Source organism: Arenicella sp. 4NH20-0111 (genome assembly GCF_040366405.1).
In the GTDB taxonomy this organism is placed as follows: Bacteria; Pseudomonadota; Gammaproteobacteria; order Arenicellales; family Arenicellaceae; genus Arenicella.
Window position 1 is genome coordinate 288,357 of sequence record NZ_BAABWF010000003.1, and the last position, 230,686, is coordinate 519,042.

Below are 230,686 nucleotides of genomic sequence, written 5' to 3' on the forward strand. Positions count from 1 at the left end.
GATTCGCCTTCAGGGTAATTGGTGATGACTAGTTTTAACGGTTTGAGTACGCCAAACACACGTTTGGCTGAAGCCTCTAAGTCCTGTCGAATGGCGTTCTCCAAAACGGTCATTTCAATAACGCTGTCCTTTTTTGTAACACCGATTTCTTCACAAAAGTTTCGAATTGACGCGGGCGTATAACCTCGACGTTTTAAGCCGACTAAGGTGGTTAGTCTTGGGTCGTCCCAACCGGAGACGTGACCGTCCTTTACTAATTGAATCAGTTTTCGTTTGCTCGCAACGGTGTATTCAAGATTAGAACGCCCAAACTCAATCTGTCTGGGCATAAGCTTGTTTGTTTCACCGTTAAGGTTTTCATCAATGTCTATATTTTCAAGAACCCAATCGTAAAGCGCGCGATTATCTTGAAATTCCAACGTACAAAATGAGTGAGTAATACCTTCTAACGCGTCAGAAATACAATGTGTGAAATCATACATAGGATAGATACACCACTTGTCTCCCGCACGATAATGATGTGCGTAGCGAATGCGATAGATGATGGGGTCTCGCAAGGTGATGTTGGGAGATGCCATGTCTATTTTCGCGCGCAAGGTGTATTCGCCTTCGTCGAACTCTCCTGCGCGCATTTTCTCAAACAGCGCCAAGTTTTCCGAAACTGAGCGCGATCGACTTGGACTGTCCTTTCCTGCTTCCGTTAACGTGCCACGATACTCTCGCATTTGTTCGGCATTCAAGTCGTCAACGTACGCGAGGCCTTTTTCAATTAACTGAACGGCAAACGCGTGTAGCTGATCGTAATAATCTGAAGCATAACAAAGCTTATCCCATTCAAATCCTAGCCAAGCTACGCTGTCTCTGATGGACTCAACGTATTCAATATTTTCTTTTTCAGGATTGGTGTCATCAAAACGTAAATTGCATTTTCCACCGAGATCCTTAGCCAACCCAAAGTTTAAGCAGATGGACTTTGCGTGTCCAAGGTGTAGATATCCGTTGGGTTCAGGTGGGAAGCGGGTGTAAACGTACTCGTGCTTGCCATTTTTGATGTCGTTTTCTGCAATGCTGCGTAAAAAATGATTTTTACTCATTTGGTATCTTTTCTATATTGGGGTGTGGATGCGTCGCGCGCGTACAGCGCGGCAATAGACTGAGCATTATATAGTGTGCGAAGCCCAGTGCTAATGAAATTAGCTTGATTGTTCTGTGATTGTCACGTTGTTGGATTGTAAGTCTGGTGTCGAGAGCGAAATGCCGGATCGAATTGATTCTTCAAGGATATAAGCTCGAAAAATCTGTTTGATGGCCAGCAATCGTTTAACGTCTTTGATGTAGTAATACACAGCCCAAGTCACCGCGTAGTCAGCCGTGTCGTAGACCATGATTTCAGGTGCGAACTGCTCCTCACGAGCGCCTTCCGCTTTGTCGCATTCGATAAATGCTCGTTGAATCATGCCCTCAACATCCGACTTTGAATGTTCATACCCAATATTAAAGAGCATTAACTCTCGTAAACCTTTAGCGGACGCGAAACGTGATAAGTTTTGAATTCCAAAATCTCTCAGCTTGTTGTTTCTAATCATTAAGCGGTGATTGTTTGACAAGTCCAATAACTCGGTGTGAAAAAGTTTGGTTCGAAAAACACTGGCGATAATTTTGTCGCCATCCATATTAAATTGAACGACATCTCCTTCTTCACATAATCGGCTGTTGAGTATGATTAAGCCAGCTATGATATCGGGAGCCCACGCAGCCTGCGTCATCGCGAGTGCGATACCTGCGATTCCTAAGGCACCACCAGCCTCCAACAAAGAGTTAAAACCGAGTATGCGTAAACAAGAAATGAGCGCGATTAGAGTTACGACGGTAGCAACAATTAGACTCAGGCCGCGGCTAGAGTAGGTGTCCGAGATTGAAGTTGAGTTGTTTGTTATGCGCTTCTTGCCGAAGCGTTGTCGTACGAAAAAATTGATTATTTGGGTTGCAACAACCGCAAAGTAAAGCACCATTAAAGAACGTGTGATCTGAGACGTCACCTCGCTCTTGTGTTGCAAAAGGTACGCGTCAGTGAGAATCGCTATGATGATTAGCGCATTTAAAATGCGCATCATGCTCGCGCGCGTCGTCACTCCGTCTGAGTCATTGAGTAGTGAGCAGATTGGGCGAGCGGCAAAAAATAACAATGCGCTTACTGAAATGGTGACGAGGTCGAGTTCGCTGAGCGGGCTCAGAATTAATGGTAGGTTCATGCGCAAGGATTATACGTTAACTGTTAATGCGAGCAATTTTTAGCGACTGAATTTGAATGACGATCATCGTAATATATAGTTTGTTACTATGTTTATATTACACTGGTTTGTGATTCCAAAACGAAACCGATCTGCCGGGAGAATAAGATTGTGATTAAATTGACTTTAAATGGGAGCCAAGTTGAGCTTGATGCTGACCCTTCTATGCCATTGCTTTACGCCATTCGAGATATTGCTCAACTAACCGGAACCAAATTTGGTTGTGGGTTAGGGCTTTGTGGAGCATGCACTGTGCATCTGGATGGCCAGCCAGTGCGCTCGTGTGTAACCACCGTCGCCGCCGCCGAAGGTAAAATGATCACAACGATCGAGGGATTAGAAGTTGATGGGCAGTTACATCCTGTGCAAGCCGCGTGGATTGATCACAAGGTACCTCAATGTGGGTATTGCCAGAGTGGCCAAATGATGAGTGCGGTTGCTTTGTTAGAATCGAACCCTAATCCCAACGATAAAGAAATTGAAGAGGCAATGCAGGGAAATATTTGTCGTTGTGGTACCTACCCTAGAATTCGTAAAGCGATAAAACAAGCTGCTCAAACACAGTCTGGTGCGTCGATACTGGTGGAAAATGGTAACGAGGTGAAAGTATGAGTACTATCAAACTATTGAATCGACGGGAGTTTCTGGCTCTAACAGGGCGGACTGGAGGCGCATTTGCGTTGGCCGTAAGTGCTCCGGTGTTGGTTGCTTCTTCAACTGTTGAAGCTAAAGCATTAGAGCAAGACGGAAAACAACTTGGTGTGTTTGTTTCTATTGCTCCCGATGGTAGCGTCGAAATCATTTGTCACCGCATGGAAATGGGGCAAGGGATTCTCACAAGTACACCGCAGATTATTGCGGAGGAGCTATGCGCGGATTGGGGGAAAGTAACGGCGGTATTAGGTAATGCGGATCCGGCCTATGGGAATCAAGGGACGGGTGGTTCCGCCTCGATACGAACCCATATCGAACACACTCAGCGCATGGGCGCTGTGGCCAGAGATATGCTTGAGCAAGCGGCAGCTAAGCGCTGGGGTGTTTCTAAAGCGGAGGTGAAAGCGAAAGCGCATCATGTCGTTAATATGAAAAGCGGCGATCAAATCGGCTTTGGGGATTTGGCGCAGTCGGCAGCGGCACTTCCCGTGCCAGATCCAAAGACGGTTTCATTGAAACCAAAGAGCGAATACACCATTGTCGGCAAAGACGTCTCGTTGCAAGGTTTAGAAGATATCGTCAGAGCAAAGGCGGTTTATGCGCATGACATTCAATTACCAGGTATGTTGATTGCGAGTATTGAGCGTCCTCCAGTGGTTGGTGGAAAAGTGAAATCTTTTGACGCGGCTCAAGCGAAGAAAGTGGCTGGCGTGGTGGATGTGGTTAGGTTGAAAGATCGAAGCTATCCCGTGCAAGTGTTTCCTAAATCAGGCGTGGCGGTGTTGGCGACGAATACCTGGGCCGCGATGGAAGGCAGAAAGAAATTACAAATTGAGTGGGATCATGGGGATAACGCAACTCATGACTCAGAGGCTTATAAAAAGGAATTAGTTGCGAAGGTCAATACGAAAGCTAAACAGGTTCGAGTCGTGGGTGACGTATATGCGCATGAATTTGACCCAGCAAAGACCGTTGAAGCCACTTACACGGTGCCATATCATCATCATATGTCGATGGAAACTCCGGCGGCGACAGCGCATGTGAGGGCCGATAAAACAACGGTCTGGACGGGAACTCAGTCACCTCAGTGGGGCAAAACCTTGGTGCTTCAAGAGCTCGGAATGGACCCAACCAACGATCAAGATAAAGTGGACTTTAATACGACGCTGATGGGCGGGGCGTTCGGGCGAAAAAGTAAAAACGATTACACGTTAGAGGCTGTAGAACTCTCTAAGGCCACTGGCAAGCCTGTGAAGGTTGTTTGGAGTCGAGAAGATGATGTTAAAAATGGTTTTTATCATTCAATCGCTGCAAACTATATGAAGGCTGAGCTTACAGATGACAACCGAAGTGATCATTGGATTCAGCGAGTGTCGGCGCCGCCGATAGCCTGGATTTTTGACCACAACGCGACTTACTTGCGAGACATGGCCTTGTCCCTTGGTTTTGCCGATGTGCCGTTCGCGGCAAAAAATATGTCCTTTGAAAATCAAGAAGTGACAACACACGTTCGAACGGGCTGGGTCCGGTCAGTTGGCAACATCAATAATCATTTTGCATTGGGAAGCTTTGTCGATGAGTTAGCTGATAAAGCCGGTATACCCACTCATACCATGTGGAACAATCTATTCGGCGACGATCGTCTATTCAATCCTCGTGAGGAAGGCTTCGAAGGGTATTCTCACTATGGCCAAACAGTGGATAAAGATAACCAAGACTACGTATTGGATATTGCTCGATTTAAGGCCGTGCTCAATCGCGTCGTTACCGAGGCGAATGCAGATGAAAGTCTGCCAGAAGGGCAAGGGTGGGGCATCAGCGTTTCTTATAGTTTTAATTCTTATGCGGCGGCGGCGACTAAAGTACAAGTGAAAGACGGTGTTGTGACGCCACTAGAGATGCATACTGCAATAGATTGTGGCTTGGTGGTCACACCTGATCGGGTTAAGTCTCAAATGGAGGGCGCGATGATAATGGGGCTATCCATGACTCTTGAGAGTGAAATTACAGTTAAAGATGGGAAGATAGTTCAGAGTAATTTTTACGATTATCCTGTATCTCGTATGGATAAAGTGCCGCCAATGTTTGTGCACATTATGGAGTCCGATAATGCTCCAGGTGGGGTTGGAGAGCCAGGTTTGCCTCCGATTTTACCGAGTATTACGAATGCTATTTTTCGTGCTAGTGGAACGCGGGTGCGAGATTTGCCAGTGAATAAGGTGTTGAAAGTCTGATTTTTCTATACGCGTCTCGGGTAGGTGGTCAGTGAGCACTCATCCCGAGGCGAATACTTATGTCGTAGTCAGTGGAATTAACATATTGATTACGCGGCCTTATTTTAGTCGCTTTGGAGGGAATAATATGCGAGGTTTAATCAAAGCTTTTTGTTGTGCATTGGGTCTTATGATGTTGATAATTCCTCTGCAAGGTTACGCTCACGAGAAAGGTCAAACGCAGGTTACCTATTTGGGCAATGAGGGGCTCTTATTCGTTGATGGGAGCACGAAGGTTCTTTTTGATCCGTTTTTCCATAATGATTATGGTAGCTATCAATTGGTTCCGGATCGTGTGCGTCGCGCTATTTTCGAATCCACGCCGCCGTTTGATGGCGTGTCAGTCATTGTTGTAAGTCATGCTCATGGGGATCATTTCGAGGCTCAAGATGTTGTTAAGTATCTTAAGGAGCAAGCGCATGTAAAACTTGTTGGGCCAAGACAAGCGATTGATGAGGTGCTAAAGCTTGACTCCAGCCTTGAGAAGCAATTGATATCGATTGCTCTCGACTTTGGAGATAAGCCCATTGCGACGACGTTGCCAAACATAAAGATTGAGAGCGTGAGAATTCCTCATGCTGGTTGGCCGCAAAGAAAAGATGTTTCGAATTTGGTTCATAGAGTGACCCTTAACAAGCGTAAAACAATTATGCATATGGGAGACGCAGACCCGAACGACAGCCATTTTGAGCCTTTTGAAGCTCACTGGAGGAGTCAACCTACTGACGTCGCATTCCCTCCCTATTGGTTCTACATCACTGAGCAAGGCCCTAAGATTCTGGATACAAGAATTAACGCCAATCGATCAGTGGGAATTCACGTTCCGATGAGCGTACCAAACGCTCTGAGAAAAGCCGAAAGAGAATTTTTCCATACCCCTGAGCAAATCGTGATTGTTGAGTAAGTTGAATCGTTTGACTATTTGCCACGTCAGTGGCGTGGTGACCTGTAATCGACAATTGGTGCACGATTCATTCGCGAACACTGGATTTGCATCTCGCATTACGATTAACTTTGGTTTTCATTGACGTAGTTTAGTGCTAAACGTCAAAGAAGCTACTACCTTTGACGAAGGTTTCATAGAGACACGGGCTCGCGTGATAGCGTATGGCATTCAGGCAAGGTCTGAGCGGTTTCCTAACGAAATACACTATGACTACTTCCCGCTTCCGACTCTGATGGAGGAGTGCAAATGGGGTGCAGAGGCTAATAAAGGGGCTGCGGGATTACAATGCAATGAATCTAAGTATTTGAAGGTGGTTTTGTCGTTAAATACCGTCCACACATCCTGATGGTTTCATCCGTAAAGGATTGTGAAACAGTCTGTTGTAAACGGGGCTCCTCAGCGCAGAATTCACTTCTATGAATGAAATTTTTTCATCATTTCCCTATTTAATGCTGGGCATGAGGTCGGAGAAATGTCATCAAGGCTGGCCACGTACCGCCTTGCTCGTATACACTCAGGTCGGTTTGCCAATCTAAACAGTAGATTGCTGCCAGATTATCAACGATAACCAGATCGATTTGGAGCTGTGAAACATGATCATTAGTATTCCTAAGGAGTCATATAAAGGTGAGAAGCGCGTCGCGTTAACACCTGAGTCCGCCAAGCACATACTAAAACTTGGACACGAATTACGTATTCAAGCCGGAGCCGGCAAATTAGCCGAGTTCTCCGACGCTGAATACAAAGAAGCCGGTGTAGAGGTCGTTAAAGCCGACGCTATCTGGGCCGACACTGACATCATCATGAAAGTGCGGGCGGTCACTGAAGACGAAGCGGCTAAGGTGGCCGAGGGCACCACGCTGATCAGTTTTTTTTGGCCAGCTCAAAACGAAGACTTCTTAAACACGCTCGCTGAGAAAAAGATCAATGTGATCGCCATGGATTGCGTTCCAAGGTTATCGCGTTCGCAGAAAATGGATGCCTTGAGTTCGATGGCCAATATTGGAGGGTATCGTGCGATTGTCGAAGCATCCAATCAGTTTGGGCGCTTTTTTACCGGACAAGTCACAGCGGCTGGAAAGGTTCCGCCTGCTAAGGTAATGGTGATCGGTGCTGGTGTCGCTGGGCTTGCCGCTATTGGTGCCGCAAAAGCCATGGGCGCCGTGGTCCGAGCGTTTGATACTCGGCTTGAAGCTAAGGAGCAAGTAGAGAGTTTAGGTGCCGAATTTTTAGAGCTGGAATTCGAAGAAGATGGTTCTGGCGAAGGTGGCTATGCTAAAACGATGAGCAAAGAGTTCATCGACGCAGAAATGGCGATGTTTCGTGAGCAATGTAAAGAGATTGATATTATTGTCACCACCGCTTTGATTCCCGGACGCCCCGCGCCAGAACTGATTACTAAAGACATGGTCGAGAGTATGAAGTCCGGCAGTGTTATTGTTGATTTAGCCGCTGAGCAAGGGGGCAATTGTAAGCTATCCAAAGCTGATAAGGTGGTAACGCATAAAGGCGTTAAAATCATTGGTTATACCGACTTGCCAAGTCGCTTAGCGACCCAATCATCGCAGTTGTACTCGACTAATTTACGTCACATGTTGACCGACCTAACTCCTGAGAAAGACGGTGTGGTTAATATTAATATGGAAGACGAAGTCATTCGAGGCGCAACGGCTTCTTTCGAGGGTGAGGTCACTTGGCCAGCTCCTGCGCCTAAATTATCAGCGGCCCCTAAAGCACAGCCAAAGCCTGCGGTGGTCGCGCCTGAGCCAGTACCTGAAATGAGTAATGCCACTAAGGCTAAAATGACCTTTGGCGCTATGGCGTTAGCCTTGGTCGCTTTATTAGGTGTTGGTTCGGTAGCGCCACCTGATTTCATGAGTCATTTTACGGTGTTTGTATTGGCCTGCTTTATTGGTTATCAAGTTATTTGGAGCGTAACGGCATCGTTGCACACGCCTCTTATGAGCGTCACCAACGCAATATCAGGAATCATCGTCGTTGGCGCAATACTTCAAATATCGTCAACTTCCGGAGTTGTTCAATTTCTTGCATTTATCGCCATTCTTATTGCTTCGATCAACATCGCAGGCGGATTTTTGGTAACTCAGCGTATGCTGAAAATGTTCAGCAAATAAGAGTAGGAGAATTATTATGTCTATGGGAACTATTTCAGCGGCTTACATTGCCGCCGCGATTCTCTTTATCTTGAGCCTAGCTGGTTTGAGTAATCAAGAGTCCTCTAAACGAGGAAACTGGTACGGTATTATTGGGATGGTCATTGCGGTTGTCGCAACGATTATGAATGAAAGTGTCGACAGTTATGGGTGGTTAATCTTGGCGGCCGTGATTGGCGGTACTATTGGCGCTCGTCTTGCCGCTAAGGTTGAGATGACTCAGATGCCTGAGCTAATTGCCATTCTCCACAGTTTTGTTGGTATGGCAGCCGTACTCGTTGGTTTTGCCAGCTATTTTGATCCGGCCTCGAATCTACATGGGGCAGCTGAAACAATTCACAATGTTGAAGTGTATCTTGGTATTTTGATTGGCGCGGTGACGTTTACTGGGTCGGTAGTCGCTTTCGGCAAGCTGAACGGTAAGATCGGAAGCAAACCATTGTTGTTACCAATGCGGCATCAATTGAATATCGGAGCCGTTGTTCTTTGGTTCATCATCGGTTCTTGGTTTTTAGGTACTGATCACGGGGAAGGAACCTTTCCTCTTATATTGATGACGCTGATAGCATTTGCTTTTGGCGTGCACATGGTCATGGCCATCGGTGGTGCCGATATGCCAGTGGTCATTTCAATGCTTAATTCTTACTCAGGTTGGGCTGCCGCGGCGACTGGTTTTATGCTATCAAATGATTTATTGATTGTCGTGGGTGCTTTGGTTGGTAGTTCAGGCGCAATTTTGAGCTACATCATGTGTCGAGCGATGAATCGTAATTTTGTTAGCGTGATCATGGGCGGGTTTGGTACAGCTTCGAGCACCGATGACGACGGCGAAGAGCAGGGCGAGGCGATCGCAATTCAAGCCGAAGAAGTAGCTCAATTGATGTCCGATGCAGGCAAAGTTGTGATCGTGCCGGGTTATGGTATGGCCGTGGCCAATGCACAGCATGCAGTGTCTGATTTGACCAAACAATTGCGTGACAAAGGAGTGGATGTCCAGTTTGCCATTCATCCGGTAGCGGGGCGAATGCCTGGCCACATGAATGTGTTATTGGCTGAAGCTAATGTGCCTTACGATATCGTATTAGAAATGGATGAGATTAATGACGAGCTAAGCGACGTTGACGTCGTGGTCGTTATCGGGGCTAATGATATTGTGAATCCGGCAGCGTTGGAGAATCCAAACAGTCCCATTGCTGGAATGCCAGTGCTCGAAGTTTGGAATGCTAAAACGGTTATTGTTTCTAAGCGATCCATGGCGACAGGGTACGCTGGTGTAGAAAACCCTCTTTTCTTTAAAGACAACACTCGTATGTTATTTGGTGATGCCAAAGACAGTGTGGATGCAATTAAGTCATCATTGTAGTTACGCCAGGAAATACTCATCTTATATTTCCTCGTGAAGTACTTACTGAAATGCCGCTCTAAGAGCGGCATTTTTTTTGTCCTTGTCTGATATTAGAACGATGCAAAACGAGTGACGAAATCGTCAACTAGGTGGCCAAATCCGATGAAAATATTGGCGGGTTTTAGGCCAGACTGCTTTAATGCGGAGATGTCGTTTTGATCAAAATAGTAGCCATGTTTTATCACCGCCCGTGGCTCTGATAAATAACTTACGTCTTCGAGAGGATTGTCGTTGAGTAGAATTAGATCGGCGTCCTTTCCTACAGAGATGGCTCCCATTTTGTGCTGCAAGTTTAGAGCCTTCGCCGAATTGATCGTTGCGGCTTGTAGTACCGACAGTGGTGGAAGACCTGCTGCTTGTAACAATTGCATTTCTTTGTGGGTAGATCGACCAGCGACCATAAACATAGTTCCCTGATCCGAACCGACTAATAATGGGATGTCTTTATCGTGGGCTTGCCGGGTAATATCCATCAGTATTTTGAGAGTCGATACATTCCATTCGGCCTGTTCTTTAGACGCTTCAAGCCATCTTTGCACGCTTAATTGACCTAACAGGAAGCGAAAAAAGGGGTTGATTCGTTTTAATTCTATCTCAGCCACCACTCGTTCTTTGTGTAAACTGAGCTGCGTTAGATGGTCGTAGGTAGCGAGTGTTGGCGTTAGAAACGTGTCGCTCGCTTTAATCTTGGAAAGGTGGTTGTTTAATACTTCCTCATCGAAGGTGAAATTCATCATCGTTTGGTAGATCTCTTCTACGTGTTCGATTGATTGAAATTCATTCAGCGCGCTCGTACTAAAAGAATTTTCCGATACCCAAGCAAACGGACCATGTTTTGCAATCGGGATGTTCAGCTCTTTCGCCTTTCTAATGATAGCGAGTAATACGTCTTTTGGCAGAAAATTGTAGACTTTCAATAGGTCGTAACCTGCGTCATGGTAGGTCTGAACAGCATTCTCTGCTTCGTCAACTGTCGTTAGGCTGTGTTGAAATACGTCGCTGTTGGCATTGTCTAATACTGGCGACGCGCTGTAAATTGAGGCACCAAGCCATTCGTGAGCATTGATCTCAGCCTTCATTTGCAAATGAATCGGAAAGCCTCTCATGTTTCGCACTGAGGTAATGCCCCGAGCGAGGCTGTTTACTAAATCTTTACGATCATAGATATGCGTGTGCATGTCTATTAATCCAGGTATGACGTAATCGTTGTTCCCGTTGATTATTCTGAATCCCTTTGGTGGGGGGGAGCCTGCCTCATGAATGGCGTAAATTTGACCCTGCTGGATCGTTATCTGCTTTTGATTAGCAATTGAGCCCGTAGCAACGTCTATTATTGAAACAGGTTCAATGACTATGTCTCGGCGCGAATCAACGAGTTGTTTATTTAGGTAAAGGTCGCTAGGGTGAGAAAAGCGAGACGCGAAGAGGGCGCCTGTGGTGGTTACGATGACAATGACCAAAATGGAGATTACAGGATACAGTAGGAATGTGATTTTCCGAGGCAGCATGACGTAAAGTTCTTTGAGTTTGAATTACGCGGAACTTTGCTGCATTACTAATGAAAAAGCGTCCGAATTGATGATCTGGGACGGACCAGTTAGGGGTTGGCAGTGAAAAAGGCTCAGCCCTGGGTGCTCAGGAACTGGGTTGGCGTTAAGCCCACTTCGCTTTTGAAAGCCGCATTAAAGCTCGACTTTGAGTTAAACCCTGAGTTAATTGCGATCTCTAATAATGAGTATTTCTCTGTGCCGTGTGTTGATAAATGTTTTTTAACTTCAGTGACCCTAAGTTTATTAATGTACTCACAGAAGTTTACGCCGGAACCTTTATTAATCGCGGCGGAAACATCGCGTATATTTAAGCCCGTGTGCAGCGCGATGTCGTGCAGCGATAGCCTCGGCTTTCGAAATAGCGCCAGAGATATGATTTGATCATTAATCTGATTGAATATCGTGCGATCTAAATCATCGGGTAGAGGTTTTTTTAGCGAAGTCTCGTACTCGTGTAAGCTATCGAACAACAAGGGCTGTTTTAGCGCGTGAAAGATAAGCGTGGCGTATAAACAGAAGACCGACAGTTGATGAATTGCATACCAACTGTTCATCAGCTCATAAGGAAGCCGTGGTTGTAAGTTTAATCTGATGAGGTCTGTAAGGCCAAGCAAAGCAAACACCAGCATGATCCAGTTAAGCCAAGATATTCTCATGTCTAATGCGGCGGAACTCATTTCGGAGGCCGCCGCGTTATAGCTGAGAATACGCTGATAAGAGAGAATGCCATAAATCAGTAAGCTTAAAGACCCTGCTGCGATAACGTATTGGCTGTGTGCTGTAAAGAAAAGCCCAAAGGAGGCAGGAGCGAAATGTATGAAATCGACTTTAGACCAAGGCGTTTCGTTAAAAGTGAGGTGTTTAACAAACAGATAGAATGCTGGGCCGGTGCACAATGTGAATACTGGGGTTATAAGAATTGTTTGTTTAAACAATCCAGTCTCCTCCGAGAAATTGAATACCATCAACAACGCTTCAAAGAACAAGAGCAAGCAGAGCGCTCTGATTCTGGGTTTGCTCCACAGCAGAATGATGCCGTACACACACAAAGCAAAAAAGAGAATTTCGATTACATTGACTGGCCGCAAGGGGTAGCTTGCAATCAACGGATTTAATGCGCTCATGGATGCTGACCTTAAGGTGTCGAAACGGTGATCTATGATAAGTGGAGCATACCTCGCTTTCGAGCTAACTATAAGTAGGATGCCAAATCTCCGAGCCACTCAATTGGCAGAAGAGGGCTAAAAAATAGTTCTACTTCGCAGCTCGCTAGAGTTGTTGTATAGTCTCAGACGAAACAATAAAGTCAGCTATAGAATGAATCTTTTTGGATGGGCTATTTTAGCCGTTGTTGCTACGATTATCGTCGTTTCTCGGTATTTGAGTAATCGTAAATACGCACAAGGACCCGTTATCAGTATCAGTAACTTGAGGTTTGAACCAGAGATAGGGGCCACACTGAAATCTCACGAGCCCGTGTACCTTACATTCGATTATTATTATGATAACTTTGATGAGCCCTTGTACGTATGGGCAACCGTGGACTCTGAAGAGTTGGCGTCGACTTACCAAGGCTCTAATGATGAAATGACGCCGGGGCCTGGTGAAATCAATCGATATTTTTTTCTTAAAAAGGCAGGGCACGTTGGCTCGATTCAAATTGAAGCGAAAACTAAGGAGCTGAAATCAGTCTTTCAGCAACAGGTCGATGTGGATTTTCTTTTTGAAACTAATGAGGAGATGGAAGCGAGAGCAGAGGATGGCATCGGTTCGAGAGTCGTTTCGGTATCATTCAGTCATCGAGAAGGAACTCCCATCGATGCCGGGACTCAGGTATTTATTGATATTGAGTATGACATCACGTCGAATGAAGGGCTCGATATTTGGGCGATCCCTCAGACCGATTTAACGATGACCTATGAAGGAACGCAACACAAAAGTAATGGGGTGGGGCGCATTACTAAATACTTTACGGTTGCTGAACCAGGGCGCCTTGAGTCAATTCAGATTGTGATGGCTAATATGGCGGGGGAAACCGTCTATTCGAGCCTCGTCGATGTCAATTTTGATTACGTGGCTAAGGATGTGTGAATCGATGTCAATCTGGGAAATACTGGCAATTGAGCCAACTGACGACTTAAAGAAGATAAAGCGAGCGTATTCGTCGAAACTTAAGGTCCACAGACCTGACTCCGACCCTGCAGGGTATCAAACACTAAGGGAAGCGTTTGATGAAGCTAAACGTTTGGTTAAGCAAGGACTGGTTGATCTGCCTCTATCAGGTAATAGTGAGCTTGAAATGCTCAACGAGACTGAGTCAGATTCGCCGCCAATGTTAGATGTGGTTGAGGATGTACAGCCGCGCACAGAAATTGAGTCAGAGGGAGAATCTGAGAGTGATGGCGATGATATGCTCGTCAGCGAGATCAATGAAAGAGAGGATGAAAATCCGGATGTTGCGCATTCGAAAATGAGCGATAGAGTGTTTGCGTTGGTGCAAGAAATACATGAACTGGTGCGCGATGGAAAGGAAATAGAGGGTGTTGCACTTTTTCGAGAGCATCTCAAACTTGACGAATTGGTGCCTGTGGATTACAGCAAGGGGTACGAGCTGCAAGTATTAGAGTATCTAAATTGGTGGTGCGAGAAAAGAGTCGAGGACGCTGAGTCGTGGCTTCCGCTGGGGTTTATGAGGCAGTTGATAAATCATTATCAATGGCACACTTCCAGTCTGAATGCACTGTCAAAATACCCTGCCTTGGAACAGTTGTATGACACCATACATCAAAATAGTGGCCTCGGATTGTTACAACGAGTTAGAGACAAACAAGTTGACGCTAACCAATTCGAAGTAAGCAGTAGTGATCGATTACTTGGGCCATATCGGCCAACGTTTTTTGCGTTTATCTCGGTGAGCTCTGCGCGCAAAATGGCAACGTTTAACTTACTTAATCGTATTGAAGAGATGAATGATTCTTCTTTTGATTTCGAGTTAAATACCGAAACCGTTAAATGGTGGCTGGATGCTCGGCAGCGGTTTCTCTTTGAGATATGGATGTTGTTAGTTGGGCTGTTTTTTGGTGCTGCTTTACTTGGGTTTATCACGGATGTATTGGAAGCGAAGGCAGAAGTGTCAACCGCGCTTTTGAACCCTCTGGTCACGGCGGGTTTATATGCGGTATGCGTCGCCGTCTCGAGCTATTTGGTCTTTAAACTGTTTCAGTTGATTTACTATTTGCGAGTTTTACTAACCAAAAAAATAAGCCGCTATTCGGGGGCTTTACAGGAGTTGATCGTCGGTGCTGTGTGCATGGTGATTGTCGTGGCCGCTGAAATTGTCAGAATTGACGCGCCTTACCTTGCTTCTGTCACTGGTTTTGTTTCTGTGTTTGTCCTTACATACTTCTATCGATATCGTGCATTTTGGATGTTTGCAGCTTGTTTGTTTATGTACGGAGGTTTTCAAATGGACAGGGAAGAAAACTCTACTTCGCCAGTAAATTTGGAGTTTATCGTGCCAGTGCTGTTGGCGAATACCCTGCTCTTTTGGGGGTATTTAGACTTTAAAGCCAAGCAGCGAGAGCGTAAATATCAGATAGAGGACATGAGCGCAGAGATGGTCTCGGGCGTATGCTTTTTGGTGGTTTTGACCACGTTTGCATACTCTTTAATTGCGCTGTAGTTTAAGACTCCTGAAAAGAAAATGAACACAACGAAGAGTAAAAGCATGATCGTAGGAATCGACTTGGGGACAACCAACAGCTTGGTCGCGTTTGTCGAAGAAGGTTCGCCAAAAGTAATACCTAACGCGTTAGGGAAAAATATCACACCTTCTGTGGTGGGCTTAAATGACGATGGTGAAGTAATTGTTGGTGAAGCCGCAAGGCAAAGATTAACAACCCATCCGGATAAAACCATAGCGACCTTTAAGCGCTACATGGGCACGGATCGTCGCATTGGTTTGGGGCGCAAACAGTATCGTGCCGAAGAGCTTTCGGCGTTAGTTTTAAAGTCTCTTAAAGCTGATGCTGAGAGTTACTTGGGGCAAAAGGTCGACGATGTGGTCATCAGTGTTCCGGCCTATTTTAATGACGCACAGAGAAAGGCCACCACGGCGGCTGCAAAGATAGCTGGGTTGAATTTGAAGAGATTGATCAATGAACCTACTGCCGCGGCAATTGCCTATGGGTTGCATAGTGGCATCGACGACAGCACGTTTATGGTATTTGATCTAGGAGGTGGGACGTTTGATATTTCCATTCTCGAGCTCTTTGACGAAGTTATGCAAGTCCATGCCTGTGCCGGCGACAATCACTTAGGAGGAGAAGACTTTACAAAACTGTTGCTTCATCACTTTTTAGACAAAAGCGGTCTGACGTTTAAGAAACTTGATCAAGAAAGCCAAGCTTTATTGTTGAGGTTAGCCGAAAACGCAAAAGCCGTGTTGTCTTCTGGTGAGAATGCGACCATGCAATTCGAGAAGAAAGGCAAACATCATGAGTGGGTCGTGACCATAGCGGAGTTCGAAAAAATAGTGGAACCATTGCTGGTGAAGCTTAGAGAACCTATCGTCAGGGCGTTACGAGATGCGGACCTCAAGGCGTCTGAGTTAGATTGCATTGTCATGGTCGGTGGCGCTTGCCGTATGCCGATGATTCGAAAAAACGTTGGCAAGTTGTTATCTAAACTGCCGTTGGGCAACATTGATTATGATCAAACTGTCGCACTAGGTGCGGCAGTACAAGGCGGGTTGATCGCTCAAGATCAGTCGTTAAACGAGGTGGTGTTAACCGACGTCATGCCTTATTCTCTGGGTGTTGGTGTGGTGAATCCAAATGCACGATTTGAGGGAGACTTGTTGTTTAGTCCTATTCTAGAGCGCAATTCTCCAGTGCCTGTGAGCAAGGTGGAGCCTTTTTTTCCTAGTCATGAGAAACAGAAAACCGTGAACTTGGGCATTTATCAAGGTGAGTCTCGTTATGCCACCGATAATGTGAAGATTGGCCTTGTCTCAATGCCCGTTACTCCAGGCCCAACGGATGAAAATCAGTTGGATGTACGTTTTACTTTTGACCTGAATGGAATACTGGAGGTACAGGTGCAAAAAGGTGACGACGTAAAGCGTTTGATCGTTGAAGGAAATCCAGGGGTGTTAAGTAAGCAAGAAGTGCAGGCATCCTTAGAGAAATTGTCTGAATTGAAAATGCACCCTCGCGAAAAGTTAGAAAATGTCGTGGTTTTAAATCGGGCCGTTCGGTTGTATTCGCAAAATATCGGTGAGCGTAGGGACTTTTTGGCCGATATTATCAGTTTTTTTGAAACTGAGTTGGCTACTCAGGATTTAGAGAAAATTGCGGACGCTCGCCAGAGAGTTGAAGAAGCGTTAGATGAAATTGACGATGACCCCTTAGGTTTGTAGCAGCCAACGTTGCATAGTCAAGTAGCGTCGATGTCGGTTTTGCGGGGGGACTGATGACGTTGGCACCTCGAGTTGCTACACTCCGCCACATGAATACTCACGCCTCCATTGATCGCACCTTTTGTGTGGCCCCAATGCTCGATTGCACAGATCGGCATGAACGTTTTCTCGCCCGGTTGATATCCAATAAAGCCGTTTTATATACGGAGATGATCACCACGGGGGCGCTCATACACGGAGATAGGCCGCGTTTTTTGAGTTTTAATCAGTCAGAGCACCCGGTTGCCTTGCAGCTTGGAGGCTCTAATCCCGACGCAATGACGCAATGTGCGGAATTGGTGCAGCAGTGGGGCTATGATGAAGTCAATATTAACGTCGGATGCCCCAGTGATCGAGTGCAATCTGGTAGCTTTGGTGCATGCTTGATGGAACAACCTAATTTGGTTGCTGAGAATGTTAGGAAAATGCAGGCCGCTGTCGATATCCCGGTGACCGTCAAGTGTCGAATAGGGGTGGATGATCAAGATCCACGAGACGCTCTTTGGCGCTTGGTCGAGTCGAGTGCAGAAGCGGGTTGCAATACGTTTCTGGTGCACGCGAGAAAAGCGTGGCTGAAAGGGTTAAGCCCCAAAGAAAATAGAGATGTGCCGCCACTCGATTACGCGTTAGTCTATGAGCTTAAGTCTTGTTTTCCAGAATTAGAGATTGTGCTGAATGGTGGCATTAGCACCATAGAGGATTGTAAGAAGCACTTAGAGCAAGTGGATGGTGTCATGATGGGACGTGAGGCTTACTCGAATCCTTACATCTTGTCTCGAGTAGATACAGAGCTGTATTTAGACGATACTGAGGTGGTCAGCCGAGATCAAGTTTTAGAACAATACATTGAGTATATAGAGCAGAACTTAGAGAACGGGGTACGTCTAAACCACATGAGCAAGCACGTTGTGGGTTTATATCACGGTGAGCCTAGATCCCGTTTGTTCAGAAGACACATTAGTGAAAATGCGCATAAGCCCGAATCAGGATCAGAAGTGTTGCGTCAAGCATTTGAAAAAATGGTTTCCATTTAACGGTTTTGTATTTTACTTTTGATGTGAAAAGAAAACGGGTCGTTAATTATTCGTTCATGTGACCTTCGTATACTGTGAGTTCTTGATAGTATGCTGGGGTGGCCAGTTTAATTTGCCAAACTCAGTTTGGTTTGAGTGTTAAGTTTGGTCTTTAAGTTAAGGAAATTTTTAAAATAGGGTGATGCTCATGAGAGTTTTGAAGTGGCTTCTAGGTTTTTTAGTGACACTGACGGTGTTAATCCTTGCCGCGGTGATTATCGTCCCGATGGTGTTTGACCCCAACGATTATCGCGATGATATTACTCGACTTGTGAATGAAAAGACCGGTCGAGATCTCAAACTCAACGGAGAGCTGACAGTGTCGGTTTTTCCTTGGGTGGGTATCCGTACTCAAGGTTTGACGTTTTCTCAGCCACCGCAAATCGGTGGCGAAATGATGTCGGTCAAAACCGCACAGCTCAGAGTTAAATTTACACCTTTATTGAGTCGTCAGGTTCACATAGATACGATTATCTTAGAAAGTCCCAAATTGCACCTTGTGACGTTAGAAGGCGGAATTGACAGTTTTAGCGGGCTATCGACTACGGCAGATGATGGTTCAACGGAAGACATTACCCCAGATGATGGTGCCGGAGCTGCGGTGGCACTCGTCGTGCAAGGTTTGGAGCTCACCGAAGGGGCACTATTGATCGAAGATCGAGCGGCGAATTCAACAACCCAGGTTTCAGGCCTCAATTTGATTACTGGAAATTTGTTGGGTGACACATTGGCAGAGATTTCCGCGTCAGGTCAAATTAGTATGTCAGATAGCCCTGATGCGATCGCCTTTCAACTAGAGTCGCAAATGCAGGTCGATGTTGACACTCTGTCGGTCAAGGTTCGTGAGCTAAGTGCTAAGGTGACGCAGGCGCAAATGGAGGCGGTGTTAGATATTGACTCAGTCGATGTGGTGGACAGTTCAACAATTTCGCTCAAAGGCACCCAGGTGAACCTGAGTGGGCCGATTGAGGCCGGATTGGCCATACCTGGCGCGACAGCAGATCTGGATTCACAAAAAGCCAATATTCCTGAGCTGGTGATTGAAGCTGGTGGTTTTAAAGCCATTTTGGCAGATTTGGTTGCCGCGAATTTTATCGACGCTCCAACAGCATCGGGCCGTTTAAGTATCCCAAAATTCAATGTGCAAAATTTTCTTAAAGATTTGGACGTTGATTATCAAACTACGGATCCTGCCGCTCTAAAGAGCGTCGGGCTGGAGGCTGTTTTTTCGGGTGGTTTAGAGTCGGCTCAAGTTAAGGATTTGGTGCTAACTCTGGATGATTCAACTCTTAAGGGGGCTGCGTCTGTTTCTGACTTTGAAAATCCGAGTGCTAAATTCGATCTACAGTTAACGACTTTGGATTTAGATCGTTATCTGCCACCATCAACCGATGATGCAGGCGCAGACGATGAGGCCGTCTCCGGTGCAGAGGCGTTGGCAGTACCTATGGCTATGTTTAAAGAGATCAACGCGAATGGTCAGTTCAAGGCTGAGACTTTGATAGCCAGTGGATTGACGTTAGACGATATAGACGTGCAGGTTCGGTCACAGCAAGGCAGTGTTACTATCACGCCGACCGCTTCCCTGTACGACGGAACTCTGGACGGTCAAATCGCGTATTCTGAAGAAGGTGACACTGCGAAATTAGCAGTAAAGAATGAAGTAGATTTGGTTGAGCTGGGTAAGATGCTAAATGCCGCAGAGGTTACTGATCAATTAACCGGTATTGGTTCCTTGTTGGTGGATTTGGTCGTCACAGAAGTAAACGGGGTACAAAACAATCAAGGCGTAATCAAGTTGCAAGCGAAAGATGGCTCGATTCAAGGCGTGGACGTCAAAGGGATGATTGACAGTGCCTATGCACAGTATCAATCTCTGAGTGGTAAACAGCCTGCTGATAGCCAAGAAGGACAGAGTAAAAGCAGTGATGAAACGAAATTTGCGGAGCTGTTTGGGACATTTAATGTTAACAACAATATCATTACGAACGATGACTTCACACTTCAAGCGCCCCTCTTCCGTGTTGGTGGCGAAGGCACCATCGACATTGAGAAGCAGGTCTTAAATTACCTTGTTGAAGTAAAAGTGGTTGCATCAACAGAAGGTCAAGGCGGAGAAGCCATTGATAAGTTGAGCGGAATACCAATTCCTATTCGTTTTACAGGAAGTTTGACCGAGCCAAGCTACTCGATCGACTTTAAACGATTGTATAAAGGGCTGTTTGCTAAAGAGGTTGACCGAAAAAAAGGCGAGCTCTTGAAAGAAAAGTTCGATATTGAGGGTGGGGAAGAGCTTTCTACCAAAGATGTCCTTAAGGGGATTTTGGGTAGAAAGTTAGATAAAAAGGATAAGAGAAAAGCGCAGGAGCGCCCACTGCAAGAACGAGATGCGAGTTCGGGTGAAACCGTTCAGGAAGCCCCAAAAGATACTCGAACAGAGAAGGAAAAAGCGAAAGATGATCTTAAGAAAAAGCTATTGGATAGCATTTTTGACTAGCGTGCGAGTTCCTTATTAAAGAGTTTAGAATGCCTTCTCATCGTGCTCTGCTCTTAGAGCACGATGCAGCCGATAAATACTAGGCTTTTGAGGGGGTGGAGCGCCCTTTAGAGAGGGGCGGATGAAAGATGACCTGAACAACGTTGTTTTCAGGATCATAGCAATAAAAGCTCCGTGCTCCGTCGCGGTGCGTTTTGGGTTGTGAGGCCATTTTTACCTGATTTTCTGTCAAAAATGCAAACCATTCATCTACGCCGTCAATGTCGTCGACAATAATGCCAGTGTGTGCGAGGGTTTGAGCTTTTGCGCCGGTATCGTTGACAACATGCAGGGCTAAGTTATCCACGCCGCTGCATAAATAGACGTTCTCAGGATCAGGGCGCCATTCGACTTCAAAGCCTAGAAGGTCAGCGTAAAAGGCCTCCACTAAGGATAAATCAAGTACATTTAAAGCGACGTGCCGCATTCCGGCGTGTGTTGGGCGAACTAATGTCATATTCTTTCCTAACTAAAAGAGAACCCCGTGGGGTTATTCTGTGATTTCAAAGGAGTGCGTTATTTCGGCTGTCTTACCCAGCATGATGGATGCTGAGCAGTATTTTTCAGCTGATAAATGAACCGCCTTGCCAACGGCCTTTTCCGTGAGCTTCTCTCCTGATACCTTGAAGTGTAAATGAATCTTTGTGAAAACTTTGGGTTCTGTCTCGGCGCGTTCAGCTTCGATGTCGGCGGTGCAGCCAGTAACGACAAGTCTGCGTTTACGCAATATATGGACTACATCAAAAGAGGCGCAGCCTCCCATTCCAACAAGTAAAGTCTCCATCGGCCGAGCGCCTTTGTTTTCCCCTCCAAAGTCAGGCGGACCATCCATCAAAATGTCATGGCCTGATCCAGTGGTGCCCTTAAAGTTTACGTTGTGTAATAGGTCGACTGTTACTTTCATCGGGGTCTCTCGTTTGTTTTGTCTAAAAGAATAGTTCCGCCAGTCTCTCGCCGGGGTGGTCTGCGCGCATGAACGCCTCACCGACTAAAAACGTATTGACGGAATGTTCACGCATCAGTGACACATCCTCAGAGGTGTGAATGCCACTCTCAGTGACAACGATGGTGTCGTTGGGAATGTCAGGAAGCAAATCAATGGTGTTATAAAGCGAGGTCTCGAAGTTACGTAAGTTTCGATTGTTGATGCCAATCATTTTCACACCCAATGCCAGCCCGCGTTCAAGTTCTTGCTGATTGTGGACTTCAATTAACACATCCATTCCCAGCTCCTCTGACCTTCCGGCAAGGTCTTGCATCAATCCGTCCTCTAGTGCAGCAACGATGAGTAAAATACAATCGGCGTCCATCGCTCGGGCTTCATAGACTTGATAATCGTCCAGCATAAAGTCCTTTCTGAGCATTGGCAAAGAACACGCTTCGCGTGCTTGAGCGAAGTAGGCGGCACTGCCTTTGAAGAATTCAACGTCGGTAAGAACCGACAAACAGGTAGCGCCGTGTTTCTGGTAGTCTTCTGCAATTGCTCTAGGGTCAAAGTCAGGGCGAATTATTCCCTTGCTTGGGCTGGCTTTTTTTACTTCAGCAATAACCGCAGATCGATTTTGAGTTAACTCGTTATTAATTGACTTGATAAAGCCACGCGACGGCGGGGTGTCGTCTGCGCGAGCCCGTAAGTCTTGAATAGGTTGTTTGGACTTCGCATGAGCAACCTCATTGGCTTTATGTGCCATGATTTTGTCTAAAACGTCAGAGCCTGTGGACATCACCGCGTGCATACTAAACTACCTCGTTTGTTGCTTTAACATAGCTTTCTTTAGCCAACAATGCCTTGCCTGAATCAATCGATTGAGCAGCCAACACAACGCCCTCTGCGAGTGAGTCGGCAATGCCGGATACGTAGATAGCAGCGCCTGCGTTGAGTAAGACAATGTCTCTGGCGGGCCCGGCTTTACCAGCTAAAACGTCGTTGATGAGCGCTAGCGATTCAGCCGGATTTGATACGACGATCTCGTTTATATCGGTTTTCTTTAAACCAAAATCTTCAGGCGCTATTTGGCAAGTGATAATCTTGCCGTCTTTCAATTCACTTAACGTGCTTGCGGCCCCAATACTAATTTCATCCATGCCATCATCTGAGTGCACTACCATGGTGTGGGTGCTTCCCAGTTGTTGGAACACATTCGCCAATGTTTCTGTTAATTCTCTGGCAAATACCCCAACCACTTGGCGTTTGACACCCGCGGGGTTAGTGAGAGGACCTAAGACGTTAAAGATCGTTCTCACTGCCATTTCTTTTCTTGGGCCGATGGCGTGCTTCATCGCGCTATGATGCATCGGGGCGAACATAAATCCGACGCCGGCTTGTTCAATAACTTTTGCGACCTGTTGAGAAGTCAGGTTTAGGTTAGCGCCAGCTTGCTCAAGCAGGTCGGCGCTGCCTGACTTGCTCGAAACAGACCGGTTTCCATGTTTTGCTACTTTGGCTCCTGCTCCTGCGGTGACAAATGACGAGGCTGTCGAAACGTTAAATGTGCTTGTTCCATCTCCGCCAGTGCCAACTATATCCACTAAAGGGCTAGCGTCAATCGTTACTTTCTTGGCTAGCGAGGCCATTACTTGCGCTGCCGCTGTGATTTCATTCACCGTTTCACCCTTCATTCTAAGGGCGACCAATAAGCCTCCGATTTGTGCATCAGAGCACTCACCGGTCATGATTTGACGCATGACTGCTTGCATCTCAAGTTGGCTCAAATCGTGTCGCTCTATGACCTGAGCGATGGCTTGTTGAATTTTCATGGTTACAGCCTCGCTATAGTGTGGTGTTTAAAAAATTTTGAAGGAGTGCGTGCCCGTGCTGTGTCAGGATGGATTCTGGGTGAAATTGCACCCCCTCTATTGCTAAGTCTTTGTGCCGCACGCCCATTATTTCTCCATCAGCGGTCCACGCGGTTACTTCTAAGCAATCGGGTAAAGACGTTTGCTGAATTACTAGAGAGTGGTAGCGTGTCACGGTAAACGGATTCTCAAGCCCAGAAAAGACCCCTGTGTCGGTGTGTTCAATTAATGAGGTTTTCCCGTGCATGATTTGCTGTGCACGTATCACCTTTCCTCCAAAGGCCATGCCGATGGACTGATGCCCAAGGCACACGCCCATTAATGGCACCTTACCTTTGAAATGTTCAATCACGGATAGCGAAATTCCAGCTTCGTTTGGAGTGCACGGGCCGGGCGAAATCATAATCCGGTCAGGGTTGAGCTTTTCGATTTCGTTAATGGTTATTTCGTCGTTGCGAAATGTCTTTACCTCTTCACCCAGCTCACCTAGGTATTGTACTAAGTTGTACGTAAACGAATCATAGTTGTCGATCATAATTAGCATGCTAATACCTCCTTAAAATCCGAAGCCAGTGGTTGCGAGCTCAACGGCTTTGACCATGGCGCGAGCTTTGTTGAGAGTTTCCTTCCATTCATACTTAGGAACCGAGTCTGCCACGACGCCAGCTCCAGCCTGGATGCTCAGAACGCCATCTTTGATGACAGCCGTTCTAATTGCAATGGCGGTGTCCATATTACCATTCCAGCCTAAATAACCCACCGCACCACTGTAGATGCCTCGTTTGATTGGTTCGAGTTCATGAATGATTTCCATGGCTCGAATTTTTGGGGCGCCGCTGACTGTACCCGCAGGGAAAGTTGCTTTGAGTACATCAATGGCATCGACTCCCTTTTTTACTCTTCCTTCAACGTTAGAGACAATATGCATTACATGCGAATATCGCTCGATAATCATCTGATCAGTTAGCTCGACCGAGCCAGTATCAGCAATTCGTCCAACGTCATTGCGGCCTAAATCGATTAACATTAAGTGTTCCGCAAGCTCTTTCTCGTCGTTTAGAAGCTCATCTTCGAGTGCTAAGTCTTGCTCATGGGTTAGGCCACGTTTGCGGGTTCCGGCAATTGGTCTAACAGTAACTTTCTCATCTTCCATTCGCACTAATATTTCAGGAGACGAGCCGACAATGTGGAAGTCACCTAAGTTTAGAAAGTACATATATGGAGAGGGGTTTATAGTACGGAGTGCTCGATATAGATCTATGGGTTCAGCTTCGTAGTTGGTCGATAGCCTCTGCGATAATACGACCTGCATGATGTCGCCGGCCTCGATGTACTCACGGCATGTTTGAACGGCCGCCTCGAAGTCGTGTTTGGCAAAGTGCAATTGGTAGTCGTCTTCATGCACCACCGTTCCTGATCTTAGCGCTTGTGGTGCAGAGAAACTGCTGGCCAATTTTTTGACGCATTGATCTAGTTGTGTTTGCGCGTCGGCGTAGGCATTAGGGTTGCTAAGATCGGCAACGCTGACAATAAATATTCGACCGGCTAGATTGTCAAATACCAGTACATTCAGGGACTCCATCAGTAAGATATCGGGAGCCCCAATTTCATCCGATTTATGTTCGAAAGAGAGCTTCTTTTCTATATAGGCGATGGTTTCGTAGCCAAAGTATCCAACCAGACCACCGATCATGTCCGGTAGGCCAGAATATTCGTGAACACGATACAGTGATTGCAAAGATCTTACGTCATCTAACGCATTGTCTACCTGTTGGCTCTCAATAACGATCCCGTCGACTTCGGTGGTACGTGTATTGCCGTGGTATTTGAAGACTTTGCCGCAATTGAGTCCGATGATGGAGTATCTTCCCCATTTATCTCCGCCTTGAACCGACTCGAATAGGTAGGTGAATGGTTGGTCTGCTAGTTTTAAGTATGTGCTGACGGGGGTGTCAAGATCCGCTAGAGTTTCACGAACCACAGGGATATGTGTGACTCCGTTCTGTTTTAGAGGGGCGATGTAGGAGTCAAATTCGGCTTGATTGGAAAAAGGCATGGCAATAAATCACAATGTGGGCGAGCAACTCATGAAACGTGGCTCGTAGACTAATATTCAAATAACGGGTGTCTGTGTGTTCTCTAATGAATCTATTAGACGCGCCCACAGAATGCGGCTCACTGGCTTCGCCAGCGCCACCAACAAGTCGAATTTTTTAGTCTTAAGTAATATTGCATTGTTTAAATGAGGTTGAACCCTCGGTAGGCGTATGATTGCCGAGTAAAAAGGATTGGTCAAGAGTTAATGGTTTGTTTTTGAAAGATACTGACTTATGACATTTTCGTTGTATGCTTGTTCAATAGCTAGAGAACGGCGTTCTGGTCGACTAGAATGCTTGCATTTAAGAGTTTGGTGAGCGTCAAATCCCATATGTTGCAGAAAATTTGTGCCTTTATTTACTTTCGCCTGTTAGGTTGGAGTGTCGTGGGTGAGCCACCAACTGAGAAGAAATACTTGTTTGTTGTGGTGCCTCACACGAGTAATTGGGATTTCATCTATGGATGGCTGGCGCTGACGGCGCTGGAGCTGGAAGTAAAGATCTTTGCGAAAGATATATTTTTTACATGGCCGCTGAACTACGTGTGTAACTGGTTTGGCGTACTGCCTGTGAACCGGCGACGAAGTACTAATTTCGTTGACTCTGTCGCGAGTATGTTTGAAACCAGAGAAACGTTAGCCGCCGTGATAACCCCCGAAGGTACTCGAGGCTATCAGCCTACGTTAAAGAGCGGCTATTATCATTTGGCAAAGAAGGCGAAGGTGCCTATTGTCGTAGCTGGGCCAGATTTTAAGAACAAGAAGTTTTCGATCGTCCCTCCTAGAGCTCCGTTAAAAACGTTTGAAGAAGATGAAGCGAATCTGATAGAGTTTTGTCGTGAGCAAGTTGCGAAAGAAAAAGGCCATAGCTTCCGCTAGTTCTTTCCCTAACTTCTTTGTTAGATTTTTAATGCTCTCATTTTATTTACGTACACTTAATCGGCTGAGCATTGAGCTGAGCGGTTTTGTTAATGCGTGATCTAAAAAGAGCTTATGTTTAAAAAAACTGATCTAAACCCATATTGAATGGAAATACAGATATCAAAGGCGCATCTAAATAATCATGCACGACGATCGTAAATTAGTGGTGGCGATATCCTCAAGAGCGTTGTTCGATCTCGAAGACAGCCATAAAATGTTTGAGGATGAAGGGGTTGAGGCTTATTGTCGTTATCAGATAGAGCATGAAAATGAGCCTTTAGCGCAGGGCGCAGCCTTTTCATTGGTTAAAAAGTTGCTCGAGCTCAATACTCTTGGCGAGCCACGAGAGCGTGTTGAGGTGATTTTGTTGTCACGCAATAGTGCAGACACTGGTTTACGTATTTTCAATTCCATTCAAGCACATAAATTGCCAATAACCCGAGCTGCGTTCACCAATGGTGGTAGCCCATTCAGGTACGTTGAACCCTTTGGTGCTGACGTGTTTCTGTCAAGTGATCCCGGTGATGTGGCGAGTACATTGGAAGCTGGCTTTGCAGCGGCCACTATGTTGCCTTCAGGCACGTCAAAAGAGTCGGGTAATCAGGATAAGTTGTGCATCGCTTTTGACGGAGATGCGGTCGTATTCTCCGATGAAGCTGAACAGGTGTATCAAAAAAGAGGGCTAGATGCGTTCGCCGATCATGAAGTTAAAGCTGCGAAAAAGCCTCTTCCTGGTGGTCCATTTAGAAATATGCTCGCAGCGCTACATGAAATACAATCTGAGTTTCCAGCTGACGAATCGCCAGTTAGGACCGCCATCATCACGGCGCGTTCTGCGCCAGCGCATGAGCGAGTGATTAGAACCTTAAGAGCTTGGGAGATTCGAATTGATGAAGCGGTATTTTTAGGTGGCTTGCCTAAAGGAGAGTTTTTAAGAACGTTTGGAGCGGATATCTTTTTCGATGACCAAGAAGGTCATTGTGATTCTGCGCGCAAACACGTCCCTACAGGACATGTTCCTAACGGTGTTGCGAATACAATAGGTTAATGCAGTACGTTAGGTGGCATTGGAGTATCTATAATTATCAGCGCTAAAAAGCGTAAAACCTGCCCAGTTAAACGTGGGTGGAAAAATTGAGAAGAGAAAGAGTTAGCATGAAAATCAGCCGAAAATTGCCGGTGGTGCTTGTGGTAATCATGGGCGCAGTGAACTGCGCTATCACCATGTCGGTTAAAGCCGCGTTGCCTTTAGCCGTAGGTGATGCGCCTATACCGTCGCTGGCACCGATGCTTGAGCGCGTTCAAGCATCGTTAGTGACGGTGACTGCCGAAGCAACCGTCAATGTACGCAGCGACCCATTTGAAGATCCGTTTTTTCGCCGTTTCTTTGATCAGCGTCGTGCTGGAACGCGAAAGCGCGAGTCGAAATCCGTGGGAGTGGTTGTTGACGCCGAGCTCGGCTATGTGCTGACCAATGAGCATGCCATCCGAGGCGCGAGTAAAATATTTGTTTCGCTGGCGAATGGCCGCGAATATGACGGCATTTTAGTCGGCACAGACCCAACCTTTGATTTGGCGTTAATTAAGGTGGAGCCAGTAGGGCTCTCAGCCATTGAGCTAGGGAATTCAAGCGAACTGAGGATAGGCGATTTTGTGGTATCAATTGGAGATCCGATAGGCGAGCAAAACACCATTGTTAGTGGGATCATTAGCGCGCCAGCTAAGCCTAACAGTTTTAAGCAATATCAACACTATATTCAGAGTGATGCCGCCGTCGGTTCTGGTGTTTTGGTCGATTTAAATGGGCGCTTGGTGGGGTTGAATATTGCGCAATCAACGCAAACCGCGTCCAACTCAAGAATAGGCTTCTCAACTCCCGTTAATATGGCTTTAAAAGTAAAGCGACAGCTGGTGAAATACGGCACCCCTCAACGAGGGTTTATGTCGGTGCGTGTTCAGGATTTAAATCAACAACTGGCATCGGCATTTGATGTTTCCCGAACGGGTGGGGTCGTCATAACCAGTGTTACAGAGGGGTCGGCAGCAGAGCGATCCGGATTGCAAGTCGGTGATGTGGTCTTAGAGGCAGGTGGCCAGTTGATTAATAGTAGAAAAGATCTGATGACGATCATCGGCCAGCAATTTGCTGGTGATACCTTGTCATTGAAAGTATTGCGGTCTGGAGAAACGATGGAATTGCTTACCCTACTCGAATCCTCTTCGCGAGCTGCAAAGATAGGGACTCTGATCCATCGACAGCTTGAAGGCGCTACGTTTGATAATCTCGGGCAAAATAATCCAGCCGCTGATATTGGCGATGGCGGTGTATTGGTTAGCAAGGTGACTAAAGGCAGTGTTGCGTGGGAGCATGGTGTCCGCGCGAATGACATCATTACCTCGGTCAACCGAAAGCCAGTTAAGAATTTAGACAGTTTTCGGAAAGCCATCGCAGGCCAGGAAGTTTTGATGTTGAATATTGTGCGCGGTACCGGAGCTATGTTTGTCTTATTGCAGTAGTTTTCACCACGGCAGTGTCTCTACCTAATGGTGTGCGTCGGTTAAGCAGAATTTAACCGCGCATTGACTGTTTTGTTAGGCCTTGCGCGTGTAAAATTCGAGCCACTAAATAAAACGCAACGCAAGACAACGCCGTTATGTCGGATAATACGCTCAATAAACACAGTTCCACTATCACTCAACCTAAGTCTCAAGGAGCCGGACAGGCCATGCTGTATGGCACAGGCTTGACTCGAGATGACATGAATAAGCCTCAAATTGGCATTGCCAGTGTTTGGTGGGAAGGTAATACCTGCAACATGCATTTGAATGACCTTGCTGGGCATGTAAAGCAAGGGGTGGTTGATGCTGGTCTCGTTGGAATGAGATTCAATACTATTGGTGTCAGTGATGGTACCACTAATGGAACAGCTGGCATGGCTTACTCTCTGCAGTCGAGAGATATTATTGCTGATTCAATAGAAACAGTTGTGTCGGCACAGTTTTATGATGCGCTGATCGCGATTCCGGGTTGTGACAAAAATATGCCGGGTTGTGTGATGGCGATGGCCAGAGTTAATCGGCCATCCATTATGGTTTATGGTGGATCGATAAAGCCAGGCAATCATAATGGCCGTAAGTTAGACATCATCTCAGCGTTCCAAGCCTATGGTGAATACTTGGTCGAAACGATCACCGATGATGAGCGACAGGAAATTGTAGAGAAGTCTTGCCCGGGCGCCGGTGCCTGCGGAGGTATGTACACAGCGAATACCATGGCCAGCGCCATAGAGGCGTTGGGAATGAGTCTGCCCTACAGCGCTTCGGCTCCGGCTGTGGATCCTGAAAAAGTAGAAGAATGCGTACGAACTGGTGCCGCGATTAAGAATTTGCTAGAACTTGATCTCAAGCCTCGAGATATTATGACTCGGGAAGCGTTTGAGAACGCAATGGTGGTGATCATAGCCCTTGGTGGTTCCACTAATGCCGTGCTCCATCTTATCGCCATGGCTCGAGCGGTTGACATTGATTTAACCGTTGATGATTTTCAACGTGTTAGTGATCGTGTACCTTTCTTGGCTGACCTGAAACCAAGCGGAAAATACGTAATGCATGATTTGCATACGGTGGGTGGCACGCCCGCCGTAATGAAGTTTTTGTTGGAAGAGGGCCTGCTCAATGGTGAGTGCATCACGTGCACAGGCAAAACCTTAGCGGAGAATTTGTCTGACTTGCCAGCTCTTACTCCCGGGCAGGATTTGATTATGCCTTTGTCTGAACCGCTTAAGCGAACAGGCCACATTCAGATTCTTAAGGGTAATTTGGCTCCAGGTGGATCGGTGGCTAAGGTGACGGGTAAAGAAGGCGAGCAATTTACTGGCCCTGCAAGAGTATTTGACGGTGAGCAATCGATGATCGATGCCTTGGAGCAAGGTAAGATAGAAAAAGGCAATGTCATTATTATTCGGTACGAAGGGCCCAAAGGCGGGCCTGGTATGCCCGAAATGTTGAAGCCAACTTCAGCCATTATGGGGGCTGGTTTGGGTGAGCATGTGGCTATGATTACAGACGGACGATTTTCAGGTGGCTCGCACGGCTTTTTAGTTGGCCACGTTGTGCCTGAAGCTCAGGAAGGAGGAAACATTGCGTTGGTTGAGGACGGCGATATTGTGGTGTTGGACGCGGTTAATAATCGGATTGAACTTGATGTAAGCGAGGAGGAGCTCGACAGCCGTCGGCAATCTTGGGTGGCTCCGGAGCTCAAGTTTACGCGAGGAACGTTGGGGAAGTATACACGCTATGTTAAGAACGCTTCCATGGGGTGCGTGACCGATGAGTAGAGTAACCCTCTGACGCATGACAAATATTCGATACATAATATTATTTGCGTTGGTGGTAGTGGCTGCTGTCGCGGGTGTGTTGATTCAAGAAGAAGATGATTCGCCCGCGATCACATTTACTCGTCCAGACGTGGTCGAGACGGACCTCCCTGGTGATGAGCAGAAGGTGCAAGGCGCTGAAGCTTTGATCGTACCACTGACCGAACCGTTAACTCCGGCTCCTGAACAAGTCGCCAATTCATCCGATGGGGGGATGTCACACCCTGTTGAAGAGTCGCTTACCGATGAGCAGCTTCAGCGTCAGATAGAATTGGCGCAAGCAAAGTTAGCTCAGGTAGAGTCGCTTAATGAGCGTAAACAGGCGTTGATAAAGAAGACTATTTCCCAGCAAGATGACGCAGAGCAATCACTGATAGAGGCCGAACTTGCTTATAGGATTGGTGGCTGGAAACAGGCTTGGCGTGCTGGGGATGCACATACCTATTTCGGATTCTACAGCGACAAATTCACGCCCAGTAACGGAAAAACCGTTGATGAGTGGAAACAGCAACGCGTCAAGCGTCTTAACACTGAGCAGTCAATAGATCTGATTTTGGAAGACTTCGAAGTAAAATACGACCCTCAATCTCAACGAAGTTTGGTGACTTTTCGCCAATTCTACAAGTCTGGAACATTTCAAGATTCAACAAAGAAACGATTGATTTTGGCCAATGAAGATGGTCAATGGAGAATCGTTTCGGAAACAACACAATAAGAACCGCTCATCAATACCACTATCTCACCTACTCCTTTAGCTGATCGTTTGAGACCTAAACGATTGGAAGACGTTTCAGGGCAAAAGGCACTGTTAGCGCCGAATAAACCACTTCGTTTGGCCATTGAAACAGGGAGGCTTCATTCAATGGTTTTCTGGGGGCCTCCAGGTACCGGGAAAACAACCTTGGCGAAGTTGGTCGCGCAACAAAGCGCGGCTGAGTTTGTGTCTCTTTCGGCCGTGTTAAGCGGAGTGAAAGACATAAGAGCAGCCGTGGAAGTAGCGCAGCAAAGAATGTTGGCTGGAATGGGGCAAACGGTGTTGTTTGTGGACGAGGTTCACCGGTTCAATAAATCTCAACAAGACGCATTTTTGCCTCACATAGAAGATGGAACAATCATCTTCATTGGTGCGACAACCGAAAACCCGTCGTTTGAGCTGAATAATGCATTGTTGTCACGAGTAAGGGTATACGTTCTGCAGTCTCTTCAAGTGGAAGATATTGTTGAACTGATCGATAGAGCACTTGATGATTGTGAGCGCGGGCTGGGTAACCTTGGATTAGAAATGCATGCGGATGTGCGTAAGCAGCTTGCTGAAACGGTTGATGGCGATGCCAGGAGAGCGCTCACAATGCTTGAAATTGCCGCCGACCTTTCAGCGGATGGCGTCATTTCTTCAGAGCTAATTGGTCTTATTTTGGCCGGCGGAAGCGCTCGAAGGTTTGATAACAAGGGCGAAGGTTTTTATGATCAAATGTCTGCGTTGCATAAATCTGTACGGGGTTCGAATCCAGATGCTGGCTTATATTGGCTGTGTCGGATGCTAGATGGTGGTTGTGATCCTAAAGTCATTGCTCGTCGTGTAGTTAGAATGGCTTCTGAAGATATCGGCAATGCTGATCCTCGTGCGCTGAGAATCGCTCTTGATGCTTGGGAAGCGCAAGAGCGGGTAGGCAGCCCAGAGGGTGAATTGAGTCTGGCGCAAGCCGTTATTTATCTTTGTGTGGCTGCTAAGAGCAACGCTGTGTACACCGCTTACAAGAAAGCGATGAGCCTGGTGAAGCAAACCGGTTCCTTGGAAGTGCCACTGCATTTGAGAAATGCGCCTACGTCACTTATGAAGGAATTGGATTATGGAAAAGGGTACCGCTATGCGCATGATGAAGAGCATGCCTATGCTGCCGGCGAGCAATATTTACCCGATGCTCTCCACGGTTCAGAATTTTATCATCCCGTGGAGCGTGGGCTGGAGATTAAAATTTCGGAAAAATTGAAAATGCTTAGGAAACTGGACCAAAAGTCTGGGTGAAAAGTTAAATTTCTAAAATTATCAGCTCTTTGCTAGCTAAATGACTCATAGGTTCCTGTAGTAATCATGTCCAGTAACTAGGATGTTCTTAGTGTCTTCAATGATATCAATCGCGGAGTCTATGATGATTAATACGCAATCAGCCCCAAGTGGTCAGCAACAGCACTGCTGGGTTACCCTCGTCAGCCCACTAAATAGTCGTGTCTTGTTACAAGCATGTGATAATTGTGGCGTAGTTAGATCCAACAACACGCAGTTTAAAGCGTGTAAAGCGAAGCCTCTTCAGTGTCTTATTTCCGGGGCTATCGCGGTCGCACATTCAGCGTGAAAAGGGCCTAAGTTTAGTTTTACCTTTCGCATTGGTTTTGCTACTCCTAATTGGGAGAAGAAAGGTCGTCGCTTTTAAACCAGTGACGGCTTGTGTGATTTTTTTGGGTTAAAACAGGTAAGATGTAGCTTTCAGTGCACACACATTCTTGGGATGTCAATGGTGAACGCTAAATACTCTGGTCGCTGCTTGTGTAGCAAAATTCAATTTCAAGTTTCAGGATTCAGTTCTGAAGCTGCGCATTGCCATTGCTCTATGTGTCAAAAATTCCATGGTTCTGCCTTTGCTACGCTGGTGGCGGTAAAGGACCTAGAGTGGCGGCAAGGTGTTGAGAGCTTAAAGAGCTATCAGGCTTCAAATGGAGTAAAACGTTACTTTTGTGAGGTGTGTGGTTCCAGCTTGGCTTTTCTGGCAGCTGGAGCGGAAGATCAAGATATAGAATTGGCGATTGCTTGTTTTGATCAACAGGTTCCGATCAATATTGATGCGCATATTTTTCTTTCGTCTAAAGTCTCGTGGCATGAGATAACTGACTCATTACCAAAGTTTGATCATGGTCGAGATGGCGACCTTTGGGAAGAAGGCAAAAGCTGAACAAGCTTAGGGCTTTCATTGAGCCCCATAATATTGAGCGCTGAAATCATCGATGATTTCAGCATGGCATAGGTTTTAAATTGACCTATCACTAGGTATATTCTGCCGACAGCAGTTTTATAATTCAAAGAACAATAAAGTACTATGTCTGAAAAACGAAGAAAGCTAGAGCAAGCGGCCACAGAGGCTGTACAGAAAATAGGCTTAACTAATTTGAGTTTTAGAGCGCTCGCGGATGAGGTCGGTATCAAGTCAGCTAGCGTGCACTACTATTTTCCTGGAAAAAGCGACCTTGCAGCAACGTTGATCGAAGGCTATTCAGAAAAGTTCAGTGCTCTATTATCTGAAAGTTCATCAGAATCGTCTTCACTGCAAAGCACCATGACTGCATTCATGAGTATTTTTGAACAGGTTTTGGCTGATGGAAAGTTTTGTCTTTGTGGCATGATGGCCGCTGAAGTTGAATCGTTGGACAGTAACAGTCGAGCCCTGTTGCAGAGTTACTTTGAGGTTAGTGAGGCTTGGCTTACCAAGCTGATGGATTCGCACAGAGACGAACTATCAACCAGTTTACCTTCTCAGACCTTAGCTAGGGTGATTATGTCTGGAATGGAAGGGGCCATTTTGTTGGATCGTGTCGGAGGAGGGAAGAAACGCTTGGATGCACAAAAAGAGTTGATTCATAGTTTGCTCCTTTAGCTTCATCGGGTAGTTCTTGGGTGTTTAGGACGGGCTTTGCCGTGAAGAACTAATTTAGCCAATTGTGCATATAGGTTTGACACTTAGGTATCCAATCAATTAATCTATCTATTGATAGATAGATTAATTAAACAGTGAGTAATGAAATGAGGATAAACGCTGATTTTGAGCAAAGAGTTGTCGTACACAGTGAAGAATTGGACTGGGTTGATTCGCCGATGCCTGGAGTCTCAAGAAGGCCGCTGGACCGAGTAGGAGGCGAGGTTGCACGGGCTACGACCATTGTTCGGTATGCGGCCGGAAGTAAGTTTTCATCACATGTTCACACAGGTGGCGAAGAGTTCGTCGTGTTGGATGGTGTTTTTCAGGATGAACACGGTGATTTCCCTCAAGGCTCCTATATTCGAAACCCGCCCGAGTCGAGTCACACACCTGGTTCTGAGCTTGGCTGCGTCATTTTCGTTAAGTTGTGGCAATTTGATCTAACAGACAGAACTCATGTCAGATTAGATGAGCAGTCTATGGAGCCTGTTTTGAGCAGCAATAACCCTGCTGTATCGAAAGTCTCGTTATTCAATGATTCCAATGAAGAGGTTTCAATTCAGCACTGGGCACCAAATAGTAAGATCACAATCGACCCAAGGGCCGGTTTGGAGGCGTTGGTACTTGAAGGTAGCTTTGTTTGTGAGCGCGATTGCTTAGTAAAACACAGTTGGGTTAGATTACCTGTTGGCGATGTTTTAAGTGCCGTAGCTGGTCCGCTGGGTGCGAAGGTATGGATAAAATCGAATCATTTGGACAAAGCAAATCAGCAGGCTCGTCTTGTTGAGTCAATGGGCTAGATGGTTTTCTCTATGTCTGACACAGATCGTTGATTTAAGTAGTAGTTAGTCTGATTGGCAATTTATACGTACAAGCAACCCTACTTACTGATCGCTTGTACGTGTTATTGGTCTCTTTAACCTTCAACTGGCGTCATGTGATAGAAAGCCAGTTTGTTGCCGTCTAAGTCTTTTACATACGCGCCATAGAAAAATGGAAGTCTTTGTCCAGGTTCTCCTTCGCAAGTTGCACCTAACTCAATTGCCTTGTGATACAGAGCGTCCGCTCCCTCTGGAGATCCACCAGGAATGGCGACCATTTGGCCATTACCGCAACTTTGTGCTCCGCCATCAGCGGGAGTACAAATTGCTAGCATCGCGCCTCCTTCGTCTGACCCATAAAACTTTATTCGATCTAATCCCATGAGTTGTTTTCCGCCAACCAACGAGAGTAACTCATCGTAAAAGGGCAAGGTTTTTTCTAGGTCTTTAGACCCTATAGTGGTGTATCCGATCATAGTTTTCTCACATCGATAATTTAAAAAGTAAGCTTGCAATATGTTTGCCAGCCGGGTTTATTGCTGAGATGAAGTTTATCTACCTATTGGTAGATAGTCAATTCCAAATCATTAATACCATTCTTTTTAGAGGCATTCCTTTTTTCGAAGTTGAAAGCTTGTATTTCCGTGTGTTGATCAGGGCATTCCTGGCCGCATCAGATCGCTAGCAATCTAAGGCGTTCAGTAAATCCAAAATTCCATCATTGAATGTTAGAAGTATCCAAATAATGTAAGGTCAAAGTACATCGAGATCCCGAGATATACGCTGCATATGATCAGACCTATTCCCCAGACCCACATCCACATCTGCTTTCCCATGCGGCCCAATATGAATAACACAATGCCGATTAACACACCGAGTACAGCGGTCAAAATCAACATGTCATCACTGGCGTGGACAGCTAATTGTTCTTTCGGTATTTCGCCTTCTCTGTATCTCATTATTTTGTCATTGGGTTACTATTATGGTTTGCAGAGTCTAAGAATGCTTAGGCATGCCTACTTCATATAGGCATGCCTTGGAGTTACTATATGGCTAATCTTTGGTTCGCATGGTACAAAACTCTTCCGCGGTACTTGGATGAATTCCTACGGTTGAATCAAAGTCAGCTTTGGTTGCTCCTGCTTTAATCGCGATAGCGATGCCTTGCATAATTTCGGCGGCGTCAGGACCAACCATATGTGCGCCTATCACTTTGTCTGTGTCGGCATCGACAATGAGTTTCATCATTGTGCGTTCCGTATTATCCGTTAATGTGTGTTTTAGGATTTTAAACTCAGACGTATAGGTGTCGACATTATTGAACTGTTCTTTAGCCTGCTCGGAGCTTAACCCAACGGAACCTATTGGAGGCTGTGAAAAAACCGCAGAGGGAACGTTTTCGTGGTCTGCTATTCGTTCATTGTTTCCGAAAAATGTGTCAGCGAAGGCATGGCCTTCCATCGTTGCGACCGGAGTCAATGCGATTCTATCGGTGACGTCTCCAACTGCAAAAATGGAGTCGATATTAGTGCGAGAGTATTTATCTACTACAATTTCTCCCTTAAGGCCGACCTCAACGCCAACGCGATCTAAATGTAGGGCATCGGTGGCTGGATTTCTCCCAGTGGCAAAAAGAACGCAATCTACGATTTTTACATCACCATTGGTAAAGCTTACTTTCCTTTGACCGTGCTCCGTGAGTTCGATTGAAGACACGTTGTTATTTAGTTGAAGATCGATTCCTTTTTTCGTGATTTCTCCGGCGAGGTGCTCACGTATGTCATTATCAAACCCACGTAATATTTGATCACCGCGATAGGTGAGAGTTGTATCTGTACCGATCCCATTAAATATTCCGGCAAACTCTACCGCTATGTATCCGCCACCAACGACCACAGCCGATTTCGGTTGTTGTTCTAGATGGAAAACTTCATTTGAACTGATTGCATGCTCAATTCCCGTGATGTTCGGCATAAAGGGGGTGCCACCAGTGGCTAGAAGAATTTTGTCAGAATGAAGAGTTCGATCCCCTACTTGTACTGTATTTGCATCAATCAGCTCTCCTGTGCCGTCTAGTATTTCTACGCCAGCATTCTTCAGCAGATTAATGTAAATTCCGTTCAGTCGATCGATTTCTTTGTCTTTGTTTGTAATTAACGCGGCCCAGTCAAACTCGTTGACGGTCGTTGACCAGCCATAGAAAGAACTGTCATGAAATTCCTCGGCAAAATGAGACGCATAAACCATCATTTTTTTTGGCACGCAGCCACGAATAACGCAAGTGCCCCCATAACGGTGCTCCTCGCAAATGGCGACTTTAGCACCATGTCCTGCTGCGATGCGTGCAGCTCTCACACCACCTGATCCGCCACCAATTACTACTAGGTCATAAGTACTCATGCTTGTTCCTCATTGCTCTAAAGCCGGTATGTAAATTCTACTTTTATCTTAAACAGCGGGAAAGCGCCCGCTTTCACTTTGACGTTGTTTTCATCGTAAGCAGTAAAAAGGCCCTTTCTTTCGAAAGAGCCTAATACTCAATGCTTGAAGTTAGTTACTAGACCTTACGCGACCAGTTGTCCTTTCATTTTTTCCATAGCACGCTTTTCGATCTGCCTGATACGTTCAGCAGAAACGCCATACTCTGCAGCAAGTTCATGTAAGGTGGCTTTATCTTCACTTAGCCATCTGCGTTGTAGGATGTCTTTACTGCGGTCGTCAAGTCCAGCGATTGCTTTATGTAAAGCGCTTTTATTGTTGGTGCTCGTTTGTGTTTTGCTAACCACTTCTTCGGGGTTATAGCGCATGTCTGGTAAGTACGCAGAAGGGCTAGTTGAAAACTCATCATCGTCAGAGTCTCGGCCATCGAAGGCAACGTCGGATGACGTCATTCTCAATTCCATTTCACGCACCGTTTTGACAGGTACATCAAGGTTGCTTGCTAGGTCTTGAGTTTCCTGCTCTGTCATTGCACTCAATGATTTTCGAGCTTTACGTAAGTTAAAAAATAACTTTCGTTGAGATTTGGTAGTGGCGACTTTTACGATCTTCCAATTTTTGAGAACGTATTCGTAGATTTCAGCCTTAATCCAATGAACAGCGTAGGATACAAGGCGTATGCCGCGCTCTGGGTCAAAGTTCTTTACGGCCTTCATCAAGCCGATATTACCTTCTTGAATAAGATCAGAAACGGGTAACCCGTATCCGGTAAACCCCTTTGCTACGTGGATGACGTGGCGTAATTGTGAGAGAACTAGTTCTCTGGCAGCATCAACATCATCGTTATCGCGATATTGCCTTGCTAATTGAGCCTCGTGCTCTGCTGATAACACAGGCGCGCTATTAGCCACTTTCAAAAAGCCCGATAAATTGGCGTCCTGAGGCAAGGTCAATGCGTGTACTGTATTGCTCATTTATTTTCTCCTAGGAATAGATCATTACTTGATCGGATTCTCTATTAACTGTGCAGCTAAACCATATTTAGCTGCTTACGTAGATAATATTAGCACTCTAGCTTTGGGAGTGCTAATAAATTTGTTTTCTGAGTAAATCAAAAACTTTTATAACTGTAAAACCCTGAAATATATGGCTTTATTTCAGTGCATACCTATATTTAGATACGTTTGGAGCCTGTTTGGTTTCAAACCTTACCTACGTTTAATGTTGGGTGGCTTATATTGGTCGCTTGTCGTGTTACTGGGGTCTTATTCGCCACAGATGCAGAGCAACTGACCATCTAGCGGCTAGCCAGCCTAAAAGCGTGCCGGTCAACAGTATGAAAACTGCTTCTTGAACAGTCAGTTTATGAAGCAACGATTGTTGCTGGTACATCGAGGCTAAGGTAGACAGCGGATCTTCAATCAGCCCTGAAGTTACCAATAATAGTAATAAGGTCGTACAAGCACCTAAAAATCCGAGAGCGCTTCCATAATACAAAAAAGGACGACGTACGAAGGAGTTTGTGCCGCCAACGAGTTTTGATATCTCGATCTCATCTCGTCTGTTGTGTATCAACAGTTTAATTGTGTTACCCACGATAAGCACGAGCGCCAAGCCAAGTAAAATGCTCAATAGGGTGCCTGCTCTTGTGATCACAGCTAGGATGGCGCTGAAACGTTCTGTCCAGGCTAGATCCAATCGTATTGTTTCGATGCCTTCAATTTTGCTAAGTTGGTTCTTTAATGCTTCCAATGGCGCCGACCTGGCGGCCGCTTTATTGGGCATTAACACGATCGATGGAGGGAGAGGGTTGCTGCCAAGAAAGGCGAGCTCTTGCTCATAGGTGGCACTGTTTGACAACAATCTAAACTCTTCGAGAGCTTGTTCGGGTGAGACAAATTCAGCAAGTTCGATATCTGGGTGGAGTTGAATTTCCTGGAATATTAGTTGAGCGGCAGAATCATCTACGTCTTTTTGAAGAAATACCGATATTTGTGGGCGACCCTGCCAAGTTTCACTCAAGCTCTCTGAGCTCTTCACAAACACATACAGCAAACAAGGAAGAAGCATGGAAATTGCGATTATCAAAACGGTATTGACAGTGGCAGCTGGCGATCTGGCCATGTCGCCAAGGGTGGCGAAAAATACTTGAAGGTGGCGTATGAAGTAACTAGTCATTGTCGCCTCCTTGCGAAACTGGCGACCGTTGATAATCGCCAATTAGCTCGCCTTGTTCAAGGTGAAGTGTTCGCTTGTTCAGGCGCTCAACTTGCCGCAGATCATGAGTGGCTATCATGACCGTTACTCCGACCTGATTGAAATCGGCAAAAATGTCGATTATTTCATTCGACAAGGCTTCGTCTAGATTCCCGGTTGGTTCGTCAGCTAAAAGTATGTTGGGTCGATTTATCACGGCTCGTGCTATACCTACTCGTTGCTGTTCTCCTCCGGATAGGGTGATTGGTTTTTGGCTTTCTTTGCCGCTTAAGCCTACCTTGCCGAGGGCTGCGCGGACCCTCTTTTTGATCTCATCATGAGGCATTCCGATTACGATTAGAGGTAAAGCGACATTATCGAACACCGTTCTATCCATCAACAGTTTATGATCTTGGAATATGACGCCTATCTCACGACGCAGCATGGGGGTTTTCGAGTCGCTGAGTCGTGTAATGTTTTGCTGATCTATAAATAATTGACCTGATGTGGGCCGTTCAATTCGAGTCAATAATTTGAACAGCGTGCTTTTTCCTGCCCCTGAGTGTCCTGCAAGAAACACCATTTCGCCTGCTTCAATATCAAATGTTACGTCTTTGAGGGCTTCGTGCCCGTTGGGGTAACGTTTGTTGATATGGCTGAATCTAATCATGGGGTCGATGGGCAGTTATGCTCTATTTGTTAAGATCTGGTATCAGGGCGTCAGCAAACGCATCGGCTTCGAATGGACGAAGATCATAATAGCCTTCGCCGACTCCAATATAACGTATAGGAAGTTTAAACTTTTCGGTCAGTGATACCGCGACGCCGCCTTTTGCTGACCCATCTAATTTTGTTAGACAAATACTATTAACGCCGACTGCTTTTTGAAAATGCTCTAGTTGCGACAGCGCATTTTGACCCGTGCCCGCATCCAAAATTTGCATGACTTCATGCGGCATCGATGGGTCTAAATTACCCAGTACACGATTTATCTTTTGCAATTGTTCCATCAAGTCTGATTGGGTGTGCAATCGACCTGCGGTGTCAATCATGAGAACGTGAGATCCTTTTACTATGGCGGAATTTAACGCGTCGTGTGCCACTGCCGCAGCGTCTGCGCCGTGTTTTTGAGCCACCACAGGTATGTCCATTCTACGGCCCCATTCTTGCAATTGTTCGACGGCTGCAGCGCGGAACGTATCGCCGGCGGCGAGCAGCACTGAACGGCCCTGATCCTGGAACTGTTTGGCGATTTTGGCAATAGTGGTGGTCTTTCCTACGCCATTTACCCCAACAATCAATAGCACATAGGGTCTTTGGTTAAATACGGCCCAGTCTTGCTCGGCGGGCTTGAGCATAGTGGCAATTTCCCTGCGCAAGGCCGAGATTACACCCTCTGCGTCTTGAATTTTATCTTCTTTGACACGCTGTCGTAAACTTTCAACCAATCGGATACTCGCGTCCACACTAATATCGCTCGTAATAAGGGCTTCTTCTAGGTCATCGAAAAGGTCATCATCTAGGTCAAACGAGCCCTTAAATACGTGTCCGATCTTACCCAATAAGCTAGCGCGACTTTTATCAAGGCCTTCTTCGACGGTGGCGGGTGTTGATTGAATTTCAGTGGCGGCATCTTTTTTCTGCTCGTCATCTTTGTTTCTTGAAAAGAAACGCGCTAGACCCGTTTTTTTCTTGGGGTTTTGATCGGTGTTATTTGTTTGATCTTGAGGTGGCGTATTGGTGTCACTCATTGGGTAGCTTGTGTTATGGTTTGGCCAACAAAATTGATAGGCTTTAATTAAAGTCATATTGTAGGGATTAGCTACAAAATCACAATGAACAAGCGTGCTAAATCAAACTCTATTCGCATTATTTCAGGCCAGTGGCGAGGGCGAAGGTTGGAAGTGTTGAATGCTGAAGGCTTGAGGCCAACAACTGATAGGGTGAGGGAGACTCTATTTAATTGGTTAATGTACGAAACTTCTGGGGCTCGTTGTTTGGATTTGTTTGCTGGGACTGGAGTTTTAGGTCTTGAGTCTTTGTCACGAGGGGCCGAATTTGTTGATTTTGTTGAAAAGTCAGGCCCTTCGGCGCGTGCCATTGATCGAAATTTGAGTGTGTTGGGCGCGTCTTCGGAGCAGGCTAGAGTGCAATGCATGGATGCTATTGAATTTTTAAAGTGTTCGCCTCGGGCTCCCTATGATTTGGTATTCCTTGATCCGCCTTTCGCGATGAATGTTCTGCAGAGTATTATCGTTGGTTTGTCTGAATCCGGGTGGCTAGCACCAGAGTGTTTCATCTACATTGAGCAAGATGCTACGCAGTCAGCGCCGGCAGTGCCTGATGAATGGTCCTTGCATCGTGAGGGAAGAGCGGGCCAAAGCAACTACCGTCTATACTCACTTGGTGATTGATGGGGTATACTGCGCGCATGAAAAAGATAGCGATTTATCCTGGCACATTCGATCCACTTACCAATGGACATTTGGACTTAGTGGCGCGAGCAGAGCAAATATTTGACGAAGTGATTATTGCCGTTTCGGATAATCCGCGTAAAAACCCTTTGTTTACGGCGTCAGAACGCATGGATATGGTTGATAAGGCTGTCAAAGACATACCTCACGTTCACGTAGAGAGTTTCGATGACTTGTTGGTGAACTTTGTTGCTAGAAAGAAGGCGAAATTCGTCATTCGAGGCTTGAGAGCGGTGTCAGATTTTGAATATGAGTTTCAATTGGCATCCGCAAATAGGCGGTTAGATAGCAACGTTGAGACAATATTTTTGACACCACAAGAGTCAAACTACTTCATTTCATCCTCGTTGGTTCGCGAAATCTCGTATTACGGTGGCGATATCAGTAGTTTCGTTCCTAAGCATATTGAAACCAAATTGGCGGAAAAGTATGCCGATATTAAACAAAAAAGCTAATCGATAAGAGGCTGAGTCGATGGCACTGTTTATTACAGATGAGTGTATTAATTGCGATGTTTGCGAGCCAGAGTGTCCAAACGACGCGATCTATCAAGGTGAGCTTATCTACGAAATTGAGTCCAGCAAATGCACCGAGTGCGTAGGGCATTTCAAAAAGGAGCAGTGTATCGTTGTTTGCCCAGTTGATTGTATCTTGGTTGACCCTGAACACACTGAATCGAAGCGGGAGCTTGAGCTAAAATACACTCAGCTAACCGGCGCTGAATACGCCGAAGAGAATGAGAAAGAACAAACCTTCTAGGGCCCGCTAAGCCTACATATTGTGCGGGCTTCGAGACGCTCCTTCTAAAAGAGACGGTTCTTCCAAAACTCGTCTTGAGTTAGTGGCCAATCGAGTTCACTAACCCCAAGCCAGATATTAGGTTATTGCTTTACCAACGCTGGAACCCAAGAGATCTTTTTTTGTTGTCGGTATTCCTTCAAAAAGTCTTTTGCTGCCCATGTGCGAACTTGCTCATGGTAGCCCGATTTAATCATTTTTAGGGATACGCTAGAAGCTCCGTCAAAACTGATTTTTTTGTCAAGAACAACGGGTGTGGGTCCAAGGTAAATCCAGTCAGAGTCTTCTTTGCCTTTGTACTTAACTTGCATCAACGCGTACGCCCCCAGCGGGTCAGAATGCACTTTCAGGGCGATGTTTTTTTTGCTAGACCCACATGCAACTAACAGCATTGATAGGCTGGCAATAGCGATAAAACGAACGTTTTTCATATTCAATTCCTAAAATCTAAGTTGGTCTAATCCGCCAACTTCTTTACTTTTCAGTGAGAGTTATTTCAACTAATTGAGGGTTTTCTTTCGCGGAGGATTGAGACTTGTGTCTCATGCTAAGCCAGAAGTGAGACACTTTTTCTTCAAACCCTGGTTTGCGAACTCTCAGGGCTACGTATTGTCGATTGCCGCTGGAGTCTTTCCACCACGTCGTGAGCGGCGTAACGCCGATAACTGTGCCATCATCCAAGTTGATGACTTCGGCGCCGGGTGGTTGGGACAAAATTTTGGCCGCACCATAATGAGAAGAGCATCCGCTAATAATGAAGACGCTGGTTGCGATAAGTGCAATTTTTAACAAAGCTTTTTGCATACTGATTGTGGAATAGGTTGAAAATATTTCGGCTGGTGCCATAAGCGTCCAACTATAGCATAAGCTTTGGGATCAAATTCTGACGCATAATTAAAAATTGATGAGCTGATGTTGTGCTTAGAATTTGGTGGTGTGCTCCCAATATAGTATTTCAGCGCTTTCCTTGGTTTCTTCTTCGGGCACCACATTCGCTTGTTCCGCTTCTTCGAGCAGCTCCAACAGCTTACTCTGAAGTGTCACAAATTCGTCATTTTGTCGGATCAATGTTGCGTGCTGTACTCCCAATTCAGATAAGCGCGCTTCGACAGTATCTGACGCGCGATGGATACGCTTAACGCTTTCCAAGCGTCTTCTTAGCTGCGTATGGTGTTCTCTAACGTGAGTTTCCATCGGCACCATAAGGTTATTGTTCCAAGTGTTTGAATCCTTTAATGCACGACTGAATATTTTTCTGGAGGCTGCACAAACTGAATCATAAAACTTGTTTGTGATGGACATTTGCTCTCTAAAAAACAATGTGCGAGTTTCTTTTAAGTTGCTGTGCTTTGATTCGAGCCTTTGTATGTCTTGCTTATACCGTTCAAGTCGTAAGCGTCGGACTTTAAAGTTAGCAATGCCATGGTCTGCCTCAAAATCACGGGTAATGCTCTCTGACATGACAGCAATTTCATTTGCTTGAGATATGGCGGAGTCTAAATAGTAATTAAGGCGCTCAAAATACTTAGAAATAGTCTTCTGCAATGTTATCGACGTCGCACACTTTGCCATGTTGTGTTTCGTGACAGCGATCAATTTTTCTAAACGTTCGGGGGCCAGTACGCGGGCTAGTTTGGTGGTTTCCTTTGCGTAGACCGAGCGTAAAGCCTGGTAGCGCTGCATATCAACTTCCAGCGATGACTTTTCAGCCTGGACCTTTAACATGATATGAGAAATAACGTCAGTATTCTTGCTGCTCAATTGCCGAAGTTCGGCAACGTGCTCATCCACGTCTTTTAATCGGCCATTCATGATTGATCCAGCCGACTCTAGAATGCTCTCTAGCGACCCTCGTACCTTATCAACCACTATTCTACGTTTCTCGGGAACCAGTTTTTCAGCGATCGCATTTTCCAGCGCACCAATGTTGCTTCGGCGAAAAAGATCTTGGTCGTTATTTAGCTTTGCAAGTAGGCCTTTTTGGGCTGAGACGGGAAAAATATTGTTCCGGTCTAAGTTCAAAGCTTTAGAGGTGGAGGTAACCTGCGCATTAATCTCGTTCTGGATTTCAATTTCGCTTCGAATTCCATCCCAGAGGGCATCAATTTTGTTCAGGGCTACGAGTTTACGTTGGTTTTTAGCGTTTAGGCCTTGGTCGTCGCCTTTGGATTTTTTCTTCTTTTTAGCACCATCAAGGTGCTGCTCCCACAATTCAAGATCGGTGGAGGTCACACCGGTATCATGCGACAGAATGAAGATTACTGTGTGTGCGGTTGATAATTGATTTATCGTCAGTTCTGGCTCAGCGCCGATTGCATTTAACCCTGGAGTGTCAAGGATGACCAACCCTTGTTTAAGCAAAGGGTGAGGTAAATTAATTATTGCGTGACGCCAGCTGGGGATTTCAACTTCATCATATTCATTGACGGGTAACCCAATCTCAGCATCTTCACTTTCAAGTAAATCGAATTTTAATTCTTTTGCATACGCTTTGCTGACCAGCTTGTTGTCGGTCATGCCTTTCAGAGCATCAGCGACACTGTCTACGTCGTCAGGATTAAATTCAACTTCTTGCCACAAATCGTCATCGCCTTTTAATTCAAAAAGCGGTCGTTCACTCTTACGTGATTCAATCGGCAGCAGCCGAATAGAGGCCGGGCGGTTTGGGTCGTACAGCAGTTCGGTAGGGCACATTGTGGTTCTTCCCGAACCGGAGGGAAGAATGCGGCGTTTATAGTGTCCAAAAAAGATCGTGTTGATCATTTCGGATTTGCCACGCGAAAACTCGGCGACAAACGCAACCGATAGGTTGTCATCCACTAACGACCCAAGCACAGATTCGAACTGATGATGAGTGCGCAAATCAGTGACATTATTACTTTTCAAAAAGCTACTTAGACCCTGCACAGCAGCTTTGACTCGCTCTCGCCAGTCAGAATATTGTTCTATTTCAGTGTTTAGAATTGTCGTTGTCACTGGAACGTCCTCGTCATAGTTGGCGAATGATAGCTCGCGGGGCGAATTAGTGTCAAACTAATACTAAAGCAATAATTGAGTTATGTTTATTAAGTCTTTGATTTATAATGAAATGAATTGACGAATGGTCAACTTGACAGGCTAAGTGGTTACAGGAGAGTCACCTTGCTGTGTGACTTACTGATTGTGTGGTTAAATCGCCATCAGCGATGCGATTGAGGCGCAGTGTAAACTAGAAGAAAAATGACTGACAGAAACATCAAAAAGGCGAGCAAAAAAAAGACTCGCAAAAAAGTCGTGGGCAAGAAAGTTTCCAAAAAGGTTACTAAGAAAGCGGCTAAAAGGTCATCGGCAAATAAAGGCCGCTCCTCTAAGCGGGGTTCGGTGGGCGTAGCAGCGCGCACGAAAGGGATGTTACACACTGTCGGTTCAGGTTTAAAAGGTGTTTTTTGGCGGACTATTTTGGTCTTGCTGGTTATTTTTATTGGCTACACTGCCTATTTAGATGTTCAGATAAGAGAGCAATTTGAAGGGCAGAAGTGGGCGTTGCCAGCTCACGTTTATACCCGCCCTATGGAGCTCTATGTAGGGCAGTTGTTTGATGTGAAGGTGGTTGAGTCCGAGCTTGAGGAGCTTGGTTATCTCAAGGCAAATGAGATCAATCGGGTGGGGACATATCGATTGAGTAAGCTGGAGTTAGCCATCCATCAACGAGCATTTCGCTTTTGGGATGAGGCCAGAAAGCAGCAAATAACGAAACTCTCGATTCGAGATGGCCGTGTGTCGAGTATCAATGTTATCGATAGCATAGGTAATCGTACTGAGACCGAAATTGTGAGACTGGAACCACGGCTGTTTGGCAGTGTGTCCCCAATGAAGCACGAGGATCGCACATTGGTTCATCTCGATGACGTCCCTCAAGCGTTGATTGATGCCCTAATTGCTTATGAGGATCGACAGTATTATTCACATTTTGGCGTGAATTTTAAGGGATTGGCTCGGGTAGCTTATCAAGCTCTGACCTCAGGGAGAGTGCGTGGTGGTGGCAGTTCACTCACGCAGCAGTTGGTAAAGAACTACTATCTCTCCTCTGAACGCACCGTGCGCAGGAAGGTCGTGGAAATGATCATGGCGGTGCTTTTAGAAGTTCACTATACAAAGGATGAAATACTGCAGGCTTACATTAACGAAGTCAATCTTGGTCAGGCTGGTAATCGCGCTATTCATGGTTTCGGACTGGCTAGCCGCTACTATTACGGGAGGCCTTTGGGGGAGCTTAGCTTGAGTGAAATAGCGACTTTGGTTGCTATAAATAATGCGCCAAGTCGTTATAACCCGCTGCGTCGTCCTGAGCGCGTAGTGAAAAAGCGAGATGTTGTCTTGAGCGCAATGTTGAGCGATGGCAAAGTAGATCAACATCAATTTAATGTGGCCAGTTCAACGGTGTTGGGCTTGAGCCCTAACGCGAGCAGAGCTGCAACGCTTTCCTATCCCAGTTTTCTAGGGTACGTGCGGGAAAACTTAAGGGACGGATACCAGCAAGAAGATCTTCATAGCGAGGGGCTTCGAATTCACACAACCTTGGATCCTCGAATTCAGTCAAGCCTTGAACAGTCCGTTGCGGTTGAATTATCGCAGATTGAGAAAAGTCGAAAGATGGCGACAGGCCAATTGCAAACCGCGGCGGTGGTGATTCGAACCGATAATGGTGAAGTGGTGGCAATGTTGGGCGATCGAAACCCAAGCTTTGCCGGATACAATCGGGCACTCAAAGCACAAAGGCCGGTTGGGTCGCTGTTAAAACCCTTCGTTTTTCTTACTGCGCTTGAGCAACCTGAGGTATTTTCATTGGCGAGTTACGTGCAGGACAAAGCCATCACGGTAAAACAAAAAGGCAGTGTTGACTGGAATCCTAAAAATTACGATGGACTCGAGCATGGGGACGTGATGCTTTTAGATGCATTAGCGAATTCGTACAACTTGGCCACCGTTAATGTTGGGATGCAGCTTGGGTTAGATCGTGTGGCGGACACGCTTCAGCGAGCTGGTCACGACAAGCCGATTAGGGAGTTGCCTTCTATGTTGCTTGGCGCCGTTCCAATGACGGTGTTAGATGTTGGTAGGCTTTATTTGACATTGGCCTCAGGCGGATTCAAAACGCCAGTTAAATCAGTCAGATCTGTGCTGAGTCAAGAAAATGTGCCTCTTGCGCGCTATGCCTTGGATATCGAGCAAGCTATTTCGTCTGAGTACACACACCTTATTAACTATGCTTTGCAAGACGTGGTGAGAAATGGAACGGGGCGTTCTGTGTTATCAGGTTTTAAGTATGATTACGGCTTGGCGGGAAAAACCGGCACAACCAACGATTACAGAGACAGTTGGTTTGCAGGGTTCAGTGGTAATTACTTGACGGTGGTTTGGGTTGGGCGAGATGATAATCGGCCGACAGGTTTGACTGGTGCGAGCGGGGCGGCCCGTGTGTGGTCGAGAATCATGCGAAACATTCCTCAGCAGAGGTTGGAACTCAGCTACAGTGAGCAAATTGTTTCCCAGGAGGTGTTTTATTCAGAGGATCCTTTGGTTGGAGATTGCGAACTGTCCAGAACGTTACCGATGCTAATTTCCTCTTTGGAAATGAGTAACATATCCTGCGCTCATCGGATGCAGTATGACCAAGGTCGAGATGAGCAGCGACATTTTGAACCAGCAGGTGAGGAACAACCGATCCAGAGGAGAAAAAAGAAAAAATCTTTCTGGAAAAAAATATTCGGATGATTGGGGGTGTTCGGCGTAACATAGCCAGGTAAAGATTCGAAGATTGGCCCGAATAAGCGGTGTGTCGTCTCAGTCCTATTAAATACGATGATTACTTACATGATGAAAATGACTGAAAGTCGCAACTCTAAATGCCTACACAGTACTCTTAAGCGCACAAGGTTTGCTGTGCTGATATTAGGGGGCGCCATGTTGACTGGGTGTATCAGTGCATCATCTATTGATGTTCCTACGCAAGAGCCTGCTGTGATAGAAGATCGCGCTGTGGTGGATGGCGAGGCGTTGCCGCTGCCTGATGAGCCCAGATTGAACGTCGAAACGCTTGACGATAATCGTGCAATATCGCCTGTGGTTTCACGATTGCTGGCATCTGCTCAACAGCTAAAAAGAGCAAAGGATTGGGACGGAGCATCAGGAGCTTTAGAAAGAGCCCTCAGGATAGAACCCAGAAATGCATCGCTGTGGGCGAGTTTGGCCGAGATTAAGTTTGAGCAAAAAGAGTGGAAGGGGGCGCTTCAGTTGGCGGCAAAGTCTAATGCGTTGTCTGGCGGGGATGCCACTTTACGCAGACGCAACTGGTATTTAATGGCAAACGCTCACGAAGCTCTTGGTGATTTCGCCTCAGCACAACGTTTCCGTGACAAGTTAAACTAGACGCTAGTCAATTGTCTATTTAAATTTCATTTTCTTAGATTTAGCCGTCCTGTTACCCCATTTGGGGTATTTCTTTGTCTGGGTATCAATTCTATAGTTCGATGTATTGAGCTAGGTACCGCAGGTAACCAGCTCATTACCCAGCACTAATCTGAGGGGAGCCTATCGTTTATGAAGGTGTCAAGCCACGTGTTTGACTGGTGTAATGGCGTGGGGGTGACCGCCAAATGGTGGGGAATAAGTGAAGTTGACTTCTAGATTTACGTTGTTAGCGCGCTTTAACTAGGTCGAAGGGCAGTGGCGAGAGCCACTGCCCTTTTTTTGCTCGTAATAGTATTGCGGGGGCTAATTGTAAAGGTAAATGTATAGGTTTAATGAGCACGCTAAACAGACCCAGAAAAGGTAGGGGGTCATTAATAAGGCCGGCAACGTTAATGATAGTTTGTAGCTTCTCACGATAAACCAACCTATTAGAAACAGCAGAGTGATCAGGATAATGAGACCCACCAATACCCAGTGTTGGTGAAAGAATACCCAAGACCAGCTTGCATTAACCAACAATTGCGCCCACCAGATGCTAATCAGCCGAACATCCCTTGACTTTGCCGCTTGATGGCCTGCTATCGCAATCAGCGTGTAAAGTGCAGTCCATGCAATAGGGAAGACGATATTAGGCGGATTCCAAGGCGCCCGTGTTAATCCTTCATACCAATCTCCAGGTTGAAACAATCCGCCAAAGAAAAACACGAATAAGCACGCAATATAGTAAAACGGAGTTTTTTGAGAAAGAAACATAGATCTAATTGTGAATCAAAGGGTTAGTTTTTTGTGCTCTTGGGCTAGGCGAACGTAGCGCAGGCGGTTGGTTTCGAAAAACTCAAGATCGCGATCGTTGACATCTCTGAGCTTTTTAGCCGGTGAACCTGCCCACACTTCTCCCGACCTTACAACCTTCCCGGGGGTTACAAGCGCCCCAGCTGCAACCATGGCGCCTTGCTCCACAATGCACCCATCCATAACACAGGCTTGGATGCCGATAAACGCATTATCTTCAATCGTGCAGGCGTGTAAAACGGCGCTGTGCCCAACCGTAATGTCGTCACCCAAATACGTACCTTGGCCTAGCTCAGCACAATGAATCATAGTCAGGTCTTGAATATTAGTTCTTTTCCCGACGCGGATGTCGTTGACGTCTCCTCGCACAACGCAGCCGTACCAAACACTCGAGTGTTCACCAATTTGAGTATCTCCTATGATTGTCGCATTTTGCGCAATGAACGCGCTTTTGTGTATTTGTGGCGTAATGCCGTTGTAGGGGAGTAGCAATGTGGATGTTTGTGTATGCTTAGGGTTCATATTCGATCGCAGAGCATGCATTCGCCGATTGCATGCGTTTGAGTTAAACTTCACGCGACAACATTAACAAAATTGTGATGATAATCCAGTCGTTCTAATGCCTCATACGCCCTTATCTCGTTACCAGGAAGATCTAATAAAGCCGGATTTTGAGCCAGATGAGGCACAAAAGCTTGCCGTGGATAATTTGCAACGCCTGTATGATGACCTGGTTAAGTTTAAGCCAATTGAGGCGAATTTTTTGACAAAAATTGGGTTGAAAAAAGCGGCTCCCAAACGCCCTATTCAAGGGCTTTACTTTTGGGGGGGCGTTGGGCGAGGAAAAACCTATCTAGTCGATACGTTTTTTGAGTGCCTCCCTTTTGAAAACAAGATGAGAATGCACTTTCATCGTTTTATGCATAGAGTGCACGCTGACCGAAAGCAGTTGCGCGATCAAGAGGATCCGTTGGTAATCATTGGTAAGCGTTTAGCCAAAGAAACACGTGTTCTTTGTTTCGATGAGTTTGTGGTTCATGATGTTGCTGATGCGGTTATTCTTGCCAGGTTGATGAAAGTGCTCTTTGCTGAAGGCGTCACGTTAGTGGCCACCAGTAACGTTGAACCCAAAAACTTGTACAAAGGGGGGTTGCAGCGCGAATTGTTCATGCCCGCCATTGATATGCTCTATGAGTTCACAGATGTAGTAAACATAGATTCCGGGATTGATTATAGGCTACGCTTTTTAGATAAAGCCGAAACGTACTTCACGCCTAATAATGCTTCTGCGACTGAAGGTATGGTGTATAACTTTGAGCACCTAGCGCCAGACGATGGTATAGCCGATGCTCTAATAGAAGTTGAAGGTCGTGAGCTGCAATCAATACGTCGAGCCGATGGCGTAATATGGTTTAGCTTCGATGTCCTTTGCGACGGCCCAAGATCACAAGCTGACTATATCGAATTGGCTATGTGCTTTCATTCAATTTTGCTGTCGAATGTCCCTGTGCTGGACCGTTTGAAAGAAGACCAAGCAAGACGCTTTATTAACTTAGTTGATGTCTTTTATGACCACAATGTGAAGTTAATAATCTCGGCTGATGCGCCTGTTGATTCTCTTTACACAGGCAGTCGTAATGAATTTGAATTTAAGCGCACAATGAGCCGACTACAGGAAATGCAATCACACGATTATCTCGCTTTAGGGCACATTACCAAGTAGCTTGGGATCTCGGTGTTGTAGGGCTACGCGAAGTAGGTAGCCCTAGAGAATAAGTCTAACTCAGCCAGTGTTGGCGAATAGCGTCGCTTTAGCCTAGTCAGCGCTTAACTCGACCTCTGGTGTTACGTCTTCGGCAATCAAAGATTCTCCACAGTGCCAACTCTTAATTCGAACGCCCCGCTCGTTGTCACTGATGGTAAACCAGCTGTACCCTTCAAGTAATACACTGGTTTCCTCCTCTTCACCGTCTCGTTTGAATGTAAGCACAGAGTCGGCTGTGCAATTCTTGCTGGTGTAAATGTGACAAGCAGGGTATCCAAATTGGACGGCACGATGAAGCCGAGATTTCTTTAGAATATTGTGGCAACCAGGTTTTCTGGCCTTTCCGCGCGTAAACCAAAAACGATCTGAGATCCCGTCTTTATTAATCCGATAGAGCCTAAGATCCTGTCTTTCTTTTGCTTGAATGGTTGGCAAAACGGTCACGGATAGCGCTGCCAAAGCGCCTAAGACTATACGATATTTTACCAAGAGCCCAGCTTCCATTTTGGTAGGTTCGGCGTGTCTTCGAGGTCGATGCCGTTTGAATCGATCTGCCCATCGGAGTCATTTTCTTCTATGTATTGTTTGCTACCCGAAGAGTGCTCCAATTCGATTCTGTATACCTGTCCACTTTCTCTGCGAGACTCCGTGATAGTGGCTTCACCTAATAAGTTGTTGGATAAGGCTTCCGGCTCGTCATCGGTGGATGCGCTCTGGGCGTTTGATTCACCTTGATTTTGATCAGTTTCGGGTATGGCGGGCTCGCCCTTAGTGCTCTCGCCGAATGTTGGAGGGGGTGCTGTTTGGGCGATTACTGTGCTGAGTGCTAGTGAGAAACTTATCAGCAGCATAGAGCAAAAATGAATTAATGTTTTCATGGCAACTCTCCAGTCTATTTTTGATCATGGTATCATACGGATAGAGTTCAGCGGCTCTCAATAGCTAACTAAAATCGGCCGCAAGAATATAAAAATGACCACAATACGTGTTCAGACCAAACTTCATTCCCTTCAGGATACTATGGATCAACCACAGCACATTCTTATAGACGGCTCGTCTTATTTATACCGCGCATTCTACGTACCGCAACTCAAACGCATGCAGACAAAGGATGGACAGCCTACCGGGGCGGTGTTTGGCATTATGAACATGATAAAGAGTTTGATGCTTGAGTATCCAAATTCTAACATCGTGGCAATCTTTGATGCTAAAGGTAAGAACTTTCGGCATGAAATGTATTCGGACTATAAGGCTAATCGTCCGTCAATGCCTGACGAATTGCGCAGTCAGGTGGAATTCGTTCATCGAGGAGTTAAGGCTTTAGGAATTCCGTTGGTTGCGACCCCAGGTGTGGAAGCTGATGACGTCATTGGTGCCTACGCGAAGCATGCCAGTTCACAAGGTCAGAGTGTATTGGTTGCTAGCGGTGATAAAGATCTTGCTCAGATTGTTAACGATAAAGTCAGCCTAATTGACACCATGAAAAAGGTAATCATGGATGAGGCTGGCGTAGTGTCAAAGTTTGGTGTGCGTCCTGATCAGATTATTGATTACTTAGCGTTGATGGGCGATACATCGGATAATATTCCCGGGGTGCCTAAGGTTGGCCCTAAAACAGCCGTAAAATGGCTGTTAGAGTACGGCAGCCTAGACGGAGTGGTTGAGAATGCCGATAAGATAGGAGGGAAAGTCGGTGAAAATTTACGCGACTTTTTGCCTCAATTACCCCTTTCAAAGGACCTTGTCACAATTCGATGTGACATGGACTTGGAGGTTCCTCTTGCTGAGTTAAGACAGGAGGAACCGTCGCGAGAGGACTTGATTGATATATATCAAGCTTTGCAGTTCAAAAAATGGTTAGCTGAGATGGGCGAGGCCGTGACAAGCTCCAGTGATCAGCCTGTGCCTGAGTACGTGCCTGGCCAGTACGACTTGGTGCTAGATAAGGTGAGTTTTTCTGGCTGGTTAGAGCAACTGGTTGCGAGTGAGGGTTTCGCGTTTGATACCGAAACAACGTCAGTCAATGCTCAGGAAGCTGAGCTGGTCGGGGTGTCATTTTCGGTCGAGTCAGGTTTTGCCGCTTACGTTCCGGTGGCTCACACATATATGGGCGCTCCGAGTCAGCTAGATCGTGATTATGTTTTACAAGCTTTAAAGCCGCTTCTTGAAGACCCACAATTACCTAAAATTGGACAAAACCTTAAGTACGATATGAGTGTTCTTGCCAACTATGGGGTTAAGTTAAAGGGGGTTGCGTTTGATACCATGCTTGAGTCCTATGTGATCGACAGTGTTGCTTCACGCCACAGTATGGATGTCTTGTCTGAAAAGCATTTAGGTCATACGCCGGTGCCATTCTCTGAGGTGGCCGGCAAAGGCAAGTCTCAATTGACCTTTGATCAAGTGGATTTGGATAGAGCCGGTCATTATGCGGCGGAAGATGCTGATGTGACACTCCGTCTGCATCATCGATTAATGCAGCAGTTAACGGCTAGTCCAGCCTTGCATCGGATTTTCAATACCATCGAAATGCCTTTGGTTTCCGTGTTGTCTCGCATTGAAGATGTTGGCGTCTTAATCGATGACAATATGCTCTTGCAGCAGAGTCAGGAATTAGCTATGACCATGCAAAAAGCAGAGCAAACGGCTTATGAGCTAGCCGGAGGGGAATTTAATTTGGCTTCTCCCAAACAAATTCAAGAGGTACTTTACGATCGTTTGGGTTTGCCTGTTCTTAAAAAGACCCCTAAAGGTGCTCCTTCCACCGCCGAAGACGTGTTGCAAGAGTTGGCCATTGAGCATGAGCTTCCAAGGCTGATATTAGAGCACCGGAGTTTAGGAAAGCTCAAATCCACTTACACAGATAAATTGCCTGTGATGATAAATTCCAAAACGGGGCGTGTGCACACATCGTATCATCAGGCGGTAGCTGCAACGGGGCGTTTATCATCCAGTGATCCGAATTTGCAGAACATCCCTATCCGCACGGCGCAGGGGCGTCGCATTAGAGAGGCATTTATCGCGGAGCCCGGTTCGAGAGTGTTGGCGGCGGATTATTCGCAAATCGAATTGCGCATCATGGCTCACTTATCAGCGGATGATACGTTGGTCAATGCATTCAAAAATGGCTTAGACATTCACCGTGCGACGGCTGCTGAGATATTTGACGTACCGCTGGACGAAGTGTTGGACGAGCAACGCAGACACGCAAAAGCCGTCAATTTTGGTTTAATCTATGGAATGTCGGCTTTTGGCTTGTCTAAGCAGATTAATGTGGAGCGTAAACAGGCGCAAAATTACATCGATGCCTATTTCGCACGCTACCCTGGCGTCAAAGACTATATGGAGCATACCCGGGAGTTTGCGAGAGACAATGGGTTTGTGGAGACGGTGTTTGGCCGCCGCTTGTATTTACCTGATATTAATTCTAAAAATCACAACATGAGACAATATGCGGAGCGCACGGCTATTAATGCGCCAATGCAAGGTACTGCTGCCGACATTATTAAAATGGCAATGATTGAAGTTGATCGAACTTTTCATGGCCGCCCTGACGTTAAAATGATTATGCAGGTCCACGATGAACTGGTTTTTGAGGTAAAAGAGGAGGAGCTGGACTCAGTTTCTGCAAATGTTTGTCAAATTATGGAAGGTGTTGTTAATTTGGATGTACCATTAGTGGTTGAAGCGGGCTCTGGAATTAACTGGGCAAAGGCGCATTAACCCAGGGGACACTAAATTTGTCGTGTTTAAGACCTAAGTCGAGAAATGTGATTGTGAGACTACACTTTGGCCAAAGATGGTTTAAACTCCGTGTTTTCGAGAATAACCTAGGGTTTTGTTGTGATCTGGGAATTGGGGCAGGGTTAGGGGCCTAAAAGTAAATGGGAAAGTTACCTCTTAGAACCTTGGTGGTCGTGATTCTTGTTGTGCTTGCTTACTGGTTGTGGCCCGGCGGTGAACCAGATGAAGAAATACCGGAATCTGCGGCCGCTCAGCGTGTTGGGTTTAATGCTGTAACAGGGTCGTTAGTTGCAACAAATGAACGCGATGATAAGCAAGAGACGCGTGTCGCTCAGATAGAAAGAAAATCGTTAAATGAACCCCAGAGTCGTGATCTAGAAACACGATTTAAATTGGCTAACGAGACCTTGAGTGCAGGCGAGCGAGAATCGGCCGCCGAAGAGTTTAAATTGCTCACCCAAGATTATCCAAATTTTGTTGAACCCTACGTGAATTTGGCGGCGGTGCAAGCTGAGCTTGGTGAGCTCGAAGATGCCAGAGAGACCTTAATCGAAGCTTCCAATGCCAATCAGAGCACGAAAGTTCTTTTTGATAGTATTAAGCGAGTTCATGGCGCGTTAGCAGCACAGTCTTATCGGCAAGCTTTGGAAGCGTCTGATGCGTCGGAGGTAGCAGTAAGTCTGCCAAAAGTTAGCACTCTATCGACTGACTTTAGTCAGGCTGGAAAAATTTCCGAGCTTAACTCGCTATTAGAGGAGCAGCGTTCTAACGCGGTTGCTTTAAATGATGGTGCCGCGGAGCTTGAGATTGTCAAAGCGCAATTAGCTGAATTTAAAGCCAGGAATGAGGCATTTGTCTCTGAGCAGGAAGTCGAGTTATCGAGTTTGAATCAAAAGCTGAGTACGGCCTTAGAGCAGTCTAGGATTTATAAGGCTCAGTTGGATGAATCCCGAAAAATCACTGAGCTGGCAGACAGTGATTTGGTGGCAAAATTAAGGATTGAGCTTGGCAGTAAGGAGTCCGCGTTACAAGACTCGCAAAACAAAATAAACGAGTTAGTGTTAGCTAACGCCGATCTTTCAAATCAGGTAAAGCAGGCACAGCAAGCGACGGAGCCACCTGTCATCGTGGCGAGTAATGTCGTTACTCAGCAGCCTTCAGCAACAGCGGCCCAGAGCTTAGAACCCCAATTGATGAATGGGCGCCGTGAGATAGCCATTTCTCTCGTTAAAGCCTGGGCTCGTGCTTGGTCAACTCAAGATGTTAAAAGCTATGTTAGCTTCTATAAGTCTGGGTATCGACCAAACAATTCGGTAACTCATCAGCAGTGGCTCGATCAAAGACAAGTTAGGTTGACCAATAAGCGGTTTATTGAGGTTAAGGTGAGAGACTTTAGTGTTGACGTTGATGGTGCAAAATTTAATGTTAGCTTCACCCAGCATTATCGTTCAAATACGCTCGACGACACGATTCGTAAACAGCTTACTTTTTCTGTTCCGAATGGTGGCGATTGGGCAAATGCCAAGGTGACACGTGAGCGAATTGTTAAGCGCTGATAGTCGAGGGATAGGCGAGTGAAATTAACGTCGATGATCACTGTCGAACGGACGTCAGTCGGTATTGTTTGTGCATTTGCATTGGCGCTGATGAGTCACAATGTGATGGCTGATAAAAGTTCGGCTACCGGAGTTGCTATATCAAATAGTTTGCATGCGTTAGAGGCAAACGACCAATATGAACCCACGATCATTAACGTGTTAACCGTGCTTCAATCGGGCAAATTGGAAGAAGCGCTTGATTTGATTAACGTTCACCTAAAGCGATTTCCTAAAAGTCGAATAGGGCACCTGCTCCGTGCTGACATATTAAAAGGGATGGGCGGCGATTTGTCAGAAATTGGTGCCGGATCAGCTCTTCCCGCCAAGGAAATTCAGGGTCTGTCTCATCAGCTCAAGAATCGATGGTTGCACAGTAAGAACTTTGATCAGGCCGCTCACAAAAGGATTCCTGACTCGTTGCTCGATATTGGTGAGCATCCGTATGTTCTCGTGGCTGATATGCAGAAAGGGCGTTTGTACGTTTATGAGAACAATGATGGCCAAGCTGAGCTGATAAGAGACTACTACATGTCCGTTGGTTCACAGGGTTATGGTAAGCAGGTTGAGGGCGATAATAAAACGCCGATTGGTGTCTATCATGTTAATCGATATATCGAAGGGCAAAGGCTTCCGGATCTGTATGGCAAAGGCGCGTTTCCGGTTAATTACCCAAATCGCCTTGATCGCTTTTTAAAGCGCACTGGGTACGGCATTTGGTTGCATGGAACACCGTCAAGCACGTACGCACGTTCCCCGTGGACCAGTGAGGGCTGTTTTGTGCTGAGCAACGATGATTTGCTCGATATTGCTCAATTTGTGAGTGCTGAGGCCAAAACTCCCGTAATCTTGAGTGATCAAGTTAATTGGGTTGACCGTCGTGATTTACTGTTGCGAAAAGACGAGTTTCTGTCGGTGGTAGATCGTTGGCGACGTGACTGGGAGAGCATTGATACTGAAGCTTACTTGTCCCATTACGTTCAAGAAGATCTGAATTTTGGTGCCATTAATTTCAAAGGTTGGGCTAACGCTAAGCGTAAAGTGAATAAAGGTAAGACCTTTATTCAGGTTGATTTAGATATCCACGAAATGTTCGTTTACCCAGGCGAAAAAGACATGTTCGTCATTAGTTATACGCAGAATTATTTGAGCAATAACTACTCAGGGCAAACACAAAAAAAACAATATTGGAAACGTTTAGACAGCGGGCAATGGAAAATCCTTTTTGAGGGGTAGGCACTCTATTTTCTATGGACGATACTGTTGGTTTTGTTAAAACTAAAAACTCTTATTGTTGCCTAGATTTTTTTTGAGCCAGCTTACGATATCCTCCCAAATTTTGTCCGAATCGTTTTCGCTGGGCATTTCCCAAGCGTGGGGCAGCTCTAGCGTGATAACCGGTATGTTGAGATTTATTCCGGCGTAGTTTCCCAGTGAGCCGGGGTAAGTGCCCAGTAAGTTTAAATGCAATTTACCGAGGCTTTTGGGGGCTGTGTTAAGCTGCTGCGCATCAAAGTCCACGACCCCGTACGGCGCATGGACGGCGATAATAGCGTCGGGCTTGAAGCGCTTGATTTCATCAACCAACCATTGAGTTTCAGGCTCACTGTTAGGTAGGTCACCGGGAAATTTTCGTGGGTCTTTTCCGTTCTTGTTTTGCCAATAAGCAATCGCGTTTTTATCCCAATCGGTTGAAGGAAGGTTGCGATTTAAGTCGACCCCATTTTCGTTCGTGCGCTCAGCAGAGCGTTTGAGTAGGCCGTCAGGGTTCATAACGGGGAGCACTCGCCAGTGAAATAATCCAGAGTGAAATTCACGAAGAGTTCCTATCCAGCGGAAGACCACACTTACTGATGTAAGCTCATCGCCATGAGTTCCGCCAATAAGAAGAACTTTGCCCAGCGGGTCCTTGCCTTCTAGTGGAGGAAATTCTTTAAGCATTAAAGGGGTTCCCAAGACGGATTTACAGCCAGTGGGCTGTAAATTGTAGGTCTTGCACGCTTTCTCACTTACGCTCGCAAGGCGGTTTCCAATCTTGGTGCAGAACTCAGAATCGCTTATCGAGCGCGTGTCAGAGGCTGGCGAAGTAGCGTCGGCGCAGGCAGGAGGCATGTCCTCTGCATCGGGTGCTGCTATGGTTAGAGCATCTTCGCTTTCCGCAAATCCGATGGACTCGATCAGTTTGTCGGCTTCAGCGTTTGGTTCTGGTAAGGCGGATTCTGCGTTTGAAGTTCTTTCGTTTGATTTGCCTTCAGCAAGATCTTGTTTTTCAATCGATATCAGAGAGTGGTTAATCTCTTTGTCGTTTTCTGTGTGACTGTCTTGAGGTTGGTTTTGAGTAATCATTGAGGCTTCTTCCGTTGCCTCGTTTCTTGTGTCATTTTCTTCAGGCTTGCTGCCGTCCTCAGGGTGGCAGCCATTTAGAGCAAGAATAATAAAGAGTGTGCAACCTAAAAAACGAATTTTCATGTTCCCCAAATGTTTAAACATAGTCTTGAACAACTGAATGGTTGCTCGAGGGTGTTTATATCGAATGCATTGATACGGTCGAGTATAGCGTATAAGAGGTCGGGCAAACCCGATAGATCTAAGTATTTTAGTGCTTAAAGCCTGGCGAGTTAGCGCCGCCTACTTCAATCCTAGTGGCTTATACAAATGGCAGTTTCTGGTGATTGTTGATGTCAAAACGCGGTAGCGGTGCGTGGCACAAAGCCTTTTCCGGAAAGCAGGAGAGTCTTGGTTTGCAAAAATTAAAGATGTCTAGAGCAGGCGAAATACCGTGTGTGTGGTATTCCAAGGGGATGTCGTTTGGGGGGGGGCTGCCTGCCCTAGACAATTCTTGCAAAAAGTAACGCTCGATAGGAACCTTACCTAAATCGTTCAGAGATCGTGAAATCGCCTATCTTTACGTCAACCAAAACAATGATGAAATGGATCAAATGATAACGATTCTACTTCTCAAGTGGGCGTACGATAAATCAAAAGTGTTGCTAATACAAGACACTTTCTAGGCTTTTGTGAAAATAAGTTACGTGCCTTCAACCCACTCGCTGATTTGTCCGCGCATTGCGTTGACTCCAGTGAAATTCAAGGACGAAAATGGCTCTACGCCAAATTGCCCTTTGATTGACTCAAGCTCTCTCTCAACCTGCAGAACGGTGCTGGCGATTTTTCCTCTTTTGTATTTATCGGCCTTAGTAAGTAACACCTGCGTTGGCAACTCAGAGTCGCTGGCCCACTTTATCATTTGCCGGTCTAGGTCGGTTAAAGGGTGTCTAATGTCCATCAATAGAACGAGCACAATTAAGTTTGTTCGTTCAGTCAAATATTTATGGATGGTCGCTTCCCATTCTTTCTTCACGGCTAGCGGTACCTGTGCAAATCCATAGCCAGGCAGATCCACTAGTCGAGCCGTCTCGCCAAGAGAGAAAAAATTGATTTGTTGGGTTCGACCTGGAACTTTACTGGTTCTGGCTAATTTCCGACGGTTGCATATTGCGTTAATGGCGCTTGATTTACCTACGTTTGAACGCCCTGCAAAGGCGATTTCCACCAATGAATCTTCTGGAAATTGGCTAGGTTTGGCTGCACCCAAAATAAATTCCGGTGAGCGCAGAGCAAGAGGAAGGGCTGATTCATGCTCAGCCAACTGAGTTTTATCTGATGTCATCTTGGCATTCTAACAAAAATCGGCGCTTTCCTTTGTCTTAAAACTAAGATTCCTCCGATTGTTAGTTCGAAAAACAGAAATCTAAATTTTGCTAAAACCGCCTCCCTAACTTGAGAATATGCACTGTAAATGATATAAAACCGCACACTTGAAACCACTCCGATGCCTGAAAATCGAGAGTGCAATCTTTTAGGCTTATATTGGAGTCCTCAATGTTGAAAAAGTTATTGATCATCGTCGGTGCAGCCGTTTTGTTTTCTAACAATGCGCACGCAGCAGGTGACGCTGAAGCTGGTAAGGCTAAGTCAGCCGTTTGCGCCGCTTGTCATGGCGTTGAAGGCATCAGTGCGTTGCCTATGAACCCAAACCTTGCTGGCCAAGTTCCTGGCTATATTGCGGCTCAATTGGCGGCATTTAAATCAGGTGAACGTGCTAATGCGATTATGACTGCTCAGGTTGCGGGATTATCTGATGAGGACATGGCTGACTTGGACGCTTATTACTCGTCGCTTGTACCAAATGTGGAAGCTAAGCTGACGGATGAGGAAGCTGAATGGGCGAAAGCCGGTGAAGCTATTTATCGAGGTGGCTATGCAGAACGAGGAATCTCCGCATGCATGAGTTGTCATGGGCCTGCTGGGCATGGCATCCCGAAGAATTATCCTCGCGTGTCAGCGCAGCACAGGCAATATCTTGAGTCGTCATTGTTGGCCTATAAAAAAGGAGAGCGAGTTGGTTATAACGGCATCATGTCCACTATTGCTTTCGGCCTATCAGAGCAGCAAATTAAGGAGCTCGCCGCCTACATGGCAGGGTTGAATTAGACTGGCAATATACTGAAATAGGAAAAGCGGCCAATGGCCGCTTTTTTTGTGCCTATCGTCCTTGCGTGAAGTGGCGATAGACCGACGGATGTTGGTCCGAAGATTTGTTGCTAAAAGTAGAGCAATATTCCCGTCGTTATCTAGCCAATGGTAAACTTAGGTCATGGATGAAAAATCACTGTTTCAATTAGACCAAGCTACCGTGGTGATCGTTCCAACCGGGAGTTTGGCGACGCACCTCAATGAAACGATAGCAGTGCAACAAATCGAAAGAGGCGTGGACGTTTGGGAGGCCCCGAATATCGTGTCGTGGTCAGAATTGTTGCGAACGTTATGGCAGGTTAATAGAGCATCAGTTCCGGATGTGCATAACGTCTTGGGGAACCAGCAATCAAAGATGTTATGGACTCAAGCGATAGAGAAGTCAAAATATAACCACAGTGAATTAACCCTGCTCAACGTTCCACAAACGGTTCGTGCGTGCATGCGAAGCGATAAGCTTTTGTCGGATTGGGCGGGGGATGAATCTGCCTTGAGACTCGATCACGTCAGCGACGTTGATCAATTTTTAGCTTGGAGGGATGATTACCTGCAAAGCCTTCTCGAACGGCGTGTTGCTGATGAGCCGAGTTTGCAGCGGCAAATAGTAGGTTTGGCTGAGGCCGGTCGTTTAACTTACCCATTTGAGAAGTTTGTATGGTACGCCTATGACCTTGTTACCGCTTCTCAAAAACAGTTTAGTGCTGCGGCTAAATGCGCAGGTTGCAGCGTGAGTATGGCCGGTCCTGGCGTCGGAAAAGCTAAGCAAACCTTTCGAAAATATCAAACGGCAAAGTTGGAATTGGAGTCTGTCTTTGTTAACGCTAGGCAACTTTTGGAGCAAAATGAGGATCTAAACATTCACGTGGTGATCCCGGATTTGCAGCATCGGTATAGCCAAGTTCAAGAAATGGCGAGGAAGGTGTTCTACCCGAATGCGTCATTAACAGAAATACAGAATAATCATTCGGTGTATCGACTGAGTTTGGGAAAGCCTTTGCACGAATGGCCTGCGATTGAGAGCGCTTTGTGTGTAATGAGTTTGCTCTCAGGCCAGCTTTCCACTAATGATCTGTCATTCCTGTTTAGGTCGGTCTACTTTAACTCAACCCAGACATTCAGGAATGAGTTTAGAGTACTCGATCAATGGTTGCGGTCAAAACGGACTCGTTCGGTTTCGCTGGAGTCTTTGCCAGCTTTGCTTAGCGAATGTAGTGATGCTGAGAATGATTCAGCGTCCGTAGAAGTCGTTCTACCAACGTTGATTAATTTTATTGAGCAATTGATCGCGTTTCGAGTCGATATTGATCAACGTCTGAAAGCCCAGAAAGAACGAACAGGCTATCAAGCACTGACCTTCGTAGAATGGGCCGACGTGTTTAGTCAATGGTTGTCATGTTGGGGTTGGCAAGCCTATGCCGTGGAAGGCGAACATTCAAGTTTGGCCTACCAATTAAAGAAACGTTGGGATGGGGTCTTAGAAGAGTTTTCCGGGTTGGGAGCGGTGCAGCGCCACATCGGCATGAAAAGCGCGTTGAGCCATTTTCAACAGTTGGTCAGAGACTCAGTATTCTTGCCTCAGTCAGCGGTGTCGCCGATCGTTATATCAGGTTTACTTGAAGCATTAGGAAAAGAAATTCAGGTTTGTTTTTTAACCGGTATGACGCAGGATTATCCTGCGCCGAATAAGGGTGATGCGTTTATACCTAATCATCATTTACTTCCAACTGGCTATCCCAATGCCAGCGCCCAAGCCTCTTTTGCGCAGGCTCGACGCGTGGTGCACAATCTATTGGCGTCGACTGAAGAATCCTATATCAGTTTTGCTGAAACGACAGTCTCTCATCAGGAAACACCCAATCAGGCGTCATCTCTATTTACGTCTGAATTTTCTAAGGCACCGTTAATTGAGTTTGAGGATGTTTGTTCGGACACACCGCAGACGTCGATATTGGAAGCATATGTAGACGATGTTGGTCCTCCTTGGCCTCCTTCTCGGAAGGTGCGCGGTGGTGCATCAATCTTTAAAAATCAATCTCAATGCGCATTTAAGGCATTTGCTACGCACCAGCTAGGCTTCGATGTTGAGGATGATCCTGAGTTTGGGCTGGATCACTTGGATCGAGGCAATTTGACTCACAAAATGCTTGAGTTGGTTTGGGAGCAATTACCTGATCAAAAAGCGTTGTTAGCGATGAACGCGTCTGAGCAAACTGGGTTTCTTGAAAATACATTTGAACGACTGATTGAACTTAGTCGCAATAAGTTAAGTAGCGACAAAATTCGTCTGCTTCAATTTGAGCGTCAACGGGTAATCGATTTGACTAGCGAGTGGTTAGAGTTGGAGCGAAACAGGCCCAGCAATTTCTCAGTTGTGGAGCGCGAAAGTAAGAGTAAAGCCGAATGGGCTGGCATTAAGTTTGAATATATTGTCGATCGAGTTGATATAACCGAAGCAGGTCAGTGCGTTATTGTTGACTACAAGACCGGCACTGCGGCACGCGGAGACTGGCTGGGTGAACGCCCCAATGAGCCGCAGTTGCCGTTGTACACGGTGGTGAGAGATCAGGCTAAATTGAACAAAGTCGCGGGGATCGCCTTTGGTCAAATTCGTCGTTCAGAATCAAAGTTTGTGGAACTCGCCGATGTGGATATTTTTCAAATCGGAAACAAGCGTACAGCCGCGGTTGAACAAGAATGGTTAGAAAGTCGCGAACGATGGCCTGAAATTCTCACCGGCTTAGCGGAAGATTTCCTCGCGGGCAACGCTGAGGTTAATCCTGTTGATAAGGTGGCGTGTCAATATTGTGAGCTCAGTTCAGTTTGCCGCATCGAAGAGCTTCGCCAAAACAGCAAAGCCGTTTCGATCATAGCTGGAGACGATGAGTTGTGATTATAGATTTAGAGGCAAGGCGGCAGGCGTTAAACCCAGAACGATCATTTATTGTTCAAGCTCCCGCTGGTTCAGGAAAGACTGGCCTTCTGGTGTATCGTTTTTTAACGTTGTTAACTCGTGTGGAGCACCCACAGAACGTTCTCGCAATTACCTTTACACGTAAAGCACGATCGGAAATGAGGGAACGCATTGTGGAGCTGATGCGTGCGGCAGAGAGCGGGCAATCGAGTGACGACCTCTTTGAGCAGCAAGGGTTTGAATTGGCGCAGCAAGTGCTCGACAAAGACGGTCTTCACGGATGGCAGTTATTAGACGCACCGCATCAATTGCAAATTCTCACTATCGATGCATTTTCGGCGAGGTTGGCTGCAAGTATGCCGTGGCTTAGCCGATTGGGTGATAGCCCAAATACGACTGATTCGGCCGAAGTACATTTTGCCGCGGCCGTCGAGCAAGTCTTAGACGAACTTCTAAATGAAGGGGCCGAATTAAGTGATGATTTGCAAATTGTATTACACGAATTGGACTTTAATTACGACAAGGTTAGGCGTCTGTTCGGTTCAATGTTGGCGAAACGTGACCAGTGGTTACGGCACTTAGTGCAGCAAGATTTACTTCAAATGAGGTCGTCGTTGGAAGACGCATGGTCGACCTTAGTAAGTGAAAATGTAGAAATTCTACAGTCATTATTTAGTCAAGGGTCTCTCGAGTCTTTATTCCGTTTGGCGTGTGAAGCATCACAGCGTATAGACTATGAAAACCCTCGTGCTGCACTCAAAATGAAATTTTTGTGTGATGTCGATCTTGATCTGACTTTTGAGGTTTCGTCGCTCGAGCATGCTCATTGGCAGGCTATTGCTGAGTTTTTGCTGGTTAAGACTGGCAATAAAGTTAGAGCCAATCCAGATAAAAATACGGGCTTTCCTGCGGGGCATAAAGATAAAGCTCGATGTAAAGAGCTGTTCGATGAATATCGAGATGACATGGTGCTTATCAGTGAGCTCTTTGAGGTGAGTCAATTGCCGGATGTTTCATTTTCGGATACGGATTGGCGTTGCATGGTTGCCTTAGAAAGGGTGTTAAAGGCGTTGGCGATCAGGCTTCAGCTTAGGTTCAGAGCTGCTGGTGAATGCGATCATAGTGAAGTGACTCAGCGTGCTAATTTGGCGTTGTCTGAATTGAATAACCCGACTGATTTGGGGTTGTTGATGGACGGCCAAATTCATCATATTCTGGTGGATGAATTTCAAGATACCTCGAACAGCCAATTAGAACTTCTTAGAAAACTGACAATGGGCTGGCAACCCTTCGAAGCGCCGTTAAAAACCTTGTTTTTAGTGGGTGATCCGATGCAATCTATTTACCGATTTCGAGAGGCTGACGTGGGCTTGTTTTTACAGGTTGTCAGAAATTCCAGCACAGGCGTTTTTGAAAACTTGGACATTAGCCCTCTGGTTCTGGAGCAAAATTTTCGCTCTGTAGAATCGTTAGTTGATTGGTTTAATCATACATTTGAGAAGAGCTTTCCTAAAACCAATACTGTTCTCACCGGTGCGATTAGGTATTCCAAAGCGCACTCATCAAAGAACGATGACGGCCAGTCGCCAGTCTCCTATTATTTGGCACCAGATCGTGAGCGCGAAGCACAATGTCTATTAAGTGCGGTTGAGTCTTCTTTGGTCAATCTTCCAGTTGACTCACAGATTGCAATTTTGGTACGCACACGGCCACAGTTGGAATATTTGCTTCCGCTTTTAGATCAAAACAACATCGCCTATACGGCGGTAGATATCCAGCCTTTGCATGAGCAGCAATCGATTAAGGATGTGGTCGCCTTGTCAAAAGCGATTTGTCGTGATGACGATAGAATAGCTTGGCTGGCTTTGTTAAGGGGGCCGTGGTGCGGTTTGACTTTACGTGAAATTCATATCTTCGCGAGTCATCAAGGCGAGAGTCTTTGGCAGCAGCTCAAGGATCAGAAAAAGCATCGATCATTGCGGGATGATAGCCGTAAACGTCTTTTAAGGTTTGTGGGTATTATGAGCGCTGCTTTACAGCAACATCAGCAGGTTGATCTTGGAAGCCTCACACGCTGGACATGGTGCCTTTTGGGTGGGCAGGAGACATTGGGAGCTACCAAGGAGGAAGACATAGAGCAATACTTTGAGCTACTCAGCCGTCTTCAAAGAGGCGGCGACTTGCCAACTCAAAAGGAACTCGATACGGGGCTTGAAAAAATGCGTGCCACCGGGGGGATGGATGATAAGCCGCGCGTTGTGGTGAGCACCATTCATAAATCAAAGGGACTTCAATATCACACAGTGATACTGCCAGGGCTTGCTAATCGGCCAAAAACCGATGATCGAGAAATTTTGATGTGGGCTGAGCATCAAGGAATGAATGGACAAGCCAACTTGCTGTTGGCTCCTTTGTTGTTTAATGCAGAGCAAGGCTCGCATTATGACTATCTTCGTAAACTGGACGGCAAGAGAGCGGCCAATGAGGTCATGCGGTTAATGTACGTTGCATGTACCAGGGCCGAGAAAAAATTAGTCTTAATTGCGAATGCCAAATTTAACGACAAGTTGGGTGACGTCAACCCTCCTGTGAAAACCAGTATGTTAGCTTCCGTGTGGCCGGTACTGGAGTCGAAATTTAGTTTTGAGGAAGGTGTTTTATCTGAAGTTGGACAGGATGCTGTGCCGAGTAAGGCGGTTGGCCTCAATCAAACATTAAAGCGTTTATCTCACGACTATCAGCCTGCTTTAAGGCAAGACATAGTGTGGCAACCTTTAGGCCAACTAAACGCTACCGATCAAGCATTATCTGAGCCAGAAGTAGATTACGATTGGGCGACGGAGGTGGCGACGGCAGTCGGAATAATTTTGCATGAGTTCTTGCAATTTGCGGGAGTGAATATATTAAAGGTCGTGGTTGATGACGATCTTAAGCGTCGATGGCGAAGTGAGTTGTTGGCATTAAGAGTGGCAGACGACCGTATTGAGTATGCCCTCAGGCGACTCATTACCGCCGTTAACCATATTCAGCACGACGAGCAAGCTAGGTTTATTTTCTTAAATCATCCGATTGAGCAAAATGAGTATTCGCTGTCTACTTTGGAGGCAGGGGTTGTTAAAAAATACCGAATTGACCGCACCTTCGTTGACAGTCAGAATGTACGCTGGATTGTGGATTACAAATCCACCATGACTCAGAACGAAGACGTTGAACGTTTCGCTGATCTGCAAGTGCGAGATCGGCACCGTAAGCAGTTGATGAGGTACGGTCAATTGATGAGCCGCGTTGACGACAGGCCGATAAAATTAGCGGTGTATTTTCCGCTGCTAAAACAATTACGTATTTGGGACTATGAGCCTGAGTAACTAACCAACATAGATTATTTTAACGCATGAAAACCGTAAAATTAGGCAGTAGCGACATTCAAGTCAGCGAAATATGCTTAGGCAGCATGACTTGGGGACAACAAAACTCACAGGAGGAGGCATTTGAGCAGCTAGATTATGCTGTTAATGAGCGTCAAATAAACTTTATTGACACAGCCGAAATGTACGCGGTACCGCCTTCCAAAGAAACATCTGGGCTAACTGAAACGTATATTGGTAATTGGTTCGCAGCAAACCCAGGCAAGCGCGAAGACCTAATATTGGCTACTAAGATCGCGGGTGCCGGAATTCCTTGGATTCGTGGGGCTGGCCCCATCACGGCAGATGTAATTATGAGTAGCATTGATGGCTCATTGAAACGCTTGCAGACTGATTATATTGACTTGTATCAGCTTCATTGGCCGAACCGCACGACGCCGCATTTTTCCAAGCACTGGCCTGCTGCAATCGACCCAAGTAGCAACAATATAGAGCAAGAACGCGACAACATGCTAAGTGTGCTAGAGGCATTGAAGGTAGCGGTACAATCTGGAAAGATACGTGAATGTGGCCTCTCAAATGAGACGCCATGGGGGATTGGTGAATATCGTCACCTGGCTGAGAAACACGACCTCCCTAAGATGGTTTCGATTCAAAATGAATTCAGTCTGTTGCACTTAAAAGATTGGCCCTATTTGATCGAAAGCTGCATCAATAATGATTTAGCTTATTTACCATGGTCTCCGTTGGCGGGCGGAGCGCTATCAGGTAAGTATGCAAATGGTCAAAAGCCAGAAGGCGCTCGTTGGACGATGGTGCAACGAAATGGAATCTTCCGTGACACTTCTCATTCTCATGCAGCGATTGCGGAATATAAAGCCGTGGCTGACAAGCATGGTTTGTCGTTGACTCAAATGTGCTTGGCATGGGTATATCAATTGACGGGCGTGACGTCATCCATCATTGGTGCCACGTCAATGGAGCAACTAAAAGAAGACCTCGATGCATACGACGTTGCGTTGAGCGACGAGGTGCTATCAGACATCGATACGGTTATTAAGCAATATCCACAACCATTTTAGTTGGCGAGAGATTGCCGTAAAAGAGCTGGGCGGCTTCGCCTAGCTCTTTTTATGACATTACAGCTGGGTTAAAACCGTTTCTGAGTCACTGACTTCAAAACTGTTTGGCGCTTCCACGTTCAGTTGAATGATGTTGCCGTTATCGACGATCATCGAATAGCGCTGAGATCTGACGCCGCCAAAATCAGATGTGTCTAACACTAAGTCCATGGCTTTGGTTAGCGCACCGCCACCGTCAGCAATCATGGTAATGTGTTCTGCATTTTGTTGTTCTTGCCATGCTTTCATCACGAACGAGTCATTGACAGATAAGCAAGCGACTGCGTCAACGCCTTTGGATACGATTGCGTCGTAGTTCACGACGTAGCCAGGAAGGTGCGCCTCCGAACATGTGGGTGTAAAAGCACCTGGAAGCGCAAAAAGGACGACCTTTTTGTTTTTGAAAAACTGCGTCGAGTTTAGTGTTTCTTGACCGCTTTGATCAATTACTGTGATATTAGCATTGGGAATAGCGTCGCCGACTTGGATCATGTGTTTCTCCGAAACAAAGTGAGTGGTGTGGTTAGTAGTTTGGGTATTCTAAGCTTTCGTTTTAACACAAAATGTGGATTTTGGGTGATACAAATTAGGCTCTTTGAGAAACACTCAAGCATAAAAAAGGAGCTCGTTTTATCGAGCTCCTCTTGAATCACCTAATGTAGGCTAAGGGGGGTTAGCCTTCAGGTGCTTCGGCTTTAATCGCCTCGGCTTCTTCCGAAACCTTGTCTTTTTCATGCATTACATCGGATTTCACATCGCCGGCTTCTTCCGAGATGGATGATTTCATTTCATCTTTTTTCAACATGGTTGTTTTTTTCTTCATGTCTTTTAGTTCGCCGATCTTTTCGCCTTTTTCATGGTGGCCTGCGAAAGTAGAAATACTGGTTGCCGCAATGGCCGCAAATAAAACGGTTTTCAAAAAGTTGGGTAAAACGTTTTTTGTAGAAATCATGGTAATTCCTCGATTCTATTGGTTAATAAAACGTCGACACAGTTGGGTAGGGTAGGGCCGACGAAATGAAGTCTAGACAAAAGTCGCTTCGCTTGAATAAGCTTTAACCTTCGGTAACCCAAAATTAACGAGTATTGCATTTAGTTTAGAGTTTGCTTGCGATAAGCTCTTCTCGTTATCTCAATGTGGCTGTGATTTTGAGCAGGTTTGTTGTAAATAACACAAACTCTCTTAGCGCCGATAACCTTGCTTTTTAGTAATCTATATCGCTTAACTTATGACAAGAAGCAGGCAAAATTTTGCCATGGCTCTTTTATGATGGAATCCGAATTGAATTTACACCCAAGTTGGCTGTCTCAGCTATCCAATGAGCTTAAGAAAGATTACATGCAGTCTCTGATTGCATTCATCGATGCGGAAAGAAAGTCCGGTAAAACGATTTACCCTGCTGAGAATCAAGTTTTCGCGGCCCTTAATATGACGGCTTTGGAAACGGTTAAGGTGGTGATTCTGGGGCAGGATCCTTATCATGGCCCTAATCAGGCTCATGGTCTGAGCTTTAGTGTGCCTCAAGGTGAAAAGGTTCCACCGTCTCTTAGGAATATTTACAAAGAACTTTCAGGTGATCTTGGGCTGAGGGTGCCAACGCATGGCTTTTTAAAGAGTTGGGCTGATCAAGGGGTCCTGCTGCTGAATTCAGTGTTAACGGTCAGACAAGCTGAAGCCGGAAGTCATCAAGGCAAGGGTTGGGAAACCTTTACGGACGCAATTATCGATTCAGTAAACAGAGAGCAATCTGGGGTGGTTTTTATGCTTTGGGGTGCCTACGCCCAAAAGAAGGGCTCAGTCATTGATACTGATCGTCATTTGATATTAAAGGCGTCACACCCATCTCCATTGTCTGCGCACAGAGGTTTTCTTGGTTGCCAACATTTTTCACGCGCGAACACGTATTTGAAAGCGTTAGACCGCACGCCAATCAACTGGCAGATATGAAGGTTTGCGTAAATTGAGTCTAGCTAGATAGCGTTGTGCGAAAAATTTTACATATAGATATGGACGCGTTTTTCGCGTCGGTAGAGCAGCGAGATTTCCCTGAACTGCGCGGTAAGCCTGTGATCGTTGGTGGCAAGCCAGAGAGCAGAGGCGTTGTGGCCGCCTGTAGTTACGAAGCCCGTCAATTTGGAGTGCATTCGGCGATGCCGTGCGCGCACGCTGCAAAACTTTGCGAACACGCCATTTTTGTACCAGCGCGCTTTGAAGCGTATCGAGCAGCGTCGCTGGAGATTAACGAGGTGTTTAAACAATATTCGAGTGCGATTGAACCCTTATCATTAGACGAAGCGTATCTTGATGTAACGAGAAAGGCGGAGGAGTATGGCTCGGCCACGGAAGTGGCTAAGCGGATTAAATGCGACATTAAGGCCAGGACTGATTTAGTGGCGTCCGCTGGCGTCTCCTACAATAAGTTTTTGGCCAAGATCGCCAGCGACATGGATAAGCCTGACGGCCTTTACGTAATAAGGCCCGAGTCAGCGGAGCAATTTATAGAAAGCCTTGAAATTCGGAAATTCTTTGGGGTTGGAAAAGTCACCGAAAAGAAGATGCAAAAGTTGGGGATTTTTACTGGCGCCGATTTGAAGGCGTTGAATAAGCAACAGTTACAAGCCTACTTTGGGCGATCGGGAGCGTATTACTACAACATAGCGAGAGGGGTCGATGAGCGACCGGTACGGTCTCATAGGGTGCGCAAATCGATTGGTGCGGAGACGACTTTTGAACAAAATATTGTGGACAAGAGTGTTATTTGGCAAACCTTACTTCGCTTGTGTGAACGAGTGCATGGCGTGTTGTCTGATAAAAAAATGGATGCAAGAACAGTTACGCTAAAAGTTAAGTACTCTGATTTCACCCTAAACACACGCAGTAAGACGCTGTCGGAAAGTTTTTCAGATAAAGACCACATCAGTGGGGTTCTACCCGAATTGTTAAAAAAGACGCAGGCCGGTTCTCGCCCGGTTCGCCTCGTGGGAGTGTCTGTGTCAAATCTTACTCTAAAGAGAGAGCCCGACTCTCCAGTTTGGCCAGCAAAACCTACGCCCGGTTCTCAGTTAGGACTGTTTTAGTTGGATGGTGCAGAGCTGGCCTGCATTGAATAAAGAGTGTTAACAGGCTTAAAGCTTTAGCGTTATAATCCGCACATTCAAAGTAATGAGAAAGTTGCTCCGGCCTTCATTACTTTTTACCTCAACTGGTGAGAATATAATGACCGACTACGTAATAGCTCCTTCCATCCTGTCTGCCAATTTTGCCAAACTTGGTGAAGAAGTTGATCAAGTTTTAAATGATGGCGCTGATTGGGTTCATTTCGACGTTATGGATAACCACTATGTTCCGAATTTAACGATCGGGCCAATGGTTTGTAAAGCCTTGCGTGATCATGGAGTAACAGCCCCCATTGACGTGCATTTAATGGTTGAACCTGTCGATAGGATCATTCCTGATTTTGCTGAAGCTGGCGCCAGTATGATTACGTTCCACCCTGAAGCCAGTAAGCATGTTGACCGAAGCTTACAGTTGATTCGGGATCATGGTTGTAAGTCAGGTTTGGTGTTCAATCCAGCCACACCACTCACGGTGCTAGAGTGGGCCATTGAAAAGGTAGACATGATTTTATTGATGTCCGTTAATCCTGGGTTTGGTGGTCAGTCTTTTATTCCCTTTGTGAAGCAAAAAATAGTGGAAGCTCGAAAATTGATTGACGCTTCTGGGCGCAATATACGACTTGAAGTTGACGGCGGGGTTAAGGCCAGCAATATTGGTGAGTTGGCAGCCTTGGGAGCCGATACATTTGTGGCTGGATCAGCAATATTCAATCAATCGGATTATGCATCGGTCATCAATGAAATGAGGTCAAATATCAGCGCAGCTACCAAGTAAGAGTCCGATGTAGGGCGCTCTGAGGTGAAGCTCCTTAGCTAAAGGTTTGAAACTACCCTGATTGTTTTGACAGAGAGGCTTTTGTCTCCCAATAAACTGATGTTTATTTCTGGCAGGACTTGCATACTCCATGCACTTCTATAATCGGTTGCACACCTTTAAAGCCCAATTCTTTAGCTCCTGCTTGCAATGCCTTTGCAACGGCAGGGCTATTCAGTTCGGCTAAATGTCCGCAGCTAGTACATATGTAAAACTGACATTGATGGTTTGCCTCCGGTGCTGGGCAGCCAATGTAAGCGTTGAGTGATTCAACACGATGGACTAATTGAGCCGAAACTAAAAATTCCAATGCTCTATAAGCCGTAGGTGGCGCTGGTTTATGGCCCGACTCTTGCAGTTTTTGCAGTATGTCATAGGCTCCAATTGGGTTGTGGGATGCCCAAATAATCTCCAGCACCTGCTGACGAATGGTGGTCAACTTTAGTCCTTGTTCTTTGCATTGACGCAAAGCGGTTTCCAATGCCTTCTCTTGGCAATGAACATGGTCATGATCACCGTGAAACGGGGAAATTACGTTATCCTTTGAGGCCATTTTATTACTCATTCAGGTGCAAAATTCATTCAACTGTTTGGGGGCGGGAAGTTCTTTTTTCCAGCCTAGGCATCGGTTCTGTTGCAAAATACCGAATCGTCGTACCCAAGCTCGTTTTTGATTTAAGTCTCGTCTGGCGTCTTTAGCCGTCTCATCATCAGGGTAGGTTCCATACAGCACGTAAGTCCAGTTAACGCCTTCGTCATTACGAGCAGTAAATAGTCTTAAATCTTTAGAATCTTTGAAGGACAGTGTATTAACGTATCGCGTAAGTAATAGAGGGTCGCTGAAACTGGCCAGCTGGAGAGTGTATTGCGTTGCGTTTTGCCCAAACAGCCAATCGTTGTCGTTGTTGTTGCTTTGTAACTGAGGAAGGTCACCCTCATTTATAGTCGTCTTTTTGCTGGTTGCCTGATTATTGAGGGGCGGCGTAGGCCTTTTAATATTGGGGCTTGCGAGCAGTAGTTCATTCGATTTAACCCATCCTTTGAACCGCTTTGGAGAACGAATACGGTACCACTCGCCGCGCGAGTCTAGGATAGCAACGGTTTCATTTCGATTAAGACGGCCAACGATGCTGCCGCTTGTTATTAAGGGAACCGAACGTGCATTTACTGAATTCCCGGTTACCACTCCACGAGCGCCGTCGGCGCGGATGAAATTTTTGCTTACCCACGCAGGCAAGCCTTTGTTGCTCTCTACAATTGACCATTTATCGTCTTCAGACACAACTTTTAGTTCAGCGGCATTCTCCAACATGGTAATTAAAACGCTACGAATTGAGGGGTCTGTAAAGACGGCAATTGTTATGTCTTTCTCAGGCTCATTGTTTAGCGTGGTAATAGCCGTGTTAGCGGAAGCATTACTTTTTCGGTCTACCTTCCAGCTTGCCTCTCTTGATACTGAAGTGGTTTGCTCGTCAGCTGAGGTTGTGGGGGAAGTGCTGTTCTCAGTGTCAGTCACACTGTCGTCTTGTTTGTTGGCCACGTTGATGATTTCCTTGGGAAGCTCGATCACTTGGTCAACCTCATTCACCGAAGCAGGAACGGGCTGACTCACCGAAGCCACTGAGCGTTCATCCCACCAGCCTAATTGCTTCAATATCTCGGTGGATTTCGGTTCGTTGTTCTGCGATGCGCGCTCAAACCATAATTTGGCCAGTGATAGGTCCTTTTTTAAACCAATGCCTAAATAGTAGGCTCTGCCGACGTTAAATTGCGCCAGTGCATGTTGTTGCTCGGCGGCTTTTAACCACCACTGCATTGCGACCTTTTCATCTCGTTTTACGCCATTCCCCATTAGGTGCTGATGGCCCAAATTGTACTGAGCCAAGACATGGCCTTGTCGAGCGGCTTGTGTATACCAATAGGAAGATTGTTCTAAATCTGGTGGCCCAAACTGATCGTTGGCAAACAGCACGCCAACCTTAAACTGTGCGTCACGGTCACCGCCGTAGGCTCTTAACATCCATTTATCCAACTCTTTCTGGTATTCGCCTTTCAGGTCAGATGAGTCCGCTTGGATGGTGAACTCAGTTTGAGAGTAAATGGGGGCCGTCGCCAACACTAGGAACAAGCTAGACAGTATCAACAGGGACAATCTGAGTGCCGATGCCCCCTCCTTGTGCTCATCTTGCTCCAAAAAAATGTTTATCATAAAAACCCAATTTAGTGTTTAAGTCGCCTTTTTTGACTGTTTGTCGATCAAAAAATTGCATTCAGTTATGTCGGTGTTGGTTGGCTACTTTGCTGGTTAGGGTGAAGATTGTTTTAAGGCATCAATCATAACATTTATTGTTGTGTTAAGCATTTACCCTAAATTAACCCAAATCGAGAGGTCTAATGATCGCTGCACTACTCTATACCCATCTGATTTTAAGCGCTCAGAAGGCCAATAAATTAGCAAGCCAAATTCTTCAATATAAACTGAATAAACCGCTTGCGATTTTTCGTTCCACCCATTATCTTTGGGTTCGCTTAATACCAAACCACAATATATAGTGGTTTTAAGGGGGTCGGTCAAATCATAAGAAAGTGAACTATTCAAGTAATAGTCGCGTTTTTAATGATTGTTTGCGCTAAGTGATTGATATTTGTTCTATGTTTTTGAAAGCATCGAGATAAGCTAACTCGATACAGCACTACATATAGTGTTTACAGAACGAACGTCGTTGCAAAGTACAGACTCGGTGATTCAGAAATCAAGCCCTTTACAAATAAGACACAAGGTCTAAGTCAAGAGGCTCCGGAAATTGTGCTAAGCCCAGTCAGCAGATCCTTAAGCTGGCTTTAAAAATTGAGGATAAGAAAGATCATAAAGCATTCGTGATGTCGTGAATGTCGAGTGAGAATAAAAACTACCAAACCAAAATAAATATTCGAGGAACCTTGCCATGGGAAAGCCTGTTGAAGAACTCAACGCTGTTACTCAACCTCTATCGATTGCCGCAGCCAAGGGCGGTGAAAAAAAACTGAAGCAAATGGGTCTTCAATCAACATCTGAAGACATTTGGGACAAAAAGTACAGACTTAAGGATAAAGCAGGTAGCGCTGTAGACGAAAATACCAATGACACTTTTGAACGCGTCGCTAGCGCGTTGTCCGGTGTCGAAGCCACGGATGAGCTGCGTGAGCATTGGTATGGCCGTTTTGTGTGGGCCTTAGATAATGGCGCGCTGCCGGCTGGACGAATCATTTCGAATGCTGGAGCACAAGCTTATAAACCCGCTACGTCTACAATTAACTGTACTGTATCCGGCACCATCACTGACTCGATGGATGATATTCTTAATAAAAACCACGAAGCCGGCATGACGCTAAAAGCAGGCTGTGGAATCGGTTACGAATTTTCCACGCTACGTCCTAAAGGTGCATACGTTTCTGGGGCTGGCGCTTACACTTCAGGCCCATTGTCGTTCATGGATATATTCGACAAAATGTGTTTTACCGTGTCGTCCGCTGGCGGTAGACGCGGTGCTCAAATGGCCACGTTTGACGTGAGCCATCCAGACGTGGAAGAGTTTATTCGTGCTAAGCGTGAAGATGGTCGTTTACGCCAGTTCAATTTGTCGCTATTGATTACCGCCGAATTCATTGAGGCTGTAAAACAAGACGCAGATTGGCAGTTGTCTTTCCCGATCACAGAGAAAGAAGCCAAAGAAGATGGCATTGACGTGTACACCTCGAATGAAATTATTTGGCGCCGTTATCCTGCTGACAACGGCTACGTTAAAAACGAGCAAGGCCTAACGGCATGCAAGGTGTATAAAACAATACCTGCCAATCGTTTGTGGAACATGATAATGACGTCCACGTACGATTTTGCTGAGCCTGGTTTCATATTAATAGACGAAGTTAATACCAAAAACAATAATTGGTTTGTGGAAAACATTCGAGCAACCAATCCTTGTGGTGAACAGCCATTACCTCCGTATGGTAGCTGCTTATTAGGCTCGGTGAATTTAACGAAATTCGTTTTAGATCCTTTCAGTGAAGACGCCCGTTTTGATTGGGATAAGTACCGCGAAGTTGTCTCCGTGTTTACGCGAATGCTCGATAATGTTGTGGAAATTAATGGTTTGCCATTGGAAGGTCAGCGCAAAGAGATCGAGCGTAAACGCCGTCATGGAATGGGCTTTTTGGGGTTGGGTTCCACGGCCACTATGTTGGGTATGACGTATGGTGATGAGGCCTCAGTCGAGTTTACTGAAAGCATCGCACGCGAAATGGCCATGGCCGGTTGGAACCAAGCATTGGAGTTAGCTAAGGAAAAGGGGCCGGCGCCCATCATGAATGAAATTTTTACGGTGTCCGAAGAGATGTTAAGTCTACGACCTGAGATGATTGAAGATGGTTACGAAATTGGAGACACAGTGAATGGTGCCGAGCTGCATGCTAAGTACAGCCGCTATATGCAGCAGATCGCCGACATCGACCCCGAATTAGTTGAAGAGCTATCGAAGGTGGGTGCGCGTTTTTCTCACCATAGTTCAATTGCACCTACAGGCACAATCTCACTGTCCATGGCTAACAATGCAAGTAACGGTATCGAGCCAAGCTTTGCTCACCATTACGCTAGAAACGTTATTCGTGAAGGCCGTAAAACAAAAGAGAAAGTAGACGTATTTTCTTATGAATTGTTGGCTTACCGCGAAGTGGTTAATGCCAACGCCATGCCATATTCTGATAATCCAGATGAGCAGTTGCCTGCTAACTTTGTTACTTCAGATTCAATCACGCCTAAACAGCATGTAGACATTCAAGCCGCAGCGCAAAAATGGGTTGACTCCAGTATTTCTAAGACTGCCAATGTGCCCACTGATTACCCGTACGAAGATTTCAAAGACATCTATATGTACGCGTACGACAAAGGGTTAAAAGGTTGTACTACGTTCCGCTTTAATCCAGAAGCCTTCCAGGGCGTATTGGTGAAAGAAGATGATTTGGAAAACACTGTGTACCAGTTCACCTTGGATGACGGCAGTACAATGGAGCTTAAAGGCAACGAAGAAGTAGAATATGACGGTGAAACGCATACGGCCGCGAACCTATTTGATGCTCTGAAAGAAGGGTATTACGGAAAGTTCTAGTTTCGTTTTGCGATCAAGTTTTCGTTGATTGTTATTAGGTTAGATTGGGCTTGGCGTTATGTATTGAGGTACGAACGTTCAAGCCCAACAGCATCAGCCCTACGGAAAAATGGCCAACTTAAACATTAAAAAGTAAGTAAAAAAGAACAAATTAGGCAGTGTTTCTACCTAGACATTGCGACCCAAGAGGACCTCATCATGGTTAAAAAAATCGAAAGTAAAATTACCGGTTTTAAAGTTAAAACCGAAGAAGTAGAAGCCATGCGCGTAGCCACGCCGGAAGAAAGCGAAGCGCACATGCAAAAAGCCGAAGTCGTGCGTATGCACGAGTCGGTCCAACGTCCAGATATGTTGGTGGGCTCTACTTACAAGGTAAAAACCCCGGTAACTGAACACGCGATGTACATCACTATAAATGACATCATCCTGAACGAAGACACCGAACATGAACAACGACGCCCGTTTGAAGTGTTCATCAACTCAAAAAACATGGATAATTTCCAGTGGGTTGTGGCGCTGACGAGGTTGATTTCCGCCGTGTTTCGAAAGGGTGGCGATACCACGTTTATGGTTGAAGAACTTAAAGCTGTATTTGATCCAAAAGGTGGTTACTTCAAGCCAGGCGGCATTTTTATGCCATCTATTGTTGCTGAAATCGGTCACTGCATCGAGCGTCACATGCAAATGATCGGAATGATAAAGTCAGACAACTTAGATGATCATCAGAAAGAATTTCTTGCTAAAAAGCGAGCTGAAATCGAAGCGGCACAGGGCGCGAGTGATGGTAAGAAACTAGATAAAGGTGAGTTTCCCGACTCGGCCACTGTGTGTAGTAAATGTTCTACTAAGGCGGTCGTGTTGATGGATGGGTGTATGACGTGTCTTAACTGCGGCGACAGTAAGTGTGGATAGGTTTATGAGTATAGGAAAGTCAGTCTTACTTGCCGCGTTTATCTTAGCTCTGTGTTCGGTAAGTTTTAAAGTTGCCGCCAGTGAAGACAGTTTAGCGCAGAGCTGGAAGTGTAAGTTGGATATGGAAGGTTTCGACATCGGCTATCGTATTCAGTTGAATTCAGATGATACTTACGTTAGCGAGATGATTGTAATGACTAGCTCGACCACAGAGGAAGGAAGCTGGAGATCTCAGGCCAGGACACTATTCTTAAAGCCAAATAAGACGATTCAAAGTGGAAAGGAAATAGAGTCTAGAGCTGAATACGAACGTAAAATTGTCGATGTTAGCGAAACGAAACTTACATTGAATCACGAAGATGGGTTTGGTGACCCAGTAAATACTATTTGCGTAGCCGAATGACGTAAACTGTTTCGGTAACTCTAGTTACCAATAGAGCTCAGTTAAGCATTGAATTGAAGCTTAACCTACTGAAAGTGTTAAGGCGAATCAAAGTAAGGCCAGATCAGACGTACCTATGATTTGCCACTCGATCGGCGGATTCTGTAATCCACCGATCGTGTTCTACTGTGGTTATTAATATATTAAAATACACCTTTGTAATGGGCTTCTTTTTTCCTCACAACATGGTCAGCGCTACTCGAACCAGCCCATGCGTTTGGCTTGATCAATGCATCCAGATTGGTCATACCTTTTACATATCCGATCGCTTGTTTAGCGATCGCGTTTGAAGCATGACACTCATCTGAATTTACGTCTAAGTGAATTTCAACTTCTCGGTCTTCAAGAATGTCGCTAAGAGCCATGAAGCAATCAACACTCTTATAGACTTCGGTCATTAAGCGTTGCGTTGGTTTGCCCATCTTCGCATCGTAAACACGCTCATTCTCAACATAACTGAAGATCTTACATCCTCGGCTATTGTCGATATGAACGACCAATACAATCGCAAAGCGCGCCCAATTTTCATAGGCCTGCGTTTTTAGGTTAAACCGTCTATTTAGAACACTATCACAGCCGATATAAACTCGGCCGTTTACGTGTGCGAGATAATTTTTAATCTCGTCTAGTTGCTTCTGGCTAAACATCCTCCATTCCTCATTTTGATTTACTATGTTACGTTAAAAATATTGGCAGGCGAGAGTGGGCTTGAACCACTAAGCTCCCGACAACCGCGTTGAGTGTCAAAGACTGGTGCTCTACCGGTTGAGTGCGGTCGGCACGACTACTCGCCTGTAAAAACTGGTGGAGGTATCGAGTATCGATCTCGAAGACAGTTTTCTTGCAAAGAAAACCCGCTGAGCCACAGCTTACCCCCAAAAAACGCATTTGGTGGAGATGGTAGGAGTCGAATACCCGAATTGAGGGGCACGCAGCCAACATTGCACAGAGGCGGGTGGGTTACAGCCACCCTGATGTCCACACATCACATCTCCAAATTCTGGTGCGCTTTGGAGGGACTACTCGGCACGTCCATGTGCCTCACCTCTTCGAGGCGGCCGCTGGCCGTTCAAAATTGCTCCCGACAATTTTGTCGAACCCGTCCTTAAGCCGAGTAATCTCTACAAAACGCCTTGCTGAAGCCATTACGGCTGACAGCAAGATTAACTTTATAAAAATCATATACAGTGATTTACAGGTTGGTCGTTACTCCAACTGGGACGTCTCCCGGCAATCAATCAAACTTAAGGCTGATATATTCAGGCGCGCTATTAAGCAACGCTGTCTCGGCTGTATGCGTTAGCTAAAGCCTATGACACATCTGATTAGTTGCCACGTTTCTACTTTCAACGCGGCTGTAAATCCTGTCTATCTGTCGTTTTTTACAGGTGAACCAGCCCTGCGTGGTCGATCCTTTCGGAACACCAAAAAATTGGAGCAGCTAGGGAGAGTCGAACTCCACTCTCTACGGCTTGGAAGGCCGAGGACGCACCTTGCGCTTAGCTGCTTGGTCGGTGTGGTGAGACTCGAACTCACAACCTCCCGGTTAAAAGCCGGGTGCTCTAGCCAGTTGAGCTACACACCGATAAATCTGGAGCTGAGGCAAAGAATCGAACTCTGTTGGACGGCTTACAAAACCGTTGCATCGCCAGCAATGCTTACTCAGCTTGGTAGGCCGTGAAAGAATCGAACTTTCATCTACCCCTTATGAGGGGGCAGCTTTTACCAATAAGCTAACGGCCTATTCATTTTTGGTACATGAGGAGAAATTTGAACTCTCATGTCTCTTTCGAAGCAGCGGATTTTAAAAACTTCGTTACGAACCCGCCGTGTATACCTTTCCACCTCTCGTATGTGGCTCTGGCGTAAGGACTCGAACCTTAATCTCTCGGTTAACAGCCGAGCGCATAGACCTGCCATGCTTCGCCTGAATAAAACTGTTTCAAAACTGTTTGGGGTGACCTATGGAACTCGAATCCATATCTACCTGAGTCACATTCAGGGGCTTTTGCCGATTAAGCTAAGGCCACACCAAACAGTTCTGTATTTCTATATTCGCCCTCCAGAACGAATAGTTAGCTTGTGTTGGTGCTGAGGGAGAGACTCGAACTCTCAACATTCTGGCGGGGCCGCCCGTGCGGTCTAAGCCAGACGCCTCTGCCAATGGCTCGGTACGAAGTACTACCTCGGCAACTTGTCAACCTTCAATTGCAGGCCGGCGTAACCCGGCAAACGTTTTTTGATCTTTTGATCAACTCACATCTCTAAAGATCAATCTGGGTCACTCCATTGAACGAGCCAGAATTTTCTACCTCTGAATTGATTGGTAAACGTCCTACTTACGTTACAACCAATCGATGTCCGCCTATCAACTTGCGGTTCTGCAATTAACTTGGTGCGACCTCCAGGTATCGAACCTGGTTCTCTGGATTTTCAGTCCAGCGCAATAACCTCACTTGCTCAAGTCGCGAATTTTATGGCGGTGTCGAAGGGAATCGAACCCTCTTAGAACGGATAGACAATCCGGTGCATCTCCAATCTGCCACGACACCGTGGTGTATCCGACGAGGCACATCGTGCCGAACTCGAACTCGCATCTTCCGGCTTGAAAGGCCAGCGTTCTATTCCAGTTAAACTACGGATACTTTGTTGTAAAAATTAATTTCAAAAAAAGGCCTAACATTTCTGCTAGGCCTCAGTAGAAATCGAATAATCGAAATATTACTCACCTAGCATGCATATGATCCTCGAGCTCATAATTCGAGCGTAGGTCGGCCTGCGAATTCGCCCCATGTAATTTGGGTAGACTGCTATGCAGTCCCTTTATTGCTGTTTTTAATAAACTAATCATTTTGCTTCACTTTCTTAATTTTGGTCAGGGTAGATGGATTTGAACCACCGGCATACTCGGCAACCGCGTTGTGCGTCCAAGGCGGGGACTCTGGCCAGACTGAGCTATACCCTGTAATTTTTCATATTCGTTAATTGTTCGATTTGCTAGACCAGAAATAAAACTGAGCTGGTAAAAAAAAAGCCTAGCGGATTAGGCTAGGCTTTCGAATAAATCCAATGATTCAGATCTTATCTCTTCCTAGCAAATGCATCTCTCCCCACTATCCGGGCGATACGAGTCCTGCGCTATCGGCGCATGGTTCGTGGGGCGTATTAGTGATAATAAATTCATTTTGCTTAAAATTTTTTTGTTTAAAAATTCACCGCAAAAAAATGTTCCAGCGGTGTTGATGAGGCGAACTCTATTCGCGAATTTTTTTTCTGTCAACAACTAATTTTTCAAAGTTGATTTTGTGCTTCTTATCTGGATAGAAATTTGCGCAGTATTAAGAAGACGCTTTTTAATGACTATTTTGCGATAAAAAAACTGGATAGTTAAAGTCTATTTTTAAGTCAAATTTAGAAAAATATTCTAGTGAGTAGAAATAACGTATTTACTTAGAGAAACAAAATAATAACTATAATTAACAAGTAGATATAGCAATTTTGATTCTAGTTTTCGTTCTCTTTTAAAAGCTAATTTTATTAAGAATAGTTAGAGTCTAGTTCAGCGATTTTCTAAGCTGAAAGTATCAATAAAAAGGAGTGGTTCTTTAGGTATTTTTTCTTCAAAAAATTATTTTCAAATAAATTCAAAAAATTTTGGAAAATACGAAATACAAAACCCCTATGGTCTTAATTTTGGTCGTTGACAATTAAATGTCTCTATGACAATATATATTTATTGTTTTACAGACTTTATATGTTTGGCTTAGTTTGACGCCTACTAAATAGACTATGAATGAGAAAGAGTTTCTAAAAAATTACGACATCCATGATTTCGATGTGCCACTTTGCACCGTAGACATGTCTATTTTTTCCTTGATTGACGGTGAGTTGAATGTGCTTTTAGTGCATCGAGACGAACACCCCAGCAAGGGCAAGTGGGCATTACCTGGCGGGTTTATCGATCTTAAAAAAGATAAATCCACCGAAGCGGCGGCGCATCGCAAGCTTAAAGAGAAAACAGGCTTGGCGTCGGGGTATTTAGAACAAGTTGAGACAATCGGTTCACCTAAACGTGACCCACGAGGTTGGTCCTTAACTGTTTTGTACTATGCCTTGGTTGATATTAGCCGCGTGAAGCTAGACGATTCCGATAAGCCAACCCAATGGTGGCCGTTGTCGAAGATCAAGAAAGAGAAGTTAGCGTTTGATCACAATGCCTTAATCGACATAACGATGACTAGGTTGCATGCAAAGGCTACCTACACCGCATTGCCGATTGAGCTAATGCCAAAAGAGTTCACGCTAACTGAGTTACAAACGGTTTTTGAGATGATTCTCGGTAGGTCATTGCAGGCTAAGGCCTTCAGAAATAGGGTATTAACCGCTGGCATGGTGGAAGAAACAGGTAACAGCAAAATCGCTGGTAAGCGGCCCGCGAAGCTGTTTAGGTCGACTAAAGCGGACAGAGACACATACTTCGCGAGACCGCTACAAGAATAAATTTAGAGAAACCCATTACGATAGTTGTAGTGATAGGGAACGTCATGAAAATAAGAACAAGAGAAGAATTAGTAAACTACGTAAACCGCGGCAAGAAAGTGAAATACCTTTTTTTCTGGGGCCACCAGATTAAAGGCAATACAGTTTCAAAAAGCTGCTTTAGTCAGTGGTATACGTCTCCATTCAACGAAGGTGAAAATCAATTTGCCACCGCCGAACACTGCATGATGTACGGCAAAGCCAAACTATTTGGTGATACCGATGCGATGGAAAAAGCACTTCAAGCCAAGAACCCAGGTGCAGTTAAAGCGGTTGGTCGCTCTGTGAAAGGTTTTGATCAAGTTGTTTGGAACGAGAACAAGTTTGATTTGGTGGTTAAAGCGAACCTTGCAAAATTTTCGAGCAACGACGAACTAAAGGCTTTTCTTATAAGCACTGGAAAGCGTGTGCTGGTAGAAGCAAGCCCCGTCGATAAGATTTGGGGAATTGGCTTGGCTGAAGATAATGATGCTGCCCAAAACCCAAATTTATGGAAAGGTGAAAACTTGCTTGGCTTCGCCTTGATGGAAGTACGAGAGCAATTGCAGAACGCTAATGACTAAGAACATGATGAACAGAATAGAAATAATCAGCGGAGACATTACGCAGCTAAAAGTAGATGCAATTGTAAACGCAGCGAATAACGCAATGTGTGGAGGCGGTGGTGTTGATGGCGCAATCCATCGCGCGGCGGGCTCTGACTTATTGGCTGAGTGTCGAAAGGCCGGCGGCTGTAAAACAGGCGCCGCCAAAATAACAGGTGGCTACCAATTACCGGCGAAGCATATTATTCATACAGTTGGTCCCGTGTGGTACGGAGGCGATCGAGGTGAGCCTGAACTACTAGCCTCGTGTTACCGAGAGAGCTTAAAGCTGGCAGTCGACAATCATGTTAAGTCAATTGCCTTTCCGGCAATCAGCTGTGGTGCATATCGATTTCCGATAGATAAGGCGTGTGGCATTGCTATATCTGAGGTGTTCGAGTTTTCACGTGAGTTTGATGAGATCGAAAGAGTGGTCTTTGTTTGCTTTGATGTAAAGGTAGAGAAGCAGTTGAATAAAAAACTGTCTGAGATATAGGTCTGAGGCCGTGGAAGATAAATTCAGAGGTTGCTTTCTAGGGCTCGCTTTTGGTGATGCTACATGCGCACCTCACGAGGGAGGTTTCGCTGAGCGTCTTCTTTGGAGAATGATTGGCACCACCAAAGCTAGTGAAATGCGATTTACTGATGACACGCAAATGTCACTGGATATCGCGAGATCCTTTACTAAGGAGGGCGGCATAAAACAAGATGAGTTAGCGCGGGAATTTTCGAGCAGCTATAGGTGGTCTCGAGGCTATGGCCCAGGCGCTGGCAAAATACTTAAAAGAATTGAAAGCGGCATGCCTTGGCAGAAAGCCAACGTGAGTATTTATAAAGATGGCTCGTTTGGAAATGGTGCAGCAATGCGTGCCCCAATTTTGGCGATGTGTTATCCGCCAACAAGCTCTGAGTTTGAGAAAAGTGTTGTTCAATCATCTGAGATCACGCATTCAAACCCGCTAGCAATAGAGGGCGCACTACTAATTGCGTATACGACGGCGTACGCACTATCTGATATGAGCAATGATGTGTTAGGCGATCGTCTTATTGAGATAGCGGAACTAGATGCTTTTGTAGAGAAGCTTGAGCATTGCAAACATCACTTACGTAGAAACAGTGAATTGAGTGTTCGCGAAGTTAGAACGATATTTGGAAACAAGATTACTGCAGAGCAATCGTGCATTACGGCAATCTACCTAGCTATGGCATTCCGGGAATGGTCGTTTACCAGCTTACTGAGCTTCGTCAAAAAATTAGGTGGCGACACAGATACGATAGCCGCAATGTCTTGCGCAATTTGGGGAGCATTTAATGGTGCTGAAAAGTTAGAGTTAGAAATGCTCCCAAGAATAGAAGAACAAAATGAAATACAGAGTGTCGCTACGCAGCTATATAAAATTTATCAGGCGAACAACAAGATAGAGATAGAAAAATGAAAACAATAACAATGTACCGTCCAACGGGGCCGGAAGAACTAAAACTCGTAAAAGAGTCAGGGTACACAGCATGGCCACCACGATTGCCTGGTCAGCCAATTTTTTACCCTGTGACTAACGAGCAATACGCAAAAGAGATAGCCACGCAATGGAACATCAAAGACAGTGGAGTTGGCTATGTAACAAAGTTCGAAGTGAATAAGAGCTTTGTCGATAACTATAAAATTGAGCAAGTTGGTGCGGCTTACCACACTGAGTGGTGGGTGCCTGCCGGTGAGCTCGAAGAACTAAACAAAAACATAGTCGGGAAAATAGAGGTCATTGGCGAATATAAAAAGCCACTCTAAGTCTCGACATTTAATAAAATAAGAAATGGAATTAAAAACAAAAAACTATTTAGAACAACTAAAGGAATGGCCACAAAGTGGCAAACATATACTGGCACAGTACACAGATGAGTACGTAGTTGCCTATCAAGCCTACAGGCCCAGTATCGGCAAGTTCGCCGCCGAGAATCAATACTTCGGCGGCGACTTCAGCTTTAGTCGTATGAGCTGGATCAAAACAAACTTCTTATGGATGATGTACAGATCAGGCTGGGGCACAAAGGTGGGGCAAGAGATAACGTTAGCGCTCTACCTAAAACGAGATTACTTTGAGAAGATTCTCAGTTCTGCGCACCCGTCAACGAATGTGCATGGTATGCCTAAAGATGAATGGGATAAGCAAATAGCCGCAACGAATGTTCGGCTGCAATGGGACCCTGATCATGATCCTCACGGGGCAAAGCAAGAGCGTAAAGCGATTCAGCTAGGCCTACGCAAAGATTTCCTTGAACCATTTTCTGGCGAGGGCATTCTCAATATTGTAGACATCTCAGATTTCGTAAGCGCTCAAAGAGAATTTGTACAACGCAATGAGTTGCACAAACTAATAACACCAAGCGAATATTGCTTTCCTATTAGTGAAGAGCAAGCGCTAAACCTAAATGTCTAGCTGTGATTTATCCGCTAGAAAATGGAAATAAAAATATGGATTTAAAGAAAATATCGAAATACCTAAGCTTCATCCTTCGTCATCAACCAGACTCAATTGGTCTAGAGTTGAGTGACGAAGGCTGGGCAAACATAAACGAGCTAATTGGAAAAACTAGAAAGTTTAAGCTCACAAAAGAATTGATAGACACCGTAGTCGCAAGCAATGACAAGAAGCGTTTCTTGGTAAGTGACGACGGATTAAGAATAAAAGCGAATCAAGGGCACTCTGTCAACGTTAAACTAGAGTTAGAGCCGATGACACCACCTGACGTTTTATTACACGGAACGGCTGAACGATTTCTAGATTCAATTTTTAGGCAAGGTCTTAAAAAGCAACAGAGGCATCATGTGCATTTAAGTGAAACTCAAAAGACTGCGCTTAGTGTAGGCGCGCGTTATGGAAAACCAGTGTTACTTAAGGTTGATAGTAAGTTGATGCATGAGCATGGCCTTGAGTTTTTTATGACTGAGAATGATGTTTGGTTGGTTGATGAAGTACCTGTTGAATATTTAACACTCAATGTCTAGCTATAGCAAAAGGCAAGACTTGCCGTCATATTTCCTTCGAAAGTTAAAGGTTTTCTAACGTTTACCCAGATAATGACAGTTTGTTTCTGTTTTCAAGAGATCGATCATATCTCTTTCTTGTACGTGTGAGTCCGTGCCGAATTTACAGGTAGAAATCGATGAATAGAAAAAATCAAAGTGAAAAAGAGGGTGTATGTCACCATTGCAGTTTTCCTCATCTTTATCATGCCGAAGGTAGCCATCTTCGTACATCAGAAGGTCTAATAGAAATGGCATAAATTGATCGTGGTAGTCTTCAACATCAACTAGTGATTCGGAAAATTCTAATGAACATGAGTTTTCAAATAATCTTTCTTGTGAAAGAACGTTTAAAACTTCAGATGTCAGTCGGCTATCAACATTTGCAATAAATTTTGATTCAAATTGGAGGCCGTCTTCCGACTCAGTTACCGAAAAAGGAAATCCGAGTGTGAACTTCTTGTTATCCGAAAAAAAGAATAGTCGATTCATCTTCGATACTACTAGTACCAATTCACCTTTTTTTCGTGATGAGTCGATTATGTCACCAATAAGCATTAACTTTATTGCTTTCATTAGTAGCGTCAAAGACTGCTCTTTTCTTCTGATCGGCGCGAAAAAAATATCTACTAGTCTCTGATCGAGAGCAAAACTAAATTCCTTCATGACTTTAATTTAGCCGAAAGGCTCCCTGTTCATTTTCTCATGATTGAAATCAGCTACTTCCAAAATTTCATCACGGTCAAACGATTCCCCCACAGTTTTTTGAATTACTTCACGAAGATTAGGTCTATAGATAGGTAGAACGTCTAACTCATCGAAGACATCCTCTACGAGATCATAGAAAGAAGAGAATTCTTCAGAGTAATTAAACGAAGTAACAATTTCCAGTTTCTCATTCTCGTTCGGTGCACTAATTTTCAACAACCCCGAATCTTTAATAAGAGATAAGCCTTCCTCAACGGGCTTTAATAATTCGCCATTGCTGTCTTGAGAGGTCACTAAGTATGTTCTAACAAAAGACCTAGTTAGCATCATATATAATGCGTTTCGGTAACTTCTGGAGTTTGTGATTTTCTTTGTGACACAAATTACGAATGGAAATTCAAGGCCTTTCACATTGTTTTTATTACTGACGAAAAGTGTGTCAGGTACTTTTTCTTTAGTCTCGTAAGCCTTGTTTACATTCCAACCAAATGTGTTGGGAATTGAAATCTCAAGCCTGTCCGCAGTGTCGTATGTGTGTCTGGCATTATCTATAAATATGACCCCAATATCTTCCGCTCCCACAGTAGGATTTTCCTGTTGAATCTCTTGAATTATATGAAGTATTTTTATTTCGGCATCTTCGTTAAGGTCTTTTTCAGTTTTTACCAGTTCAATACTCGTAAATCCATCTTCTTGTAGATCCTCAAATCTTCTAAGTGGAATTCTAGACAAGTTATAGTGCTCATCATTTTTGTCAACGATGTATCCGCAGGCTTTCCACTCATTGTCTTCTAGCCACCTAAGCTTAGGTGTCTCAAATAGTCCCATTCCTAGTGCGTGAGCGAACATGAGCGTTTTAGGGTCAGTCCTATAGCATTTACTTAGTAGGTAGTCAGGTTGTATTTCTGCAATTACTCTATCATCAAAAATACTTTGGAAAATATCTCCAGCAATATATATCGAGTGTCGGGTCGCCTCCTCACAGAGCTCGAAAAATGAATCGGGAAAATCTTGGCTCTCATCAATGAGCATGTAGTCGAAGGCAAACCCTTTATCCTTTTTCGCTTTTAATTCTGTTAGAGCTCTCTTACATATTGTTTCGAAGCTTGTTCCAGGCTGGTATCTATAAAAATCAAGGTCATAGTAATTGCAAATATAAGTATAAGCACCGGAGTCGGGTTTGTAGCGAGACCCCCAAGCATTTACGCACCATAATCGCTCATTCCATTTGATCTGTTCTTCAACTTTCATGAAAGTAAAGAAGTCAGGAATTCTACTCCTCAAACTATCTGCAAGGATTTTGTTATGGCAAGTAAACATTATCCGTGAGTCCGGTGAGCTCAAATAAATCTCCTTAAGTTTGTGCAGCAATAACTCTGTCTTTCCTGTGCCCGATAGTCCTTGGATTGTTATTCGTTTTTTCTGCGTTCGTTGGTAGACAAATCTAGTTTGATCACCGTCAAAAAGGACTATCTTTTGTTTAATTTTATCTAAGATGTTATCTGGAACATCTCCTTTCACTTTATCGATGTCATTGATACTGCCCGTTAATAACGATATCAACAATTCGCACTGTTTTTTTAGTAGGTCGCTCGATACTTCGCTGCGATCCAACATGCTTTTGATATCCCCTTCTAGCTCACTAACCTTAAAGGTGGTTGTTAGACTATTTTTCCAAGCTTTAGGGCGTCCTAAAACTTCCTTGTATCGATATTTGTTAGAAATGTAGCCTAGATCCTCAATGAACTCGTCTACATAGTCATCGAACGAGTCATCAAAGTCATCAAGCTGAAGAAAAATTATTTTGTGGTTAGGAATTAATAAGACTAGGCCAGTTTCACAAGCATAGTCGTATTTACTATCGCCGAGCGGCCGATCTAGCACGTACATTTGTTTAGTTTGCAGATCTGAAAATTTTTCTAAGCTGTCTAAAAGGCTGGCATTCGTTTGATTTTTTTCGACTTGAAGATAAAAAAAGCTACTGGACATAGTTTTGTAAATATTGTTTCTCCGATTGTTTAGGGTAACGGTTTGTAAAGTATTAGAAAAGCTAGATTCGCATAATAACGGTGCAGGTACTGCAGGAATATACGTGGCTATTTTGCTGATGTGTTCCATCTCACCCCTGAAACACGCTCAGGACGCGTTCGACGCGCTGATATAAACTGTTTCGTAAACAATCGAGGTCAGTATAAAATTGCCTTCTAGCGCTATAAGTCTCCTCGGTCAATATGATCAATTTACAGGTCTTAGCATTTATGGCTTCATAAGTATTGTCTTTGTGACCCTTATTTGTTGACTTTATATTGTCACAGAGACATTATATTGGAAATAAATGATTTCACGGAGACAAAAATGTTTGGAATTAGATACTACAAAGCAGAACCAACAACTTTCGTTGTTAAAACCGTTAACGGAAAAAACAGAAGCCAAGGTAAAGGCTTAAGCTTTTTCTACAATGCTGCGACGACTTCAATTGCGGCTGTGCCGATGAATGCGCAGGAAGCGCCATTCATCTTCAACTTACAGACGGATGATTTTCAGGCGGTTAAAGTGCAGGGTCAAATCACATTTCGGGTGGCAAACCCTGAAGCGATTGCTGAGATTCTGAACTTCAACTTGAAGAAAGACGGTGTGAGCTATCTTTCTGAAGACCCGCTAAAATTGAACGACCGCATTGTGCGTTCTGCGCAGAACATTGTTCAGAATGAGGTACAGAAAACCAAGCTGCGAGATGCGTTCGTGATCAACACAAAGATAGCGCAGCTGATTCAGCAAGAATTAGCGAGTGATGTGGCGGTTGAGGCAATGGGCATCGAGGTGTTGAATACTATTGTTGGTAGAATCTCAGCTGACCCAGAAACCGCAAGAGCACTGGAGGCCGAAGCGCGTGAATTGATTTTACAAGAAGCGGACGATGCTGTTTATGGTCGTAGAAAGTCTGCGGTGGAACAAGAGCGCTTGATCAAAGAAGCCGAGCTGCAAACTGACTTGTCTGTTCAACAAAAAGAGCAAGAGATTGCCGAGTCTCGAGTTGAGAACGAGCGCGAGATTTTACGCGGTAAAGCAAAGACTGATGCCGAGCGAGTGCAAGCGAATATCGACCGTGAGACTCAACGCCAAAGCTTGGTTGCATTGCAATCTGATAATAGAAAGCAAGAGGCGGATACCGAAGCCTATGCGGTTACGGCAAAAATGGAAGCTTTCAAAGCGCTACCCGTTGAGAACCTTAAAGCAATGGCGTTGGCGAACATGAACCCGGAGCAGCTAATGGCGATGGCCTTTGAATCTCTCGCTCAAAACGCGGGCAAAATTGGCGAGCTCAATATCACGCCAGAATTGTTCGGCAATATGATGAAAAAAGCCGTAAGAGAGCCGCGAGCGCAAAGGCCGGCAAAATGAGCACTCAGGGTAAGCGATTTGTTCTTGTAACTCGCAAAACGCGGTTACTAGAACTGATTGAACGCTTTAACACATGGCCGCAGGCTAAGTTTTATTTAGAGCACAGCAATGCCGATGTGAGTGACTACTTAGCGGAACACGATCTCTATCAAAAGCGTTTGGACGAGGCCGAGCGAATCTTGAAACCGCTAGGCCGTTTGCAAAAGATTGAGCGCAGTTTTCTGCCTAACTACCAGTTCTCTGCAGAAGATGTTGTAGTGATAATCGGGCAAGACGGTTTGGTAGCCAATGCCCTGAAGTACTTAGATGGCAACCCGGTAATAGCAATCAACCCAGACCCAGATAGATGGGATGGCAAGCTGCTGCCGTTTGAGGTTGGCAACCTAAAAGACGTCGCGTTAAAAACAATGGCCGATATTGCGGATAGCAAAACCATCACCTTCGTAGAAGCGCGAACTAACGACGGCCAGGTCATGTTAGGCGTGAATGATCTTTTTATTGGGCCTAAATCTCACACCTCAGCCCGCTACAACATTCACTGGAATGGGCAAAGCGAATGCCACTCGTCCTCAGGAATTATTATCTCAACGGGGTTTGGCTCAACTGGTTGGTTTCAATCCATTCTAGCCGGAGCAATGGGCGTGTCAGGCCTAAGTGAACACGAATTAGCCCATGGCTTCGCGTGGGATACAAAGAGCGTTCAGTTCGCGGTAAGAGAGCCTTTCCCAAGTAATACCACAGGCACCGATCTAGTGTTTGGTTCGATTAATAATGACAACCCGTTGAGCCTTGAGTCATTGATGCCTGAAAATGGAGTCATGTTCTCTGATGGAATACAAAATGATTTTATAGCTTTCAATTCGGGTTGTTCTGTTGAAATTGGATTATCAGATAGAGTGGGTAGATTGATAATTTAAAATGCATGAGTTTTAGATAAGATCATGTTCGCTTGTGTACGATTGTTTGTAATAATGAGCATAGTACGAATCAATGTAATATTAGGCATGAGCGCGCTCAATACTAAGAATGTTAGGACTATATTTTTTAGGAACATCTTCTGGTGTTCCAACTAAGGAAAGAAACGTATCGGGTATCGCGGTAACGCTACCCGAACCGAAATCTTGGGTGCTGGTTGACTGTGGCGAAGGAACGCAGCATCAGATTTTAAACTCCCCATTATCTTTGTCGTCGCTAAAGGCGATCTGCATTACCCATGTTCATGGTGATCATTGTTATGGGCTCCCAGGGTTACTAGCAAGCGCCGGCATGTCAGGTCGAAAAGAACCCTTACTAATTGTTGCGCCAAAAGAAGTAGAGAAGATGTTCTATGCTGTTAAGGATTCGACTGATCTACATTTGCCTTATGAAGTGAAGTTCGTTGAGACCAATTCGAAGAACGGGTATGAGGTTGAAGATGTTAGTGTCACTGCAATAGAACTTTCACATAGAGTGCCATCGCACGCTTTTTGCTTTGATGCTAGCTCTAGTAAGCGAACATTGAATAGAGATAAGTTGCTTACTGACGGAATAGACCGAGGGCCTATGTGGGGCGAAATTCAAAAAGGAAATGATATTAGCCTTGATGACGGCAATATTATTTTCGTTGCCGACTATTTAGATGTGGAATCTGTATCGGAAAGAATCGTTGTGGCCGGTGACAACGATGATCCAAGCTTATTGTCCGATGTTATGCAAAGTGCGGACGTATTGGTGCATGAATCTACATACACGGAAGAATTACTAGAAAAAGTAGGGTCTGGTCCACAGCACTCTAGCGCCCTGAGAGTTGCCAAATTTGCTGAGAGTTGTGGTGTTAAAAACCTAGTGTTGACCCATTTTAGTGCTCGATATCATTCAAAAAATGATGGTTCAAAAAACAGCATCGATGAAGTTCGGTTTGAGGCCGAACGCGTTTACTCTGGTAACTTGTTTCTTGCTAATGATTATGATGAGTTTGCGTTATTAGAGGGTGGAAAACTCGCTTTGAGTTAGGTGTGTTGAATGTCTGATTTTGAAAAAAAATTTCCATTTACAGAGTCTGAGTGGAAAGCATGTATAAAAGTATTGAGCTCACTCAAAGAGGACCCTTTAAACAATCCTGACAATGATGTCTTGAAGTCTTTGCTACAAAAAATAGTAAAAAAAGCGCGTAAAGAGAATCGTAAAAGGTCTTATGCGGAAAAAACTGAGGCGGATTTAGTTATACAAAAGGAGTCGGTCATTGTATCTAATGCGTTAGCCGGAACTAGTGTCTACTCTTCAGAGGACGATGACTTGGAGGAGCGGCAATTGAAGCCGCTTAACTTACCTAAAAATTGCTACTGCTGTAATACCACCTACCATTTGGCACACTTTTTTTATAATAGAATCTGTCCTGCTTGTGCTGCTTTTAATTATGAAAAACGGAGCATTGATAAAGACCTTTCAGGCATGACTGCGGTGGTAACGGGTTGCCGAGTAAAAGTTGGTTACGCAACAGTATTGAAGCTTCTGCGGAGTGGTGCCGACGTAATCGGTACGTCACGATTCCCTGCTCTGGCTCTTGAACAATATAAGAATGAGGCTGATTTTGATGTGTGGAAAAACCGGTTAAAAATTTATGGTTTGGATCTACGCATGCTAAAGGAAATTGAGCAATTTGTTAGATATGTTGGTAGAAAATTTAAGCAGTTGGATATGCTAATTAATAATGCGGCGCAGACAATTAAATATCCTGACCAATATTACCTACCCTTAATTTCATCAGAGCGAGAACTCATAAAATTAGATAGCCCTCATTGTTTGCCTAACCCAACTCCTATTGGAGGAGACCTTAAGCATTTGACGTCGGAGATAGCTTTAAATGAGAATACGCAATTAAATCGCTTCAATCAGCCTGTGGATCACCGTGAAAAAACGAGTTGGAATTCAACTCTTAGTGACATAAGTTTGGTCGAGCTAGTTGAAGTTAATTTAATCAATCAAATTGCGCCCTTCCTTTTGATCCAATCATTTAAAAATTTGATGAAGCGTTCTGGAGAAAAATTGAGTTTTGTGATTAACGTAACATCAACCGAAGGGCTTTTCAGTCATACCAATAAGACTCACTGTCATCCGCATACAAATATGACCAAAGCGTCGCTGAATATGATAACGCGTACCTCTTCAGAAGAATTCTCTGAGAGTAATATATTGATGAATAGCGTTGACGTTGGCTGGATATCCACAGGCGCCCGTGAAGAACTCCGAAGAGAGCAGTTCGAAAAAGCATATGTTCCACCACTTGATTCTGTTGATGGGGCTAGCCGTATTCTGGACCCTATTTATCGAGCCTTGGATGGGGAGCGTGTTTATGGCAAATTATTGAAAGACTATAACGTTCACGAATGGTAAGATATATACAGAAATCGGTAGCTCAGTTGAAAGAGCCCGGCCATTCAAAGCCGGTGGTCGCGGGTTTGAGTCCCGCCCGGTTTCCTTATATAAAAATGAACTAATAGATCTCTATTAGTTCTAATTTCCCCATCTTTACCTAGGCCTTGCCGCTATCGTTTGGCAAACCAATGAAAACAACATTAGAAGCGATTCGCTTGAACAAGCAACTCCGAGTTATTGGTTTCGATGATGCACCGTTTTCGAAAAATAATGATTCACGTGTTAGTGTCTCTGGAATTGTTTGTTCCAACACCAGGTTTGAAGGAATGGTGTGGGGAGAGGTGAAGCGAGATGGCACTGACGGGACCGAATGCTTGATAGACTTAGTTACGGAAAATAAGTTTTACTCTCAGCTTCATGCTGTGTTGATTGACGGTATTGCGTTTGGTGGTTTCAATATTATCGATTTGCCAGCATTGTCTGAAGCATCGTCGCTACCGTGTATCGTGGTGATGAGGAAGATGCCTGATTTGATTGGAGTCGATAAAGCTCTTCGACATTTTTCTGATTATGAGTCTCGCATTGCTTTAGTTAGAAAAGCTGGAGAAATATACGATCGCGATCCTTTCTATTTTCAATGTTCAGGGATCGATGCGGCGAGCGCAGAGGTGATTCTTGATAGGGTGACAGACACTGGCAAAGTACCGGAAGCTCTAAGGATTGCACATTTAATAGGATCTGCAATTAAGACTGGTGTAAGTAGTAATCGAGCTTAATAGGCTATGTCATCAGCTGGGGAAGTTGGGCGATTGAATATCCAAGTCCAGATCTGAGTAGGATGACACTGGGGTGATATCTATTTTAGAAAAGAGTTCGAATTCCGAAGACTCGATTAAATGCATTACGCATTCAGGCAGCTAAATTTTTAAGCATACATGGAATTGGAATCGATAAATTGGATTGACTTTAATCCAATTTGTACTGTGTTTATAGACAGTTTTCTGGTATAATCCATTCTCGTTAAATGACTTCCTATCAGCGTTCTGCTGAGCCATTTAGCGCGGAGATATTCTATGTTTTCATTGTCTAATCTTTTTCTTTCATTTCCCCCAATCACAAATTTTGCAGGCAAGACTTATATGCCCTGTGTTTCCTCAGAGACAGTCTTTTAGTTAATAGCCTTAGTGGCGATGTTGGCCACGGTTTGCTTTCGAGATTTGACGGTATTTACGTCACATTGGTTTAGTCCAGGCTAAACGGTTTCGAAGATTCAGCCCATTTTTGAAGGGGTTGTATTTTAGAGCGCGTATATCGTGCGCTTTAGAGTTTTTCGGTTTATTAACTAGGAGTTTTTATGAGGAATATTTTCCAATTTTGCAGTAAAAAACGAGCTAGCCGAGCACTGCTACTGCTTGTTCCTTTTTTGAGTCTTACTGACGCATCCGCCTATTGTGGTTCAGCGGGTGGGAACACAAATTATGAGTGGTTAGAGCGCTTGGAACTTGGGGCTTTCAGTAATTCGTCTGGTGCGAACGGCGGGTACGCTGATTATAGTCAACAAATAATCGACCTCGCGCCGGGTGTCACCCCTTTCTTATTAGAGCCGGGTTTTCGAAGTTCTTCATATAACGAGTATTGGAGGGCATGGATCGACTTTAATCAGGATCAGGCTTTTCAATCGAGTGAATTGGTTTTCAGTGGCGCATCCTCGAGTTCACTTAGCGGATCGATCACGGTGCCTAGCAGTGTGCCAAATGGAGAAACGCGAATGCGAGTTTCTATGAAGTATGGCGGCGCTCCCGCGCCTTGCGAAGCTTTCACGTATGGAGAAGTTGAAGATTACACGGTGCGTTTTGACACGGTTGATACCAGCTCTCCAGTGGTGGTTTCTCATGCGCCAATTAGCACAGCGACCGATGTTGCTGTTACCAGTGCCATCTCTGTGACGCTATCGGAACCCATTGATCCACTGTCGGTTGATCAAACCAGCTTGTCACTCCGAGACCAAGGAACACAAGTTTCAGGAAGCATCTCGGTTAATGAGACGACTATTACGTTTCAACCCGATCAAGTCTTAAACGAGTCTACGGCCTACATGGCCACGCTTACAGGCGTTTCAGATTTGGCTGGGAATCCATTGATGCAAGATGTGTCCTGGTCCTTTACAACACAAACGCCAGACATTGTTGCGCCTTTGATTACGCAAGCCTCACCGGCTAACGGGAGTGATGATGTGTCTACGAATTTTGTTGTTCAAGTTAGGTTTTCGGAGGAGATGGATGCAAGCACAATCAATGCGTCAACCTTTGCCGTTACTGATGGTGTAGCCAATGTGCCAGGAAATATTATTGTCAGTGGCAATACGGTGCAATTTTACGCCGATTCGTCGTTCGAATACTCAACGGCTTACAGCATTGTGGTTGACGGTTCAGTCAAAGACTTAGCTGGAAATAGCCTTGGGCAGAGTGCGATTTTTGATTTTACTACGCGAGCGTTTCAGCCCAATTACTGTTCTGCGGTGGGTCAAAATGTGTCTTATTTTTGGGTTAATTCTGTAAAGGTCGGTAATTTCACGGCAACTTTCCAAGGAAGCCCGACTTCTGGCTACAGAGACTCTACGTCGACATCGTTTGATGTGAGCCGGTTCTATAATTCTTTAACATTGAAACCCGCATACAGTGGCTCTCAATTTCCTGTGTACTGGGATGTTTTTATTGACCAGAATCAAGATGGAGATTTATCAGCCGATGAATTAGTGTTTCAAGGTAATGGCACGGGCACGACGTCTGGGAGTTTTTCGATATCTGATGATGCCCTCGGAGGTCACACCAGAATGCGGGTTATGATGAAGTACGGTTCGCCTGCGACGGCCTGTGGGTCTTTTCCGTACGGTCAAGTCGTCGATTTTCGTGTTTTGATTCCTGAGTCTACAGGCGACGTTGTATCACCAACCATAGAATCGTTAACGCCTTCAGACAATCAAAACGACGTCGATGTCACCTCTAGTATTATTGTGGGATTTTCAGAAGAGATTGACATGACTAGCGTGAATCAGCAATCCATTTCACTCACAACGGTAGACGGTGTTGTCGACACCAGTTTTGATTTTGAGGTTAGTAATAATACTTTGAGCGTTACGCCAAACACACCCATGGGCTACGGTGTTACGCATACATTTGAAATCGCCAATTCGATTACAGACGTTGCAGGAAATGCTTTGGATTCGGGAGCTGTTTCTAGTTTTGTTACATCTCAACCCTCAATGGATAACTTTTATCTAAGCGGTAGCATCTCGGTGTTAGGCAGTGAGGTTCAAGGTGCGACCGTAACCGTCAGCGGTGACGCGTCATTAAGTGTCATGTCGAGTAATAGTGGATCGTTTTCGTTTAGTGATTTATCTCCGGGTACTTACACAATATCCGTAAGCAAATATGGCTACACCTTCGCGCCAGCCAGCGTGGTGGTGGAAATAATTGATACAGCTATTTCATCAATTGAATTTGTTGGTGAGTTGATTGATCTACCATTAACCAATGGCGATTTCGAAACCGGAGACTTTACTGGGTTTAGTCTGTATGAAACAGACAACGGTCATGTCGTGAGCTCAGTGGTATCAAGCAACACTGTGCCTAATGGCGCAACGAGTTATGCCGCACAAATCGCTCCAGGAGTAGAGGGCACCAATGACGTAGGGAATCCAGGCGGAGGCGGCATTTTTCAAGGTTTTGTGCTGCAAGATGGGGACTTAAATGTTGAAATTGATGTGGCTGCGATCTCGAGCAACGGTAATGGAGATGGAGGCATCATAGAAGTGTTTTTCGATGATGTCGCTATGGCAAGCCACGACTTTGGAAATTTGAGCCCTGATGTTAAAGAGTTCTCGACGCTATCGTTTAGCTTACCTAACATAGAGCAGGGTGCGCATGAGTTGCGTATTCAATCTACGAGAGAATATCTGACTACGTCTGTATATCATCAGATTGATAATATCGTATTGAGTGGTAGCAGTGTCGCTGAATAATTCAATAAGTTTCTTGTAGAACTCATTTAGCGGTTTAAAGGGTCAGCACACATTTTTGCTGGCCCTTTTTTATTTTTTTACCAGAAAAACAAAGTCACTGATGATAGAGAATACTGATTCCCGCAATTTTGGACGTTGTCTCCAATCAGAGTTGAAACTTCATTGAGACCCTACTACATTGTGGGTTCCAAGGCCTGTCATCAATTTAAGGAAAATTATGAAGAATACTGTTTTTATGCTGTTTTTTTTGAGCGCATTGTTGCAAGCCTCAATCGTATTGGCGCACGATTTCAAAGAGCCACAACAGGCGATTAATGCGTATATCACTGCTGTATCGACGGGTTCTGGAGAGCATGTCGAAATGGCGTATACCTCAGATGCGACAATCAAATTTTATGATCGAAAAGACCTTTATCGGGAATACACGCGCGAGAGCTTTGCTAAAGCGGTCGATAACGGTCAAACATGGGAGGCTAAGATAGAAATCACAGCGTTACTTGTAACCGGTAACGTAGCGAATGCCACTGTCGAGTTTACGTGGGGTGAAAATAATGAGCATGGCTACGTGGATTATCTGAATCTCATTAGTTCAAGTGGTAGCTGGCATATAACCAATAAGGTGGCGCAATATGTCTCGCGCAAGAAATAGAAAAGTGTTGAGTCGATTTATTTTTGATAGGGGAGCTTTACAACCAGTCGCAATTCTCAGCCGACTTACGATAGCGAAAAACGATGACTGACGAACGGGTGAATTATTCGATTCTCGATGGCATTGCGACCATTGAACTCGCGGATGGAGGCTCAAACTTGTTGTCTCCGTTAATGATTGGCTCGGTTAATGCTGCTCTGGATAGAGCAGAGAAAGAAGCTGACGCCGTGATCTTAACTGGCGCAGGAAACGTGTTTAGTGCTGGTTTTGATCTAAAGGTGATGAAAGCTGGCCCAGTACCCACGTTTAAAATGCTGATGGGTGGTTTTGCTACGGTGACGCGTCTGGTGAAGCTACCAATGCCCTTGATAGTGGCGTCGAACGGCCATACGGTTGCTGCGGGTGTTTTTTTATTATTGGCTGGTGATTATCGATTTGGCACTGATGGTGATTTTAAAATCGTACTTAATGAAGTCGAGATTGGCATGACGATGCCATACACCGCCTTAGTAATCGCTAAGTATCGTTTAACATCACAAGCGTTCGAGCAGGTAATCAACCAGTCCGTGGTTTATTCTCCAATAGACTCTAAAGACGCTGGTTTTCTAGATAAAGTTGTCTCGGTGGACAGCCTTCTTGATGAAGCTCAGTTAAAGGCAAAAACACTCGCAGAGCTAAATTCGGATGCATTTAGACGGACTAAGCTGCGAGCGCGCAGAAGTTTGATTCGAAGCATTCGATGGGCGGTCGCGAAAGACTTTGTTGACTTGTTAAAACAAGGGGTTGGTCAAGCATTGAGAAAACGTTAGTTCTACGATACGGTTGAATTAGAAGTGTTTGTTGATTTCTCTCTAATCAACAAAGGCTTAACATGTTAGATGAGTTTTCAGATCGTGATACCGGTTATCACCGGCGAAGTGATTGGAATGATCATTTGGTAAAGATGAAGGGAGCATTGTTTCAGTATCGACTTTCTAAGTTTGCGTCGATTTGCTTGTTTTGTTATCTAGATTAGATTTTGCATTCTCATTTTTCGTGAATGGACTAAAGCATGCCCCAGCTGTCGACTAACTGATTTTACTCTGCCTCACTGTCTATCATGGCCTATTTTTTGCTCTTACACGGATCACTGCATAATCAAACATGTTGGTTTAAGGTAGAGCGTTTGTTGAAGGGTGCTGGACATAAGGTCGCTTCTATTACCTTTTCAGGGCAGCAAGGTGGCCGATCTAAAAGTCCTTTCTTAGTTACGGCAAATGACTATGCTCAAGACGTGTTATCGATTGCTGCAACAGTTGGGGAGCCGATTGTTGCTGTCGCACATTCTATGGGTGGTTTTCCTATGTCGATGGCTGCCGAAAAACATCCGGAACTTTTTAAGCACTTAGTTTTTGTTTCTGCATTGGTTCCGCCATTGGGATCATGCTCAATTTTCTCAGTGGGAAGGGGAGATAGGTTATCGAATTTTTCTACGTCACTTAGCTTGTCTCTTTTGAATGCATCATTAAAGATCAATCAAGATATCGCAAGCGAGCTTTTCTATCACGATTGTGCTGTCCAAGATCAAGAAAGGGCGTTAAGAAATTTGCTTTATCAGCCAATTAGACCATTGTTATCCCGGGCAAAGTTTAGCGTTGATGGCTTTGGGGCTGTACCTAAAACTTATATAGTTTGTACGCAAGATAAGGCTTGCAGTCCGGAGTTTCAAAGACAACTTGCTTCAAATCAAAATATCAAAAATATTGAGGAGCTTCACTGCTCGCATTCTCCATTTTTATCTCAGCCTAGCGCATTGGTATCATTGCTAGAGCGGGTTTTAGCTGACTAAATGTTGCCCCTGATGATGTTTGAACCTAAAACTTAAATAGGTTGGGCAAGCGTATTTATAAAAAGTGATTTCTGTACCTATCAACAGGCTAAAGAAGGGTTACTTTTGGATTAATCCAGAGTCGAGTCTGGGCCAATTCCCCTTCTGTTTTGATAAACTATTCTTCCTTGCCTTGTGCTCTGCGTTTATTGAGCTCGGTAAGTAATGCAGACTCTAATTCATTCACCGTCTCATCAATGGTGAATTCTCCCGATGCCGTGTATTCGCCGAACAGGTTAATCATCCGGTCGCTTTTGCGTCCGGCAAGCGTTAATTTATAGGAAAAACTGTCTTTGACTGACGGTTTTAATATCGCATCGCAGGCAAATGCGAGTAGACTGATTGGACTAAAAAGTAAATCACGGATAGCGTCGGCGAATAACTTGATTTGAAAAAAAATCAAATGTCTAAATGCCTGTTTGATAGGAAGTGGTTTGTCTTTCTCTAAATTATTTAATGGCATGATTACGCTTCTCAGCAACCTGACGGATTCTTCAGTATGGTCGAATTACCGCAGCAATGTGACCGATTCGTGTTTAAGTATCAGCAATATAATTGCAATCAGCCAACACTAACACAGGCGGTCAAAACCTAGACCGCCCATAAAGCCAACTTTACAAACAAGAGTTTGCCTATTCGTTGAAAACTCTTAGCTGACTACAAGGCCAGCCGCTTCTGCTGGTGACAATTTTAACGCTTCGACAACCATGTCGAAAAACTCAATTTCAGATTCCGTCACTCTACCGTCTGCTTTAAAAACAGAGATCAGAGACTTGACGATCGATTGACGCTGAGACATATCGATTTTTTGGCTTACACGCGCCAAATACTTATCAATGGGTGCCGTTTCATATAACTCTGAAGACGCGGCAATTCGTACGCACTGAGCGCTCACTTCTTCACCAGTCGCTTCGAGTACAACTTGTTGTACGGTGGCCACTTCTGAATCATCGGTTACCAGATCAGCACGCGTTGCTCTTGAAAGAGTCATCAATAGCATCTCTTTGTATAACTCTTGTTTCTCTTCAGGGTTCTCTACATACTCGAAAAGCTTTTTAATATGAGAAAGGTTTCTGATCGACATTTCCGTACCTGTCTAATGGTTAGTTTATGATTTATTGCGAAGAATTATACGCCCTGCGCGGTACATACTGTCAAGCGGCAGCCTAACTTAAATAATTGGGGGGCGGAGAAGCCTTGTTAGCGTTCATGTCTGAAGCGTGACTCGGTATGACTAATTAGCCGCCATCAATAGTGTTACAGCCCATCAGCTCGCCTGTTGAGGGCTGATTTATGGTTTACGATGACAATGTGTATTTGCTGTCTATATCGGTTTCATCTGACTCTAATCCTAGATTTCTGATTGTTAGGCTCACTAATACGCCAAAGAAACAGCACGAGTTGACTGCAGTTAGAATTGTCTGTGTCTCGTGAATTCGATGACTGCCTATTATATTTTACTCTTGTCTAAATATTGAGTACCTTATTCGATCTGGAAAATGGTTCTAACCACCTAAACTGGCGAATATATGCACACACTACTCAAAGCAGTTTTAGCAGTATCTTTTTTGGTTTTTAGCGCGGATGCTTTTTCAAAACCGCAACCTGATGACGCAGAAGACCAGCCTTTATTCGGAAATGCGACTTTCAAGGCGATGGCATTTCGAAGCATTGGCCCGGCGTATATGTCCGGTCGTATTGCCGATGTTGCTATTGATCAATCCAATCCATCTACTTGGTACGTCGCTGTAGGCTCGGGTGGTGTGTGGAAAACGGTCAATTCGGGTACCACATGGACTCCAGTTTTTGATAAGGAATCGGTTTACTCGATTGGTGATGTGACGATTGACCCAAGTAACCCCAATATTGTTTGGGTTGGCAGTGGTGAGAATCACGGTGGGCGTCATATCAGTTTTGGTGACGGTGTGTATAAGTCGTTGGACGGCGGCCAAACCTGGAAGAATATGGGATTGAAAAAGTCGGAACGTATTTCCGATATTATCGTTCATCCAGAGAATTCAGATACGGTGTGGGTTTCTGTTCAAGGCCCACTTTGGACCGGTGGTGGAGAGCGTGGTCTGTATAAAACTATCGATGGTGGCGAAACGTGGGCACGTGTTTTGACTCCTGAGAATGAATGGACTGGGGTTACGTCGTTGCTTATCGACCCTCGTAATCCTGACAAGCTTTACGCCGCTACGTGGTCACGTCAGAGAACGGTTGCGGCGTACGTGGGTACTGGCCCGGGGGCTGGTATTCATACGTCGGACGATGGTGGTGATACATGGACAGAACTCGAAGGTGGGCTGCCTGAAGGGAATATGGGTAAAATTGGTTTAGCCATTTCGCCGATGAAGCCTGACGTACTCTACGCTGCCATAGAGATAGATAATCGCGAAGGTGGTGTTTATCGGTCAGCCGATCGCGGAGCAAGCTGGACTAAGATGTCCGAAGAGGTGGGTGGTGGTACCGGACCGCACTACTATCAGGAAATCTACGCAGACCCACATCAATTCGATCGTGTCTATATTGCAAGTAACTACAGTAAGGTGTCAAACGACGGCGGCACGACGTGGACGCCGATTAACGTCAAACGCAAACACGTGGATGATCATGCGATGGCGTTTCACCCGACTGACCCAGACTTCATGATGATCGGTTCTGATGGCGGACTTTATTTGTCGCACGACCGCATGGACAATTGGCGTTTTATCGCAAATTTACCGCTGACACAATTTTATAAGGTCGCTGCTGATGATGCCGAACCGTTTTACACTGTGTACGGCGGAACACAGGATAATTCAACTCAAGGTGGACCGTCTCGGACTGACCGTTCCGAGGGCATCAAAAATAAGGATTGGTTTTTAACGCTTTTTGGTGATGGCCATCAACCAGCCATTGAACCTGGCAATCCCAACATAATGTATTCGCAGTGGCAGCAAGGTAATTTAGCTCGCCATGACCGAATAACGGGTGAGAATGTGTATATCAAGCCTCAGCCTCGCCCAGGTGAACCCGCAGAACGTTTTAACTGGGACGCCCCTATTAACGTGTCGGCTCACGACCCAAAGCGTATCTATTTTGCGTCGCAACGGGTTTGGCGGTCAGATAACCGTGGAGATAGCTGGACGCCGATTTCAGAAGATCTTACTAAGAATGGTAATCGCATGCACTCGCCGATGATGGGGCGTACCTGGTCGGTAGAAGCGGGCTGGGATATTTACGCGATGTCTGAATATCATACCATCGCTAATTTTGCGGAAAGCCCGGTAAACGAGAACATCCTTTGGGTTGGTACCGATGATGGTCAGATTCAGGTCACCACAGATGGCGGTAAAAACTGGAGAAAGATCGACCTGAAAAATGTATCGGGCGTGCCAGCCACGGCTTACGTTAATGACATTCGTGCTGACTTATTTGATGCAAATACAGTGTACGTTGCTCTCGACAATCATAAATACGGTGACTTTAAGCCTTACTTAATAAAGTCGACCAATTTGGGGAATAAATGGACTTCGTTAGCTGGCGGTTTGCCTGATAGCCATCTGGTTTGGCGGATTGTGCAAGACCATATCAATAAAGACCTTCTCTTCATTGGCACAGAATTTGGTGTGTTCTTTACGGTGGATGGCGGTAAGAAATGGATTGAGCTAGACGGCGGAATTCCGACAATCGCAACGCGAGATGTTGTCATACAGCGCCGTGAAAACGACTTGGTTGCTGGCACGTTTGGTCGTGGTATTTACATACTTGACGACTACAGCCCTCTGCGCGAACTAACGGAAAGCACGATGGAAGAAAACAATGCGCTATTGTTTGCACCCGGTCGTTCCGTGAAATGGTTCCGCTTGGATAGCAACCATACAAGCACCGATGGTGATGACCGCTATGCGGCGAAAAATCCGGAGCATGGCGCGACGTTGACCTACTTTTTGAAAGAGAGCCTTTTGACAGCGAAGGAAAAACGTCAAGAGCTAGAGAAAAAGATGGTTGAGGATAAGAAATACCCTAAATACCCAGCCTGGGAAGACATAGAAAAAGAAAACCAGGAAGCGGCGCCTGCGGTTTATCTCGAAATTAGCGATTCTGAAGGCAACTTTGTTAATCGCGTTGCCGGCGAAGCAAAGAAAGGCTTACACCGCGTTACCTGGGATATGACTCACGCCAAAACCGCAGCGATCGTTGCCAAGGTCGAAGAGGAAGATGATGAAGAGCACGGATTGATGGCCGCGCCAGGATTGTACCAGGCTACTCTGTATCAGCGCGTGGGCGAGCAGGTCGCCAAGGTCGCTGATTCTGTTGAATTTGAATTGAAGTCCATTCGTTCTCCAGCAATCGAAGCCTCTGATTCAGAGGCTGTAGTGGCATTTAGTGAAAAGCTAAGAGCTGCAGAGAAACGCGCAACGGCAACGGCAGTTATTGTTGAGAATATGGCGAGCACGTTGAAAGACCTTCGTTCAGCGATCGATCTAACGCCCGGAGATATCGCGCGTTTAGAAACTCAATACGCAGCCATTCAAGAAGAAGTTAACTCAATTAAATTGACATTAAATGGCCTTGAGTCTCGCGACCAAAAGGGCATAAAGCCAGCTAATATCTCCAGTCGTTTGTGGTATGCCATGTCTGCAACGTGGTCGTCATACGGCCCCACAGAACAGCATTTGGAGCAGTATGAGTATGCAATGACCGGTTTGGATGGCGTGGGAAAACGCTTAAAGGCATTGCAAGAGAAAGCTATGCCAAGCTTGCAGCAAGGGGTTATCAACGCGGGCGGCCCTTGGACGTCTGGCGCCGTAGTCCCTCAGTAGAAATGTCGGCTAGTAGATCAACGCGGTACGTTAAGCGATAGACTCATGCGGGTTGTTGAAAGCCTTGAATGCACTGCCAGTGCAATTCTCAGCTTTTCAATAACCTGCGAGAGCGCTAGAGATCGGAATTCTATTTGATTTAAAGGCCCTACTTTTTAGAGTATAAATGCACTTCAAAAAAGCTAATAGACTTACCCACAAGTGGCTCAGCATTGTGATTGCAATTCCATTGTTGGTGGTTTTTGTGACTGGCATTTTATTGTTGACTAAAAAAGAATTCGCTTTCATTCAGCCACCGACGGCTAAAGGACAAAGTAGTATTCCAAGCGTCCGTTTTGACCAAGTTCTGTCAATCGCGAATACGGTTGAGTCTGCTCAGATAAGCAGTTGGGGGGACATTGATCGTTTGGATGTTCGTCCATCTAAAGGCATCATAAAGATTCGCAGCGTTAACTTGATTGAAATCCAGATTGACATTGCGACAGGCGAAATTTTGCATGTGGCCAAGCGCCGTTCAGACTTCATTGAAAGCATTCACGATGGCACCTTTTTTGAGAAAAATGCGAATCTTTGGCTGATGCTTCCTGTTGCGATCATAGCCTTAGTGATGTCAATTACGGGAATTATCATGTTTGTCATTCCATACCTTAAGAAGAAGCGGCGTACTTAGTCGGGCAGATGAAGCTAGCGGTAGATGTGCAATATCAACAGAATTCTGCAATCGTTGCAGGCATTCTTTTTGAGTACTGGGGTTCAAATGAAGTGGCAAGAACCTTAACGGTCGAGCTGAGTGATATAGAGCCTTACGAGCCGGGTGCATTTTACAAGAGAGAGCTGCCTTGTATTCTTGAATTGCTTAAGCACGTGACCGAAGAATTGACGGTCATTGTTATTGATGGGTTTGTTACGTTGGGAATAGATGAGTCAGACGGTTTGGGAATGCATCTCTACCGATCGCTCAATACAAGGGTGCCCGTGATAGGCGTTGCCAAAAAGCCATTCTCAGGCACGCCAGAGACTTATGAAGTATATCGAGGCGACAGCAGTAAGCCTCTGTTGGTTTCCTCCGTTGGCATCTCGTTAAGCGAAGCCAAAAGACTTATTGAAACGATGCATGGAAAACACAGAATACCCACATTACTAAAACGCGCTGATCAAGTTTGTCGAGGAATAAACCTATAGTCAGCGTTCACTTTTTTGTCTCGGCCCATGTGTGTCGTTCGGTTCGAGCATCGTTTTGATGAACTACCGCCGCCTGCGACCTTCTCACTCCACAGTTTGTTTTTATTTTCTTTCACTGGCTATAATGGGACTGAATGTTTTAATTAACGATCGTAGATAGCGAGCATGCCAAAACAAATAGTCTCGGAAATGCAGTGGACTCAGAAAGAATTAGAGGCGCTGCCAATGGAAAAAGGTTTTCGTATGCGTGGTCTCGAGACAACTCGCCTCGACACTTTAATCGATGCTGCATTTGCGTTTGTGCTCTCAATGTTGGTGATTTCTCAAGGACAGATTCCGAGTAGCTTCGATGACTTGATGGTCGGTATTAAAAGTATCCCCGCACTTGCTATGAGCTTTTGGATACTGATGCTGTTCTGGCTATCGCACCGTCAGTGGAGTCGACGATTTGGGATTGAGAGCAAAAGTTCCATCGTCTTGAGTATAAGTTTGGTGTTCTCGCTACTAATTTACGTCTACCCATTGCGGATATTATTTGAACTAATGTTTCATGGTCTCAGCGATGGGTACTTTCCTAGAAGCTTTAATATTGTGAATGAGAAAGAGGTGCGTGGCTTCTTTATCTTTTACGCAGTAGGCTATTTGGTGATGTCCTTGCTGATAATGTGCTTACAATATCTAGCGATTAAACGTACAAAATCTTTAGCGTTAAGCGAATTTGAGCATTCGGTAACTAAAGCCACGTGTGTGCGATGGTTAGGCTCGATTTTTATTTCGGTGATTTCAATCGGTATTAGCTGTTTTGCGCCAGTAAACCTTGTTCCGTTAGCGGGCTATATTTTTTTTATTGTGTTGATAGTGCAGATCTTTGAACAAGGCTCGATTCGAAGGTATAAAAAGCGATACGCATAAGTACTTCAACGCAGGCAATGGAGTCGTTAATAAGAGCGCTTTTTTGCCATAGTCTAGGCGCGTACTTTGAAGTACCACCAAATAAAGGGAATCAAAATGATGATTTCTATTCCGACATTTAGCCATTGTTTAGCCACTGAACCGTCTAGCGCTATACCGATTAGGCGAGCGATCAGTAAGCCGATGAGGAGGCACGCACAGGTTGCTGATAAGGTGGGTTGCCATGGAAATAGGGAGCGATGAAATTGAAATAAAATGCCGATTCCGATTAACAGCCCCCACCATATTCTCCGTTCTACGGCTTTAAATGTATCTTCCGGTACTGGTTTACTGCTAACGAGTTCCGGATTTGCTGCTAAGAAGATGCCAATAATGATTAATATGGCACCAATGAATCTGAAAATTAAGGTGGTTTCCATCAAAGGCTCCTAAAGTCTAAATAGTTTGGCTGATGACCGACTAAATCGCGAACTGGGTGTGTTTAAAGTCAATCAAGTTAGTTTTTTTGATTGACTCCATTGCTTTGGCGATTGTCCGTACATTCGCTTAAATTCTCTGCTAAATTGGGACGAACTTGCGTAGCCAACCTCCATCGCTGCGACGCTAACATTCATGCCTCCTGCAATTTTCATGGCCGCCGTATTCAGGCGCATGGACTTGACAAATTGGATAGGAGATAGGGTGGTGGCTTCTTTAAACTTACGATGTAAGACTGCTCGGCTCATACCCACCTGTGCGGCCATATCTTCTATGGTAACCACTTCGTCGAGTCGGGAAGACAAATAATCAATGGATCGAGCTATCTCATTTCCAACGCCAAACGCACGTCTTGCTGACTCCCCTGCCGCGCCTTTCAATACGGCATAATAGAGCTCGCGTAGACGGCCGTCTCCGAGTATCGCACTATCAGTCATGTTGCCTTCTAATTGGAGTAAGCGTAATAGTGCTTTGGTAAATTCTTCGTCCCACTGTGCAAGTGCAAAACTAGGAGGGAGTGCGCCTTTTTGAGGTTTGTGAATTGCCCCAACGGCACTTTCCATCTCAATCGAAAGCTCCGTCATAACCTTAGTATCCAGAGAGATGATGACTCCTAGCAAAGGGTTGTCAGGCGAGGCGGTGGGTGTTCCTGCCTCGACCGGCATCGACATAGAGCAACACATATATAAATCACTGTCATAAACGTACCGCTTGCCATCTAAGATAGCCTCTTTGGCTCCACTTAGAATTGCGACTACAGAGGGTTCGTACACAGCAGGGGCGCATCGAACAGGGTTGGTCACCCTGAAGAGTTCGACGCCTTTCACACCTGTTTCCGTCATGCCTTCCTGATGCGCTTTGCGCTCAACAAGTTGCTTGATTAATTGTTTGCTCATTCAAACCTGATCGTTCAATTAGATACTCACTGAAGGTAGCACTCGAAAATCCATCATTCAATATAGAGATACAAATAGGCATGTTTTAGAGATTATTTCGCCTAGTTACTGGATGTTGTGAGAGTTATATTTATTTTCACTAAGTGAGCCCTTTCACGCAAACGGTAACTTTTGGCTGTATTGGGCAATAAAAAAGCATCCGCTTTCCGACTGATTAAGCACGTAAAATAGGAATTTTAACAATGACTAACAAGAACCAATTCGGCTCTCATGGCTGGACACCCGAACAACTAACATCTCTCAAAGGCAAAACATTCGTCATCACAGGGGCGAACTCAGGAGCGGGGTATCAAGCATCTCGAATTTTCCTCTCAAAGGGAGCACGCGTGGTGATGATGAACCGTAACGTTCGAAAATCAAACGACGCGATAGCGTCGTTGAAACAGGAGTTTGGAGGTGACGCTGATGTGTCGTTGGTGCGAATGGATCTGGCAGAGCTTGCGTCGGTCCGAGACTCGGCGACTGAAGTATTAAACACGGTGCCGAAAATTGACGCACTTATCTGTAATGGAGCGATTGCACAAGTGGCTAAGCAAGAGATCACGATGGATGGTTTTGAGAGCCAACTTGGGGTAAATCACTTTGGTCATTTTCTTTTATGTGGTTTGCTCTTTAACCGAATAGAGGAATCCAGAGGGCGGATTGTGGTGGTGGGCAGCAATGCCTATAAAATGGGGCGTAAGAAAATACAGTTTGATGACCTCAACTTTGATAAAAAGTACACTGCCTGGGATTCATATGCGCAGAGCAAGCTAGCGCAGATGATGTTTGCCTATGAATTGCAAAGAAGAATCAAAACGTCGGGTAAGACGGTTCAAGTGTATGTCTGTCACCCTGGTGCGTCACGAACTAATTTATTAATGGATACGGCCAGTGTGGTAAATAAGCTGATTTGGTCTGTATTGTCTCGAGTCATAGCGCAATCGGCTGAAAAGGGCGCTTGGCCGGAAGTTATGTGTGCAACACATGATGGGTTGAAGTCTAATGCATTGTACGGCCCAACAAAAAGAGCCGACACCGTTGGGCCAGTTGGTGAGTGTTCGCTTGATGACGTGGCGCTCAATAAAGAGATGGCGACTAAGCTTTGGGCACTTTCTGAAGAAAAAGTCTCGTTGAGTTGGACGCTGTAAAAAGTGAGCTTTCGATCATGCCTGCTCCCTCTGATAGCAGTGGCGATCCTCAGTCTGGCGGAGAGGGTGTGACTTAATGTTCAGCATCGTTGGATACTGATTTCAGCTTACACGTTAACCATGCGCAAGTTGAAACCAGTATTGATCCAATTGAAATTTTATTGCCAATAATACGGCGTGCGTTTTACGTCATCAGTGTGAACTTGATCCATCGTTTTTGCGTCGTAAAGACGTCCATTTAGCATCACCATCAAGATGTCATCGGTGTTATTGATGTCGTCCAGTGGATTGCTGTTCATGATGACCATGTCAGCGAGTTTTCCGACTTCCAATGAACCAAGATCTTTATCAAAACCAAGATGCTGGGCTGGCGCTATTGTAGCTGTTGCCAAGGCTTCTATTGGCGAGAATCCACCACGAGCGAACGACCATATTTCCCAATGAGCGGCAAGCCCTTGTTGCTGGCCATGAGCACCGATTGATACTAGTACGCCTCGTTCTTTTAGCATGTGGGCGGTTCGAGCACTTACATCGTCCACAAAGTCACTTTCTGGTGCCGTAGTTCGTCTTACGTTATTTGCTTGAAGAATTCTAGGCGGAACGTGCTTTGAAAGTATCGGGTGGCGCCAGACATCCGTGGCTTGTCGCCAGTATGGGTCAGCGGCAAGTCCACCGTAAGTGACAACCAGAGTGGGGGTGTAAGCGACCTGAGTTTGAGAGTACATGCTCAGGACGTCTTCATAGATCATTGCCTGAGGTAGGTTATGTTCTATTGACGTATTGCCATCGGCGACCATGGCCATGTCCATATGATAGTTAGACCCACCTTCTGCTACCACAGCGATGTTCGCTTTCATTGCGGCGGCAACCACTTGCTGACGTTGGTCACGCCTCGGTTGATTGTAGTTTTTGATTGAATGCGCACCTTGCTCAGCCAATCGGAATACGTGCTCTTCAGCGTCTTCATAGCTTTCTATGCTGGCGTAAAATCCAGGTGCTTTGGCCCCATAAACCACTTCGCCGGTAGAGTAAATGCGCGGTGATAATTGCATCCCCGCTCGTTGGTATTCGCTTGCGGGAAAAATTAGATTTGCGCGGCTAGAAGGGTCATGAATGGTCGTGACTCCTAAGGCCAAATGAGCAATAGTTGACCAATTTTGCTGAGGAATGATGTCGTCACTACCTTGTGGGCCATGCGCGTGAGCATCAATAAACCCTGGAGTTATCGTTTTACCTTCTAAGTTGACCACTTTTGCGCCAGCGGGAATGCTAATGTTGCGGCCCACAGCGCTGATGCGATTGTCTTTTATGATCAGTGTGCCGTTTTCGATTACGCCGCCATCGTCACCGTTCATCGTGATGATTCGAGCGCCTGTTAACGCTATCGTCCCAGACGGCTTATCGGTGTCGACAGTCATGCTTAAGTTTAAGCCGTCTGTTGGTGGATGAAACTTTTCCGGCGTTGAGCTTGTATCTGCCTCATTCTGTGGCGCGGCGTCATGAAAGGTTGGTTTTGGCCGAAAATCTTCAACTGCGGCGGTGAATAAGGTGTCTCCCAAACTCCAATTGATACTCTTGCCCTGTTTTGACCAATGCATATAGCTTGAGCCATTGCCACTAACCTCTACTTTAGGCAGTGACGCCCCTGCACGACCTACCTTTAACGCTTGAGGCCCCGGCAGCATTGGCACAACGTGAACATCGTAGTTTTCGTGAAAGGCTAAATGTGATCCATCGGGCGATACTTGATATTCAGAAACTAATTCTGAGGTGGCGTGAATCCGCTCATCTAAACCTTCTAGAGTAACTGATATCAGATCGATTGTTTTACCGCCACGAGTGAAGAAGAGCCGGTCGTTAGAGGCACCAAAGTGTGGCCATTTACCCCCACCGTTTACCTTTTCGGCTTTGCCACCACTGCTTGGTAATAAATAGATACCAGGATCTACCGACCAGTCTTTCGTCAGTAGATACCCACCCTTACCTCGTTCGACCACAATGCTCTTACCATCGGGTGAGAATTGAGGGCGACGATAGTGTCCAGGTTCTTTAGTGATCGTTCTTTCGCTGCTGCCTGACGCGGAGATGGTGTGTACGGCTGCGAGGTTTTTATCAGTCCAAGATACGAAGGCTATTTTCCGACCATCTCGAGACCAAGCTGGAAAAAGTTCTCGGCGATCAGAGTTATTGGACGTTAGGCGTTTGGGGCTGCCGCCATTAACACTTTTTACCCAAAGTTTGCCTAATGATTCAAACACTGCTTTACGACCATCGGGTGAATAAGTCGCAAAGCGAGGCATTTTAGTTTTGAACGTGTCGGGAGCCACGGCTACGTCTGGACGCGGAGGGTCTATAACGTCTCGCGTATCTTTAATGCTAAATGGGATCTCTGAGGTCTTGCCCGACGCAATATCCAATTTGTGAATGCCACCTTTTGCCCAAAAAATCAAAGACTCACTATCAGGTGTCCAGTCCATGTTTGGATACACCCCGGTGACGGCCCAGGTCTCTTGCATGTCTTGATCAAGGCCGTTAAAGACTTTGTTTTCTATTCCACTGACCAAGTCTTTAACGTACAAGTGTGATTGCGTGCGCTCACGGCGAACGAACGCGATCTTTGAACCATCGGGTGAGGGGGTTGGTCGCACGGAGCCACCTTCACCACTTACCACTGTGTCAACTTTGCCGCTCTCCATACTGTAGCGCAATATATTAAACAGGTCTGTATTGGAGTCTTGAGCGTAGATAAAGCGATCACCCGAGGTGATATTTTTTGAGAAATAAATATGCCGTCCATCGGATGAAAAGATTGGCTCTCCCAGCTCTTTCTGAAATGATTCCGACGAACGCTTGACAAGCTGTACGCCGGTACCGCCTAGCACATGATAGAGCCAAATTTCGCCCGTGCCCGCAGACCGAGATGTTGTGAAGTGTTTTCGAGCGGCAATAAATCGTCCATCCGCACTCCAAGCAGGATTATTTAATAACCTGAATTTTTCGGATGTAATGGCACGCCGTTCTGAGCCGTCGACATTCATTGTCCAAATATTATCGCCGCCCTTTCGGTCACTAATATAGGCGATTCTTTTTCCGTCAGGAGAGAAACGAGGTTGAATCTCCCAAGGTAAGCCGCTGGCTATATTAGTGGCCTTACCCCCCGACACTGGCATCGTGTAAATGTCGCCCAGTAAATCAAACGCGATGGTTTTGCCATCAGGGCTTAAATCTAAGCTCATCCAAGTGCCCGAACTAACTTCAAGAGGAATTTGACGTACAGGAAGTGGCGGATTGGCTACGTCCCATTCGGCTTTGTCGTCTTCGCTCTTAGCTATGTCGCTTAGCGAGGCATCAGCTTCTATCGCAATAAGCTGTGATGGTTTGTTTTCTTGACTGGGGTTGTGAGTATGAGAATGTGAGGCAGTAGAGGCGGTTAATAAGAATGAACTTATTACTAAATAAATTGATTTTGGCATATTGGCTTCTAGTTTTAATTTCGTGGGCCATCACATGTGAAACGTGATGGGCGTTGCCACAATATTAACTGAAAACGTGTTCAATGATTGTTTAGATTGAGATAGGCCAGTTGTTGATCATGAGATAAAGATTTTTTTCGACTAGCGCAGGCATGCGCTTTGTGGGTTATGGTTCATAAAGCGCGGCATGGGAAGAATCTAATATCCATTTTTTAATTTTATCTACGTGACGTATGCTTCTAAGCTCATCGTTAAAAACCAGCCATAATTCTCGACGAGGAATGGGTGGAACCACGGGGATTTGAATTAAGCCGCGTCGCTTCCCAAGAAAGATTGGCAATAACGAAAGTCCCATTCCTTGAGTTGTCGCTCGCAAAATAGCTTCTGTACTATTAGATTTAAAGACGACATTGTTACTTAAGCCCATTCCGTCAATCCAATCAGTCTCAAGAATTTCTCCATAGACTTTGGTATAGCTAAGTAAGTTTTCAGAGGATGGATCGACGGATTCTGGTGTTCTGCCTGAAAGATAGGCGCTAGAACAAAAGAGCCCCATTTTAGGTTCGAATATTTTTCGAGTAACTAGGGTATTTACGGTTGGGCGCTCTAGCGCTATGCCGATATCAGTTTCATTTTTATTTGGTTCATTGTTTTCATGAGAGACAATCAGTTCAACGACCAAATCTGGGTCTTGTTTGAGCAATGCGGGCAACTGAGGCGTTAATATTTCATTGATAACAGTTTCTATTCCGGAAATTCGGATAGGTTGTTTTTGGACTTTTTTTGATAGCGAATCGGCTACGCGCTCCACTTGATATAGGTATTCACTTCCAGGCTTAGAAAGGCCAAAAATCACCAAACCATGCTCAGTTAGGTCAACGCCTGAAGGGCTTCGCTCAAACACTTTCAACCCAAGCTGCTCTTCGAGTGCTGTGATCCGTCTAGCTACCGTGGCGACAGAAACCTTAAGTTTTTGTGCTGCGCTGGTAAACGATCGATGCTCGGCAACCTCAATAAAGCATCGGATATTGTCCCAATCTAAGTTCATAATTTTTTTCATATCTCATTTTGAAAAGGCAGGTTGGCCTGTGCATAAACGAAACTCTGCGTTGCGAATTTGTATATAGCTCTTATCAAAGATTGCGAGTAATCTCGCGGCATTATAAACAACAAAGAGGGCAGCTCTCTCAATTACAGTACTCGTTTACAACTTAATGTCTTTCTACCGAAACTTGTTGTAACCATAAAACAAATTAGTTTCATACCTTTTCTTACCCTACTAGGAGATATCATGTTTTTTAATACTCATAGAAAGAATTTTCTTAAAAAAATAAGAATTGTCCTTCCATTCTTCGCTTTCTTTCTGACCTTGGCTAGCTATGCTCAAACTCAAATTACACGTGATGGTGTAATCAAATCAGAGGATGTAGAGCCGTTCTCAGGCTATGGCATTTATTACAACCCTAATACGCTAAAAGGAACCTCGGACCAGTTGGGGCCACTGTCCGCACAATTAAATTATCGAGTTTTTTTCAGTGTGGGAAACTACGCAAAAAGATTGCTTAAGCCAATTGTTATCGTCGATGGTTTTGATCCTGGAGATAAAAGGAGGATTCAACGCCGTGATTATTTGTCGGGAGAGTATGTGGACGGTAAGACCATCACGATTGAAGATATGATGGATTATGAGTCAGAGTATGGTCCAAGGAATTTAATTGAAGAGCTGACAAAGCGAGGGTTTGATGTTGTGATCGTTAATCATCCTACGCACCAACCGCGTCCAGGCGTTGTGCTTGATGGTGGGGCTGATTATATTGAACGCAACGCATTAGCGCACGTTGTTCTGATTCAGCGACTTAATGAAGAGCTCCTTCAAAACGGGAGCTCAGAGGAGTTGGTGATCGTTGGGCCGAGCATGGGCGGACAAATTACGCGGTATGCATTGGCTTATATGGAAAAAAATGGTCTAGATCATAGAACTCGTTTGTGGGTGAGCATTGATAGTCCACATAATGGTGCAAACATCTCAATTGGGTTACAAACGATGGTGTTTTCTATTTGGGATAAAACTAAGGGTGATAGCCCTGATCCTCAGATACCTGACTTCTATTTCAATCAAATTCAGTCGATTGCAGCCCAACAGCAACTTATTGAGTTACATAATCCCGATTTGACGAAAGGAGATCATTTCATTTACCTAAAAAACGGGTCGCCAGTTAGGCAGAGGTATATGGGAAATCTCACAAATAATGGTCTTCCTGGTTCAAACGGGTATCCAATTTATCCGAGAAAAGTGGCCATATCAAATGGGTCGTTGGTTGGTACAAAAGTGGGCGTCGAAGCTGAAGAAGATTTTCGAGCACATGGATTCGTAAGGGTTGAAGGCCCTTTTGGGATTACGCTACCCGGTCAGTATCAAGCTCTAGAGATGGTTACTCGCCGTATGCCAGAATTCAACAAAACTGCTGATATCGCCAGTTTGTGGATTGAAGGTAAAGGTAGAAAAACTGGGCGAGTGACTAACTATAACTCTAATGGGAGTATGGACGTAGTCCCTGGTGGGTACTTTAATGCGGTTGATCAGTTATACGACGCTGTTACGGGCTCTGATCCAGACCCCTTGGGCCATACACTTTTTGAAAACTCAATAGAGTTTTTGGCTGGATTGAATATTGACATAGAAGGGCGTGTAAATAAGGTAATTCATTCATTTATTCCAACTTATAGTTCTCTCGGAATTATCGATACTACTGGGGATTGGAGTCGATCACTTAATCGAAATTTAATCTGTACTGGAGAAACTCCATTCGACAGCTATTATGCCCCACGTGAAAATCAGCAGCACACTAGTTTTAATGGAGAAAGCGTCGAATGGATGTTCGGTGAGCTCGATAAATCACCCCAGAGCCCGTCAGTGTATCCTTCAATAATCGAAGGCAGTAACGTTGAGCTTTGCGCCGGCGGCTTGCGAACCTTTAGTTTTTCTCAGTGCGATGTTCCTGAGCCTCCAGTGTGGACAGTCGATCCAGGTCTGTCCGTTGTATCGTCAACGCCGTACTCGGTAACGGTGAGAGGGGCAGGTTATTTCAATTCTTATTCAAACATTAAGGCCAACTTCCCGAATATCAGCCTGAGCAAGCGGCTCTATATTGGGAGGCCGCAAACACCTAGTAGCATCAATGGCCCCTCTTCTGTGAGCAGTGGTGGCATTGCTCGCTATAGTGGAGGGACTGCTGTTGGAGCGCGATCATATGCGTGGCACGTGCCCCACCCGTATCAAACTGTGCAAGCGTTTTCTTACACTGGTTTGAATTGGGAAATGCAAGCCACATCGGGACGCAGTGTATCGGCATATACCGGTACTCAAGGAAGATCTGGCTATGTGCAGATTATGGGTGTAAACCAATGCGGTACTGGTGGAGCAAAAATGATGGAGGTGACGCATGCATCTTCAGGGGGTGGTGGCTCTGGTGATGGGTCGGGTGATGGTAACGGCAATTGTAGAAACTGTGGAATTCGGCCCGGAGGAACTCCGATTCCTTAGTTGTATATTGTTGGACACTGACTTAATTTAAAAGTCAGTGTCCAATATTGATAGAAACAGCGTGGCTGGCTAGTTGGCTAAAAACAAGTATGTGATGCCCTAAGGCTGTCAATGACTGGCTTAGGGCTAGATTTTAAATACTGCTAGGATGGCGCTCGGTTAACCTGTTATACGATATAGTCCGAATTGATCAAGTTCACATCATACGGGGTAACCCCTTTATCTAAGCTGAAAATGGTATCTGCTTCCGATTGAGAATCAACGATTTCGCCTCGAGCTTTTGCATGCAACTCAAAAAGTTCGTAGAGAGATAGCTTATGCTTCGAATCAATGATCGCCTCCAGTGTCTCTTGAATGCTTGCCTGATTCGATTCCACATTATTGCCTCCACAGTATGTCTGGCTTGAGGTGCTGATATCGGTCCAAATTGCTTTGCGCGTTTGTAAATCAAACACCACGGGTATCACGTTGCGGCTATTGGCCCTTACATCAATTTTTTGTTCAACGGTTTTCGCTTCGAATATTTCATTGCTTTTAGGTTTCGAACGCATCATCCAGCCAGCAAAACATGTTTCATGTTCTGCGAAAGTTGGACCACTGTAAACTAATACATTCATGGCTAAGTATCGCGCACTTCTTTCTAAAGCGCGGCTGATCGTAACGTCGATAAATTCACTCGCTCCTTTAGGTGCCGAGGTGATGTCGCCGCTATGATAAGCATGAAACCCTTTTGATCGAAGGTTTGTGTAACTCACTTGTTCCATGATTGAGAAATCTTCGTAATGAAATGTCGCACTTAGATCAATATCGCGGCCTACCCAGTGAATAAAGAAACGTAACGTGTCTTTATCATCAGCTCCGTAAATAGGTAGCCGAGTTCCGCGTGCCACATTAATCAAACCTTCAGAAGCACTTCGTTGTTGAGACGGAAGTGGGCAATCCATTAAATCTGGATCGATCCAAACTTTACCTAAAGTCTCAAGGCTCGAAAAACGATCAACTAAAGTTTGCCGAATACCTTGGGTTAACTCAGTAAGCAACTGTGGGTCAAGTGCTTCCAGTGTTTGACGAAGCACAACCGCTTTTTGAGTATTCCCTTTTGGAAACACAACTCGTTTATCCGCTTTTAGGTGGCGGCGGCTCATGTGTCCGAGCAATTGAATAAGCACGCGGGTAGATACTTGGTCAGCGACTGATAAAAATTCTTTTACAACCTTTTCTTGTTGAGAGCTTGCTTCGTTTTTTGCTAGTAAACGTGTTAAGCGTTGCTTGTTTTCGGGCTTCGCTAGGCGAAGCACATGATCAAGCTTGCGAGCGTATTCGCCAGGGCGACTCTTCAATAGAGTGATCGCCGCTTGGATATCTTTGGTATTTAAAAAGTACTCGAGTTTTCCGTAAAAGCTTTCAAGTTGCTCATTGTTGCGGAGCTTGCTCGCGATTGCGTAAACGTTTTTCGAGTAGTCCCCTACGTGTAATCCATGCAGCAGAGCTTTCCATTTATTCTTATGTCGACCAATGTCTTCTTCACTAATCACTCGCTCTAATTGCTTAACGATTTTCTTTCGCAAATTTCGTGGCAAAGAAATAAATTTGGTATTGCTTGCTAACGATACGTCACCCTCAGACAAGTACGTAACGATACGTAGCACGTCAGTTGTGTTAGAAATTAACGGTGTAATGTCTTTGTCTTGTGCCAACAAAATCGCCGCGGCGATACTCTTGTTTTCCTGAAACGGAATGGTTTCGGGAAAGGTCAACTCTGATTGAGGGTAGTTCAACATGAACCACTCGATGACCGATTTGTCTTCTTCTGACAAAGAATTATTGGACATCAAAAGTTGAGTAAATATACCTTTGAAGGCACCTTCATCTTCTAAAGAAATCTCTTTAAACTTTGTTGCTTCGAAAGCGTAAGGCTTAGGCAAAGAATGATATTCAGGTAGCCACTGACCGCTTGACCAATAGTGAGTTAGAGCATTGGCATACAGTTCTAGGTTAGAAGCATCCATTACCTGTTCAGGGAAGTTAGGGTACATTTGCTTATGTGAAACGTGTGCGCCTTTCAGTAGACGTAATTCAGAGATCAATTCGCCTGCCAACCTTTTGGTTTGTTCCGCGTTAAGTTCATTAATTGCACCGCAAAGTGTGTCTGACATTACGAAGCCAAGATTCATCATTTGAGCGTTCAGACTAAGAGTAAGCGGTTTATTGTTTTCCCCATTGCTGCTTTGTTCAGAATCAAGAATCAATGCACCTAGTTTTTTTATCGCTATTTTTTGTTTGTTCATGGTGTTACCTATCAATGTTATAAGAGAGCGACATGACTAAGTTCAAAGGATAGTTGATGTTTAGAAGGAAGCCATGTCATAGCCTATAAGTGAGGAAAGCGAAAAGTCTAATTCATCCGATGCTCTACCAACTGAGCTACAGTGCCTTTTGACACTGGCTGGATTCGAACCAGCGACCTTCGGGTTATCAGTAAATTAGAAGGAAGACTTTTCATAGCCTCGTTTGAGGTGAGCAATAAACCTAAGTCAACCAATGAACACTTTTCAGTGCCTCCGGACTCGAACCGGATTCTAGAAGGAAGGTTTACTATAGCCTCGAGTTTAAATAAAGCAAACTGCGTGCCAACTTTTCAAAAAGTCAGAAATAAGGATTTAAGTTTTTGATTTTAATGACCTAAATATATATTTTGGATTCTCGGGCGAAAAAATATCCTCCTTAATCTATCTTTTTAAATACCTTAAATATCGAAAAAGATATTTCTATCTCGTGCCTATTCTTGGTTTTGATAATAATTGACAAAGCGCATCTGCGAACATTAGGCTTCAAATACAATATAGGATAAAGACGGCATTATTATGTTTTTTAAACGCAAGAAGGCGAGCCCCCATTCAGAGCTTTTCGATACTGTAATCGAGCAACTTAAAAGCCCAGAAGGCCGGAGTTATGAAAACAAGCTAAGTGGTTTGGAGGTTTATGGAAGGTTGTTGGAAATGTCGCTTAAGGACCGAGCTATATTTTTAGTTGAGCTACCAATATTGGCAAAGTCACTAAGCCATACTTTTAAAGTGGGTCGGGATGATAATTGGAGCGTAAGGCAGCGACTAACTGACTTTTTCTCGGAGTTTATGCGGCGTAAAAATGAATTTACACCAGAGCAACTGTTGGAAATGATCTCTTCAATAAGAAAGCACCATTCAAAAGAGTTTTCTACTTGGGGGATTGGCTGGATCGTTAATCAACTTGCAAAAACTATAGCTAGCAATGGGTTGTCGGATGAAACAAAGCAAGCTTGGTTGAAAGTGTCGCAGTGGGAGGAGTTCTCTAAAGAGAGTTATTGGGGAGCCGATTTAAAGAAAGCGCGAGTTAAATTAATGCAGCTTGTTGTCATAGATGGGGAAGATATTGCAGCTTACCCATTAGGTAAGACTAATCTTGCAGCTATTATATCGGCTGATTTAGAGGGGCTTTCAGGTGAGCAACAAGGGCAATGGAATGCTTTGTTTCATGCAGCGGCTCAAGCCCGTGGCGCAAAGCCAAGTAAGAAATTCTCAGATTCAGTTAAGCCTGCCTGCGACGACATTGGTGCAAGTCAATATAAAAAACAGGTCGCTAATTGGCTTGAGCTAGCTTCTAAAGAAAGTGCCTTTCATATTGAAGGTCAGGAAGAGTACTGGGATCATGGGCGGCCGGATTCAGAAATTCAAGATTTGCTTAAAGGCTTGGTCTGGACCTTAGTTCGTTTTCATGATGCAAGAACCTTGGCTGTGGTGGCGAACTTGGCTGAAAAGTGTTTTGATCGCCTGCCAAATATAGGCCCAGCCGCTCCAGGTTTAGGGAATGCCGCGATCTATATGTTATCGAATTCAAAAGGTTTAGACGGAGTTGGTCATTTATCTCGTTTGAAGATCAGAATTAAGCAGAACAATACACAGAAACTAATTCAAAAAAACATTGAAGAGCAAGCGAAGAAACTTGGTCTTAAAGCGGCTGAAATTGAGGAGATGGCTGCGCCAGACTTTGGTTTGGAGCAAGGAATTAGAGACTTTACGTTTGACGATTTTACCTTGAGGTTAAGAGCTACTGAAGTTGGCCAAGCTACCTTGAGTTGGTTGAAGCCAGATGGCTCTCTTCAAAAGTCTGTGCCTAGCCTTGTAAAAGATAAAACCGCTCATAAGGAAAAACTAGCAAAAGCTCGAGCGTTGGCGAAAGACATTAAAAAAGCCTCTACCACTCAAAGAGATCGTATTGATCGTTTGTTTACCGAAGACATGGTTTGGCAGCCAGAGTCGTTTTATAAGTACTATATTGATCATGGCCTAGTTGGGCCGCTGGCACGAAAGCTTGTTTGGATGTTAACGATTAATGGTGAGTCGTTACCCGCGATCTACCGAGACGAAGCTTGGCAAGACAGTGCCGGAAAAAATGTAGTCGGTGAACCTTCACAGTTTCAACTTTGGCATCCAATCATGTCTGAAGCGGAAGTTGTTTTGGCTTGGCGGGCTAGATTAAACGAACTTGAGATCAAACAGCCATTCAAGCAGAGTTTCCGAGAAGTCTATATTCTTACGGATGCGGAGATTGAGACTAGAACATACTCAAATAGAATGGCGGCTCATATAATAAAGCAGCACCAGTTCAATTCTCTTGCGGCCATTAGAGGTTGGAAGTACTCCCTAATGGGGGCGTATGACGACGGGCGCGAAAATGAAATTGCACAAAAGAATTTATCAAGTTATCAGTTAACAGCCGAGTTTTGGATTGATGAGTTGCTTGATATGGGAGATAGTTTTAACGAAGCAGGCATTTGGGACTACGTAGCAACTGATCAAGTTAGGTTTTTGAATGAATTTGGGGATGCTCTTGAGTTAATTGACGTGCCTCCGATTGTGTTATCTGAAATATTTCGAGATGCTGATTTATTTGTTGGTGTAGCAAGTATTGGTAATGACCCCGCATGGAGTGATCGTGGTGGTGCTCCTAGAACAAATGATTATTGGCAAAGTTATTCTTTTGGAGACTTAGGCGAAACCGCCAAGACTCGTAAATTGGTTCTTGAGAGTCTATTGCCACGTTTACTGATTCGTGATGTAGCTAAGATTGAAGGTAAATTTTTAGTCGTAAATGGTAAGCGACATAGTTATAAAATCCACATAGGTAGTGGCAATATTTTAATTATGCCTACGGATAAGTATCTATGTATTGTTCCCGGCAGGGGCAAAGACAAAAAAGTTGAAAATATTTACCTTCCGTTTGAAGGTGATAGGGGCTTATCCATCGTGTTGAGTAAGGCTTTTATGCTTGCTGATGACGATAAAATTAAAGATGAAACTATCCTGAGTCAACTATAGGAGGTGAGACCATGAACATGGTACATAATTTGACGGTAAAAGATGAATTGCTGGGAACTGGTTTGTCGAATGAGTTTATGCTTTGGTTCGAAGAGCCTAGAGTTAGTGTCGCAGATATTATCAGTGAGAGAGTGAGGCACGAAGTTGAAAATTATAATACGCGCGCTGCTGAGTCTAATTTTGTTGGCTTGGTCCAACCGACCGAATCAGAGATTGAATTGAACGGCTATAAGTTGAAGAAGGGGCGTCAGGTTAATGCAACTAAACAAATAGAAGTAGCGCTGCGTGAATTTGAGTCTTGTGCCTATTTTATTTTGGTGGATGATCTACAGGTTAAGAGTCTAGATGATGAGGTGGCATTAAGTGCGGACACCAAAGTCACTTTTATAAAACTTACTCCTCTTGTTGGCGGCTAGTCCTAACAAAGCTGAAGAAAAAACGATATGCCAAGTTACGTAGAGCAACTTTCACTTAAAGGGTTGCTGCCAGAGTTACCACATCATGTTCGTGACGGAATTCAATATGAAGTCGTGATGGGTTCGCTTGCCTATGGCGTAAGCAATGATAATTCTGATATGGACGTCTACGGCTTTTCGATTCCACCGAAGGAGATGATTTTCCCTAGTTTACGTGGGGAGATTCTCGGATTTGACGATTACGAAATTCAGTTTTCTCAGTTTCAAAAGCACCATATAAAAGATGCAGCGGCACTTGGTGGTAAAGGCCGAGTTTATGACATGACGATCTACTCTATAGTTAAGTACTTTCGTTTGTTGATGGAGAACAACCCCAATATTATCGACAGCCTGTATGTACCTGATAGCTGTGTGCTGTATTCAACACCTATTGCTGATCGAATTCGAGAGAACCGAAAGATGTTCTTGCATAAAGGTTGTTGGGCAACGTTTAAAGGTTACGCGTATGGTCAAATGCATAAGATACGTACTAAAAAGCCAGAAGGTAAGCGCAAGCCGATTGTTGAGCAGTTTGGGTACGATGTTAAGTTTGCATACCATGTCGTTCGGCTGCTGAATGAAGTGGAGCAGTTGCTGGTTGAAGAAACTCTAGACCTTACAAAGAACTCTGAGCAGCTGAAGTCGATTCGCCGAGGTGAGTGGTCTTTAGAAAAATTAGAAGAATATTTTGAGCGTAAAGAAGCCGACTTAGAGTCGTTCTATTTGAAGAGTAAGCTGCCTGATTTGCCTAGAGTTGATGTTATTCGAAATCTACTAATGGAATGCTTAGAGCAGCAGTTTGGCTCACTGGGCAATCTAGTAAACCAAGATGGTAAGGCTCACGTCACTCTGAGTAAGATCCAGGATATTTTAAGAGACTATGAAGCTTAACCAAAAGGGGAAGCCTAAACATGGAAATTGATTCCGATATTTTCAGTGATGTGCAAAAGCATCTCACTGAGATAGAAAAAGAGCACAGCGTAGTAATTCTCCAAGCGATTGAGAGCGGCAGTCGAGCATGGGGTTTCCCTTCGCCCGACAGTGATTATGATGTGCGCTTTATTTACGCACACCCTAAAGATTGGTATCTTCAGCTTTCTGAAGAGCGAGACGTGATAGAGCTGCCAATCAATGACGAGCTCGATATTGCGGGTTGGGATTTGCGTAAGGCGCTCAATTTGGCCAACAAAGGGAATGCTGTTGTCCAAGAATGGATGGTTTCGCCGATTGTCTATCGACAGTCGGTATCGCATACACGTTTATCAAGCTTGATCGAGAAGGCGTTTAGCCCAATCGCGGCTTATCATCATTATCGTTCTATGGCTAAAAAAGCCTTTGCAGATATCGAGCAGTCTGAACAAAAGAAATTAAAGCGTTTCTTCTACTTTGCCCGTGCGACTTTGAGTGCTAAGTGGATAATTGAAAGACAAACTATGCCGAGTATTGTTTTTTCAGAACTTGTTGAAGGCTTGATTGATGATGTTGATATGGTTGATGACATTGCTCAGTTGATCGAGCGCAAAGGCCTAGAGCTTGAGAAATCTTTGTTAGAGGTGCCACCCAAGATTTATGGCTTGCTAAGCTCGATTTTTCAATCCTTGGAAGATCAAGTGAATGTCTCGACTAATCCTAAACTGGTTTCTAATGAAGACTTTCGAGCTTTTGTTAGCCATTATTGCTAAACGATATTTTGTAGGAAATTTTAAATGATTGTTCCCGATTTTTGGGCCGAAGCACGGCGACAAGAGAAGATTAATGGTTCGCAAGTTACGTTAAAGCGATTTGGTTGGTCTAATGAGAGCTATGAGCATGCGCTCGAAAATGCTAAACAGCGCGTCAATGAAGCTATGACGAGGGCACTAAGCGGTGAGAAGGTGCGTAAAGTCGACCACAAAATTTCTTATAATGGCGGTGAAGGTTTGCCAATACGGGAAGAGGTTGTTGCCCGTCATGAGGACGTTGTAATTACTCGAAATACCTATGGGGCCTTATGCTTAAACACGCCAGATGTTCTTTTCGCTGATGTTGATTTGAATATTGAGCCTAGTGGAAAATTGCTGTTTGGTGCTGGGTTCATGCTTACTGTTTTTGCAGTTGCGGCCGGCATGTCGACTTCGTCGTGGTGGCTATTTTTTATTTCCCTATTTGTCGCGATGATTTTTTCAAGTGCCTTAGCCGGATTGTTTTTGAAGCTTTCTTATTTGGTTAAAGGCGCTCCTGAGACACAGTTTCGACTTGCTCTTGAGGAGTTTGTGTCAACCTCTAAAGATGCCAATTTGCGCTTGTATAAAACGCCTAATGGTTTTCGCGTTCTAGCCATGCATGACTTGTTTGATCCACAAGGGGAAGATGCAAAAAGACTATTTTCAAATTTGATGGCCGACAAGCTTTACGTGCAAATGTGCCTAAATCAAAATTGCTTTCGAGCAAGGGTGAGTCCAAAACCTTGGCGTATCAACATCAAGCGAATGGGGCCTAGGCCCGGAACGTGGCCAATAAAAGAAGATAGAATGTTCGCCCGACAGCTATGGGTTAACGCATACCAGAATGCATCTAAAGGCTACGCGTCCTGCGTTTTCGATTCTAGTCATGGAAGCGATATTGTTCATCCAAAGGCAAAGTTGGTAATGGAATTGCATGACGAGTACAGCCGGTCAGACACTGAACTTGCTATCGCCTAGAGAAGAACCGTGTATCTAATTATCGTTCCGCTGATATCTCTTATTCTGCTGATACCAATCTCGATATTAATTGGCAAGTTGGATTTAAATGAGGGCCTTAGTTTGGCTCTGTTTTTCTTAGTTGGCTATCTACTTGTTCCAGTTACGTTGCTAAAATTGCTTTCACCACGAGTTGAGAGTTCTCAATATCATGAGGTTGATGACCTAGAGGCTAGGTTGCTTTGTCGCGAGTATCAATTGATGCAGTGTGTGCAGATTCTGGGATTGGGCTCGCCGATTCAGCTGATTATGGAGACTTCTGATGGCTCGGCGTTAAGGCTAAGCGGTGATTTTCTAAGTAGTTTTTTATTTAGTGATAAGCAAGCGCCTAGTGAGCGACTTAAAATTTACTTTGATGAAGAGTTTGATGCGGTTCATCGAATTGAGTTTTCAGGGGAAGAAATCCCTTTTTCCGCTCTAGCTATTGATCTAGCTGTAGACCATGAAGAGCCACCAGAATTTGAACTGCTCGATAGAAGCTTCGATGAATTGCTTGCATCAAGTGGGGCTCGTTAGCTCGATGTAGAACCGAGCCCGTGCATAGGCATCGTTTTACACTTTAACGGACAGTTCAAAAAGATCATCCCCTAGGGATTTGGTGACTATTTCGCAATCCAAGAACATCTTAATGACATCTATATTGGTTCTAGTGTGCAGGCTCGGCTCAATAGTTGTAAAACGCCCGCCGTTACCTAGGGCCAAAGGTAGCAAAAGCTGGTCACATAAATACTCCCCTACCGCTGCACCGGAAGCTAAATAACGTTTCATGGCAGCGATAGCTCGCCCAGCAACTCTCTCGGCGGATAACTGTTTGGCTCCAACAACATCAATAACTTCGCTGATATTTCCGTCGGATACTCGCAATGAAATAATATTTCCCGGTCCAATGGATTCTACTTGGTTGATATGCAGTTCATGATCCGCCCACTGGAGCTTCTTCTTAACGCGTGCGAGTTCTCGCTCCGCAACACTTTTGCTTAGGCCAGACTGAGTAACGACGGCTTGCTTTGTCTCAAACTTTCCGACGCTCGTCATATCGAATACGCCCATGCCATTAATTGGTTGAATGGTGGCGGTCCATTTTCCGCCGCCGTTGGGCATAAAGCCATAAGCTTCTAATTCAGCTTTAACACCTAGATTGATTGTCTTCAGTGCTGGAATAAAGCAGTGCTTAATAAAGTCAAAGCTAGGCGCCAAATCGTTATGAGTTCCGCCAGAGAAACTCACAGTGGATTCGTTGTCAGCCATTAGTAACGCAGGCAATACTGTTTGGAAAAGCAAGCTAGTGCTGCCCGCTGAGCCGATAGCAAAATCATAAGTGCCGGCTTGTATATCGCCTGGTCGGAACTCGACGGTTGATGAGCCGAGTTCGTCGCCAGTTACTTTGGCATTGCTAATTTCCTTGCTCGCGCGCACGCAAGCAAGGTGTTGCCTTAACAAGCCACTCTTTCGGCGACCAGCTCTTATGTTGTCTATGCGCACAGGCGTGCCTGTGCACATAGACAAAGCTAAGGTGCTTCTTAATATTTGCCCACCGCCTTCGCCTTGTGAGCCATCTATGATTTTCATTTCCTTGTTCATTTTTCTTTTTATCTATTAATAGCGTTTCCTGAAAAAAGCCTCATTACGATGTGGGGCTCGCTGAGCCATTATTTCCATATGTAATTTTTGTTGTTCTTTTTCGAGTTTTCTTAATCTTCGACAGTCTCGACAATGAATCGCGGTTGATTCTATGTTGCCTTTGGCAACTTCATACCACCATTTTTGACTGGTAGCTTTCCAAATTTCAATAGCTTCGCAATCTCTACATTTAAATGGTTTATCCATATAAAAAGAGGGTAATGGATTCCAATAGCTGTTGTGTAGTAGTTCTAGCTGATTAGCGTCAACGCTATTCAAGGGCCGATAGGTATATGTCATTAAAGGTTTCGCTTTTAACGCTTCTGTGCGTTTTCGCCGTTTAGCTTTAATTTCTAACTTGCGTTGTTTATTGCTCTTCATTTTGTCGCCTTCTAAGTATAACTATTGGTGGACACGGCGGGACTCGAACCCGCAATAATTGTTACCTTGGTCATTACTCCAAAGCGATGTTGGTTTTAAAATGGTGACCCTACTGATATTCAGTAGGTACCTCATCTTTCAAATTTAGCAACATCTTGCACAATCTTGGTTTTATCCTTCATCGGCCAGTTCAACGTTTGCCGACGGCTCGCCTTTTCGCCTTCGCGCCCATATTCAATAAATAGATTTACTGGCGAGCGACCATCCGTGGTCTTGCCGATGCCAATCCTGGCATATAGGTAAATCACTTTTTCTAAAATCTAGCCTTTTACACAAACGATCTGCTTCAAGGTATACACAATCTCAACCAAATCGTTTTGTGCGGCCATCACTTTGTCGATGTCTTTGTAGGCGCTCGGTGTTTCATCAATTACACCTTCGTCTACTCGACATTCAACACCTTTAACCGCTTCTTTGTGCTCGTCTAGCGAAACCGCTTTCTTGGCTGCGGTACGTGACATAACTCGTCCCGCACCATGACTGCAACTGCAAAAGCTTTCTTCGTTACCCAAACCGCGAACGATGAATGATCTAGCGCCCATGCTGCCTGGGATAATTCCCATTTCGCCTTCCCTGGCGCGCACGGCTCCTTTTCTGGTCACTAATACATTCTTATCGTAGTGGTTCTCACGAGACACATAGTTATGGTGGCAGTTTACTGCTTCGGCTTTGGCTTCAAAATCAAACCCTAAGCTGGCTTTAACGGCGGCGATTACTCGTTCCATCATCACCTCACGGTTAATGCGTGCATAGGTTTGCGCCCATTCAACGGCTTCAACATAATCCACAAAGTTATCCGAACCTTCTGGTAAATAAGCCAAGTCTTTATGTGGCAATTGAATCATCCAGCGCTCCATGTCTTTCTTAGCTTGCTCGATGAAGTGAGTGCCAATTCGGTTACCCACTCCACGTGAACCGCTGTGCAACATGAACCACACGCTATCGTTCTCGTCTAAACAAATTTCGATAAAGTGGTTACCAGTACCTAAGGTTCCCAAGTGGCCAATGTTGTTGGTGTTCTTCAAAACTTTATGTTTATCTTTCAACACATCAAACTTGGCCGCTAATGGTGTCCAGGCTTGAGCGACATCATCTGGGATGTTGGACCATGCGCCTTTATCGCGGCCACCTCTTCGTTGTGGTGATCGGCCATGTGGCACAGCTCGCTCAATCGCGTTTCTGATTGCACTTAAGTCTTCAGGAAGGTGATGCGACGTCATGTTGGTTTTCACCGCCATCATTCCGCAACCAATATCCACACCCACAGCGGCTGGAATGACCGCGCCGATGGTTGGCACTACGCTACCAATGGTGGCGCCGATACCCAAATGCACGTCTGGCATTACGGCTACCCATTTGTGAATGAATGGCATTTTTGAAATATTGATCAACTGCTCTCTCGCTTGATCTTCAAACGCAACGCCTTTAGTCCATGACTTGATCGGTACGCCGCCGTCTTGAGTTACTTCATATGTTTGTGTTGTCATGATTATTCTCTTCTATTTATTCTTCAATGCTTTAGCTTTTGCTTTTGCTTTTGCTTTTGCTTTTGCTTTTGCTTTTGCTTTTGCTTTTGCTCTTGCTCTTGCTCTTGCCTAGTACTCAGCGAATAGCGTGCCAACTTTTTAAATCCTGATGAAAAATATCTTAAGTGTTTGTTTTAAATAGAATAATTTAGTTTTTGAGATCTTCGGGTTAATCTTCGGCTGTTATTGATTGGATATCTATCTATCAATAAAGATAAAAGTGGTATTTAATTCGATATATGAAAACAGTTGCTATTAGTTTATTAGGGACATCTTTGGATGATCGTGGGTATGGGGCAAAGCGTTGGGATGCGTGGCGGCCAACGCTGTCTATGTGTCAACAAGACGATTTGATTGTTGACCGGTTGGAGTTACTTTTTCAGCCCCATTTTCAGAAGTTGGCTGACCGTGTTACCAAAGACGTCGAAGCCGTTTCTCCTGAAACAAACGTTGTGCATCATCATGTAACCATGGACGACCCCTGGGACTTCGAGACGGTTTACAGTGAATTGTTTGATTTCTCTCGGCGCTATGAATTCAAACCTGAGAAAGAGCGATACCTAACACACATCACCACGGGTACGCACGTAGCTCAGATATGTCTCTACTTGCTTACCGAAACTAATTATTTGCCTGGCGCGTTAATTCAAACATCACCGCCAAATCGCAAAGATGGCGGGCCAGGCAGTTACCAGCTCATTGATCTAGATTTATCAAAGTACGATCAAATTGCCTCACGCTTTAGTCAAGAACAGGCCTTAAGTATTGATCGTCTAAAGGGCGGTATTGCGACTAAGAACAAAAACTTTAATGCGATGATCAAGCAAATTGAAAAGATATCAATTCGATCTGCGGAGCCCATTTTATTAACTGGCCCGACTGGTGCAGGTAAGACTCAACTCGCGAAGCGAATATTCGCGCTCAAAAAGGATCTTGGAAAGGTTAGTGGTAAGTTGGTGGCTGTGAACTGTGCAACACTCAGGGGAGATAACGCGATGTCAGCCTTGTTTGGTCATACTAAAGGAGCCTTTACTGGAGCGAGTGGTCATCGGTCAGGATTATTAAAGGAGGCTGATCAGGGTTTGTTGTTTTTAGATGAAATTGGTGAGTTGGGCTTAGATGAGCAAGCGATGTTGTTGCGAGCCATCGAAGAAAAGCGTTTTTTACCAGTCGGCGCGGATACCGAAACCAGTAGCGACTTTCAGTTAATCGTTGGTACTAATAGAGATCTCAAGTCCATGTCTCGCGAAGGTTTGTTTCGCAAAGATTTGATCACCAGAGTGAATCTCTGGAGTTATGAGTTGCCATCTCTGTCAAAACGCATAGAGGATTTTGAGCCGAATCTGGACTATGAGCTAGCGAGGTACAGTCAAAGTTACGGAGAGCAGCTTGCATTTAATAGACAAGCGCGAGCGCGGTATATGGAATTTGCACTATCGTCTGACGCGATCTGGGCGGGAAATTTCAGAGACCTTAATGCCAGCGTTACTCGAATGGGGGTGTTATCAGAAGGTGGGCGAATCGATGAAGATAACGTGATAGAGGAAATAGAGCGTTTAAAGAATGATTGGAATGGAAGTACAATAGTCGGCGATGCTCCAAGTTCTGCGGTAAGTATGGTTGAGCAACTGATCGGTACTGAGGCAATGCAGAAGTTAGATCTCTATGATCATATTTTGATCGGCGGTGTTGCAAAGGTCTGTGCTGGCAGTCGTTCTATGGCGGAGGCCGGGAGGTCGCTGTTTAATCATTCCAGAACCCAAAAATCGTCTGTTAATGACTCCCATCGAATTAAGCAAATCCTGGATAAATATGGCATCCGATTTAAAGACATTCAGTCTTTTAGATAGTGACACCCAGACACAAACTACGGCGTTTTAATGACATCTCTGCATCAATACATATCCGTTATCGGCTGCTTTCAAGGTTGTGTGTTATTTGGTCTATTAATAACCGATTCACGTGTAACCACGGCCAGTAAGTTGTTAGGGGTCCACTGTTTGGTGATCGGTTTGTATCTGTTGTTGCCGTTTGTGACGACGTTAGAAGGTTCGTCACTATCATGGCTTGCTTCCCTCGGTTTTTTTATTCCTCTATGCTTCGGGCCATTGCTTTTTCTGTACTGCCGTTGTGCAGTTTCTAGCGATCGACTTAGAGTTTTAGACTTGATTCATCTTGCTCCATTGTTGTTTGGTTACGCGTTTAATGCAGATACGCTTTGGTTTGATAGTGATGGTTTTCGCGCTTGGATTGTTGGTGCTCGTCCGCCTAATCTTAGGGTTTGGTTGAGTGAATACCTACTGTTTGCGGTTGCACTTTTTTATTTTGCGAAAACAATAAAATTGATTAACGACTTTCAAGAGCAAGCTCGTAAAACGGTATCTAGCTTTAACCCAAATGTCTTTAAATGGTTATGGACTTTAGTATTAGGTCTTTCTTTCGTCTGGTTGGCTAAGGCGATCATGGCGTTCGGTTCTTTTGCGTCCCCCTTTATGTTTACTTTTTCAGATGCTGTGATCGTGTTGTTTATCTATTTGATCGCGTTGGCTCATTGGCGAAATCCAACGCTTTTTGCGGTTAAGGAATTGGGGGGCTCTGAAAGCGTTTTGCACAAAGCCGAGCTTAAGGAAGCGCCAGAGGAAAGAGGTTTGCTGGATGACGAGACTCGTGCGAATTTGTATGAGCTGGTGACGCAGTGCGTCGAAGAGCAGGCACTTTATCGAAACAGTAAATTAACATTGGCAAGTCTGGCTGATACTTGTGGTCTTGCTACGCACCATTTATCTGAAATATTGAATCAGCACAGTGGAAGAAACTTCAATCAGTTTATAAATACGTATCGAGTAGAGTTTGTGTGCGAACGTCTGAGAGAGAGCGCATCGGAAAATTTTCTCGATCTCGCCGTTGAGGCGGGTTTTTCCTCTAAAAGCACCTTTAATACCATGTTTAAGAAACTCAAAGGTCTAACGCCAACTCAGTATCGAAAGCAGTTAGATCGGGTGTGAGTTTATAAAATTGAACGTTCAGGATTATAAAATGCGGCGCGATTAAATAGCTCCGTTGATCTAATCGTGTCTTTCCATAACAGGCACATATTATGATTCTAAAAAACGCATTAGCCATTCTCTTTTCAGTGGCATTGGCTTCAAACTCATTAGCGAGTGAACTCATTTCACAAGCGTTTATTGAAAAGCACTCGTCCGAGATATTTTACGAGCTGGTTGAATTTAGACGAGATCTTTTCAGTTACCCAGAAGCGTCGGGTCAGGAAGAGAGAACATCCTCTCAAGTAGCCCAGTATTTGACCAATTTAGGTTTAGAAGTAAAAACTAACGTGGGTGGTTATGGCGTGGTGGGTATCCTGAGGGGGGGCAAGAAGGGGCGGCACATAGCGTGGCGAGCGGACATGGATGCGGCCAAGTTTCAATATGGAGCTGAGCTTAATGGGCACTCTCATGATAATAGCGTTGGACACGTTTGTGGGCATGATGTTCACACCACGATTGGCTTGGGCATTGCGAACGTACTATCGCAAAGAAGACAGAGTGTACCCGGTGTTATCTATTTTCTTTTTCAGCCTGCCGAGGAAAGCCAGGAAGGAGCGAAAGCGATGATTGAAGATGGATTATTTGACCAGGTTGAACTCGATGAGATATACGCGGCACACGTCGCTCCGATGGAAGTTGGGACTGTCACAACGATGCCCGGAAATTTGTTTGCTCATGCGCGGCGGATGGTTTTGAGTTTCGACGGCACCGACGACCATGATGCCCTTTCAGAGTTCGTTGCATCGTCCGTGAATTCCTTGGTCCGCATCAAGTCGCCTGATAAGTTTGGAGATCTTCAGAATATCATCGACCCTTCTTTGGGGCTCGAGAACCCTAAGACGATCTACGCTGATTACGTTATAGTTTCCGGTAAGCCCAGCTCGAACCAAAGAGATGAGAGGCTGGAATTTCACGTTGAGGTTTACGTTACAGAGATAGATGAGCTGGATAGGCTGACACAAAAGATCAAAGCAAAACTTCAACGCTCTGCGTATGCCTCTCGTTTGCGCTCGGTGCAGTACTTCCATGAACGAGAGGGAGTCAACAATGACGCGAGTTTGGTCGCAAGCGCGATGACAGCATTACGGGATCAATTTGGGGAGGAGACCGTGCAAATAAATCATGGCAAGATGCCATACGCGAGCGAAGATTTTGGCCATTTTCAAAAAACGGTGCCAGGAGTGTACTTCTTCTTGGGCGCTTCAAATTCCAAGCTAGGAATGAACGCCTTTCCCCATATGCCAGAGTTTGAAGTTGATGAAGCCAGTATTAAGGTCGGTGTGAGCTACTTTTCGTCGCTTCTTCTAAGCAGGGCTGGTGGACAAACCTACAAATAAGCTTATAAACAAATGACACTCACTTTGTTTGCCCCAGCCTTAATAGGGAAACACAAACTGCTGTCTTCGCAGGCATCGCCAATTCCGTTGTTGTCGCTGTCAATTTGGTCTGGGTTATTGTCTAGTGGGCAATTGTCGATGGCGTCGTTGATGGTGTCATTGTCGTCATCGCTGTCGCAGGCATTACCAATGTTGTCTGAATCCGTGTCCGTTTGACTTGGATTCACCACATCGGGGCAATTATCAACGTGATTCTCAACGCCGTCTTTATCATCGTCGTTGGTGGTGTCTACTCGAAAGCGTTCAATTAACGGGCCTGTGATATTAAAACTGCGCATATTGTCCGCCGAATTGGCGTTGCCTTCTGCGATTCCACAAGGCTCGCCATCACAGTCCAGATTGGGGTTTGAAAATACGTAATCCCACGCACGGTCATTTAGGTAAGACATGATGGTGCCATCGCTGCCATTACCATGGCCGCAGGCGTAACCCGTGTAGCCACCGGTACATGGATCAGGTTGACCAGAATTTGCTGAGGTTCTTTCGTGTCCTGACCCTAAATTGTGACCGATTTCATGCGCAAAGAGGGAGTCGGAGCCAAAGCGTGCGAATTGGGAAACGGAGTACGCCAATGACTGCCGATTACCGTTGACCCAGGCGATACCGCTAATGCCGCCGCTGTTTTTAAAAGGCAGCACGGCGACCAGGTCGGCGTAGTATTGGTCGCGTAGTGCAGGTACTGAACTAAACGCTCCAGTGCCATTGGTAACTTCAGTGAGCAAAGAGCCCACGTTGGCACTATTGTTAAAGTTAATTTGCTGTGCATGCGCCAACTTCAGTTCGATATCAATATTGCTGCGTTCGTAGGCGGCGTTAGAAAAGGCTATCATTTGATTAATTCGAGTGAGCGGGTCAGCAAAGCCAGTGGCAAACTCTTGTGAATAGATAAGCAAAATGGTTATTTCGCTCTTGCTGCTCTTTCTCTGAACTTGACCTAAATCCGCAGAGCCCTCAAGGCCTTCGGTTAGGTGCTCCATCGGTTTAAAGTCGGGTGCAAAAACCATGTCACCATCCAGATTAATTTCTAAACCTGACAGTGTGTTGTCGATCAGTAGCGCTTCGTTATTTTCATCAATACTGATGGCGAAGTTGTGCCCGAGACCATTGATGTTCGCGTAGACTGTATCGACGCCGAAGGTGATTAGGACGGCTCCTTTTGAATCTCTGCCAAACGTGCCCTGGAGTAGCGTATCTCCATTTGTCATAAAGCGTTTGCCGCTTATTGATACGTCAAGTACTTCGCCGCTCGGTAGGGGGAACTCAAATGAATCTCCGATACTCAGGCCTGAGATGCCTAGGTTAATCGAGATTGCATGTGTGGCACTAACTCGTTTCGCATTTGGATTTTTAGCTAGCTTTGCAGACGACGTAGAGTACGCAAATAATTGATTCGGGCCTTGTTCTTGAGCGAACAAGGTACTGCTAGCTAATAGGAAAGTCAGTAGCAAGGACAGGATTTGGATTTTATGCATCATATTTTTTGTATTGTTACGCTGCCTACCACACCAGCAATCTCGACTTTAGCTGACTGCTTAAGAGAAAGTAAGTACTTTCGTTTCACATTACTAGGGTTTAAGCCTGCCTTGCGACCAACGGTAAAAATTAAATGAATCCAAATGCGAAGTAACGTAATCTAAGTTATTAGTACTGAGCGTAAGTGAGCTGAGTGGCAAGAATGACCGAAATGACTTGCATTGGTTGGCCTATGGCGACCAAGTTAAGCTTGGAGCAGCCAGATATTCTCAATATAGATAGAGAACGCCATGACCACCGAGCAACGTTTATTGCTGAACCACTTAGTTAAAATACATACACTTTATTTGAATATTAAAGAGATTCGATGATGCACAATGATAGAAATTTGTTTATGAGAGTATTGATTGGCGCCTGGGGTATCGTCAACTCCGTGCGTAAAGTTATGGTTAATCTACTATTTCTAGTGATCGCGATAGCGTTGGTGTCCATGATTTTCCGCAGCGATGCCCCAGACATTGCTGAGACGACAGCGTTAGTCATTAAGCCGAAAGGACAGCTTGTTGAGCAGCTTACGGCTAAATCCATGGACGAAGCTTTAAAAGAAGCAAGAGGGGCCAATACGTCCGAAACGCTGCTAAAAGACGTGATTGATGCGATTGACGCCGCAAAGGAAGATGATCGTGTTCAAGTGTTAGTGTTCGATCTATCGACCTTCGGTGGAGCCAGATTGACCAAACTGCAGGACGTTGCTGCGGCCATCACCAAGTTTAAGGCCAGTGGTAAGAAGGTAATTGCCACCGCTGATTTTTATGCGCAAGACGCATACTATATTGCCGCTCACGCCGATGAGGTTATTCTAAATAAGATCGGAGGTATCGCACTTGAGGGGTTTGGACGATATCGAATGTATTACAAAGAGGGCTTGGATAAGCTTGGACTCGATGTCCACATATTCAAGGTGGGTACGTTCAAGTCTGCAATTGAACCTTACCTGCTTGATGGGATGTCGGAATACGCAAAAGAAGCCAATGAGGAGTGGCTAGGAGATTTGTGGCAGATCTATTTGAACGATGTGGCTGCCGCGAGAGGAATGGACGCGGCATCATTAAACGTTTACGCGCAAGAGTTGCCTCGACTAGTCTCGGAAACTAGCGGTGATATTACGCAAGCCGCCGTTGATTTTGGATTAGTGGATAAAACATTCAGTCGAGTTGAAAAGCGAGAGTATCTTACCGGCCTAGTTGGAGAGGATGAGAAAACGCATTCCTATAATGCGGTAGGGCTAGTTGACTATTTAAAAACGATAAAGAGCGACCGATTTGGACATAATGCCAAGGGCGATAAAATCGGTGTTGTGGTTGCTCGCGGAACAATACTTGACGGTTCGCAACCTGCCGGAAAAATCGGTGGAGACTCAACCGCGGCTCTTATCCGCCAAGCGCGTAATGATGACTCGGTTAAGGCCATTGTTCTTCGGGTTGACTCCGGCGGAGGCAGCGCATTTGCGTCGGAAGTAATACGACGAGAAGCTGAAAAAGCTCGCATGGATGGTAAGCCATTTGTCGTATCAATGGGCAGCGTTGCTGCTTCAGGTGGTGTCTGGATCAGTTCGTCATCTGACCAAATTTGGGCCCACCCTTCTACCATTACGGGCTCGATCGGGATATTCGGTATGTTTCCAACGTATCAAAAGCCACTCGCAGAACATTTAGGTGTTCGGGTTGATGGCGTGAGTACTGCGCCGCTGTCTGGTATTCGTCCAGATCGTGAATTGCCTACCGAGGTTGGAGCCGTTATTCAACAGTCGGTTGAACATGGATATCGTGAATTTTTACAGCGTGTAGCCGATTCCCGAGGCATGACGACAGAAGAAGTGAATAAAGTCGCTCAGGGGCGAGTCTGGAGTGGTGTTGATGCCTACGAACGTGGTCTGGTAGACAACCTTGGGGGTCTTAATGATGCCATTGAGGCGGCTGCCAAACTTGCGAAACTTGATGGTGCTGATTATTCAATTAGCTATATTGAAAAAGAGGCGAGTTTTCAAGACAGGGTAATGACCGCGCTGTTGGCCGAAGCCCAGGCTGTAATCGGTCAAAGCGTCGAAGGCACGTCACCCTTAGCAAAATTGTTGACTACGATAGAACGGGCCGCGATCGATTTCGGTGCGATGAATGACCCCAACCATGTCTATGTTTTATCGAACATCGAAACTGATTGAGATGCAACGATTACGTAGATAACGAACGTTAACCCGACTTGGGCCGAACTCGAAATAGAGTTCGGCCAATTGCTCAGATCGGTATCCAACAGGCTTAGAAGTAGACTGGAGGCGATCAGGTTTTTATTCTTTAAAAGCGAAATTGAACTCCAGCCGTCAGAGTGTCGATGTCGTCGAAGCTGTCGTAGCGAGCCTGAATGGTCACTTTATCGGTTGCACGGAAATCGAGCGAAGCGCCCGCGTAAAACTCAATATCACTGTCAACCTCAGAGTCAATAGAGTTAATTTCTGACCCTATATTTCCGCGAGCTTCATAGGCCCCAGCTCGAGCGGAGAAAGAGAATCGATTGCTGATTGGTAATGAGCTCACTACCGATAGATAAATGGATTCAGCTTCGAGAACGATATCAGTACTGATTCTCGAAACAGAGATTGTGGTGGTGTATTCACCCAGATCAACGTAGCCAGCTTCTATCGCCCAAGTATTGTTGATATGGTATGAAATATTTAATCCGGCGGCCGTATCGCTGTCATCAGGTGCACTACAGCCCACTGGAAAGAAAGGAGCGGATCCTTGGTTTCTTATGTCGTCACAGATGTCGCCAATACTGTCAAAATTCGTTTTACCGGCCATCAAACCGACACTAACGTCGCCAGCAAAAGCCGAGTCGATGGTGATTAAACTGATGCCAGATAGGGTTATTGCTTTGAGTAGGGTGTTATTCATAATATTCCGTTTTTTAGTTTGCGCGCAAAATGAAGCTTGCCACTGTAAGCGTAAAATCCATTTTGTTCGGCGGTGAGTCAATCGTGGTTACCGTGTGTATTATGCCCTTTTTCTCGAACTAAGAAATTGATATTTTAGATCACTAAGCCTCACGCCAAGCCTGACGCCATGCCTCACACTTATTCGCTGGAGGAGCATGGATGCCTAAGACATTTGAGTTATGGTTGTTGACCGATCGCTATGGTTTGATTGAATGTCTGTTGATTGAGCAGCGTCGATGTTCAATTGTGTAACTACCACCTTTCCGCGAAATGCGGCAAAGTGGTATAGTCTTCAAAGTTGTAATGGTTTGGGTAGCATTATGATTCAAGGTAATGCGCTAGATCCGTTGGTGATCATATTCGTTAAGTGCGTGGGAGCGTGGCATGGATTCAAGCAAGATTAGGATCGGTTGGGTAGGTAAATGCATAGCAAAATCAGGCTTGGTTTTTTTATGCGTATTGGGTGTTTCGAGTGCAGCATGGGCGAATACCATCGGTGAGGTCGTGGCGGCCAAAGGTAAAGCCACCTCTGCTTCTGATCAGCGTGCAACAATAGATCTAACTAAGGGCTCTCCGATCTACAAGGGAGACGTTCTAGAGACGGTGGGGCGAAGCTTTTTGGTGGTTAAGTTCAATGATGGAGGGAAGGTCGTTCTCAGACCAAATTCGCGTTTTGAAATCAATGAATACAATGATACGCCAGGCCAAGAGAAGGAAGAGTTTAAGTTGGTGAAGGGGGCCTTGAGAGCGGTAACCGGAGCGATAGGCAAGAACCGCCCAGAAAACGTAGCCTTCACGGCGAGTAATACAACGATGGGAATTCGAGGAACCACGTTTGTCATAAAGATCTGTGATCGGACCACAGACGCTTGTGCAAAGTCTACGGACGATACCCAGTTAAGCGAGGATGAGAAAGGAAAATTGCAAGATCTTTTTCTGACCGACAAATCCACTGGAAATCCGGAAAAAGTAGAGCGGACCGATTTATCCGAAGTGCTTGAAGGCCTTTTCGTGCAAGTTGAAGAAGGTGGGGTTCGTGTTAATGTTGATGGAAAATATTTAGATCTGGAGCCCGGTGGAGCCTGCGCTGTCGGTAAGTCTGGAACGATTGAGTGTTTTTTTAAAGGATTAGATTTATCTGGCTTTGATGTTTTTGTATCGAACGATTCAGCAGAAAATGGAGCTGCTTCAAACGACGATGAGGATGAAGGTGAAGGCGGTAAGTCCGATGGCCAGTCCGATGGCAGTGGCGCAAACGCTTCAAGTAACAGACAAAGAAATCCGTTGAGTACAAACCTAGGTGTTAATACGACGCCTGGAGCGGGAGCTTCACCGACAAATTAAGAACAATCGGTCAGCGCCCAGACTCGTCAGAGTCTGGGCTTATATTGGCGGCTAATGAGGCGTAAAGTCTATTAGCCGTTATTCCTCATGAGAGCATAGCCGATACCACGTACAGTACGAATAACGTAGGGATGCGGTGGATTGAGGTTGAGCATTTTTCGGATGTTCGAAATAAAGTTGTCAACCGTGCGCTCCTCTACATAAACCTCGGTCCCCCATACGCTGCTGAGTATCTGGTCTCGGCTAAGTGGTTGGTCGATGTTGTCGTAGAGTAACTTCAATAGATCAAATTCTTTCTTTGTAAAGTGTATGACTTGGTGTTGATTTATGACTTGGCGTTGTTGCCAGTTGATTTCAAAATCATTAATCAAACTCTTTAGATTCATTGGTTCCTTGTTAACTTGCCGACGTAGCAGTGCGTTAACCCTGAGTAGCAGTTCAGCAACTTTATAGGGCTTGGTTAGGTAATCATCGGCACCAGCGTTAAAGCCCTCTTGCAGATCAGAATCCAGCGTTCTGGCCGTGAGCATTAGAATCATCATGTGTTGGTCGTTCAGTCTGATGCTTTCACAGAGTGCGTAACCGCTGCCGTCGGGCAGCATGATATCTAAGATCATCAAGTCGATGATTTCATTGGCGTTGCTTTGAGTTGAAATAATACCGGTGGCCTCTGCTACTGTACTTGCACCGAATACCTCAAAACCTTCCATTTCCAAATTATCGATCAGTGTTAATCGCAAACTTTCGTCGTCTTCGACGACGAGTAGGCGGCTTTTAATTTTGTCTCTCACGGTCAATACGTTTTAGTTGGAGATAGTGATTTTCCAAACGCTACCACGGCTGCTTGAATGGGCCAGCGATAGGTCGCCGTCATGGAGCTGCATTATTCGTTTGCATATGGCTAAACCCAATCCAGTTCCAGATCGACGGGAAGATTTTTGATCAGACTGAGTCAGTCGCACAAAGGGTTTGAATACTTCAAATTGAAACTTGCTGTCGATACCGATCCCATTATCTGACAATAGTAAGCTTCGATCTTGTTGATTGTAGTTCAGAGTCAGTTCAACGGTGTCATTATTGTTGTACAAGCCAGCATTAACCGCAATGTTTTTTACCACCAAGGAAAAGAGTTCGGGGTCTACTTTTACCTCGGTACGTTCACTCACATTATTGTTTACCGAGTAGGGCTTACTAGCAAATGAACGCGACTCGTCAATAACGTTTTCACATAAGAGCCTTAAATTTGTTGGGCGCAAGTTAATAATGACGCCTGTCGATTGGACGCGATTGAATCCCAAAATATTATCCACCATGTACCATAGCTTATCGGCTTCGTTAATGATTCTTTCTGGGTATGTTTGAACACTCAGACCTCGTTCGATGCGTTTTCTGAGAGTTTCGGCCATTGCTCTGATTCCCGTGAGAGGTGTTTTGAGTTCATGACTCACAAGTTTTACGAAATCCTCACGAAGGGCTAAGTATTCAAGCCGGCGTAATTGGTTTTTTTCGAGCAACCTTATCGATAATAATATTAACGCGACCAAGACGAGGAGCATGGCAATCTTAAGTACTAAATAGATTGCTTGATATCGTTTATCTCGGTTAAGTTGCGCTTTATCTACCGCAATATTCAGCGTATGCACAGTAACACCATCATCAGTATTGGATAGCGCCAATGAGTCGTTGTTGTCTAGCACGCCCAATACGATCAATTCATTTTCAATTAGTTTGAGTTCTTCGGTTAATGCAACGTACTCCGCTTTGATAACGGTACTATCGCTCTGCCGTAATAGCCAATCATCGATAAATACTAAGTCTGATGCGTTGCTCAGACTTTCAGCAGTAGGTGTTAGCAAAAACTGGGGATGGTTTAGATGCTGAACGTAGTCATCTAAAAAGTAGCCCGATAGGTTGTAAGTCTCAAGGTATCGTTTGACGGTAGTTAGGATTGCGTCAAATTCGTTTGTTGAAAAAAGGTTTGCATGCCTAAAGAGGATGTCGACGATAGGTCGGAACAAGGGTGCTTCGGAGTTGCCGCCGGTTATCAAAATGGCGTGCATTAGCTCTGAACTCCAGTGGTCTGTGGCACCAAGTTCTAATAGTTTCAGAGAAAATGCCACCTCTTGATATGGTGATAATTGAAGCGCATTTTTATGGGCAAGGTATTCTTCAAAAGATCGCGTGATAGAGGACTCATTGTTGCTCTCCAAAGCGCTTTTGACTGCGATCAATAGCTTCAGACGCGGTTCATTGACTGTGCCTGCGGACGCGAGCGAGTTAATTTCAGACCACACGGCGGCCCAAGTGGGGGGTAGAGTTATCGAGCTTTGGCCAGAGGTTCTTCGCCAAGGAAATTCTTGGACTCCGTCTCGAAACCAATAGGCGCTAGGAGTGCTCTTTATCCATGTGTAATCTCCCTTTAGGGCTCCCCAATTAACCCCTGGGGCACGATTTAAAATATTGTTCTTTAGTGTGGCCTGGGCAGAGTTAGAAATGAGGACTTCATTTTGTTCGACCAATGCGATGTTTCGTTGGTACTCAACGATCACGAAAGTTAGAAACATCATACCAAGACACAGTATCGCTACGGTAACCCATAGCGATACTGTCGACTTTTTGGTGCGTAACTCTGCGGTCATCAGGGTAGCTTAGCGAAGTAGCGGTACGCGATCATAGTCGATGCGACTGATCGGCAACTCTTTGTTATAAGGGTCTCTACGAGAGTCGATTATAGATGCTTGGGATACTAAATCCTGTAGCTCTTTTAATTGTAGGCTGTCTCTAAGTTGACTGGGAAGTCGTGACAATTGGGATTGAATGTGTAGGTAGTCGTAGCTGCGAGACCAATAAGACTGACGCAGTTTTTCCGCGAAAGCGGCTACAGACATGGACAGTAAGGTGTCGGGTGATGCGTGGTCGGTTGTTGTACGTAGCACCGAGGAGGGTATCGATTTGGTAAACGAAAATACCTTTGACCCCTGAGGCTTTTTGTAACTCAATGCTACGTTTGCGAGTTCGGCGTCTGTTGACTGACCTGTTAATTTTATTTCATACAAAGCGGTCACTTGTTGATTGGCTCCGACTTCTCCGCCGTCTTTACTTGCATCTAGAAAGTCTTCGGTTTGCAAACTGCGATTTTCATATCCAATTTGACGAAATAGGCTTACCCGTTTGGGATTAAATTGAAGTTGTATCTTGGCGTCTTTCGCGACGGCTTGTAATTGACTCGTAAGCCCATCTACAAACACTCGCTCTATGTCGGACTGATTCGCCAAATAGAGGTAGTTCCCATTGCCCTTATTCGCTAATTGCTCGAGCAAGTAGTCATTGTACATAGACTGTCCAACGCCCACTGTTGTTAGGAATATATTACGTCGCTTATAGTCTTCGACTTGCTTGAGTATTGCGCTTGGATCGACGTTGCCAATATTGGCCAACCCATCAGATGTCAGTACAACTCGGTTGACGTGGCCCGGGTAGGCCATCTTTGCCGCGACTTTGTAACCGCGCATTAACCCTTGTTCAACATTTGTGCCTCCCCCTGCGCTCATCTTTTGAATGGCAGCGTAAACTGTTTTCTTTTTGTTTGCCCTAGTGGGAGGGAGCAACACGGTTGTACTTTGACTGTAAGTTACGATCGCAACTGAATCTTTTGGACTGAGTTGAGAGACTAATGCGGTGAGAGCTTGTTTCTGTAAGCCCATTTTGTCATCACCGTTCATTGACCCTGACACATCGGCGAGCAGCACTATGTTTGCAGGTAGGCGTTGTGCATCAGGAATGTGTTTTGCTTTAACGCCAATGTGTAGCAAGTGGAAGCCAGGTCGATAGGGTGAAGGAACAACCTCAGCGCTTACCGAAAAAACATCGTCGGTAGTTCCATAATCATAAGCAAAATTATTGACGAACTCTTCGACTCGGATTGATGCTTTGCTCGGTAGTTGGTTCGCTTTTAGATTGGCCTTTGCCAATTGATAAGACACGGTATCGACGTCCATCGCGAAGGTTGAGTATTGCTCAGTCGCAGTGCTGATGGTTGGGTTTACGCCGTAGTTTTTATAGATTTGGTATGAGCTGTCTTTTCTTAAAACAGGGAGGTTGGAGTCTGATCGGTTTGTCGTGATTATTTCTGCATCTTGTGGGTGGGGCAGAGCCGACTCTACAGCGACACTTCTGGGAGCTTCGTTTCGGCTTGATGTGGATTGTCTTGTGCCGGTGACGACCACTTCCTCGAGTTGTCCATAAGACGGTTCTGGTTGAGGGGCGGCGCTTGGTTCTACAGTATCACTGAGTTTGCTCGCACACCCAATCAGGCTTGTTAAAAGTGCGACTGCTAATGAGATTTTAATGCCCCTTAATGGGCTTTTAGGCAATGCGGATTTTGAGCATGTCATAGTATGTAACTCCTATAATTTCGGTTTATAGAGTCTATTTGGGTTCTCAATCGAGAGTGCCATGGAAATGTCATGGTTGTGTCATTGTATGAGGTATCCGTTCTAAGTCTCAACGAAGCTCGATAAATATTTAGGTTGTATTTGGATCAGGCTTCACGCGTGACATCGTAGCGAGCGCAGTTTTTAATAAGGCGAGGCCGTTTGGCTGAAAGACTGATGGTGAGAGGGTAGAATGTCACTAGGCGTGCTAGCCGCGATAGGTAAGCCAATCGGCTGAACGATGCTTTCTGTGTGTCCCTTAAGTCTACTATTGGTTTATCTATCTGGTGAATGCTTGCGTTTACCGGCCGTTCAGGAATGAGGGTGAACAGAAGGCTAAAGCGACCTTTCGAGCTGACAAGGCAGTGCCACCGAGAGGCCGCTTATGTTTATCTTAACCTTCTATTTCTTCGATAAGATACTCGACCGCAAGCTTTGAACTTGGCTTGTTGATGGTCTTGTATGTTTTCTTGAAAATCCACCATCCTGTGGTTCGTGTCTTTTCGGCTACGTCATATCGAAAAAAACCAAAGTTTTTTCCATTGTTGACGGCGACCAACTTTCCTTTGTATTCCGTTTCAGTGTGGGCCATATCTTCGCCCATGACGATTGGAAAATGGTTGTACCACAGGTTACGGGGGCCATCTGCGGAAGCGACTCTCCCATCCAATCGTATTGAACGGCTGCAGGAGTCAATGGATTCTTGCGATGCTGAGCCGCAGGCACTGTGCATTGGAACAACCCCATCATCGCCGCCTTTTAATAGGGCCGAAATTAGGAATGTTGTTTTTCCACCCACTATTCTAAGTCTAGGAACCACGTTCGCTTGTGTGGAAGTTTGTCGCGCAATACTGGGCCGTAAGTCATTTATTATTCCGGCGACGGCGTTAAAATTAAGTGGGCCACCTACGAATATGCTGCCTAATAGGTCTCCCAGAGCTCGTGCCACTGGGTTGCCCTGGGTAATGGCGACAATGGTGTCGGCGCCTTCGGTTCCTCCTCCTGCGCCCACTAGGTCAAACGTCAACAAGACGCGAAATTTATTTCTATCGATACCCCATTGCCCAAGTCGGCTCATGATATATCGACCCACCAAGTCACCGGTTGACGCAGTCATGAAATAACAACCGCCGCTGCAAGTGCCAGCCGCTTCAATTCTTTTGACCTGCGAGTATAAGCTTGACGAATTGGCCGACAGTCGTTGAGCAGAGTCGTAATAGATAAAGTCGTCAAAACGAGATCGTAAGAACGAGCCTGCTTGTGATTGGGCGTCTTCTTTTAGGATGTCGCTGCGGTTTGAACTGAATGTTGTGAAAGCCTTTGTCTGTAATCCATGAACAAAAATAACTTTTTTTCCATCAATCTCCGCGTATGCCAATGGGGCAAAAAGCAATGAGACGACGAGAAAGCTTAATATCTGTTTCATTCGATCCTCCTATAGTTGTAATTGTAATTTTTTAGTTTTTATATGTTGTGTACGACGGCTATCCTCACTCTCCAGTAAGACTCCTTAATGCTTCAAGGCGTTCTTGTACTTCAGGGTCTGAATAGGGGATGTCGTCGTAGTTCTCAAATGCAAATGCCGGAATGGCATACGCGCTTTGACTGATGGCCGTAGGCACGTCATTTCCTTCTCCGGGTCTTCCGCCCCGATATGAACGAGCTACGCGTAAGACATAGGGTCCAGGAGACCCTGCGTCTTTGAGTGCTTGGTGGTGAGCTTTAAGTACTAGTCGATCATTGCCTTGACTCATTGGACCTTCCGTTTGTAGTGCTAGCAAGGGTCGCCCTGATGCGGCGTCGTCCAAGAAGGCGGTTACGAAGTAATAGCCTGATTGAAAAACGGAATACTCAATTGGAATATTAAGGTAAGCACCCGCTTGAGTGCTAATGGCCACATTATCTAGGCGGGCTGAAGCTTGGCTGAAGATAAAAGGCACTGTCGTCACGTAGTCTTTTTCATCGATTTTGACTTTAATCATGGCAACTAACTCGTGCGAAGACGGCGCGAGTCGCAGAGTGTTGGTATTTACGATTGTCTGAAAAGCGGTTTGGTTGCCATCGAAGCTAGTTAGCGCCACGTCGGCTGGTAATAGATTGGCATTGCCTAATTTCTTTAAGTTAGCATTGACTGAAATGGATTCGTTTCCTTCTGTCCCGGTAATCAATAATTGGATAATGATCGGGTCGCCCATAAAATAGCGAATTTTGTCAACAGAGGCTGACAGGCCGATGGGCGAGAGATCACCATTTTCATCGGGAAGACGCATGTCGACCCGGGCCTCCTCGAAAGGCTCAGGAGTTCTAGCCAGAGATTCATCTTGAATAACACGAGACGTTAATGGGTATTTGGATTGTTGCTCATAGACATTTGCAACCCAATCGAGTTCCTGCTTGAGGTTTTGAGTAATAAATTCTTCTTCGGTTTTAGGCGCTTCGGCGGCCTTTTTGAATCTCGAGACTTCTTTTATTGAATCGGGCAACTCCTTGCTTATCTCTTGAGTCTCTGCTGTGGGAGATGCTTCTGAATGACTTGAAAAGAAATCAGTGAATATAAACAAGCCGAGAGAGATCAGCGCAAGAGCGCTTACCACGATTAGTGCTTTTTTAAAGCCTTCTTTTAACTGCAACGCCACGCCTCATTCAGTTATCTGGCTTGGGTAAACACACTAACTGCACAAGGTGTTTGGGAATTTCTTCGCACACAAACCTGTAATCAATGTTCATATATAGCTTAAAGCGGGTCTATTACCGACCGAAAAAGTCACGAAAGTTCCCTTTTATTCAACTTACTGGACGAGTGTTAATTTACTTTGTGTCCAGTATTGCTGTTTTGCTGTGCAGGCCTATTTCGCGCCGATCTGGGTTTAGCCTGATGAAGTGCTTGTGAAGGCGATAAACTCTCCAGTATTGATAGCCACCAATATGGTCGGACGTTTAACTAAAGAGGCATTTACCACAACCAGATGCTCAGCCACCGCAAATGTATCACTTGAGCTAAGTCCGTTGTGAGCGAAAACTTACTAGTGATTGTGGTTCCGTGTAAAGCGTGCAACTACGTCGATAAGATGGCGGTCTTCAGTGACTCCTGAGGAGTCGTTTGGGCCTGCTCAAGGTGAGGGTTTTGAAACGATAATTGCGTAACAGTTGCCGCTTTGGTTTATCCCGACAATGAGCGCGTTATTAACGGGCGTGGCGCGAGGTTCGTTTATTACCAAATCAATCCCGTCAACAAAGCAACGCTGATTGTTCTTGACGGGGTAAATGACGCTTTCTTGCATCGCCAAGATAACACCCAGTAGATTAAGTGATCCGCTTGCGGATTCAGAGAAGCCAAAATAGGAATTGAAGTTTGTTAAAGGAATAGTAGCAACCATATCCCCTAAGCCAAGTTTCACTCCGTTGAGTTCGGCTTGGCCATTTTCTTTGGAGCCGTGGCTGGTTCCGCAAATCATATCGAGCTGGCTTAGATCGATTCCTGATTCGTCTAACGCTGCCGAGATAGCGCGGGCTAATGCCTGCTCTGTGCTTGGGCCGTTTGAATTAAAACTGTCATTTCCGTTTGCCCGTCCATAGCCCAGAATTTGCGCGTACATTGTCGCACCGCGTTGCTGCGCACCTTCTTTTGCCTCCAAAATCATGAGTGCCGCACCCTCGCCCATGATATAGCCTTTTGATTGATGATCGTACGGTCTGAATGAGTCGCCGTCAGTCTGATAGTTTGCGTGAATGTCGTTAGCCGCTGCGTTCATTACAAGTGAAAATCCTAAGGCCTGTTCATCGGCACCCCCAACAAACATATAAGGCTGAATATTTTGTCGAACCACTTCGTAGCCTTGAATAACAGCGCCTAAAGACGCGTTATGTCCGGTTGCCAGTGTCGTATTGTATCCGCGCATGCCCTTGATGGTCGCGCAACTTGAGGCTACGCTATTAAACAGAGCCTTTGGAAATTCGGAGGTGCGAACGTTATTTGGGTCGGGCTTCATGCTTGAGAAAAAGGTATCAATCGCGGTCTGCGGACCCTTAGAAAGACCTAATACAATTCCAAACTCGTCTCTATTATGTTTGTTGATTTTGAGGTTGGCGCTGCTCAATGCGGTTTCAAGCGCGGTCATGGTGTACAGAGAAACGGCGTGAAGTTTACGAGTATCAACGCCACGGAGTACTTTCCTGGCATTGAATTTGGCAACGCTATTTACTCGCACGTTGAAGTTCCCTAAGTCGTCGGTTGGCAAGGATTTGAGCATTTGATTTTTTATATCTGAGCTCTGGGTTAACCAATGAAGAGGGTTTTGTGCTTGATCGTTTTTCAATGGGCATTGAATCAGTTGAGAGCGGTCAAGGGACTCGGCGAGCCCCTGCTTGAAAGCTTCGATACCGATTCCTAGCGAACTAATTTGTCCGACCCCTGTTACGACAACCTGCCTTTTTTGGTAGTTCGATACCGGATGCTCGCCAACGTTAATGGCACTGATGACGCTGCAATTATTTCCACCAAAGGCGTAGTTGTTCTTCATGAAGACATTGACGTCTTTGTCTATGAAATTGTTTCCTATGACGTTGAGGTCAACATAATCTCTTGGGCTTAAGAAGTTTAATGTTGGCATTATTTTTTGTTCTGGAAGTGTGACCAAACACGCTACCATTTCCATTACACCAGCGGCACTGATGTTGTGCCCAAAGTAGGGTTTTGTTGAACTGACGGGCACAGGTGAGTGCTCAAAAACCTTGTTGATAGCGGCCGTTTCTGCTCTGTCATTTGCCGATGTGCCCGTGCCATGAACATTGACATAATCGATTTCTTTGGCACTAACACCGCTGTTAGCGAGCGCCCGAGCCATCACCAACGAGGCTCCTTCGCCTCGGGGTTCTGGTGAGGTCTCATGGTACGCATCACATGACGTGGCGTAGCCGAGAATTTCGGCATAGATTTCGGCCCCTCGACCCATTGCTGACTCATAGCTCTCTAGAACCAGAGCACCAGCGCCTTCTCCAACAGACATTCCGGGCTCCGCGGAAAATGGACTGCACGGCCCGTCGGCCATCGCATCAAGAACTTTAAACCCGGAAAATGTGGGTAGATACAAGGGTTCGCTACCAACAATCAAAACCTGTTCGCTTTTATTATTTTGAAGCGTATCAAAGCCCAGCCCAAGTGCATTTGTACTCGCGGTACAAGCGGTTGCTATCACTTCATAGCCACCTTCGAGCTCTAGAAGGTTTGTAATGATGGCCGCAGCTGAACCGTAATTTCCAGTGTTGGCTAACATAGCCAGCGGGACCTCATCGTCGCTGATTACTGGCATTAAGGGTTCCGTTGCCGCGCCACTGACCGCGATCATCGCGGGCATGGATTTTAATTGGCGGGGTTCAGTTAGACCCGCGTCTTTTAATGCTTCTAATCCTACTTTGTACCCCCAAAGCGAGACTCTATCTAGGGTAGATACGAGTGCTGATGATAGCTCGGGGTAGTCAATTGGGTCTGTTATTTGAGCCGCATAACAATCTTCAAAAAAGCGATTAAACTCAACACTGGAGGCTATTGCACTCTGGCAATTGCGCAATCCTTGAGTGAATGATGGCTTGTCTTGTCCTATTGCAGAGCAAATTCCGACGCCGGTGATCACGATTCGTTTGCGTTGAGTATGCATATTCAATCCTATTCTAATGTGATTCCACGATCGGCCAGAATAACGCTTCCCTGAATAGCTCGAGACTTATCTGAACATAGGAAACTAACGACGCTGGCAATTTCAGATGGGTCTAGTACAAAATCACGCTTTCGAATCTCGAGCATTTGCATAAATCCAGGCCATACCTGCTCTAATTGCTCGAAGGTATCTGTTTTCACTAACCCGCCGCAAACCCCATTTACTCGAATGCCCTTGCTGTGCAGTTCAAAGTCCAAGTATCGAACCAAGTGCTCCAGTGCCGCTTTAATAACGCCCATGGGGTAATGTGGCATTACTCGGCGGCTGCCAGTGCTGGTGATAAATACGATGCTGCCACCTTCTTGCATCATAGGAAGCACACCCTGAACGCAGCCGACATTGCCGATCAAGTTGGTGTTTAGTAGAATTTTCCAATCTTCTTTATTGAACTCCTGAAATTCCTTAAATGGCGTTTGTCCGGCATTTAGAATTAGGTGATCGATCTGCTGAAAATCATTTTGTAAATTTTTAAACATCTTTTCGACGTCTCGGCGCACAGAAAGGTCGCCTAGAACGTTGCATGCGTGAACGCCTTTTTCTTCAGCGTATTTGATTAGCTGTTTGACCTGAGCGGCGCCCTTACCAACATTTCGTCTGTGATTGATTATCACATTGCATCCATCATCAATGAGCTCTTTGACGATGGCGGCGCCGATGCCACGGGAGCCACCCGTCACGATCGCAGTTTTACCTTTTATGTTTTTTGGCACTTGGTTTTCAGAAAGTTCCATTTTTACATCCTATTCTTATGATGATTTGTGAAAATTAGATTCCAAGCATTTCCGGTGCGGTCGATGCTGTGGAGTAAACTGCTGTGTCTCGAGTTTTGTTGCCTATGTTCGTGTAGGACTTTAATGCCATTTAGGTTGACTAAATCGCCCCACTGTTGATTCGTATTGATAAGGCTGGCGTCAGGGAATTGCGTGTTCAACGAAGATCTTTCTAAATCAGTAATGCCGTCCAGCCCACTCAGTCCTAGATAACATTGCTGTATCGTCTTTCCATTGAGCGATGGAAACGATAGGTCTAGCGACTTGATAGACTGATTGCTCTTTGAAGGCCGATAACTACCAAGCTCATGTATGTCTAACTGTCGTTTTTCTTGGCGCTTTTCGGTGGTCGCGCTGGCCTCCACCACTAAAAACCCAGCTGACTCACAAAGCGTGTACGTTGACGCAGTCTTATCAGACTCTAGCTGACAGTCTGACTGCCATGCGGAAGCCGCCAGCATTTCAGTGAGATACAGGTAGCTATAGCTTTGGAATACTCCGCCAACTAGGACAATGTCCAGCTCCTGAGCTTGGATTAAGGTGCGAGCAAGTTCCAACGCTTGAAACAACCCGTTTCGTTCATCTCGAAGGCGAACGCTGTAACCGGTTATGTTGTGGTTGTTTAGCAAGAAAGCAGGAAATACGTCGGATTGAAACATCTCCTTAACTTGAAACTCTTTATTCATGAATGACGTTGGGCCATGCATGTTGAAATAGATGATGCCAATTCTGGAGCTCATCTTACGATTAACTTTCCTGTACAGGCCGGCGCTTTTCATGGCTTGCTCAAAGGCTTGGCTGACCGCATCCAAATGCCCACCTTGCGTGGCTGGATCGAATTGATTTACCCTCCAGTAATGAATTCCTGAGGATTTTGCAATTTCTTCATACAGCCTCTGTTCATATTTGTTATTTAGCCTTGGTACAAAAAGGCGCTTCTTCGAGCCTTCAACCATTCCACTGCCGCTTATTGAGATCGGAATGCTAGGCATGATCCCCCCTTTTGAGTAAACAACTGACGATCGACCCATCGATGCCGATACTGTTTTTAAGTAAATACTTAATCTTGGTTTTCTCTTCTTCGTGAACGAAATTCAAGCCGTCGGTCAGATCTAAGCTACCCTTTGAATGCATTGGAATGACTCGATTTTTCTCAAATGCATCCTTAGCCAAGATTAGGTCAAAACCACCAGAAGCAGACAACAGATAACCTGTTTGCTCTGTATAACTTGCAATTTTGGCCTTGTGAGATGCAAACAGTTGAGACAGCGCAGAGACTTCCGATTGGTCACTGGCGGCGATTCCGTTGCCATGCGGGTAGATTAGGTCGACGTCTTGAGCTGAGATCTCAGCCTTGTCGAGAACGTTTTGCATGGTTTGCGTAAGAGAGCGGAATGACACGTTGAAACTGGTGGAATGCGCAGAACCGGAAAGAGCCCGTCGAGAACTCATCGCCTTGATTTCGAAGTACGGTGCTTTTTTAGGGGGACTTTGATCTGCAAGCTCTAGAAGCAAGCCCGCAATCCCATAGGCTGGGGTTAAGCCATCGCTGGTTTTTGAAAATGGCAGAGACGCTTTTTTGGCGATAATATTGAGGCCAGACATGAACAGGATATCGAATTTTGAAACCTCTTGCCATGAGAGTACTAAGGCGCGATCTATTTCTCCATTTCTCAGGGCAGCGATGGCCGGGATCATGGCATTTAGGGCCGATGAGCACGCAGATGAAACGGTCAGCACAGGCTTGCTTAGCCGGAAGTAATCGGCATAAGGTTGAGTCAGTGTATCGTTTCTGAAACTGTCGGCATGCAAGTCGGTTAACTTTTTGTTGAACCGTATATCGGCTGAATCGTTACTGTGAAGTTCTCTTATAAATGACAGTAAATCGGGGTGGTTTCCAGAAGAGCCCCATATGACTCGACATCGTTCATCGGCAAGCACTTTGATATCTAATTCGGCATCGGCGAGAACTTGTTCAGTGACATCTATTAATGCTGCCACTTTTTCGTTTTCGAGTTGAGGATACCGTTTTAGACATTCTTTGCGAGGCACCTCTAAAGGGGCGTATTTCACATCTTGCTCGACGCCGAACATGGACTTTAACAACTTGTTTTCAAACACAGATTGCAAACGCACATATTCCCCAAGAGCTAACTTGTTAACAAGTTCAGAACTCGATCGCGCATAATCTGATAAACAACCGGTGCCGGTCACTACAACTTTTGAGGACAAACTAGAAACTCTTTTTAATGATCAGGGCATAGCAATTTCCGCCTTCAGACATGCCTGTTATGAGGGCATGTTTAATCTCGTTGCCCACCAGACTGCGTGTGACGTAGTTGAGGCCTTCTACTGAAAACTCAGTGGTATTTAAGATTGGGTAAATTGTATTTTCTTCAAAGCCCTTAATGACCGCGGTTAAATTAAGTAGGCCGCCGGAAGCCTCTACAAAACCAAAGTATCCGTTGTAGTTAGTGAGTGGCACCTTTTTACTGTGTTCTCCGAGAGCCTGCTTGATGCCATTGAGCTCCATGTTTGTGGCGTAGCTGCCAGCCCACGTTGTGCCGCACACTAAGTCCAAGTCCTGAGGTTCTAAATTTGATTCAGTTAAGGCCATGCCGATTGCGTCCGCCATGGGTTGTGCTGACGGAGTTTCATTGAAATAGATTTGATCACAACTGCGTCCGTAACCGAGTATTTCCGCGAGGATGCGTGCTTCGCGTTTAAGCGCACTACTGTGAGACTCTAGGAAAACGCACCCAGCACCTTCACCTTTAACATAGCCTTTGTCATCTTTAGCGTAGGCTTGATAGCTGGTATCGGTGTTTTCGTAATTAAAGTCGTTACTGCCAATCATTAAGGGTGAGAAACCGAGAGAGTCTTCGTCAGCGGCGCCTGCAAGCATAAAGTCCTGGAGGTTTTGCCGAATGACTTCATAGCCTTGAAATACTGCTCCCAGCCCCGCGTTAACGCCCGAAGAGAGCGTTGTGTTATACCCTTTTATACCTTTGGCTATAGCACACTGAGTTGCTATTGAGTTCATTAGAGACATAGCAAACTCACTGGTCCTAACATTATTTGGGTCAGGGGCCAGACTCTCGCATAAGCGACTGATGGTGCTGGTAGGGCCTTTAGAAATGCCCATGATCATTCCGATCTCTTCGCGTGCCGTTTTCGTGACCTTATAGTGCGCCGACTTTAAAGCCTGTTCCAAGGCTACTAGGGCGTAAAGGGATACATTATTGAGTTTCTTTGCGTCCACGCTTCGTAAGATTTTACGCGCATTAAACGGTTTTACGATATGACATCGGTAACGTAATATTTTATTTTCATCTAAAGGTAGCAACTGAGTTTCTTCGCCTTCAAGGTCTACCTTGATCTCGCGTTCCACGGGTACGGCACCGCCAGCTTTAAAGCCGTCGGTAAAATCAGTGAGGCTGGTTCCAAGTGACGACACGGTGCCCATGCCAGTGATTACAACACGTTGCGGGGTGTACTCGGATTGTTTGATCGAGGCTGGTTTAGTTGACACCGCCAGACAGGAGTTGTTGCCACCGAATGCATAGTTGTTTTTCAGAAAGACGTTAACGTCTTGATTGCGAAAATCATTGGGAATGCAATCTATATCGGAGTACGAGCGAGCTTCGCCAAAATTTAAGGTGGGCAAGATTTTCTTTTCAGGAAGAGTGACTAAGCAGGCGATCAGTTCCATGATTCCTGCGGAACCAATATTATGACCGAAGTAGGACTTGGTGGAGCTGATCGGTGGAGTGCTGTCTTCGCCAAACACCTTTTTTATGGCCAGTGTCTCCGAGCGATCATTGGCGTCGGTGCCGGTGCCATGCGCGTTAACGTATTCGATATCAGCGGGAGTTAAACCCGCGTTTTCGATGGCCGTGCGCATTACCCATGAGGAACCGTAGGCCTTAGGGTCTGGTGCGGTTTCATGATAGGCATCACTGCTGGTGGCGTACCCTAACAGTTCTCCGTAAATTTTTGCACCCCGGGCCTTCGCATGCTCAAACTCTTCGACGATTAGGGCGCCAGCGCCTTCGCCGATGGACATGCCTGGTTGATTTGAATAGGGAGTGCAGGGGCCATCGGCCATGGCTTTAAGTGCATAAAAACCGGCGAAGGTTGGGATATACAACGGCTCGGATCCGAGTGCCATCATCACATCGCCTTTGTTATTCTGGATTGCGTCGTACGCTAATCCAATGGCATTTGGGCTTGCTGTGCACGCCGTAGCAACAAGTTCGTAACCACCGCCAATTTTCAATAATGAAGCGACGAGAGGGCAAATGCTGGCGTAGCTTCCAGAGTACTTAACCATCTCCATATTGGTGTCTTCAGGCTTGTTCATGATAAAGGGAATGAACGCCTCTGTTCCAGCGGCTGATACTCCGACCATCAAACCCATTTTGGCTCTTAAATCACTGTCGAGTAGACCACCATCTTCAAGAGCCTCGCGACCGACTCGATATCCCCATAGCGCACTCTTATCAATCTTAGTGACGAGGTCCGGATCTAAATCAGGATATTCCACATCGCCTTTAATTTCAGAGGCGTAAGCGCCAGTAAAGTATTCACTGTAGGTCTCGCTTGGTTCGATACCTATTTTTTTATCCAAAAGGCCTTGTTTGAACTCAGGAACGGTTCGGCCTATGGAAGATAGAACTCCCATTCCTGTGATCACGACTCGTTTACGTATATTGGGCATGGCACACCTAAAAATATTACTCAATGAAAATGAAGAACTCAGCAAAGAGGGCGACGTGTTTACGCCCTCTGCTTAGAGCACTAGGCGCTGGCCTTTTCCTCTTCCGCCAGTTTTTGAGCTTGTTGTGCTTCAAGTTGCTCAATCATGTTGCGGAATTTGTCGGGATTGACGAAGCTATTTTCATTTGGGTTAATCAACATACTGTGGTTGTTAACAAATGGCGTTGCTGTGGTCTTGATCTTATGCTCCGTTCCATCAGATGACTTGACCGTGTAAGCGTCAATGCCCGCGTATGCATAAGTGTTATCAAGTATTGCTTGAGCGATTACTTTGTTTAAACTGGGTGAGTACCCACACGATACTATTTTGCCAATGGTTTCACCGTTGTAGATAACGGCGTCTCCGGAGTTAATTGTGTGTGCATCCCCACCTTGCTCCAAAACCACTCCAACCACTTTTTTAGCAAGGTTTTGTTCTCTTTTTTCAAGTAGTTTTTCGCGCCCGTAGAACTCGTCTTTATCGTAGCGAACCATCCATTGAAGTTGTAGCTCACGAGGGTCACGAGAAACGCTACCGTTGCCAGAAGGCGAGAAGTAAGGGTTTTCCAAACGAGTGAGTTTGTGCAGAGCCAGTCCAGCCTTGACGAGTTCGTATCGCTCCCCTTTCTCTTCTATTTCGTTCCAGAGGGCTTCGGCTTCTTCGTTGGGCAAAATTACCTTATAACTAAATTCGCCGTGCTTACCTGCACGAAGTAAAAATACGTCTTCCTCTAGGGCAATAAACCCTAAAAACGGAATGCCGATAACGTCCATGCCATATATTTCCTTCGCCAGCTCCCAGCTGTACGGACCTTCCATTGCAATAATCGCGTGAGAATGAGTTAATGAAGTGAACTCAACGTCATCAAACTCCCCCATTCGCTCTTTAAACAACGTTAATAGCGTTTCGTCATCGATGTGCTCGGACAACACAATGTAGGTGTCATCGTCGTTCATGATGTAAACGTCGCTAATGATGTTGCCTGCTTCGTCCAACAAGACGGTGTACAGTGTTTGCTCGTCACGTATCTCAGCGACGTCGCCAGCTACCGCGATGTCCAAGACATCGAATGCCTCGTCACCTTCAATTTTTAGCTTTGTGTAATGGCTGTAGTCTGACAATGCAACATTGTGGCGGAGTGCTTTGTATTCTTTATCGAGATCGCTGTATTGATCTGGTACTTCAATGCCATTAAAGCTTGTTACATTTTTTGCGTGTAGGGTATGTAATGCTGTTAGTGCGTTCATTGTGTTCTCTTCGTTAGGCCGCTGCGGTTGCTTGGGTTAGTTCTGAATCAGCTTCTGAATCAGCTTCTGAATCAGCTTCTGAATCAGCTTCTGAGCCAGCTTCTGAGCCAGCTTCTGTTGCTCGTTTGCGCTCTAAGATAAAGTCAACAAGTTGGTTGATATTGCGCATGAATGAGGGGTCCGTGCCTTCCTCAACCTTTATGCCAAAGCTCATGTCCAGCATGACCACAACCTCGGTAGCATCCACGCTGTCTAACTTCAATCCACTGCCAAACAATGGTGTGTCTTCATCGATATCTTGTGGCTCTTGATACAAATTTAGGCGTTCGATAAGAACTGTCTTAACTTCTTCTAAAACCGCATTGCGTTCATCAATCGTATTTTTGAGTGCTTCTTGCATAATGATTATCCTCGTTAGATGGTTTCTTCGTTTTCAAGTTTGTTTTCTTGGATGCCGAATCCCGTGTGAATTTGGCGCCAGTTTGACATGCGACCAGAGCACACTATTTTTTTGCCGACTCGAGCTTCTACGTTAAAATGATTAAAGCCTGTGGCATCCACTAAAAACAATTCGCTGGTGATCTCCAGTACGTCTCCGGGGTAGACAACTCCCCGAAACTTGAGATCCTGAGAAGCTAAGAAGCCCATTAGGTTGGCACTGACTTTTTCCAGCCGCTTGACACCCTCTGGGCTGTGTATGGCTGCTTTGAGCTCGTGTAAATCCTCCAGCTTGTCGTCATGCTCCATTTCGTAATCATCGATAAACTGAAGAATTACGTTCATGTATTCACTGGTCTGGCCAAAGGTTTCTGCGATCAACACACCTGGCATGACCGGAAAGCCGGGAAAGTGGCCGGTGAAATGAGGCTCATTTGAGGCGACCGTCTTAATGGCCGTTATCTTTGGGCGCTCGCCATTTTTAAAGTTAATGACTTTGTCCACCATCATGAATGGTTGACGAAACAGAGCTAACTTTTGCAGCATAAAAGGCTCAATAAGAACGAAGTCCTTAGCGACCCTTTTTTTACGTATTATCGTCGTCATAATTTACCTTTCTCCTTAACGCATTATTAATCCACCGTCGGCGACAATGGTTTGGCCAACGATGTAACTTGAATCTTCTGAAGCTAAAAACGAAATTACCTTTGCAATTTCGCTTGGTTGTCCCAGTCGATTAATTGGAATTGCCGACAAGGTTTGTTTCATGATGTTGCGAGGTATCCGTTTGACCATACTCGACTCGATCAAGCCTGGCGCTATGGTGTTGACGCGTATCTTTTTTGGCGCTAACTCGGCGGCAATTGTGCGACCAAACGCGATAACTGCCCCTTTGGCAGAGCTATAATTGGCCTGCCCGAATGAGCTTGTTACGCCCGCAATAGACGAAATGTTTATAACCACGCCAGAGCGATTTCGGTACATATTATCGACCGCGGCTTTGGTGCAATAGAATGTGCCGAATAGGTTCGTTTGAATAACGTCTTCGAACTCCTCATCTTTCATGGTGGTGAATAGATTGTCCTTGTAGATCCCTGCGTTATTCACCAAAATATCAATGCGTCCTTCGGTTTCGACGATTTGTTCCACAAGTGCTTTTACCTGGGTCTTGTTCTGAATATCGCATTGTTGAGCAACGACTTTGGTCCCAGTTTCGCTTAGCTTGGTTACGATCCCGTCGGCTTGTTCTTTGGAGCTGTTGTAGGTGAAATAGACAACGCACTTTTGGCGAGCAAGCTCAATAATCGCAGCCTCTCCAATATCTCCACTACCGCCTGTTATGAGGGCAATTTTGCCATCTAAATCTTCATATATTGCCATTTGTCTCTCCTTAAATTTAAATTCGACACAGCATTACGATGGCAATAGCATTGTTGCCTTCGTGACTAATTGATACGTGAGAATAATTCACATTATTTGTTGCCATGATCTCGCCAAACTTTCCTGACAGATTTAGCGTAGGTCGGCCATTGGGGGTGGGCTGAAGTTCGATGTCTTTAAATTTCACTGAATGTCGAAAGCCTGTTCCTAGTGCTTTTACAGCGGCTTCTTTGACCGCCCAACAGGCGCTATAACGTTCGAACTTCTTTTCAGCACGCTCGCAATAGGCTTGCTCATTTTTGGTATAAACGAGATCCAGAAATTTTTCGCCACTTCGAGCTATGGCTAGCTCGATTCGCTCAATTGACGCTAGGTCAACGCCAACCCCGTAAACTCCCTGAAGAATTTCAGGTGGCAATTCTGACATCAAGTCCGACACTGGTGGCATTTGAGTGTGTTGAGTAGGGCTATTCATGCTCACGCTTTTTGCCCACTTTCCAGGTCGATATAGCCTTCTTGCAAGTCTTCTCTTGCGTGGTGTTTCAGCACCAATTTCAGAGCGTTATTTAGCACTGCATAGCGAAGGTATAGATAGCTGACTAGCCATATGGCTTGCGCTGATATCAAAAAATAGTAAAACCAATAATCGACGTTTTTCATCAATACGGTGGCAAGCGCCACTTGAGCTATGATGATACAGATTAGCCAGGGTATGAAGGAAAACCGTTTAACCGTATAAGCACTTTCGACGTCTTTTTCATTGACGTTAAGGTTCATTTTTTTGATGTCTGTAAGCTTGATGAGTCGCGAATTTAAGCCACCAACGATTAGTTTGATCGGGTTAGAGTAAGCGCTGCCAAGGATCAACAGTGTTGAGATACAGATCGTCGCCAACATCGTTACCCAAGCCACGTTAAACGGCTCCGATTGGACTGAACGAAGTGGGTGAATGATGGCAAAATTTAACGCGATGAAGCAAAAGGCGTCGGGGTATAGATAATAATATTTGAGGTATTGATTGGTTGTTAGGTATCGACTGTCGACATTGTTTGATCTTTCGACGTTGGCGTAGGACCGGTAAAAAATATCAGCACTGATGAGAAGAGCTGACATTAGAACGATCGGAAATGCCAGCGACCCTATTAACCATAGAATGGACGGGTGCAGACTGAACGCGAAAGGGGTTGCGTAATAGGCTATGCCGAAAACGAGAATCGAGGAGATCATCGAGAACGCCAGAGAGGCTTGATAGGTACAAGACAAATAACCATCGTAGGTCGCCTTACCTTGGATGCTTATTTCATCTTTTACATCGATCCTAAACTTCTTTGCATAGATAGCATATGGCCAAAGGTTCCACTGGTCTTTTATCATTTTGAATGATGCTGTAAAACACAGAACGCCAAAGAAAAAAGCAATTTGAGCAGTGTCGTTTTCCGTTACTCGAAGCGTTAGCAAACCCACCAGAATGGCGGCCACTAAAGCGTAAATTAAGGACGGAATTAGTGCAGAGAAGAGTAAATAGATTCGGTAAGGAACGGCGGCCATGTCAACAACCGAATCTGTCGACGTCATCAATACTTTCGACTTGCTTAATCGTAAGATCGTGACCGTCTTGTGCGATCGATTCAATCAATCGACTCAATACTTTTTTGGGACCCACTTCTACGAAATTTCGGTGCCCTTGAGCTATTAGCCATTCTATGGATTCGCGCCAACGAACCATTCCTGTAATATGCTCCGTTAAATTGTTTTTGATGTCAGCGACGTCAGTGCACGGCAAGGCCGTCATGTTATTGATATAGGGTATCTTTGGTTTATTGATCTCTGCTTCTTCAAGCGCACGTGCGAATTCGTCTACGCACCCTTGCATCAATGCACTGTGCCAAGCACCGCTAACAGGAAGCTTTGAGGTTTCGATCCCCTGTGCAGAGAAATACGAAAGTGCTTCAGATATCGCTGATTTAGCGCCGGACACCACTTGCTGCTGATTGCTGTTATCGTTTGCGATTACGATTGAATCATCGCCAATATCCTCGAGCATTTCCCGCAAGCGAGCGGCAGAAAGATTCTTTATCGCATACATCTGTCCTTTCACCAGCTTAGCCTCACGCTGCATCAGGCTTCCGCGAACCAGTGCCAGCTCGAGTGCCGTGTGCGTTGATAAACTACCAGCCAAATTTAGCGCGCTGTATTCACCCACGGAATGCCCTAGGCAGACAGACGGTTTAATTGCCGTGTTGGCCAGTAAGTATTGCGAGATAGCCATGTTGGTGGCAGTAATCGAAATTTGTAAAACATCTGTCTTACTTAATTTGCTTATTGGCCCACTGAAACAAAGTTTCGTAATGTCTTTTTGCGCAATATGGTTGGCTAATTCATAGATCTCTTTGCACTTGCTGGACTGAGCAAAGAAGTCTTTGCCCATGCCAACAAATTGAGAGCCCTGTCCAGGAAACATGACCACCCATTGCTCATTCTTAGATACGCTTTCACGGCTCATCCTTACACTTCCTCTTTTGATTGTCTTAGCGTTTTATTCTTGATGAATAAAACGAACGGTCTAACTCAATTGGTTAGAAAGTGAGACGGCTCGACTGAGTATTGCCAACCATTGACCGACCGAATTTCAATCGAGAAGGCAGAGTAAGAGTAAGTCGATAGAAAGTTACGAACCTATCCTTGTATCTGCTAATACTGTCTGCAAAAGATAGATGATCAACCCGATCGATAACTTCTATTGAAGGTTCGGAGCGAATTTTAGTGCTCCAAAAGGGGACTTGGGAGTGAGGGGCTTGTGAACATTGACGCCGTGAAACACCACGGATCCATCCACGAATTCGCCTCTGCAAATACACATATGCAGGCGAAGCAACATACCAACCAGTCAGTAGGGTGAACTGATGTTTAAACTTCATTATAAGGTCCTTAATTCCTTAACTGTTATTTTTGAACATCCGAAATATTATTGTTTTTATGTACGGATTGTCTGATATCCGGTCCTGTGCAACCGATAACGGCGGTCAGTTAACCATCAATCATACAAAACGTCAACTAAATTGTGTTGAGAAAAGTGTGTGCGCAATGGGACTTATGCGTCAGTGTCTTTGGGGCGGGCTCATGAATGGAGTGCTCTAGAACATGAACTTTAAAGATGGATCTGTGGCAAAAGGCTAGCGTACGGTCTATTTTCTAGCCTTCGTTGTGGAGAATGTATTTACGGAACCAAGACGCTTATCATTAGGTATTTTGCAAAGCAAGTTCATAATTTAGTTCAAAGAATAAGAATAAGAATAAGAATAAGAATAAGAATAAGAATAAGAATAAGAATAAGAATAAGAATAAGAATAAGAATAATTTATAACGCCAATCGATTTGTTGTGAATTGATTTATCTTGGCTTCAGGCTCTCGTTTTATGTCCTTATGGTTGATGCAATTACAGTAAAAATACTGGTCAAAAATACAGTATTCCGTTATAATTAGAGCACGTTAAATGACTTCCTATCGGCGTTATGTCGAGCCATTTAACGAGGAGATTTTAATGCCTAAAATTGTTAATCCTTCAAGCCCCACTTTTTCAGTATTTCCTCTTTTGTTTCAACTCGAAGCTCCTTTTTATAGTGCCTTTTGACGTTGGCATGTAAAAGTCACTTAAACTAACAAGCACGCGTTCTTGTGTGTGTTTTTAGCTATTTTCATCGCTTGGACTAAAGACTGGTCCAACACTTTTTTAACAAAGTTTTTATCGTGTTTACGCTGCGATGAGTCATGTTTCTTCGATGTTGTTTGGGTTTCGTCTGAACTGAATTTTGGAAGATGACTTCGCGCTTCTACTTTGTTTTTTTAACTATTGTATAGAGAAAAATGACTAACTATTTAATGAATGTCTCCTTGGCGCTATTGATAAGCGCAACCTCATTGTCGAGCAACTTTGCTAACGCTCAAGCCACACAAACTGATCATATATCTGAGAGAATATGGGCCGATCATGAGTTGGGTCGAGAGCGCTTTGGGAGGAATTATGATCATGCAACCGGTTACAATTTTACGCCCTTAGTTGATGGGACCATCGTGGCCCTAGGCGGAAATTTCGATGGGTATAATCGAGTGAAACTGTTTCACCGTGCAACCGGGAATTTACTGGCTGAGACCTATGTGCAAAGTTCCGGTCAATGGAGTTATTCTGGCATACAGCCCGTCGATGTGGAGGCTGGTATTCAGTATACCGTTGCGGCATATATTTCGGGCCCCGGAGGCTCTAGTATTTCCAATCGAGCTGAACGGTTTCCATTAGTGCACGGCAATGTTCAGGTGGATGGCAGGACGTATACAAGAATCCGGAATAATCCGGAAGTGAGGCCTACCAACAATTCACTTATTAACATTGTTCATGGAAGGGCAGACGCTCAATTTGTGCCGAGTGAAGAAGAGCCGGAGCCGATCGATAACTCATATAAGCTAAAATTGGGGAGCGACTTTACGGTGATGAGAAGTGGCGAGATCGGAGATGATTTGACTTGGCACATAGAAAAGGATGGGGCCCGGGTGCTTCAGAGAAATGCGTCGGGGGAACTTCGGTATAGATATTTTAGTAACACAATAGGCAGCAACATAAGGATTTGGTTGCTTGAGTTCGTAGATGGAAGTTATCAAAGAGTTTCAAATATTGTTGAATACACACCGGGTATAACCGATCAGTTTGAATTGGAATTAGGAAGTGATTTTGAGTTATCAAGGTCCGGCGTTCTCGGAGATGCCCTGACGTGGGTTATAGAAAAAGACGGCCAGGTTGTTTTGGAAAGAAACGCTTCTAACGAATTGTCTTACACTTACTTCCTAAATGTCGATCAAAGCAAGTATCGTGTATGGCTAAAACAATTTGTCGACGGACAATATCAGGTCGTTTCTAACATCATTGAATATGAGGTCGGGCAAACTGAATTTGAATTGTCAGTGGATCAACAGTTTAAGCTCCATCGTGATGGACAATTAGGAGATCAGATTCAGTGGGTAGTAGAAAAGGATGGTCAAATTGTCCTTGAGCGATTGGCGTCTAATGAACTGGACTACACATATTTCAACAATGCGGCTGGTTCGAGTTTTCGGGTATGGTTGAAAATGTTTGTTAACGGAGAGTATGAGGTGGTCTCGAATATTGTTTCATATGATGTTCCGGCAAGCTTTGATTTTGAGCTCACATTAGGCTCGGACTTCACTGTCAGTAGAAGTGGTGCGCTTGGTGATAATGTTAACTGGCTGGTGGTTAAAGATGGAAATGTTGTATTGCAGAGAAACGCAGCCAATGAGATTTCTTATCGTTACTTCAGTAACACTCCTGGTAGCAATATTTCCGTTTACCTGCAACAGTTTAGAGGGGGAATGTACGTGCCTGTTTCTAATACAGTAACTTATAATCCCTAGTTATAAATAGTCGAAAGGCCGCGTAAACTTCGCGGTCTTTCTTCCATTTTGAATGATGATTGCTTTTTGCTGATTCCAAGAAGAATCAACAAAGGTGCCTTAGTTCTGGGGCTCTGTGTTTTAATAGGGCGGTTAACCGGGATTCATGTGATGGTTAAATTCTTCTAATACTATTTTTGATGGAGTGTTATGGGTAAGCTTAAGAATGAAAAGGAGCTTTTAAAAAAGGCCATACGTGTTGGTATACGGTATGCTGAAAACCGTGGCGTTGCGAAATTTGATGCGACAGACTCCGCAAACGAAAAAACTGAGTATTTATACAAGCTTTTGGTTCATGACAAACTCATAGCGCCATTACCTAAAGAGAAAGAATCGCTTGTGACTATCAAGCACAAGCTTGCACTTTGGGCTTCTAAGCTTGAATGAATCGTTTTCTATGCTCAGGCTATTATCGACCACCTTCCATATGCTTTGAATTGCCGTAAATAAATATGTACTCAACAAAAAATCTGCTCCTATCCATTCAAATCTTATTTCTTTTCTCGATAATCTCTTTTGAGCTTTATGCTCAAGATCATTACCAAAAGAACTCTGTTCTTTCTGAATCAATCATTATCTCTGACAAAAAAGGAGATGAAATTCAGTTGAGACAGTTAATCGGAAATTCGGGCAAAGAATTGAGTGTTATTTTCATCTTTGGCGGCGGTGGTATGGGGCATGAAAGAGCCAATAAGAATGGCGGGCTTTGGTGTCCCGATTCGTTTGAAGATCTTCATATTTTAAGAAGCTTACATAACCACTATGAAGGCACAGTTCAAATAATTCCGGTTGCTGTGCCACCGGTGTTTCACAGTCGTTTATTAGGCTATGAAGATAGGGTGTTTTTTAAAGAAAGAAGTCGAGATGATTATCAGGCCGCGAGGGCGTCATTTATTGATTCAACGCAATTAGCCTTTTCTAGAGGAACCATTCCAGTTCAGCCTTTTTACGATCATGGTTTCAATTTGTTGATCAGTCCTGTCGAGAAAAAATTGCGGAGTGGCGGTATACCAATCAAAGATTGGCATGGCGCATTTCGAGCTGAAAATGAAACTCAGCATTATGGTGTTCCTAATTTGTGGCTGGTTGATTCTTCTGGAGAAGTGTTAGAAAGCCCTTTTCGAGGAAATATATACAGAGCTCATGGTGGCGATATTCAGATCAATTACACTCTGAAGGACGTGATCGATGTGATTGACCACAGATTACAGGCAAGTAAAGTTCATTAGTATGCCTTTGTTTCCAAACTACGATGATACGGCTCTCTATTTTTCCATGGTTGACGAGCAAGGTCCATGGAGTCGGCGTTCTATTAAACCCTTCCCGTTAGACGGACGTGAATGGCAAACGGCCGAACATTATTATCAAGCGATGCGTTTTGCAGATGAAGTTAACGTGGCGGCGGTTTGCGACGCTCATTCTGCGCAGGACGCCGTGCGTCTAGGTAAAGGCTGGTTTAAGCGAAAGCGCAGAGACTGGAAAGCGTTGCGAGTGACTATGATGACTCGAGCCATTTACACTCAGTGCCAGATCTATCCCGACATGGCGAGGGCATTGTTGGAAACTGATGAGCAGATTCTAGTAGAGAGTAGCCAGTATGACTATTTCTGGGGATGTGGTCGTGATCGCAGAGGAAGCAATCATTATGGAAAGATACTAATGAATATTCGGGCGAAATTAAGCGAAGTATGAGTGTGAATGTCGAGCTCGATACGAGTGCTGGTTATCTCCACCCCGGTAAAAAATCCAAACAAAAATACTATTTGTTGGAAGGTTTTAGATATTGTCGTAAATAGTAGTTTATGTTTCTTTTAATCATGGTCTGATCACTTTTACGAATAAAGTTGATACTCAAATTATGGTTTCTTTCGTAGAACTGACTCACAATTTTTTGGAATCTATCAAGCGAAGATATCATCGTGATGGGTGCATCTGGCAGATGCTTGGTAACGATATCAACCGATTTGTGTTGCCCTGTGATTGCATGATTTGTTTTTACAAGTTGATCGTGTGCTTGGCTGCCTTTCGAGTCTGGAATATTGCAATCAATGATAGCCAGTAGAATTCCTTTGCCTAAGGTAACTGCTTTTCTTAATGACGCACTATTATTTACTTTAATAATTTGAATTTGCTTTATTTTTTCTCTTTGGTCATCACTGGTCTGTTCATTGGCGAGAATGGTTTTGATTTCTTCTCGAGCAAAGCTTACTAACAAGTCCATTTGCTCAACATCATCTTCTACGATGAGAATGTTTTTTCCTAGATTGGGCTTGTTCATTTTGAGCTTATTCTCTTAACTGACTAACAAGAGTGACTGTGCGGCCCTAATGTAATCAGTCGTTTGCAATAAGTCTACGGTCTGAGCGCGGAGATTACTGTATTTAACCTAAATGATGCCGCTAATTTGATTTTACATAGGGCGCGATGGTTTCTGTAGCCGATATCAAAAACGGACGGCCTTTACCCCGGCTACGCAATATTCAAGATGGAACCGAGTCAGGTCGATTGTTACAGAATGTGGTCGTGGTTTTGGAATGGCTGGATTAATCTATTGGCGCTAGGCATTGAGAATAGATCCTGTTAACTTATAGGCAAATTTAACACTGCTCGAATACACCAGACAAACTGGATTAACGATTATGAAAAAACTAATTACACCACTGGTTTCGGTCGCTTTGCTTTTTACGTCTTCAATAAGCGTCGCGATGGATCCTGTGCTCATCTCAAAACTTGAAGCTGCCATGAACGGTGATCATCGTACGGAAAAAAATACAGCTCGAAATAAATACCGTCACCCACTGAGCACTCTGTCGTTCTTTGGGCTAGAGCCAGAGATGTCTGTCTTAGAAATAGCCCCCGGCGGCGGTTGGTATACTGAGATTATTGCACCCGCCATGCGAGATACGGGAACGTATATTGCTGGTAGCTATGACGTAGAGATAGAAGGTCAACCGAAATATCGCTATCGACAACACGACGCTTTGTTAACTCAAATAACCGAGCAGTCTGAACTATACGGCCAGATCAAGGTCGCTACCTACTCACCGCCACAGTCTAGAAATTTATGGAAAAAGGACGCGGTAGATATGGTGCTTACCTTTCGCAGTAGTCATGGATGGGTTCGTGATGGCCTAATAGACGATGTCTATTCTGATTTCTTTAGTGTGCTTAAGCCAGGAGGCGTGTTGGGTGTAGTACAGCATCGAGCACCAGTGGGTGGAGACGCCGTTGCGTGGGCTAAGAAGGGATATGTTCCTGAGGCTAGAATAATTCAGGCGGCAGAGAAAGCGGGTTTCGCGCTTGATGCTAAATCCGAAATTAATGCCAACGCCAAGGACCTGAAAGATCATGATGAAGGTGTGTGGCGATTACCTCCTACCTTGGGCTTGGGTGATCAAGATCGAGATAAATACTTGGCAATTGGCGAGAGTGACCGGATGACACTCCGATTTGTTAAACCAACTAAATGAGAATGAGAGAGGAGCTTCTGAGTATGCATAGCTCAGCCCTAATAATCTTGCCATTCTGATCACTCTAGCTTCCTTACTTAGGAGAACGTTGCTAGGACGTGGACCACGTATTCTTGCGTGGTCCTTTATCCCTGAAATCGCATTCGTGATTAAAGCCGTACAATCATTATTTAGTTTTATGTCGAGAACATTGGTTTAGTGTCGTCTATTCCTTTGAAGCGGAGGACTATTCGCTTCATGGGTTACGAAGGGTGGCGTCTGGGCGAAAGTTAAAAGCCCAAAGAAGGAGCATTCAAGCGTCACGTCAATGAAATTTCAAGGAGAATATAATGGACACACACTACTTACGTACTTGGATGAACGTTTTCTATGACAACTCACCTTTTCAAAGGTTGAGTCGAATTAAATCTATTTTTGTGCTTTGTTTACTTTCGCTATCGGCCTTTCTGAGCACGGCCGATGCGAAAAAAAGCGATCATCGATATTGGGAATTAGAGGTCGTTTTCTACAATGCCTCGAACACAAAAACTGAGCAAGAGATAGCCTCTGCTGTCGGCCTGTGGGTTGCGAAAGCGGAGGAAATATATCAACGCAGACCGTCGCTTAAAATACACTACACCATTGAACGGCTGCAGCGTCGTGGAGGGCGCGACGTTTCTGAAATGGTGTTTGACAATATGAGTCAGTATTCGAAATTCATGGACGATCACTTTGATAATGTGGCGGTGACAAAAACCGAAGGCCACTTAACCGTACTGATTACGGACCGTCTGTGCACTAGCACATACAAATCTGGTAAGAAAAAGGGGCAGCCTAAGTGTTGGGGGGGATACGCTCATTTCCCGCATGATGTTAACCCATTTAGTAAAAAGCGCGGTATTTCATTGAAGTCGACGATAGATGATTTTACGTTTACTCATGAGCTGGGGCACGTATTTGGTCTTAAACATACATTTGAACCGTATGTCGGATTTAACTTACAGTGCAATAAGAGCTACAAACCAAAAGGAAGACCCCAGGGTGAATGTAATTCTTGCGCTGGAGGCGACATTGTCTATGACGCTGATGGCTTGCCGTCGAGCTGTGCTGGGCGTAGTAATTTGATGGACTATTGCAGTAGCAATATTGATCAAGAATTTCTTAATCCGTGCCAAGATGAACGGGCGTCTAATCAACGCCTACAGTACATGACCAAAGATGGAGAAACGAACTATTTTAAACTCAAAGGTTTGGCTGGTGCGCCAATATGTACTCAAGACAGCGATTGTGACTCAGGTCGCTATTGTGCGAAGGGCGTGGCCGGAGTAGGACGGAACCAATGTAAAACACTTAAACCTATCGGCTCTGCTTGCACAATGTCTAAACAATGCGCGTCGGACCGCTGCAATACAGGAAAATGTAAGGCCGCTGACGAATGTAAAACCGACGCGGATTGCGGTTCAAATGCAACGTGTAAACTAGGGCCACTTAGTCTGGGTCAGAATAAGTGCATCGCAAATGTGGCACCTACCTGTAAATCAGGGTGGTCGTATGATACTCGTAATCCACTGAACAAGGACAGATGTACGAAAGTAACCACGCTCACAAAGCCGTTGAAGTGCAAGCTGTTGATTACTGACAAAGCCAAAAATTGGACAGGCCCTCATGCTCAATCAGGGGCCGATGAATGCCGGTCAAAGAAAGGCAAAAAACCTAAAGGCGTTAAGTGTCCAGCCGGTTTCAAACATAATGTTCGCTCTGGTGCTGATTCCTGCACCAAGTCCTCAACTGAGCATGAAACACCAAGCTGTCCTTTGGGTTGGGATTATAAAAGTCAAAAAGGCAAGGATATTTGCCAAGACAAGTAACTGGCCGTTTTCAACTTCGATGTCTACTCAACCTAGTGTCTGCCAAAACTTGAAGGCACGGTCGCCACTAGGTTGAGTCTTGAGCTAACGTATTAAGAGATAGCTCATAGATGCCTATGCCTTACTCAAATAGGTTACAGATTGAACTTGCCCAGACTTTGTCACTCGGCAGCTAATTCTCGCAAGCTCTTCCCCTGATTTAGGGTTTACTAGCCCCATTTGGTACTCGCGTATTTTGGGTGAGGCACTGTGATCCATTTCTTGGGCCGATGTGGAGGGGAGTTCAACGCTGATTTTTTTTGCGCTGATACTTTGTGATTCGATTGCTTTGGCAGCGCACGAGCTGAACTGGGAGTTCAGATTTGCATTAGCAATATTGCTCGCTGAACATGTTGCGATGGAAATAGCAGCGACCGAACTCAGGCGGGTGAAAAACGTAGTCATAATAACCTTCCTAGTAATGTGTAAAATTAAAGAGCAAAGAATTTTTGAAGCTAAGTTACCAAGCGGATTGTGTGGATCTTGCAACCGGTCAGTGAAATCAAAATTACATTTCTCAGAACGCGGAATCCAGTGACGTATTATTATTAATTTCATTCCTCCAGGTTATGTTAGTCTTGGTTTTTATAACTTAACGGAGCGTATGTCTGAGGTCTGAGTATTGATTAAGTTGTTAAAAAACAATGTATTGTGTGTTTTTTCGGCAAGCGATGACGTGTTGCTTTGTAGTCGATGGGATTATGCAAATTTGAAGGAACAATGAACCTATTTGTGGTTGGAGTTTTCGATTTCCGATCGAATTTGTGTTCAAATATGAGCGATTTTGATTTTATGTTCGGATGGAAACAACCATTTTCATAGACCTTTAGGCAAAAGATTGGTCTTCTAATTCAGATCAATTCATACTTAGACTGCTTACAATTGAGCGTGTGTTTTTTGACAGTAGTGAGAGTTTCTTCAAACAAATAGAGAGGTTCATCCAATGCGTTATCGACTTGATGATTTGATCGTCGATACGACGGTGAGGTCCGTTTTAAGGTCAGGTGAACAAGTCAATGTTAGCGGCCTGAACTTCGATCTTTTGTCTTTTTTGCTTGATAAAAAGACGGATGTTGTTAGCTTTGAAGATCTGAAAAAAGGAGTATGGGCACCTGCGGTTGTTAATGATGACACGGTAACGCAGAGAGTGCTGCTGCTCAGAAATTCGTTAGGAGATGACGGCCGTAATCCGCGATATATACGGTCAGTAAGAGGCCGAGGTTATCAGCTTCTTGGCGACCCCATTCCTTTAAAGTCCCCTATTGTTGGTTGGAGCTGCGCTCCGTTTAATGGCTCATGGAAGTTAGGGGCGTGCTTGGCTAGTATTTTAATCATTGCTTGTCTGGGCGGCTGGCATTTTTGGGACCAAGGTCGTTTCGATCAACCTAAGGTCGCGGAGGTGGCTCATGTTGAAAAGCGACTTTTACGGGCTGAGTACTATTTGGGAATTGGGCAGCACGACGACAATGAGCGCGCGATAGCCTTGTTTGAACACGTCTTGTCTGCCGAACCCAATAATCATCGAGCGCAGATAGGGTTGAGCAACGGCTATACCGCTAAAATGTGTCGGTATAATGCGGCAAGGCTCTTTGCCAAGCGCGCCGAAACCCTGGCTCTGGGCGTTATTGGTGTTTCACCTCAAAATTTTAACGCTCACAGAGCACTGGCGTACTCCTACGATTGTCGAGGTATGGTCGAGCTAGCGAAAGCGTCTTATCAACGAGCTATCGAATTGGCACTTGGCGATGACCTAAAAAGTCAGTCGTCTCTTGCTTATCTAATGGGCGAGACGGGTCAACTCGCGGATGCGCTTGTTCTAAATCTTCACGTGTATCAGGAAGATTCCACTCAGACCTTCAGCTTGCTTCAAACCGCACGAGTGTATGAGCTGTTGGGTCTTGATTCCTTGGCTGAGCCTTTATTCAGCGAGAGCTTTGATTTGTACCCAGATAATATATTCTCGAATCTGTCCTACCCGCGTCACCTATTTCGTAACGGTGAGTTTGATCGAGCACGAAAGCTCATTCTCCAAGCTAAAAAACGGCCGACTCATCCAGATTTGTACGTGCTTTCCGCAGAACTTGCTTTAATTGATAATGATGTCGATTTGGCGCGGCGAAATTTGCAGATGGCGGTTACCACCAGGCCTACCGTCGACTATTACAGGTCACTGCTGGAACGATATTCAATCGATACCGCACTAAACGTAAAAGTGGTTGAGATGCTTGCGTCGTTAAAACAGGGGGGCTTACCTACAAACTCATTCGGTTGGATTCACTACGCTTTTCTGTATCAGTCATCTCAAGAATATCGTGAAGGAATAGCGGCTCTGTTGAAAGCGGTTGATTTAGGGTACAGAGATCAGCGCTATCTGTTGGTCTCCCCGTTGTTTAATGAACTTCGAGCGACGGCTGGTTTTGATCAGGTTATTAACCGCATTGAAGCCGCAGTAGAAGCTGAATTAACTGCGGTTCAGGCCACCAATGTAAAGCCTAGTATGGTGGCTCTGAAAGCGGCTCGGTTTAATTAGCCGCTGAGCGGTATGGTTGTCAGTTTGCACTCAGTGAATGGCCGGTAAAAAATATTTTGGAATGAACTCACGGTGTATTTTATGACCTGTGGCGGTGCTGTAATTTCCCGCGAAGAACGCGATTAATAGGTCAAGCTCTGGAATACCCATTACAATTTGGCCACCATTGCCAGCCGCAAAAAATGCGTCGATGGTTCGACCCTTATAGGGGTATTTGGTGCTCCACCATGCGTACCCATACCCCTGATTGTGCATTTGATTCGATGCGGCAATCGACTTCTTCGCAAAGCGTGCACTCACAATCCGAGTATTGTTCCACATACCTTCATTTAATATTACTTGCCCAATTTTCATAAAGTCTCGAGGCAGCCAGTATATTCCTCCTCCCATGTAAGGTTCGCCCGTCGGAGAGAGGTTTAGGTAGTACCTGTGTGCCTGAAGGGGTTTTGCAATCAATTGATGAAACAGTGTTTCTAAGTTCTGACCGGTAGCTGATGACAGTGCGGCACCGATTAGATTTATCCCCCCGGTACAATACACCGCTCTACTACCAGGTGCTCTGATCAAGGGCAGATCCAACGTGTATTGGACCCAATTTGGTTGCCGACTTTGAGATTGCATGACGTCTTCGTTTCCGGGCGACGATGAGTCCCCATCATCGCAAGCCAACCCGGAGGACATGGTTAACAAGTGCTCAAGGGTGATGTCGTTATGATCAAACTTTGATGATTCTTCCCTCTGTGTTGAATGACTCCTTAGCGTTTTGTAGATCGAACTATCGAGCGAGATAGGAGCGCCAGAGTGGATTGCAGCTCCCGCAAGCAAGGAGGTCACACTTTTACTCGCAGAGCGTGTGTCGTGTGGTTTGTTGCGGTGAAACCCATGAAAATATTCCTCAAGAACCAGCTTGCCACCACGGGCAATTAAAATCCCGTGTATGTAAGGGGCTTCAATGGAGCGGGCTGACTTCAAGACCACATCGTCAATAAACTGCGAAATATACTTATCATCTATATTTTGCGCCTTTAAAGTACTGGTCTTCCAACCGTCCGACTTGATTTGTAGCGGCGGGGTGTATCGGTATTGATTCGGGTATTTGCCGCGAGCGTAAAAGTGGCTTCTATTATTGTCTGAGCGACGTTGCAGGCGATAGTTTTGGCCTCTTATGTCCGCAAGGATGTCCCCATTTTGAATTTGGGTTTCCAGTAAACTTACTTTTTCATTACTTCGGAACGATCTGCCTAGCCATTGAATTGTCTTCCCTTTGACGGCCCATTGTTCGACGTTTAAAAATGCGCCCAAGCCACGCTCAGGGTTTCTTAAGAAAGTACTCAATTCGCCATCATCGTTTTTCCAAACAGGCAGATACAATGAAAATTCATCATTCATTGCGTTGATGGTTCCTTGCCATTGATGATCGGAAACCGGAGTTAATAGAATTGGGGAGGCGTACTTCATTCCATTGTTAATGGTTTCAGGTTGAATCCAATGGCCTTCTATGCGGTTATCGTCTGAAGAGAGCTGAGCGATGAAGGAACCACGCGCTCCCGGTACGGAAAAGGATAGCTGCCCGTTTTGATTTTTAACTTGCAGTTTGTAACCGGAAACATCGGCCGACCATGAGCTTTTCGAGCGGCTCAGAAGAATTTCCCCCTGAATCTCAGGTCCAGCAATCTTCTTCCCTTCCCATAGCCCAATGAGTTGGCTCTCAGAGCTAAGGTCATTTGCGTGGACTGTTATTAACGGTAGAAAACACAGGAGAAGAATGCGTAATCGAATAATCATACTTAGGGATTCTGGAAAAATTAGAAGACCTAAAAAGTATGCCTAAACGTGTAAATGAAGTTAATGAAAAGCGAATGAAGAATTCTGAAGATGGTTGGTCACCCTTCTTTAGAGGGTAAATGACCGGTGACGCCTGCGGCCGAGTCATTCTCCAAGTCCCCATCAATAGGTAATGGCGTGATAAACGTTTTTCTTTCTTGGTGACAAGTGTCCAAGTTACGGAAAATGTACTTAGTTAGTCGATTGGATCTAAATCGTCTGGGTAATCTGTAGCGCTGAGAGCAATGGCGTTCAACTTTTTACGCGTTTAGGACGCGTCAAAGGGCGAATAAAGGTGTCTTTGCATACTGCCTGTCAGCTCTCAAAATTAAAAATAAGAAATATAAATAACTCATCACAGGAGATTAATCATGACCCTATACACCCGCCTGCACTGGCGTTGGAAACGCCGTGGACAGTGTAATTCGCAGAAAAGGTATTTGTTTTTACTTCCAATAAAGGCCGTGGTTTGTCTGGCTACGTTTTCGTTTTCCGCACTTGCGCAAGTCGGAGATTTACTCTGGGAGGACAATTTTGATTCTCTGGATCAGAGTGTCTGGAGCATCGATGTGGGCAATGGCTGTGATCAGGGGCTTTGTGGCTGGGGTAATCAAGAATTACAATCCTACCAAACTGGAAACGTCTTTATTGAGCCTGTCCCAGGCGAGCCCAATAACAATGCGTTGGTGTTGCAAGCACGACGTGAGAGCGTGGGCGATAATCAGTTTAGTTCGGGTAAGATCGTGTCGGCTGATAAGCTGTCTGTTCAATACGGGATGATTGAGTTTCGTATGCGCGTGCCGGACCTGAATATGGGGTATTGGCCAGCCGTGTGGATGTTAGGAACGACGACCTTGCCATGGCCGAATAAAGGCGAAATTGACATGATGGAGATGGGGCATCGGATTGAAGCACGGCAGGAATGGTTGCTTCATAATAATAATCCCAATGACGACTCAAACTCGCCGCCAGAGATCAATAACTTCACTGGTTCGAATTTAATATTCTACGCGGATGCGGCGTGTAATTCCGGTAATCCTACTTGCGCGGCGAGTACCGCCTATCAAACCGATAATGCGCATGTATCTAATAACTCATTGGCCAATAGGTTTGTTACATACCGAACTTATTGGACCCCCGATACCATTCGCTTTACGGTTGAAGAGGATGGGGTAGAGCATGATATGTATGAAGCTCCGTTTGATATCTCAGAGGATTCAGCGGCCTTTCGAGAGCCATTCTATTTGCTTATGAATATGGCCGTTGGAGGGAACTTCACTAATGCCGCGATTCCTGCGGATGTGACGGCACCTGACTTAGGGAAAATGTTCGTTGATTACATTCGTGTGTATGAATATGACGGCCACGGAACAGTGACCCAAGGTAGTCAATCCTCTCCTGAGATTGGTACCTTTGGCGTTTTTACTGATACAACCTCAACCACGAATCAGCTGGAAGCGGGTGTCAGTTCGGATGTTTTTTTATGGGACCCTAACAGCTCCTCTGGTACCTTATCGCCGATTGAAGGCGACAACGTGATTAGCTGGAGTTACGACAACGCGGGCACTTGGTTCGGCGGCGGCGTGCAAACTAGACAAGCACGAGATATGTCAAATTTTTCGGAAGGGGTAGTACGATTTGATATTCAGATTCCGGCAAACGTGTCCTTTCGCATCGGCGTTACGGACACGTTTACCAATGAACATTGGCTGGAATTTCCTGCCTTTGAGAGTAAATACGGATTGGTAAGAAATGGTGCCTGGGGAGAAGTCACCATTCCTGTGTCCGATTTACGAGGCGAACTGGTCGCGCTTCAGTCGATGCAGTATTTGTTCGCTATATCCAGTGATCCCGCAAACTTACCGGTATCGACGTTTCAATACGCGATCGATGACATTGTATGGGAAGGAGGAGGAACGGCACCAATCGATACTGATGGAGACGGAATTGTTGATGACAATGATCAATGCCCGAGTACGCCAGTTGGAACACCTGTTGATGGAGTAGGCTGCCCTGTCATTGTCATTGTGCCTGCGGACAGACGGGTAGAGGCCGAAGATTACTCCGACTACCAAGATCTGAGTGCGGGTAATACCGGAGGCGACTATCGTAATGATGATGTTGATATTGAGGCCGCTACCGACGTCGATGGAGCGTTCAACGTTGGATGGATCGATAGCGGCGAGTGGTTGGAATACAACGTCGAATTGGGAGTTGGAACCTATCTGGTGAAAACCCGAGTGGCATCCAATCAAGGCGGTGGCATTCTCTCTTTATTGCTGAACGGAAACGAAATCGGCACTGATCAGATAGACAACACGGGTGGCTGGCAAAATTGGGAAACGCATGAAGTGGGCGAAGTTATCGTTGGTGTGGCAGGCGTTAAAACACTGCGGCTTAATGTTGACTCAGGTGCGTTTAACCTAAATTGGGTGGAATTCATATTGCAAACACCACCTTCCGATGCCGACGGAGATGGCGTGCTGGATGCCGATGATCAATGTCCCAATACCCCCGTGGGTACGGTTGTTGATGGAGCAGGCTGCGAGGTTCAAGATCCGAATCAGAGCACCGGCGTAACGACTCTCGATGATCAAACCATTGAGTTTTTCGTTAATACTTCTGCTTGGGCTGACTTGCATTACGTAAAAAATGCGGGTGGTCAGCAAAATGTTCGTATGACGCAGTCTGGAGGGAAAAATACATATTCAGTCACGGGGTTGGTGGATCAAGACCAGGTGCTGTATTGGTTTACGTTTTTTGATCCTGTTTCCAACACGGTCGTGGACACGCAACCTCAAACTTATACGCATTCTATCAATGTCGCTCCACCACCCTTAACCAATATTGCTTTGAATAAGGTGGCTGTGGCGAGCAGTGAGCTACAAGCGGCCAGTCTGGCGTTTGACGGTGACACCAGCTCTCGTTGGGAGTCTGCGCACAACACTGACCCGAGTTGGTTGTTAGTGGATCTTGGTGCCAGCTATGATCTGTCGAATGTGGTTATCCGATGGGAAGCCGCAAACGCCAGCAACTATTCTTTACAAGGTTCGAACGACGGTAATCAATGGAGCGCACTGATTACCTCATCATCAGGCGTTTTTGGCGAACGCGTTGATACTCATCCTGTGGCAGGTAGCTATCGTTATGTACGGATGTACGGTGAGTCTAGAAGTGTAGGGAATAATTGGGGGTATTCGATATGGGAACTTGAAGTATTTGGCTCACCGTCAGGAAATTCAAACCTCGATACCGATGGTGATGGGGTTGTTGATTCTCTCGATGCATGCCCAAATACGGCAACTGGAGTATCGGTTGATCAAGCCGGATGTCCAATTTCATTAGGCGTAATTACACCGCTATTTAACTCTTCGACCGCATTAGAGAGCGATTCACAGTGGGATCGTGGCGACGCATTGATAACGCGTTTTTCCGATCGACCAAGAACTCGTCATGCTCGTGAAGATCAATATCAGTCGTACGATCACTTCATCAAATTTTATTTTGAACATCGTTCAAGCAACATCGAAATCGTGGATTATGTCGCTAAGGGCGGTGATACGATTGAGATGAACGTGCGAACATTGTGGCCGCTAAGCGATACCGAAGCTGAAAATAGATGGTGGTATTGGGGGCAAAACACCGTCGCTCATTACATGGGCAATGGAATAATGAACTATCTTGGGTTTGATGGGACATACTATCATTATCAGAAAATAGACAACGTAAATCGACAGTTTAACCGAGCCATTGAACTCGGTGATCGTCTGGAGTTCGAGATAAGCCAGTTTAGCCGTTTTGATATTCCACGCGGTCAAGCGAATTATTATGGGACGACCTACCTGTATATTGTTGGAAAAGGCATTGTGCCTTGGTATACCGAGAACGCAGGAGAATTTGTCGCTGGAGGAGGCGTATTTCAAGAGGATAGCCGTGAAATACCGGCTCCCTACCATTTAGGTGGTGGGACTACGCTTCATTATCAATACACGGACGAACCAAATGACAATTTCATGCAAATGGCCACTAATTTAGGGTATGACAACGCTCAAAAATTTCTGGAAGGTCGAAGAATACATCACTCCTCGTTTATTGATGGTATGCACGATGAAGACCCTGAAAACGGAGTTCTGAGTAGTAATGCTGGATTGGCCGATGGCAAGAATTATATTAACGAGCGCTGTACTTCTTGCCACGAACGCAACGGCGCGGCGCCCGTCGCGGCAAATAATGAACTACTCGATCGCTGGGTTTTCAAGGTGGGTGATTTAAATGGAAACCCTGATCCGAATATTGGCCGAGTGTTGCAACCTAAGAGCATCAATGGCGCAGGTGAAGGGCATGTTTCAATTTCCAGTTGGACTGAGTTAGCAAACGGGTTGAGGTCTCCTAACTATCAGTTTAGTAATGATGAGCCAAGCCGATTTTCGGCGCGCATCGCTCCTCGCTTGGTTGGGCTCGGGTTGCTTGAAGCGATTCCGGAGTCAACCATTTTGGCCTTAGAAGATGCGACGGATTCTAACAATGATGGAATCTCGGGAAGAGCCAATCGAATCAGTGATCCAGAAAACCCACAAATCACACGCTTAGGTCGATTCGGATGGAAGGCCGCAGCATCCAGTTTAAAGCATCAGGCAGCGGCTGCGCTTAATACCGATATCGGCGTCAGAACGTCGGTTTTACCTAATTTGGATTGCGGCTCCTCACAATCGGATTGCAGTTCCGCCGGAGCGCTGATGGCTGACTCGGAGCTTGAAAAACTAGTAACGTATTTGGCCACATTGGGGGTTCGGCCACAGCGAGGTTGGGAGTCAGGCACAGAAGATCAGCTCACGGTACAAGGAAAAGAGCTATTCAGTCAGGCAAACTGTACCGCCTGCCATACGCCCACAGTTCAGACGAGTCAATATCACCCGCTTGCAGAAGTGAGGAATCAAACGATTCACCCGTATTCGGACCTACTCCTGCATGACATGGGAGATGGTCTAGCCGACAACTTAGGCGAAGGTTCAGCCAGCGGACGAGAGTGGCGTACTACGCCACTATGGGGTTTGGGTTTATCTGCCTGTGTGACAGGAGGCGTCGTAAATATTAGCGGTTTGGAGGGTGGGGAAGTATGTACTCCACATCATGCTTATCTGCACGACGGTCGTGCACGAACAATTGAAGAGGCTATTCTTTGGCACGGTGGAGAAGCCGAGGCTTCCAAAAATCAGTATGAGATGCTGTCTGCATCCGAGAAGCAGGCAATCTTGACGTTTCTGAAGTCACTGTAAATTGTCTTTCTGATCGTACTCAATTTAGCGCCAGTGAAAACACAGGGTGACTGCACTCGGTTAAATAGGGTACGATTGACAATAAGGTTTCCTAATTTAGACTTTTGCGTCAAGCATGGTATTGCAAGACTATGATGAAACAGTTATCCGTTTATAAAATTTTTATTGGTGTAGCTCTATATGCTGTTATCAGTACGCCTAATCTAGGCTTCGCAGCGGATCGCCAGTTTAAGGTCATGCTTTTTACAAAAACGGCTGGTTGGCATCATCAGAGCTTGATCGAAGGTGTGACCGCCATGCGTCGAATGGCTGAGAAGCATCATTTTGACCTTGATTGGCACGAAGATGCTAATCACTTTTCTGAAGAGTCTTTGGCTAAGTATGATGCCGTGGTTTTTCTGTTGACAACCGGCGACGTACTTAATGAAACTCAGCAGCAGGCTTTAAGAGGTTTTATTCAAAGTGGTAAAGGTTTTGTGGGAGTTCATAGCGCATCCGACACAGAGAAAGATTGGCCCTGGTATACGAAGTTGGTTGGACGTACTTTTAAGATTCATCCGCTCATTCAAACCGCGAAAATGGCGGTTCTACAGCGATCATTTCCAGGCTTAGAACGCATGCCCGATTCCTTACTTTGGACTGATGAGTGGTATGACTTTGGGCCTGAGAATGTCGAGGGTTTGAATTATTTATTGAGTGTCGATGAGTCGAGCTACGACACGAAGTCTGATTGGGGAGATAAAAAGGGCGATGGGATGGGAAGCTTTCATCCCGTTGCTTGGTATCATGAGTTTGATGGTGGTCGATCGTTCTACACTTCGCTTGGTCATCTGCCGGCCGTGTATAAGAATGAACTCTTTCTAGATCATTTGTTTGGTGGAGTGTATTGGGCTGCGACAGGGAAAGCTAAGAATACTCAATGAGTACAAAGCAGCACACTCATTGGTTTAACTAGTTTTATCATGAGTGTGCTCATCGTTTTGTTGTGATCCTTTTTTAGGGACGATTCGCCAATCTCGAAACCATGCAAGGTCATTAACGTTGAGTTGTTTAGCGTACTGGTTAATTTGATCTGAAGACATCAATGGCTGCTGCTCCTTCAGTGTTTGGTCCAAATTAGTGAAGGCTAAATTTAGCGCCAAAATATCAAATTTCATGCCGTATTGAGTAGCCGCCTTCAAGCCTTTCGCCCAGCTACGAGCGGCTTTTTTGGGTTGGCCTGAGATAACGTCATACCAACCTTGAAGAAGTTTTTGACGCGAGACGGCTATGCTGTAAATCGACGTGTGTGCTCGAATGTGTTTGAGTGACAGTTGAACCCACTTTTCAATGTTTGGGTCGCGCTCGTTAGCGTTTTTCTTTACTTCAATGCCCCACAATCTAATGGCCGCTTCACCTTGAGCGTAGCAACAAGGAATTGACCTCCAGGTGGTTGGTCGCCCCCAATCTTTTACGACAGAAGCACCAAGTTTGATCGACTCAATGGCTTTACTGTGGTTGTGCTCACGAATGGCCAACAGACTGATCGAACTTGACGCTTCGAGGACATTAACTGGATCGAACCCTTCAGGGTGTCTTTGATAGAGTTTGTCCAGTTTGGCGGTTATCTTCTTGGCGACGCCATAATGGCCTTGCATGATGGCGGACATCGCCCACATACAATAACCCCATGCCTGAGTTTGATAAACGCCTCTACTGAATCCTGACGCGTAGATTTGTTGGTAAATATGGCCATCCTCCTTGATGGAATGAAAGTCACCGCAGGTTAAGCCGGCAATACAATAGACTGAGGCGGCTTCTTCCCATCGCCTTCGGTCGCCTTGAGATTTTGCCAGTTCTTGTGATTTCAATAAGGCTTTATCATGCCCAGACCAGTTTCCATCTTGCGCTAGGCACATGCCTCCAGCCAAATGGTACCAAGCCCAAGTGCCAGGGTCATCAATGGCCGAAGCCACTTCTTCAGAGCGCGCTATGTAAAACTTCGAGAGTTTCATGAGAGGAATACCCGCCAGCGCGTTACCCATAGTGGAATAACTTCTCGACAATGTCGGGGTGTTGTCGTTGGTCGCTTCAGCAAGATTGGTTGCCGCGAATGCCGAGTAGATTAGTCCTTCCATCTTTTCTAGGTAGTAATAGACAAGAAACTGTTTGTCCATGATTAGCGCAGCGAGGTGCGTTTCAGGAACTTTGTCAGTGTCCACCTTTTTGTCTAAAAACGGGAGGTAGTGATGTTGGAGTTGTTTGCCAATTTGGCCGAGAGCACGAGCAATAAAACCGAGCTTGCTTTTTGGCAGGTGTATACCCAGCAATTCTAATGCTTCAGAAAAGTCCTGCTCCGCTTCTTCGGGGTAGCCCATGGCGAGCTGGGCCGCACCACCCATGCTTTTCCATCGAGCCTGTTTTAACCTTGACACTGTCAGGTGATTCTCTGACAGCAGCTTTTGAATTTTCTCTAGGTAGTTGAGCGTTTCACGGTTAGCGAACAGTTGGAAGGATTCTTCTATGGCAAGTGCGAAGTAATGCAGGGCTTTTTCTGGGTCTTCAGCTCGCTGCCAATGTATTGCAAGCTCAGCATTCTTACCGGCCACTTCATGAGAATTACGTTCAAGCCACAGCGCAATTTGCCGATGCATCTTTTTACGCTGGCTGTACAGCATTAGATCATAGGCTACCTTCTGAGTTGCTCTGTGCGTAAAAAGGTAGTCGACATGACGCACTTTGGGTTGTGTCATGCCAATGATACTCAGAGCATCGATGTCTTGATGTAGCGCCTCACGGTCAGTCTCGACGGGGTAAATATGATGCAGCTCTTCCATTGAGAATTGCCGTCCGATGATACTGGCCGTTTTCAGGGCTAATTGCTGGTCCAGACTAAGTCGTTCTAAACGGCTGACGATCGCGCTTTCAATTGACGAGGGAAGTTCTATATCTTGAGCGCTTTTTATGCCTGGAGCGAGCGTACAAACGCCTTCCTCTATGAGCAGTATTTCACGTTCACGGAGGTCGTTGGCCAGTACTTCGCTATACAAGGGGTGCCCCTCTCCTCGTTCTCGAATGAGCTCTAATATTTCATCTGGTACGTTTTGTACGTCGAGAGCTCTGCAAACAAGTGCAGAGACTTCTGGCTTTGACATTGCCTCCAATGACATTCTACGAGTACCAAGGAGTTCCACGATTTTTTCAAAGCTAGTTGGGGGCTCGCCTGAAAAAGGCTGAGTCAGAATAATGAATAGCGTGTTTTTTAATTCTCTGATTAAGGAATCCAAAAGCAGCCAAGAAGAGGAGTCCATCCATTGGGCATCGTCTACTACGAGTATCTTTCGTTGACCCACATGAGTATTTTGCAGTATCTGGCCAATGAGAAAGCGAATGTTTTCGGCTCGAGTCTCGCTGGGCATTGACGATGTTTCATTAGTTTCTGGTAAGCCGAGTTCCAATATGTCGTTAAGAAGAGGCAGCATTTCGCGTCTTATATTGGGAATGGCATTAGCGAGTTGGATGAGATAAGCCTGCTTGTCACTTGAGTTGGTTAGCTCGTTAAAATTCAGCGCTTGGTATAACAATTCGCGCCAAACCCCATAGAATGAAATTTGCACGGCACTGGCGCTCGCTTTGAAAAATGTATCCTCGTAGTCGATTGATAAAGACTGTTGGAATGCGGTTACTAACACCGTCTTTCCCATCCCAGCTTCGCCCTCGATGACGACGCACTTGGCATGCCTATTTTCGTCGAAATCGTTGACCGATTCGTTGAGGTAGTCGAGTTCTTTTTTACGGCCAACTAAGGAAATGTTGAGCTCTGAGGTGGTGCTGGTGAGTGTCAGAGGGCGGTAGATATCGACGCTCAAGTCTTTGCCCTTTAAATTCACCGAACGCCCTTTATCAAACTGAACCTCGTCAGAGCAAGCCTCGGCAGTTACAGAGTCACAGAGAACCCCTCCATCCGCCAGACTCATTAGGCGAGCCGCTGTGTTAACGCCGTCCCCCATCAATGTGTACTCGCAGCGGTATTTTTCGCCCAATGTACCGCAATAAACTGGGCCTGAAGCAACGCCAATTGACACATCTAACCCCATTTTTTTTAAGAGTTTATTTGTGTTCATTGCCGCTTTGACCGCGCGAAGGGGGTCGTCTTCGGCCGACATCGGAGGTATTCCAAAACCCGCGATGATTGATACGCCTTTGTCATCACAGCTGATCTTGTCGAGGCTGCCCCGCTGTCCGTAACACACCTGCTGAATGGTGGTGACTATTTGTTGCGCGAGTTCAATCGAAATGTCCACTTTGAATTGTGGAAGGTTGATGAACAGCACGCTAACTCTACGGAGCTCGCCTAGTAGGGCGGCGTCAGTTTGCCCGGCTGCAATTCTGGATGCCACTGCGGCAGGAACGAAGCAACGGACTTTCGATTCGATGTCTGGCGTCAGTGTGAAAGGCTGCTGATTGGTTTTCAGCTCCCAATCCGGAGTGTGAGTTACGTTGTAGACGCCGATCGCTCGTTGTTCCGAGTGAAGTTCGTCTGAATTGATTTGCGAAATACAGTCAGCGCTGATCAGCACATCGTCTGGCAAGGCGACATCGCCAAGTCTTCCGACATCAGAAATGGCGTTACTTAACACGGCGTATTCCCAACGCCCGAGTACTCCTCCTAGAACCAGACCAACGATGTTCCCAGAACTGACGGCCACTTTCAGGCTTAGACTAACGCGATGTTGTTTGAGTATTTTAGCGGACACGTCTTTAGCTACTTTTTGCATTGCGACGCCGCAAGAGACAGCACGTTTAAGCCCAAGTTTTCCGTTTGTACAAGGAAATAGGATGAGCATTGCATCACCAGCAAATTTAATCACATCTCCCTGATGATCTTTGACGACCTCAATTAAATGGTCAAAGTAGTCTGATAGCAGCATGCTCAAATGTTCAGCGCCGATGGCCTGGCCTCTGCCGTATTGCCCCATTAATTTTTCCATGAGGTTAGTGAAACCGGAGACATCAGCAAATAGTACGGCGGCCGGGTACTCTTTACTTTGGTGGTTTAGCGAAATCTGGCCTTCAGCCAGGTCTTTGAGTAGTGCTTCGCTTAAAAACTTAGAGAATACGTCCAATCTTTCAAGTGCACGTATATCGCTGTTCGACAATGAGGCGCTCGATGAAGTCGGCTCAAGTGATGTGATGGTTTTATTCTCGGGTTGCAAGTGTTCAGTCATCAATTTAATGAGTCATAACTCAAAACCGGTCGGCTTGTTTGGCATGCTGATGACTCTGACAAATTCGCGGCGAAAATCAGAGTCGCAGCTAGGGCTTTTGAAAAAGGGCACCTAAACGACACTTGTATTTTCTTCGACATCATGGCTCCCACATTTACGCATCAGCTAAGATCATACAATATATTTTGCCGTGCAGAAGCTAGTTACGGTAAATTGACATTTATCTAGAGTGAGTTGGTAAAGCCGGGTCTGGGAGATTGTCTCTACGTTTTGATGGCAACGTTGGCCTTTGCCTTGGCATTAAGGATCGAGTTTTAATTTTAGTTCGTCCCGATACCGTCTCGATATTGGTAACGTTTTTCCATTGACTAATGTGAGTGATCCGCCGCCATGATCTAAAACCTCGATTGATTCCACTCGATCTAAGTTGACACCATAAGAACGTTGGATACGGCAAAATCCATGCTCAACCAAGGTTGGTATCAGTGCGCTCATTGTATTTCTAGTCGGGTAGATACTCTTGCCGACATGAAGGTTAACGTAGTTTCCGGAGGATTCTAACCAGTCAACATCGGCAATTTTTACAATGAACTCCTTACCCAATTTTTTCACTAAGATCCGGTCGGTGATGGTCGGCTTTTCATCGCTGTAGCCTATTAAATTAGCCTCTCCGCCGACGCGGCTGACGATAAATCGATAGCATTGTATTGCTGAAACTAATACGGCAAATGTTAGAAGATCTTTTCTGTATTCGTACAGGAAACCAAAACCAATAGCACCGAAGCGATAGTCGCTACCGGCCAGCCAATAGACAGTTTCACGAATTAGTACCATTCCGGCCACGTGAAGCACGCTGAACACCAGTGAGCCAATGAACAGTACGATGATGGTTTTTATGAGATTAGCCCAGCTAAGCCATGTCGAATTGAGCAGCCAATTGACCAGTGGTATCAATATCAAAATCATGATGGCGCTGCTGAATTCCCATAAAAACGGCTCCCAGGTCTCGAACGGATACTCCTTTGAGCCACTTGCTGCTTCTTCCATGATGCGTGACGTAGCTAGGGTTAGGGCATTCGCGAAGAAGAACAGCGTAAAGGCGCCAATCATGTAGGGCGTTTGAAATTTTTGGAAGTGCTTCAATCGATTCATGCTTAATTGTTACTAGAAGCGATTTTAAAATCAAATTCTTTAACCCCAATAACCGCCGCTTATCCCTAAAGCGTGTCGACCTATCACTTTCAGCGCAATGAACTCGGGATCTTCGTTAGGCTAGCCCCATAATTATTAAGTCTTCAAAAATTTACCGTATGGCCGATTTATTAAATGTCTCATCAGGGCGTCGTCATGAAATTGACTGGTTACGCTCCCTTGCGTTCATCCTTCTTATTTTCTATCACATTGGGATGTTTTACGTCGAAAATTGGGGGTGGCATGTAAAGAGCGAATATCAGAGTCAATTTTTGCAGAACCTCATGCTGATGGTTAATCCTTGGCGTATGGCATTGATATTTTTCTTGTCAGGATTCGCCTTATGTTTGATTGAGCCAAAGATCAGCAGCATGGCGTTGTTAAAGATTCGCTTCACTAGAATTTTTGTCCCGTTGCTCATCGGTATGTACACCGTGTTGATACCTCAACCTTATTTCGAAGCGGTCCAACACTATGGTTATAGTGGTGGGTTCTGGGCGTTTACAATTGAGTATTTTAACCCCAATACCGAACTTCTTCCGCAAATGCATCATGGCCCCTTGGGACTGGTCACGTGGAATCACCTTTGGTATTTGGTGTATTTGTGGCACTACACGCTGGTGTATCTAATTCTAAAGCCGTTATTGTTGCGCGTTGCTCGATTTATCAATGAAAGCAGTGTGATGCCGTGTTGTTGGCTCGCTATGCTTATCAGCTTGATCACGTTGATGGAAGTGACTTTGGAGCCAATGTTCCCAGCAACCCATGCGCTCATTGATGATTGGTACAATCACGCTCGCTATTTTACGGTATTTTTGGCTGGGTACTTTGTTGCAAAGTCGCCGCGAATTTTCGATAGAATTGTGGCTTTTCGATGGGGCTGGGTTTCAGCGGCAATCCCATTGTATTTTCTTTCCTTAGTTTTACATCAAACCGGTTACTTTGAGCTCACTACGTTGTTCGACCAAATAGTAGCTACCGCGTGTCTGGTAACAAATGCGTTATGTTGGATGTTCGGTTTGATCGCACTTTCAGGGCGGTTCCTTACTAAGAGTAACAAAGCACTCACCTATTTAAATGAAGCGGTGTTGCCATGGTACATATTGCATCAATCGGTGATCATCATGTTAGGAGTGTTGTTCAGCTCCATGGAGTTGGGCGGGGTATTCGAACCCATTCTTTTGGTGACAATGACATTTTGTGTGTGTGCCGGTTTGTACGAGTGCATTCGGCGCTCGAATGTCTTGCGAGTCGTGTTTGGTATGAAACTTGTTTAGTGTCAGCTTACTGAATAGCCTTGTTCTTTTATGCTTGAGACTCTTGAACGGGCAAGTGGAACCATCTGACCGGATTTGAGTCGAAGTTTATAGTCGCGGCCTTGTCTGATAAATCCATCGATTTGCTGGTCCGAGACCCACCATGATCTATGCGGTTGTATGCCTTTCTGGTGGGCTAATTGTTTAAGTGCAAGACTGAATCGACCCCTTACCAATGTGACCTGGCCTTTTACACACACTTCTAAGTAGTGTTCTTGCGCTTTCACCCAGTCTATCGAATCTATTGGCCAATGGTGGCTTTCGATTTTTAGAGTGCGCGAAGCGAGGTCTGAGCTGGCTGATTGTCGTAGTATTTTCTCGTTGGAGCGTTGATTAGCGACGCCCATCGACGTCGTGAGAATGTATCGCATCGCCAGAGCGAACCCTCCGATCAATGTGACGGGCAAGGAGGTGAATACAAGAAATTCCCAAAAAGGGTCGTGTTCTTTGGGCAACAAAGGAGTGTATTTTAGAGCCGCTAACTCAATGGTCATTAATACCGTAGTGGTAAACAGTGCAATAACCGTTCGAAGTAGGTGGGCCGTACTAAGCTTAGTCGTAATTCTCCTCAAAACCTTGTCTAAACCTAATGCCTGGAAAACGATTAGCGCGCACACAAGTACCCACAACGTTGACCTAGTTAAGACGTGTAAGTTGTGGGTGTTGTAGGCTCGTCCAATGGTCATTACTGAGGCGAACCCAAGCACGATAATGAGATAGAACAGAGCCGAGAGTGAAGCTTGCTTGGAATCGCTAAATCGGCCGAAATTGAGTTTCGAAAGACCGTTCATGACACAGAAAGACATCTCATGACGGAGTTGTTTCTTGGAAGTTCTATGGGGTCTAACATGACTTTCAATTGGTTTGCGTAGCTCGGTTTCGGCCACGCTCCTCTTTCATTAACGATATCACTATTAGGTAATTAGTATGCTTAAACAATTTCTATTAACACTATCTATGCTTACCCTCATATTGGCAGTAAATGCAGCCAATGCTCAAGAACGAAAGCAAATACCAGACCAGCGGACCGTAGGCACTATACCATCGACGGAGGATCTCGAGGAAATAACGCGTTTGATGCAAAAGTATAAAAAGGCTTGGTCAACTCACGACGCAGTGAGTCTGATCGCCCTGCACAGCGAGGACACTGAGTGGATGAATGCCTATGGCCGTATTTTTCAAGGCCGAAAAAGCCTTCAGGAATTTTTTGAAGATCGTCTCTTTCCTGGTTTCCCTGTGAGTGTTTCTAAGCGTGAAATGGATAATCTTGAAGTTGTCTCAACACGCTATATTGGTTCAGCCGTCGTTGTATTACACCTTTTTACCAACAGTGAGCGAGGTGAATCGCGTAATGGAAACGACGCTTCACGACGCACACACATGCATTTAGTTATTGCCAAGTCGACCGGTGGATGGGAAGTAGAGCACACGGCAATCTTTGACGTACGATAATAGAACCGGTTTCCTCTTCGCTTTGTAAGCCAGAGGAAACCTTAGCGGCTGACTCAATCAAACGCGATGGTTCATCGGACACATGTTAGGCAATCGCTGTGCTGACGAGGTGCAAAATACATGCCCCTGACAATACTAAATTTGATAGTAATCCACCTACAAAGCAAAGCGTTCTTGAGCCGCCAGCAACCTTCCCCTTGCCACTGTAATAGACCCCCCAGAAGGCGAGCCGAAAGAGTACGTGTATGACTCCCGCCCAGTTTACGATGATTGAGCTGACCCCAATCAATATCGCAATAATCAATGAGACGCTAAACGCGGGCAGCGATTCGACTGAATTTGAATAGGTTCTTTGTACCCGGAAGCTTAATAACGTATGGTCACCATTGAGCGGCATTCCTGGAACTTGTTCTTCCTTAAGAAATGCCAACGGTGCTGTTAGTAGGCTTTGTAGAAGCACTGAGAAGCATAAAATTGAAAGAGCAATTATTGCGGGTAAATAATCGTTTGATAAGAGCATAAGAGAATTGTGGTCGAATGAATTCATGATCATTTCTCCTTGCGTTACATGTCCATTGGCAGGGCTTGTGCAACTTCGATGGTCCCGCCATTGTCGATATGTGGGCATGTTTTAGCCATCTCTATTGCCGCGTCAATAGAGTCAGCTTGAACAATTGTGATTCCAGTCAGAGGGTTTGCTCCTCCATTATCAGTGACGCCCGATGCTTCTACAGTCTTAGATTGGCCCACTGGCATGCCAGGGTCTATCAATGCTTCTTTTAATCCGGTGCTCCAAGCAATCCAGTCTGTCATATGTTGGGTTCCTTGTTCCTTTGTTTCGAATGACTTGCCTCCGTGATAGGCGAATACATAGTTGTGCATGTGAATTTCTCCGTAAATTAGTCGATGGTTAGTGTGTTTGCCTCAGAATTGAGGTGAGTAGAATTGTGGCAGGAATTTTAATATGTTAAAGAACATATTAAAATTATTGAACGGTCTTAGTCAGCGGTATGCCATACAGCAAAGTACATAAACAACAAACAAGAGAGCTGATTGTCGAAAACGCTCGAGTGTTATTTAACCGTCATGGTTTTCATGGGGTGTCAATTGACGTCGTCATGGAGTCTGTTGGCTTAACGAGAGGCGGCTTTTATAATCATTTTAAGAGTAAAGAAGAGCTATATCGTGAAGCCGTATCGAGTTTTTTAATGGGGCGAGGAGCTCAATGGCGCGACAGTGCTGGGATAGATCTCAAGAACTTGGATCCAGAGATGGCGCGGCAAATGTTGAAGAGCTACTTGTCGACGGAGCATCTGGGCGATATCGATGGCCAATGTCCGATGATCGCTTTGCCGTCAGACGTTGCACGTGAGAAACCAGACGTGCAGGCCTCGTATCAGATGCTGCTCGAAGCGATGGTGAGTTTGTTCACAGACGGTCTTAATTGTCGGACAGGAGATGTAAGACGAAAAGCGCTTTCTCTAGCGGCTCTAGCGGTGGGCGGAATGGTCTTGGCGCGGTCACTCCCAGATTCTTCGCTGGCAAAGGAAATACAAGATGCCGCTTTGACGTCTGCGAATGAGCTAATTGACTCAGACGAAGCTTGAATTCAGTGGGAGCCGTCGAGGTGCATGATCAGCTTCAACAATTGCAACCAAAGCAAAGAAAGAGAGTATGATACCCACCAAAGTATTAGTAGGGTGTAATTATGCCGCGCATGAGTTCCAAAGAGAAAGCAGAGTTTCGAAAATCAATGGCCGAAAAGGGATATTCACGTATCCCTGTGTATGCGCCTACTAACGCAAAAGAGTTGCGAGCCGAAATTCTTGAAGTGACCCAGAAAATGATTGAGGAGTACGAGCTAAAAAACGAAAGCCCTTCATAACGGGCCGTTGGCTAGGGGAAGATTTTAGTTCCTGAGTTTTGTCCCCAGCTTAAGGTGATGGCCGGTTCGTTATTATTTCCCCAACGTTTGGTTGTCAATGTGGTCAAGCACATCCTGAAGAGGAGCTACCCAATAAAGGGTCGGATTGTCTTTGAGATGGTTTACTAATTCTTGATGTGCTTTGGTCGATGTTGCTAAATATTCGCCTTTGTCGATAACACCATGAAAGAGAAAGGTCATTATTGACCCTGAGGAAATAGAGTTTTGGGCTGCACTAATTAGTTGATCGCCAGTCTGCTCTGACGCATCCATTGCGTTGATCATGAATCGATCAAAGGTTAACGGGTTGTCAATACCGATAAGATGGTGATTGGTCGCACTTTCACTCATAGGGTTGACTGGTGTAGAAGCAAAGCGAGCACCAGTAACGTGTTTCTTTAACGTAGGTATAACGCTATCCCCGCCGCCCACATCCGTGTCACCACAAGGGTAGGCGAAGGTGCGACCACGTTTTCCATCGATAGCCTGTAATAGCGTGTTTGTTACTTTAAGCTCTTCTTCAAATTGGGCGATTGTGTAACGATCTAAGTCATAGTAATTGGCAACCCAATCTCTGCCTGGATTGGATTTTTTACAAGGATGGTGCAGCATGTGGTTACCAAGCTCATGGCCTGATGCGGCCGCAGCTCGCCATTCTTCCATTCTTTCTGATAGTTGTCCTCGCGCACCACTAACGTAAAATGTTCCAGTTAGCTTCGCTTTGTTTAGTTGGGGAATGGCGTGATCTAAATGCGAGTCCAGTGTGTCGTCGTAGGTTAGAACCACCGCCGCTTTCGCGCCGTTTGGCCACGTTAAAGAATTTGCCAGAACAGAGTGGCAGCCAATAAAAAACAAAATACATCCAACAATGTAGGCGCGAAATACTGAGCAGAGCTTTGTGGTCATATTGCTTATAATAGAGGGAGCTTTCAGAGTTCTTCCACGTTAGGATAATTGGCTATGAAAGGCAACCCGTGAGTACAACGCGAGGGTATAGCATCTGGAACACAAATCAGGTGTTGGTTCAGGCTATCTACGTACACGACCTGTGTAAAACTATGCGATAATTAGTAAGACATAGAAAAGAAGAATTTCTTCATCTGTTTACTGCTGGCAACAGAGTAATCTAATATTAACCTAACTGATCGTTAAATTTCATGGAACAACTCTTAACACCTCGTGCTGCTGTCTTGCTAGCAGCGATCACCGTCTCTGCTGTTGATGGCGAGCTTGATAGCAATGAAGTGGCCATCATTAATCGATTGGATGGCTTTACTACTTCGGCTGATTGGGATTTCGCTATCGGGGTTTGGAATGATACTCCAATGGAGGATTGCGTTGCGCTAGTGGCTAAGTCATTGAACGAGCGCCAACAGCGTATTTGTTTCGCAAACTTAGTGGATATCGCCATGGCGGATGGTTCATTGCATGAATCCGAGAATGTGCTCCTCAGAGCGTACACGTCTGCGTTTTCCGTTACTGATGGAGAAGTCGAGCGTATAGTGGATGTGATTACACTCAAAAACGACAAGACAGGTTTTTAGAATTAGGAACTTAGTCAATTTGATTGTGGTGATGCAGTGACACGCGGGGTCATAATAAGTGTGTTCCAATAACCGCAGTCAAAGGAGAACCCGTTGCGATGTTTAAGTCTGGTGCTTGTATTGAGCATCCTGTTTGCGTGCTTTTCATCTAGTACCTCAGCTAAGGTCTACTCCCCTAAGGTGGTGCCGGAAGGGTGGGTGGATGATTTCGATTACAAAGGGAATGTGAATGAGTATCTGAAGGCTGAGGTTGAGCGCGCGCAAGAATCGAATTTAAGTTTGTACGTGTATGTGTTCAGCGACAGAAGTGTTCATTGTCGGAAGGTTCGAAAGTTACTTTCAAACAATCTAGTTAAAGAGGCATTTGAACACACACGGGTGGTCATGCTTGACTACTACCAACTCATAAACGTGTCTGATGCTAAAGCCGCACAATTGGCTAGGAACTATCATTGGCAACCTATGATTATTCGAGTCGACAGCCATGGCAGTTTGACACAAGACGTACTGTACCCCGGTAAGCACCTGTTCCATTATGATCGAGGGGTCAGCGCGTCGGGAAGAAAGTTAAGCTTCAGTGTTAAGGAATCAAGTTATAAGCGAATTTGGCCATTCATAAAAGCCTTAAGGTCGTATTTCGGGCTCACGCCTAAGACGGAAAATGATGCCCCACGCTAGCCTTTTGGTGTGCATTTATACTCAAAGTTAACAGCGTAATAGCTTGTAATGTAAAAGATAGGTTCTAGTTGCTAGTTTAGATTGTATACCTTTGTTGGGTGCCGCAACGGCTGGTTAGTGCTTTTGTTGCTATTTACCGACAAAAGCTCGTAACACACACAGGGATCTAGAAATGCAACGTCATGTTGGAAGAAGTAGAAGATCATTATTGGTCAAGGGGGTTGCATTTATAGCCTCGGCGTATTTAGTGGCTGGGTGCTCGGGCCAAGACCTGACACAAGGAGTGGTCGATTCGTCAAAGCAAGCGGTTCAAAAAGGGGTAGATGTATCGCACTATCAGGGAGACTTGTTATCAAAAATAACGTCAACTGATGATATCCAATTCGTAATCTGTAAGGCGACTGAAGGGGTAGATTATATTGACCCTAAGTTTGTTAAGAATTGGTCGACGGCAAAACAGAAGGGATGGGTGCGCGGTGCGTATCATTTCTATCTCGCAGCAGATGATCCAACGGTTCAAGCTGAGCACTTTGCCAGCACCGTCAATGAGTTTGATAGCAATGATATTGCGCCGATTGTGGATGTTGAGCAGTTAAGCCTGGGGGGTAAGGACGTATCCGTAAGTGAATTACAAAGTGGACTAATAGAGTACCTGACTGTGTTGGAGGCGAAGCTTGGTCGAAAGCCGATGATCTACACCAGTTATAATTTCGCTCAACAGTACCTTAATAGAGCGCAAGTATTTGGCAAGTATGACCTTTGGTTAGCTGAATATTCCGGTACTCAAGCTCCTAAAATTCCTGATGCGTGGGCGAGCAAGGGTTTTAAGATTTGGCAGCGTAGCGACAACTATAAAATAGACTCAATTGAAACGGATTCTGATGTTTTCTATGGAGAGCTGAGTGAGATGGTCAAATGAGTATTGTTGAGGAAGTGAGAGCAAAGTTGAAGGATGTGTTCTATGTTCGAGCCTCGTTTCACATCCCTGCACTTGTTTTACTTTGTATCGCGTTTTTCGGGGTTTTTGAAAAACAGGCTTATACTTTTATCGAAGACGTAGATCGTAACAGTTTGGAAATTATGGGTTTCATCGTCGAAATCAAGCAGGTGTTGACGTCGGTAGGCGATATAAAAATCCCCTTTATGCAAGGCTCGTTTAGTGAGGCCGCGAATTCTCTCGATGGTTTAGAGAGTCGCTTGATGTTCTCCGCGGTGGTGATTAATACTCAACTCTTGCTCGCCACATTAAGTAAAAGCATGTTTATTAAATGTGCGACCGTTGCTCTGTTTTTGGCGAGCATGATCAGAACGTCAAATCAGTTGCCAATTAAATTGTTAATCATTGCTTTGGCGATCAATCCTGGTCTGACTCTATATTCATACTCAATAAAATATTTGACGGTTGATGGAGTGTCGAATTTCGATGATGGTTTGCATCAGAACTTGAGTGAACTCTCAGCTCAGTTGAGACAAGAGCAGTCACACCTTTTCGCCGCACACAAAACCGAGATAGCAAAGATTGATGACAGTAAGTCTCATTTTAAGTTTATAAGGCGGATTGCCAGCGATATCTCCTATGACGCCAAATTGGTCAGTACCAAGGTGGCGGGCGATTACAAAGAGTTGAAGGCTATTTTAAATCTTGGAACCAAACGGCTCATTAAAGATGTGATTGTTTATATTGCTAAATCGCTATTTTTTATGATGTTGTTACCCTTAGGTTACATTTTGCTTGTCTATATGATCTACCAGAATCTTGTTCTGAGCCACCGGGATCGATTGCTGGGCCGCGTCTGATCACTGATCTTGTAAAGGTCCGTGCTTTTCACACGGGTTATTATCATGAGTGGCTGTATTCGAAGGGAAATTCGAAAGCCTACGTATCATCTATTAAGCGCTAGAATAAATGGGCACGAGGTATCACTTTAAGGTTGAGCTTAATTGCAGTGCTCATGAAATGGTGATCCTGAGTCGGCTACTTATGCTAGTAATTGATAACGTAGTTTACTTTTTTAGGTTCGATACTTTGAAAACCCACCTTAATAACCGTTCTTCCGCCTGCGCATTTAATTTGCACATTAAGAGGTTGTCATTGGCTCTACTCTTACTTTTTGTGGCGGCGTGTGCCAATACTCAAAAGCTTACTGAGAAGCCGCCTGCCAACGTTAATTTGAGTGGCGATTGGGTTTTGGATAAGGACGCTAGTGATACGGTTGTCCTGGCGCCGCTGCGTCAAGCAAATGCCAAAAAGGGGCGATCAAAAGGTAAGGGCAGAGGAAAGGGCGAACGCGATGGTTCAAGGCCACGACGAGGTGAGGCCGATCAGGCCTCAGGAAAAGTTAGGACTGAATCGAGATTGGCATCGATGGTTACGACACAAATGAAAATCGAACAAGACGCTCACGGTATCGGGGTGGCGTATCCCAAACATCGCTATCGTGATATTGATTGGGGCGAAGTGGAAACTCGAAGATCTACCGTGATTTCCGGTTGGAGATCCGATGGCTCTTTAGTCGTAAAATCAAAAAGCGATCATAGAAGCTTAACCGAAGTATACCAACTCAATCACGAGCGGAATATTTTGACTGTCACGTTTCTGGTTGATCGACAGGGAGGGGAAGATGAATTTACTCGAGTATTCAACTTAAGCCCAGCCACGAGAATTCAGTGATCGCGTGCTACTCTTTACGATGTTAATCAGATGAGAGAGATATGCATAATAATCACGAAGTATGGCTTGAAGTTGCGCTCAATGGGGCTGCTGGTAGGGCCTATCAACCACTCATACCAATCAGTGCGAGCGAGATAATTAGTCAGGGCATTGATTGCGCTCATGCTGGCGCGAGTGTGATTCACCTTCATGTTTATGATGATGCAGGCCAACCAAGCGAAAACGTTGATCAGTATCGGCGTGTTATTGAAGGTATTAAAGAGAAGGTAGACATTATTGTGTACCCAACCATCGCTCTCACAGGAACTGCTGAGCAGCGTTACTCGCCTATTGAGGCGCTAGCGAAGTATGGATTACTCGATTGGGGAGTGGTTGATCCTGGTAGTGTCAATATAACGCATCGATCTCAGATTGAATCTGGGGAAGAAGGGTTACTATACAACAACCCCGATTCGCACATTCAACATGGTTTGAAGTTAGCCGAAAGGGACAATTGGAGGCCGGCATACGCCATATATGAGCCTGGCTTTTTACGGTCGGGAGCGGCTTTTGCGCAAACCGTACGTTTAGCGGATCCGCCAGTGTACCGACTGATGTTTTCGGATAATCTATTATTTGGTTGTAAGCCGACAATACATGCTCTCGACTTCTATGCACAAGTTATTGCCGACGAGTTGGGGAACGACGCCGACTGGATGATCTCTGGCTTGGACGCACACATCCAACATCTGATTGCACCAGCTTTAGCGATGGGGGCACACATTCGAGTGGGATTGGAAGATGCGCCCTTTGGTACTCTGGAAACTAACGTTCAGCTAGTTGAGGGGGCCGCAAACCTCATTGAGCAAAGTGGTTACAGCATTGTTGCACCAGAGCCATATTATAACGGCGACAGGGGGCCTAAAGTGTGCGAGCGGGATAGGTAAGATTGCCAGGTTTCCTTTTTAGCTTGATGCTTTGGTTGCGCGCGCTTGTTTACGATAGAGACGCTGACTTTCGAGCGTTTGTAAAGAGGCGCTAGTGCGGTTCTGATGAGGTTCTTCATGGTGTATTTCCCTCTGTATTGCTCTGGGTTTAACGTTAATAACAAGGTTTTGTGCATCGGCTGAGTCACAGTTGAACGCTTCATAATGAGAACGATATTGCCCTCATCGAGCACATCAGTCCTGAGCGTTACATTTAAAAAAGATGATGGTTTTCTGATGGGTTATATTTTGGCTTAGAGATCAATATTGACCTTACTGATCAATATAAGTCTATGACACAGTTATCGATTGACTGAGGTCCGTATTGTTTACATACTCAGTCTCAGTATTGGGGCTCTCTGTTGCGACCGATTGTGTAAAACCTATTCAAACGAGAAGATAAATAAGATGACCGTATACATTGTTTCTAGGCTCACGATTCACGACCGGAGTGAATACGATAAATACGCGGACAGATTTGATGAAGTGTTTTCAAAGTTCGATGGAAAGTTGCTCAGTGTTGACGAAGAGCCAGTGATTCTTGCAGGGGAATGGGAAGCAACTCGATCAGTTATCATTGAGTTTCCTTCTAAATCTAGCGCGTTCGCCTGGATGCGATCCGATGACTATCAGCAAATATCGACTTTTCGAGATGCCGGTAGTACGCTTAGCTCCATTCTTGTCAAAGGCGGAGACCATAGCTAGACCGCAATAAAAAGATCCATTTCAGGGGTGGGATAGGGGTGTCATAGCGTGATCCTGTTTTAATGTTGTAAAACTCCACGTTTACAATAGACCGCCACCATAGCGTGGCCATACCTAATGGCCTTTCTCCATAATTATAAAAACAGTGATGAGGTTAATCATAAGATGAAGTACACCGTTGTAGTCGATTCAGTAGCGGCAATTCCAGAGTTTATATTTAAGAGCAGACCAATCAAGGTATTGCCGATTTCGATAAACATTAATGGTGAGGTCAAGCCGGAAATTGTCGATGAGAAAGAGCTTATTGAATACTATAAAAGTGGGGAGCTGACGGTTCATACAAAAATTAAAACCGCTCCGCCAAGCCCAGAACAGATTACCGATTTTATTCTTAACGAAGTTGCTCCTTATTCTGACTTTGCGCTCTGCCAGACTTTTTCTAAAGCAGCCAGTCCGATTTACGATAATTTCGAGAAAGCAGCTTCGAGTATTGCGAAACGCTCACGTGAAGTCAGAGATGGTTTGGGTATCGAACAGCCTTTCAGAATGACTTACCTAAATACGGGTACTGGAATTGCCGCGCAAGGCTTGGTTGCTATTTACGCGGACATGCTTCTAAGTCGCGGAGCCGACGTTCAGGAATACACGGATACAATGGAAAAGTTCACCCGGGTGATTCGTTCTTATGCCATCGTTAGGGATATCTATTACAGTCGTCAACGCGCACTGGAAAAAGGGATTAAATCCGTAGGTCTGGCACCGGCGCTACTAGGCAAAGCAGTGGGTTTGACGCCGATCATTGAAAATTACGGTGATCAAAGTGGCCCTGTCGTTACTAAACGTAGTGAAGAGAAGGCGTTGGAATCGTTGATCCGATATGCAATCGATCGAGTTAAGGATGGTCTCTACGTGCCGATCGTTAACATAAGCTACGCGGGTGATTTAGACGATATTTACGCCATGCCACTGATTCAGGAACTGAAGGACGAAGCCAAGAAGAAAAAAATACAGGTGCTGTTCGGAGTAATGAAACTCGGCTCGAGTATGATGTACGGGCCAGGCGGCTTTTCGATTGGGCTTGCGCCTAAAAATAATAAAGCCAAGCCTGAATAAATCCGACTGATTTTTGCTCAGTTAATTTCTGGCAGTGCATCCAATCAAAGTGGGCAAGTAAGGTGTGTCTCTGCCCACATTGAAGGTGAGAGTTTAAGTCGGCGTTTATTCGCCGATTGATGCTCCGTCCTGAGGGTTTTCGAGCCAAGCGGAAATATCTTTGCCTAGCGTTTTAACGCATCGTCCAAGGACTGCACAAGAGCTTTTATAACCAGCTCCAAAGCCGCCGCCGCTAGACCTCTGGCCATCGAACGATGCCACTTTCTTACCATCCTTCCAGAGCGAACCGCGAATTTCAACGAACTTCCGATGTCCTATGAAGGCGTTTCCTTGACTGACCGCATCGGATATCTCCAACTTAAGTACTTTGCCTTTATCTGATGTATCTAAGGAATCAACCAATTCAATGTCAATGCCCTTTTTGCTTGAATAGCTTTTGGTGAACTTGGCGAGTTTGCTGCCTAAGTTGGTGCATTCGTTTATTATTTTGTTACGTATATCGTGCCCTTCCTGGTAAGGAGTAGACGAGATAACCTTAATTCCTTCGGCGTGCGCTGCTGACACAAAGACGACGGTAGTAAGAAGAAAAAATGTATTTAGTAGGGTGATTTTCATGCTTAAATTGAATCCGTTTAACGTTAAATTAAGTTGTTTTACAACGACTTAAAGCATAAGGCATTATTTAAAATTACCAAAGAAAATGTTGAGGATAGTTAGAATCTGTTTTCGCGGCGCGTGCGCGGACCTCCGAGTGTGGGCTCGTGCTGACCTAGTGAGAACATAAACGTGTACACAATGGTCCATGTATGATTAAGAGGCTTTTTATTCGATACACCTCGAGAGTATGACAAACTTCTTCAACTATTTGATTGACTTACTTCGACGGTTGTTACCGAGTGTTGGTACGGCATTACCGCACGTTGGCAGTTATCAGCGAGACATACCAACCTCGTTAGCGCGTATGTTCGAAAACGCCTTGGACTACAAGCACTTACCGTGGTTGCATCAATCTACGTTCTCAGAGTTGCAGATAATCGAGTCTGGTGATTGGGGGTGGCGTGCGATAGCCCACTTGTCACCGAAATCTCCCTTCAACAAAATGGAATTAGAGCTTAGATTGGATCGCGACAAAAGTCGATGGGTGACCAGAACTCTGAGTGGCCTAGGAAAAGGCACTGAGGTATGGACCGTGGCGATGCCGACTGGAACGGCCAACGACAGCCAAAACAGCGAGCACGGAATTCGCGTAGTGGTAGACTTTTTTGTCCCGAAACTTCCGCGTTTTTTACACGCTTTTTACGCGCAAGCTTATCAATCGATGTATCAAAAGTTGTATGACGAAGACGAAACCATGATGCTCGGCCGCCAGCGAGCGCTTGATCAGAAGAAACAAGATATCAGAGTAAACGAAGACCAGCAAAATGAAACAGAGTTGCTTGTTGGCCATACCCAATCCCTTGACCTTAATGGTGTAACCCCATTCGAATTGGCTGGGAAACGCTATGGATTGGTGTATCTAAATGAACGATGGCAAGCCTTTAGTGCGGTGTGCCCCCACCGATTAGGTCCGTTGAATCAAGGAAAGATCATTGATGGTTCTGTTGAATGCCCATGGCATGGCTACCGATTCGAAATTAGCAGCGGTCGGTGTTTAACGCATCAAAGTCTGACGCTCTCTGAGGCCCCCACAATACATGTTTCCGAAGAAGGGGCTGTCATGGCGAGTTTTGCTGATCAATCGCTTTGTTAGATAACCAAACAAACTGATATGGCGCTAAGTGTATGGTCTCCATATCTGATGTGTAGACCTTTCCTGATATCAAGTCGGACCACTCATCAAGGTCAATTAGGTTTACTGAGCTCTTAGGTAAGTCAATCGTTTGATCGGAGACATTGTGAATACAAAATATGCTTTGGTCTCGCTTGGCACTTTGGCGCCAAAATGCGAACAAGTTACTTCCTAGATGGAGTGTAAATTGGACGGCATTGGGGTGAAAGGCGCTCTGAGCAGATCTTATTTTTAGCAAATCAGTGATCAAGCGATATACTTTTGAGTTATGGCTATGACTTGATGCAAGCTGTTTTTCGAGCTTACTCAATTGCCAACGATGTCGATTAATATTGCGATTATGGTTTGTGCGCTCCAAGTATTCATAATCGTTTTGAGTGCCGAGTAAGCTGTGGATATAAAGGCCCGGTATGCCTTCCAAGGAAAACATGATTGCGTGCGCACAGACAAACCTAGCAATCTGAAATTTATCTGGGCCATTTACCGTGCCTTGCAGAGCGTCAAACAACGCCACATTAACCTCGTAGGGTTCGTTTTTACCGTTTGCAATGGATCGCCATGAAACCCTAGCGCCAAAACTTTGCAGCGTGTTAATGAGTTGATCGAGCTCTTTCTCTTCAAGCAATCCTTTAACTGGCCTCAAGCCGATACCATCGTGGCTGGCGATAAAGTTGAAGTAGAAGGTTCCGGTTTGTGCTGGTGGCATGCTCATTTGCCACCGTTTTAAATGCTCGCTTGTGCCGGTTAAAAGAGCGTGGATTAGTAGAGGTGGCAATGAAAAGTTGTACACCGCGTGCGCTTCATTCGAGTTCCCAAAGTAGGAAAGATTTTCGTGTGTGGGCACGTTGGTTTCGGTAATGACGATGGCGTCCTTAGTGTGCGCTTCAATGAGTGTTCGAAAGAGTTTGATGAACTCATGAGTTTGCTCTCTGTGAATACAGTCGGTGCCGATTTCTTTCCATAAAAACGCCACGGCATCAAGCCTGAATATCCGTACTCCCTGTTCCAGATATCGTCGAATAATGCCCAGCATTTCGAGGTAGAGTTCGGGGTTTTTGTAATTTAGGTCCACTTGGTCATGGCTGAAGGTGCACCAAACGTGCCTAATGCCGTCTAGAGTCTGAGTTTCTCTGAGCAACTCTGAGGTCCTGGGTCTTACTACGTTTGACACGTCATCTGAGGGGGATGCTTCAAAAAAATAATCTTTGCCGGGGTGTTTTCGTTGCTTAAAGTTTTCAAACCAGCGGCTTCGTTGCGAACAGTGATTGACCACCAAATCTGACATTAGATTAAACTCTTCTGCGAGTGCTTCGATATCAGACCAATCGCCCAAGGCGTCGTTGACTTGGGAATAATCAATGACAGAGAAGCCACCATCTGAACTGTGAGGGAAGAAAGGGAGTATGTGGATTCCAGACACTACGTCGCCCAAGTAGTTTGTAGCGAAACGTTTGAGCGTTTTGAGTGGCGCTTCATTCTCAGATTGCACGCTGTCGCCATAGGTGATCAACCAAACGTCTTTCTCGCTCCACTTGTTAACGAAGTAAGGGCAGGGCTCGGTGGCGTCAGATAGGCCCATCTTGACCAAGGAGCGGCTAGCTAAAATTTGGCTATCTTGATCCGGATAAATACGACTTAAATAGCCCTCAACCAAACTGTGTAACTTTGACATAGATCAATTCTCAATAAGCATTTGAAGCCGGTTTAGCCGTATTCCTTCATGTCGGCGTCGACCGCGTTGATGAATTCATTCGACAGTTCCGGAAGCGCGCTGTTGACTCGGTTCCAGCTCGCGATAAATGGGGTTTCCATCGGGTTTTCCAAAAAGTCTTGCCCGGCTCCTAATACGTTTTCCGCAAACATTTCAATCGCGGCTTCTTCAGCGTGTATGTCCAGATGTAAACCGTTCATCTCCGCATCGTTATAGTAGGTTTCCACGAAATCGAGTGCGATACGAAAGTACGTTGCTTTAATCGCTCGAAACGTCTCAGCGTTAAATACCACGCCATTCGTGGCTAACTTTCGATAAAGTGTTTTGCAGATATCCACAGACATCTTAGATAACCCTTTGGCGGTATCTTCGGCTGATAATTCTTGATGTTTATGGTCATAAACGTCGGCGATGTCTGCCTGACACAACCTATTATTGGCATAGTTTCTGTTCAGTTCCGACAACACTCCTATTTCTAGGCCCCAGTCGCTGGGAATTCTTAAGTCAGTGATCACTTCGGTTCTGAATGCAAACTCTCCGGCCAAAGGGTACCTAAAGCTGTCGATGTAGTCCAAGTAGTCGTTTTGCCCGTACACCTTCTTTAATGCTCTAATCAATGGGGTGACAAGCAATCGAGTGACTCGGCCATGCATTTTTCCACTCGCTACACGGGCATAGAATCCCTTACAAAATTTATAGTTGAAATTCGGGTTTGCAACTGGGTAGAGCAACCTAGCCAACAGGCTACGATCGTAGGTTAGGATGTCGCAATCGTGGAGCGCTACTGCTTTGGCGGTGTCTTTTGCCAATACATAGCCAAAGCAATACCAAACATTGCGCCCTTTACCAAGCTCCTTTGGCGCTAAGTTTTTTTCAGCCAGTCGTTGGTCTAACTCTTGCAGTCTGGGGCCATCATTCCACAACACTTTAAAGTTTTGATTTAGCGGCTTGAAAAAGGAAAGAGCCTCTTTGTATTGAGCCTCGGTCGCTTGATCAAGGCCAATTACAATTTCATCCAAGTAATCAACATGACTCAGTTCTTTGACTATGTTGGGTAGGGCTTCGCCTTCGAGTTCAGAGTAAAGAGAAGGTAAGACTAGGGTCATGGATTGTTTTTTGCTGAACTTTCTTAACTCAGCTTCCATGTCGCTTAGGTCACGCTGACGAAGATTGTGTAGTGTTGTAATGATGCCGTTTTGGTAAAAGTCAGCCATTTAATTAAGTCCTTGTTTGATTAGGTAGAATTGCATTGATTGCTTCAGCCCATCCTTCTGGGCCGTATTTTTTTGTATAGACAACGTCTTTTGACGTAGTGACTTTGGGGTATGGAGATACTGGGGATCTGACACACACGGGAACATCAGCCACATTCAACATAGCGATGTCGTTCTGACTGTCACCGAGACAAATTAGCGCGGGGGACGAGGCTGACGAAGATAAACCTGGGAAAAGCAGTCCCGCGTTAGATCGCAACCATTGCAATGGTTTGGCCTTATCAGTGTTGCCCATTAAGTGGAAAAACCTACCGCCCTTAAGAACCTTAAACCCCGCTTTCAGCGACATGGATTCGAATTTATCGAAGTGCCGTTCGCTGTCTTGCCAAATGAATGGTTCTGAGTATTCTTTCATTAAGGCCAGTTTTGAGTCAGAGAGGTTGAGGCCTGTTTGATCGCTAACCTGATTAGGAGTCCAATCGTTAAACCCTTCAAATTTAAAGTCAGTCTGTGTTCTGACTTGAGATAGAAACTTTAGAATTTCCGATCGAGGTGCGCCAAATCGTATGTGATGACGTTCGCCCTTGAGTATGGATGAACCATATTCGCTCCCGGCAAGAGGCATGGAGGATGGCAGAACGATGGCGCTGCCATTTTCGATGATCAGCGGGGTGTCGAGTCCCAGCTGCTGGTGTATTTTTTCCGTTTCGGAGTAAGTCTTGCTGGTATTAAGCAAAATAGGCACGTTGTTTTCTTTACATAACGCAATCGCAGACAGCGCGCTACTGAAAGAGTACGTGTGGTGGTCGATCAACGTACCATCTAAATCAGAAGAGACCCAAAAGTTCACGGTGTCTCCGCAGGTTTAGTATCTAGGTGCGTTATGTCGTGGTCCGAACTAAGCATTAGCGTGAAGTCGGCTTTCAAGGGCATGGTTTTCAGGCCCCATTCGGTTAGGCGCTGAAAGTGCGCAATAAACCGAGATAACTGATCCGTGTTGAACGTCTGCAAGGTGTTACCGTCAACATTAGCATTACGTTCTATCAGTTGCTCTTCTTGTTGGCGCCGCCACTCAAATACGCATGAAAAGCTCGGCGCCTGCAGGGTTACCATTAGGTCGAGTCGAGCGAACAGTCGCTCGTATTCGTTGGTCAATTTGTGGTTGATGAAATTTCGCCACACTAGATCCGCATCTTCTGTTTCTTCCAGTGAGTTACAGGACGTTATTAGCGCTTCTTGTGGCTGGGAGCTAAGCCCAACACACCAGCCTTCAAAGATCAGAACATCCGCGGATTGAGCGACCACCGTCCAGTCTTTTGTTGCTGCTCGGTCATCGTATTGTTTTTCGAATACGGGTAGCTCGAAGGATAGTCCGGCATCGAACCGGTTGAACGTGTTGGCGATTAGGGACGTGTCATGCGTTCCTGGCACTCCGCGTGTGGATAGCAATGGGTGTACCGTTTTGGCCAGGGTCTGTCTTTCAGCGCGAGTGAGATAAAAGTCATCAATCGAACATACCGCTACTGTCAGTCCATGCTCTATTTCTAACAACGCCGCTATAAATTCAGCGGCCGTGCTTTTTCCGCTCCCCTGTGAGCCCTGAATTCCAAGTTTGATTGGCCCAGACTTAACTCTTTTCTGCTGGATTTGAGAGGCAATTGGAGCAAAGAAGTTCTTAACCGAGATTTCGTACCGCTCCGGTAACCCGTGATCTGAGATCAAGGTCTGTATTGCGGTCACTGTGTCGTTACTTAGTTCTGTAGATAGCACGTTTGGCTGAAATTCTCCGTTTAAGTCAGATTGATGTTAGATACATTAACGAACTTATCATTAATCAAGCCGTGTTTATGCTCAAGCAAGTAGCGTGCCAAAGCTTGGATTTCACTAAGTTGGCGCATCGAGTGGATTAGCTGGGCATTGATGTTATGCCTAGTTGCACCAACATGGGGCATCCAAAGACGGGCGATAGCACCAAATTGTTACGCTGCTGGTTAGCACTTAGGTATGCGTGCATCTTCATTTCGTTTTACCCGTCTTTGTAACTCCCACGATCATGACGGTTTATCAAGCTAAAAATCGACTGGTCTGAGCTAGGCCGTCGCTTGTGTCAGTTCAAGCTTTGGTTGCCATTCTTGTTTCTTGACTAGGTTCATCATTCGAACGGCAGCATTGGCATGGAACTTGCTCAAATTTATCTATCCGCGATACGACGCAATTTCTTGCTTTATCACTTGAAATCTCGCCGTGGCGTACTGATGACAATTTTAACGAGGCAAATCATGATTACGAGTAGAGAAGAAGTTACGACGTTAATAATGGCAACGAAAGTAACTCAAGCAATTAGTTGGAAGAGTGTTGCCGAGAGGGTTGGTCTTTCTAAAGAATGGACTACCGCGGCCTGTTTGGGGCAAATGGCTTTTGATAAAACACAAGCGGAGAAAGTGGGTGAGATTTTTGGCTTATCTGATGAGGCCATAGCTTGGCTTCAAATTGCGCCGTACAAAGGGTCGCTACCAACAGCAATACCGACAGACCCATTGATCTATCGCTGGTATGAAGTTGTGAATGTTTATGGCAGCACGATAAAGGAACTGATTCATGAAGAATTTGGCGACGGAATCATGAGTGCAATTGACTTTTCGATGGATATTGAAAGAGAAGAAGACCCCAATGGCGACAGAGTGAACGTCGTGTTATCAGGCAAATTTCTTCCCTATAAAACCTATTAGTTGATTCCAAGCCTCATCATAGAGCGTGGATTGGTGAACGTTAGGATCATCCTCTGTAGGCGAATGAGGCATTAATATACGCAAAAGATCTGATAGAGCCGAATAGCAAGGATGCTCGGTGTTTTTAAAACTCATACGTTGGTACGATTGCTAAGTTGAAGGGCCTTAGTTGCTTGCTACTGAAACAGCTGGTAAGCAGATTTATATCAACCACCCTAGTTGATCCTGTTGTATGATCGATTGACCGTCTTAACTTTTCTCAAACACATTTATGAGCCATGATTCCAAGTCTTCGGAGACAAAAATTGCGCATCAATTAGCAAGACTTTCATCGTCTCAGAAAAGGAGCAATAGACACGCAAAGAAAAGGAATAAATTGCTCAAGAAACAATATGCCCAATCGTTACTGGCCTATGAACAGACAGAGAGGCTGTATCTGTTGGAGAAGTCTAAACTCCAACCTTCATTCACATTGTCGGTTACCGAATTTTTGCTTTGCGAACCTGACTTTATGAATGACCCCGAGCAAGCAACTGAAGCGCAATTTGTTTTGCAATGTGGTTTAGAAATAGATGAACGAATTCTTCGATTTACATTAAATGTCAGTGGTGGTGCCGAGTATTTGAAGCCGAGCTTTGTAGTGGCTCAAACGGAAACTAGCAAACTCGACGATAGAGCTTTTGCTATGAGCGAGACTCTTTATTTTTTGCCTGTTAGGTCAGTATCATTACCTAGAATGCCAGATTCATTTTTGGCTTATTTCGTATACAGAGATAGAACGACAATGCCCGTCATCCTTAAGTACCACATTTGCCGAGAAGAGAGTAGTCAACTTTTACGCTGGGAAGCCCATCATCAAGACACTGTCTTTGCTATGTCGCATGTCAACATATCTGCATTGAGCAATGCTGATGACTGTGCGAAGTTATTTCAGTGTAGGGATTAGATGGTTAATATTACAGGTTATGTTTAACTTGTCTTTGAATGAAAGTCTTAAACGTTGATTATTAAAATACAGAGTATATGAAACTTAATTATCGAAAGGATATTGATGGGTTGAGAGCAATCGCAATTATTGGGGTGCTTATATTTCACACGGATCTGTCTCTGTTGAGAGGCGGTTTTGTTGGGGTTGATGTGTTTTTTGTTATCTCTGGTTATTTGATCGGCTCAATCTTGCTACGCGAGCTTGAGTCGACTGGCAGAGTAGATTTTGCTAGTTTTTGGGCAAGGCGAACACGGAGGCTGCTACCCATGGCTCTAGTGGTGATAGGAATAACGCTGCTTGTGGCATATTTCACAATGAGCCAGCTCTATCTAAATTCAGTTGCGAAAGACGCAGTATGGGGGGCATTGTACGTCATCAATTGGACTAAATTAGCGTCCTCAATCCAATACTTTGATGACTTAGGCGCGAGCGGACCGTTAATGCATTACTGGTCGCTGGCGATCGAAGAACAATTCTATTTGTTGATGACGATTGTTTTCCTCAGTGCTATTTACTGGAAGTCGTTCTTTTCTAAGGAAGTAGATTCTTGTCCGGTATCCTTGATAGTTAAGAGTGTTTTAATCTTAACTGTGCTTTCTTTTGTTGCGAACTTAGTATCAATTTCGATTGCTCAACCGATCTCATTCTTTGGTACTCATTCTAGGTTTTGGCAATTAGGAGTAGGTGTTTTAATCGCTTACAGCGAGTTGAAGAAGGTTTCACCCAACAATTCGGTTCGGTTTGTCAGTCAAGCCGTTGGACTTGGGTCGATTTTATTTGCGTATTTTTGGTTTTCCTCAGATCTATCGTATCCTGGCCTGTTTGCCGTTTTACCCACGTTGGGCGCGGCGATGGTTATATTTTCCGGAGTCAATAACGATCATCGGTTTAAGTCAATTATTAGTAAGCTATTGTCTGCTCGGCCGATGGTGTTCCTTGGCCTGTTGTCGTACTCCATGTATCTTTGGCATTGGCCTATATTTGTTTTTTATCAATTACACTTTTCGAGCTGGAGCCTTGCGGATGTAGCTTACGTAATGATACTCACTCTAATTCTTTCGTTTGTTGGGTATAAAGTGATTGAAAATCCTGTTCGCTTTTCGAATTATTTAGCTACAAGAGTGTGGGTGAACATATTTAGCGCATTTTTATTGACTCTGATTGTTAGTGGTGGATCTTATTATCTCATTCAAATTGTAGATAAAGATAACTTTATAGCTCTTAAAAATGGCAGCTTCGTAGAAGTGAAATCAGTGAAAAGAGATCTGCCAAGTCTCTATAGGTCGGACCCTCGATGCCATATTTCACAAGGAGCCATAGACTACCCAGACTGTACTTTTGGTGCTAAAACGAGCCATGAAAAAGTTATGTTATTTGGTGATAGTCATGCTGCGCAATGGTTTCCGCCTTTGGAGGAGGTTGCATTATCTCGAGAATTCAAGCTTGTGTCTCGAACCAAAAGCGCCTGCGTTTCGATTGATGTTCGTCAATGGCATGTAAAGTGGAAGCGTCCATATAAAGAGTGCGTAGAGTGGAGAGATAAAGTTTTACAAGAAATTGATGACATAAAACCTAGTTTGGTTGTGCTAGCAAATTCATCAAGAGTCGCTCTTATTGACAATCAAAATAAACCTATTGTTGATAGACAACGTCTAACAGAGCTGGCGGCTGCAGAGCAGCGAGTTGTCGATAGAATACTTCAGTCAGGAGCTGAGGTTGTGTTGATTCATGACACGCCTTGGCACGAATTTGACCCTTTGGAATGTTTAGTTGAGGTAAAAGGCGACAGCCCTAAATGTACATCTCCGGTGTCTTCAGCGATCAGAGACAGTTCGCCATGGTCTACAAGTGTGCAGAAGTACGGTGCTAAGGTGAGGATTGTGAACCTCACGGATCAATTTTGTGATGCAGAACGCTGTTACACCGCTAATGATAAGTTCGTAATTAGCCGTGATAAAGACCACGTTACTCAAAAATTTTCAAGGCATCTTGCGAGCATTTTAGAAGATCGTATGTTTAGCGATAGAACAGATTAATATTTGTTCTCATTTTGTTTGTTTTGAAATATGGCCCTGCTTTGGTTAAGTTTTTTGGCGAGGCGGGGTTTAATGAGGAAGTTACTCTCTTATGTTTGATCGGGTTTTTTTGGGTGTTTCGATGGTTTTGTTTGTCTTGGGTATTTCTCTACCCATGTTTTCCTTACAGAAGTTTTTCGTTGTTAACGACTCCTTTTCATTGCTCGGTGGAGTCTATGAACTATTAAAAGCACAAGAGTTTTTTCTGGTTGTGGTTATTTTCGGTTTCAGCGTTTTAACGCCCACCATAAAATTTGCGTTGTCGTGGTTTGCGTTGAGCATTGAAGACTCTGGCAGCAAAACGAGATTATTCGCGATCAGGAAATTGGCCAAAATATGTAAGTGGTCAATGGCTGACGTGTTTATTATCGCCATCTTAGCGGCGACCGTTAAGTTAGGCGGTTTGGCGGCGGTTAAGGTTCATGTTGGTCTGTTGTTTTTTGGAGGGTACGCTATCTTATCGATGATTCTGACGCATCGGCTATTACGAGCTTACGAACTTCAACCGCGCGTGGAGCATAACAACCTGTCAACTTCTGATTTTTAACGCGATATCTATTTATACTTTCTAATTAATACTCAGCCTGAAGTGCCTGATTAGGCATTCGGTCTGGCAACCTATTTTATGTATGTTTAGTCTGAGATTTGTCTTGTTGTTTTACGTTTTAAGCAGCGTTCTTGTTTCAATGAATGCCGAGGCAGAATTTGTGCCTGCCAAACGTATTTATAAAAGTCAGGGTTTACACCCGGATCTAGTTAGAAGATCGTCACGAGTAAGCTTTAGCTATGATAGTGGGGCAGTTGAAGTGGCATACATGGTCAATAAAAATGGTCAAGTCTCTGATGTTAGAGTGCTTAAGTCCACTCAAGAGAAGTTTGAAAAGCATGCTATTGAATTGGTTAGGAACTACACTTTCGACCCTGCACAGCTCGGCAGCATTCCTACTAGTTCGATTGTAAGAGAAACGATAGTATTCCTACTAGATCGCTCAAAAATAGCAAATACCAATTGGTTCCATAGCAATGACGGGGATAGTCAGGATGATAGGGTCAGTGGTTTATTGGCGGTTTTTCATGAATATGTTTCAGATCAGGACCAGGCTCAAGCAGAGACGGTTTTAGTGTCGATGAGAAACATTCGTTCTAGGAGTTTCGACCGACTGGTCCAGATGGAATTAGCACAACTGCTTTTTTCTGAGGTCTTCAATGAGCCTCAGTTGCGGTTTGATTCTCTTCAAACATTGGACTGGTTGCAACGATTGGACTATGAGGGAAAGAAAGATTTGGATGCACAGACACGGCTAGTCATTCGAGTGAACTTATTGACGGAGTTGATTAATCGAAGTAGGTACGTTGAGGCAATAGAGCTGTATGAAACTATGTCTAAGGAAGAGCAGGTTATCCGTAAATTTGTATCCGCTGTTGAAGAGATACAACAGATACAAAAGTCGGCAGATCCGATACAACAAACGGTGCTTATTAGTGACTCTGGAGATGGACACCATCGATTGTTTAAACGAAGCTTTTCCGTCGAGCTTGAATCGGGCAATTTGGATCAAATTGAATTACGTTGTGATACGAAGTTTACGCGTATGGAATTCGAGCCTGATAAAATGTACGCGGTTCCGAAGCGATGGGGCGACTGTTTGCTAAGTCTACTCGGAGCCCCTGGTACCAAAGGAACTTTACTCGAGCAATAGTCGTTTACAATTATTGTGGTTGTTTTCATTTGGGGCTAAGAGTTAGTCACAAACTGTCCCAAAACGAGCGTATACGTTCATGGTGTAACGTTTAATAATTCAGGATCGTTAATATTTAGATAGTGGCAATTATGAAAGTAGCCTCGTTATTGTTTTTACTGGTGGCTCTGATAACGCCAGTGCAGGCGGCTGATATGGAATTAGTGTTCAATAGGATGAATAACTTCAGCAGCGATGAGTGGGCCTTTACTGTGGTGACGCAGGGTGAAGATGACTTAATAGAACAGTTTGACCCTCGTGCTGATCCTCAGTGGAGCCTCTTTACCATTAATGAGAAAACTCCGACAGATAAAGAGTTGAAGAGGTACAACAAGGAGAAAGCGAAGGAAAAAGAAGAGGAAGAAGCCGAAGCGGAAGCCGATGCCGAAGCCGAAGCTAAGGCTGTTGATGGTGCTCAGGCGGACACGGGGCGTTTGGATTTGCATGACATGGTGGAAATGTCTTCTCTTGCTAAGGTTGAAGAAACCGATGAGGTCGAGATCTATAGCTTTGATCTTATTCTGGATGAGGAGGAAAAAATTGCGAAGAGTTTAGCTGGGAAGCTTTGGGTAAATAAGGCCGATAACTACATCGAACGACTCGACTTTTTTAATGTTGAACCGTTTTCACCAGCCGTCTCGGTTACTGTTAAGAAACTGCATACGTCGATGTATTTTCAAAAATTGGGCGACAACGTCTTTGGGCCTAAGAAGTTAGTCTCAGAGGTTAAGGGCAAAGCCTTTGTCTTTAAATCCTTTGATGAAAGAGAGCAGCAAGAGTTCAAAAACTATGTGTCGGTAAAGTAGGCTCGGGTGCTGGCAGCTAGATGTTTGATAGCGGGAGAGCCGTTTCGTTCTTGATCTGAGAAAGCGCTACGGCGCTTCTGATCTCGGCTACTCCCTCAATACTTGATAGACGATTGAAGAAAAATCGTTCGTAATCGTACACATCTTTGACGGCGACTTTAATAAAAAAATCTTGATCTCCTAATACCACGAAGCACTCGAGTACGTTGGGCAATGCTTCTATTTTTTGAGAAAACTCATCAAAGTGCGCTCGCCCATGAGCCGATAGTTTTACATGCGCCAATACGATGGTGCCGCAATTAATCGTGGTTCCGTCGAGAAGCGCGACTCGCTTTTTAATAACACCCGACTCCTCTAAGCGCTGAATGCGTCTCCAGCAAGCGGCTTGTGATAATCCAACCATGTCTCCGAGCTCAGAGGCGGATAAGCTGGCGTCTCTTTGGATATGTTCAAGAAGACGTTTATCGACTCTGTCGACTTTTACTTGCATTATTTATTCGTATATTGAAATTTATATTAATAGATAATTCATATTAATGTAAATTTTTCGTGTTTACGAATCATTTTTTTCATAGAAAGTGCTTATTCTATAATTCAATATTAATCCTGAATGTCTGAAGTATGAACGTTTTCCCAATCGCAGTTTGTCGCTCACAAAGTCACTCATTCCAAGAAGTAGACGTCGTATTCGATAACGATGTATTTGCCCCTACACGTTGCCTGGAGTTTTTTGCGGCGTTTGGGACGTTGCCTGAGCGTTTTGAGTTGGCGAGAATTGAATCTGGTCGTGGCTGGCGCGTTAGAATGAAAATGTTGAAAAACACCGAGAGTGAACGTGTGTTGGCAAAGGTCTCAGTGTTGATCGGTGTGATGGAAGTAAACATCATTTCATCGATCTAAATATCCAATATCTAATGGTATGCTAGTGGAATGGAATCTAAACATTGTCGAATATTTATTGCCATTATTGCGCTCCTAGCAGGAGTGTTGGTGAAGTCTGGGTGGCTAGACAGCCGGGGATATGAATACACTCAAGCTGGGTTGCAGAGAGCGTTAGTGACATTTGGGATTTCTCGTAGTCTTAATGGGGTGATCTCCGTGGCTCAGGGTACCGAAGTGGCGGTGGAGCCTGTCGGGGTCGGGATGACGTTTACTCCGGGAGAAATTCTCGACCCAGTTAATGATTTGATCGAGCGCTTTTCGACCGTGGTGTTAGTTGCAGGCACGGCGTTTGGGGCGCAGCAGATATTGCTGGATGTCACGGTTTCGGATTTTTATGCCTGGCTTTTTTGGGCCAGTTTATCCGCGGTACTGCTTTCTCTCTTGATGTGGCAGAAATTAGCAGTTCCGATAAAGCTGATGATATTTAGGTGTGCCGTGATTGTTGTTTTCTTGAGGTTAGCGGTTCCCTTTTTTGCAATAACGGGCGAATTGTTCTACCAACATTTCTTGGAGCCTCAGTACCAAGAGTCCAGTAACAAATTGAAGTTCACGACTGAGCGGCTCACTGTTTTAAACGAAGAAAGTAAGGTGGTTACCGCTGAAAAGCTTGAGGAACGATCGTTTCTAGAGAGTGCCAAAGAGTGGGTTCAAAGCGCTGGTACAGCGTTAGATTGGAAAACGCATTTAGCTGAGTTTACCGACGCAGCTGAAGCGGCAAGTGAGCATGCTATACGCTTAATGGTGGTTTTTGTTTTCCAAACAATACTGTTGCCCTTACTGGCGTTGTGGATTACGGTGCGCGTCAGCCGAGTATGCGTAACCAGTCGTTACTCTTGTTCCTGAAAAACGTTTTTGCGACTGAGTAGGTCATCGATTAGCGTTTCTTCGATCGCAAGATGGCTTAATCTCTTTCGTAGTTTTTTGCTTTTTTCTTGGTCTTTTGAGTGTTTGTCATGCGCCATTGCGGCGATTCTACCTTGCCCTGTTCGAAGTGTTGTCGGCTGATAATTGGCAATGGGGTCGGTATACGCCTCATCGGGGCTGATGATTTTCCACCCTTGAGCTTTTAACGCCTCTATTAAGTCACCGATGAATAATGCGGCTAAATCATTCTCATGCAGTAACAAAACATGATGTGGTGAGCGAGAGAGCGTGTCCACGGCCAGTTGGTCATAAAATTGAACGGCCGATAACAGCATCTCAATATACGCTTCTCCCAAAGCTTCGATATTGACGGGCTGGTCATTGTCTACCGCTTCTTGCCACTTGCCTTCGATGTACCAATCGTAGTTATCAACGGTGACGTAACCATTCATCAGCTCCATCTGATCCAGTTCATTGCGCAACCGGTTTCGTTGTTCTAACGTTCGGCCCTCATCAAGATACGGAAATCGGTACCAGGGACGTCGATTGTCGAACCCCGTTAATAGTGAGTTTGCTTGCTTTATGTCTGCGACGTATTTGTCGGAATCGGTTTTATGTGCCCATGGATGACTGTGACTGTGGTTTGCTATTAGGTGGCCTGCCTTGGCGTATCGGTGGATTCGCTCACGATTTTTTCCAGTCTCAATTTCACGAGTGGTAACAAAGAATACAACGGGTTTGGCGCTGTGTTGCTCTAATTTTTTAGTCAACTCGACGGATCGTTGTTCGCCAGTGAATAGAGGGCCTTTACCGCGCGGTGCATCATCAAAAGACAAGGCGATTGTTTTGGAATGACCGGGAGTTAACAGCACGACTGTGCTTAAGAACAATAGGGCTATAGAGATAGTGTGTTTCATTTTTATTCTCATGTTTCACACCCGCGAGATCCCGCCGCGAGCGTCTTCAAGTTTATTCAGCTAATTGCCAAACGTCTAGTGGGTTAACACGTTTGCCGTTTACGAACGTTTCTATGTGCAGATGAGGCCCAGTTGAGACCCCTGATTGACCTACCGTGGCGAGTAATGTCCCTGCGGAAATTTTATCTCCTTTTTTTACCTTATAACTGTCAAGATGAGCAAACAAGGTTTTGGTTTTACCGGAAGTTTTAATAACCACGACCTTCCCGTATTTCGGTTTGTTTCTGTAAAGATCGGTGGCGGCTAAAACAACGCCGTCGGTTGGTGAATAAATTGGCGTGCCAAGAGGTGCACCCAAATCAACTCCTTTATGGTCACGGCTGTGTCCCTTTTTGAATGGATCTGGGCTTTTACCGTAAGATGCGGTGAGGCGGCCTGACATTATTAGCTGCATATCTTCACCAATTAGATTGCTGTTTGCTAGCCTTCTCTCATTATCTTTTGCGGTTGCCAATGACGCTACGGCAATGGAAATTAGCGTTGCGCCCGACACTATCATTAGTTTGCTTGAGAAACCCTTGAAAGTTGTGGCGTCGCCATGCAATATCGATTTAATTCTCATTTTTTCATTCCTTAGATGGTTTGTTGAGAAGGAGGCTGCCGGGTATTGCCGTACCCGGTTAGCCGTTAGATGGAGTGCAGTGACAAGGGTGTTTGCATAGGCACTCCTAGAAGCTTTTGACTGATTATGTAGAGCTGTAAGGTCACTACGAAGTTCAATGCAGTGTTCCCATTTTACGAACGTCAAGTGCGAAATTGGGTTAAACCAGCTGAAGGCGGCTGCGAACCGTAACAGCATTCCCATGCGGTCGTCCGAAAAGTAGTGATGCGCTAACTCGTGTGACAGTATGTGTTCTAATTCGTCGCTCGATAGTTCGCGTTCAAGCGTGTTGGGAATCACAATTTGGTAGCCATCCCCTACAAGGTTACTCAAGATAAACGGGGTGATTTCATCAGATGAAACCACATAGTTGATGCCAGAACTTGATCGTGTTTTCGTTCCTAGGCGCGCTATTCTTAAGGCTCGAGCTCTACCTATAATCACTCTGATCAGTGATGTCAGAACGCCTATCAGGTAGAGCCATACAATGGCATCCAGAACGTTTTTGTCGGATTCAATATTTTGCAGTGGGGATAAACGCAGTACTTGGATCGGGTCGAGCGTTACCTGTACGTTAGGGATGCCAACGGCCTGCTGAGGGTGTAGTTCTGGCAAGGTAAGGAATGCCGTCGCGAGTGTTGCACAAAACATAGGTGCCATCAGAGCGCTCGACCAGACGATTGGCCATTGAGAGATTCGCTTACACCGTGCGTTAAGTATCCACGCTAATGAGGAAAAAATAAGAGACGTAACACTCAGTGTAATTGCGAAAAAGCTAATCTGTTCCATCATGTTTTGTATTCGAAGTCTGTGAGTTCTTTTTTAGGTAGGCGTCCAGTTCTTTAAGCTCTTGGTCATTTAGAATTTTACTTTTAACCAAATTTGTTACTGGCAGCGGACCGTCCATGCCAAGCACATCCGAAGCGAACATCTTTATCATTGACGCTAAGGTTGGAATCTTTTTCGCTTTTGCGCAATATACATTTAGGCCATGTAGGCTCTTGGTCGATAGGAGTTTCTTTTCGACCATGCGCTCAACTGTTTTCCGAGTAGAAGATCGACTCCAGTTCAACTGGCTCTCTATTGCGATGTGAATTTCTCTTAGACTCTGAGGTTGTGCGCTCCAGAGGTGCTTGAGTATGACGAGTTCAGTGGGTGATGGTTTCATGTCGCCATTAGGCGACATGTGTCACCAAACATCAACAAACCTTAAGAGTATTTAATCAATGCGTGGATCGGTTAGAGTTTGTTAGCTATAGCTAACAAGAATGAGGGGGCTGTCTTCTTTTTTGTGTTTGGCTGCGGCTGTAGATATTGGTGCATTAAATCTTGTAGAACCGTCAGAGGAACCTCCTCGCCATCATGAAGGATAACAACGCGGCTTGTTCGAAGGAATGCGGCGTGGGCTTTGGTGAAATGGTTTAATTCTATTTGCTAACAAGTCTGAGTGGCGCTTACTTAAATGCAATGCCTCGGTTACCTTGCAGGCCACCCGTGTGTATTACTAAGATTTTATCGGTTGAGGAAAAATACCCACTGCAAGCCAAGTTTTCCAGCGCAAACAGTACCTTTGCATTATAGATAGGGTCTAAAGGCACTCCGTAAACGGTTTCAGCGTCATTGATAAACTCAAGCAGTTCGGTTGTGGTTTTTGCGAACCCTCCTAAGTGCCCTGGGATGATGCTCAGCGCCGATTCGTTTGAGTCCAGCGAACTAGTCCCAAGCCAGTCATGAATCCGTTTAAGAGTAGCGTCACCTTCAGCAACGGCTTGAATACCAAGCACGGACACACCTTTGGGTGCGGCAAGGCGTAAGCCGGCTAACGTTGCCCCAGTGCCAGTTGCGCAAACCGCATGAGTTACCTCAGCGTACTCGGCTTGTTCGAATAGGGGTTCATAAGCTTGTGCTAAGGATTGTATGGCCAGTTGGTTGCTTCCCCCTTCTGGAATTATTAAAAAGTTCTCTGGTAGCTGTGGGAAAATGTTGGGCAGCAATTGGTGAGAAAAGATAGGCGTCGCGGTGGGTTGGGCCTGATTAGTTTGAGAGATCCATTCTTGGCATTCCCTAAATTTTGCGCGGTTCATGGCGACTAGTGACATTCCCCATTGAGAGCAATCTTTTAAGGTGGGTGTGAGCTTACTGTGCAGTTCTCCCCGAATAATACCGACGCTTGCTAACGTTCTCGACTTGCATGCCCAAGCCAAAGCGTGCAGATGATTAGAGTAAGGGCCGCCAAAGCTGACGACCCCATGACAACCCGAGTTGATCGCGAGTTCGAGGTTGGGGCTCAGTTTATGCAGCTTGTTTCCAGACACCGTTGGGTGATTTTGATCGTCTCGATATATTAGGACGTTGTGCTGCAGAATTGAATGGAGTTGACGGTTAGCATTGTGAGTCTTTTTGTTCAATTTATGAGGGGCCTAATTGTAAGTTTGACATCAAAGAGAGAGTTGACAATCATTAGCTTGCCGAATTCATATAGTATGTGAATTGAAACGAGCTCTAGCGTGAGCTAGTAACTGAGTAAAGGAGAATATTCGCCAATGAAAGTACTTTATATTGATGACGAGGCAGGGGCAAGAAATCACTTCCTGAACGCCCATGCGACCGATGGAATCAGTGTCGAATCGTGTTCAGATTCACTTAAAGTTCATGAGATGCTTTCGAATCGTTTAAAGAAAGATCTGCCCGATCTTATTGTCTTGGATCTTTATCGAACGAATGGGGAGCTTGACTCAGCCGAGGCGCAAGAGGTGAACGATCGGGTTGATCGAATAGTGGAAAAGATTGCCAAAAACCGCGAACAGCTTGAAGTTCTTGTTAAGGCAGAGAAAGAACCCGCTGCAATTCGCGCTCTAGAGGCTCTTAAGCAAGAGCCGAGTATGAAGGAAATTCCCGTAATTATTTCAACCAGAGAAGGGCTGAACCTATTAGACGATGAACTGTTGAAGAAGTCGATAGATTTGGGCGCAGACTGGATGATTAAAGGGAAGTCTCCCGAGGTTATTCGGGCCTTAATGTATCGCAATTTTCAAGCCGCGAAAATTGCCAGGAAAAGAGTCAAGAGAGACGTCTGGTTGACTCTTAGTGGGGCGCTCTTAGGCGCTCTAATGAGCGCCTTTATCACCTGGATCGCATTTTAAGGTGGGTGATGATGCGCCACGAAAAGAACGTGTTTGGTAACGGTCCCGAGTGGCATAGTTTTAGCGCGAAGGCTTGATAAATTTGAGTGTCATTCTGTCACTCTCACCTATCTCCAGAACTTTGCGCCTCAATTCGGCATTAAACGCAGACCCTTTAAGGCTCGGGGGTAGAGAGTACAATCCGTTGGGGTAATCTTTGGTGTCTTTCGGGTTGGCGTTTATTTCTGATGATGCGACTAAATCAAAACCAGCCTGGGTGGCTAATTTTATGACGTGGGATTGATTTACATAACCGTTTTTGCCTTCAGGGTCTTGTGCAATGGACTCATTGCCTCGGTGGTCGACAATGCCAAATGTGCCACCCGGTTTTAACATGTTAAAGATTGCATGGAAGTACGTTTGCGCTGGGTGTTGGTAGATCATGAACCCGTGCGCTCTAAAAACCAATACGTGGTCCGCTGTGCCATCGTCTACCTCATTCAACGGTGCGGGAAATGCGGAGTTAGAACGCACTGGAATATAATGACCACGACTGGCTAGATAAGGCTGCAAAATACTTCGGTACCATCCGCCTTGACCTCCCGGCCAGATTTCCACGACGGTTTGGTCCGATGTGACATTGAAGAAACTCAGGGTCTCAAAAGGGTTACGGTATTTGTTGCGAACTTTGAGTTTGGTGGGTCGGTTATCACTGTCGATTAGCTCTTTTAGGAGGTGCTGTTCTTCTTCAGACAGCGTGGTGTCACTATTGCTGCCAGCAACGGTGGTGGTGTTAACAAGCATTGCCATTAATACGGCAGCAATCAGTGATCGTGTTGAAATCGACATGAGGTTGGGGTCCATTGAGTTGAATCATGATCCCTCATAAGAACGGGCTTGGATCAACTTTATTGCTCTCACATAGGAGAGGCTGACTGGTGCTGCGTCGTCGAGCTGTCAAAGGGCCACTCAGTCGTGGCCCTAACAAGGTCGGTTAAGCGAATAGCCTTTGGCTAACTAGAAGCCGAATTTTCCGTTTTCGTTCTTCCATTCGGACTTAGCCGGAATGGTTTCAATGGTATCCCAGTGTTCAACAATTTTACCGTTGGATAACCTGAATAGATCGTAATAGGCTACGTGTTCATTTAAGAATGTGCCTTCGCTCACCGCAAGGACGAAGTTACCCTCGCCCAGGACGATGTGATTTTTGCTATAGGTCATGGGCATGCCTTGATCTGCAAGCGCCGTCAGGGCCGCTCCTAACCCGGTTAAGCCATCGGTAACGTTGGGATTATGCTGTAGGTAGTCGGTGTCTTTGGGGCCAATGAACTGGGCTATTTTTGTCATGTCGCCGCCGATCAAGATGTTCGCGACAAATTCCGAGACGATGGTTTTATTCTCCTCTGTTCGATTCGTATCGCTTATCTGTGTTTGCCCGTCGAACTGAGTTCTGCCACTGCCGTTTTCAGGTGCTATTTTCTGCAAGTTATCCCAATGCTCAACGATCAATCCGTTTTCAAAACGAAAGATATCAAACCCTGCTTTGGGGCCAAAGAAATTGTATTCGGTGTGTAGAATCACATAGTCACCGTCTTGCATTGATCTAACGACCTTGGCCTTCGCGCTTCCTTTGGGGAGTTGTTGTAGTACCTCGCCAAATCCAGCGAGCCCATCAGCAACGGCTAAGTTATGTTGGATGTACTTTTCCGAGTTTATGTATGAAGCAGGAATTTGGTCGCCACTTTCTATACTGTGTATCAGAGCGACGGCCTTCTCTTTGTTTGTTAGCTTTGATGTGTCTGTTGCTTGAGCCGAGCTGAGCGAAGCTAGGGAGAGTGCCGCTAAGCTTGCGCAGTAAAAAGTTGACTTTATGGAAGTAAAAAGCTGGCGCGTTGTCATGGTTGTCACCGTTAAGAATATTGAGTTGAGAACACAATAACGGTGAGCCGGCTATCGGTGAAGAGTCTAAATCAGCTGAAAAATGGTAAATATCGAACCCTTTCTAAGTGAGTTTTCGATGGGTTGGGTTTTAGCTGTGACGTTTTTGAAATTGGCTCGGAGTCTTTCCAGTGTGTTTTTTAAAATACTTAATAAAGTTGCTCACGTCTTCGAACCCTGAATCGAATGCCAGTCTTTTTATGGTTACCCTAGCAATGACTAGGTTGCGTTTAATTTCCATAACCGCAAGTGAATCAATAAGTTGTTTCGCAGTCATTCCTGCTTCGAGTTTACAGATCTTATTTAGGGTTTTGTACGTTGTGTTTACCTGATTCGCGAACCATGTTGCTTCTCGAATTTGGCGAGGATTAGTGTTAAGCAACTTTAGGAAGGCATTAAAGGTTCTGCGTTGATCGTCTGAAAGGTGGTCGTTTTTACGCGTTGGCATTAACCTGTGGAGCAGAAGTAATATTGCAGAGAAAAGGTGCATCACGATCAGTGGGGTCGCATTAGGGTGGGTCGTTTCTAAATCTATCTGTTCGATTAGGGCATTACAACGAGCCTGGCTCATTTTATCGGTTGTAACTACCGGGTGCCGATCATGATTAAGGTTGAACGGGGAGTGATCGGGGAGCCGTGTGCTGTGGAGAACTTGATCAAGAAAACGATGGGTGAATAGTAAAACTTTGCCCTTAGGCTTATTAGAAAAGTCAAACGCATGAATTTGTTCGGGAAATACAAAAATGACCGTGCCCGAGGAAAAACCATAGTCTTCGAAATCGATCATGTGTTGGCCTTCACCTGACTCGAAATAAATGACCTGAAAGAACCCCACTTTGTGTGGACGTTGAGGATCATGGTCGAGTGTTCGACATGAGAGGTCTTCTATGTCGAGTACTTCGAAGTCTGAAAAGCGACACAAGCTGTGGTCGAATTCAATGTTTGGAATTTGCATAAAGCCGAAGTTCAATCGCGCTAAAAGTCGAAGAAAGTCTTTCTTCTTCGTTTAACAAGTACGCCTTGTTTTCCGATGCTATCTTCTTGCATAAGAGCCGTAAGGGTCGAAGGGGTGTTATCACAGGTCGCTAAACAACGGCTCCCATCTTCATCTCGCGCAATGATAATGGCCTTTTTCGGTTTCTCCTCGCGGTCATGCAAAACCGTGAAGGTTTCTATCGTCGCCTTGCCTTGCGCATTGCTATTTATTTTTGGCGAGTCGTCTGCCTTTTGGTGAATCGGGTTAGACAAAACAAATGGCTTCTTTGGGCGTCGTTGTGAATAAACGCCGATCGAGTGCTTGGTTAAATACCAACCGTTGGCATTCATTAAACCAGTATCCTTCGGGTTTTCCCGAGCCCAGTTAACCATTTCTGCGATGGCGTGCATACTGTAGTTGTTACCGGGACCACCGAAGTAAGGAAGGCCTCCGGTTAAGGTAAGAGCACGTGTGTCAGAATGACTGATTCCCATGGCATCACAGGCAACTTGTACCGCAGACGGAAAGCAGCTGTAGATATCAAATGCGGCTATGTCGTCGATCGATTTGCCTGCCATTGATAGAGCGTGTTTTGACAGCGATTTGATGGCAGGCGAGCTAAAATAATTGGCGCGTTGGCTGACGTTCCAAACGTCGTAACCATCGGCATACCCGTGCAAGTGTACCCATCTGTCGGAGGGAATGCCCAGCGCTCTTGCACGGGCGACTGAGGTCATTACAACGGCTGCGGATTGGTTCACCATAATCATGGAGTTTAGTCGCTTTCGGTAGGGGTATCCGACCATACGGTTTTGTCGGCTTTGCTCAAGGAGATCTGACTTGCTTGGTGGGTTCTTGAACCATGCGAATTCGTTGTTTTGTGCGACCGCACTGAATTTCGCAAATAACTCGCATATGTGATTCTGATGTTCCTCGATGCTGTGGCCGTAGTGAGCGCGTAGCGCATTTTCAAACATCGGGTATACGTTGGCTGGCAGATTCATCGAGTAGCGATTTTCATAAGCCGAACTGCCGTCCCGAACCTCGCCAATCGTGCTAGGTAAGTCGCCGGACCGATCCTTCCAATGCCTCTTTGGCCTTAATATCTTGCTCCAGTGATTGAACCGAAGATTCATCGTATGTAAGGCTTCTCCGCCCGCTAAGACGGCGGTTTCGATATCCCCATTAGCGATGGACTTAGCGAAGTGGTTCACGAGCATTTGAGGTGTGTTGCCACCGGCTTCAGCATAGTAGTGCTTTTGGGCTTTAATTCCTGCTGCTTTTGCGGCGGCCATCGGCACATTCCTAACAAGGCCTGAAACCGGCGTTTTTACCTGTTTGGCATCAACGGTTAATCCACTGCATGCGAGAACATCAATATGATTGAATAACGTGCTATTTCCACCATCATGCATGGCGGCGATGATTGCTTGAGCAATCATCTGGACGGGTGTGTGTCCGTTTTCAGAATTCGATCGGTCGGTAAATTGACCGGCACCGATCAGTACGGGAGTGCGTGCATCGTCTTGCATAAAGCTCTGTGTATCAGAAAAAGATGTATTAGTGAAAACAATTTAGAGCACGCAGGCCGATAAATCCATCGGCTCCGTCAAGTTCTTCGAACTGGCGTGTTTAAGTCACTCTCAATAACGATAAGATGACATGTTCTGCTATTTATCGACGTTACTCAATGATGACGTTCAGAAAATTTGGCAAGGTCATGGCCGGTGGGGCGCTGAAACAAACGCAGATCGAATTCTTGTGCAACGGCGAAAAGGTGGTCAAAAATATCGGCTTGCAAAGTCTCGTAGTTTGCCCAATTTTTATCGGCACTGAATGCGTAGATTTCAATGGGCACGCCACTATCCACCGTTGCCAGTTGTCTAACTAATAAAGTTAAATTTTGATTTATCTTTGGGTGGTTCTTTAAGTAAGCAACAATGTAAGCACGAAAAGTACCGATATTGGTAATGCGTCGGCCGTTGACTAAGGACTCTTCGATCCCAAATTTTGCGTTATGGGCATCAAGCTCCGTTTGCTTTGTGTTGATGTAGTCTTTGATGAAATCAATCTTGCTGTAACGAGCTAATCGTTCTTTATCACAAAACCCAATGGAATTTATATCGACGTAAACGGAGCGTTTGATTCGCCTGCCTCCAGACTCTTGCATGCCTCGCCAATTTTTGAACGACTCATTAATGAGTGCCTGGGTGGGAACGGTGGTTATCGTGTTGTCAAAGTTCTGAACCTTTACCGTAGTAAGCCCGATTTCTAATATGTCACCGCTCGCTTTGTGCTGTGGAATATCAACCCAATCACCCAGATTAACCATCTTGTTATAGCTCAATTGCAACCCAGCCACAAAGCCCAATATGGGGTCTTTAAATACCAGCATTAATACCGCTGTCATGGCGCCTAAGCCTGCAAATAACTTTAACGGCGACTCTCCAATGATCAGAGACATCACAAGAATTATTGCAATAAAGTAGAGCAGCAATCTAGCCACCTGGACAAAGCTTTGAACAGGCATTCTTTTAGCGATTGGAAAGGTGCGGTAGATCGCTAAAAAGGCGCCTATGGCCGAGTCAATTGCGAGGGTCGCTATGAGCACTGCGTAGATCAACACAACGACACCAATTATTTGCGCGAGAGCCGGGTAAGGAGCGAGCGCAAAGGGGATAAGTTTGTAAATGACAATCGTCGGGGCTAGCAAAGATAAGCGATCGAATACCTTTCTCTCAATCAAGATATCATCAAGCTTGGATTTGGTTTTGGTTATGAATTTTTGGATCAAATTGACGACAATTCGTTTGGTTACCAAGTAAACCAATACCGACAGCAAAAGAACGCCTGCCACGCCGATGGCACTCACGATCGGTGTTTGATAAGGGGTCAAGACAGGAAACGTTTCTACCCACTGCGTGATGAATGTATTCATGTTAATAAACTTGTTGATCTCAGCCCGGTGAGTTTAACGCTAAACAGGCGCTAGTGTCAGAAAGACTTCGATTCACAGTAAGGCTAAGATCATGGCGGTGGCTGCGCTCACACCCCAATACGCTGGCAGAACCTTGTTAGTTATTAACGTACTCCAGAAATTCGCGACGTTTTAAGTGTGGTTCCTTGCTTGGCTTGTTTGAAAGGGTTCTCTTTTTTCAAATAGAGATGACTTAACAATAGATGTGTTGGTTTCTGCGGCGTCGTGGAAAGGTTCTAATACACTGTCTAATTCGACGATTGAGCGTAACATCAATGTTGCAATATAGCAGTCTTCGCCCGTAACTCGATCACAGCTTACAAATTGCCGTTGATCTGTAATCATACTCTCGACTTGCTTTAACTTTCCGGCTCTGGGTTTTATCCGAACAATGGCTTTGAGGTCATACCCCAGTTTTGTCAGGTCTAACTCAACGGAGAAGTGCGTAATTATCTTTCGACTTTCCAGACGACGTAACCTTTCTGTGACGCTGGGCGCCGACATGTCTATTTGAGTTGCTAATTGTTTGATAGAGAGTCGACCTTGGTGTTCAAGTAGATCCAAAATTTGAGAATCAATGGCATCAAGTGTGTATGTCGTTTTTAAAGGCATAACTGGTTTTTTCACTGTATTAATAAGGTTTGGATTTGAATGTTTCTAATTTTATGTATGTTTTTACAGGATTGTGCCTAATATAATCTATAGGGTTTCAACAACGAAGTTCAAAATTATGAATATTGTAAAACTGGCCGCATTTTCAGACGGTCCGAACGGGGGCAATCCTGCTGGGGTTGTGGTAACCAAGGACATGCCATCGACATCCGAAATGCAACGCATGGCGCTTGAGGTTGGGTTTTCGGAAACGGTGTTCGCGGTGCCTTTGGATGAGGAGGCGCATTGGCGTGTTCGGTATTTCTCGCCCGAGTCGGAAGTGCCGTTTTGTGGCCATGCGACGATTGCTCTGGGAGCCGCCTTAGCTAAAGAACACGGGCCAGGGACATATTCTCTGGTACTCAATGATACCGAGATCTCAGTGCAAGGAGTTCAAGAGGGCAGCCAGTTTAAGGCCATGCTTCAATCTCCTCGCACTGAGCATCACGTGTTAAGTGAGTTTGAACTAGCAAAGACCTTGGAGCTGTTTGGTTTGAATCAAGGTCACTTGTCAGCCGATATTCAACCTGCGAAAATTCACGCTGGCGCCAATCACTACCTTATTCCACTTGCATCGCGTACAGACCTTTCTCAGATGAGCTACGATCTTGCGAAAGGTCGCTCATTCATGAACGAACGCGGTGTGGTGACCGTCATGTTGGTGGTGGCGGAGTCTGATGACTTATTTCATGTTAGAAACGCCTTTGCATCGGGCGGTGTGCTGGAAGATCCTGCCACGGGAGCGGCCGCCGCTGCGTTTGCTGGTTATCTGCGAGACTCAGGGTATGCCAAAGCAGGGGCATTGACGATTATTCAAGGCGAGGACATGGGGCTTAAGTCGATCATTACGGCCGAATTCACCGACGAAGCACATAGCTCTATTCGTGTCTCTGGCGCGACTCGGTCAATGGATCAGAAGGGTTGTTGACTATTCTTTGTGAAATGGATTGACCATTAGGTTGGCGATCAACGCTAGCAGCCGGCCAGTCACTGGTAGTGGTAATAAACGTTACCAGTGACTGGTTTGGCTAAGCGTGGGTAATAATGGTTGCTTATTGACCCTAAAGGGACGTATCGATGACTTCAAATCCGAACATAAAGACGTCTGTGCCTCTATTGTTAAATGCAAGAAGGCAACTTAGCCAAAAACCGGGCGCGTCGAAGGTGAGTTCGCCGGTAAACGTTGCTAAGGTGGCGGATGCAGGTAGCAGTAAATCAGCTGATGGGCCTTTTAGGCCCGCGCTCGCGTACATGTTTATGCACTCAGTTTGATCGGCTGTTGAGGTAACTTCACGCCACTGTGAAACGGAGCCCCCAATGTTCGAAACCATATCATTGAGGTTGACAGAGACTGTGCCTCCAGGGGTAGTGATTTCACCGATAAAAAAGCGGTTTAGGTCTGCTTCAATAATGGGCGGTGGGTCGATTGCTGATACGTCGTAGGTAATGGTCACATCGTCGGTGAACCCGTCCTCGTCGGTGGCTCGAATAACAAACGTTTCTTGTCCGACGGTAGTAGGCACGCCAATGATGTTTAGTACGTTGTCAAACACGTCCAAGCTTAGCCCAGCGGGCAATGTGCCAGAAAACAACAGATAAGTGACCGTGGTTTCGATCGTTGAAGGGGCAATCCGTAAAGCAGGAGATTGCACATCCTCAAACCCTTGAATGAAAGCGGTGTCCTCCGCCGTTTGAGGAGTCACGTCAACGTCCAATGGACCCTCGATGCCGATGGTGATATTCAGATTAACCGTGGCTTCCGACGCTTCGTTGACGCACACCTCATTTGTTTGTCCTGTTGCCCCAGAGTCGTAGTACAGAAGTGCGGTGAAGCAGACCTCTCGATTCGCGGGTATCGAGAGAGTTGACGATGATTCGCCAATTTCAACCGCGATACTGACGCTGCTGCCCCTCCAATTACTTAACCCAGGCGCGGTTGCCTCGATAACCGCGGTTCCTTGTATGCCCGGGGGCGCGACGACGTTGATAATGACGTTGGCCACCCCCGTGTTCGGCGTTGTGTCTCCAGGTGGTGTGGATATCGCCACGTCGCTGCCCCACCATGAAAAGTGAGAGACGGTAGCCTGATATGCCAAACCGGTTGGCGAGTTATCTGAGTACACAATGGTACCCACACCTTCTTGGGTCCAGAGGCCGGAGTCTTCATTCAGAGATCGCAGTGACGTGGTCTGTCCAACTTCAATGGGGCTTCCATTTGGATACTCATTAACGTAGATCGGAATCTGTATGTCCGCCGTTGCGCCAGAGGCCAATGTGACGGCCTCGCCGTTGTGCGTAAAGTGAAATTCAGTGGCGCCTAAGCTGACGATAAGTTCAGGGGTACTCGCGGTATCGCTTGTGCCCAAAAATAGGCCTGGAAAAGCCGAGATTGAACGCGTATTGGATACGTCAATGGAGGTGATAGTGAGCTGCATATCGCCTTGCAATGGTTGGCCGTCGGTATCCACAAAATTTGCCTTGTCGAAGGTGACGCTAGCGCCATCTATGGCTTCGACGGTCTGTTGGCCAACCGTGGAAATGGTTTGTGCGTCGTTGCGTGGGGCCATGGTGATGCCATTCAATGTAAATTCGGAACCAACCGATGGTGTCCGTAATGGAATCACCTTATTGCCATATCCAAGCTCCGTCAGTCTAAGTACGTAGTCTGTGTCCGCAATTAAATCAATTGAAAATTCACCATTGACGTTGGTTTGGGCGATCACGTCCGTGCTTAGGCCGGCTTTGTCCATCGCCGTGATATTGGCGTTTGAAATGGCCGAGCCGGCGATGCTCATTATTCGGCCTGACACCGTAGAGAGCGGTACCGCTGGCTTATTCACTGTGATTGTCTTGGTTGCATAAATCGGCTTTCGATTTGCTCTTTTGGCGCGAACCTGAAAAACCAGTTCCTCGGTTTCACTCACCCTCGGTAAGACCATGGTGACATCCGCTTGGGTGGTCGGTGAATTAAACGTGGCCGAGCTACCGCTTAATTGAGTCCATTGGTAAGAGACTCCGCGTTTAGGCTTACGTAGTACGGCACTGAGACTGATAAGTTCTTCGGATTCAAATTCATCTCCGCCTTCGATGGTGACTTTGGGTGCAGCCCGCACTTTGATTTTTACATAGTCAGTCGATCGTGCTCCTGAGTTATCGGTAATTGCTAATCGAAAGAAGAAGTAACGTGTTCTGGTTGATATTGGAGGGGAAAACGTCGCGATAGCGGCGTCTCGGCCAATGAGAGTGTCTTTAGAGGAGTAAGGATATCGCCAAGGGCTTTGTCCGATTAACCGCCATTGGTACCTTACAATGTTCCCATCAGGGTCTTGGCTCGCGCTGCCATTGAGTGTGACCGTTTGGCCAGAGTCTACCGTTTGATTTTGGCCAGCATCCGCTGTGGGTTTTACGTTTTGCCCTGAATCACAATGACGTGACCAGTAGCGATACAATAGATAAGAAAACCAATTGGAGTGTGAATTGAAATCAAGATTTTGACATATTGAGTGGCTTCTGTGGCTGCCACTAACGGCTTGCGCGGAAGGCACAGAGAACGCGACCATCGTGGTCAAAATAATCGTAAATAATATTGAACTGCCATACTTAGCGAACATAAAAAATCTCCTTTTTTATGATAAAAAACACCTCACGCCTAAGTCATTCCATGACGACACCCCACCTGAGCACTTGGACAAAATGTATCACAAATGTCTATTAAAATCCAGTAGGTAGACATATGTACTAGAATCGAGCGCGAATCAACGTGGCGGTGGCGTCATTATTCTTAAGGAGTTAGATCGGTTTTCATGGATTGTGCGGAGCCAATGATTAGGCAAATTTTGAGTACGGGCAAGGTGCTCTGTGCTAGCTGAGTTTGCTCAGGGTTGAGCATCAATATTCAATCTTATGGTGGTGTGTCTTAGATTCTTAGGTGCTCTGAACAGCGTAATGGTGTTCGTAGGCCATTTTCAGTGAACGAAATAGGTATGAATTGAGGAAACCTAGGATATTAGTCGACATAAAGTCGAATCCATCCGCAAAAAGCTGTTAATCTTCGCGCCTATAGCATGTCAGCGGTTTGGGATATCAAAAATGGCAAAAACTAGAAAGTACAGCTCGGTTGTCGAGCAACAAGGGGCGACGTGGCGAGCTCAGATTCATCGTCAGGTGACGTCGCGTACGACGGTGATTAGCAAAGAAAACGCTGAGTTCTCCAGCGAAGCGGCTGCGACTGAATGGGCGCAGGAACAGTTGAAAGCGTTTACCAGCACTCAAGCGGCTAACAATGAACGCCACGGCGCACAGCGAAAACTCAATGTCACCGAGAAGTCGGAGCGTTCAGCAAGGCGTGCTGAAAAAACCTTGCAGTCTAAGGAGAAGGCCGCCGAGTTATCGGGAGATGAAGACGAGGGCTAAACTCGCTAAAATGACGCTACTGTTTGCTTATCCCATGGTCAAGGGCGTATCGAGTCAATTCAGCGAACGATTCAATCCCTAGTTTAGACTTAATGTTTCGTCGGTGAGTTTTCACCGTTCTGCGGCTAGTGTCCAGTGCTGTCGCGATTTCTTTGCTTGAATAACCGTCGGCAATAAAAACCAAAATGGTTTGCTCTCGCGTGGTTAGGATGTCATTTTTTTGCATTGGGCTTTCGATCATACCCGTGGCGATGCTGCCTTCAAGGCATGGCGTGAGCTTAACAAGCCAGACCATGAACCTTATCAAAGCGTCGATGATTGGCTAGAGTTTTAAGCGTATTTGAGAGAAAAGCAATGCGACTACAGTTTGATATTAAAAGGGCAGTGTCAGTGTGCGCTGTCCTCATGAAATGGAAAAGTTAAAAAAAAGAGGACCCACACTTTGGGCTATGTGGACCCTCTGGTAGAGCATTGTTGTCGCTCTTAAAAATAGTTAGGAGTGTTGTTCATGCCGTGTCTATCCTGATTGCGCCGCCGCATCAAAGACCTCGAAACTAAACAAAAATATAGACATGCCGTTCTCATTAACCGCACCTAAGCAGCCCGCCCAATATCCTGGAGCCGTGAATGTTAACGAACCACTGAGGCTGTTTAATGAGACTGAGTCTGGCAATCTGAGGTCGAATGAAGGCGATTTTCCTCCCAGTGTTTCGTACCTATTTCTGCATTCAGTTTGCTCTGCTGAGTCATCGACTTCTATCCAGAAATCGACCGGTCCGCCCACGTTAGTAATCAAATCGCTTAGATTAACCTGAATGGTTTCACCCGGTGCGGTCAGTGTATCGGTGAAGAAAAGGTCTTGATCATCCGCAATCATGGGCGCGGGGCTCATCGATGACACGTTGTAAGTAATTGTGATGTCGTCGAAATTCAAGTCTCCGTCGGTGGCACGAATAATGAAGGTTTGCTCACCGGCCGTGGTCGGTGTGCCAACAAGGGTGGCTACATTGTTGGCAAAATCAAAGCTAAGGCCGTTAGGCAGTGTGCCGGATACGATGGAATAGTTAACCGTGGTCTCGATGGTGACCGGTGCGACGATTAATGGTGGGGTTTGGATTCCAACGTAGCCCTGTATAAAAGCCGTATCATCGCCGGTTTGAGGTTGCGCCGCAGCGTCAATAGGACCCTCTTCGCCTAGTGTGACAAAGAGGTATGCGGTTGCTTCAGAGACTTCGTTAAGACAGAGTTCATTGGTTAACCCAGACGTGCCTGAATCATAGTAAAGGTAAACGACAACGCACACTTCGCGGTTTGCTGGTATGGGCAAGCTTGCCGTGGTTTGCCCGAAATCAACCGCAATGCTGACGGTACTCCCTTGCCAGTTCACTAGGTTTTGAGCAGTTGCCTCCACTACCGCTGAGCCCGTAACACCTTGAGGAGCATTGATGGTAACTTCCATGTACGCTACCCCGGTATTGGGCGTGCTATCGCCGGGTGGGGTAGACATGGCGACGTCGGCGCTCCACCACGAGAAATGAGTGACGGTGGCTCGAAGA

Annotated in this window: 196 protein-coding genes, 13 tRNA genes and 1 pseudogene (2 of these 210 only partly in view); 107 read left to right on the forward strand and 103 right to left on the reverse strand. The window is 45.4% G+C overall.

Annotated elements, in window-relative coordinates; genetic code table 11:
- Together ABWW54_RS08620 and ABWW54_RS08625 are read right to left on the reverse strand one after the other, a co-directional pair.
- Positions 1 to 1,094 carry the 5' portion of a glutamine--tRNA ligase/YqeY domain fusion protein gene (locus ABWW54_RS08620; protein WP_353411843.1) on the reverse strand. It extends 586 nt beyond the left edge of the window, so the window shows 1,094 of its 1,680 coding nt (coding positions 1-1,094); its start codon is at positions 1,092 to 1,094; its stop codon lies beyond the left edge, outside the window.
- A gap of 99 nt (positions 1,095 to 1,193) precedes the next feature.
- Positions 1,194 to 2,252: a mechanosensitive ion channel family protein gene (locus ABWW54_RS08625; protein ID WP_353411844.1), complete on the reverse strand. Its 1,059-nt coding sequence runs from the start codon at positions 2,250 to 2,252 to the stop codon at positions 1,194 to 1,196.
- Positions 2,253 to 2,402: 150 nt separating this feature from the next.
- On the opposite strand from ABWW54_RS08625, the gene ABWW54_RS08630 reads away from it, so the two are divergent.
- The 6 genes from ABWW54_RS08630 (at position 2,403) to pntB (ending at position 9,701) form a co-directional block, all read left to right on the forward strand.
- Positions 2,403 to 2,903: a (2Fe-2S)-binding protein gene (locus ABWW54_RS08630; protein ID WP_353411845.1), complete on the forward strand. Its 501-nt coding sequence runs from the start codon at positions 2,403 to 2,405 to the stop codon at positions 2,901 to 2,903.
- Positions 2,900 to 5,179, forward strand: a complete 2,280-nt coding sequence (locus ABWW54_RS08635) for a xanthine dehydrogenase family protein molybdopterin-binding subunit (protein ID WP_353411846.1) — start codon at positions 2,900 to 2,902, stop codon at positions 5,177 to 5,179. The genes ABWW54_RS08630 and ABWW54_RS08635 overlap by 4 nt, the downstream gene beginning before the upstream one ends.
- Positions 5,180 to 5,306: 127 nt before the next feature.
- On the forward strand, positions 5,307 to 6,122 hold the full coding sequence (locus ABWW54_RS08640) for an MBL fold metallo-hydrolase (protein WP_353411847.1): 816 nt from the start codon (positions 5,307 to 5,309) through the stop codon (positions 6,120 to 6,122).
- 133 nt (positions 6,123 to 6,255) lie between these two features.
- On the forward strand, positions 6,256 to 6,510 hold the full coding sequence (locus ABWW54_RS08645; RefSeq protein WP_353411848.1) for a hypothetical protein: 255 nt from the start codon (positions 6,256 to 6,258) through the stop codon (positions 6,508 to 6,510).
- Positions 6,511 to 6,757: 247 nt separating this feature from the next.
- A complete protein-coding gene (locus tag ABWW54_RS08650; protein WP_353411849.1) occupies positions 6,758 to 8,299 on the forward strand; it encodes a Re/Si-specific NAD(P)(+) transhydrogenase subunit alpha in 1,542 nt (513 codons plus the stop codon).
- 16 nt (positions 8,300 to 8,315) lie between these two features.
- A complete protein-coding gene (pntB, locus tag ABWW54_RS08655) occupies positions 8,316 to 9,701 on the forward strand; it encodes a Re/Si-specific NAD(P)(+) transhydrogenase subunit beta (RefSeq protein WP_353411850.1) in 1,386 nt (461 codons plus the stop codon).
- A 92-nt stretch (positions 9,702 to 9,793) separates the two neighbouring features.
- On the opposite strand, the gene ABWW54_RS08660 is transcribed toward pntB, so the two are convergent.
- Positions 9,794 to 11,251, reverse strand: a complete 1,458-nt coding sequence (locus tag ABWW54_RS08660) for an amidohydrolase family protein (RefSeq protein ID WP_353411851.1) — start codon at positions 11,249 to 11,251, stop codon at positions 9,794 to 9,796.
- A gap of 113 nt (positions 11,252 to 11,364) precedes the next feature.
- The gene (locus tag ABWW54_RS08665) at positions 11,365 to 12,417 is read right to left on the reverse strand and encodes a helix-turn-helix domain-containing protein (protein WP_353411852.1); all 1,053 of its coding nucleotides are present in this window, start codon (positions 12,415 to 12,417) and stop codon (positions 11,365 to 11,367) included.
- Between the two features lie 193 nt (positions 12,418 to 12,610).
- Here ABWW54_RS08665 and ABWW54_RS08670 point away from each other — a divergent pair, with 193 nt between their 5' ends.
- From ABWW54_RS08670 to ABWW54_RS08690, 5 genes are all read left to right on the forward strand, one after another.
- A complete protein-coding gene (locus ABWW54_RS08670) occupies positions 12,611 to 13,384 on the forward strand; it encodes a hypothetical protein (protein ID WP_353411853.1) in 774 nt (257 codons plus the stop codon).
- 4 nt (positions 13,385 to 13,388) lie between these two features.
- On the forward strand, positions 13,389 to 14,975 hold the full coding sequence (locus ABWW54_RS08675; RefSeq protein WP_353411854.1) for a hypothetical protein: 1,587 nt from the start codon (positions 13,389 to 13,391) through the stop codon (positions 14,973 to 14,975).
- 21 nt (positions 14,976 to 14,996) lie between these two features.
- Positions 14,997 to 16,712, forward strand: a complete 1,716-nt coding sequence (locus ABWW54_RS08680; protein ID WP_353411855.1) for an Hsp70 family protein — start codon at positions 14,997 to 14,999, stop codon at positions 16,710 to 16,712.
- Positions 16,713 to 16,765: 53 nt separating this feature from the next.
- Positions 16,766 to 17,785: a tRNA dihydrouridine(20/20a) synthase DusA gene (gene dusA / locus ABWW54_RS08685; protein ID WP_353411856.1), complete on the forward strand. Its 1,020-nt coding sequence runs from the start codon at positions 16,766 to 16,768 to the stop codon at positions 17,783 to 17,785.
- Positions 17,786 to 17,972: 187 nt separating this feature from the next.
- A complete protein-coding gene (locus ABWW54_RS08690) occupies positions 17,973 to 20,321 on the forward strand; it encodes an AsmA family protein (RefSeq protein WP_353411857.1) in 2,349 nt (782 codons plus the stop codon).
- 79 nt (positions 20,322 to 20,400) lie between these two features.
- On the opposite strand, the gene ABWW54_RS08695 is transcribed toward ABWW54_RS08690, so the two are convergent.
- Genes ABWW54_RS08695 through trpE form a run of 6 tightly spaced genes read right to left on the reverse strand, consistent with a single transcriptional unit; the run spans position 20,401 to position 25,212 of the window.
- Entirely contained in the window at positions 20,401 to 20,817 is a 417-nt protein-coding gene (locus ABWW54_RS08695) for a VOC family protein (RefSeq protein WP_353411858.1), read from the reverse strand.
- A gap of 33 nt (positions 20,818 to 20,850) precedes the next feature.
- Complete coding sequence (locus tag ABWW54_RS08700) at positions 20,851 to 21,264, reverse strand: OsmC family protein (RefSeq protein ID WP_353411859.1); 414 nt, start codon at positions 21,262 to 21,264, stop codon at positions 20,851 to 20,853.
- A 22-nt stretch (positions 21,265 to 21,286) separates the two neighbouring features.
- A complete protein-coding gene (gene trpC / locus ABWW54_RS08705) occupies positions 21,287 to 22,084 on the reverse strand; it encodes an indole-3-glycerol phosphate synthase TrpC (RefSeq protein WP_353412080.1) in 798 nt (265 codons plus the stop codon).
- 13 nt (positions 22,085 to 22,097) lie between these two features.
- Positions 22,098 to 23,117 carry an anthranilate phosphoribosyltransferase gene (trpD, locus tag ABWW54_RS08710; protein ID WP_353411860.1) on the reverse strand — a complete coding sequence of 340 codons (1,020 nt, stop codon included), beginning with the start codon at positions 23,115 to 23,117 and terminating at the stop codon, positions 22,098 to 22,100.
- 13 nt (positions 23,118 to 23,130) lie between these two features.
- Positions 23,131 to 23,700 carry an aminodeoxychorismate/anthranilate synthase component II gene (locus ABWW54_RS08715; protein ID WP_353411861.1) on the reverse strand — a complete coding sequence of 190 codons (570 nt, stop codon included), beginning with the start codon at positions 23,698 to 23,700 and terminating at the stop codon, positions 23,131 to 23,133.
- Between the two features lie 12 nt (positions 23,701 to 23,712).
- Positions 23,713 to 25,212 carry an anthranilate synthase component I gene (gene trpE / locus ABWW54_RS08720; protein WP_353411862.1) on the reverse strand — a complete coding sequence of 500 codons (1,500 nt, stop codon included), beginning with the start codon at positions 25,210 to 25,212 and terminating at the stop codon, positions 23,713 to 23,715.
- A 333-nt stretch (positions 25,213 to 25,545) separates the two neighbouring features.
- Between trpE and ABWW54_RS08725 the strand changes: the two genes are divergently transcribed.
- The 9 genes from ABWW54_RS08725 (at position 25,546) to ABWW54_RS08765 (ending at position 35,037) form a co-directional block, all read left to right on the forward strand.
- On the forward strand, positions 25,546 to 26,130 hold the full coding sequence (locus ABWW54_RS08725; protein WP_353411863.1) for a 1-acyl-sn-glycerol-3-phosphate acyltransferase: 585 nt from the start codon (positions 25,546 to 25,548) through the stop codon (positions 26,128 to 26,130).
- 184 nt (positions 26,131 to 26,314) lie between these two features.
- Positions 26,315 to 27,220: a 5'-nucleotidase gene (locus ABWW54_RS08730; protein ID WP_353411864.1), complete on the forward strand. Its 906-nt coding sequence runs from the start codon at positions 26,315 to 26,317 to the stop codon at positions 27,218 to 27,220.
- A 107-nt stretch (positions 27,221 to 27,327) separates the two neighbouring features.
- Positions 27,328 to 28,689 carry a PDZ domain-containing protein gene (locus ABWW54_RS08735; protein ID WP_353411865.1) on the forward strand — a complete coding sequence of 454 codons (1,362 nt, stop codon included), beginning with the start codon at positions 27,328 to 27,330 and terminating at the stop codon, positions 28,687 to 28,689.
- Between the two features lie 137 nt (positions 28,690 to 28,826).
- Positions 28,827 to 30,509 carry a dihydroxy-acid dehydratase gene (gene ilvD, locus ABWW54_RS08740; RefSeq protein ID WP_353411866.1) on the forward strand — a complete coding sequence of 561 codons (1,683 nt, stop codon included), beginning with the start codon at positions 28,827 to 28,829 and terminating at the stop codon, positions 30,507 to 30,509.
- Between the two features lie 16 nt (positions 30,510 to 30,525).
- Complete coding sequence (locus ABWW54_RS08745; protein ID WP_353411867.1) at positions 30,526 to 31,263, forward strand: nuclear transport factor 2 family protein; 738 nt, start codon at positions 30,526 to 30,528, stop codon at positions 31,261 to 31,263.
- 48 nt (positions 31,264 to 31,311) lie between these two features.
- On the forward strand, positions 31,312 to 32,574 hold the full coding sequence (locus ABWW54_RS08750; RefSeq protein ID WP_353411868.1) for a replication-associated recombination protein A: 1,263 nt from the start codon (positions 31,312 to 31,314) through the stop codon (positions 32,572 to 32,574).
- A 487-nt stretch (positions 32,575 to 33,061) separates the two neighbouring features.
- Entirely contained in the window at positions 33,062 to 33,496 is a 435-nt protein-coding gene (locus tag ABWW54_RS08755; RefSeq protein WP_353411869.1) for a GFA family protein, read from the forward strand.
- A gap of 144 nt (positions 33,497 to 33,640) precedes the next feature.
- A complete protein-coding gene (locus ABWW54_RS08760) occupies positions 33,641 to 34,195 on the forward strand; it encodes a TetR/AcrR family transcriptional regulator (protein WP_353411870.1) in 555 nt (184 codons plus the stop codon).
- Between the two features lie 146 nt (positions 34,196 to 34,341).
- The gene (locus ABWW54_RS08765) at positions 34,342 to 35,037 is read left to right on the forward strand and encodes a cupin domain-containing protein (RefSeq protein WP_353411871.1); all 696 of its coding nucleotides are present in this window, start codon (positions 34,342 to 34,344) and stop codon (positions 35,035 to 35,037) included.
- Between the two features lie 116 nt (positions 35,038 to 35,153).
- On the opposite strand, the gene ABWW54_RS08770 is transcribed toward ABWW54_RS08765, so the two are convergent.
- The 7 genes from ABWW54_RS08770 to ftsY all read right to left on the reverse strand — a co-directional run bounded on the left by ABWW54_RS08770 (position 35,154) and on the right by ftsY (position 41,444).
- Positions 35,154 to 35,534 (reverse strand): VOC family protein, encoded by a 381-nt coding sequence (locus ABWW54_RS08770; RefSeq protein WP_353411872.1) that lies wholly within the window; start codon positions 35,532 to 35,534, stop codon positions 35,154 to 35,156.
- 252 nt (positions 35,535 to 35,786) lie between these two features.
- Positions 35,787 to 36,017 (reverse strand): hypothetical protein, encoded by a 231-nt coding sequence (locus tag ABWW54_RS08775; protein ID WP_353411873.1) that lies wholly within the window; start codon positions 36,015 to 36,017, stop codon positions 35,787 to 35,789.
- Between the two features lie 94 nt (positions 36,018 to 36,111).
- Positions 36,112 to 37,458 (reverse strand): glutathione-disulfide reductase, encoded by a 1,347-nt coding sequence (gene gor / locus ABWW54_RS08780; RefSeq protein ID WP_353411874.1) that lies wholly within the window; start codon positions 37,456 to 37,458, stop codon positions 36,112 to 36,114.
- Between the two features lie 164 nt (positions 37,459 to 37,622).
- Positions 37,623 to 38,471 (reverse strand): RNA polymerase sigma factor RpoH, encoded by an 849-nt coding sequence (gene rpoH, locus ABWW54_RS08785; RefSeq protein ID WP_353411875.1) that lies wholly within the window; start codon positions 38,469 to 38,471, stop codon positions 37,623 to 37,625.
- Between the two features lie 280 nt (positions 38,472 to 38,751).
- A complete protein-coding gene (ftsX, locus tag ABWW54_RS08790; RefSeq protein WP_353411876.1) occupies positions 38,752 to 39,675 on the reverse strand; it encodes a permease-like cell division protein FtsX in 924 nt (307 codons plus the stop codon).
- A complete protein-coding gene (ftsE, locus tag ABWW54_RS08795; RefSeq protein ID WP_353411877.1) occupies positions 39,668 to 40,363 on the reverse strand; it encodes a cell division ATP-binding protein FtsE in 696 nt (231 codons plus the stop codon). Before ftsE ends, ftsX begins: the two co-directional genes overlap by 8 nt.
- A 22-nt stretch (positions 40,364 to 40,385) precedes the next feature.
- On the reverse strand, positions 40,386 to 41,444 hold the full coding sequence (gene ftsY, locus ABWW54_RS08800) for a signal recognition particle-docking protein FtsY (RefSeq protein WP_353411878.1): 1,059 nt from the start codon (positions 41,442 to 41,444) through the stop codon (positions 40,386 to 40,388).
- Between the two features lie 84 nt (positions 41,445 to 41,528).
- On the opposite strand from ftsY, the gene rsmD reads away from it, so the two are divergent.
- The 3 genes from rsmD to ABWW54_RS08815 are packed head-to-tail and all read left to right on the forward strand — an operon-like array spanning position 41,529 to position 42,926.
- Positions 41,529 to 42,107, forward strand: a complete 579-nt coding sequence (rsmD, locus tag ABWW54_RS08805) for a 16S rRNA (guanine(966)-N(2))-methyltransferase RsmD (RefSeq protein ID WP_353411879.1) — start codon at positions 41,529 to 41,531, stop codon at positions 42,105 to 42,107.
- A 17-nt stretch (positions 42,108 to 42,124) separates the two neighbouring features.
- A complete protein-coding gene (gene coaD / locus ABWW54_RS08810; protein ID WP_353411880.1) occupies positions 42,125 to 42,622 on the forward strand; it encodes a pantetheine-phosphate adenylyltransferase in 498 nt (165 codons plus the stop codon).
- Positions 42,623 to 42,641: 19 nt separating this feature from the next.
- A complete protein-coding gene (locus tag ABWW54_RS08815; RefSeq protein WP_353411881.1) occupies positions 42,642 to 42,926 on the forward strand; it encodes a YfhL family 4Fe-4S dicluster ferredoxin in 285 nt (94 codons plus the stop codon).
- Between the two features lie 122 nt (positions 42,927 to 43,048).
- Here ABWW54_RS08815 and ABWW54_RS08820 read toward each other — a convergent pair whose 3' ends face one another.
- The 3 genes from ABWW54_RS08820 to ABWW54_RS08830 form a co-directional block, all read right to left on the reverse strand.
- A complete protein-coding gene (locus ABWW54_RS08820) occupies positions 43,049 to 43,396 on the reverse strand; it encodes a hypothetical protein (RefSeq protein ID WP_353411882.1) in 348 nt (115 codons plus the stop codon).
- A 43-nt stretch (positions 43,397 to 43,439) separates the two neighbouring features.
- Complete coding sequence (locus tag ABWW54_RS08825; RefSeq protein WP_353411883.1) at positions 43,440 to 43,811, reverse strand: YgdI/YgdR family lipoprotein; 372 nt, start codon at positions 43,809 to 43,811, stop codon at positions 43,440 to 43,442.
- A 75-nt stretch (positions 43,812 to 43,886) separates the two neighbouring features.
- Positions 43,887 to 45,941: a dynamin family protein gene (locus tag ABWW54_RS08830; RefSeq protein WP_353411884.1), complete on the reverse strand. Its 2,055-nt coding sequence runs from the start codon at positions 45,939 to 45,941 to the stop codon at positions 43,887 to 43,889.
- Between the two features lie 243 nt (positions 45,942 to 46,184).
- On the opposite strand from ABWW54_RS08830, the gene mrcB reads away from it, so the two are divergent.
- Positions 46,185 to 48,719 (forward strand): penicillin-binding protein 1B, encoded by a 2,535-nt coding sequence (mrcB, locus tag ABWW54_RS08835; RefSeq protein WP_353411885.1) that lies wholly within the window; start codon positions 46,185 to 46,187, stop codon positions 48,717 to 48,719.
- A 99-nt stretch (positions 48,720 to 48,818) separates the two neighbouring features.
- Positions 48,819 to 49,373, forward strand: coding sequence for a tetratricopeptide repeat protein (locus ABWW54_RS08840; RefSeq protein ID WP_353411886.1), 555 nt, complete (start codon positions 48,819 to 48,821; stop codon positions 49,371 to 49,373).
- Between the two features lie 345 nt (positions 49,374 to 49,718).
- Here ABWW54_RS08840 and ABWW54_RS08845 read toward each other — a convergent pair whose 3' ends face one another.
- Together ABWW54_RS08845 and ABWW54_RS08850 are read right to left on the reverse strand one after the other, a co-directional pair.
- Positions 49,719 to 50,168: a TspO/MBR family protein gene (locus ABWW54_RS08845; protein WP_353411887.1), complete on the reverse strand. Its 450-nt coding sequence runs from the start codon at positions 50,166 to 50,168 to the stop codon at positions 49,719 to 49,721.
- A 15-nt stretch (positions 50,169 to 50,183) separates the two neighbouring features.
- Positions 50,184 to 50,729, reverse strand: a complete 546-nt coding sequence (locus ABWW54_RS08850; protein WP_353411888.1) for a gamma carbonic anhydrase family protein — start codon at positions 50,727 to 50,729, stop codon at positions 50,184 to 50,186.
- 97 nt (positions 50,730 to 50,826) lie between these two features.
- On the opposite strand from ABWW54_RS08850, the gene zapE reads away from it, so the two are divergent.
- Complete coding sequence (zapE, locus tag ABWW54_RS08855; RefSeq protein ID WP_353411889.1) at positions 50,827 to 51,930, forward strand: cell division protein ZapE; 1,104 nt, start codon at positions 50,827 to 50,829, stop codon at positions 51,928 to 51,930.
- Between the two features lie 93 nt (positions 51,931 to 52,023).
- On the opposite strand, the gene ABWW54_RS08860 is transcribed toward zapE, so the two are convergent.
- Together ABWW54_RS08860 and ABWW54_RS08865 are read right to left on the reverse strand one after the other, a co-directional pair.
- Entirely contained in the window at positions 52,024 to 52,461 is a 438-nt protein-coding gene (locus ABWW54_RS08860) for a hypothetical protein (protein WP_353411890.1), read from the reverse strand.
- Positions 52,455 to 52,850 (reverse strand): DUF2782 domain-containing protein, encoded by a 396-nt coding sequence (locus ABWW54_RS08865; RefSeq protein WP_353411891.1) that lies wholly within the window; start codon positions 52,848 to 52,850, stop codon positions 52,455 to 52,457. Before ABWW54_RS08865 ends, ABWW54_RS08860 begins: the two co-directional genes overlap by 7 nt.
- Positions 52,851 to 52,944: 94 nt before the next feature.
- Here ABWW54_RS08865 and polA point away from each other — a divergent pair, with 94 nt between their 5' ends.
- The 3 genes from polA to ABWW54_RS08880 all read left to right on the forward strand — a co-directional run bounded on the left by polA (position 52,945) and on the right by ABWW54_RS08880 (position 58,547).
- A complete protein-coding gene (polA, locus tag ABWW54_RS08870; RefSeq protein ID WP_502907787.1) occupies positions 52,945 to 55,695 on the forward strand; it encodes a DNA polymerase I in 2,751 nt (916 codons plus the stop codon).
- A 161-nt stretch (positions 55,696 to 55,856) separates the two neighbouring features.
- Complete coding sequence (locus ABWW54_RS08875; RefSeq protein ID WP_353411892.1) at positions 55,857 to 57,272, forward strand: L,D-transpeptidase Cds6 family protein; 1,416 nt, start codon at positions 55,857 to 55,859, stop codon at positions 57,270 to 57,272.
- 18 nt (positions 57,273 to 57,290) lie between these two features.
- Entirely contained in the window at positions 57,291 to 58,547 is a 1,257-nt protein-coding gene (locus tag ABWW54_RS08880; protein ID WP_353411893.1) for a L,D-transpeptidase family protein, read from the forward strand.
- Positions 58,548 to 58,589: 42 nt separating this feature from the next.
- On the opposite strand, the gene ABWW54_RS08885 is transcribed toward ABWW54_RS08880, so the two are convergent.
- Together ABWW54_RS08885 and yihA are read right to left on the reverse strand one after the other, a co-directional pair.
- On the reverse strand, positions 58,590 to 59,780 hold the full coding sequence (locus tag ABWW54_RS08885) for a M14 family murein peptide amidase A (RefSeq protein ID WP_353411894.1): 1,191 nt from the start codon (positions 59,778 to 59,780) through the stop codon (positions 58,590 to 58,592).
- A gap of 559 nt (positions 59,781 to 60,339) precedes the next feature.
- Positions 60,340 to 60,981, reverse strand: coding sequence for a ribosome biogenesis GTP-binding protein YihA/YsxC (gene yihA / locus ABWW54_RS08890; RefSeq protein ID WP_353411895.1), 642 nt, complete (start codon positions 60,979 to 60,981; stop codon positions 60,340 to 60,342).
- A gap of 212 nt (positions 60,982 to 61,193) precedes the next feature.
- Between yihA and ABWW54_RS08895 the strand changes: the two genes are divergently transcribed.
- From ABWW54_RS08895 to ABWW54_RS08910, 4 genes are all read left to right on the forward strand, one after another.
- A complete protein-coding gene (locus ABWW54_RS08895) occupies positions 61,194 to 61,805 on the forward strand; it encodes a c-type cytochrome (protein WP_353411896.1) in 612 nt (203 codons plus the stop codon).
- A 163-nt stretch (positions 61,806 to 61,968) separates the two neighbouring features.
- Positions 61,969 to 64,737 (forward strand): PD-(D/E)XK nuclease family protein, encoded by a 2,769-nt coding sequence (locus ABWW54_RS08900; protein WP_353411897.1) that lies wholly within the window; start codon positions 61,969 to 61,971, stop codon positions 64,735 to 64,737.
- Complete coding sequence (locus tag ABWW54_RS08905) at positions 64,734 to 68,123, forward strand: UvrD-helicase domain-containing protein (protein ID WP_353411898.1); 3,390 nt, start codon at positions 64,734 to 64,736, stop codon at positions 68,121 to 68,123. Before ABWW54_RS08900 ends, ABWW54_RS08905 begins: the two co-directional genes overlap by 4 nt.
- A gap of 26 nt (positions 68,124 to 68,149) precedes the next feature.
- Positions 68,150 to 69,205: an aldo/keto reductase gene (locus ABWW54_RS08910; RefSeq protein ID WP_353411899.1), complete on the forward strand. Its 1,056-nt coding sequence runs from the start codon at positions 68,150 to 68,152 to the stop codon at positions 69,203 to 69,205.
- A gap of 57 nt (positions 69,206 to 69,262) precedes the next feature.
- Here the strand turns inward: ABWW54_RS08910 and ABWW54_RS08915 are convergent, their stop codons facing one another.
- Both ABWW54_RS08915 and ABWW54_RS08920 read right to left on the reverse strand, forming a co-directional pair.
- Complete coding sequence (locus tag ABWW54_RS08915; RefSeq protein WP_353411900.1) at positions 69,263 to 69,736, reverse strand: peroxiredoxin; 474 nt, start codon at positions 69,734 to 69,736, stop codon at positions 69,263 to 69,265.
- Between the two features lie 181 nt (positions 69,737 to 69,917).
- Positions 69,918 to 70,196 (reverse strand): hypothetical protein, encoded by a 279-nt coding sequence (locus tag ABWW54_RS08920; RefSeq protein ID WP_353411901.1) that lies wholly within the window; start codon positions 70,194 to 70,196, stop codon positions 69,918 to 69,920.
- A 318-nt stretch (positions 70,197 to 70,514) separates the two neighbouring features.
- Between ABWW54_RS08920 and ung the strand changes: the two genes are divergently transcribed.
- From ung to rpe, 3 genes are all read left to right on the forward strand, one after another.
- Complete coding sequence (ung, locus tag ABWW54_RS08925; RefSeq protein ID WP_353412082.1) at positions 70,515 to 71,192, forward strand: uracil-DNA glycosylase; 678 nt, start codon at positions 70,515 to 70,517, stop codon at positions 71,190 to 71,192.
- A 35-nt stretch (positions 71,193 to 71,227) separates the two neighbouring features.
- Complete coding sequence (gene dinB, locus ABWW54_RS08930; RefSeq protein ID WP_353411902.1) at positions 71,228 to 72,322, forward strand: DNA polymerase IV; 1,095 nt, start codon at positions 71,228 to 71,230, stop codon at positions 72,320 to 72,322.
- Positions 72,323 to 72,461: 139 nt separating this feature from the next.
- Positions 72,462 to 73,136, forward strand: a complete 675-nt coding sequence (gene rpe, locus ABWW54_RS08935; RefSeq protein WP_353411903.1) for a ribulose-phosphate 3-epimerase — start codon at positions 72,462 to 72,464, stop codon at positions 73,134 to 73,136.
- Between the two features lie 103 nt (positions 73,137 to 73,239).
- Here rpe and ABWW54_RS08940 read toward each other — a convergent pair whose 3' ends face one another.
- Positions 73,240 to 73,728, reverse strand: coding sequence for a Fur family transcriptional regulator (locus ABWW54_RS08940; protein ID WP_353411904.1), 489 nt, complete (start codon positions 73,726 to 73,728; stop codon positions 73,240 to 73,242).
- 12 nt (positions 73,729 to 73,740) lie between these two features.
- Positions 73,741 to 75,384, reverse strand: coding sequence for an SH3 domain-containing protein (locus ABWW54_RS08945; protein WP_353411905.1), 1,644 nt, complete (start codon positions 75,382 to 75,384; stop codon positions 73,741 to 73,743).
- Positions 75,385 to 76,207: 823 nt separating this feature from the next.
- Here ABWW54_RS08945 and ABWW54_RS08950 point away from each other — a divergent pair.
- From ABWW54_RS08950 to ABWW54_RS08960, 3 genes are all read left to right on the forward strand, one after another.
- Positions 76,208 to 78,316, forward strand: a complete 2,109-nt coding sequence (locus ABWW54_RS08950) for an adenosylcobalamin-dependent ribonucleoside-diphosphate reductase (RefSeq protein WP_353412083.1) — start codon at positions 76,208 to 76,210, stop codon at positions 78,314 to 78,316.
- Positions 78,317 to 78,514: 198 nt separating this feature from the next.
- The gene (locus tag ABWW54_RS08955) at positions 78,515 to 79,228 is read left to right on the forward strand and encodes a TSCPD domain-containing protein (protein WP_353411906.1); all 714 of its coding nucleotides are present in this window, start codon (positions 78,515 to 78,517) and stop codon (positions 79,226 to 79,228) included.
- Positions 79,229 to 79,232: 4 nt separating this feature from the next.
- Complete coding sequence (locus ABWW54_RS08960) at positions 79,233 to 79,631, forward strand: hypothetical protein (protein WP_353411907.1); 399 nt, start codon at positions 79,233 to 79,235, stop codon at positions 79,629 to 79,631.
- A 182-nt stretch (positions 79,632 to 79,813) separates the two neighbouring features.
- On the opposite strand, the gene ABWW54_RS08965 is transcribed toward ABWW54_RS08960, so the two are convergent.
- From ABWW54_RS08965 to ABWW54_RS09030, 14 genes are all read right to left on the reverse strand, one after another.
- Positions 79,814 to 80,317 carry a ribonuclease H-like YkuK family protein gene (locus ABWW54_RS08965; protein WP_353411908.1) on the reverse strand — a complete coding sequence of 168 codons (504 nt, stop codon included), beginning with the start codon at positions 80,315 to 80,317 and terminating at the stop codon, positions 79,814 to 79,816.
- Positions 80,318 to 80,360: 43 nt separating this feature from the next.
- Positions 80,361 to 80,464, reverse strand: a tRNA-OTHER gene (locus tag ABWW54_RS08970).
- A 95-nt stretch (positions 80,465 to 80,559) separates the two neighbouring features.
- Positions 80,560 to 80,665, reverse strand: a tRNA-OTHER gene (locus ABWW54_RS08975).
- Positions 80,666 to 81,103: 438 nt separating this feature from the next.
- A tRNA-Gly gene (locus ABWW54_RS08980) sits at positions 81,104 to 81,177 on the reverse strand.
- A gap of 1 nt (position 81,178) precedes the next feature.
- Positions 81,179 to 81,255 (reverse strand) — tRNA-Lys (locus tag ABWW54_RS08985).
- 7 nt (positions 81,256 to 81,262) lie between these two features.
- Positions 81,263 to 81,337 (reverse strand) — tRNA-Thr (locus ABWW54_RS08990).
- A gap of 1 nt (position 81,338) precedes the next feature.
- A tRNA-Ile gene (locus tag ABWW54_RS08995) sits at positions 81,339 to 81,413 on the reverse strand.
- Positions 81,414 to 81,525: 112 nt separating this feature from the next.
- A tRNA-Asn gene (locus ABWW54_RS09000) sits at positions 81,526 to 81,601 on the reverse strand.
- A 22-nt stretch (positions 81,602 to 81,623) separates the two neighbouring features.
- Positions 81,624 to 81,700: transfer RNA gene (locus tag ABWW54_RS09005), tRNA-His, on the reverse strand.
- A gap of 56 nt (positions 81,701 to 81,756) precedes the next feature.
- Positions 81,757 to 81,861, reverse strand: a tRNA-Leu gene (locus tag ABWW54_RS09010).
- Between the two features lie 202 nt (positions 81,862 to 82,063).
- Positions 82,064 to 82,139, reverse strand: a tRNA-Phe gene (locus ABWW54_RS09015).
- Between the two features lie 8 nt (positions 82,140 to 82,147).
- Positions 82,148 to 82,222: transfer RNA gene (locus ABWW54_RS09020), tRNA-Asp, on the reverse strand.
- A 1-nt stretch (position 82,223) separates the two neighbouring features.
- A tRNA-Glu gene (locus ABWW54_RS09025) sits at positions 82,224 to 82,315 on the reverse strand.
- A gap of 227 nt (positions 82,316 to 82,542) precedes the next feature.
- Positions 82,543 to 82,635: transfer RNA gene (locus tag ABWW54_RS09030), tRNA-OTHER, on the reverse strand.
- Positions 82,636 to 83,459: 824 nt separating this feature from the next.
- Here ABWW54_RS09030 and ABWW54_RS09035 point away from each other — a divergent pair.
- The 7 genes from ABWW54_RS09035 to ABWW54_RS09065 are packed head-to-tail and all read left to right on the forward strand — an operon-like array spanning position 83,460 to position 87,794.
- On the forward strand, positions 83,460 to 84,170 hold the full coding sequence (locus tag ABWW54_RS09035; protein ID WP_353411909.1) for an NUDIX hydrolase: 711 nt from the start codon (positions 83,460 to 83,462) through the stop codon (positions 84,168 to 84,170).
- A gap of 44 nt (positions 84,171 to 84,214) precedes the next feature.
- Positions 84,215 to 84,772: a riboflavin biosynthesis intermediates N-glycosidase gene (gene ybiA / locus ABWW54_RS09040; protein WP_353411910.1), complete on the forward strand. Its 558-nt coding sequence runs from the start codon at positions 84,215 to 84,217 to the stop codon at positions 84,770 to 84,772.
- Positions 84,773 to 84,779: 7 nt separating this feature from the next.
- Complete coding sequence (locus ABWW54_RS09045) at positions 84,780 to 85,289, forward strand: O-acetyl-ADP-ribose deacetylase (protein ID WP_353412084.1); 510 nt, start codon at positions 84,780 to 84,782, stop codon at positions 85,287 to 85,289.
- A 10-nt stretch (positions 85,290 to 85,299) separates the two neighbouring features.
- Positions 85,300 to 86,229: an ADP-ribosylglycohydrolase family protein gene (locus tag ABWW54_RS09050; RefSeq protein ID WP_353411911.1), complete on the forward strand. Its 930-nt coding sequence runs from the start codon at positions 85,300 to 85,302 to the stop codon at positions 86,227 to 86,229.
- Positions 86,226 to 86,576 carry a hypothetical protein gene (locus tag ABWW54_RS09055; RefSeq protein WP_353411912.1) on the forward strand — a complete coding sequence of 117 codons (351 nt, stop codon included), beginning with the start codon at positions 86,226 to 86,228 and terminating at the stop codon, positions 86,574 to 86,576. The genes ABWW54_RS09050 and ABWW54_RS09055 overlap by 4 nt, the downstream gene beginning before the upstream one ends.
- A gap of 25 nt (positions 86,577 to 86,601) precedes the next feature.
- Positions 86,602 to 87,225 (forward strand): DUF4291 domain-containing protein, encoded by a 624-nt coding sequence (locus ABWW54_RS09060; protein ID WP_353411913.1) that lies wholly within the window; start codon positions 86,602 to 86,604, stop codon positions 87,223 to 87,225.
- A gap of 35 nt (positions 87,226 to 87,260) precedes the next feature.
- Positions 87,261 to 87,794, forward strand: coding sequence for an RNA 2'-phosphotransferase (locus ABWW54_RS09065; RefSeq protein ID WP_353411914.1), 534 nt, complete (start codon positions 87,261 to 87,263; stop codon positions 87,792 to 87,794).
- A gap of 54 nt (positions 87,795 to 87,848) precedes the next feature.
- Here ABWW54_RS09065 and ABWW54_RS09070 read toward each other — a convergent pair whose 3' ends face one another.
- Together ABWW54_RS09070 and ABWW54_RS09075 are read right to left on the reverse strand one after the other, a co-directional pair.
- Positions 87,849 to 88,478, reverse strand: a complete 630-nt coding sequence (locus ABWW54_RS09070; RefSeq protein WP_502907788.1) for an STM2766 family helicase-associated protein — start codon at positions 88,476 to 88,478, stop codon at positions 87,849 to 87,851.
- Positions 88,479 to 88,487: 9 nt separating this feature from the next.
- Positions 88,488 to 90,509, reverse strand: coding sequence for an STM2767 family DEAD/DEAH box helicase (locus ABWW54_RS09075; protein ID WP_502907791.1), 2,022 nt, complete (start codon positions 90,507 to 90,509; stop codon positions 88,488 to 88,490).
- Positions 90,510 to 90,875: 366 nt separating this feature from the next.
- Here ABWW54_RS09075 and ABWW54_RS09080 point away from each other — a divergent pair, with 366 nt between their 5' ends.
- From ABWW54_RS09080 to ABWW54_RS09125, 10 genes are all read left to right on the forward strand, one after another.
- The gene (locus ABWW54_RS09080) at positions 90,876 to 91,922 is read left to right on the forward strand and encodes an SPFH domain-containing protein (RefSeq protein ID WP_353411917.1); all 1,047 of its coding nucleotides are present in this window, start codon (positions 90,876 to 90,878) and stop codon (positions 91,920 to 91,922) included.
- Positions 91,919 to 92,839, forward strand: coding sequence for a sugar kinase (locus tag ABWW54_RS09085; protein WP_353411918.1), 921 nt, complete (start codon positions 91,919 to 91,921; stop codon positions 92,837 to 92,839). Before ABWW54_RS09080 ends, ABWW54_RS09085 begins: the two co-directional genes overlap by 4 nt.
- A 109-nt stretch (positions 92,840 to 92,948) precedes the next feature.
- Positions 92,949 to 93,914: a ribonuclease Z gene (locus ABWW54_RS09090; RefSeq protein ID WP_353411919.1), complete on the forward strand. Its 966-nt coding sequence runs from the start codon at positions 92,949 to 92,951 to the stop codon at positions 93,912 to 93,914.
- A 9-nt stretch (positions 93,915 to 93,923) separates the two neighbouring features.
- The gene (locus tag ABWW54_RS09095) at positions 93,924 to 95,294 is read left to right on the forward strand and encodes an SDR family oxidoreductase (RefSeq protein ID WP_353411920.1); all 1,371 of its coding nucleotides are present in this window, start codon (positions 93,924 to 93,926) and stop codon (positions 95,292 to 95,294) included.
- A 170-nt stretch (positions 95,295 to 95,464) separates the two neighbouring features.
- A complete protein-coding gene (locus tag ABWW54_RS09100; RefSeq protein ID WP_353411921.1) occupies positions 95,465 to 96,052 on the forward strand; it encodes an endonuclease dU in 588 nt (195 codons plus the stop codon).
- A 578-nt stretch (positions 96,053 to 96,630) separates the two neighbouring features.
- Positions 96,631 to 99,297 carry a beta-sandwich domain-containing protein gene (locus tag ABWW54_RS09105; RefSeq protein ID WP_353411922.1) on the forward strand — a complete coding sequence of 889 codons (2,667 nt, stop codon included), beginning with the start codon at positions 96,631 to 96,633 and terminating at the stop codon, positions 99,295 to 99,297.
- 217 nt (positions 99,298 to 99,514) lie between these two features.
- Positions 99,515 to 99,946, forward strand: a complete 432-nt coding sequence (locus ABWW54_RS09110) for a nuclear transport factor 2 family protein (RefSeq protein WP_353411923.1) — start codon at positions 99,515 to 99,517, stop codon at positions 99,944 to 99,946.
- Positions 99,947 to 100,029: 83 nt separating this feature from the next.
- Complete coding sequence (locus ABWW54_RS09115) at positions 100,030 to 100,755, forward strand: crotonase/enoyl-CoA hydratase family protein (RefSeq protein WP_353411924.1); 726 nt, start codon at positions 100,030 to 100,032, stop codon at positions 100,753 to 100,755.
- 62 nt (positions 100,756 to 100,817) lie between these two features.
- Positions 100,818 to 100,961: a hypothetical protein gene (locus ABWW54_RS09120; RefSeq protein ID WP_353411925.1), complete on the forward strand. Its 144-nt coding sequence runs from the start codon at positions 100,818 to 100,820 to the stop codon at positions 100,959 to 100,961.
- Between the two features lie 84 nt (positions 100,962 to 101,045).
- Positions 101,046 to 101,774, forward strand: a complete 729-nt coding sequence (locus ABWW54_RS09125) for an alpha/beta fold hydrolase (RefSeq protein WP_353411926.1) — start codon at positions 101,046 to 101,048, stop codon at positions 101,772 to 101,774.
- A 157-nt stretch (positions 101,775 to 101,931) separates the two neighbouring features.
- On the opposite strand, the gene ABWW54_RS09130 is transcribed toward ABWW54_RS09125, so the two are convergent.
- Together ABWW54_RS09130 and ABWW54_RS09135 are read right to left on the reverse strand one after the other, a co-directional pair.
- Positions 101,932 to 102,276, reverse strand: a complete 345-nt coding sequence (locus ABWW54_RS09130; protein WP_353411927.1) for a hypothetical protein — start codon at positions 102,274 to 102,276, stop codon at positions 101,932 to 101,934.
- Between the two features lie 186 nt (positions 102,277 to 102,462).
- Entirely contained in the window at positions 102,463 to 102,897 is a 435-nt protein-coding gene (locus ABWW54_RS09135; RefSeq protein WP_353411928.1) for a TerB family tellurite resistance protein, read from the reverse strand.
- Positions 102,898 to 103,342: 445 nt separating this feature from the next.
- On the opposite strand from ABWW54_RS09135, the gene ABWW54_RS09140 reads away from it, so the two are divergent.
- The 4 genes from ABWW54_RS09140 (at position 103,343) to ABWW54_RS09155 (ending at position 108,715) form a co-directional block, all read left to right on the forward strand.
- The gene (locus ABWW54_RS09140) at positions 103,343 to 106,621 is read left to right on the forward strand and encodes a WD40/YVTN/BNR-like repeat-containing protein (protein ID WP_353411929.1); all 3,279 of its coding nucleotides are present in this window, start codon (positions 103,343 to 103,345) and stop codon (positions 106,619 to 106,621) included.
- 166 nt (positions 106,622 to 106,787) lie between these two features.
- On the forward strand, positions 106,788 to 107,291 hold the full coding sequence (locus tag ABWW54_RS09145) for a PepSY domain-containing protein (RefSeq protein ID WP_353411930.1): 504 nt from the start codon (positions 106,788 to 106,790) through the stop codon (positions 107,289 to 107,291).
- Between the two features lie 8 nt (positions 107,292 to 107,299).
- Complete coding sequence (locus tag ABWW54_RS09150; RefSeq protein ID WP_353411931.1) at positions 107,300 to 107,803, forward strand: endonuclease V; 504 nt, start codon at positions 107,300 to 107,302, stop codon at positions 107,801 to 107,803.
- Between the two features lie 165 nt (positions 107,804 to 107,968).
- Positions 107,969 to 108,715 carry a TMEM175 family protein gene (locus ABWW54_RS09155; protein ID WP_353411932.1) on the forward strand — a complete coding sequence of 249 codons (747 nt, stop codon included), beginning with the start codon at positions 107,969 to 107,971 and terminating at the stop codon, positions 108,713 to 108,715.
- A 53-nt stretch (positions 108,716 to 108,768) separates the two neighbouring features.
- Here the strand turns inward: ABWW54_RS09155 and ABWW54_RS09160 are convergent, their stop codons facing one another.
- Positions 108,769 to 109,134 carry a DUF4345 family protein gene (locus ABWW54_RS09160; protein ID WP_353411933.1) on the reverse strand — a complete coding sequence of 122 codons (366 nt, stop codon included), beginning with the start codon at positions 109,132 to 109,134 and terminating at the stop codon, positions 108,769 to 108,771.
- Positions 109,135 to 109,206: 72 nt separating this feature from the next.
- Entirely contained in the window at positions 109,207 to 110,088 is an 882-nt protein-coding gene (locus tag ABWW54_RS09165) for an AraC family transcriptional regulator (RefSeq protein ID WP_353411934.1), read from the reverse strand.
- A 242-nt stretch (positions 110,089 to 110,330) separates the two neighbouring features.
- On the opposite strand from ABWW54_RS09165, the gene ABWW54_RS09170 reads away from it, so the two are divergent.
- Entirely contained in the window at positions 110,331 to 111,278 is a 948-nt protein-coding gene (locus ABWW54_RS09170; protein ID WP_353411935.1) for an SDR family oxidoreductase, read from the forward strand.
- 158 nt (positions 111,279 to 111,436) lie between these two features.
- Here the strand turns inward: ABWW54_RS09170 and ABWW54_RS09175 are convergent, their stop codons facing one another.
- Positions 111,437 to 114,751: an amidohydrolase family protein gene (locus tag ABWW54_RS09175; protein WP_353411936.1), complete on the reverse strand. Its 3,315-nt coding sequence runs from the start codon at positions 114,749 to 114,751 to the stop codon at positions 111,437 to 111,439.
- A 166-nt stretch (positions 114,752 to 114,917) separates the two neighbouring features.
- Positions 114,918 to 115,811 carry a LysR family transcriptional regulator gene (locus ABWW54_RS09180; protein WP_353411937.1) on the reverse strand — a complete coding sequence of 298 codons (894 nt, stop codon included), beginning with the start codon at positions 115,809 to 115,811 and terminating at the stop codon, positions 114,918 to 114,920.
- Positions 115,812 to 116,042: 231 nt separating this feature from the next.
- On the opposite strand from ABWW54_RS09180, the gene ABWW54_RS09185 reads away from it, so the two are divergent.
- Entirely contained in the window at positions 116,043 to 118,295 is a 2,253-nt protein-coding gene (locus tag ABWW54_RS09185; protein WP_353411938.1) for a hypothetical protein, read from the forward strand.
- Positions 118,296 to 118,462: 167 nt separating this feature from the next.
- Here ABWW54_RS09185 and ABWW54_RS09190 read toward each other — a convergent pair whose 3' ends face one another.
- Positions 118,463 to 120,583 carry a TerD family protein gene (locus tag ABWW54_RS09190; protein ID WP_353411939.1) on the reverse strand — a complete coding sequence of 707 codons (2,121 nt, stop codon included), beginning with the start codon at positions 120,581 to 120,583 and terminating at the stop codon, positions 118,463 to 118,465.
- Between the two features lie 576 nt (positions 120,584 to 121,159).
- Between ABWW54_RS09190 and ABWW54_RS09195 the strand changes: the two genes are divergently transcribed.
- Genes ABWW54_RS09195 through ABWW54_RS09220 form a run of 6 tightly spaced genes read left to right on the forward strand, consistent with a single transcriptional unit; the run spans position 121,160 to position 127,343 of the window.
- A complete protein-coding gene (locus ABWW54_RS09195; protein ID WP_353411940.1) occupies positions 121,160 to 123,652 on the forward strand; it encodes a DUF4132 domain-containing protein in 2,493 nt (830 codons plus the stop codon).
- An 11-nt stretch (positions 123,653 to 123,663) separates the two neighbouring features.
- Positions 123,664 to 124,068, forward strand: coding sequence for a hypothetical protein (locus tag ABWW54_RS09200; protein WP_353411941.1), 405 nt, complete (start codon positions 123,664 to 123,666; stop codon positions 124,066 to 124,068).
- Between the two features lie 27 nt (positions 124,069 to 124,095).
- On the forward strand, positions 124,096 to 124,998 hold the full coding sequence (locus tag ABWW54_RS09205; protein WP_353411942.1) for a nucleotidyltransferase domain-containing protein: 903 nt from the start codon (positions 124,096 to 124,098) through the stop codon (positions 124,996 to 124,998).
- 20 nt (positions 124,999 to 125,018) lie between these two features.
- On the forward strand, positions 125,019 to 125,789 hold the full coding sequence (locus ABWW54_RS09210; protein WP_353411943.1) for a nucleotidyltransferase domain-containing protein: 771 nt from the start codon (positions 125,019 to 125,021) through the stop codon (positions 125,787 to 125,789).
- Positions 125,790 to 125,813: 24 nt separating this feature from the next.
- Positions 125,814 to 126,788 (forward strand): hypothetical protein, encoded by a 975-nt coding sequence (locus ABWW54_RS09215; RefSeq protein ID WP_353411944.1) that lies wholly within the window; start codon positions 125,814 to 125,816, stop codon positions 126,786 to 126,788.
- Positions 126,789 to 126,797: 9 nt separating this feature from the next.
- Positions 126,798 to 127,343 carry a hypothetical protein gene (locus ABWW54_RS09220; RefSeq protein WP_353411945.1) on the forward strand — a complete coding sequence of 182 codons (546 nt, stop codon included), beginning with the start codon at positions 126,798 to 126,800 and terminating at the stop codon, positions 127,341 to 127,343.
- Positions 127,344 to 127,379: 36 nt separating this feature from the next.
- On the opposite strand, the gene rtcA is transcribed toward ABWW54_RS09220, so the two are convergent.
- From rtcA to ABWW54_RS09235, 3 genes are all read right to left on the reverse strand, one after another.
- Entirely contained in the window at positions 127,380 to 128,396 is a 1,017-nt protein-coding gene (rtcA, locus tag ABWW54_RS09225) for an RNA 3'-terminal phosphate cyclase (protein WP_353411946.1), read from the reverse strand.
- A 27-nt stretch (positions 128,397 to 128,423) separates the two neighbouring features.
- Positions 128,424 to 128,828 (reverse strand): zinc-ribbon domain containing protein, encoded by a 405-nt coding sequence (locus tag ABWW54_RS09230; RefSeq protein ID WP_353411947.1) that lies wholly within the window; start codon positions 128,826 to 128,828, stop codon positions 128,424 to 128,426.
- A 320-nt stretch (positions 128,829 to 129,148) separates the two neighbouring features.
- Complete coding sequence (locus tag ABWW54_RS09235; protein WP_353411948.1) at positions 129,149 to 130,375, reverse strand: RtcB family protein; 1,227 nt, start codon at positions 130,373 to 130,375, stop codon at positions 129,149 to 129,151.
- A gap of 278 nt (positions 130,376 to 130,653) precedes the next feature.
- Here ABWW54_RS09235 and rtcR point away from each other — a divergent pair, with 278 nt between their 5' ends.
- From rtcR to ABWW54_RS09250, 3 genes are all read left to right on the forward strand, one after another.
- Positions 130,654 to 132,264 carry an RNA repair transcriptional activator RtcR gene (gene rtcR / locus ABWW54_RS09240; protein WP_353411949.1) on the forward strand — a complete coding sequence of 537 codons (1,611 nt, stop codon included), beginning with the start codon at positions 130,654 to 130,656 and terminating at the stop codon, positions 132,262 to 132,264.
- Positions 132,265 to 132,294: 30 nt separating this feature from the next.
- Positions 132,295 to 133,419: a helix-turn-helix domain-containing protein gene (locus ABWW54_RS09245; RefSeq protein WP_353411950.1), complete on the forward strand. Its 1,125-nt coding sequence runs from the start codon at positions 132,295 to 132,297 to the stop codon at positions 133,417 to 133,419.
- 92 nt (positions 133,420 to 133,511) lie between these two features.
- Positions 133,512 to 134,798, forward strand: coding sequence for a M20 metallopeptidase family protein (locus ABWW54_RS09250; RefSeq protein WP_353411951.1), 1,287 nt, complete (start codon positions 133,512 to 133,514; stop codon positions 134,796 to 134,798).
- Positions 134,799 to 134,800: 2 nt separating this feature from the next.
- Here ABWW54_RS09250 and ABWW54_RS09255 read toward each other — a convergent pair whose 3' ends face one another.
- Entirely contained in the window at positions 134,801 to 136,333 is a 1,533-nt protein-coding gene (locus ABWW54_RS09255) for a reprolysin-like metallopeptidase (RefSeq protein WP_353411952.1), read from the reverse strand.
- 200 nt (positions 136,334 to 136,533) lie between these two features.
- Here ABWW54_RS09255 and ABWW54_RS09260 point away from each other — a divergent pair, with 200 nt between their 5' ends.
- Entirely contained in the window at positions 136,534 to 136,662 is a 129-nt protein-coding gene (locus tag ABWW54_RS09260) for a hypothetical protein (RefSeq protein ID WP_353411953.1), read from the forward strand.
- Positions 136,663 to 136,725: 63 nt separating this feature from the next.
- Entirely contained in the window at positions 136,726 to 138,552 is a 1,827-nt protein-coding gene (sppA, locus tag ABWW54_RS09265) for a signal peptide peptidase SppA (RefSeq protein ID WP_353411954.1), read from the forward strand.
- Positions 138,553 to 138,682: 130 nt separating this feature from the next.
- Here sppA and ABWW54_RS09270 read toward each other — a convergent pair whose 3' ends face one another.
- Entirely contained in the window at positions 138,683 to 139,279 is a 597-nt protein-coding gene (locus ABWW54_RS09270) for an outer membrane beta-barrel protein (protein ID WP_353411955.1), read from the reverse strand.
- 425 nt (positions 139,280 to 139,704) lie between these two features.
- Here ABWW54_RS09270 and ABWW54_RS09275 point away from each other — a divergent pair, with 425 nt between their 5' ends.
- Positions 139,705 to 140,664, forward strand: coding sequence for a FecR family protein (locus ABWW54_RS09275; protein ID WP_353411956.1), 960 nt, complete (start codon positions 139,705 to 139,707; stop codon positions 140,662 to 140,664).
- A gap of 71 nt (positions 140,665 to 140,735) precedes the next feature.
- On the opposite strand, the gene ABWW54_RS09280 is transcribed toward ABWW54_RS09275, so the two are convergent.
- The 17 genes and pseudogenes from ABWW54_RS09280 to ABWW54_RS09360 form a co-directional block, all read right to left on the reverse strand.
- On the reverse strand, positions 140,736 to 141,455 hold the full coding sequence (locus tag ABWW54_RS09280; protein WP_353411957.1) for a response regulator transcription factor: 720 nt from the start codon (positions 141,453 to 141,455) through the stop codon (positions 140,736 to 140,738).
- A 12-nt stretch (positions 141,456 to 141,467) separates the two neighbouring features.
- Positions 141,468 to 143,303: a sensor histidine kinase gene (locus ABWW54_RS09285; RefSeq protein ID WP_353411958.1), complete on the reverse strand. Its 1,836-nt coding sequence runs from the start codon at positions 143,301 to 143,303 to the stop codon at positions 141,468 to 141,470.
- Between the two features lie 9 nt (positions 143,304 to 143,312).
- Positions 143,313 to 145,058: a vWA domain-containing protein gene (locus ABWW54_RS09290; protein WP_353411959.1), complete on the reverse strand. Its 1,746-nt coding sequence runs from the start codon at positions 145,056 to 145,058 to the stop codon at positions 143,313 to 143,315.
- 433 nt (positions 145,059 to 145,491) lie between these two features.
- Positions 145,492 to 146,523 carry a hypothetical protein gene (locus tag ABWW54_RS09295; RefSeq protein WP_353411960.1) on the reverse strand — a complete coding sequence of 344 codons (1,032 nt, stop codon included), beginning with the start codon at positions 146,521 to 146,523 and terminating at the stop codon, positions 145,492 to 145,494.
- 64 nt (positions 146,524 to 146,587) lie between these two features.
- Positions 146,588 to 147,733 (reverse strand): hypothetical protein, encoded by a 1,146-nt coding sequence (locus ABWW54_RS09300; RefSeq protein WP_353411961.1) that lies wholly within the window; start codon positions 147,731 to 147,733, stop codon positions 146,588 to 146,590.
- Between the two features lie 474 nt (positions 147,734 to 148,207).
- On the reverse strand, positions 148,208 to 150,751 hold the full coding sequence (locus tag ABWW54_RS09305; protein ID WP_353411962.1) for a beta-ketoacyl synthase N-terminal-like domain-containing protein: 2,544 nt from the start codon (positions 150,749 to 150,751) through the stop codon (positions 148,208 to 148,210).
- 8 nt (positions 150,752 to 150,759) lie between these two features.
- Complete coding sequence (locus tag ABWW54_RS09310; protein ID WP_353411963.1) at positions 150,760 to 151,542, reverse strand: SDR family oxidoreductase; 783 nt, start codon at positions 151,540 to 151,542, stop codon at positions 150,760 to 150,762.
- A gap of 2 nt (positions 151,543 to 151,544) precedes the next feature.
- Complete coding sequence (locus tag ABWW54_RS09315) at positions 151,545 to 152,573, reverse strand: beta-ketoacyl synthase N-terminal-like domain-containing protein (protein ID WP_353411964.1); 1,029 nt, start codon at positions 152,571 to 152,573, stop codon at positions 151,545 to 151,547.
- Positions 152,566 to 153,813: a beta-ketoacyl synthase N-terminal-like domain-containing protein gene (locus tag ABWW54_RS09320; RefSeq protein ID WP_353411965.1), complete on the reverse strand. Its 1,248-nt coding sequence runs from the start codon at positions 153,811 to 153,813 to the stop codon at positions 152,566 to 152,568. The genes ABWW54_RS09315 and ABWW54_RS09320 overlap by 8 nt, the downstream gene beginning before the upstream one ends.
- A 1-nt stretch (position 153,814) precedes the next feature.
- Positions 153,815 to 156,301, reverse strand: a complete 2,487-nt coding sequence (locus ABWW54_RS09325) for a beta-ketoacyl synthase N-terminal-like domain-containing protein (protein WP_353411966.1) — start codon at positions 156,299 to 156,301, stop codon at positions 153,815 to 153,817.
- A gap of 80 nt (positions 156,302 to 156,381) precedes the next feature.
- On the reverse strand, positions 156,382 to 157,587 hold the full coding sequence (locus ABWW54_RS09330; protein WP_353411967.1) for an aminomethyl transferase family protein: 1,206 nt from the start codon (positions 157,585 to 157,587) through the stop codon (positions 156,382 to 156,384).
- Between the two features lie 118 nt (positions 157,588 to 157,705).
- Positions 157,706 to 157,987: pseudogene (locus tag ABWW54_RS09335) on the reverse strand (phosphopantetheine-binding protein); the annotation flags it as partial.
- Between the two features lie 14 nt (positions 157,988 to 158,001).
- Complete coding sequence (locus tag ABWW54_RS09340) at positions 158,002 to 158,631, reverse strand: 3-hydroxyacyl-ACP dehydratase FabZ family protein (protein ID WP_353411968.1); 630 nt, start codon at positions 158,629 to 158,631, stop codon at positions 158,002 to 158,004.
- Positions 158,632 to 158,646: 15 nt separating this feature from the next.
- Complete coding sequence (locus ABWW54_RS09345) at positions 158,647 to 159,405, reverse strand: 3-oxoacyl-ACP reductase family protein (RefSeq protein WP_353411969.1); 759 nt, start codon at positions 159,403 to 159,405, stop codon at positions 158,647 to 158,649.
- A gap of 16 nt (positions 159,406 to 159,421) precedes the next feature.
- Positions 159,422 to 159,880, reverse strand: a complete 459-nt coding sequence (acpS, locus tag ABWW54_RS09350) for a holo-ACP synthase (RefSeq protein ID WP_353411970.1) — start codon at positions 159,878 to 159,880, stop codon at positions 159,422 to 159,424.
- Positions 159,881 to 159,882: 2 nt separating this feature from the next.
- Entirely contained in the window at positions 159,883 to 160,980 is a 1,098-nt protein-coding gene (locus ABWW54_RS09355; RefSeq protein ID WP_353411971.1) for a hypothetical protein, read from the reverse strand.
- Positions 160,955 to 161,908, reverse strand: coding sequence for an ACP S-malonyltransferase (locus tag ABWW54_RS09360; protein ID WP_353411972.1), 954 nt, complete (start codon positions 161,906 to 161,908; stop codon positions 160,955 to 160,957). Before ABWW54_RS09360 ends, ABWW54_RS09355 begins: the two co-directional genes overlap by 26 nt.
- A 1,362-nt stretch (positions 161,909 to 163,270) precedes the next feature.
- On the opposite strand from ABWW54_RS09360, the gene ABWW54_RS09365 reads away from it, so the two are divergent.
- From ABWW54_RS09365 to ybiA (ABWW54_RS09380), 4 genes are all read left to right on the forward strand, one after another.
- Positions 163,271 to 164,827, forward strand: coding sequence for a hypothetical protein (locus tag ABWW54_RS09365; RefSeq protein WP_353411973.1), 1,557 nt, complete (start codon positions 163,271 to 163,273; stop codon positions 164,825 to 164,827).
- 189 nt (positions 164,828 to 165,016) lie between these two features.
- Entirely contained in the window at positions 165,017 to 165,253 is a 237-nt protein-coding gene (locus ABWW54_RS09370) for a DUF5062 family protein (protein WP_353411974.1), read from the forward strand.
- A gap of 218 nt (positions 165,254 to 165,471) precedes the next feature.
- Complete coding sequence (locus tag ABWW54_RS09375) at positions 165,472 to 166,095, forward strand: hypothetical protein (protein WP_353411975.1); 624 nt, start codon at positions 165,472 to 165,474, stop codon at positions 166,093 to 166,095.
- A gap of 1 nt (position 166,096) precedes the next feature.
- The gene (gene ybiA, locus ABWW54_RS09380) at positions 166,097 to 166,558 is read left to right on the forward strand and encodes a riboflavin biosynthesis intermediates N-glycosidase (protein WP_353411976.1); all 462 of its coding nucleotides are present in this window, start codon (positions 166,097 to 166,099) and stop codon (positions 166,556 to 166,558) included.
- Positions 166,559 to 166,625: 67 nt separating this feature from the next.
- Here the strand turns inward: ybiA (ABWW54_RS09380) and ABWW54_RS09385 are convergent, their stop codons facing one another.
- Entirely contained in the window at positions 166,626 to 167,144 is a 519-nt protein-coding gene (locus tag ABWW54_RS09385; RefSeq protein ID WP_353411977.1) for a hypothetical protein, read from the reverse strand.
- Between the two features lie 361 nt (positions 167,145 to 167,505).
- On the opposite strand from ABWW54_RS09385, the gene ABWW54_RS09390 reads away from it, so the two are divergent.
- Together ABWW54_RS09390 and ABWW54_RS09395 are read left to right on the forward strand one after the other, a co-directional pair.
- A complete protein-coding gene (locus tag ABWW54_RS09390) occupies positions 167,506 to 168,336 on the forward strand; it encodes a class I SAM-dependent methyltransferase (protein ID WP_353411978.1) in 831 nt (276 codons plus the stop codon).
- A gap of 329 nt (positions 168,337 to 168,665) precedes the next feature.
- A complete protein-coding gene (locus ABWW54_RS09395; RefSeq protein WP_353411979.1) occupies positions 168,666 to 170,183 on the forward strand; it encodes a Dickkopf N-terminal cysteine-rich domain-containing protein in 1,518 nt (505 codons plus the stop codon).
- Positions 170,184 to 170,297: 114 nt separating this feature from the next.
- Here the strand turns inward: ABWW54_RS09395 and ABWW54_RS09400 are convergent, their stop codons facing one another.
- Entirely contained in the window at positions 170,298 to 170,627 is a 330-nt protein-coding gene (locus ABWW54_RS09400) for a hypothetical protein (protein WP_353411980.1), read from the reverse strand.
- Between the two features lie 538 nt (positions 170,628 to 171,165).
- On the opposite strand from ABWW54_RS09400, the gene ABWW54_RS09405 reads away from it, so the two are divergent.
- Positions 171,166 to 172,752, forward strand: a complete 1,587-nt coding sequence (locus ABWW54_RS09405; protein WP_353411981.1) for a winged helix-turn-helix domain-containing protein — start codon at positions 171,166 to 171,168, stop codon at positions 172,750 to 172,752.
- 30 nt (positions 172,753 to 172,782) lie between these two features.
- Here ABWW54_RS09405 and ABWW54_RS09410 read toward each other — a convergent pair whose 3' ends face one another.
- Positions 172,783 to 174,537 carry a serine hydrolase domain-containing protein gene (locus ABWW54_RS09410; RefSeq protein ID WP_353411982.1) on the reverse strand — a complete coding sequence of 585 codons (1,755 nt, stop codon included), beginning with the start codon at positions 174,535 to 174,537 and terminating at the stop codon, positions 172,783 to 172,785.
- A 410-nt stretch (positions 174,538 to 174,947) separates the two neighbouring features.
- Here ABWW54_RS09410 and ABWW54_RS09415 point away from each other — a divergent pair, with 410 nt between their 5' ends.
- Together ABWW54_RS09415 and ABWW54_RS09420 are read left to right on the forward strand one after the other, a co-directional pair.
- Positions 174,948 to 179,852, forward strand: a complete 4,905-nt coding sequence (locus tag ABWW54_RS09415; RefSeq protein ID WP_353411983.1) for a di-heme oxidoredictase family protein — start codon at positions 174,948 to 174,950, stop codon at positions 179,850 to 179,852.
- A gap of 134 nt (positions 179,853 to 179,986) precedes the next feature.
- Complete coding sequence (locus ABWW54_RS09420; protein WP_502907792.1) at positions 179,987 to 180,775, forward strand: ThuA domain-containing protein; 789 nt, start codon at positions 179,987 to 179,989, stop codon at positions 180,773 to 180,775.
- A gap of 24 nt (positions 180,776 to 180,799) precedes the next feature.
- Here ABWW54_RS09420 and ABWW54_RS09425 read toward each other — a convergent pair whose 3' ends face one another.
- The gene (locus ABWW54_RS09425; RefSeq protein WP_353411985.1) at positions 180,800 to 185,059 is read right to left on the reverse strand and encodes an adenylate/guanylate cyclase domain-containing protein; all 4,260 of its coding nucleotides are present in this window, start codon (positions 185,057 to 185,059) and stop codon (positions 180,800 to 180,802) included.
- 300 nt (positions 185,060 to 185,359) lie between these two features.
- Positions 185,360 to 186,211 carry a LytR/AlgR family response regulator transcription factor gene (locus tag ABWW54_RS09430; RefSeq protein ID WP_353411986.1) on the reverse strand — a complete coding sequence of 284 codons (852 nt, stop codon included), beginning with the start codon at positions 186,209 to 186,211 and terminating at the stop codon, positions 185,360 to 185,362.
- A gap of 158 nt (positions 186,212 to 186,369) precedes the next feature.
- On the opposite strand from ABWW54_RS09430, the gene ABWW54_RS09435 reads away from it, so the two are divergent.
- Positions 186,370 to 187,527, forward strand: coding sequence for an acyltransferase family protein (locus tag ABWW54_RS09435; RefSeq protein WP_353411987.1), 1,158 nt, complete (start codon positions 186,370 to 186,372; stop codon positions 187,525 to 187,527).
- Positions 187,528 to 187,529: 2 nt separating this feature from the next.
- Here the strand turns inward: ABWW54_RS09435 and ABWW54_RS09440 are convergent, their stop codons facing one another.
- Positions 187,530 to 188,357, reverse strand: coding sequence for a LytTR family DNA-binding domain-containing protein (locus ABWW54_RS09440; protein WP_353411988.1), 828 nt, complete (start codon positions 188,355 to 188,357; stop codon positions 187,530 to 187,532).
- A 136-nt stretch (positions 188,358 to 188,493) separates the two neighbouring features.
- Here ABWW54_RS09440 and ABWW54_RS09445 point away from each other — a divergent pair, with 136 nt between their 5' ends.
- Positions 188,494 to 189,018: a YybH family protein gene (locus tag ABWW54_RS09445; protein WP_353411989.1), complete on the forward strand. Its 525-nt coding sequence runs from the start codon at positions 188,494 to 188,496 to the stop codon at positions 189,016 to 189,018.
- An 85-nt stretch (positions 189,019 to 189,103) separates the two neighbouring features.
- On the opposite strand, the gene ABWW54_RS09450 is transcribed toward ABWW54_RS09445, so the two are convergent.
- Together ABWW54_RS09450 and ABWW54_RS09455 are read right to left on the reverse strand one after the other, a co-directional pair.
- Positions 189,104 to 189,565, reverse strand: a complete 462-nt coding sequence (locus ABWW54_RS09450; protein ID WP_353411990.1) for an MAPEG family protein — start codon at positions 189,563 to 189,565, stop codon at positions 189,104 to 189,106.
- Positions 189,566 to 189,582: 17 nt separating this feature from the next.
- Entirely contained in the window at positions 189,583 to 189,900 is a 318-nt protein-coding gene (locus tag ABWW54_RS09455; RefSeq protein ID WP_353411991.1) for a YciI family protein, read from the reverse strand.
- Between the two features lie 128 nt (positions 189,901 to 190,028).
- Between ABWW54_RS09455 and ABWW54_RS09460 the strand changes: the two genes are divergently transcribed.
- Positions 190,029 to 190,625 carry a TetR/AcrR family transcriptional regulator gene (locus ABWW54_RS09460; protein ID WP_353411992.1) on the forward strand — a complete coding sequence of 199 codons (597 nt, stop codon included), beginning with the start codon at positions 190,029 to 190,031 and terminating at the stop codon, positions 190,623 to 190,625.
- Between the two features lie 101 nt (positions 190,626 to 190,726).
- Positions 190,727 to 190,903: a hypothetical protein gene (locus ABWW54_RS09465; RefSeq protein WP_353411993.1), complete on the forward strand. Its 177-nt coding sequence runs from the start codon at positions 190,727 to 190,729 to the stop codon at positions 190,901 to 190,903.
- A 72-nt stretch (positions 190,904 to 190,975) separates the two neighbouring features.
- Here the strand turns inward: ABWW54_RS09465 and ABWW54_RS09470 are convergent, their stop codons facing one another.
- Positions 190,976 to 191,848, reverse strand: a complete 873-nt coding sequence (locus ABWW54_RS09470; RefSeq protein WP_353411994.1) for a polysaccharide deacetylase family protein — start codon at positions 191,846 to 191,848, stop codon at positions 190,976 to 190,978.
- A gap of 251 nt (positions 191,849 to 192,099) precedes the next feature.
- Here ABWW54_RS09470 and ABWW54_RS09475 point away from each other — a divergent pair, with 251 nt between their 5' ends.
- From ABWW54_RS09475 to ABWW54_RS09510, 8 genes are all read left to right on the forward strand, one after another.
- Entirely contained in the window at positions 192,100 to 192,486 is a 387-nt protein-coding gene (locus ABWW54_RS09475; RefSeq protein ID WP_353411995.1) for a TerB family tellurite resistance protein, read from the forward strand.
- 93 nt (positions 192,487 to 192,579) lie between these two features.
- Positions 192,580 to 193,164, forward strand: coding sequence for a hypothetical protein (locus ABWW54_RS09480; protein ID WP_353411996.1), 585 nt, complete (start codon positions 192,580 to 192,582; stop codon positions 193,162 to 193,164).
- 172 nt (positions 193,165 to 193,336) lie between these two features.
- Entirely contained in the window at positions 193,337 to 194,083 is a 747-nt protein-coding gene (locus ABWW54_RS09485) for a GH25 family lysozyme (RefSeq protein WP_353411997.1), read from the forward strand.
- A complete protein-coding gene (locus ABWW54_RS09490) occupies positions 194,080 to 194,961 on the forward strand; it encodes a hypothetical protein (protein ID WP_353411998.1) in 882 nt (293 codons plus the stop codon). The genes ABWW54_RS09485 and ABWW54_RS09490 overlap by 4 nt, the downstream gene beginning before the upstream one ends.
- 229 nt (positions 194,962 to 195,190) lie before the next feature.
- Positions 195,191 to 195,835 (forward strand): hypothetical protein, encoded by a 645-nt coding sequence (locus tag ABWW54_RS09495; RefSeq protein WP_353411999.1) that lies wholly within the window; start codon positions 195,191 to 195,193, stop codon positions 195,833 to 195,835.
- A gap of 41 nt (positions 195,836 to 195,876) precedes the next feature.
- Entirely contained in the window at positions 195,877 to 196,761 is an 885-nt protein-coding gene (locus tag ABWW54_RS09500) for a beta-keto acid cleavage family enzyme (RefSeq protein WP_353412000.1), read from the forward strand.
- A 447-nt stretch (positions 196,762 to 197,208) separates the two neighbouring features.
- Positions 197,209 to 197,505, forward strand: a complete 297-nt coding sequence (locus ABWW54_RS09505) for a DUF1330 domain-containing protein (protein WP_353412001.1) — start codon at positions 197,209 to 197,211, stop codon at positions 197,503 to 197,505.
- Between the two features lie 165 nt (positions 197,506 to 197,670).
- A complete protein-coding gene (locus tag ABWW54_RS09510) occupies positions 197,671 to 198,618 on the forward strand; it encodes a DegV family protein (RefSeq protein ID WP_353412002.1) in 948 nt (315 codons plus the stop codon).
- Between the two features lie 105 nt (positions 198,619 to 198,723).
- On the opposite strand, the gene ABWW54_RS09515 is transcribed toward ABWW54_RS09510, so the two are convergent.
- Positions 198,724 to 199,233, reverse strand: coding sequence for a hypothetical protein (locus ABWW54_RS09515; protein WP_353412003.1), 510 nt, complete (start codon positions 199,231 to 199,233; stop codon positions 198,724 to 198,726).
- Positions 199,234 to 199,462: 229 nt separating this feature from the next.
- On the opposite strand from ABWW54_RS09515, the gene ABWW54_RS09520 reads away from it, so the two are divergent.
- Positions 199,463 to 200,368, forward strand: coding sequence for a Rieske 2Fe-2S domain-containing protein (locus ABWW54_RS09520; RefSeq protein WP_353412004.1), 906 nt, complete (start codon positions 199,463 to 199,465; stop codon positions 200,366 to 200,368).
- Here ABWW54_RS09520 and ABWW54_RS09525 read toward each other — a convergent pair.
- From ABWW54_RS09525 to ABWW54_RS09540, 4 genes are read right to left on the reverse strand one after another with little or no spacing between them, the layout of a single operon-like run.
- Positions 200,334 to 202,079 (reverse strand): alpha-amylase family glycosyl hydrolase, encoded by a 1,746-nt coding sequence (locus ABWW54_RS09525; protein ID WP_353412005.1) that lies wholly within the window; start codon positions 202,077 to 202,079, stop codon positions 200,334 to 200,336. The genes ABWW54_RS09520 and ABWW54_RS09525 overlap by 35 nt on opposite strands.
- A gap of 32 nt (positions 202,080 to 202,111) precedes the next feature.
- On the reverse strand, positions 202,112 to 203,332 hold the full coding sequence (locus ABWW54_RS09530; RefSeq protein ID WP_353412006.1) for a glycosyltransferase family protein: 1,221 nt from the start codon (positions 203,330 to 203,332) through the stop codon (positions 202,112 to 202,114).
- Between the two features lie 4 nt (positions 203,333 to 203,336).
- Entirely contained in the window at positions 203,337 to 204,182 is an 846-nt protein-coding gene (locus tag ABWW54_RS09535; protein WP_353412007.1) for an HAD-IIB family hydrolase, read from the reverse strand.
- The gene (locus ABWW54_RS09540) at positions 204,179 to 205,102 is read right to left on the reverse strand and encodes a phosphoribulokinase (protein WP_353412008.1); all 924 of its coding nucleotides are present in this window, start codon (positions 205,100 to 205,102) and stop codon (positions 204,179 to 204,181) included. Before ABWW54_RS09540 ends, ABWW54_RS09535 begins: the two co-directional genes overlap by 4 nt.
- A 509-nt stretch (positions 205,103 to 205,611) precedes the next feature.
- Here ABWW54_RS09540 and cynS point away from each other — a divergent pair.
- The 6 genes from cynS to ABWW54_RS09570 all read left to right on the forward strand — a co-directional run bounded on the left by cynS (position 205,612) and on the right by ABWW54_RS09570 (position 211,669).
- On the forward strand, positions 205,612 to 206,061 hold the full coding sequence (gene cynS / locus ABWW54_RS09545) for a cyanase (RefSeq protein ID WP_353412009.1): 450 nt from the start codon (positions 205,612 to 205,614) through the stop codon (positions 206,059 to 206,061).
- A gap of 376 nt (positions 206,062 to 206,437) precedes the next feature.
- Positions 206,438 to 207,007 (forward strand): hypothetical protein, encoded by a 570-nt coding sequence (locus tag ABWW54_RS09550; protein ID WP_353412010.1) that lies wholly within the window; start codon positions 206,438 to 206,440, stop codon positions 207,005 to 207,007.
- A 77-nt stretch (positions 207,008 to 207,084) separates the two neighbouring features.
- Positions 207,085 to 209,085 carry an acyltransferase family protein gene (locus tag ABWW54_RS09555; protein WP_353412011.1) on the forward strand — a complete coding sequence of 667 codons (2,001 nt, stop codon included), beginning with the start codon at positions 207,085 to 207,087 and terminating at the stop codon, positions 209,083 to 209,085.
- 91 nt (positions 209,086 to 209,176) lie between these two features.
- Complete coding sequence (locus ABWW54_RS09560) at positions 209,177 to 209,671, forward strand: paraquat-inducible protein A (RefSeq protein WP_353412012.1); 495 nt, start codon at positions 209,177 to 209,179, stop codon at positions 209,669 to 209,671.
- A gap of 139 nt (positions 209,672 to 209,810) precedes the next feature.
- The gene (locus ABWW54_RS09565) at positions 209,811 to 210,824 is read left to right on the forward strand and encodes an energy transducer TonB (RefSeq protein ID WP_353412085.1); all 1,014 of its coding nucleotides are present in this window, start codon (positions 209,811 to 209,813) and stop codon (positions 210,822 to 210,824) included.
- 131 nt (positions 210,825 to 210,955) lie between these two features.
- Positions 210,956 to 211,669: a hypothetical protein gene (locus ABWW54_RS09570; protein ID WP_353412013.1), complete on the forward strand. Its 714-nt coding sequence runs from the start codon at positions 210,956 to 210,958 to the stop codon at positions 211,667 to 211,669.
- Positions 211,670 to 211,685: 16 nt separating this feature from the next.
- Here the strand turns inward: ABWW54_RS09570 and ABWW54_RS09575 are convergent, their stop codons facing one another.
- A complete protein-coding gene (locus ABWW54_RS09575) occupies positions 211,686 to 212,159 on the reverse strand; it encodes an Lrp/AsnC family transcriptional regulator (protein WP_353412014.1) in 474 nt (157 codons plus the stop codon).
- Between the two features lie 131 nt (positions 212,160 to 212,290).
- Between ABWW54_RS09575 and ABWW54_RS09580 the strand changes: the two genes are divergently transcribed.
- Complete coding sequence (locus ABWW54_RS09580; protein WP_353412015.1) at positions 212,291 to 212,569, forward strand: hypothetical protein; 279 nt, start codon at positions 212,291 to 212,293, stop codon at positions 212,567 to 212,569.
- 30 nt (positions 212,570 to 212,599) lie between these two features.
- Positions 212,600 to 213,454: a hypothetical protein gene (locus tag ABWW54_RS09585; RefSeq protein WP_353412016.1), complete on the forward strand. Its 855-nt coding sequence runs from the start codon at positions 212,600 to 212,602 to the stop codon at positions 213,452 to 213,454.
- Here the strand turns inward: ABWW54_RS09585 and ABWW54_RS09590 are convergent.
- The 4 genes from ABWW54_RS09590 to ABWW54_RS09605 form a co-directional block, all read right to left on the reverse strand.
- Complete coding sequence (locus ABWW54_RS09590) at positions 213,439 to 214,392, reverse strand: polysaccharide deacetylase family protein (RefSeq protein ID WP_353412017.1); 954 nt, start codon at positions 214,390 to 214,392, stop codon at positions 213,439 to 213,441. The two genes, ABWW54_RS09585 and ABWW54_RS09590, sit on opposite strands and share 16 nt — an antisense overlap.
- Before the next feature lie 52 nt (positions 214,393 to 214,444).
- Positions 214,445 to 215,713, reverse strand: a complete 1,269-nt coding sequence (locus tag ABWW54_RS09595; protein ID WP_353412018.1) for a M23/M56 family metallopeptidase — start codon at positions 215,711 to 215,713, stop codon at positions 214,445 to 214,447.
- A 115-nt stretch (positions 215,714 to 215,828) separates the two neighbouring features.
- On the reverse strand, positions 215,829 to 216,239 hold the full coding sequence (locus tag ABWW54_RS09600; protein ID WP_353412019.1) for a BlaI/MecI/CopY family transcriptional regulator: 411 nt from the start codon (positions 216,237 to 216,239) through the stop codon (positions 215,829 to 215,831).
- A gap of 268 nt (positions 216,240 to 216,507) precedes the next feature.
- Positions 216,508 to 217,461 (reverse strand): 1-aminocyclopropane-1-carboxylate deaminase/D-cysteine desulfhydrase, encoded by a 954-nt coding sequence (locus tag ABWW54_RS09605; protein WP_353412020.1) that lies wholly within the window; start codon positions 217,459 to 217,461, stop codon positions 216,508 to 216,510.
- 135 nt (positions 217,462 to 217,596) lie between these two features.
- Between ABWW54_RS09605 and ABWW54_RS09610 the strand changes: the two genes are divergently transcribed.
- The gene (locus tag ABWW54_RS09610) at positions 217,597 to 218,196 is read left to right on the forward strand and encodes a response regulator (RefSeq protein ID WP_353412021.1); all 600 of its coding nucleotides are present in this window, start codon (positions 217,597 to 217,599) and stop codon (positions 218,194 to 218,196) included.
- Between the two features lie 60 nt (positions 218,197 to 218,256).
- Here the strand turns inward: ABWW54_RS09610 and ABWW54_RS09615 are convergent, their stop codons facing one another.
- From ABWW54_RS09615 to ABWW54_RS09640, 6 genes are all read right to left on the reverse strand, one after another.
- Entirely contained in the window at positions 218,257 to 219,024 is a 768-nt protein-coding gene (locus ABWW54_RS09615) for a class I SAM-dependent methyltransferase (RefSeq protein WP_353412022.1), read from the reverse strand.
- Positions 219,025 to 219,192: 168 nt separating this feature from the next.
- On the reverse strand, positions 219,193 to 220,074 hold the full coding sequence (locus ABWW54_RS09620) for a nuclear transport factor 2 family protein (RefSeq protein ID WP_353412023.1): 882 nt from the start codon (positions 220,072 to 220,074) through the stop codon (positions 219,193 to 219,195).
- 130 nt (positions 220,075 to 220,204) lie between these two features.
- Positions 220,205 to 221,068 carry an AraC family transcriptional regulator gene (locus ABWW54_RS09625; RefSeq protein WP_353412024.1) on the reverse strand — a complete coding sequence of 288 codons (864 nt, stop codon included), beginning with the start codon at positions 221,066 to 221,068 and terminating at the stop codon, positions 220,205 to 220,207.
- A gap of 20 nt (positions 221,069 to 221,088) precedes the next feature.
- Positions 221,089 to 222,621: an acetyl-CoA acetyltransferase gene (locus ABWW54_RS09630; RefSeq protein ID WP_353412025.1), complete on the reverse strand. Its 1,533-nt coding sequence runs from the start codon at positions 222,619 to 222,621 to the stop codon at positions 221,089 to 221,091.
- 155 nt (positions 222,622 to 222,776) lie between these two features.
- Positions 222,777 to 224,027 carry a mechanosensitive ion channel family protein gene (locus tag ABWW54_RS09635; protein ID WP_353412026.1) on the reverse strand — a complete coding sequence of 417 codons (1,251 nt, stop codon included), beginning with the start codon at positions 224,025 to 224,027 and terminating at the stop codon, positions 222,777 to 222,779.
- A 171-nt stretch (positions 224,028 to 224,198) separates the two neighbouring features.
- Complete coding sequence (locus ABWW54_RS09640) at positions 224,199 to 224,678, reverse strand: Lrp/AsnC family transcriptional regulator (RefSeq protein WP_353412027.1); 480 nt, start codon at positions 224,676 to 224,678, stop codon at positions 224,199 to 224,201.
- Positions 224,679 to 224,796: 118 nt separating this feature from the next.
- Here ABWW54_RS09640 and ABWW54_RS09645 point away from each other — a divergent pair, with 118 nt between their 5' ends.
- Positions 224,797 to 225,645 (forward strand): PhzF family phenazine biosynthesis protein, encoded by an 849-nt coding sequence (locus tag ABWW54_RS09645; protein WP_353412028.1) that lies wholly within the window; start codon positions 224,797 to 224,799, stop codon positions 225,643 to 225,645.
- A gap of 133 nt (positions 225,646 to 225,778) precedes the next feature.
- Here ABWW54_RS09645 and ABWW54_RS09650 read toward each other — a convergent pair whose 3' ends face one another.
- Complete coding sequence (locus tag ABWW54_RS09650) at positions 225,779 to 228,328, reverse strand: PKD domain-containing protein (RefSeq protein ID WP_353412029.1); 2,550 nt, start codon at positions 228,326 to 228,328, stop codon at positions 225,779 to 225,781.
- Between the two features lie 478 nt (positions 228,329 to 228,806).
- Between ABWW54_RS09650 and ABWW54_RS09655 the strand changes: the two genes are divergently transcribed.
- Positions 228,807 to 229,130 carry a DUF3622 domain-containing protein gene (locus tag ABWW54_RS09655; protein WP_353412030.1) on the forward strand — a complete coding sequence of 108 codons (324 nt, stop codon included), beginning with the start codon at positions 228,807 to 228,809 and terminating at the stop codon, positions 229,128 to 229,130.
- 16 nt (positions 229,131 to 229,146) lie between these two features.
- On the opposite strand, the gene ABWW54_RS09660 is transcribed toward ABWW54_RS09655, so the two are convergent.
- A complete protein-coding gene (locus ABWW54_RS09660; protein ID WP_502907789.1) occupies positions 229,147 to 229,425 on the reverse strand; it encodes a response regulator transcription factor in 279 nt (92 codons plus the stop codon).
- Positions 229,426 to 229,647: 222 nt separating this feature from the next.
- Positions 229,648 to 230,686, reverse strand: the 3' portion of a protein-coding gene (locus ABWW54_RS09665) for a carboxypeptidase-like regulatory domain-containing protein (RefSeq protein ID WP_353412031.1). 1,025 nt of this gene lie beyond the right edge of the window; only the last 1,039 of its 2,064 coding nucleotides appear in the window; its start codon lies off the right edge, out of view — the gene reads right to left on this strand; its stop codon occupies positions 229,648 to 229,650.

Excerpts from the sequence above, each read along its gene's own strand:
- ABWW54_RS09580 (WP_353412015.1), top strand. The coding sequence starts at position 212,291 with ATGAACGTTTTCCCAATCGCAGTTTGTCGCTCACAAAGTCACTCATTC.
- ABWW54_RS09290 (WP_353411959.1), bottom strand. The coding sequence starts at position 145,058 with ATGACATGCTCAAAATCCGCATTGCCTAAAAGCCCATTAAGGGGCATT.
- ilvD (WP_353411866.1), top strand. The coding sequence starts at position 28,827 with ATGTCGGATAATACGCTCAATAAACACAGTTCCACTATCACTCAACCT.
- ABWW54_RS09445 (WP_353411989.1), top strand. The coding sequence starts at position 188,494 with ATGCTTAAACAATTTCTATTAACACTATCTATGCTTACCCTCATATTG.
- ABWW54_RS09655 (WP_353412030.1), top strand. The coding sequence starts at position 228,807 with ATGGCAAAAACTAGAAAGTACAGCTCGGTTGTCGAGCAACAAGGGGCG.
- ABWW54_RS08635 (WP_353411846.1), top strand. The coding sequence starts at position 2,900 with ATGAGTACTATCAAACTATTGAATCGACGGGAGTTTCTGGCTCTAACA.
- ABWW54_RS09110 (WP_353411923.1), top strand. The coding sequence starts at position 99,515 with ATGAAGAATACTGTTTTTATGCTGTTTTTTTTGAGCGCATTGTTGCAA.
- ABWW54_RS09285 (WP_353411958.1), bottom strand. The coding sequence starts at position 143,303 with ATGACCGCAGAGTTACGCACCAAAAAGTCGACAGTATCGCTATGGGTT.
- ABWW54_RS08915 (WP_353411900.1), bottom strand. The coding sequence starts at position 69,736 with ATGATCCAAGTCGGCGACGCTATTCCCAATGCTAATATCACAGTAATT.
- ABWW54_RS09275 (WP_353411956.1), top strand. The coding sequence starts at position 139,705 with ATGGATTCAAGCAAGATTAGGATCGGTTGGGTAGGTAAATGCATAGCA.
- ABWW54_RS09315 (WP_353411964.1), bottom strand. The coding sequence starts at position 152,573 with ATGCCTAGCATTCCGATCTCAATAAGCGGCAGTGGAATGGTTGAAGGC.
- ABWW54_RS09340 (WP_353411968.1), bottom strand. The coding sequence starts at position 158,631 with ATGACGACGATAATACGTAAAAAAAGGGTCGCTAAGGACTTCGTTCTT.
- ABWW54_RS09115 (WP_353411924.1), top strand. The coding sequence starts at position 100,030 with ATGACTGACGAACGGGTGAATTATTCGATTCTCGATGGCATTGCGACC.
- ABWW54_RS09575 (WP_353412014.1), bottom strand. The coding sequence starts at position 212,159 with ATGCAAGTAAAAGTCGACAGAGTCGATAAACGTCTTCTTGAACATATC.
- ABWW54_RS09330 (WP_353411967.1), bottom strand. The coding sequence starts at position 157,587 with ATGAACGCACTAACAGCATTACATACCCTACACGCAAAAAATGTAACA.
- ABWW54_RS09325 (WP_353411966.1), bottom strand. The coding sequence starts at position 156,301 with ATGCCCAATATACGTAAACGAGTCGTGATCACAGGAATGGGAGTTCTA.
- ABWW54_RS09360 (WP_353411972.1), bottom strand. The coding sequence starts at position 161,908 with ATGAGCCGTGAAAGCGTATCTAAGAATGAGCAATGGGTGGTCATGTTT.
- rpe (WP_353411903.1), top strand. The coding sequence starts at position 72,462 with ATGACCGACTACGTAATAGCTCCTTCCATCCTGTCTGCCAATTTTGCC.
- ABWW54_RS08745 (WP_353411867.1), top strand. The coding sequence starts at position 30,526 with ATGACAAATATTCGATACATAATATTATTTGCGTTGGTGGTAGTGGCT.
- ABWW54_RS09440 (WP_353411988.1), bottom strand. The coding sequence starts at position 188,357 with ATGAACGGTCTTTCGAAACTCAATTTCGGCCGATTTAGCGATTCCAAG.
- rpoH (WP_353411875.1), bottom strand. The coding sequence starts at position 38,471 with ATGAGCAATACAGTACACGCATTGACCTTGCCTCAGGACGCCAATTTA.
- ABWW54_RS09200 (WP_353411941.1), top strand. The coding sequence starts at position 123,664 with ATGAACATGGTACATAATTTGACGGTAAAAGATGAATTGCTGGGAACT.
- ABWW54_RS09560 (WP_353412012.1), top strand. The coding sequence starts at position 209,177 with ATGTTTGATCGGGTTTTTTTGGGTGTTTCGATGGTTTTGTTTGTCTTG.
- ABWW54_RS09175 (WP_353411936.1), bottom strand. The coding sequence starts at position 114,751 with ATGCCAAAATCAATTTATTTAGTAATAAGTTCATTCTTATTAACCGCC.
- ABWW54_RS08770 (WP_353411872.1), bottom strand. The coding sequence starts at position 35,534 with ATGATCGGATACACCACTATAGGGTCTAAAGACCTAGAAAAAACCTTG.
- ABWW54_RS08865 (WP_353411891.1), bottom strand. The coding sequence starts at position 52,850 with ATGAAAACATTAATTCATTTTTGCTCTATGCTGCTGATAAGTTTCTCA.
- ABWW54_RS09245 (WP_353411950.1), top strand. The coding sequence starts at position 132,295 with ATGACATCTCTGCATCAATACATATCCGTTATCGGCTGCTTTCAAGGT.
- ABWW54_RS09520 (WP_353412004.1), top strand. The coding sequence starts at position 199,463 with ATGACAAACTTCTTCAACTATTTGATTGACTTACTTCGACGGTTGTTA.
- ABWW54_RS09130 (WP_353411927.1), bottom strand. The coding sequence starts at position 102,276 with ATGCCATTAAATAATTTAGAGAAAGACAAACCACTTCCTATCAAACAG.
- ABWW54_RS08695 (WP_353411858.1), bottom strand. The coding sequence starts at position 20,817 with ATGACATTAGTTCGCCCAACACACGCCGGAATGCGGCACGTCGCTTTA.
- ABWW54_RS08675 (WP_353411854.1), top strand. The coding sequence starts at position 13,389 with ATGTCAATCTGGGAAATACTGGCAATTGAGCCAACTGACGACTTAAAG.
- ABWW54_RS09430 (WP_353411986.1), bottom strand. The coding sequence starts at position 186,211 with ATGAATCGATTGAAGCACTTCCAAAAATTTCAAACGCCCTACATGATT.
- ABWW54_RS09640 (WP_353412027.1), bottom strand. The coding sequence starts at position 224,678 with ATGCCTTTAAAAACGACATACACACTTGATGCCATTGATTCTCAAATT.
- ABWW54_RS09195 (WP_353411940.1), top strand. The coding sequence starts at position 121,160 with ATGTTTTTTAAACGCAAGAAGGCGAGCCCCCATTCAGAGCTTTTCGAT.
- ABWW54_RS09425 (WP_353411985.1), bottom strand. The coding sequence starts at position 185,059 with ATGACTGAACACTTGCAACCCGAGAATAAAACCATCACATCACTTGAG.
- ABWW54_RS08840 (WP_353411886.1), top strand. The coding sequence starts at position 48,819 with ATGATGAAAATGACTGAAAGTCGCAACTCTAAATGCCTACACAGTACT.
- ABWW54_RS09090 (WP_353411919.1), top strand. The coding sequence starts at position 92,949 with ATGTTAGGACTATATTTTTTAGGAACATCTTCTGGTGTTCCAACTAAG.
- ABWW54_RS09615 (WP_353412022.1), bottom strand. The coding sequence starts at position 219,024 with ATGTCGATTTCAACACGATCACTGATTGCTGCCGTATTAATGGCAATG.
- ABWW54_RS09170 (WP_353411935.1), top strand. The coding sequence starts at position 110,331 with ATGACTAACAAGAACCAATTCGGCTCTCATGGCTGGACACCCGAACAA.
- ABWW54_RS09585 (WP_353412016.1), top strand. The coding sequence starts at position 212,600 with ATGGAATCTAAACATTGTCGAATATTTATTGCCATTATTGCGCTCCTA.
- ABWW54_RS09490 (WP_353411998.1), top strand. The coding sequence starts at position 194,080 with ATGAGTATTGTTGAGGAAGTGAGAGCAAAGTTGAAGGATGTGTTCTAT.
- ABWW54_RS09295 (WP_353411960.1), bottom strand. The coding sequence starts at position 146,523 with ATGAAACAGATATTAAGCTTTCTCGTCGTCTCATTGCTTTTTGCCCCA.
- ABWW54_RS08700 (WP_353411859.1), bottom strand. The coding sequence starts at position 21,264 with ATGAAAGTAACAGTCGACCTATTACACAACGTAAACTTTAAGGGCACC.
- ABWW54_RS09060 (WP_353411913.1), top strand. The coding sequence starts at position 86,602 with ATGGAATTAAAAACAAAAAACTATTTAGAACAACTAAAGGAATGGCCA.
- rsmD (WP_353411879.1), top strand. The coding sequence starts at position 41,529 with ATGAACAAGCGTGCTAAATCAAACTCTATTCGCATTATTTCAGGCCAG.
- ABWW54_RS09485 (WP_353411997.1), top strand. The coding sequence starts at position 193,337 with ATGCAACGTCATGTTGGAAGAAGTAGAAGATCATTATTGGTCAAGGGG.
- ABWW54_RS08955 (WP_353411906.1), top strand. The coding sequence starts at position 78,515 with ATGGTTAAAAAAATCGAAAGTAAAATTACCGGTTTTAAAGTTAAAACC.
- ABWW54_RS08670 (WP_353411853.1), top strand. The coding sequence starts at position 12,611 with ATGAATCTTTTTGGATGGGCTATTTTAGCCGTTGTTGCTACGATTATC.
- ybiA (WP_353411976.1), top strand. The coding sequence starts at position 166,097 with ATGCCTTTGTTTCCAAACTACGATGATACGGCTCTCTATTTTTCCATG.
- ABWW54_RS09570 (WP_353412013.1), top strand. The coding sequence starts at position 210,956 with ATGAAAGTAGCCTCGTTATTGTTTTTACTGGTGGCTCTGATAACGCCA.
- ftsY (WP_353411878.1), bottom strand. The coding sequence starts at position 41,444 with ATGAGTGACACCAATACGCCACCTCAAGATCAAACAAATAACACCGAT.
- ABWW54_RS08850 (WP_353411888.1), bottom strand. The coding sequence starts at position 50,729 with ATGAACCCTAAGCATACACAAACATCCACATTGCTACTCCCCTACAAC.
- ABWW54_RS09160 (WP_353411933.1), bottom strand. The coding sequence starts at position 109,134 with ATGGAAACCACCTTAATTTTCAGATTCATTGGTGCCATATTAATCATT.
- ABWW54_RS09355 (WP_353411971.1), bottom strand. The coding sequence starts at position 160,980 with ATGACGTCGACAGATTCGGTTGTTGACATGGCCGCCGTTCCTTACCGA.
- ABWW54_RS09140 (WP_353411929.1), top strand. The coding sequence starts at position 103,343 with ATGCACACACTACTCAAAGCAGTTTTAGCAGTATCTTTTTTGGTTTTT.
- ABWW54_RS09455 (WP_353411991.1), bottom strand. The coding sequence starts at position 189,900 with ATGCACAACTATGTATTCGCCTATCACGGAGGCAAGTCATTCGAAACA.
- ABWW54_RS09625 (WP_353412024.1), bottom strand. The coding sequence starts at position 221,068 with ATGCAAATTCCAAACATTGAATTCGACCACAGCTTGTGTCGCTTTTCA.
- ABWW54_RS09635 (WP_353412026.1), bottom strand. The coding sequence starts at position 224,027 with ATGAATACATTCATCACGCAGTGGGTAGAAACGTTTCCTGTCTTGACC.
- gor (WP_353411874.1), bottom strand. The coding sequence starts at position 37,458 with ATGAGTACTTATGACCTAGTAGTAATTGGTGGCGGATCAGGTGGTGTG.
- ABWW54_RS09565 (WP_353412085.1), top strand. The coding sequence starts at position 209,811 with ATGAATGCCGAGGCAGAATTTGTGCCTGCCAAACGTATTTATAAAAGT.
- ABWW54_RS09650 (WP_353412029.1), bottom strand. The coding sequence starts at position 228,328 with ATGTTCGCTAAGTATGGCAGTTCAATATTATTTACGATTATTTTGACC.
- ABWW54_RS09620 (WP_353412023.1), bottom strand. The coding sequence starts at position 220,074 with ATGACAACGCGCCAGCTTTTTACTTCCATAAAGTCAACTTTTTACTGC.
- ABWW54_RS09390 (WP_353411978.1), top strand. The coding sequence starts at position 167,506 with ATGAAAAAACTAATTACACCACTGGTTTCGGTCGCTTTGCTTTTTACG.
- ABWW54_RS09145 (WP_353411930.1), top strand. The coding sequence starts at position 106,788 with ATGCACTTCAAAAAAGCTAATAGACTTACCCACAAGTGGCTCAGCATT.
- ABWW54_RS09155 (WP_353411932.1), top strand. The coding sequence starts at position 107,969 with ATGCCAAAACAAATAGTCTCGGAAATGCAGTGGACTCAGAAAGAATTA.
- ABWW54_RS08760 (WP_353411870.1), top strand. The coding sequence starts at position 33,641 with ATGTCTGAAAAACGAAGAAAGCTAGAGCAAGCGGCCACAGAGGCTGTA.
- ABWW54_RS09180 (WP_353411937.1), bottom strand. The coding sequence starts at position 115,811 with ATGAAAAAAATTATGAACTTAGATTGGGACAATATCCGATGCTTTATT.
- ABWW54_RS08875 (WP_353411892.1), top strand. The coding sequence starts at position 55,857 with ATGGGAAAGTTACCTCTTAGAACCTTGGTGGTCGTGATTCTTGTTGTG.
- ABWW54_RS09600 (WP_353412019.1), bottom strand. The coding sequence starts at position 216,239 with ATGTCGCCTAATGGCGACATGAAACCATCACCCACTGAACTCGTCATA.
- ABWW54_RS08755 (WP_353411869.1), top strand. The coding sequence starts at position 33,062 with ATGGTGAACGCTAAATACTCTGGTCGCTGCTTGTGTAGCAAAATTCAA.
- ABWW54_RS08625 (WP_353411844.1), bottom strand. The coding sequence starts at position 2,252 with ATGAACCTACCATTAATTCTGAGCCCGCTCAGCGAACTCGACCTCGTC.
- rtcR (WP_353411949.1), top strand. The coding sequence starts at position 130,654 with ATGAAAACAGTTGCTATTAGTTTATTAGGGACATCTTTGGATGATCGT.
- ABWW54_RS08900 (WP_353411897.1), top strand. The coding sequence starts at position 61,969 with ATGGATGAAAAATCACTGTTTCAATTAGACCAAGCTACCGTGGTGATC.
- ABWW54_RS08940 (WP_353411904.1), bottom strand. The coding sequence starts at position 73,728 with ATGGCCTCAAAGGATAACGTAATTTCCCCGTTTCACGGTGATCATGAC.
- ABWW54_RS09510 (WP_353412002.1), top strand. The coding sequence starts at position 197,671 with ATGAAGTACACCGTTGTAGTCGATTCAGTAGCGGCAATTCCAGAGTTT.
- ABWW54_RS09415 (WP_353411983.1), top strand. The coding sequence starts at position 174,948 with ATGACCCTATACACCCGCCTGCACTGGCGTTGGAAACGCCGTGGACAG.
- pntB (WP_353411850.1), top strand. The coding sequence starts at position 8,316 with ATGTCTATGGGAACTATTTCAGCGGCTTACATTGCCGCCGCGATTCTC.
- polA (WP_502907787.1), top strand. The coding sequence starts at position 52,945 with ATGACCACAATACGTGTTCAGACCAAACTTCATTCCCTTCAGGATACT.
- ftsE (WP_353411877.1), bottom strand. The coding sequence starts at position 40,363 with ATGATTAGATTCAGCCATATCAACAAACGTTACCCCAACGGGCACGAA.
- ABWW54_RS09270 (WP_353411955.1), bottom strand. The coding sequence starts at position 139,279 with ATGAATAACACCCTACTCAAAGCAATAACCCTATCTGGCATCAGTTTA.
- ABWW54_RS08965 (WP_353411908.1), bottom strand. The coding sequence starts at position 80,317 with ATGTTTAGCCAGAAGCAACTAGACGAGATTAAAAATTATCTCGCACAC.
- rtcA (WP_353411946.1), bottom strand. The coding sequence starts at position 128,396 with ATGAAAATCATAGATGGCTCACAAGGCGAAGGCGGTGGGCAAATATTA.
- ABWW54_RS09660 (WP_502907789.1), bottom strand. The coding sequence starts at position 229,425 with ATGGTCTGGCTTGTTAAGCTCACGCCATGCCTTGAAGGCAGCATCGCC.
- ABWW54_RS09105 (WP_353411922.1), top strand. The coding sequence starts at position 96,631 with ATGAGGAATATTTTCCAATTTTGCAGTAAAAAACGAGCTAGCCGAGCA.
- trpC (WP_353412080.1), bottom strand. The coding sequence starts at position 22,084 with ATGTCCACAGGCTCTGACGTTTTAGACAAAATCATGGCACATAAAGCC.
- ABWW54_RS09505 (WP_353412001.1), top strand. The coding sequence starts at position 197,209 with ATGACCGTATACATTGTTTCTAGGCTCACGATTCACGACCGGAGTGAA.
- ABWW54_RS09385 (WP_353411977.1), bottom strand. The coding sequence starts at position 167,144 with ATGAACAAGCCCAATCTAGGAAAAAACATTCTCATCGTAGAAGATGAT.
- ABWW54_RS09045 (WP_353412084.1), top strand. The coding sequence starts at position 84,780 with ATGAACAGAATAGAAATAATCAGCGGAGACATTACGCAGCTAAAAGTA.
- ABWW54_RS08960 (WP_353411907.1), top strand. The coding sequence starts at position 79,233 with ATGAGTATAGGAAAGTCAGTCTTACTTGCCGCGTTTATCTTAGCTCTG.
- ABWW54_RS08660 (WP_353411851.1), bottom strand. The coding sequence starts at position 11,251 with ATGCTGCCTCGGAAAATCACATTCCTACTGTATCCTGTAATCTCCATT.
- ABWW54_RS08775 (WP_353411873.1), bottom strand. The coding sequence starts at position 36,017 with ATGAGATACAGAGAAGGCGAAATACCGAAAGAACAATTAGCTGTCCAC.
- trpE (WP_353411862.1), bottom strand. The coding sequence starts at position 25,212 with ATGCCTTTTTCCAATCAAGCCGAATTTGACTCCTACATCGCCCCTCTA.
- ABWW54_RS09395 (WP_353411979.1), top strand. The coding sequence starts at position 168,666 with ATGGACACACACTACTTACGTACTTGGATGAACGTTTTCTATGACAAC.
- yihA (WP_353411895.1), bottom strand. The coding sequence starts at position 60,981 with ATGACATCAGATAAAACTCAGTTGGCTGAGCATGAATCAGCCCTTCCT.
- ABWW54_RS09100 (WP_353411921.1), top strand. The coding sequence starts at position 95,465 with ATGAAAACAACATTAGAAGCGATTCGCTTGAACAAGCAACTCCGAGTT.
- ABWW54_RS08715 (WP_353411861.1), bottom strand. The coding sequence starts at position 23,700 with ATGCTAATTATGATCGACAACTATGATTCGTTTACGTACAACTTAGTA.
- ABWW54_RS09410 (WP_353411982.1), bottom strand. The coding sequence starts at position 174,537 with ATGATTATTCGATTACGCATTCTTCTCCTGTGTTTTCTACCGTTAATA.
- ABWW54_RS08735 (WP_353411865.1), top strand. The coding sequence starts at position 27,328 with ATGAAAATCAGCCGAAAATTGCCGGTGGTGCTTGTGGTAATCATGGGC.
- ABWW54_RS08910 (WP_353411899.1), top strand. The coding sequence starts at position 68,150 with ATGAAAACCGTAAAATTAGGCAGTAGCGACATTCAAGTCAGCGAAATA.
- coaD (WP_353411880.1), top strand. The coding sequence starts at position 42,125 with ATGAAAAAGATAGCGATTTATCCTGGCACATTCGATCCACTTACCAAT.
- mrcB (WP_353411885.1), top strand. The coding sequence starts at position 46,185 with ATGACTGACAGAAACATCAAAAAGGCGAGCAAAAAAAAGACTCGCAAA.
- ABWW54_RS09435 (WP_353411987.1), top strand. The coding sequence starts at position 186,370 with ATGGCCGATTTATTAAATGTCTCATCAGGGCGTCGTCATGAAATTGAC.
- ABWW54_RS09590 (WP_353412017.1), bottom strand. The coding sequence starts at position 214,392 with ATGAAACACACTATCTCTATAGCCCTATTGTTCTTAAGCACAGTCGTG.
- ABWW54_RS09055 (WP_353411912.1), top strand. The coding sequence starts at position 86,226 with ATGAAAACAATAACAATGTACCGTCCAACGGGGCCGGAAGAACTAAAA.
- ABWW54_RS08885 (WP_353411894.1), bottom strand. The coding sequence starts at position 59,780 with ATGAAAATTCGTTTTTTAGGTTGCACACTCTTTATTATTCTTGCTCTA.
- ABWW54_RS09075 (WP_502907791.1), bottom strand. The coding sequence starts at position 90,509 with ATGTCCAGTAGCTTTTTTTATCTTCAAGTCGAAAAAAATCAAACGAAT.
- ABWW54_RS09230 (WP_353411947.1), bottom strand. The coding sequence starts at position 128,828 with ATGAAGAGCAATAAACAACGCAAGTTAGAAATTAAAGCTAAACGGCGA.
- ABWW54_RS09305 (WP_353411962.1), bottom strand. The coding sequence starts at position 150,751 with ATGCATACTCAACGCAAACGAATCGTGATCACCGGCGTCGGAATTTGC.
- ABWW54_RS09345 (WP_353411969.1), bottom strand. The coding sequence starts at position 159,405 with ATGGCAATATATGAAGATTTAGATGGCAAAATTGCCCTCATAACAGGC.
- ABWW54_RS08765 (WP_353411871.1), top strand. The coding sequence starts at position 34,342 with ATGAGGATAAACGCTGATTTTGAGCAAAGAGTTGTCGTACACAGTGAA.
- ABWW54_RS09610 (WP_353412021.1), top strand. The coding sequence starts at position 217,597 with ATGAAAGTACTTTATATTGATGACGAGGCAGGGGCAAGAAATCACTTC.
- ABWW54_RS09190 (WP_353411939.1), bottom strand. The coding sequence starts at position 120,583 with ATGAACAAACAAAAAATAGCGATAAAAAAACTAGGTGCATTGATTCTT.
- ABWW54_RS09185 (WP_353411938.1), top strand. The coding sequence starts at position 116,043 with ATGTTTTTTAATACTCATAGAAAGAATTTTCTTAAAAAAATAAGAATT.
- ABWW54_RS09205 (WP_353411942.1), top strand. The coding sequence starts at position 124,096 with ATGCCAAGTTACGTAGAGCAACTTTCACTTAAAGGGTTGCTGCCAGAG.
- zapE (WP_353411889.1), top strand. The coding sequence starts at position 50,827 with ATGCCTCATACGCCCTTATCTCGTTACCAGGAAGATCTAATAAAGCCG.
- ABWW54_RS08945 (WP_353411905.1), bottom strand. The coding sequence starts at position 75,384 with ATGATAAACATTTTTTTGGAGCAAGATGAGCACAAGGAGGGGGCATCG.
- ABWW54_RS09255 (WP_353411952.1), bottom strand. The coding sequence starts at position 136,333 with ATGATGCATAAAATCCAAATCCTGTCCTTGCTACTGACTTTCCTATTA.
- ABWW54_RS09400 (WP_353411980.1), bottom strand. The coding sequence starts at position 170,627 with ATGACTACGTTTTTCACCCGCCTGAGTTCGGTCGCTGCTATTTCCATC.
- ABWW54_RS09210 (WP_353411943.1), top strand. The coding sequence starts at position 125,019 with ATGGAAATTGATTCCGATATTTTCAGTGATGTGCAAAAGCATCTCACT.
- ABWW54_RS09260 (WP_353411953.1), top strand. The coding sequence starts at position 136,534 with ATGACCGAAATGACTTGCATTGGTTGGCCTATGGCGACCAAGTTAAGC.
- ABWW54_RS09070 (WP_502907788.1), bottom strand. The coding sequence starts at position 88,478 with ATGAAGGAATTTAGTTTTGCTCTCGATCAGAGACTAGTAGATATTTTT.
- ABWW54_RS09120 (WP_353411925.1), top strand. The coding sequence starts at position 100,818 with ATGTTAGATGAGTTTTCAGATCGTGATACCGGTTATCACCGGCGAAGT.
- ABWW54_RS09365 (WP_353411973.1), top strand. The coding sequence starts at position 163,271 with ATGACTAACTATTTAATGAATGTCTCCTTGGCGCTATTGATAAGCGCA.
- ABWW54_RS08680 (WP_353411855.1), top strand. The coding sequence starts at position 14,997 with ATGAACACAACGAAGAGTAAAAGCATGATCGTAGGAATCGACTTGGGG.
- ABWW54_RS09310 (WP_353411963.1), bottom strand. The coding sequence starts at position 151,542 with ATGGAACTTTCTGAAAACCAAGTGCCAAAAAACATAAAAGGTAAAACT.
- ABWW54_RS08920 (WP_353411901.1), bottom strand. The coding sequence starts at position 70,196 with ATGATTTCTACAAAAAACGTTTTACCCAACTTTTTGAAAACCGTTTTA.
- ABWW54_RS08725 (WP_353411863.1), top strand. The coding sequence starts at position 25,546 with ATGCTTGCATTTAAGAGTTTGGTGAGCGTCAAATCCCATATGTTGCAG.
- ABWW54_RS09630 (WP_353412025.1), bottom strand. The coding sequence starts at position 222,621 with ATGCAAGACGATGCACGCACTCCCGTACTGATCGGTGCCGGTCAATTT.
- ABWW54_RS09150 (WP_353411931.1), top strand. The coding sequence starts at position 107,300 with ATGAAGCTAGCGGTAGATGTGCAATATCAACAGAATTCTGCAATCGTT.
- ABWW54_RS09420 (WP_502907792.1), top strand. The coding sequence starts at position 179,987 with ATGAAACAGTTATCCGTTTATAAAATTTTTATTGGTGTAGCTCTATAT.
- ABWW54_RS08815 (WP_353411881.1), top strand. The coding sequence starts at position 42,642 with ATGGCACTGTTTATTACAGATGAGTGTATTAATTGCGATGTTTGCGAG.
- ABWW54_RS08825 (WP_353411883.1), bottom strand. The coding sequence starts at position 43,811 with ATGGCACCAGCCGAAATATTTTCAACCTATTCCACAATCAGTATGCAA.
- ABWW54_RS08665 (WP_353411852.1), bottom strand. The coding sequence starts at position 12,417 with ATGAGCGCATTAAATCCGTTGATTGCAAGCTACCCCTTGCGGCCAGTC.
- ABWW54_RS09135 (WP_353411928.1), bottom strand. The coding sequence starts at position 102,897 with ATGTCGATCAGAAACCTTTCTCATATTAAAAAGCTTTTCGAGTATGTA.
- ABWW54_RS08650 (WP_353411849.1), top strand. The coding sequence starts at position 6,758 with ATGATCATTAGTATTCCTAAGGAGTCATATAAAGGTGAGAAGCGCGTC.
- ABWW54_RS08845 (WP_353411887.1), bottom strand. The coding sequence starts at position 50,168 with ATGTTTCTTTCTCAAAAAACTCCGTTTTACTATATTGCGTGCTTATTC.
- ABWW54_RS08730 (WP_353411864.1), top strand. The coding sequence starts at position 26,315 with ATGCACGACGATCGTAAATTAGTGGTGGCGATATCCTCAAGAGCGTTG.
- ABWW54_RS09370 (WP_353411974.1), top strand. The coding sequence starts at position 165,017 with ATGGGTAAGCTTAAGAATGAAAAGGAGCTTTTAAAAAAGGCCATACGT.
- ABWW54_RS08820 (WP_353411882.1), bottom strand. The coding sequence starts at position 43,396 with ATGAAAAACGTTCGTTTTATCGCTATTGCCAGCCTATCAATGCTGTTA.
- ABWW54_RS09500 (WP_353412000.1), top strand. The coding sequence starts at position 195,877 with ATGCATAATAATCACGAAGTATGGCTTGAAGTTGCGCTCAATGGGGCT.
- ABWW54_RS09095 (WP_353411920.1), top strand. The coding sequence starts at position 93,924 with ATGTCTGATTTTGAAAAAAAATTTCCATTTACAGAGTCTGAGTGGAAA.
- ABWW54_RS09085 (WP_353411918.1), top strand. The coding sequence starts at position 91,919 with ATGAGCACTCAGGGTAAGCGATTTGTTCTTGTAACTCGCAAAACGCGG.
- cynS (WP_353412009.1), top strand. The coding sequence starts at position 205,612 with ATGATTACGAGTAGAGAAGAAGTTACGACGTTAATAATGGCAACGAAA.
- ABWW54_RS09235 (WP_353411948.1), bottom strand. The coding sequence starts at position 130,375 with ATGACAACACAAACATATGAAGTAACTCAAGACGGCGGCGTACCGATC.
- ABWW54_RS09475 (WP_353411995.1), top strand. The coding sequence starts at position 192,100 with ATGGAACAACTCTTAACACCTCGTGCTGCTGTCTTGCTAGCAGCGATC.
- ABWW54_RS09595 (WP_353412018.1), bottom strand. The coding sequence starts at position 215,713 with ATGGCACCTATGTTTTGTGCAACACTCGCGACGGCATTCCTTACCTTG.
- ABWW54_RS09530 (WP_353412006.1), bottom strand. The coding sequence starts at position 203,332 with ATGGCTGACTTTTACCAAAACGGCATCATTACAACACTACACAATCTT.
- ABWW54_RS09465 (WP_353411993.1), top strand. The coding sequence starts at position 190,727 with ATGCCGCGCATGAGTTCCAAAGAGAAAGCAGAGTTTCGAAAATCAATG.
- ABWW54_RS09525 (WP_353412005.1), bottom strand. The coding sequence starts at position 202,079 with ATGTCAAAGTTACACAGTTTGGTTGAGGGCTATTTAAGTCGTATTTAT.
- trpD (WP_353411860.1), bottom strand. The coding sequence starts at position 23,117 with ATGAAAATTCAACAAGCCATCGCTCAGGTCATAGAGCGACACGATTTG.
- ABWW54_RS09460 (WP_353411992.1), top strand. The coding sequence starts at position 190,029 with ATGCCATACAGCAAAGTACATAAACAACAAACAAGAGAGCTGATTGTC.
- ABWW54_RS09405 (WP_353411981.1), top strand. The coding sequence starts at position 171,166 with ATGCGTTATCGACTTGATGATTTGATCGTCGATACGACGGTGAGGTCC.
- dusA (WP_353411856.1), top strand. The coding sequence starts at position 16,766 with ATGACGTTGGCACCTCGAGTTGCTACACTCCGCCACATGAATACTCAC.
- ABWW54_RS09645 (WP_353412028.1), top strand. The coding sequence starts at position 224,797 with ATGAATATTGTAAAACTGGCCGCATTTTCAGACGGTCCGAACGGGGGC.
- ybiA (WP_353411910.1), top strand. The coding sequence starts at position 84,215 with ATGAAAATAAGAACAAGAGAAGAATTAGTAAACTACGTAAACCGCGGC.
- acpS (WP_353411970.1), bottom strand. The coding sequence starts at position 159,880 with ATGAATAGCCCTACTCAACACACTCAAATGCCACCAGTGTCGGACTTG.
- ABWW54_RS08690 (WP_353411857.1), top strand. The coding sequence starts at position 17,973 with ATGAGAGTTTTGAAGTGGCTTCTAGGTTTTTTAGTGACACTGACGGTG.
- ABWW54_RS09080 (WP_353411917.1), top strand. The coding sequence starts at position 90,876 with ATGTTTGGAATTAGATACTACAAAGCAGAACCAACAACTTTCGTTGTT.
- ABWW54_RS09035 (WP_353411909.1), top strand. The coding sequence starts at position 83,460 with ATGAATGAGAAAGAGTTTCTAAAAAATTACGACATCCATGATTTCGAT.
- ftsX (WP_353411876.1), bottom strand. The coding sequence starts at position 39,675 with ATGACTAGTTACTTCATACGCCACCTTCAAGTATTTTTCGCCACCCTT.
- ABWW54_RS09450 (WP_353411990.1), bottom strand. The coding sequence starts at position 189,565 with ATGAATTCATTCGACCACAATTCTCTTATGCTCTTATCAAACGATTAT.
- ABWW54_RS09215 (WP_353411944.1), top strand. The coding sequence starts at position 125,814 with ATGATTGTTCCCGATTTTTGGGCCGAAGCACGGCGACAAGAGAAGATT.
- ABWW54_RS08895 (WP_353411896.1), top strand. The coding sequence starts at position 61,194 with ATGTTGAAAAAGTTATTGATCATCGTCGGTGCAGCCGTTTTGTTTTCT.
- ABWW54_RS09250 (WP_353411951.1), top strand. The coding sequence starts at position 133,512 with ATGATTCTAAAAAACGCATTAGCCATTCTCTTTTCAGTGGCATTGGCT.
- sppA (WP_353411954.1), top strand. The coding sequence starts at position 136,726 with ATGAGAGTATTGATTGGCGCCTGGGGTATCGTCAACTCCGTGCGTAAA.
- ung (WP_353412082.1), top strand. The coding sequence starts at position 70,515 with ATGGAATCCGAATTGAATTTACACCCAAGTTGGCTGTCTCAGCTATCC.
- ABWW54_RS09470 (WP_353411994.1), bottom strand. The coding sequence starts at position 191,848 with ATGACCACAAAGCTCTGCTCAGTATTTCGCGCCTACATTGTTGGATGT.
- ABWW54_RS09555 (WP_353412011.1), top strand. The coding sequence starts at position 207,085 with ATGAAACTTAATTATCGAAAGGATATTGATGGGTTGAGAGCAATCGCA.
- ABWW54_RS09165 (WP_353411934.1), bottom strand. The coding sequence starts at position 110,088 with ATGAGCAAACAATTAATCAAGCAACTTGTTGAGCGCAAAGCGCATCAG.
- ABWW54_RS08640 (WP_353411847.1), top strand. The coding sequence starts at position 5,307 with ATGCGAGGTTTAATCAAAGCTTTTTGTTGTGCATTGGGTCTTATGATG.
- ABWW54_RS08950 (WP_353412083.1), top strand. The coding sequence starts at position 76,208 with ATGGGTCTTCAATCAACATCTGAAGACATTTGGGACAAAAAGTACAGA.
- ABWW54_RS09125 (WP_353411926.1), top strand. The coding sequence starts at position 101,046 with ATGGCCTATTTTTTGCTCTTACACGGATCACTGCATAATCAAACATGT.
- ABWW54_RS09065 (WP_353411914.1), top strand. The coding sequence starts at position 87,261 with ATGGATTTAAAGAAAATATCGAAATACCTAAGCTTCATCCTTCGTCAT.
- ABWW54_RS09515 (WP_353412003.1), bottom strand. The coding sequence starts at position 199,233 with ATGAAAATCACCCTACTAAATACATTTTTTCTTCTTACTACCGTCGTC.